Origin of the sequence: Escherichia sp. MOD1-EC6021, from assembly GCF_002965245.1 — a bacterium.
In the GTDB taxonomy this organism is placed as follows: Bacteria; Pseudomonadota; Gammaproteobacteria; order Enterobacterales; family Enterobacteriaceae; genus Escherichia; species Escherichia coli_F.
The window spans coordinates 1-216,951 of sequence record NZ_PTRU01000007.1; the positions used below are offsets into that span (position 1 = coordinate 1).

Annotated in this window: 212 protein-coding genes, 2 tRNA genes, 1 rRNA gene, 3 pseudogenes and 1 riboswitch; of the genes and pseudogenes, 121 read left to right on the forward strand and 97 right to left on the reverse strand. The window is 50.9% G+C overall.

Annotation, left to right across the window (positions count from 1 at the left end):
• Nucleotides 1-160: 160 nt before the first annotated feature.
• Nucleotides 161-276: ribosomal RNA gene (gene rrf, locus BEB54_RS09885) — 5S ribosomal RNA — on the forward strand.
• Nucleotides 277-353: 77 nt separating this feature from the next.
• A complete protein-coding gene (locus BEB54_RS09890; RefSeq protein WP_001353546.1) occupies nucleotides 354-737 on the forward strand; it encodes a YjaA family stress response protein in 384 nt (127 codons plus the stop codon).
• Between the two features lie 63 nt (nucleotides 738-800).
• Here the strand turns inward: BEB54_RS09890 and BEB54_RS09895 are convergent, their stop codons facing one another.
• Nucleotides 801-1,244, reverse strand: a complete 444-nt coding sequence (locus tag BEB54_RS09895; protein WP_088541567.1) for an acetyltransferase — start codon at nucleotides 1,242-1,244, stop codon at nucleotides 801-803.
• A 156-nt stretch (nucleotides 1,245-1,400) separates the two neighbouring features.
• Between BEB54_RS09895 and metA the strand changes: the two genes are divergently transcribed.
• The 4 genes from metA (at nucleotide 1,401) to aceK (ending at nucleotide 7,319) form a co-directional block, all read left to right on the forward strand.
• The gene (metA, locus tag BEB54_RS09900) at nucleotides 1,401-2,330 is read left to right on the forward strand and encodes a homoserine O-acetyltransferase MetA (protein WP_001122781.1); all 930 of its coding nucleotides are present in this window, start codon (nucleotides 1,401-1,403) and stop codon (nucleotides 2,328-2,330) included.
• Nucleotides 2,331-2,598: 268 nt separating this feature from the next.
• Nucleotides 2,599-4,200, forward strand: coding sequence for a malate synthase A (gene aceB, locus BEB54_RS09905; RefSeq protein WP_000138924.1), 1,602 nt, complete (start codon nucleotides 2,599-2,601; stop codon nucleotides 4,198-4,200).
• Between the two features lie 29 nt (nucleotides 4,201-4,229).
• Complete coding sequence (gene aceA / locus BEB54_RS09910; protein ID WP_000857856.1) at nucleotides 4,230-5,534, forward strand: isocitrate lyase; 1,305 nt, start codon at nucleotides 4,230-4,232, stop codon at nucleotides 5,532-5,534.
• 48 nt (nucleotides 5,535-5,582) lie between these two features.
• Nucleotides 5,583-7,319: a bifunctional isocitrate dehydrogenase kinase/phosphatase gene (aceK, locus tag BEB54_RS09915; RefSeq protein WP_105277317.1), complete on the forward strand. Its 1,737-nt coding sequence runs from the start codon at nucleotides 5,583-5,585 to the stop codon at nucleotides 7,317-7,319.
• On the opposite strand, the pseudogene BEB54_RS09920 reads toward aceK, so the two are convergent.
• Together BEB54_RS09920 and iclR are read right to left on the reverse strand one after the other, a co-directional pair.
• Nucleotides 7,288-9,473 (reverse strand): annotated as a pseudogene (locus BEB54_RS09920) (ShET2/EspL2 family type III secretion system effector toxin). The gene aceK and the pseudogene BEB54_RS09920 overlap by 32 nt on opposite strands.
• A gap of 315 nt (nucleotides 9,474-9,788) precedes the next feature.
• Nucleotides 9,789-10,613, reverse strand: coding sequence for a glyoxylate bypass operon transcriptional repressor IclR (iclR, locus tag BEB54_RS09925; protein ID WP_000226403.1), 825 nt, complete (start codon nucleotides 10,611-10,613; stop codon nucleotides 9,789-9,791).
• A 199-nt stretch (nucleotides 10,614-10,812) separates the two neighbouring features.
• Here iclR and metH point away from each other — a divergent pair, with 199 nt between their 5' ends.
• Both metH and BEB54_RS09935 read left to right on the forward strand, forming a co-directional pair.
• Nucleotides 10,813-14,496: a methionine synthase gene (metH, locus tag BEB54_RS09930; protein WP_000096041.1), complete on the forward strand. Its 3,684-nt coding sequence runs from the start codon at nucleotides 10,813-10,815 to the stop codon at nucleotides 14,494-14,496.
• Between the two features lie 219 nt (nucleotides 14,497-14,715).
• A complete protein-coding gene (locus BEB54_RS09935) occupies nucleotides 14,716-16,347 on the forward strand; it encodes a Na/Pi cotransporter family protein (RefSeq protein ID WP_105277319.1) in 1,632 nt (543 codons plus the stop codon).
• Between the two features lie 89 nt (nucleotides 16,348-16,436).
• Here the strand turns inward: BEB54_RS09935 and pepE are convergent, their stop codons facing one another.
• On the reverse strand, nucleotides 16,437-17,126 hold the full coding sequence (gene pepE / locus BEB54_RS09940) for a dipeptidase PepE (protein ID WP_000421763.1): 690 nt from the start codon (nucleotides 17,124-17,126) through the stop codon (nucleotides 16,437-16,439).
• Between the two features lie 211 nt (nucleotides 17,127-17,337).
• Here pepE and rluF point away from each other — a divergent pair, with 211 nt between their 5' ends.
• On the forward strand, nucleotides 17,338-18,210 hold the full coding sequence (gene rluF, locus BEB54_RS09945) for a 23S rRNA pseudouridine(2604) synthase RluF (RefSeq protein WP_000936373.1): 873 nt from the start codon (nucleotides 17,338-17,340) through the stop codon (nucleotides 18,208-18,210).
• Here rluF and BEB54_RS09950 read toward each other — a convergent pair whose 3' ends face one another.
• Together BEB54_RS09950 and lysC (BEB54_RS09955) are read right to left on the reverse strand one after the other, a co-directional pair.
• Nucleotides 18,211-18,483, reverse strand: a complete 273-nt coding sequence (locus BEB54_RS09950; protein ID WP_001207638.1) for a DUF3811 domain-containing protein — start codon at nucleotides 18,481-18,483, stop codon at nucleotides 18,211-18,213.
• Between the two features lie 251 nt (nucleotides 18,484-18,734).
• Entirely contained in the window at nucleotides 18,735-20,084 is a 1,350-nt protein-coding gene (gene lysC / locus BEB54_RS09955) for a lysine-sensitive aspartokinase 3 (protein WP_001290326.1), read from the reverse strand.
• 91 nt (nucleotides 20,085-20,175) lie between these two features.
• Nucleotides 20,176-20,372: riboswitch (Lysine riboswitch) on the reverse strand.
• Nucleotides 20,373-20,608: 236 nt separating this feature from the next.
• On the opposite strand from lysC (BEB54_RS09955), the gene pgi reads away from it, so the two are divergent.
• From pgi to BEB54_RS09990, 5 genes are all read left to right on the forward strand, one after another.
• Nucleotides 20,609-22,258, forward strand: a complete 1,650-nt coding sequence (pgi, locus tag BEB54_RS09970; RefSeq protein WP_105277320.1) for a glucose-6-phosphate isomerase — start codon at nucleotides 20,609-20,611, stop codon at nucleotides 22,256-22,258.
• Between the two features lie 515 nt (nucleotides 22,259-22,773).
• Nucleotides 22,774-23,016: an exopolysaccharide production protein YjbE gene (yjbE, locus tag BEB54_RS09975; protein WP_000757329.1), complete on the forward strand. Its 243-nt coding sequence runs from the start codon at nucleotides 22,774-22,776 to the stop codon at nucleotides 23,014-23,016.
• 114 nt (nucleotides 23,017-23,130) lie between these two features.
• On the forward strand, nucleotides 23,131-23,769 hold the full coding sequence (locus BEB54_RS09980) for a YjbF family lipoprotein (RefSeq protein WP_001296632.1): 639 nt from the start codon (nucleotides 23,131-23,133) through the stop codon (nucleotides 23,767-23,769).
• The gene (locus BEB54_RS09985; RefSeq protein ID WP_105277321.1) at nucleotides 23,766-24,503 is read left to right on the forward strand and encodes a capsule biosynthesis GfcC family protein; all 738 of its coding nucleotides are present in this window, start codon (nucleotides 23,766-23,768) and stop codon (nucleotides 24,501-24,503) included. The genes BEB54_RS09980 and BEB54_RS09985 overlap by 4 nt, the downstream gene beginning before the upstream one ends.
• On the forward strand, nucleotides 24,503-26,599 hold the full coding sequence (locus BEB54_RS09990; protein ID WP_105277322.1) for a YjbH domain-containing protein: 2,097 nt from the start codon (nucleotides 24,503-24,505) through the stop codon (nucleotides 26,597-26,599). The genes BEB54_RS09985 and BEB54_RS09990 overlap by 1 nt, the downstream gene beginning before the upstream one ends.
• A gap of 46 nt (nucleotides 26,600-26,645) precedes the next feature.
• On the opposite strand, the gene BEB54_RS09995 is transcribed toward BEB54_RS09990, so the two are convergent.
• On the reverse strand, nucleotides 26,646-26,924 hold the full coding sequence (locus BEB54_RS09995) for a periplasmic protein (protein ID WP_001295279.1): 279 nt from the start codon (nucleotides 26,922-26,924) through the stop codon (nucleotides 26,646-26,648).
• On the opposite strand from BEB54_RS09995, the gene BEB54_RS28835 reads away from it, so the two are divergent.
• Both BEB54_RS28835 and psiE read left to right on the forward strand, forming a co-directional pair.
• Entirely contained in the window at nucleotides 26,925-27,068 is a 144-nt protein-coding gene (locus tag BEB54_RS28835) for a hypothetical protein (RefSeq protein WP_000487760.1), read from the forward strand. It begins immediately after the preceding gene.
• A 145-nt stretch (nucleotides 27,069-27,213) separates the two neighbouring features.
• Complete coding sequence (psiE, locus tag BEB54_RS10005; RefSeq protein ID WP_000202902.1) at nucleotides 27,214-27,624, forward strand: phosphate-starvation-inducible protein PsiE; 411 nt, start codon at nucleotides 27,214-27,216, stop codon at nucleotides 27,622-27,624.
• Between the two features lie 93 nt (nucleotides 27,625-27,717).
• Here psiE and malG read toward each other — a convergent pair whose 3' ends face one another.
• The 3 genes from malG to malE all read right to left on the reverse strand — a co-directional run bounded on the left by malG (nucleotide 27,718) and on the right by malE (nucleotide 31,511).
• Nucleotides 27,718-28,608, reverse strand: a complete 891-nt coding sequence (gene malG, locus BEB54_RS10010; protein ID WP_001252058.1) for a maltose ABC transporter permease MalG — start codon at nucleotides 28,606-28,608, stop codon at nucleotides 27,718-27,720.
• 14 nt (nucleotides 28,609-28,622) lie between these two features.
• Nucleotides 28,623-30,167 carry a maltose ABC transporter permease MalF gene (gene malF, locus BEB54_RS10015; RefSeq protein WP_001353545.1) on the reverse strand — a complete coding sequence of 515 codons (1,545 nt, stop codon included), beginning with the start codon at nucleotides 30,165-30,167 and terminating at the stop codon, nucleotides 28,623-28,625.
• A gap of 153 nt (nucleotides 30,168-30,320) precedes the next feature.
• On the reverse strand, nucleotides 30,321-31,511 hold the full coding sequence (gene malE / locus BEB54_RS10020) for a maltose/maltodextrin ABC transporter substrate-binding protein MalE (RefSeq protein WP_000695398.1): 1,191 nt from the start codon (nucleotides 31,509-31,511) through the stop codon (nucleotides 30,321-30,323).
• Nucleotides 31,512-31,875: 364 nt separating this feature from the next.
• Between malE and malK the strand changes: the two genes are divergently transcribed.
• The 6 genes from malK (at nucleotide 31,876) to ubiA (ending at nucleotide 38,980) form a co-directional block, all read left to right on the forward strand.
• Nucleotides 31,876-32,991 (forward strand): maltose/maltodextrin ABC transporter ATP-binding protein MalK, encoded by a 1,116-nt coding sequence (malK, locus tag BEB54_RS10030; RefSeq protein WP_000179165.1) that lies wholly within the window; start codon nucleotides 31,876-31,878, stop codon nucleotides 32,989-32,991.
• 71 nt (nucleotides 32,992-33,062) lie between these two features.
• Nucleotides 33,063-34,403 (forward strand): maltoporin LamB, encoded by a 1,341-nt coding sequence (gene lamB / locus BEB54_RS10035; protein WP_000973662.1) that lies wholly within the window; start codon nucleotides 33,063-33,065, stop codon nucleotides 34,401-34,403.
• A 242-nt stretch (nucleotides 34,404-34,645) separates the two neighbouring features.
• Complete coding sequence (malM, locus tag BEB54_RS10040) at nucleotides 34,646-35,566, forward strand: maltose operon protein MalM (protein ID WP_088541557.1); 921 nt, start codon at nucleotides 34,646-34,648, stop codon at nucleotides 35,564-35,566.
• A 228-nt stretch (nucleotides 35,567-35,794) separates the two neighbouring features.
• Nucleotides 35,795-37,375 (forward strand): SopA family protein, encoded by a 1,581-nt coding sequence (locus tag BEB54_RS10045; protein WP_105277324.1) that lies wholly within the window; start codon nucleotides 35,795-35,797, stop codon nucleotides 37,373-37,375.
• A gap of 222 nt (nucleotides 37,376-37,597) precedes the next feature.
• On the forward strand, nucleotides 37,598-38,095 hold the full coding sequence (ubiC, locus tag BEB54_RS10055) for a chorismate lyase (protein WP_001353542.1): 498 nt from the start codon (nucleotides 37,598-37,600) through the stop codon (nucleotides 38,093-38,095).
• Nucleotides 38,096-38,107: 12 nt separating this feature from the next.
• Nucleotides 38,108-38,980 (forward strand): 4-hydroxybenzoate octaprenyltransferase, encoded by an 873-nt coding sequence (gene ubiA, locus BEB54_RS10060; RefSeq protein ID WP_105272189.1) that lies wholly within the window; start codon nucleotides 38,108-38,110, stop codon nucleotides 38,978-38,980.
• A 154-nt stretch (nucleotides 38,981-39,134) separates the two neighbouring features.
• On the opposite strand, the gene plsB is transcribed toward ubiA, so the two are convergent.
• Nucleotides 39,135-41,558, reverse strand: coding sequence for a glycerol-3-phosphate 1-O-acyltransferase PlsB (gene plsB, locus BEB54_RS10065; protein WP_105277369.1), 2,424 nt, complete (start codon nucleotides 41,556-41,558; stop codon nucleotides 39,135-39,137).
• 170 nt (nucleotides 41,559-41,728) lie between these two features.
• Here plsB and dgkA point away from each other — a divergent pair, with 170 nt between their 5' ends.
• The 4 genes from dgkA (at nucleotide 41,729) to BEB54_RS10085 (ending at nucleotide 44,538) form a co-directional block, all read left to right on the forward strand.
• Nucleotides 41,729-42,097 (forward strand): diacylglycerol kinase, encoded by a 369-nt coding sequence (dgkA, locus tag BEB54_RS10070; protein WP_000002907.1) that lies wholly within the window; start codon nucleotides 41,729-41,731, stop codon nucleotides 42,095-42,097.
• Between the two features lie 109 nt (nucleotides 42,098-42,206).
• Nucleotides 42,207-42,815, forward strand: coding sequence for a transcriptional repressor LexA (lexA, locus tag BEB54_RS10075; protein WP_000646078.1), 609 nt, complete (start codon nucleotides 42,207-42,209; stop codon nucleotides 42,813-42,815).
• A gap of 72 nt (nucleotides 42,816-42,887) precedes the next feature.
• Nucleotides 42,888-44,213 carry an MATE family efflux transporter DinF gene (dinF, locus tag BEB54_RS10080; protein ID WP_123059734.1) on the forward strand — a complete coding sequence of 442 codons (1,326 nt, stop codon included), beginning with the start codon at nucleotides 42,888-42,890 and terminating at the stop codon, nucleotides 44,211-44,213.
• 115 nt (nucleotides 44,214-44,328) lie between these two features.
• Nucleotides 44,329-44,538 carry a CsbD family protein gene (locus tag BEB54_RS10085; RefSeq protein ID WP_001030593.1) on the forward strand — a complete coding sequence of 70 codons (210 nt, stop codon included), beginning with the start codon at nucleotides 44,329-44,331 and terminating at the stop codon, nucleotides 44,536-44,538.
• Nucleotides 44,539-44,579: 41 nt separating this feature from the next.
• Here the strand turns inward: BEB54_RS10085 and zur are convergent, their stop codons facing one another.
• Nucleotides 44,580-45,095: a zinc uptake transcriptional repressor Zur gene (gene zur / locus BEB54_RS10090; RefSeq protein WP_105277326.1), complete on the reverse strand. Its 516-nt coding sequence runs from the start codon at nucleotides 45,093-45,095 to the stop codon at nucleotides 44,580-44,582.
• 316 nt (nucleotides 45,096-45,411) lie between these two features.
• Between zur and BEB54_RS10095 the strand changes: the two genes are divergently transcribed.
• From BEB54_RS10095 to BEB54_RS28985, 4 genes and pseudogenes are all read left to right on the forward strand, one after another.
• A complete protein-coding gene (locus BEB54_RS10095) occupies nucleotides 45,412-46,416 on the forward strand; it encodes a DUF2713 family protein (protein ID WP_105277327.1) in 1,005 nt (334 codons plus the stop codon).
• A gap of 361 nt (nucleotides 46,417-46,777) precedes the next feature.
• Nucleotides 46,778-46,882: pseudogene (locus tag BEB54_RS10100) on the forward strand (tRNA-dihydrouridine synthase); the annotation flags it as partial.
• Between the two features lie 146 nt (nucleotides 46,883-47,028).
• Entirely contained in the window at nucleotides 47,029-47,562 is a 534-nt protein-coding gene (locus BEB54_RS10105; RefSeq protein ID WP_000956557.1) for a hypothetical protein, read from the forward strand.
• Nucleotides 47,563-47,758: 196 nt separating this feature from the next.
• Nucleotides 47,759-47,932 (forward strand): hypothetical protein, encoded by a 174-nt coding sequence (locus BEB54_RS28985; protein WP_000654815.1) that lies wholly within the window; start codon nucleotides 47,759-47,761, stop codon nucleotides 47,930-47,932.
• Between the two features lie 47 nt (nucleotides 47,933-47,979).
• Here BEB54_RS28985 and BEB54_RS10110 read toward each other — a convergent pair whose 3' ends face one another.
• The 11 genes and pseudogenes from BEB54_RS10110 to BEB54_RS10165 all read right to left on the reverse strand — a co-directional run bounded on the left by BEB54_RS10110 (nucleotide 47,980) and on the right by BEB54_RS10165 (nucleotide 55,056).
• On the reverse strand, nucleotides 47,980-48,261 hold the full coding sequence (locus BEB54_RS10110) for a pyocin activator PrtN family protein (protein ID WP_001093918.1): 282 nt from the start codon (nucleotides 48,259-48,261) through the stop codon (nucleotides 47,980-47,982).
• A 36-nt stretch (nucleotides 48,262-48,297) separates the two neighbouring features.
• Nucleotides 48,298-48,870 carry a 3'-5' exonuclease gene (locus BEB54_RS10115; protein ID WP_047089409.1) on the reverse strand — a complete coding sequence of 191 codons (573 nt, stop codon included), beginning with the start codon at nucleotides 48,868-48,870 and terminating at the stop codon, nucleotides 48,298-48,300.
• Nucleotides 48,870-49,418 (reverse strand): DUF551 domain-containing protein, encoded by a 549-nt coding sequence (locus BEB54_RS10120; protein WP_047089978.1) that lies wholly within the window; start codon nucleotides 49,416-49,418, stop codon nucleotides 48,870-48,872. The genes BEB54_RS10115 and BEB54_RS10120 overlap by 1 nt, the downstream gene beginning before the upstream one ends.
• 10 nt (nucleotides 49,419-49,428) lie before the next feature.
• Nucleotides 49,429-49,692 carry a hypothetical protein gene (locus BEB54_RS10125; RefSeq protein ID WP_000224227.1) on the reverse strand — a complete coding sequence of 88 codons (264 nt, stop codon included), beginning with the start codon at nucleotides 49,690-49,692 and terminating at the stop codon, nucleotides 49,429-49,431.
• A gap of 1 nt (nucleotide 49,693) precedes the next feature.
• Nucleotides 49,694-50,101, reverse strand: a complete 408-nt coding sequence (locus BEB54_RS10130; RefSeq protein ID WP_105282184.1) for an ead/Ea22-like family protein — start codon at nucleotides 50,099-50,101, stop codon at nucleotides 49,694-49,696.
• A gap of 46 nt (nucleotides 50,102-50,147) precedes the next feature.
• Nucleotides 50,148-51,104: a phosphoadenosine phosphosulfate reductase domain-containing protein gene (locus tag BEB54_RS10135; protein WP_097296118.1), complete on the reverse strand. Its 957-nt coding sequence runs from the start codon at nucleotides 51,102-51,104 to the stop codon at nucleotides 50,148-50,150.
• A 494-nt stretch (nucleotides 51,105-51,598) separates the two neighbouring features.
• Nucleotides 51,599-51,733, reverse strand: a pseudogene (locus BEB54_RS29280) (hypothetical protein); the annotation flags it as partial.
• Nucleotides 51,724-52,260 carry a 5'-deoxynucleotidase gene (yfdR, locus tag BEB54_RS10145; protein WP_097296116.1) on the reverse strand — a complete coding sequence of 179 codons (537 nt, stop codon included), beginning with the start codon at nucleotides 52,258-52,260 and terminating at the stop codon, nucleotides 51,724-51,726. The pseudogene BEB54_RS29280 and the gene yfdR, both read right to left, overlap by 10 nt.
• Before the next feature lie 127 nt (nucleotides 52,261-52,387).
• Nucleotides 52,388-53,212 carry a YfdQ family protein gene (locus tag BEB54_RS10150; protein ID WP_000081280.1) on the reverse strand — a complete coding sequence of 275 codons (825 nt, stop codon included), beginning with the start codon at nucleotides 53,210-53,212 and terminating at the stop codon, nucleotides 52,388-52,390.
• 65 nt (nucleotides 53,213-53,277) lie between these two features.
• Complete coding sequence (gene yfdP, locus BEB54_RS10155) at nucleotides 53,278-53,640, reverse strand: protein YfdP (protein WP_000135680.1); 363 nt, start codon at nucleotides 53,638-53,640, stop codon at nucleotides 53,278-53,280.
• 723 nt (nucleotides 53,641-54,363) lie between these two features.
• On the reverse strand, nucleotides 54,364-55,056 hold the full coding sequence (locus BEB54_RS10165; protein WP_001345148.1) for an XRE family transcriptional regulator: 693 nt from the start codon (nucleotides 55,054-55,056) through the stop codon (nucleotides 54,364-54,366).
• Nucleotides 55,057-55,153: 97 nt separating this feature from the next.
• On the opposite strand from BEB54_RS10165, the gene BEB54_RS10175 reads away from it, so the two are divergent.
• From BEB54_RS10175 to BEB54_RS10385, 42 genes are all read left to right on the forward strand, one after another.
• Nucleotides 55,154-55,414 carry a helix-turn-helix domain-containing protein gene (locus BEB54_RS10175; protein ID WP_001191669.1) on the forward strand — a complete coding sequence of 87 codons (261 nt, stop codon included), beginning with the start codon at nucleotides 55,154-55,156 and terminating at the stop codon, nucleotides 55,412-55,414.
• The gene (ymfL, locus tag BEB54_RS10180; RefSeq protein WP_000515849.1) at nucleotides 55,407-55,958 is read left to right on the forward strand and encodes a protein YmfL; all 552 of its coding nucleotides are present in this window, start codon (nucleotides 55,407-55,409) and stop codon (nucleotides 55,956-55,958) included. Before BEB54_RS10175 ends, ymfL begins: the two co-directional genes overlap by 8 nt.
• Nucleotides 55,955-57,118 carry a Rha family phage regulatory protein gene (locus BEB54_RS10185; RefSeq protein WP_105282186.1) on the forward strand — a complete coding sequence of 388 codons (1,164 nt, stop codon included), beginning with the start codon at nucleotides 55,955-55,957 and terminating at the stop codon, nucleotides 57,116-57,118. Before ymfL ends, BEB54_RS10185 begins: the two co-directional genes overlap by 4 nt.
• Nucleotides 57,115-57,339 (forward strand): hypothetical protein, encoded by a 225-nt coding sequence (locus BEB54_RS10190; protein ID WP_000620695.1) that lies wholly within the window; start codon nucleotides 57,115-57,117, stop codon nucleotides 57,337-57,339. Before BEB54_RS10185 ends, BEB54_RS10190 begins: the two co-directional genes overlap by 4 nt.
• On the forward strand, nucleotides 57,336-58,154 hold the full coding sequence (locus BEB54_RS10195) for a helix-turn-helix domain-containing protein (RefSeq protein ID WP_040088103.1): 819 nt from the start codon (nucleotides 57,336-57,338) through the stop codon (nucleotides 58,152-58,154). The genes BEB54_RS10190 and BEB54_RS10195 overlap by 4 nt, the downstream gene beginning before the upstream one ends.
• Entirely contained in the window at nucleotides 58,151-58,645 is a 495-nt protein-coding gene (locus BEB54_RS10200; protein WP_077782569.1) for a PerC family transcriptional regulator, read from the forward strand. Before BEB54_RS10195 ends, BEB54_RS10200 begins: the two co-directional genes overlap by 4 nt.
• A complete protein-coding gene (locus BEB54_RS10205) occupies nucleotides 58,645-59,298 on the forward strand; it encodes a phage N-6-adenine-methyltransferase (protein WP_040088105.1) in 654 nt (217 codons plus the stop codon). The genes BEB54_RS10200 and BEB54_RS10205 overlap by 1 nt, the downstream gene beginning before the upstream one ends.
• A complete protein-coding gene (locus tag BEB54_RS10210) occupies nucleotides 59,295-59,621 on the forward strand; it encodes a LexA family transcriptional regulator (protein ID WP_040088106.1) in 327 nt (108 codons plus the stop codon). Before BEB54_RS10205 ends, BEB54_RS10210 begins: the two co-directional genes overlap by 4 nt.
• Nucleotides 59,618-60,007, forward strand: coding sequence for a RusA family crossover junction endodeoxyribonuclease (locus BEB54_RS10215; RefSeq protein ID WP_000767113.1), 390 nt, complete (start codon nucleotides 59,618-59,620; stop codon nucleotides 60,005-60,007). The genes BEB54_RS10210 and BEB54_RS10215 overlap by 4 nt, the downstream gene beginning before the upstream one ends.
• Nucleotides 60,008-60,026: 19 nt before the next feature.
• Nucleotides 60,027-60,836, forward strand: a complete 810-nt coding sequence (locus BEB54_RS10220; protein WP_001061438.1) for a KilA-N domain-containing protein — start codon at nucleotides 60,027-60,029, stop codon at nucleotides 60,834-60,836.
• A gap of 7 nt (nucleotides 60,837-60,843) precedes the next feature.
• On the forward strand, nucleotides 60,844-61,833 hold the full coding sequence (locus tag BEB54_RS10225) for a DUF968 domain-containing protein (protein WP_001360050.1): 990 nt from the start codon (nucleotides 60,844-60,846) through the stop codon (nucleotides 61,831-61,833).
• 13 nt (nucleotides 61,834-61,846) lie between these two features.
• On the forward strand, nucleotides 61,847-62,599 hold the full coding sequence (locus BEB54_RS10230; RefSeq protein WP_097408215.1) for an antitermination protein Q: 753 nt from the start codon (nucleotides 61,847-61,849) through the stop codon (nucleotides 62,597-62,599).
• Between the two features lie 150 nt (nucleotides 62,600-62,749).
• Entirely contained in the window at nucleotides 62,750-63,007 is a 258-nt protein-coding gene (locus BEB54_RS10235) for a hypothetical protein (RefSeq protein ID WP_001542448.1), read from the forward strand.
• A 79-nt stretch (nucleotides 63,008-63,086) separates the two neighbouring features.
• Nucleotides 63,087-63,473 (forward strand): phage holin family protein, encoded by a 387-nt coding sequence (locus tag BEB54_RS10240; protein WP_001283169.1) that lies wholly within the window; start codon nucleotides 63,087-63,089, stop codon nucleotides 63,471-63,473.
• The gene (locus BEB54_RS10245; protein WP_000422366.1) at nucleotides 63,460-63,741 is read left to right on the forward strand and encodes a phage holin family protein; all 282 of its coding nucleotides are present in this window, start codon (nucleotides 63,460-63,462) and stop codon (nucleotides 63,739-63,741) included. The genes BEB54_RS10240 and BEB54_RS10245 overlap by 14 nt, the downstream gene beginning before the upstream one ends.
• On the forward strand, nucleotides 63,741-64,355 hold the full coding sequence (locus tag BEB54_RS10250; RefSeq protein ID WP_032235545.1) for a glycoside hydrolase family 19 protein: 615 nt from the start codon (nucleotides 63,741-63,743) through the stop codon (nucleotides 64,353-64,355). The genes BEB54_RS10245 and BEB54_RS10250 overlap by 1 nt, the downstream gene beginning before the upstream one ends.
• 207 nt (nucleotides 64,356-64,562) lie before the next feature.
• The gene (lysC, locus tag BEB54_RS29930) at nucleotides 64,563-64,901 is read left to right on the forward strand and encodes an Rz1-like lysis system protein LysC (RefSeq protein WP_077249172.1); all 339 of its coding nucleotides are present in this window, start codon (nucleotides 64,563-64,565) and stop codon (nucleotides 64,899-64,901) included.
• Between the two features lie 26 nt (nucleotides 64,902-64,927).
• Nucleotides 64,928-65,278, forward strand: a complete 351-nt coding sequence (locus tag BEB54_RS10260; RefSeq protein WP_064556834.1) for an HNH endonuclease — start codon at nucleotides 64,928-64,930, stop codon at nucleotides 65,276-65,278.
• Between the two features lie 126 nt (nucleotides 65,279-65,404).
• Nucleotides 65,405-65,899 (forward strand): phage terminase small subunit P27 family, encoded by a 495-nt coding sequence (locus tag BEB54_RS10265; RefSeq protein ID WP_122999758.1) that lies wholly within the window; start codon nucleotides 65,405-65,407, stop codon nucleotides 65,897-65,899.
• Nucleotides 65,896-67,629, forward strand: coding sequence for a terminase large subunit (locus BEB54_RS10270; protein WP_096967052.1), 1,734 nt, complete (start codon nucleotides 65,896-65,898; stop codon nucleotides 67,627-67,629). The genes BEB54_RS10265 and BEB54_RS10270 overlap by 4 nt, the downstream gene beginning before the upstream one ends.
• Before the next feature lie 11 nt (nucleotides 67,630-67,640).
• Nucleotides 67,641-67,823 carry a protein YmfR gene (gene ymfR, locus BEB54_RS10275; protein WP_096967053.1) on the forward strand — a complete coding sequence of 61 codons (183 nt, stop codon included), beginning with the start codon at nucleotides 67,641-67,643 and terminating at the stop codon, nucleotides 67,821-67,823.
• A complete protein-coding gene (locus tag BEB54_RS10280) occupies nucleotides 67,823-69,064 on the forward strand; it encodes a phage portal protein (protein ID WP_000466250.1) in 1,242 nt (413 codons plus the stop codon). The genes ymfR and BEB54_RS10280 overlap by 1 nt, the downstream gene beginning before the upstream one ends.
• A complete protein-coding gene (locus BEB54_RS10285) occupies nucleotides 69,042-69,692 on the forward strand; it encodes an HK97 family phage prohead protease (RefSeq protein ID WP_001193633.1) in 651 nt (216 codons plus the stop codon). Before BEB54_RS10280 ends, BEB54_RS10285 begins: the two co-directional genes overlap by 23 nt.
• A gap of 14 nt (nucleotides 69,693-69,706) precedes the next feature.
• Nucleotides 69,707-70,912, forward strand: coding sequence for a phage major capsid protein (locus BEB54_RS10290; protein ID WP_046076246.1), 1,206 nt, complete (start codon nucleotides 69,707-69,709; stop codon nucleotides 70,910-70,912).
• Nucleotides 70,913-70,961: 49 nt separating this feature from the next.
• Nucleotides 70,962-71,162, forward strand: a complete 201-nt coding sequence (locus BEB54_RS10295) for a hypothetical protein (RefSeq protein ID WP_000601357.1) — start codon at nucleotides 70,962-70,964, stop codon at nucleotides 71,160-71,162.
• 2 nt (nucleotides 71,163-71,164) lie between these two features.
• Nucleotides 71,165-71,488 carry a head-tail connector protein gene (locus tag BEB54_RS10300; protein ID WP_000927719.1) on the forward strand — a complete coding sequence of 108 codons (324 nt, stop codon included), beginning with the start codon at nucleotides 71,165-71,167 and terminating at the stop codon, nucleotides 71,486-71,488.
• On the forward strand, nucleotides 71,485-71,895 hold the full coding sequence (locus tag BEB54_RS10305) for a phage head closure protein (protein WP_000702388.1): 411 nt from the start codon (nucleotides 71,485-71,487) through the stop codon (nucleotides 71,893-71,895). Before BEB54_RS10300 ends, BEB54_RS10305 begins: the two co-directional genes overlap by 4 nt.
• Nucleotides 71,870-72,376, forward strand: coding sequence for a hypothetical protein (locus BEB54_RS10310; protein ID WP_000213504.1), 507 nt, complete (start codon nucleotides 71,870-71,872; stop codon nucleotides 72,374-72,376). The genes BEB54_RS10305 and BEB54_RS10310 overlap by 26 nt, the downstream gene beginning before the upstream one ends.
• Nucleotides 72,373-72,933, forward strand: coding sequence for a phage tail terminator protein (locus tag BEB54_RS10315; RefSeq protein WP_000779292.1), 561 nt, complete (start codon nucleotides 72,373-72,375; stop codon nucleotides 72,931-72,933). The genes BEB54_RS10310 and BEB54_RS10315 overlap by 4 nt, the downstream gene beginning before the upstream one ends.
• 8 nt (nucleotides 72,934-72,941) lie before the next feature.
• On the forward strand, nucleotides 72,942-73,112 hold the full coding sequence (locus tag BEB54_RS10320; RefSeq protein WP_000497751.1) for a DUF2635 domain-containing protein: 171 nt from the start codon (nucleotides 72,942-72,944) through the stop codon (nucleotides 73,110-73,112).
• Entirely contained in the window at nucleotides 73,096-74,592 is a 1,497-nt protein-coding gene (locus BEB54_RS10325) for a phage tail sheath subtilisin-like domain-containing protein (RefSeq protein ID WP_046076245.1), read from the forward strand. The genes BEB54_RS10320 and BEB54_RS10325 overlap by 17 nt, the downstream gene beginning before the upstream one ends.
• The gene (locus BEB54_RS10330) at nucleotides 74,592-74,948 is read left to right on the forward strand and encodes a phage tail tube protein (protein ID WP_000090998.1); all 357 of its coding nucleotides are present in this window, start codon (nucleotides 74,592-74,594) and stop codon (nucleotides 74,946-74,948) included. The genes BEB54_RS10325 and BEB54_RS10330 overlap by 1 nt, the downstream gene beginning before the upstream one ends.
• Complete coding sequence (locus tag BEB54_RS10335) at nucleotides 74,948-75,217, forward strand: phage tail assembly protein (RefSeq protein ID WP_096967054.1); 270 nt, start codon at nucleotides 74,948-74,950, stop codon at nucleotides 75,215-75,217. The genes BEB54_RS10330 and BEB54_RS10335 overlap by 1 nt, the downstream gene beginning before the upstream one ends.
• A 141-nt stretch (nucleotides 75,218-75,358) precedes the next feature.
• Nucleotides 75,359-77,194 carry a phage tail tape measure protein gene (locus BEB54_RS10345; RefSeq protein ID WP_028132223.1) on the forward strand — a complete coding sequence of 612 codons (1,836 nt, stop codon included), beginning with the start codon at nucleotides 75,359-75,361 and terminating at the stop codon, nucleotides 77,192-77,194.
• Between the two features lie 60 nt (nucleotides 77,195-77,254).
• Nucleotides 77,255-78,583: a DNA circularization protein gene (locus tag BEB54_RS10350; RefSeq protein ID WP_122999759.1), complete on the forward strand. Its 1,329-nt coding sequence runs from the start codon at nucleotides 77,255-77,257 to the stop codon at nucleotides 78,581-78,583.
• Nucleotides 78,580-79,659 carry a phage baseplate assembly protein gene (locus BEB54_RS10355; RefSeq protein WP_046076244.1) on the forward strand — a complete coding sequence of 360 codons (1,080 nt, stop codon included), beginning with the start codon at nucleotides 78,580-78,582 and terminating at the stop codon, nucleotides 79,657-79,659. Before BEB54_RS10350 ends, BEB54_RS10355 begins: the two co-directional genes overlap by 4 nt.
• Nucleotides 79,659-80,207 (forward strand): phage baseplate assembly protein V, encoded by a 549-nt coding sequence (locus BEB54_RS10360; protein WP_096967056.1) that lies wholly within the window; start codon nucleotides 79,659-79,661, stop codon nucleotides 80,205-80,207. Before BEB54_RS10355 ends, BEB54_RS10360 begins: the two co-directional genes overlap by 1 nt.
• On the forward strand, nucleotides 80,207-80,632 hold the full coding sequence (locus BEB54_RS10365; protein WP_060565000.1) for a phage GP46 family protein: 426 nt from the start codon (nucleotides 80,207-80,209) through the stop codon (nucleotides 80,630-80,632). The genes BEB54_RS10360 and BEB54_RS10365 overlap by 1 nt, the downstream gene beginning before the upstream one ends.
• Complete coding sequence (locus tag BEB54_RS10370) at nucleotides 80,619-81,677, forward strand: baseplate J/gp47 family protein (protein ID WP_105282187.1); 1,059 nt, start codon at nucleotides 80,619-80,621, stop codon at nucleotides 81,675-81,677. Before BEB54_RS10365 ends, BEB54_RS10370 begins: the two co-directional genes overlap by 14 nt.
• The gene (locus tag BEB54_RS10375; RefSeq protein WP_046076242.1) at nucleotides 81,668-82,252 is read left to right on the forward strand and encodes a YmfQ family protein; all 585 of its coding nucleotides are present in this window, start codon (nucleotides 81,668-81,670) and stop codon (nucleotides 82,250-82,252) included. Before BEB54_RS10370 ends, BEB54_RS10375 begins: the two co-directional genes overlap by 10 nt.
• 3 nt (nucleotides 82,253-82,255) lie before the next feature.
• On the forward strand, nucleotides 82,256-83,005 hold the full coding sequence (locus BEB54_RS10380) for a phage tail protein (RefSeq protein ID WP_105282188.1): 750 nt from the start codon (nucleotides 82,256-82,258) through the stop codon (nucleotides 83,003-83,005).
• Nucleotides 83,005-83,607 carry a tail fiber assembly protein gene (locus BEB54_RS10385; RefSeq protein WP_105282189.1) on the forward strand — a complete coding sequence of 201 codons (603 nt, stop codon included), beginning with the start codon at nucleotides 83,005-83,007 and terminating at the stop codon, nucleotides 83,605-83,607. Before BEB54_RS10380 ends, BEB54_RS10385 begins: the two co-directional genes overlap by 1 nt.
• Here the strand turns inward: BEB54_RS10385 and BEB54_RS10390 are convergent.
• Together BEB54_RS10390 and BEB54_RS10395 are read right to left on the reverse strand one after the other, a co-directional pair.
• A complete protein-coding gene (locus tag BEB54_RS10390; RefSeq protein ID WP_001089533.1) occupies nucleotides 83,579-84,022 on the reverse strand; it encodes a tail fiber assembly protein in 444 nt (147 codons plus the stop codon). The genes BEB54_RS10385 and BEB54_RS10390 overlap by 29 nt on opposite strands.
• 2 nt (nucleotides 84,023-84,024) lie before the next feature.
• Complete coding sequence (locus tag BEB54_RS10395; RefSeq protein ID WP_049789694.1) at nucleotides 84,025-84,420, reverse strand: hypothetical protein; 396 nt, start codon at nucleotides 84,418-84,420, stop codon at nucleotides 84,025-84,027.
• A gap of 130 nt (nucleotides 84,421-84,550) precedes the next feature.
• Between BEB54_RS10395 and BEB54_RS10400 the strand changes: the two genes are divergently transcribed.
• Nucleotides 84,551-85,114 carry a recombinase family protein gene (locus BEB54_RS10400; RefSeq protein ID WP_023993836.1) on the forward strand — a complete coding sequence of 188 codons (564 nt, stop codon included), beginning with the start codon at nucleotides 84,551-84,553 and terminating at the stop codon, nucleotides 85,112-85,114.
• A gap of 143 nt (nucleotides 85,115-85,257) precedes the next feature.
• On the opposite strand, the gene BEB54_RS10410 is transcribed toward BEB54_RS10400, so the two are convergent.
• Complete coding sequence (locus tag BEB54_RS10410) at nucleotides 85,258-85,506, reverse strand: DinI-like family protein (RefSeq protein WP_001217553.1); 249 nt, start codon at nucleotides 85,504-85,506, stop codon at nucleotides 85,258-85,260.
• Nucleotides 85,507-85,567: 61 nt separating this feature from the next.
• A complete protein-coding gene (locus BEB54_RS10415) occupies nucleotides 85,568-86,665 on the reverse strand; it encodes a tyrosine-type recombinase/integrase (RefSeq protein ID WP_000332271.1) in 1,098 nt (365 codons plus the stop codon).
• An 88-nt stretch (nucleotides 86,666-86,753) separates the two neighbouring features.
• On the opposite strand from BEB54_RS10415, the gene dusA reads away from it, so the two are divergent.
• Both dusA and pspG read left to right on the forward strand, forming a co-directional pair.
• On the forward strand, nucleotides 86,754-87,791 hold the full coding sequence (gene dusA, locus BEB54_RS10420) for a tRNA dihydrouridine(20/20a) synthase DusA (protein ID WP_105282190.1): 1,038 nt from the start codon (nucleotides 86,754-86,756) through the stop codon (nucleotides 87,789-87,791).
• Between the two features lie 133 nt (nucleotides 87,792-87,924).
• Nucleotides 87,925-88,167, forward strand: a complete 243-nt coding sequence (gene pspG, locus BEB54_RS10425) for an envelope stress response protein PspG (RefSeq protein WP_000891405.1) — start codon at nucleotides 87,925-87,927, stop codon at nucleotides 88,165-88,167.
• Nucleotides 88,168-88,332: 165 nt separating this feature from the next.
• Here pspG and BEB54_RS10430 read toward each other — a convergent pair whose 3' ends face one another.
• Nucleotides 88,333-89,316 (reverse strand): quinone oxidoreductase, encoded by a 984-nt coding sequence (locus BEB54_RS10430; protein ID WP_001601108.1) that lies wholly within the window; start codon nucleotides 89,314-89,316, stop codon nucleotides 88,333-88,335.
• Between the two features lie 82 nt (nucleotides 89,317-89,398).
• On the opposite strand from BEB54_RS10430, the gene dnaB reads away from it, so the two are divergent.
• The 6 genes from dnaB to BEB54_RS10465 all read left to right on the forward strand — a co-directional run bounded on the left by dnaB (nucleotide 89,399) and on the right by BEB54_RS10465 (nucleotide 95,328).
• Entirely contained in the window at nucleotides 89,399-90,814 is a 1,416-nt protein-coding gene (gene dnaB, locus BEB54_RS10435) for a replicative DNA helicase (protein ID WP_000918363.1), read from the forward strand.
• A gap of 52 nt (nucleotides 90,815-90,866) precedes the next feature.
• Nucleotides 90,867-91,946 carry an alanine racemase gene (alr, locus tag BEB54_RS10440; protein WP_105277328.1) on the forward strand — a complete coding sequence of 360 codons (1,080 nt, stop codon included), beginning with the start codon at nucleotides 90,867-90,869 and terminating at the stop codon, nucleotides 91,944-91,946.
• Between the two features lie 251 nt (nucleotides 91,947-92,197).
• On the forward strand, nucleotides 92,198-93,391 hold the full coding sequence (gene tyrB / locus BEB54_RS10445; RefSeq protein WP_105277329.1) for an aromatic amino acid transaminase: 1,194 nt from the start codon (nucleotides 92,198-92,200) through the stop codon (nucleotides 93,389-93,391).
• Between the two features lie 336 nt (nucleotides 93,392-93,727).
• A complete protein-coding gene (gene aphA / locus BEB54_RS10455; RefSeq protein ID WP_001353538.1) occupies nucleotides 93,728-94,441 on the forward strand; it encodes an acid phosphatase AphA in 714 nt (237 codons plus the stop codon).
• Between the two features lie 110 nt (nucleotides 94,442-94,551).
• A complete protein-coding gene (locus BEB54_RS10460) occupies nucleotides 94,552-94,968 on the forward strand; it encodes a secondary thiamine-phosphate synthase enzyme YjbQ (RefSeq protein ID WP_105277330.1) in 417 nt (138 codons plus the stop codon).
• A gap of 3 nt (nucleotides 94,969-94,971) precedes the next feature.
• The gene (locus tag BEB54_RS10465) at nucleotides 94,972-95,328 is read left to right on the forward strand and encodes an MmcQ/YjbR family DNA-binding protein (protein ID WP_000155657.1); all 357 of its coding nucleotides are present in this window, start codon (nucleotides 94,972-94,974) and stop codon (nucleotides 95,326-95,328) included.
• Nucleotides 95,329-95,362: 34 nt separating this feature from the next.
• On the opposite strand, the gene uvrA is transcribed toward BEB54_RS10465, so the two are convergent.
• On the reverse strand, nucleotides 95,363-98,185 hold the full coding sequence (gene uvrA / locus BEB54_RS10470; protein ID WP_000357740.1) for an excinuclease ABC subunit UvrA: 2,823 nt from the start codon (nucleotides 98,183-98,185) through the stop codon (nucleotides 95,363-95,365).
• Nucleotides 98,186-98,439: 254 nt separating this feature from the next.
• On the opposite strand from uvrA, the gene ssb1 reads away from it, so the two are divergent.
• The gene (gene ssb1, locus BEB54_RS10480) at nucleotides 98,440-98,976 is read left to right on the forward strand and encodes a single-stranded DNA-binding protein SSB1 (RefSeq protein WP_000168305.1); all 537 of its coding nucleotides are present in this window, start codon (nucleotides 98,440-98,442) and stop codon (nucleotides 98,974-98,976) included.
• Between the two features lie 212 nt (nucleotides 98,977-99,188).
• Here the strand turns inward: ssb1 and BEB54_RS10485 are convergent, their stop codons facing one another.
• The 4 genes from BEB54_RS10485 to BEB54_RS10500 form a co-directional block, all read right to left on the reverse strand.
• Nucleotides 99,189-100,475 carry an anaerobic C4-dicarboxylate transporter family protein gene (locus BEB54_RS10485; protein ID WP_000602043.1) on the reverse strand — a complete coding sequence of 429 codons (1,287 nt, stop codon included), beginning with the start codon at nucleotides 100,473-100,475 and terminating at the stop codon, nucleotides 99,189-99,191.
• Nucleotides 100,476-100,565: 90 nt separating this feature from the next.
• Nucleotides 100,566-101,447 (reverse strand): fumarylacetoacetate hydrolase family protein, encoded by an 882-nt coding sequence (locus BEB54_RS10490; RefSeq protein WP_000771876.1) that lies wholly within the window; start codon nucleotides 101,445-101,447, stop codon nucleotides 100,566-100,568.
• Between the two features lie 271 nt (nucleotides 101,448-101,718).
• Nucleotides 101,719-102,648: a dihydrodipicolinate synthase family protein gene (locus BEB54_RS10495; protein ID WP_000607107.1), complete on the reverse strand. Its 930-nt coding sequence runs from the start codon at nucleotides 102,646-102,648 to the stop codon at nucleotides 101,719-101,721.
• 236 nt (nucleotides 102,649-102,884) lie between these two features.
• Nucleotides 102,885-103,913: a LacI family DNA-binding transcriptional regulator gene (locus tag BEB54_RS10500; protein ID WP_000051319.1), complete on the reverse strand. Its 1,029-nt coding sequence runs from the start codon at nucleotides 103,911-103,913 to the stop codon at nucleotides 102,885-102,887.
• A 427-nt stretch (nucleotides 103,914-104,340) separates the two neighbouring features.
• Here BEB54_RS10500 and BEB54_RS10510 point away from each other — a divergent pair, with 427 nt between their 5' ends.
• Nucleotides 104,341-105,738, forward strand: coding sequence for an MFS transporter (locus BEB54_RS10510; RefSeq protein ID WP_000107353.1), 1,398 nt, complete (start codon nucleotides 104,341-104,343; stop codon nucleotides 105,736-105,738).
• 122 nt (nucleotides 105,739-105,860) lie between these two features.
• Entirely contained in the window at nucleotides 105,861-107,204 is a 1,344-nt protein-coding gene (locus BEB54_RS10515) for a carbohydrate porin (RefSeq protein WP_105277331.1), read from the forward strand.
• 55 nt (nucleotides 107,205-107,259) lie between these two features.
• Here BEB54_RS10515 and BEB54_RS10520 read toward each other — a convergent pair whose 3' ends face one another.
• The gene (locus BEB54_RS10520) at nucleotides 107,260-107,541 is read right to left on the reverse strand and encodes a YjcB family protein (RefSeq protein WP_001346558.1); all 282 of its coding nucleotides are present in this window, start codon (nucleotides 107,539-107,541) and stop codon (nucleotides 107,260-107,262) included.
• A gap of 429 nt (nucleotides 107,542-107,970) precedes the next feature.
• Here BEB54_RS10520 and pdeC point away from each other — a divergent pair, with 429 nt between their 5' ends.
• On the forward strand, nucleotides 107,971-109,557 hold the full coding sequence (gene pdeC, locus BEB54_RS10530) for a c-di-GMP phosphodiesterase PdeC (protein ID WP_105277332.1): 1,587 nt from the start codon (nucleotides 107,971-107,973) through the stop codon (nucleotides 109,555-109,557).
• A gap of 2 nt (nucleotides 109,558-109,559) precedes the next feature.
• Here the strand turns inward: pdeC and soxS are convergent, their stop codons facing one another.
• Nucleotides 109,560-109,883 (reverse strand): superoxide response transcriptional regulator SoxS, encoded by a 324-nt coding sequence (soxS, locus tag BEB54_RS10535; protein ID WP_000019358.1) that lies wholly within the window; start codon nucleotides 109,881-109,883, stop codon nucleotides 109,560-109,562.
• An 85-nt stretch (nucleotides 109,884-109,968) separates the two neighbouring features.
• Between soxS and soxR the strand changes: the two genes are divergently transcribed.
• The 3 genes from soxR (at nucleotide 109,969) to BEB54_RS10565 (ending at nucleotide 114,129) form a co-directional block, all read left to right on the forward strand.
• The gene (soxR, locus tag BEB54_RS10540) at nucleotides 109,969-110,433 is read left to right on the forward strand and encodes a redox-sensitive transcriptional activator SoxR (protein WP_000412424.1); all 465 of its coding nucleotides are present in this window, start codon (nucleotides 109,969-109,971) and stop codon (nucleotides 110,431-110,433) included.
• Nucleotides 110,434-110,979: 546 nt separating this feature from the next.
• Nucleotides 110,980-112,329, forward strand: coding sequence for a guanine/hypoxanthine transporter GhxP (gene ghxP / locus BEB54_RS10560; RefSeq protein ID WP_000106863.1), 1,350 nt, complete (start codon nucleotides 110,980-110,982; stop codon nucleotides 112,327-112,329).
• 150 nt (nucleotides 112,330-112,479) lie between these two features.
• Nucleotides 112,480-114,129: a Na+/H+ antiporter gene (locus BEB54_RS10565; RefSeq protein ID WP_000402207.1), complete on the forward strand. Its 1,650-nt coding sequence runs from the start codon at nucleotides 112,480-112,482 to the stop codon at nucleotides 114,127-114,129.
• A gap of 167 nt (nucleotides 114,130-114,296) precedes the next feature.
• Here the strand turns inward: BEB54_RS10565 and BEB54_RS10570 are convergent, their stop codons facing one another.
• From BEB54_RS10570 to acs, 4 genes are all read right to left on the reverse strand, one after another.
• Complete coding sequence (locus BEB54_RS10570; protein ID WP_032304298.1) at nucleotides 114,297-115,589, reverse strand: pentapeptide repeat-containing protein; 1,293 nt, start codon at nucleotides 115,587-115,589, stop codon at nucleotides 114,297-114,299.
• Nucleotides 115,590-115,766: 177 nt separating this feature from the next.
• Entirely contained in the window at nucleotides 115,767-117,416 is a 1,650-nt protein-coding gene (actP, locus tag BEB54_RS10575) for a cation/acetate symporter ActP (protein WP_000832550.1), read from the reverse strand.
• Nucleotides 117,413-117,727 (reverse strand): DUF485 domain-containing protein, encoded by a 315-nt coding sequence (locus BEB54_RS10580; RefSeq protein ID WP_001014565.1) that lies wholly within the window; start codon nucleotides 117,725-117,727, stop codon nucleotides 117,413-117,415. The genes actP and BEB54_RS10580 overlap by 4 nt, the downstream gene beginning before the upstream one ends.
• 212 nt (nucleotides 117,728-117,939) lie before the next feature.
• Complete coding sequence (acs, locus tag BEB54_RS10585) at nucleotides 117,940-119,898, reverse strand: acetate--CoA ligase (RefSeq protein ID WP_000078214.1); 1,959 nt, start codon at nucleotides 119,896-119,898, stop codon at nucleotides 117,940-117,942.
• Between the two features lie 392 nt (nucleotides 119,899-120,290).
• Between acs and nrfA the strand changes: the two genes are divergently transcribed.
• From nrfA to gltP, 8 genes are all read left to right on the forward strand, one after another.
• Entirely contained in the window at nucleotides 120,291-121,727 is a 1,437-nt protein-coding gene (gene nrfA / locus BEB54_RS10595; RefSeq protein WP_001353533.1) for an ammonia-forming nitrite reductase cytochrome c552 subunit, read from the forward strand.
• Between the two features lie 45 nt (nucleotides 121,728-121,772).
• Nucleotides 121,773-122,339, forward strand: a complete 567-nt coding sequence (gene nrfB, locus BEB54_RS10600; protein WP_001353532.1) for a cytochrome c nitrite reductase pentaheme subunit — start codon at nucleotides 121,773-121,775, stop codon at nucleotides 122,337-122,339.
• A complete protein-coding gene (gene nrfC, locus BEB54_RS10605; protein WP_086217426.1) occupies nucleotides 122,336-123,007 on the forward strand; it encodes a cytochrome c nitrite reductase Fe-S protein in 672 nt (223 codons plus the stop codon). Before nrfB ends, nrfC begins: the two co-directional genes overlap by 4 nt.
• Nucleotides 123,004-123,960, forward strand: coding sequence for a cytochrome c nitrite reductase subunit NrfD (gene nrfD / locus BEB54_RS10610; RefSeq protein ID WP_000195167.1), 957 nt, complete (start codon nucleotides 123,004-123,006; stop codon nucleotides 123,958-123,960). Before nrfC ends, nrfD begins: the two co-directional genes overlap by 4 nt.
• Before the next feature lie 19 nt (nucleotides 123,961-123,979).
• Nucleotides 123,980-125,698 carry a heme lyase CcmF/NrfE family subunit gene (locus BEB54_RS10615; RefSeq protein ID WP_105277333.1) on the forward strand — a complete coding sequence of 573 codons (1,719 nt, stop codon included), beginning with the start codon at nucleotides 123,980-123,982 and terminating at the stop codon, nucleotides 125,696-125,698.
• Nucleotides 125,691-126,074, forward strand: coding sequence for a heme lyase NrfEFG subunit NrfF (nrfF, locus tag BEB54_RS10620; RefSeq protein WP_001032540.1), 384 nt, complete (start codon nucleotides 125,691-125,693; stop codon nucleotides 126,072-126,074). The genes BEB54_RS10615 and nrfF overlap by 8 nt, the downstream gene beginning before the upstream one ends.
• Entirely contained in the window at nucleotides 126,071-126,667 is a 597-nt protein-coding gene (nrfG, locus tag BEB54_RS10625) for a heme lyase NrfEFG subunit NrfG (RefSeq protein WP_105277334.1), read from the forward strand. The genes nrfF and nrfG overlap by 4 nt, the downstream gene beginning before the upstream one ends.
• A 341-nt stretch (nucleotides 126,668-127,008) precedes the next feature.
• Complete coding sequence (gene gltP, locus BEB54_RS10635; protein ID WP_105277335.1) at nucleotides 127,009-128,322, forward strand: glutamate/aspartate:proton symporter GltP; 1,314 nt, start codon at nucleotides 127,009-127,011, stop codon at nucleotides 128,320-128,322.
• A gap of 304 nt (nucleotides 128,323-128,626) precedes the next feature.
• On the opposite strand, the gene yjcO is transcribed toward gltP, so the two are convergent.
• From yjcO to yjcS, 7 genes are all read right to left on the reverse strand, one after another.
• On the reverse strand, nucleotides 128,627-129,316 hold the full coding sequence (gene yjcO / locus BEB54_RS10640) for a Sel1 family TPR-like repeat protein YjcO (RefSeq protein ID WP_000719893.1): 690 nt from the start codon (nucleotides 129,314-129,316) through the stop codon (nucleotides 128,627-128,629).
• A 93-nt stretch (nucleotides 129,317-129,409) separates the two neighbouring features.
• Entirely contained in the window at nucleotides 129,410-131,557 is a 2,148-nt protein-coding gene (gene fdhF, locus BEB54_RS10645) for a formate dehydrogenase subunit alpha (RefSeq protein ID WP_001300547.1), read from the reverse strand.
• Between the two features lie 197 nt (nucleotides 131,558-131,754).
• Complete coding sequence (gene mdtP / locus BEB54_RS10650; protein WP_105277336.1) at nucleotides 131,755-133,221, reverse strand: multidrug efflux transporter outer membrane subunit MdtP; 1,467 nt, start codon at nucleotides 133,219-133,221, stop codon at nucleotides 131,755-131,757.
• Nucleotides 133,218-135,269 (reverse strand): multidrug efflux transporter permease subunit MdtO, encoded by a 2,052-nt coding sequence (mdtO, locus tag BEB54_RS10655; RefSeq protein WP_105277337.1) that lies wholly within the window; start codon nucleotides 135,267-135,269, stop codon nucleotides 133,218-133,220. The genes mdtP and mdtO overlap by 4 nt, the downstream gene beginning before the upstream one ends.
• The gene (gene mdtN / locus BEB54_RS10660; RefSeq protein ID WP_105277338.1) at nucleotides 135,269-136,300 is read right to left on the reverse strand and encodes a multidrug efflux transporter periplasmic adaptor subunit MdtN; all 1,032 of its coding nucleotides are present in this window, start codon (nucleotides 136,298-136,300) and stop codon (nucleotides 135,269-135,271) included. The genes mdtO and mdtN overlap by 1 nt, the downstream gene beginning before the upstream one ends.
• 18 nt (nucleotides 136,301-136,318) lie before the next feature.
• A complete protein-coding gene (locus tag BEB54_RS10665; protein ID WP_001305715.1) occupies nucleotides 136,319-136,594 on the reverse strand; it encodes a YtcA family lipoprotein in 276 nt (91 codons plus the stop codon).
• Nucleotides 136,595-136,802: 208 nt separating this feature from the next.
• On the reverse strand, nucleotides 136,803-138,788 hold the full coding sequence (gene yjcS / locus BEB54_RS10670) for an alkyl sulfatase YjcS (RefSeq protein ID WP_105277339.1): 1,986 nt from the start codon (nucleotides 138,786-138,788) through the stop codon (nucleotides 136,803-136,805).
• 252 nt (nucleotides 138,789-139,040) lie between these two features.
• Between yjcS and BEB54_RS10675 the strand changes: the two genes are divergently transcribed.
• Both BEB54_RS10675 and yjdP read left to right on the forward strand, forming a co-directional pair.
• A complete protein-coding gene (locus BEB54_RS10675) occupies nucleotides 139,041-139,358 on the forward strand; it encodes an RpiB/LacA/LacB family sugar-phosphate isomerase (RefSeq protein ID WP_001183292.1) in 318 nt (105 codons plus the stop codon).
• Between the two features lie 68 nt (nucleotides 139,359-139,426).
• The gene (gene yjdP, locus BEB54_RS10680; protein ID WP_105277340.1) at nucleotides 139,427-139,756 is read left to right on the forward strand and encodes a DDRRRQL repeat protein YjdP; all 330 of its coding nucleotides are present in this window, start codon (nucleotides 139,427-139,429) and stop codon (nucleotides 139,754-139,756) included.
• 34 nt (nucleotides 139,757-139,790) lie between these two features.
• Here yjdP and phnP read toward each other — a convergent pair whose 3' ends face one another.
• From phnP to BEB54_RS10760, 16 genes are all read right to left on the reverse strand, one after another.
• Entirely contained in the window at nucleotides 139,791-140,549 is a 759-nt protein-coding gene (gene phnP / locus BEB54_RS10685; protein ID WP_105277341.1) for a phosphonate metabolism protein PhnP, read from the reverse strand.
• Between the two features lies 1 nt (nucleotide 140,550).
• Nucleotides 140,551-140,985, reverse strand: a complete 435-nt coding sequence (gene phnO, locus BEB54_RS10690) for an aminoalkylphosphonate N-acetyltransferase (RefSeq protein WP_001110490.1) — start codon at nucleotides 140,983-140,985, stop codon at nucleotides 140,551-140,553.
• Nucleotides 140,972-141,529 (reverse strand): ribose 1,5-bisphosphokinase, encoded by a 558-nt coding sequence (phnN, locus tag BEB54_RS10695; protein ID WP_105277342.1) that lies wholly within the window; start codon nucleotides 141,527-141,529, stop codon nucleotides 140,972-140,974. Before phnN ends, phnO begins: the two co-directional genes overlap by 14 nt.
• The gene (gene phnM / locus BEB54_RS10700) at nucleotides 141,529-142,665 is read right to left on the reverse strand and encodes an alpha-D-ribose 1-methylphosphonate 5-triphosphate diphosphatase (RefSeq protein WP_105277343.1); all 1,137 of its coding nucleotides are present in this window, start codon (nucleotides 142,663-142,665) and stop codon (nucleotides 141,529-141,531) included. The genes phnN and phnM overlap by 1 nt, the downstream gene beginning before the upstream one ends.
• On the reverse strand, nucleotides 142,662-143,342 hold the full coding sequence (phnL, locus tag BEB54_RS10705; RefSeq protein WP_105277344.1) for a phosphonate C-P lyase system protein PhnL: 681 nt from the start codon (nucleotides 143,340-143,342) through the stop codon (nucleotides 142,662-142,664). The genes phnM and phnL overlap by 4 nt, the downstream gene beginning before the upstream one ends.
• 167 nt (nucleotides 143,343-143,509) lie before the next feature.
• Nucleotides 143,510-144,268: a phosphonate C-P lyase system protein PhnK gene (phnK, locus tag BEB54_RS10710; protein ID WP_001075518.1), complete on the reverse strand. Its 759-nt coding sequence runs from the start codon at nucleotides 144,266-144,268 to the stop codon at nucleotides 143,510-143,512.
• The gene (phnJ, locus tag BEB54_RS10715) at nucleotides 144,265-145,110 is read right to left on the reverse strand and encodes an alpha-D-ribose 1-methylphosphonate 5-phosphate C-P-lyase PhnJ (RefSeq protein WP_000002284.1); all 846 of its coding nucleotides are present in this window, start codon (nucleotides 145,108-145,110) and stop codon (nucleotides 144,265-144,267) included. The genes phnK and phnJ overlap by 4 nt, the downstream gene beginning before the upstream one ends.
• Nucleotides 145,103-146,167: an alpha-D-ribose 1-methylphosphonate 5-triphosphate synthase subunit PhnI gene (gene phnI / locus BEB54_RS10720; RefSeq protein WP_105277345.1), complete on the reverse strand. Its 1,065-nt coding sequence runs from the start codon at nucleotides 146,165-146,167 to the stop codon at nucleotides 145,103-145,105. Before phnI ends, phnJ begins: the two co-directional genes overlap by 8 nt.
• A complete protein-coding gene (phnH, locus tag BEB54_RS10725) occupies nucleotides 146,167-146,751 on the reverse strand; it encodes a phosphonate C-P lyase system protein PhnH (RefSeq protein ID WP_000171620.1) in 585 nt (194 codons plus the stop codon). Before phnH ends, phnI begins: the two co-directional genes overlap by 1 nt.
• The gene (gene phnG, locus BEB54_RS10730) at nucleotides 146,748-147,200 is read right to left on the reverse strand and encodes a phosphonate C-P lyase system protein PhnG (protein ID WP_000542765.1); all 453 of its coding nucleotides are present in this window, start codon (nucleotides 147,198-147,200) and stop codon (nucleotides 146,748-146,750) included. Before phnG ends, phnH begins: the two co-directional genes overlap by 4 nt.
• The gene (gene phnF, locus BEB54_RS10735; RefSeq protein ID WP_001295387.1) at nucleotides 147,201-147,926 is read right to left on the reverse strand and encodes a phosphonate metabolism transcriptional regulator PhnF; all 726 of its coding nucleotides are present in this window, start codon (nucleotides 147,924-147,926) and stop codon (nucleotides 147,201-147,203) included.
• 20 nt (nucleotides 147,927-147,946) lie between these two features.
• On the reverse strand, nucleotides 147,947-148,726 hold the full coding sequence (gene phnE / locus BEB54_RS10740; RefSeq protein ID WP_105277346.1) for a phosphonate ABC transporter, permease protein PhnE: 780 nt from the start codon (nucleotides 148,724-148,726) through the stop codon (nucleotides 147,947-147,949).
• A gap of 105 nt (nucleotides 148,727-148,831) precedes the next feature.
• On the reverse strand, nucleotides 148,832-149,848 hold the full coding sequence (phnD, locus tag BEB54_RS10745; RefSeq protein ID WP_039021442.1) for a phosphonate ABC transporter substrate-binding protein: 1,017 nt from the start codon (nucleotides 149,846-149,848) through the stop codon (nucleotides 148,832-148,834).
• 24 nt (nucleotides 149,849-149,872) lie between these two features.
• Nucleotides 149,873-150,661, reverse strand: a complete 789-nt coding sequence (gene phnC, locus BEB54_RS10750; protein WP_105282191.1) for a phosphonate ABC transporter ATP-binding protein — start codon at nucleotides 150,659-150,661, stop codon at nucleotides 149,873-149,875.
• Between the two features lie 132 nt (nucleotides 150,662-150,793).
• Nucleotides 150,794-151,237, reverse strand: coding sequence for a VOC family metalloprotein YjdN (yjdN, locus tag BEB54_RS10755; RefSeq protein WP_105277348.1), 444 nt, complete (start codon nucleotides 151,235-151,237; stop codon nucleotides 150,794-150,796).
• Between the two features lie 239 nt (nucleotides 151,238-151,476).
• Nucleotides 151,477-151,812, reverse strand: a complete 336-nt coding sequence (locus BEB54_RS10760) for a zinc ribbon domain-containing protein YjdM (RefSeq protein WP_001300891.1) — start codon at nucleotides 151,810-151,812, stop codon at nucleotides 151,477-151,479.
• A gap of 401 nt (nucleotides 151,813-152,213) precedes the next feature.
• Between BEB54_RS10760 and crfC the strand changes: the two genes are divergently transcribed.
• The 4 genes from crfC to pmrR all read left to right on the forward strand — a co-directional run bounded on the left by crfC (nucleotide 152,214) and on the right by pmrR (nucleotide 157,284).
• Nucleotides 152,214-154,442, forward strand: coding sequence for a clamp-binding protein CrfC (gene crfC, locus BEB54_RS10770; RefSeq protein WP_105277349.1), 2,229 nt, complete (start codon nucleotides 152,214-152,216; stop codon nucleotides 154,440-154,442).
• A complete protein-coding gene (locus BEB54_RS10775) occupies nucleotides 154,439-155,317 on the forward strand; it encodes a YjcZ-like family protein (RefSeq protein WP_088541538.1) in 879 nt (292 codons plus the stop codon). The genes crfC and BEB54_RS10775 overlap by 4 nt, the downstream gene beginning before the upstream one ends.
• A 263-nt stretch (nucleotides 155,318-155,580) precedes the next feature.
• Nucleotides 155,581-157,083 carry a glycine betaine/L-proline transporter ProP gene (proP, locus tag BEB54_RS10780; RefSeq protein WP_001298520.1) on the forward strand — a complete coding sequence of 501 codons (1,503 nt, stop codon included), beginning with the start codon at nucleotides 155,581-155,583 and terminating at the stop codon, nucleotides 157,081-157,083.
• A 111-nt stretch (nucleotides 157,084-157,194) separates the two neighbouring features.
• Nucleotides 157,195-157,284 carry an LpxT activity modulator PmrR gene (pmrR, locus tag BEB54_RS10785; protein ID WP_000797657.1) on the forward strand — a complete coding sequence of 30 codons (90 nt, stop codon included), beginning with the start codon at nucleotides 157,195-157,197 and terminating at the stop codon, nucleotides 157,282-157,284.
• Here pmrR and pmrB read toward each other — a convergent pair.
• The 7 genes from pmrB to melR all read right to left on the reverse strand — a co-directional run bounded on the left by pmrB (nucleotide 157,260) and on the right by melR (nucleotide 166,730).
• Entirely contained in the window at nucleotides 157,260-158,360 is a 1,101-nt protein-coding gene (gene pmrB, locus BEB54_RS10790; protein WP_161398336.1) for a two-component system sensor histidine kinase PmrB, read from the reverse strand. The two genes, pmrR and pmrB, sit on opposite strands and share 25 nt — an antisense overlap.
• Nucleotides 158,361-159,029 (reverse strand): two-component system response regulator BasR, encoded by a 669-nt coding sequence (basR, locus tag BEB54_RS10795; protein WP_000697915.1) that lies wholly within the window; start codon nucleotides 159,027-159,029, stop codon nucleotides 158,361-158,363.
• Nucleotides 159,026-160,669, reverse strand: coding sequence for a phosphoethanolamine transferase EptA (eptA, locus tag BEB54_RS10800; RefSeq protein ID WP_105277350.1), 1,644 nt, complete (start codon nucleotides 160,667-160,669; stop codon nucleotides 159,026-159,028). Before eptA ends, basR begins: the two co-directional genes overlap by 4 nt.
• Before the next feature lie 103 nt (nucleotides 160,670-160,772).
• Nucleotides 160,773-162,110, reverse strand: a complete 1,338-nt coding sequence (gene adiC / locus BEB54_RS10805) for an arginine/agmatine antiporter (RefSeq protein WP_000093154.1) — start codon at nucleotides 162,108-162,110, stop codon at nucleotides 160,773-160,775.
• A gap of 136 nt (nucleotides 162,111-162,246) precedes the next feature.
• Nucleotides 162,247-163,008: a DNA-binding transcriptional activator AdiY gene (gene adiY, locus BEB54_RS10810; protein ID WP_001217059.1), complete on the reverse strand. Its 762-nt coding sequence runs from the start codon at nucleotides 163,006-163,008 to the stop codon at nucleotides 162,247-162,249.
• Between the two features lie 323 nt (nucleotides 163,009-163,331).
• Complete coding sequence (gene adiA / locus BEB54_RS10815) at nucleotides 163,332-165,599, reverse strand: arginine decarboxylase (protein WP_077627124.1); 2,268 nt, start codon at nucleotides 165,597-165,599, stop codon at nucleotides 163,332-163,334.
• A 198-nt stretch (nucleotides 165,600-165,797) separates the two neighbouring features.
• Complete coding sequence (gene melR, locus BEB54_RS10820) at nucleotides 165,798-166,730, reverse strand: transcriptional regulator MelR (RefSeq protein WP_257855034.1); 933 nt, start codon at nucleotides 166,728-166,730, stop codon at nucleotides 165,798-165,800.
• 258 nt (nucleotides 166,731-166,988) lie between these two features.
• On the opposite strand from melR, the gene melA reads away from it, so the two are divergent.
• Together melA and melB are read left to right on the forward strand one after the other, a co-directional pair.
• Nucleotides 166,989-168,344, forward strand: a complete 1,356-nt coding sequence (gene melA, locus BEB54_RS10825) for an alpha-galactosidase (protein WP_105277351.1) — start codon at nucleotides 166,989-166,991, stop codon at nucleotides 168,342-168,344.
• Between the two features lie 102 nt (nucleotides 168,345-168,446).
• On the forward strand, nucleotides 168,447-169,868 hold the full coding sequence (melB, locus tag BEB54_RS10830; RefSeq protein WP_000028114.1) for a melibiose:sodium transporter MelB: 1,422 nt from the start codon (nucleotides 168,447-168,449) through the stop codon (nucleotides 169,866-169,868).
• A 138-nt stretch (nucleotides 169,869-170,006) separates the two neighbouring features.
• Here the strand turns inward: melB and BEB54_RS10840 are convergent, their stop codons facing one another.
• The 5 genes from BEB54_RS10840 to BEB54_RS10865 form a co-directional block, all read right to left on the reverse strand.
• The gene (locus BEB54_RS10840) at nucleotides 170,007-170,636 is read right to left on the reverse strand and encodes a DUF2238 domain-containing protein (RefSeq protein ID WP_105277352.1); all 630 of its coding nucleotides are present in this window, start codon (nucleotides 170,634-170,636) and stop codon (nucleotides 170,007-170,009) included.
• A 122-nt stretch (nucleotides 170,637-170,758) separates the two neighbouring features.
• Entirely contained in the window at nucleotides 170,759-172,405 is a 1,647-nt protein-coding gene (fumB, locus tag BEB54_RS10845) for a class I fumarate hydratase (protein ID WP_000066710.1), read from the reverse strand.
• A 77-nt stretch (nucleotides 172,406-172,482) separates the two neighbouring features.
• On the reverse strand, nucleotides 172,483-173,823 hold the full coding sequence (gene dcuB / locus BEB54_RS10850; protein WP_105277353.1) for an anaerobic C4-dicarboxylate transporter DcuB: 1,341 nt from the start codon (nucleotides 173,821-173,823) through the stop codon (nucleotides 172,483-172,485).
• Nucleotides 173,824-174,390: 567 nt separating this feature from the next.
• Nucleotides 174,391-175,110, reverse strand: a complete 720-nt coding sequence (gene dcuR / locus BEB54_RS10860; protein WP_000611290.1) for a two-component system response regulator DcuR — start codon at nucleotides 175,108-175,110, stop codon at nucleotides 174,391-174,393.
• The gene (locus BEB54_RS10865; protein ID WP_001216450.1) at nucleotides 175,107-176,738 is read right to left on the reverse strand and encodes a sensor histidine kinase; all 1,632 of its coding nucleotides are present in this window, start codon (nucleotides 176,736-176,738) and stop codon (nucleotides 175,107-175,109) included. The genes dcuR and BEB54_RS10865 overlap by 4 nt, the downstream gene beginning before the upstream one ends.
• Before the next feature lie 180 nt (nucleotides 176,739-176,918).
• Between BEB54_RS10865 and yjdI the strand changes: the two genes are divergently transcribed.
• The 4 genes from yjdI to ghoT all read left to right on the forward strand — a co-directional run bounded on the left by yjdI (nucleotide 176,919) and on the right by ghoT (nucleotide 178,159).
• Nucleotides 176,919-177,149 (forward strand): 4Fe-4S mono-cluster protein YjdI, encoded by a 231-nt coding sequence (gene yjdI, locus BEB54_RS10870; protein ID WP_000371704.1) that lies wholly within the window; start codon nucleotides 176,919-176,921, stop codon nucleotides 177,147-177,149.
• Nucleotides 177,150-177,160: 11 nt separating this feature from the next.
• Nucleotides 177,161-177,433 (forward strand): GNAT family N-acetyltransferase, encoded by a 273-nt coding sequence (locus BEB54_RS10875; RefSeq protein WP_024704987.1) that lies wholly within the window; start codon nucleotides 177,161-177,163, stop codon nucleotides 177,431-177,433.
• Between the two features lie 228 nt (nucleotides 177,434-177,661).
• Entirely contained in the window at nucleotides 177,662-177,958 is a 297-nt protein-coding gene (ghoS, locus tag BEB54_RS10880; RefSeq protein WP_000398619.1) for a type V toxin-antitoxin system endoribonuclease antitoxin GhoS, read from the forward strand.
• A gap of 27 nt (nucleotides 177,959-177,985) precedes the next feature.
• The gene (gene ghoT / locus BEB54_RS10885; RefSeq protein ID WP_001173343.1) at nucleotides 177,986-178,159 is read left to right on the forward strand and encodes a type V toxin-antitoxin system toxin GhoT; all 174 of its coding nucleotides are present in this window, start codon (nucleotides 177,986-177,988) and stop codon (nucleotides 178,157-178,159) included.
• A gap of 118 nt (nucleotides 178,160-178,277) precedes the next feature.
• Here ghoT and lysS read toward each other — a convergent pair whose 3' ends face one another.
• The 11 genes from lysS to aspA form a co-directional block, all read right to left on the reverse strand.
• Nucleotides 178,278-179,795 carry a lysine--tRNA ligase gene (lysS, locus tag BEB54_RS10890; RefSeq protein WP_000003806.1) on the reverse strand — a complete coding sequence of 506 codons (1,518 nt, stop codon included), beginning with the start codon at nucleotides 179,793-179,795 and terminating at the stop codon, nucleotides 178,278-178,280.
• 236 nt (nucleotides 179,796-180,031) lie between these two features.
• Nucleotides 180,032-181,489, reverse strand: coding sequence for a dipeptide/tripeptide permease DtpC (gene dtpC / locus BEB54_RS10895; RefSeq protein WP_105277354.1), 1,458 nt, complete (start codon nucleotides 181,487-181,489; stop codon nucleotides 180,032-180,034).
• A gap of 58 nt (nucleotides 181,490-181,547) precedes the next feature.
• Nucleotides 181,548-183,695: a lysine decarboxylase CadA gene (gene cadA, locus BEB54_RS10900; protein WP_001355092.1), complete on the reverse strand. Its 2,148-nt coding sequence runs from the start codon at nucleotides 183,693-183,695 to the stop codon at nucleotides 181,548-181,550.
• A gap of 79 nt (nucleotides 183,696-183,774) precedes the next feature.
• Complete coding sequence (gene cadB / locus BEB54_RS10905) at nucleotides 183,775-185,109, reverse strand: cadaverine/lysine antiporter (RefSeq protein WP_000092915.1); 1,335 nt, start codon at nucleotides 185,107-185,109, stop codon at nucleotides 183,775-183,777.
• Between the two features lie 364 nt (nucleotides 185,110-185,473).
• Nucleotides 185,474-187,012 (reverse strand): lysine decarboxylation/transport transcriptional activator CadC, encoded by a 1,539-nt coding sequence (gene cadC / locus BEB54_RS10915; RefSeq protein ID WP_001187201.1) that lies wholly within the window; start codon nucleotides 187,010-187,012, stop codon nucleotides 185,474-185,476.
• Between the two features lie 631 nt (nucleotides 187,013-187,643).
• A tRNA-Phe gene (locus BEB54_RS10925) sits at nucleotides 187,644-187,719 on the reverse strand.
• A 106-nt stretch (nucleotides 187,720-187,825) separates the two neighbouring features.
• Complete coding sequence (locus BEB54_RS10930) at nucleotides 187,826-188,401, reverse strand: transcriptional regulator (RefSeq protein ID WP_001317578.1); 576 nt, start codon at nucleotides 188,399-188,401, stop codon at nucleotides 187,826-187,828.
• Between the two features lie 36 nt (nucleotides 188,402-188,437).
• The gene (gene dsbD / locus BEB54_RS10935; RefSeq protein ID WP_105277357.1) at nucleotides 188,438-190,135 is read right to left on the reverse strand and encodes a protein-disulfide reductase DsbD; all 1,698 of its coding nucleotides are present in this window, start codon (nucleotides 190,133-190,135) and stop codon (nucleotides 188,438-188,440) included.
• Nucleotides 190,111-190,449, reverse strand: coding sequence for a divalent cation tolerance protein CutA (gene cutA, locus BEB54_RS10940; RefSeq protein ID WP_000883400.1), 339 nt, complete (start codon nucleotides 190,447-190,449; stop codon nucleotides 190,111-190,113). Before cutA ends, dsbD begins: the two co-directional genes overlap by 25 nt.
• 114 nt (nucleotides 190,450-190,563) lie before the next feature.
• On the reverse strand, nucleotides 190,564-191,865 hold the full coding sequence (gene dcuA / locus BEB54_RS10945; RefSeq protein WP_000961959.1) for an anaerobic C4-dicarboxylate transporter DcuA: 1,302 nt from the start codon (nucleotides 191,863-191,865) through the stop codon (nucleotides 190,564-190,566).
• Between the two features lie 117 nt (nucleotides 191,866-191,982).
• Nucleotides 191,983-193,419: an aspartate ammonia-lyase gene (gene aspA / locus BEB54_RS10950; protein ID WP_000069437.1), complete on the reverse strand. Its 1,437-nt coding sequence runs from the start codon at nucleotides 193,417-193,419 to the stop codon at nucleotides 191,983-191,985.
• Nucleotides 193,420-193,755: 336 nt separating this feature from the next.
• Between aspA and BEB54_RS10955 the strand changes: the two genes are divergently transcribed.
• Nucleotides 193,756-194,232: an FxsA family protein gene (locus tag BEB54_RS10955; RefSeq protein ID WP_001267448.1), complete on the forward strand. Its 477-nt coding sequence runs from the start codon at nucleotides 193,756-193,758 to the stop codon at nucleotides 194,230-194,232.
• Nucleotides 194,233-194,247: 15 nt separating this feature from the next.
• On the opposite strand, the gene yjeH is transcribed toward BEB54_RS10955, so the two are convergent.
• Entirely contained in the window at nucleotides 194,248-195,504 is a 1,257-nt protein-coding gene (gene yjeH / locus BEB54_RS10960) for an L-methionine/branched-chain amino acid transporter (protein ID WP_088541571.1), read from the reverse strand.
• A gap of 275 nt (nucleotides 195,505-195,779) precedes the next feature.
• Here yjeH and BEB54_RS10965 point away from each other — a divergent pair, with 275 nt between their 5' ends.
• From BEB54_RS10965 to BEB54_RS10975, 3 genes are all read left to right on the forward strand, one after another.
• Nucleotides 195,780-196,073: a co-chaperone GroES gene (locus tag BEB54_RS10965; protein WP_001026276.1), complete on the forward strand. Its 294-nt coding sequence runs from the start codon at nucleotides 195,780-195,782 to the stop codon at nucleotides 196,071-196,073.
• A gap of 43 nt (nucleotides 196,074-196,116) precedes the next feature.
• Nucleotides 196,117-197,763, forward strand: coding sequence for a chaperonin GroEL (gene groL / locus BEB54_RS10970; protein WP_000729117.1), 1,647 nt, complete (start codon nucleotides 196,117-196,119; stop codon nucleotides 197,761-197,763).
• A gap of 137 nt (nucleotides 197,764-197,900) precedes the next feature.
• The gene (locus tag BEB54_RS10975) at nucleotides 197,901-198,254 is read left to right on the forward strand and encodes a DUF4156 domain-containing protein (RefSeq protein ID WP_000558209.1); all 354 of its coding nucleotides are present in this window, start codon (nucleotides 197,901-197,903) and stop codon (nucleotides 198,252-198,254) included.
• A gap of 49 nt (nucleotides 198,255-198,303) precedes the next feature.
• Here BEB54_RS10975 and BEB54_RS10980 read toward each other — a convergent pair whose 3' ends face one another.
• Together BEB54_RS10980 and epmB are read right to left on the reverse strand one after the other, a co-directional pair.
• Complete coding sequence (locus BEB54_RS10980; protein WP_032185732.1) at nucleotides 198,304-199,173, reverse strand: YjeJ family protein; 870 nt, start codon at nucleotides 199,171-199,173, stop codon at nucleotides 198,304-198,306.
• Between the two features lie 234 nt (nucleotides 199,174-199,407).
• Nucleotides 199,408-200,436, reverse strand: a complete 1,029-nt coding sequence (gene epmB, locus BEB54_RS10985) for an EF-P beta-lysylation protein EpmB (protein ID WP_000940518.1) — start codon at nucleotides 200,434-200,436, stop codon at nucleotides 199,408-199,410.
• Between the two features lie 41 nt (nucleotides 200,437-200,477).
• On the opposite strand from epmB, the gene efp reads away from it, so the two are divergent.
• The 4 genes from efp to sugE all read left to right on the forward strand — a co-directional run bounded on the left by efp (nucleotide 200,478) and on the right by sugE (nucleotide 201,970).
• Nucleotides 200,478-201,044, forward strand: a complete 567-nt coding sequence (gene efp / locus BEB54_RS10990) for an elongation factor P (protein WP_000257278.1) — start codon at nucleotides 200,478-200,480, stop codon at nucleotides 201,042-201,044.
• Between the two features lie 51 nt (nucleotides 201,045-201,095).
• A complete protein-coding gene (gene ecnA / locus BEB54_RS10995) occupies nucleotides 201,096-201,221 on the forward strand; it encodes a lipoprotein antitoxin entericidin A (RefSeq protein WP_000977757.1) in 126 nt (41 codons plus the stop codon).
• Between the two features lie 110 nt (nucleotides 201,222-201,331).
• Nucleotides 201,332-201,478 carry a lipoprotein toxin entericidin B gene (gene ecnB / locus BEB54_RS11000; protein ID WP_000239596.1) on the forward strand — a complete coding sequence of 49 codons (147 nt, stop codon included), beginning with the start codon at nucleotides 201,332-201,334 and terminating at the stop codon, nucleotides 201,476-201,478.
• A gap of 174 nt (nucleotides 201,479-201,652) precedes the next feature.
• Nucleotides 201,653-201,970 carry a quaternary ammonium compound efflux SMR transporter SugE gene (gene sugE / locus BEB54_RS11005; RefSeq protein ID WP_000118482.1) on the forward strand — a complete coding sequence of 106 codons (318 nt, stop codon included), beginning with the start codon at nucleotides 201,653-201,655 and terminating at the stop codon, nucleotides 201,968-201,970.
• Here sugE and blc read toward each other — a convergent pair.
• From blc to frdA, 6 genes are all read right to left on the reverse strand, one after another.
• Nucleotides 201,967-202,500: a lipocalin Blc gene (gene blc, locus BEB54_RS11010; RefSeq protein WP_001238369.1), complete on the reverse strand. Its 534-nt coding sequence runs from the start codon at nucleotides 202,498-202,500 to the stop codon at nucleotides 201,967-201,969. The two genes, sugE and blc, sit on opposite strands and share 4 nt — an antisense overlap.
• A gap of 88 nt (nucleotides 202,501-202,588) precedes the next feature.
• Complete coding sequence (locus BEB54_RS11015; protein ID WP_105277359.1) at nucleotides 202,589-203,722, reverse strand: BlaEC family class C beta-lactamase; 1,134 nt, start codon at nucleotides 203,720-203,722, stop codon at nucleotides 202,589-202,591.
• A gap of 62 nt (nucleotides 203,723-203,784) precedes the next feature.
• Nucleotides 203,785-204,144, reverse strand: a complete 360-nt coding sequence (gene frdD, locus BEB54_RS11020; protein ID WP_000609663.1) for a fumarate reductase subunit FrdD — start codon at nucleotides 204,142-204,144, stop codon at nucleotides 203,785-203,787.
• A 10-nt stretch (nucleotides 204,145-204,154) separates the two neighbouring features.
• Nucleotides 204,155-204,550 (reverse strand): fumarate reductase subunit FrdC, encoded by a 396-nt coding sequence (gene frdC, locus BEB54_RS11025; protein WP_000208757.1) that lies wholly within the window; start codon nucleotides 204,548-204,550, stop codon nucleotides 204,155-204,157.
• 10 nt (nucleotides 204,551-204,560) lie between these two features.
• On the reverse strand, nucleotides 204,561-205,295 hold the full coding sequence (gene frdB / locus BEB54_RS11030) for a fumarate reductase iron-sulfur protein (RefSeq protein WP_000829498.1): 735 nt from the start codon (nucleotides 205,293-205,295) through the stop codon (nucleotides 204,561-204,563).
• On the reverse strand, nucleotides 205,288-207,096 hold the full coding sequence (frdA, locus tag BEB54_RS11035) for a fumarate reductase (quinol) flavoprotein subunit (RefSeq protein ID WP_001192973.1): 1,809 nt from the start codon (nucleotides 207,094-207,096) through the stop codon (nucleotides 205,288-205,290). Before frdA ends, frdB begins: the two co-directional genes overlap by 8 nt.
• Nucleotides 207,097-207,420: 324 nt before the next feature.
• Between frdA and epmA the strand changes: the two genes are divergently transcribed.
• The 3 genes from epmA (at nucleotide 207,421) to BEB54_RS11050 (ending at nucleotide 210,531) form a co-directional block, all read left to right on the forward strand.
• Nucleotides 207,421-208,398 carry an elongation factor P--(R)-beta-lysine ligase gene (epmA, locus tag BEB54_RS11040; RefSeq protein WP_000004771.1) on the forward strand — a complete coding sequence of 326 codons (978 nt, stop codon included), beginning with the start codon at nucleotides 207,421-207,423 and terminating at the stop codon, nucleotides 208,396-208,398.
• Between the two features lie 218 nt (nucleotides 208,399-208,616).
• The gene (yjeM, locus tag BEB54_RS11045; protein WP_105272301.1) at nucleotides 208,617-210,119 is read left to right on the forward strand and encodes a glutamate/gamma-aminobutyrate family transporter YjeM; all 1,503 of its coding nucleotides are present in this window, start codon (nucleotides 208,617-208,619) and stop codon (nucleotides 210,117-210,119) included.
• Nucleotides 210,120-210,216: 97 nt separating this feature from the next.
• Nucleotides 210,217-210,531, forward strand: a complete 315-nt coding sequence (locus tag BEB54_RS11050) for a YjeO family protein (protein WP_001276175.1) — start codon at nucleotides 210,217-210,219, stop codon at nucleotides 210,529-210,531.
• Nucleotides 210,532-210,561: 30 nt separating this feature from the next.
• Here the strand turns inward: BEB54_RS11050 and mscM are convergent, their stop codons facing one another.
• The 3 genes from mscM to rsgA form a co-directional block, all read right to left on the reverse strand.
• Nucleotides 210,562-213,885, reverse strand: coding sequence for a miniconductance mechanosensitive channel MscM (gene mscM, locus BEB54_RS11055; protein WP_001236835.1), 3,324 nt, complete (start codon nucleotides 213,883-213,885; stop codon nucleotides 210,562-210,564).
• Nucleotides 213,886-213,906: 21 nt separating this feature from the next.
• Entirely contained in the window at nucleotides 213,907-214,875 is a 969-nt protein-coding gene (gene asd, locus BEB54_RS11060) for an archaetidylserine decarboxylase (RefSeq protein WP_088541526.1), read from the reverse strand.
• A 96-nt stretch (nucleotides 214,876-214,971) separates the two neighbouring features.
• A complete protein-coding gene (gene rsgA / locus BEB54_RS11065; RefSeq protein WP_000041977.1) occupies nucleotides 214,972-216,024 on the reverse strand; it encodes a small ribosomal subunit biogenesis GTPase RsgA in 1,053 nt (350 codons plus the stop codon).
• A gap of 94 nt (nucleotides 216,025-216,118) precedes the next feature.
• Between rsgA and orn the strand changes: the two genes are divergently transcribed.
• Together orn and BEB54_RS11075 are read left to right on the forward strand one after the other, a co-directional pair.
• The gene (orn, locus tag BEB54_RS11070) at nucleotides 216,119-216,664 is read left to right on the forward strand and encodes an oligoribonuclease (RefSeq protein ID WP_105277360.1); all 546 of its coding nucleotides are present in this window, start codon (nucleotides 216,119-216,121) and stop codon (nucleotides 216,662-216,664) included.
• A gap of 210 nt (nucleotides 216,665-216,874) precedes the next feature.
• A tRNA-Gly gene (locus BEB54_RS11075) sits at nucleotides 216,875-216,950 on the forward strand.
• The last annotated feature ends 1 nt before the right edge of the window (nucleotide 216,951 follow it).

The window sequence follows — 216,951 nt, forward strand, 5'->3', positions numbered from 1 at the left end:
CCGGGTGTGTAAGCGCAGCGATGCGTTGAGCTAACCGGTACTAATGAACCGTGAGGCTTAACCTTACAACGCCGAAGGTGTTTTGGCGGATTGAGAGAAGATTTTCAGCCTGATACAGATTAAATCAGAACGCAGAAGCGGTCTGATGAAACAGAATTTGCCTGGCGGCCTTAGCGCGGTGGTCCCACCTGACCCCATGCCGAACTCAGAAGTGAAACGCCGTAGCGCCGATGGTAGTGTGGGGTCTCCCCATGCGAGAGTAGGGAACTGCCAGGCATCAAATTAAGCAGAAGGCCCAGTCGGAAGACTGGGCCTTTTTGCATATCAATTATTTGCATGATGAAGGGAATCTTATGTCAGTTCTGTATATCCAAATTCGTCGTAATCAAATTACTGTTCGCGATCTTGAAAGCAAACGTGAAGTGTCAGGAGAGGCTGCCTTCAGTAACCAGCGCCTGTTAATCGCCAATTTCTTTGTTGCAGAAAAAGTTCTGCAAGATCTTGTTTTGCAACTCCACCCACGTTCACCCTGGTACTCTTTTTTGCCAGCAAAACGTATGGATATTGTTGTGAGCGCGCTGGAAATGAATGAGGGCGGTTTGTCACAGGTTGAGGAACGCATTCTTCATGAAGTGGTCGCTGGTGCAACGTTAATGAAATATCGCCATTTCCACATCCATGCGCAATCAGTGGTGCTCAGTGATAGTGCGGTCATGGCAATGCTTAAGCAGAAATAATCATGTCACCATTGGTGGGTACGAAACCTGAAGTTCAGCTCACCGGGATGAGAAAAAAATTGCCTACGCCTCCACATACGCCAGATTCAGCAACGGATACGGTTTCCCCAAATCGTCCACCTCAGAGCGTCCCGTAACCTTAAATCCCAACTTCTTATAGAACCCTACCGCCCGGGCATTTTGCTCATTAACATTGGTTGTCAGTTCCGGTGCTATCGAGAGCGCATGTTCCACCAGCATCCGACCCACGCCGCAGCCGCGCACATCAGGATCGATAAACAGCGCATCCATATGCTGCCCACTTAACAACATAAACCCAACCGGCCGATCCCGCTCATTAACCGCGACCCACAACGGCGCTTCCGGCAGGAAGGAACGCACCAGCTCTTCCAGCTCGGCCCGATACTCTGCTGATAAAAAATCGTGAGTGGCATCGACAGAACGGCACCAAATCGCAACCAGTTCTTCCCCTTCCTCATGCCGTGAGCGGCGAATACTAATAACCATTTTCTCTCCTTTTCGTCATTCTTATATTCTAACGTAGCCTTTTCCTTGAAACTTTCTCACCTTCAACATGCAGGCTCGACATTGGCAAATTTTCTGGTTATCTTCAGCTATCTGGATGTCTAAACGTATAAGCGTATGTAGTGAGGTAATCAGGTTATGCCGATTCGTGTGCCGGACGAGCTACCCGCCGTCAATTTCTTGCGTGAAGAAAACGTCTTTGTGATGACAACTTCTCGCGCGTCTGGTCAGGAAATTCGTCCGCTAAAGGTGCTTATCCTTAACCTGATGCCGAAGAAGATCGAAACTGAAAATCAGTTTTTGCGCCTGCTTTCAAACTCACCTTTGCAGGTCGATATTCAGCTGTTGCGCATCGATTCCCGTGAATCGCGCAACACGCCCGCAGAGCATCTGAATAACTTCTACTGTAACTTTGAAGATATTCAGGAACAAAACTTTGACGGTCTGATAGTTACCGGCGCGCCGCTGGGCCTGGTGGAGTTTAATGATGTCGCTTACTGGCCGCAGATCAAACAGGTGCTGGAGTGGTCGAAAGATCACGTCACCTCGACGCTGTTTGTCTGTTGGGCGGTCCAGGCCGCGCTCAATATCCTCTACGGCATTCCTAAGCAAACCCGCACCGACAAACTATCTGGCGTTTACGAGCATCATATTCTCCATCCTCATGCGCTTCTGACGCGTGGCTTTGATGATTCATTCCTGGCACCGCATTCGCGCTATGCTGACTTTCCGGCAGCGTTGATTCGTGATTATACCGATCTGGAAATTCTGGCGGAGACAGAAGAAGGGGATGCATATCTGTTTGCCAGCAAAGATAAGCGCATTGCCTTTGTGACGGGGCATCCGGAATACGACGCACATACGCTGGCGCAGGAATTTTTCCGCGATGTGGAAGCCGGACTAGACCCGGATGTACCGTATAACTATTTCCCGCATAATGATCCGCAAAATACACCGCGAGCGAGCTGGCGTAGTCACGGTAATTTGCTGTTTACCAACTGGCTCAACTATTACGTCTACCAGATCACGCCATACGATCTACGGCACATGAATCCAACGTTGGATTAATCTTCTATGATAGTCGATCGTTAAGCGATTCAGCACCTTACCTCAGGCACCTTCGGGTGCCTTTTTTATTTCCGAAACACACCTCAAGAGGTGAATAAATTTTATTCATATTGTTATCAATAGGTTAACATGTATTTTTATTTAAAATGGAAATTGTTTTTGATTTTGCATTTTAAATGAGTAGTCTTAGTTGTGCTGAACGAAAAGCACACAACGATCCTTCGTTCACAGTGGGGAAGTTTTCGGATCCATGACGAGGAGCAGCACGATGACTGAACAGGCAACAACAACCGATGAACTGGTTTTCACAAGGCCGTATGGCGAGCAGGAGAAGCAAATTCTTACTGCCGAAGCGGTAGAGTTTCTGACTGAGCTGGTGACGCATTTTACGCCACAACGCAATAAACTTCTGGCAGCGCGCATTCAGCAGCAGCAGGATATCGATAACGGAACATTGCCTGATTTTATTTCGGAAACAGCTTCCATTCGTGATGTTGACTGGAAAATTCGTGGTATTCCTGCGGACTTAGAAGATCGTCGGGTAGAGATTACCGGACCCGTAGAGCGCAAGATGGTGATCAACGCGCTCAACGCCAATGTGAAAGTCTTTATGGCCGATTTTGAGGATTCACTGGCCCCGGACTGGAACAAAGTGATCGATGGGCAAATTAACCTGCGCGATGCAGTTAATGGCACCATCAGTTACACCAATGAAGCAGGCAAAATTTACCAGCTCAAGCCCAATCCAGCGGTGTTGATTTGTCGGGTACGCGGTCTGCACTTGCCGGAAAAACATGTCACCTGGCGTGGTGAGGCAATCCCTGGCAGCCTGTTTGATTTTGCGCTCTACTTCTTTCACAACTACCAGGCCTTACTGGCAAAAGGCAGTGGCCCCTATTTCTATCTGCCAAAAACCCAGTCCTGGCAGGAAGCGGCCTGGTGGAGCGAAGTCTTCAGCTATGCAGAAGATCGCTTTAATCTGGCGCGCGGCACCATCAAGGCGACGTTGCTGATTGAAACGCTGCCCGCCGTGTTCCAGATGGATGAAATCCTTCACGCGCTGCGTGACCATATTGTTGGTCTGAACTGCGGTCGTTGGGATTACATCTTCAGCTATATCAAAACGTTGAAAAACTATCCCGATCGCGTCCTGCCAGACAGACAGGCTGTGACGATGGATAAACCGTTCCTTAATGCCTATTCACGCCTGTTAATCAAAACCTGCCATAAACGCGGCGCATTTGCGATGGGCGGCATGGCAGCGTTTATTCCGAGCAAAGATGAAGAGCGCAATAACCAGGTGCTCAACAAAGTAAAAGCGGATAAATCGCTGGAAGCCAATAACGGTCACGATGGCACATGGATTGCCCACCCGGGCCTTGCGGATACGGCAATGGCGGTATTCAACGACATTCTCGGCTCCCGTAAAAATCAGCTTGAAGTGATGCGCGAACAAGACGCGCCGATTACTGCCGATCAGCTGCTGGCACCTTGTGATGGTGAACGCACCGAAGAAGGTATGCGCGCCAACATTCGCGTGGCTGTGCAGTACATCGAAGCATGGATCTCCGGCAACGGCTGCGTGCCGATTTATGGCCTGATGGAAGATGCGGCGACGGCTGAAATTTCCCGTACCTCCATCTGGCAGTGGATCCATCACCAAAAAACGTTGAGTAATGGCAAACCGGTGACCAAAGCCTTGTTCCGCCAGATGCTGGGCGAAGAGATGAAAGTCATTGCCAGCGAACTGGGCGAAGAACGTTTCTCCCAGGGGCGTTTTGACGATGCCGCACGCTTGATGGAACAGATCACCACTTCCGATGAGTTAATTGATTTCCTGACCCTGCCAGGCTACCGCCTGTTAGCGTAAACCACCACATAACTATGGAGCATCTGCACATGAAAACCCGTACACAACAAATTGAAGAATTACAGAAAGAGTGGACTCAACCGCGTTGGGAAGGCATTACTCGCCCATACAGCGCGGAAGATGTGGTGAAATTACGCGGTTCAGTCAATCCTGAATGCACGCTGGCGCAACTGGGCGCGGCGAAAATGTGGCGTCTGCTGCATGGCGAGTCGAAAAAAGGCTACATCAACAGCCTCGGTGCACTGACTGGCGGTCAGGCGCTGCAACAGGCGAAAGCGGGTATTGAAGCAGTCTATCTGTCGGGATGGCAGGTAGCGGCGGACGCTAACCTGGCGGCCAGCATGTATCCGGATCAGTCGCTCTATCCGGCAAACTCGGTGCCAGCTGTGGTGGAGCGGATCAACAATACATTCCGCCGTGCGGATCAGATCCAATGGTCCGCGGGCATTGAGCCGGGCGATCCGCGCTATGTCGATTACTTCCTGCCGATCGTTGCCGATGCGGAAGCCGGTTTTGGCGGTGTCCTGAATGCCTTTGAACTGATGAAAGCGATGATTGAAGCCGGTGCAGCGGCAGTTCACTTCGAAGATCAGCTGGCATCAGTGAAGAAATGCGGTCACATGGGCGGCAAAGTTTTAGTGCCAACTCAGGAAGCTATTCAGAAACTGGTCGCGGCGCGTCTGGCAGCTGACGTGACGGGCGTTCCAACCCTGCTGGTTGCTCGTACCGATGCCGATGCGGCGGATCTGATTACCTCCGATTGCGACCCATATGACAGCGAATTTATTACCGGCGAGCGTACCAGCGAAGGCTTCTTCCGTACTCATGCAGGTATTGAACAAGCGATCAGCCGTGGCCTGGCGTATGCGCCATATGCTGACCTGGTTTGGTGTGAAACCTCTACGCCGGATCTGGAACTGGCGCGTCGCTTTGCACAAGCTATCCACGCGAAATATCCAGGCAAACTGCTGGCTTATAACTGCTCGCCGTCCTTCAACTGGCAGAAAAATCTCGACGACAAAACTATTGCCAGCTTCCAGCAGCAGCTGTCGGATATGGGCTACAAGTTCCAGTTCATCACCCTGGCAGGCATCCACAGCATGTGGTTCAACATGTTCGACCTGGCAAACGCCTATGCCCAGGGCGAGGGTATGAAGCACTATGTTGAGAAAGTGCAGCAGCCGGAATTTGCCGCCGCGAAAGATGGCTATACCTTCGTATCTCACCAGCAGGAAGTGGGTACAGGTTATTTCGATAAAGTGACGACCATTATTCAGGGCGGCACGTCTTCAGTCACCGCGCTGACCGGCTCCACCGAAGAATCGCAGTTCTAATAACCAACGCCCCTTTCCGTAAGGCGAGGGGCGAATTAAGGAGAGGCGATGCCGCGTGGCCTGGAATTACTGATTGCACAAACCATTCTGCAAGGCTTCGACGCTCAGTATGGTCGATTCCTCGAAGTGACTTCCGGGGCGCAGCAGCGTTTCGAACAAGCCGACTGGCACGCTGTCCAGCAGGCGATGAAAAACCGTATCCATCTTTACGATCATCACGTGGGTCTGGTGGTGGAGCAACTGCGCTGCATTACCAACGGCCAAAGCACGGACGCGGCATTTTTACTGCGCGTTAAAGAGCATTACACCCGGCTGTTGCCGGACTACCCGCGTTTCGAGATTGCGGAGAGCTTTTTTAACTCCGTGTACTGTCGGTTATTTGACCACCGCTCGCTTACTCCCGAGCGGCTTTTTATCTTTAGCTCCCAGCCAGAGCGCCGTTTTCGTACCATTCCCCGCCCGCTGGCGAAAGACTTTCACCCCGATCACGGCTGGGAATCTCTGCTAATGCGCGTTATCAGCGATCTGCCGCTGCGTCTGCGCTGGCAAAATAAAAGCCGTGACATTCATTACATCATTCGCCATCTGACAGAAATGTTGGGGGCAGACAACCTCGCGGAAAGCCATTTACAGGTGGCGAACGAACTGTTTTACCGCAATAAAGCCGCCTGGCTGGTGGGCAAACTGATCACGCCTTTCGGCACATTGCCATTTTTGCTGCCGATCCATCAGACGGACGACGGCGAGTTATTTATTGATACCTGCCTGACGACGACCGCCGAAGCGAGCATTGTTTTTGGCTTTGCGCGTTCTTATTTTATGGTTTATGCGCCGCTGCCCGCAGCGCTGGTTGAGTGGCTACGGGAAATTCTGCCGGGCAAAACGACCGCAGAATTGTATATGGCTATCGGTTGCCAGAAACACGCCAAAACCGAGAGCTACCGCGAATATCTCGTTTATCTACAGGGCTGTAATGAGCAGTTCATTGAAGCGCCGGGTATTCGTGGCATGGTGATGTTGGTGTTTACGCTGCCGGGTTTTGATCGGGTATTCAAAGTCATCAAAGACAAGTTCGCGCCGCAGAAAGAGATGTCTGCCGCTCACGTTCGTGCCTGCTACCAACTGGTTAAAGAGCACGATCGCGTGGGTCGAATGGCGGACACCCAGGAGTTTGAAAACTTTGTGCTGGAGAAGCGGCATATTTCCCCGGCATTAATGGAATTACTGCTTCAGGAAGCAGCGGAAAAAATCACCGATCTCGGCGAACAGATAGTGATTCGCCATCTTTATATTGAGCGGCGGATGGTGCCGCTCAATATCTGGCTGGAACAAGTGGAAGGTCAGCAGCTGCGCGACGCCATTGAAGAATACGGCAACGCCATTCGCCAGCTTGCTGCCGCCAACATCTTCCCCGGCGACATGCTGTTTAAAAACTTCGGTGTCACCCGTCACGGGCGCGTGGTGTTTTATGATTACGATGAAATTTGCTACATGACGGAAGTAAACTTCCGCGACATCCCACCGTCGCGCTACCCCGAGGACGAACTTGCCAGCGAACCGTGGTACAGCGTCTCGCCGGGCGATGTTTTCCCGGAAGAATTCCGCCACTGGCTTTGCGCCGATCCGCGCATTGGTCCGCTGTTTGAAGAGATGCACGCCGACCTGTTCCGCGCCGATTACTGGCGCGCACTACAAAACCGCATTCGTGAAGGACATGTGGAAGATGTTTATGCGTATCGGCGCAGGCAAAGATTTAGCGTACGGTATGGGGAGATGCTTTTTTGAGTATAGCTTCCATCTTATTTTTCTCCGCGATGTATCGAGGGTTATCCGTAAAGCCATAGCTTTCAGCCATCTTATTTAACGTATTAAGGATTAATTCAGCAATAACCCGGTGACCCAATTCAAAAGCCAACTCAAAGGCAGAGTATTTTTGTGGCGCTTTATGTTGCCAAAAATCCATAATATCTTCAGCGGTAAATCCAAAAAGGTGTGCATGGTCAGATAAAGCAAGATAAACCGTCTCTACAACGTTTTGTTGTTTATGCTGTATCGCTGAAAACAAACCGGGATATTCATTAGAATTATGTGCCAGGAGGAGGGTCTTCATATTTTTTTTATCGAATTTAAACGTATTAAACAGAGTGGGTAATGCGTTAAAAATAGTCTTAATAACGTTCATATGTCCGCGCTGCATGGCTATAAACAAACCCGTGTCGCGCGCAAGACTTTTGGCGGTCAGAAGATCTACAATATCAGAAGCGGAAATGTTAATTTCCTGGGCCAGACAGGGCAATGCTTCGAGTATAACTCTCACGATATCGCTATGCCCATTTTGCATCGCCAGGTATAGCCCCGGGTAACCATAAAAATCCTTTGCCTTCAGGAGATCGAGTACCTGCTCTTTAGTCAAATGACATGTGCGAATTAACAAAGGTAATGCATCCAAAAAAACTTTCAGCATGTCGGCATCACCATTCGCCATAATATAGTATAAAACATGGCTGGACGATCTACTTTTGGCACTCAGGATTTTATACACCTGTTTGTTATCTAAATGATGTGTGGCAGCAAGTTTAGGTAAGGCGTTCAGAATCGAGGTTACGACATTTTTATCCTTACGTGATATCGCTAAAAATAATCCAGAACAACCATTTTTATCTTTTGCCTCCACAATATTAATGAGTTTTTTTTCGAGAGTAATCCTTCATATCCAGGAGCTGACAGTGAATTGAAAATAGTCTCAACGATATCCGCATTACCATAATTTATAGCCAAATATAAACCTGGCAGGTTAATACTATTATAGGCAGTCAACATTTCTGTTCTATGTAGTTCTGGCATTTTCTGGAGCTGAATCATCAGCTGCGTAAGTTTGTGATTCTGACCAATTGCCATGAGCAAATTCATCGTTGCAGGTGATAATGGAGGGGTTATTTCATCCACAGATCCTTTTAACATCAATAGCTGTTCTTTCGGAAGTGCTGGAATTATTGCAACAGATTGGTTAATAACATGATCATTTGACCATTTCAGGAGGCTATAATCTACATTCATAAAATCCATCAGAGAATAGTGTTTAATATCCTCTTTACTTTCGCTCATGATTCTTATTTTATCGTTAGTTACATTAGGATCATAAACCGAAACCACGTAATGGGTACATCCTTCAGTTGTATTTTTTATTCTTAGCCGGGCCGTCAAAGCATGGTTATCCACCAATAATATGGCCGCCATAACACTGATACCATTTGATTCCATCTTGTCAAAATATGCCTTCATAACTAGACCGAAATCACCGCAGGCAGCAACACAACGCCCCTCAGGACGGCTGGAAATTAACGCCAAAGTCTGGTTTTTGCATTTTTTGTTGAAGTGAGCGAGAAAATTTTCAGCTGAGGAATAATCATCTTGATGGGGTTTGTAATCAACATTCTGATAAATGTCATTAATATATTGTGCAGCAATGTGTCGGCATACTATACGGTTTTGGGGGCGCCCCGGGAAATAACATTGACCATTAAGTTTAACTCTTGGAAATTCTTTTTCTTTTCTATCTGAGGTTAGGTTTAATTCTTGTTTATCAAGAGTGTCTAAGCGTTGAGGTAAAATTTCCATTAGGTATTCTTCAAATATTGGAGCAATGGTTTGAGTGAGTGTCGTGTTTTCATTTTTATTAATTATCGTAATTTCTTTTTTATCAGTCTGTAAGACAGACGTGGAAAATTTAATGACAAAATCCTTATTACTAAAGATATGACGGCCGTTTTGTCTACCGTTTTCTGAGAAGCTTTTTAATAGAGGTGTCCCCAGCTCCTTGCCAGAAAATTTATTCTCGAGTTCTTTATAAAACAATTCACTCAGGTTTTGGTGTTCATTTGTCTGGGCTGTATTATTAATATTTAAAGAGAAAGAATTGCGATGAATACGAGTAATCATTTAAATATCTCATTGTTTATTGATGTCTGGAATTTTAACTATCAGAACAGTGAAAAATTTAATATGAATACAAGTAAAGAAATATCATAAATCGCTCAATCTCATAATGAAACCGCAAAAGTTTCGGCGCAATAAGTTCTTGCGATTTTGTTAATAATTAAGTGGTTTGATGTTTAAAAATAATGCTGAGTTAATAAAAGTGTGTGAAGTGTATGATATTAAGTTATTTTTGCGTCAATGCGATTAACAGATACCCTTATTCTATTGCTACTCAGGTATGACGGGCAGAATATTACCTCTACCCGCCAGAAAAAGTCAGCGCATTCCACCGTACGCCAGCGTCACTTCCTTCGCAGCTTTAATCACCATCGCACCAAACTCGGTTACGCGATCATCGGTAATACGTGAAATCGGCCCGGAAATCGAAATTGCCGCAAATGGTTCGCGGTGCTCGTCGAAAATACACGCTGCGAGGCAACGCAGCCCCAGCGCATGTTCCTCATCGTCAAATGAATAACCCCGTTTTCGCGTTTGGGCGAGATCTTCTTTTAAATGTACAGGAGACACCAGTGTTGCGTGGGTATAGGCATGTAACCCTTTGCGGTGCAGCAGCTTCGTCACCTGTTCTTCGCTCAGTTGGGCTAAAAAGGCTTTACCCGCACCGGAAGCATGCATCGGTAATTTACCGCCAATAGGGGCGGACATACGCATCAGGTGCGTACACTGTACCTGGTCGATAATAATCGCTTCGTGATCGCTTTGATCAAGCACCGCCATATTTACCGTTTCGCCAGACTCTTCCATTAGATTGCGCAGGATAGGGTGAACAATGGCTAACAAATTACGGCTCTGGAGAAAGCTGCTGCCGACCATAAAGGCATGTGCGCCGATTGCCCAGTGTCCCAGTTCGCCGACCTGACGCACGAAACCCTGCTGTTGCATCGTGGTTAGCAGACGGTGGGTCGTGGAGTTGGGTAACCCGGCTTGTTGCGCCAGTTCCGTGAGTGCCACACTGCCATTGGATTCGGCAATCCACTCCAGTAATTTCAGACCACGCGTTAAAGACTGAACCTGCCCAGTCGCTGGTGCGGTGGCAACGGCGGGTTTTCTGCCGCGTTTCGCGGGAATGGGTGCGACCATGACAGTCTCCTTTTTCTGTATCGTGGAAATCATTTTCATTTTTATTGTTAGCTAATGCAATAGTTGCTGAACTGATCCGATGAGTTAATGTTGAACAAATCTCATGTTGCGTGGTGGTCGCTTTTACCACAGATGCGTTTATGCCAGTATGGTTTGTTGAATTTTTATTAAATCTGGGTTGAGCGTGTCGGGAGCAAGTGTGAGCAGCAAAGTGGAACAACTGCGTGCGCAGTTAAATGAACGTATTCTGGTGCTGGACGGCGGTATGGGCACTATGATCCAGAGCTATCGACTGAACGAAGCCGATTTTCGTGGTGAACGCTTTGCCGACTGGCCATGCGATCTCAAAGGCAACAACGACCTACTGGTGCTCAGCAAACCGGAAGTGATCGCCGCTATCCACAACGCCTACTTTGAAGCGGGTGCGGATATCATCGAAACCAACACCTTCAACTCCACGACCATTGCGATGGCGGATTACCAGATGGAATCCCTGTCGGCGGAAATCAACTTTGCGGCGGCGAAGCTGGCGCGTGCCTGTGCTGACGAGTGGACCGCCCGTACGCCAGAGAAACCGCGCTACGTTGCCGGTGTTCTCGGCCCGACCAACCGCACGGCGTCTATTTCTCCGGACGTCAACGATCCAGCATTCCGCAACATCACTTTTGACCAGCTGGTGGCGGCCTATCGTGAATCCACTAAAGCGCTGGTGGAAGGTGGTGCGGACCTGATCCTGATTGAAACCGTTTTCGACACTCTTAACGCCAAAGCGGCGGTCTTTGCGGTGAAAACGGAGTTTGAAGCGCTGGGTGTTGAACTGCCGATTATGATCTCCGGCACCATCACCGACGCCTCCGGGCGCACGCTCTCCGGGCAGACCACCGAAGCATTTTACAACTCATTGCGCCACGCCGAAGCGCTAACCTTTGGCCTGAACTGTGCGCTCGGGCCAGATGAACTGCGCCAGTACGTGCAGGAGCTGTCACGGATTGCGGAATGCTACGTCACCGCGCACCCGAACGCCGGGCTGCCCAACGCCTTTGGTGAATACGATCTCGACGCCGACACGATGGCAAAACAGATACGTGAATGGGCGCAAGCGGGCTTTCTCAATATCGTCGGCGGCTGCTGCGGCACCACGCCACAACATATTGCAGCGATGAGTCGTGCAGTAGAAGGATTAGCGCCGCGCAAACTGCCGGAAATCCCCGTAGCCTGCCGTTTGTCCGGCCTGGAGCCGCTGAACATTGGCGACGACAGCCTGTTTGTGAACGTCGGTGAACGCACCAACGTCACCGGTTCCGCTAAGTTCAAGCGCCTGATCAAAGAAGAGAAATACAGCGAGGCGCTGGATGTGGCCCGCCAGCAGGTGGAAAACGGCGCGCAGATTATCGATATCAATATGGATGAAGGGATGCTCGACGCCGAAGCGGCGATGGTGCGTTTTCTCAATCTGATTGCCGGTGAACCGGATATCGCTCGCGTGCCGATTATGATCGACTCCTCAAAATGGGACGTCATTGAAAAAGGTCTGAAGTGTATCCAGGGCAAAGGGATTGTTAACTCTATCTCGATGAAAGAGGGCGTCGACGCCTTTATTCATCATGCGAAACTGTTGCGTCGCTACGGTGCGGCAGTAGTGGTGATGGCCTTTGACGAACAGGGCCAGGCCGATACCCGCGCACGGAAAATCGAGATTTGCCGTCGGGCGTACAAAATCCTCACTGAGGAAGTCGGTTTCCCGCCGGAAGATATCATTTTTGACCCGAACATCTTCGCGGTCGCAACCGGTATTGAAGAGCACAACAACTACGCGCAGGACTTTATTGGCGCGTGTGAAGACATCAAACGTGAACTGCCGCACGCGCTGATCTCCGGCGGCGTTTCTAACGTTTCGTTCTCATTCCGTGGCAACGATCCGGTGCGCGAAGCCATTCACGCGGTGTTCCTCTACTACGCTATTCGCAATGGCATGGATATGGGGATCGTCAACGCCGGGCAACTGGCGATTTACGACGACCTACCCGCTGAACTGCGCGACGCGGTGGAAGATGTGATTCTTAATCGTCGCGACGATGGCACCGAGCGTTTACTGGAGCTTGCCGAGAAATATCGCGGCAGCAAAACCGACGACACCGCTAACGCCCAGCAGGCGGAGTGGCGCTCGTGGGAAGTGAATAAACGTCTGGAATACTCGTTGGTCAAAGGCATTACCGAGTTTATCGAGCAGGATACCGAAGAAGCCCGCCAGCAGGCTACGCGCCCGATTGAAGTGATTGAAGGCCCGTTGATGGACGGCATGAACGTGGTCGGCGATCTGTTTGGCGAAGGGAAAATGTTCCTGCCGCAGGTGGTGAAATCGGCGCGCGTCATGAAACAGGCGGTAGCGTATCTCGAACCGTTTATTGAAGCCAGCAAAGAGCAGGGCAAAACCAACGGCAAGATGGTGATCGCTACAGTGAAGGGTGACGTCCACGACATCGGTAAAAACATCGTTGGCGTGGTGCTGCAATGTAACAACTACGAAATTGTTGATCTCGGCGTGATGGTGCCTGCGGAAAAAATTCTCCGTACCGCCAAAGAAGTGAATGCTGATTTGATTGGCCTTTCAGGATTGATCACGCCGTCGCTGGATGAAATGGTCAACGTGGCGAAAGAGATGGAGCGTCAGGGCTTCACCATTCCGCTATTGATTGGCGGCGCGACCACCTCAAAAGCGCACACGGCGGTGAAAATCGAGCAGAACTACAGCGGCCCGACGGTGTATGTGCAGAACGCTTCACGCACCGTTGGTGTGGTGGCGGCGCTGCTTTCCGACACTCAGCGCGATGATTTCGTTGCTCGTACCCGCAAGGAGTACGAAACCGTGCGTATTCAACACGGGCGCAAGAAACCGCGCACTCCACCGGTCACGCTGGAAGCGGCGCGCGATAACGATTTCGCTTTTGACTGGCAGGCTTACACGCCGCCGGTGGCGCACCGTCTCGGCGTGCAGGAAGTCGAAGCCAGCATCGAAACGCTGCGTAATTACATCGACTGGACACCGTTCTTTATGACCTGGTCGCTGGCCGGGAAGTATCCACGCATTCTGGAAGATGAAGTGGTAGGTGTTGAGGCGCAGCGGCTGTTTAAAGACGCCAACGACATGCTGGATAAATTAAGCGCCGAGAAAACGCTGAATCCGCGTGGCGTGGTGGGGCTGTTCCCGGCAAACCGTGTGGGCGATGACATTGAAATCTACCGTGACGAAACGCGTACCCATGTGATCAACGTCAGCCACCATCTGCGTCAACAGACCGAAAAAACGGGCTTCGCTAACTACTGTCTCGCTGACTTCGTTGCGCCGAAGCTTTCTGGTAAAGCAGATTACATCGGCGCATTTGCCGTGACTGGCGGACTGGAAGAGGACGCACTGGCTGATGCCTTTGAAGCACAGCACGATGATTACAACAAAATCATGGTGAAAGCGCTTGCCGACCGTTTAGCCGAAGCGTTTGCGGAGTATCTCCATGAGCGTGTGCGTAAAGTCTACTGGGGCTATGCGCCGAACGAGAACCTCAGCAACGAAGAGCTGATCCGCGAAAACTATCAGGGAATCCGCCCGGCACCAGGCTACCCGGCCTGCCCGGAACATACGGAAAAAGCCACCATCTGGGAGTTGCTGGAAGTGGAAAAACATACCGGCATGAAACTTACAGAATCTTTCGCCATGTGGCCCGGTGCATCGGTTTCGGGTTGGTACTTCAGCCACCCGGACAGCAAGTACTACGCGGTGGCGCAAATTCAGCGCGATCAGGTCGAAGACTATGCCCGCCGTAAAGGTATGAGCGTCTCAGATGTTGAACGCTGGCTGGCACCGAATCTGGGGTATGACGCGGACTGATTCACAAATCTGTCACTTTTCCTTACAACAAACAGGGCGCTCAATGAGTGCCCTGTCTCTTTATTAATATGAAACACTTATACTGGAATCAGGCTGGAATAATCTTAGCCGGAAAAACGAATGTCAAAAGTCACAGTAAAGATGCCAGTCAGCGTGTTTCCGGTCCTTTGGTCATTCAATTGCTTCAGGAACATATAACGATAAGGAGAACCTGAACTCGTGTTAACGCTGCTTCACCTGCTTTCTGCCGTCGCCCTGCTGGTCTGGGGGACTCATATTGTTCGAACCGGCGTAATGCGCGTCTTCGGCGCGCGTTTGCGTACTGTCCTTAGCCGGAGCGTCGAAAAAAAGCCGCTCGCCTTTTGCGCGGGGATCGGCGTTACCGCACTGGTACAGAGCAGTAATGCCACCACCATGCTGGTGACCTCGTTTGTCGCCCAGGATCTGGTTGCTCTCGCGCCTGCGCTGGTGATTGTGCTGGGTGCAGATGTCGGGACGGCGCTAATGGCGCGTATTCTCACCTTCGACTTATCCTGGCTGTCACCGTTACTTATTTTTATCGGCGTGATTTTTTTCCTCGGCCGCAAACAGTCACGCGCCGGGCAACTAGGCCGTGTCGGTATTGGTCTTGGGCTGATTTTACTGGCGCTGGAATTGATTGTGCAGGCCGTAACGCCGATCACCCAGGCAAACGGCGTTCAGGTGATCTTTGCCTCGCTAACCGGCGATATTCTGCTGGATGCGCTGATTGGCGCGATGTTCGCCATTATCAGCTACTCCAGCCTTGCTGCTGTACTGCTGACCGCGACTCTGACCGCCGCAGGCATTATCTCCTTCCCGGTGGCGCTCTGTCTGGTGATTGGTGCTAACCTCGGCTCCGGCTTGCTGGCGATGCTCAACAACAGTGCCGCCAATGCCGCAGCTCGCCGTGTCGCGCTGGGTAGCCTACTGTTTAAGCTGGTGGGTAGTCTGATTATCCTGCCGTTTGTCCATTTGCTGGCAGAGACAATGGGGAAGTTGTCATTGCCAAAAGCGGAACTGGTGATCTATTTCCACGTTTTCTACAACCTCGTTCGTTGCCTGGTCATGCTGCCATTTGTTGAACCGATGGCACGTTTTTGCAAAACGATTATTCGCGATGAACCGGAACTGGATACCCAGCTACGGCCTAAACATCTGGATGTCAGCGCGCTGGATACGCCCACGCTTGCTCTGGCGAACGCTGCCCGCGAAACCCTGCGCATTGGCGACGCCATGGAACAGATGATGGAAGGGTTGAATAAAGTGATGCACGGCGAGCCACGGCAGGAGAAAGAGCTGCGTAAGCTGGCTGATGACATCAACGTTCTCTATACCGCTATTAAGCTGTATCTGGCGCGAATGCCAAAAGAAGAGCTGGCGGAGGAAGAGTCGCGTCGCTGGGCGGAGATCATCGAAATGTCGCTTAACCTTGAACAGGCCTCCGATATCGTCGAGCGCATGGGTAGTGAAATTGCCGACAAATCGCTGGCTGCAAGGCGAGCATTTTCGCTTGATGGCTTGAAGGAACTGGATGCGCTCTATGAGCAATTGCTCAGTAATTTAAAACTGGCAATGTCGGTTTTCTTCTCTGGCGATGTTACCAGCGCCCGTCGTTTGCGCCGCAGCAAACATCGTTTTCGCATTCTTAATCGCCGCTATTCTCACGCCCACGTTGATCGCCTGCATCAGCAAAACGTGCAGAGCATTGAAACCAGTTCGCTACATTTAGGATTACTGGGAGATATGCAGCGCCTGAACTCGCTGTTTTGTTCGGTGGCTTACAGTGTGCTGGAACAGCCTGATGAAGATGAAGGACGGGACGAGTATTAATACCGTGCCCCTGTAGGCCTGATAAGACGCGTAAAGCGTCGCATCAGGCACTATGTACAAGATGCCGGATCATGCATCCGGCAATTCACTTAAAAACGGTGACCCGCTTCCAGCGGCACCGCTTCTTCACCAGCCTTAAACACATAAGTGGTGTTCGGGCCACCCAGCGTAGCGTGACCTTTACTTACTGTGATCCAGTTACCTTCCGGCAGACCAATAATCGTCAGTTCTGGCGCGACGACCAGCAGTTCGCGAATACGCTGCTCACGGGTTTCACCTTTATGGCCTTCCGGCAGCGCGTTGGTGAAGTGCGGGTTGATTTGCAGCGGGAACAGATTTAGCGCATCGAAACCTTGCGGATCGACAATCGGCATATCGTTGGTGGTACGAATGGTTGGGCAAGCAAGGTTAGCGCCTGCGCTCCAGCCAATATACAGCGCGCCACGTTTCACCACGTCAGTAATTGGTGCCAGCAGCCCGCGCTCGCGGCACTGTTTCAGCAACTGGAAAGTATTACCGCCGCCGACAATCACGATCTCAGCATTTTCAATCGCGGCAACGGGATCGACAACGCTATGAATACCGGTGACAGAAACACCCAGCGGAGCGAGAACCGCAGCCGTTTTCGCTGTGTAATCATCCCAGGTCTGCGTTACGCCAGCGAAAGGAATAAATACCGCAGAACGGCGACCCTGCAACTGTTCAGCAATCAGCGGCAGCGCGTGTTCCAGCCAGGCTTTACCCGGCAGCGTCGAGTTACTCAATAAAAGCAGTTCCATTACTTCTCCGGTTAGTAAGAAAACACGGAAGGAATGCTACCACTGCGAATTTAACCACTTACTGACATGGCTCACGATGTCGCACATTGCTTCTGGAAAGTGATTTGAGCAGGTAACGAATTCAAGCCAATGGAAATAACAAATAGTTCGCTCATGACTATTTTTTATCAACCCAAAGGTACGGTATATTCCGTTTTTTACAGGAGAATTTATGCTGCCCGACTCATCAGTCCGTTTAAATAAATACATCAGCGAAAGCGGAATTTGCTCACGCCGCGAAGCGGATCGCTATATCGAGCAAGGCAATGTGTTCCTTAACGGCAAGCGAGCCACCATTGGCGATCAGGTGAAACCCGGCGACGTTGTGAAAGTAAATGGTCAGTTGATTGAGCCTCGGGAAGCCGAAGATTTGGTACTTATCGCCCTGAACAAGCCCGTCGGTATTGTCAGCACCACCGAAGATGGCGAGCGCGATAACATTGTCGATTTTGTTAACCACAGCAAACGCGTGTTCCCGATTGGCCGCCTGGATAAAGACTCCCAGGGGCTGATTTTCCTCACCAATCACGGCGATCTGGTGAATAAGATCCTCCGTGCGGGTAACGATCATGAGAAAGAGTATCTGGTGACGGTCGATAAACCGATTACCGATGAATTTATTCGTGGTATGGGGGCGGGGGTGCCGATCCTCGGGACGGTGACGAAAAAGTGCAAAGTCAAAAAAGAAGCGCCGTTTGTTTTTCGCATTACCCTGGTGCAGGGACTGAACCGTCAGATCCGTCGCATGTGTGAGCACTTTGGTTACGAAGTGAAAAAGCTGGAGCGTACGCGCATTATGAACGTCAGTTTAAGCGGCATTCCGCTGGGTGAGTGGCGCGATTTAACCGACGATGAGCTAATTGATCTCTTTAAATTAATTGAGAATTCCACTTCTGAGGTAAAACCCAAAGCGAAGGCCAAACCGAAAACGGCGGGCATTAAACGCCCAGTCGTTAAGATGGAAAAAACGGCGGAAAAAGGCGGTCGCCCGGCGTCCAACGGTAAGCGTTTTACCTCGCCGGGGCGTAAAAAGAAGGGGCGTTAATCAGCGCCTGCCGCGCGTCGACGTATTTGCTGACCAGCTAAATGACGCCTCAGGATCCGGTTTATAAGCCTGCTTTTTCTTTAACTGGCGGGCTTTTTTCGCTTCAGCCTCACGCTCGACCATTAATTTATCGATGTACTCTTTCTTAATGCTGTTAGTTTCCGAGTTGGTCAGCACGCGACCATGCGCAATACGTGCCCGATCCAGCAGTGTTTTAAGTTCACGCTGCTCGCGTTCAGTCATCTCTTTTTGGGTAATACGGGGGAGTGCCATGATGGTGCCCTCACTTAGCTGATGGATTCAGTGTACGGGAATTCCTTTGCGAGCAGAACTGATAATATTCATTTTGCCTTCTCTTAAATATTTATCTCTCTCGATAATTAGCTAGAGATGCAGATAAAAAATTAAAGGTAATTATTCTCAGATAAAGATGCTGGTTAACAGGGAATAGACTCGTTTATTGATGGGCATAATGACAAGAAAAACATACGGCCCGAAATAATGTCTTTCGGGCCATACTGTGTTTACTCAAACAAATTAAAATGCAGCTTCTGCACCACCTGCTCGGCATCTTCGCCGGGCACCAGGAAGCACAGGTTATGGCTGGATGCGCCGTAGCAAATCATGCGGATGTTAAACGGTTCCAGTACGCCAAATACCTCTTTGCCTACGCCGCAGGCTTTTGACAGGTCATTGCCAATCAACGCGACCAGCGCCAGGCCTTCTTCCACTTCTACCCGGCACAGTGCGGAAAGCTCCATCAGCAGAGATTGCGTCAGCAATGTATCGCCAGTGGAGGTTGAACCGGTGGTATCAAGGGTTAATGCCACGCTCACTTCTGATGTGGTGATTAAATCCACCGAGATATTATGCCGCGCGAGAATGCCAAAAACTTCCGCGAGGAAACCGCGAGAATGCAGCATATTCAGGCTGTGCAAAGTGAGCAGAGTCTGATTGCGACGAAGCGCCAGGGCACGGAACAGCGGCGGATTTTCAGTTTTATTGCACACCAGCGTACCACCTGCGCGTGGGTCTTTACTGGAGCCGACAAACACCGGAATATCGCTGCGTACTGCGGGTAGCAATGTTGCCGGATGCAGTACTTTTGCACCAAAAGTTGCCATCTCTGCCGCTTCGGCAAACGCGATTTCATCAATGCGTTTTGCTGCGGTGACCACGCGTGGATCGGTGGTGTAGATGCCCGGGACGTCGGTCCAGATATCAACACGAGATGCGTGTAAAGCCTCCGCCAGCAAGGCTGCCGTATAATCGCTGCCTCCACGGCCAAGCGTCGTTGTACGACCTTTACTTTCGCTGCCGATAAATCCTTGGGTGATCACTAAGCCTTCATTGAGGCGCGGGAGCAGCTGCAGCGCAGCCAGTTCCGCCAGCGCGGCTACGTCTGGCTCTGCACGACCAAATCGGTCATTGGTACGCATCACTTTACGTACATCAAACCACTGTGCCTGAACATCGCGTTCGCGCAGGATCTCGACAAACAGCAGGGTCGACATCAGCTCGCCGTGGCTGACCAGTTCATCTGTCAGCGCCGGAGACGTTGCCAGCGCCGCCGCTTCTGCCAGAACGGTAATGTTCTCCAGCAGACGTTCAATCTCTTCGCGGATAACGTTCGGGTAACGCAGACGTTCCAGAATGGCAAACTGGATATTGCGGATCGCGTCGAGTTTTTCGAATCGCTCGCCAGGTTCCAGTCCTTCAGCTAAAGCGACCAGCAGATTAGTGATACCAGCAGAAGCCGAGAGGACAACTAAACGTACGTTGGCATCAGAAAGCACAATATCAGCACTGCGGTTCATCGCGTCAAAATCAGCTACGCTGGTACCGCCAAATTTGGAGACAACAATTTCAGACATAACTACCTCGTGTCAGGGGATCCATTTTCAGCCTTGGCACAAGGGAAGAGCGGAAGACGGGTGGGCGCAGAGCGATACTTCGCTACTATTTTCACCCAGAAGTGCTCCACCACTTGCGAAACGCCCGACTGCGAACGCTTCTGGTGACAACCCAGGGGATTCAGCCCCTGTAGCCGATGATGAACGTGGCCAGCCGTTCAATCACCTCGGCGATGCACCCCCTCAGGTGTTATCACAGGACTGGCTCCTCCAACACCGTTACTTGGGCAACGCGCCTCTTCTGGCCTGCGCTAGCGCAGGTAGTACATTTATAAATAAAGGGTGAGCGGGGCGGTTGTCAACGATGGGGTCATGCGGATTTTTCATCCACTCCTTGCGGTCAGTAGTTCAACTAATAAATGCTTCATCGCGCTAAGGGTTTACACTCAACATTACGCTAACGGCACTAAAACCATCACATTTTTCTGTGACTGGCGCTACAATCTTCCAAAGTCACAATTCTCAAAATCAGAAGAGTATTGCTAATGAAAAACATCAATCCAACGCAGACCGCTGCCTGGCAGGCACTACAGAAACACTTCGATGAAATGAAAGACGTTACGATCGCCGATCTTTTTGCTAAAGACGGCGATCGTTTTTCTAAGTTCTCCGCAACCTTCGACGATCAGATGCTGGTGGATTACTCCAAAAACCGCATCACTGAAGAGACGCTGGCGAAATTACAGGATCTGGCGAAAGAGTGCGATCTGGCTGGCGCGATTAAGTCGATGTTCTCTGGCGAGAAGATTAACCGCACCGAAAACCGTGCCGTGCTGCATGTGGCGCTGCGTAACCGTAGCAATACCCCGATTCTGGTTGATGGCAAAGATGTTATGCCGGAAGTCAACGCGGTGCTGGAGAAGATGAAAACCTTCTCGGAAGCGATTATTTCTGGTGAGTGGAAAGGCTATACCGGCAAAGCCATCACCGACGTAGTGAACATCGGGATCGGCGGTTCTGACCTCGGCCCGTACATGGTGACCGAAGCACTGCGTCCGTACAAAAATCACCTGAACATGCACTTTGTTTCTAACGTCGATGGAACTCACATCGCGGAAGTGCTGAAAAAAGTAAACCCGGAAACCACCCTGTTCCTGGTAGCGTCTAAAACCTTCACCACTCAGGAAACTATGACCAACGCCCATAGCGCGCGTGACTGGTTCCTGAAAGCGGCAGGTGATGAAAAACACGTTGCGAAACACTTTGCGGCGCTCTCCACCAATGCCACAGCCGTTGGCGAGTTTGGTATTGATACCGCCAACATGTTCGAGTTCTGGGACTGGGTCGGCGGCCGTTACTCTTTGTGGTCAGCGATTGGCCTGTCGATTATTCTCTCCATCGGCTTTGATAACTTCGTTGAACTGCTTTCCGGCGCACACGCGATGGACAAGCATTTCTCCACCACACCTGCAGAGAAAAACCTGCCTGTACTGCTGGCGCTGATCGGCATCTGGTACAACAATTTCTTTGGCGCGGAAACTGAAGCGATTCTGCCGTACGACCAGTATATGCACCGTTTCGCAGCGTACTTCCAGCAGGGCAATATGGAGTCCAACGGTAAGTATGTAGACCGTAACGGTAACGTTGTGGATTACCAGACTGGCCCGATTATCTGGGGTGAACCTGGTACTAACGGTCAGCACGCGTTCTACCAGCTGATCCACCAGGGTACGAAGATGGTGCCATGCGATTTCATCGCCCCGGCTATCACCCATAACCCGCTCTCTGATCATCACCAGAAACTGCTGTCTAACTTCTTCGCTCAGACCGAAGCGCTGGCGTTTGGTAAATCCCGCGAAGTGGTTGAGCAGGAATATCGCGATCAGGGTAAAGATCCGGCAACGCTTGACTACGTGGTACCGTTCAAAGTGTTCGAAGGTAACCGCCCAACCAACTCTATCCTGCTGCGCGAAATCACTCCGTTCAGCCTGGGTGCGTTGATTGCGCTGTATGAGCACAAAATCTTTACTCAGGGCGTGATCCTGAACATCTTCACCTTCGACCAGTGGGGCGTGGAGCTGGGTAAACAGCTGGCGAACCGTATTCTGCCAGAGCTGAAAGATGACAAAGAAATCAGCAGCCACGATAGCTCGACCAATGGTCTGATTAACCGCTATAAAGCGTGGCGCGGTTAATCATCGAGCGAGCCTGATGCCGATGATATGTAGGCCGGATAAGGCGTTTACGCCGCATCCGGCAACTGGTGCCTGATGCGACGCGTTACGCATCTTATCAGGCCTACAGGTCGATGCCGATTTGTACATCGTATTCGGCAATTAATACATAGCAGGATTGATTAAATAACCTTAATAACAATGCCGACTATAAGTCGGCATTGTTTTATCAGATAAATCCCCTTGTCTGTGATTTAACGAAAATCATACCGTGAGGTTAATCCTAAAATAGATTTTTAATCATGATTGATTTCGGAAAATACGTAGGTTAATTATTTTTGATTTTGTTTTAACTTTTTGATTTTAAATATTATTTATATATAAGTTGAAACTTATATTTGATATTCATTCCAATTATCTTAAAACCCCATCACTAATTCCCCACGCCGTAATTCGCATGCTTTAGTTGTGTATACTCGATCCCGCCCGAAATGTTTTTGGGTAAATCTCCATTCATTCAATGAAGGGAAATTGTTATGAAAAAAGTTCTGTATGGCATTTTTGCCATATCTGCGCTTGCGGCGACTTCTGCGTGGGCTGCACCTGTACAGGTGGGCGAAGCGGCAGGGGCGGCAGCAACGTCGGTTTCGGCGGGTAGCTCCTCCGCAACCAGCGTTAGCACCGTAAGCTCGGCGGTGGGTGTCGCGCTCGCGGCAACCGGTGGCGGTGATGGTTCTAATACCGGGACCACAACAACCACGACCACCAGTACTCAGTAATAAAGTATGTATCCCTAAAATAATTCGAGTCATCGCATCTGTGGCTTGAAGTATGACGGGGATTAACCATAACCACACTCCGGTGTGGTTATTCTGCCCCTCTGGAGAAGAGTCGTGAAGCGACCTGCACTCATTCTTATCTGCCTGCTATTACAGGCTTGTTCAGCCACGACTAAAGAGCTGGGCAATTCACTGTGGGACAGTCTGTTCGGTACGCCAGGCGTACAGCTGACGGACGATGATATTCAAAATATGCCCTACGCCAGCCAGTACATGCAGCTTAATGGCGGGCCGCAGTTGTTTGTGGTGCTGGCCTTCGCTGAAGATGGACAACAAAAATGGGTTACTCAGGATCAAGCCACTCTCGTCACACAACATGGTCGTCTGGTGAAGACTTTGCTTGGCGGCGACAACCTGATTGAAGTGAATAACCTTGCCGCCGACCCGCTGATAAAACCCGCACAAATTGTTGATGGCGCAACCTGGACGCGCACGATGGGCTGGACCGAGTACCAGCAGGTGCGCTACGCCACCGCACGCTCGGTTTTCAAATGGGATGGCACCGATACCGTCAAAGTCGGTAGCGATGAAACTCCGGTTCGTGTGCTGGACGAAGAAGTCTCCACCGACCAGGCGCGCTGGCATAACCGCTATTGGATCGACAGCGAAGGGCAAATTCGCCAGTCGGAACAGTATCTCGGCGCGGATTATTTCCCGGTGAAAACCACTCTCATCAAGGCGGCAAAACAATGATTAAACAAACTATTGCTGCGTTGATTATGAGCGTGGGAGCGTCATCGGTCTTTGCGGCAGGCACCGTCAAAGTGTTCAGTAATGGCAGCAATGAGGCCAAAACGCTGACAGGCGCAGAGCATTTAATTGATCTGGTAGGTCAACCGCGGCTCGCAAACAGTTGGTGGCCCGGAGCGGTGATTAGCGAAGAGCTGGCAACGGCGGCTGCATTGCGTCAGCAGCAGGCGTTGCTGACACGGCTGGCAGATCTGGCCTCAGAATCCAGCACCGACGATGCCGCCGCCATTAACGCCTTACGCCAGCAAATTCAGGCGTTGAAGGTGACGGGCAGACAAAAAATCAATCTTGATCCTGATATCGTGCGCGTTGCCGAACGCGGTAACCCGCCGTTGCAGGGCAACTACACGCTGTGGGTCGGACCACCACCGTCCACGGTCACGTTGTTCGGGCTTATCAGCCGTCCTGGCAATCAGCCATTCACTCCCGGTCGCGACGTGGCGAGCTATCTCTCCGGGCAAAGTCTGCTTAGCGGCGCGGATCGCAGCTACGCGTGGGTCGTTTATCCGGATGGACGCACGCAAAAAGCACCGGTGGCTTACTGGAACAAGCGTCACGTAGAGCCGATGCCCGGCAGCATTATATATGTTGGCCTCGCGGACTCCGTCTGGAGTGAGACGCCTGATGCCCTTAACGCTGACATTCTTCAGACTCTGACGCAGCGGATACCGCAATAATGAAAAAAAGACATCTGCTTAGTTTACTGGCGCTGGGCATTTGCACGGCTTGCTACGGCGAAACATATCCTGCGCCCATTGGTCCGTCGCAATCGGATTTCGGTGGCGTAGGATTATTACAAACGCCTACCGCGCGCATGGCGCGGGAAGGGGAGTTGAGTCTGAACTATCGCGATAACGATCAGTACCGTTATTACTCAGCTTCAGTGCAACTCTTCCCGTGGCTGGAAACAACGCTGCGTTATACCGACGTGCGCACTCGGCAGTACAGCAGCGTAGAAGCGTTCTCTGGTGATCAAACGTATAAAGATAAAGCCTTCGATCTCAAACTGCGTTTATGGGAAGAGAGTTACTGGCTGCCGCAGATAGCGGTTGGTGCGCGGGATATCGGCGGTACGGGGCTGTTCGATGCGGAATATCTTGTCGCCAGCAAAGCCTGGGGGCCATTCGATTTTACGCTCGGCCTGGGCTGGGGATATCTGGGCACCAGCGGTAACGTGAAAAATCCGCTCTGTTCGGCCAGTGACAAATATTGCTATCGCGATAACAGCTACAAACAAGCGGGATCTATCGACGGCAGCCAGATGTTCCACGGTCCGGCCTCACTGTTTGGCGGCGTGGAATACCAGACGCCCTGGCAGCCGCTGCGTCTGAAACTGGAGTATGAAGGCAATAATTATCAGCAGGATTTTGCCGGGAAGCTGGAGCAAAAAAGTAAGTTTAACGTCGGGGCGATTTATCGCGTTACCGATTGGGCCGACGTTAACCTTAGCTATGAACGCGGTAACACCTTTATGTTTGGCGTCACGCTGCGTACCAACTTTAACGATCTACGCCCGTCCTACAACGATAACGCCCGTCCGCAATATCAACCGCAGCCGCAGGATGCCATTTTGCAGCATTCGGTGGTGGCGAATCAGTTAACGCTGTTGAAATACAACGCCGGACTGGCCGATCCGCAGATCCAGACGAAAGGCGATACGCTGTACGTCACCGGTGAGCAGGTGAAATATCGTGATTCGCGCGAAGGGATCATCCGTGCTAATCGGATCGTGATGAACGATCTGCCGGATGGGATCAAGACGATCCGCATTACAGAAAATCGCCTTAACATGCCGCAGGTGACGACGGAAACGGATGTCGCCAGCCTGAAAAATCATCTTGCCGGAGAGCCGTTGGGCCACGAAACGACGCTGGCGCAAAAACGCGTCGAGCCGGTAGTTCCTACGTCCACCGAGCAGGGCTGGTATATCGACAAATCGCGCTTTGATTTCCATATCGATCCGGTGCTGAACCAGTCGGTCGGTGGCCCGGAAAACTTTTACATGTACCAATTGGGCGTGATGGGAACGGCGGATTTGTGGCTGACGGACCATCTGCTGACCACCGGTAGCCTGTTTGCTAACCTGGCGAACAATTACGACAAGTTTAATTACACCAATCCACCGCAGGACTCGCACTTACCGCGCGTTCGTACCCATGTGCGTGAGTATGTGCAGAATGATGTCTATGTGAATAACCTGCAAGCCAACTACTTCCAGCATCTGGGCAACGGCTTCTACGGTCAGGTCTACGGTGGTTATCTCGAAACCATGTTTGGCGGCGCGGGGGCAGAAGTATTGTATCGCCCGTTGGATAGCAACTGGGCGTTTGGTCTGGATGCTAACTACGTTAAACAGCGCGACTGGCGTAGCGCGAAAGATATGATGAAATTCACCGATTACAGCGTGAAAACTGGTCATTTGACCGCCTACTGGACGCCATCTTTCGCTCAGGATGTGTTAGTGAAAGCCAGCGTCGGGCAATATCTGGCAGGGGATAAAGGCGGCACGCTGGAAATCGCCAAACGCTTTGATAGCGGCGTGGTGGTGGGTGGGTATGCCACGATCACGAATGTTTCGAAAGAGGAGTACGGCGAAGGGGACTTCACCAAAGGCGTGTATATCTCTGTACCGTTGGATCTCTTCTCGTCTGGCCCGACTCGTAGCCGAGCGGCAATTGGCTGGACGCCGCTGACGCGTGACGGTGGTCAGCAACTTGGGCGTAAGTTCCAGTTGTATGACATGACCAGCGACCGAAGCGTCAATTTCCGCTAAGTCAGAGGAAAGGTGCCAGTTTTCGCACTCACTGGCACCTTCATTCTTAATGGCCTGTCGAGCCATCAGGAACGCAGTTCACCCCCGGTTTGCGATCTGGTGTGTAAAGGCGAAAACATTCTGTTTTCCTGTCCGTCGATATTGGTTGCAGGTCTGGTTGCCTGAGCGACTGGGCCATCATTGGGCTGGAGACATTGCTTTGCGGTAGGTCGGCTTTATCAGCAGTACCGAGCGGACCAGCATAAGCAGGAAGGACAGAGACTGATAACATCAAAGCAGCAAAATAAGGCTTCATTTTTACCACCTTTATCAGGTTACGTTTCATTTGTTCCAGAGGAACATTGTCGATTTTTCGCGCATTGCTGGTGGCTGGGAATCACCTGAATGGGTGATTTTTGCATTACAGGCTATGGTGCGGTTTGTCTTGCCGGATGCGCCGCCAGGCGCGGCTTATCCGGCCTACGGGTAGGACGGATAAGGCGTTCACGCCGCATCCGGCGTTGGTTGGGAGATGCCCATTTAATCGATCTGAACAAAACATACACAAAAAATATAGATCCCCGTCACATTTTTGGGTTATACAGGAACCTCGCCATTGTGAAGGAGGTACTGCTATGACGTCACTCTCTCGTCCGCGCGTGGAGTTTATCTCCACCATTTTGCAGACCGTTCTCAATCTTGGCCTGTTGTGTCTCGGCCTGATTTTGGTTGTCTTCCTCGGCAAAGAAACGGTGCATCTGGCTGATGTGCTGTTCGCGCCAGAACAAACCAGTAAATATGAGCTGGTGGAAGGGCTGGTGGTTTACTTTCTCTATTTCGAATTTATCGCGTTGATTGTGAAGTACTTTCAGTCCGGTTTTCACTTTCCCTTGCGTTACTTTGTCTATATCGGGATCACCGCCATTGTGCGCTTGATCATCGTCGATCATAAATCACCACTGGATGTGTTGATCTACTCGGCTGCGATCCTGCTACTGGTGATCACCTTATGGCTGTGTAATTCGAAACGGCTGAAGCGGGAGTAAAAAAAGGCGCTCCATAGAGCGCCGAATAACAGTCACAAGTTGGGATAACGTAAGTTGAGGGTGTAGCGGCATAACATTGGCAGAACAACATCTTTAACCTTTCACACCACCTGCCGTCAGTCCGTTGACCAGCCAGCGTTGAGCCAGCAAGAAGACGATGGTGATCGGTAATGCAGACATCACGGCAGCGGCGGCAAAGTCACCCCACAGGTAGTTTTGCGGGTTGAGGTATTGCTGCATTCCCACGGCCAGGGTGTAGCTGTTTACGTCACGCAGTAACAACGACGCGACCGGAACTTCAGTAATGGCAGCGATAAACGACAGGATGAACACCACCGCCAGAATCGGCACTGACAGCGGCAACAGGACAAGGCGGAAGGCCTGCCACGGTGTTGCACCATCCAGCGCCGCCGCTTCTTCCAGCGAACTGTCGATGGTTTCGAAATAGCCTTTGATGGTCCAGACATGCAGCGCAATCCCCCCCAGGTACGCGAAGATTACGCCGCCGTGAGTATTCAGGCCGATGAATGGAATGTACTCACCCAAACGATCAAATAACGCATACAACGCTACCAGTGAAAGCACCGCCGGGAACATCTGGAAAATCAGCATGCCTTTCAGCAGTGTCGCTTTGCCAGGAAAGCGCATACGAGCGAAAGCGTAGGCGCAGGTGGTGGAGAGCGCAACAATGCCAATCGCGGAAATTCCGGCGACCTTTACTGAGTTCCACAGCCACAGCAGTACCGGGAACGGCGGTGGCGTAATGCGCCCATCAGCCTGTTCAACGCTAAAACCTAACGCCAGTTTCCAGTGATCCCAGGAGATTTGTTCCGGGATCAGGCTACCAGTCGCGAAGTTCCCCTGACGCAGAGAGATAGCGACGACCATCAGCAGCGGGAACATAATTGCCGCAATAAAAAGTAGCAGTAGCAGGTGAGTAATAAACAAACGTGCTTTTTGCGATTTCGGTTGGACCATTGCCATTTTTGTTATCTCCCTTAATCAAACTTCATTCGCGTGGCTTTCAGGTTGACGATCGCCAGCGCACCCACCAGCAGGAAGATCAGCGTGGCAATTGCCGCCGCCAGACCGAAGTCCTGACCACCGCCGCCTTCAAAGGCGATGCGGTAGGTGTAGTTAACGAGCAGGTCGGTATAACCGGCTGGCGTGGTAGTGCCAAGACGATCCGGGCCGCCGTTAGTTAACAGTTGAATTAGCACGAAGTTGTTAAAGTTAAAGGCGAAGCTGGCGATCATTAGCGGTGTGAGCGGCTTAATCAGCAGCGGCAGCGTAATTTTAAAGAAGTTCTGGAATGGACCTGCGCCATCCATTGCTGAGGCTTCATACAGATCGTCCGGAATCGCTTTCAACAAGCCCATGCAGAGGATCATCATGTACGGATAACCCAGCCAGGTGTTGACGATAATCAGCATCGTGCGGGCAGTGGTCGGATCGCTAAACCAGGCAGGCTTCACGCCAAATAGCGCGCTCAACATCATGTTGATTTCACCGAAGCTCTGGTTAAACAACCCTTTGAAAATCAAGATTGAAATAAACGATGGCACCGCGTAGGGCAGAATCAGCAGGACACGATAGACCGCTTTGCCGCGCAACGCTTCCCACTGCACCAGACACGCCAGAACCATGCCGACCGCCACTGTTAAAAAGACGGTGATTAGCGAGAACACCACGGTCCAGACGAAAATGGCGAGGAACGGTTTCTGAATGCCTTCGTCGGTGAAGACGCGGGTAAAGTTTTTCCAGCCGGTGGTCACGGTGTAACCGGGGCTTAACTTTTCATCGCCCCAGTTGCCGTCGGCGGTAATGGACTGGTAAAAACCAATTTGGTTATTCGGCCGATATTTCACACCGCTCTGGTTATTCGTCAGCGTGCCGTCACCGTCGAGTGTGTAGAGCGGCTGCGTGCCAGAAAACTGGCGCAGGGAGCTCATCATCACTTTGTTGCCATCCGGCAGAATGGCAGTAATGTCACTCAGCGCCTGACGATTCTGGGTAATCACACGCAGATTCGCGCGCTCGCCTTCAGGCTGGGCGGCTGTTTCTTTTAGTTGCAGTTTTTGCTCGCCGCCAAATTTAAACGCGTCGGAGAGGTAATTTTTGCCAGTTTCGCCGTCGCTGAGCGCCAGTTGCCACTCATCGCCCGCCGGGTAAAGACCAAAGTTATAGGTTTTGCCTGCTTGCCAGGAGCGATCTAACAACACTTCCTGCGCACGTTCAAAAGTCAGCTGGTTAGTGCTGCTGTAGTTGGTGAAGGCAATGGCGATGGTGCAGACCAGAGGGAAAAGGACGAATAGCCCCATCCCAGCCATTCCCGGATAGACATAGCGCCAGGCGTAGGCTTTACGATTGGCGAAAATATAGAGCCCCGCTGAACTCAATATCAGCGTGGTAATGGCGAACAGGTATTCCCCTTGTGCGTACATTAAAACAACAAGGTAACCCACCAGCAGGCCGAGCAGACCTAACACTGACCATTTCAGCGCGTCGCTTTGCCACCAATGTTTCTTTTTAATGACATCCATGGGGTTCTTCCTCATTCCAGGACAGATAAAGCATTTACGCCTTATCCGACAACAACTGCCTGATGCGACGCTGACGCGTCTTATCAGGCCTACATACGTTTCGGTTTTGTAGGCCGGATAAGGCGTTTACGCCGCATCCGGCATTTCACTGCATTACTTGGTGATACGAGTCTGTGCATCTTTCAGCGCTGCATCCACAGTCTGACGACCGCTGGCGGCGTTGATCACGGCAGTACGCACGGCATACCAGAAAGCGGACATCTGCGGGATATTCGGCATAATTTCACCTTTCTGAGCGTTATCCATGGTGGCGGCAATACGAGGATCTTTCGCAAGTTCATCCTGATAGGACTTCAGCGCTACTGCACCCAGCGGTTTATCTTTATTAACCGCTTCCAGGCCTTCGTCAGTCAGCAGATAGTTTTCGAGGAACTCTTTCGCCAGCTCTTTGTTCGGACTGGCGGCGTTAATACCCGCGCTCAGTACGCCCACGAACGGTTTGGATGGCTGGCCCTTAAAGGTCGGCAGTACCGTTACACCATAATTCACTTTGCTGGTGTCGATGTTGGACCATGCCCACGGGCCGTTGATGGTCATCGCTGTTTCGCCTTTATTAAAGGCGGCTTCTGCGATGGAGTAATCGGTGTCCGCATTCATGTGTTTGTTTTTAATCAGGTCAACCAGGAAGGTCAGACCCGCTTTCGCGCCAGCGTTATCCACGCCCACGTCTTTAATGTCGTACTTGCCGTTTTCGTACTTGAACGCATAACCCCCGTCAGCAGCAATCAGCGGCCAGGTGAAGTACGGTTCTTGCAGGTTGAACATTAGCGCGCTCTTACCTTTCGCTTTCAGTTCTTTATCCAGCGCTGGGATCTCTTCCCATGTTTTTGGCGGGTTCGGCAGCAGATCTTTGTTATAAATCAGCGATAACGCTTCGACAGAAATTGGGTAAGCAATCAGCTTGCCGTTGTAACGTACGGCATCCCAGGTAAACGGATACAGCTTGTCCTGGAACGCTTTGTCTGGGGTGATTTCAGCCAACAGGCCAGATTGAGCATAGCCGCCAAAGCGGTCGTGCGCCCAGAAGATAATGTCAGGGCCATCGCCAGTTGCCGCAACCTGAGGGAATTTCTCTTCCAGTTTATCCGGATGCTCAACGGTGACTTTAATTCCTGTATCTTTCTCGAATTTCTTACCGACTTCAGCGAGGCCGTTGTAGCCTTTGTCGCCGTTAATCCAGATTACCAGTTTACCTTCTTCGATTTTGGCGAGAGCCGAGGCGGAAAACATCATCGTCGTTAATGCGGATAATGCGAGGATGCGTGCACCTGTTTTTATTTTCATAATCTATGGTCCTTGTTGGTGAAGTGCTCGTGAAAACACCTAAACGGACTCTAGTTTCTTTATACGGCAACCTCTTTCCATCCTCCTTGCCCCTACGCCCCTCCGTTGCTTTGTGTGATCTCTGTTACAGAATTGGCGGTAATGTGGAGATGCGCACATAAAATCGCCACGATTTTTGCAAGCAACTTCACGAAATTCCTTACATGGTCTCGGGTTAGTTCACAGAAGCCGCGTTCTCATCCTCCCGCCTCCTCCCCCATAAAAAAGCCAGGGGGTGGAGGATTTAAGCCATCTTCTGATGACGCATAGTCAGCCCATCATGAATGTTGCTGTCGATGACAGGTTGTAACAAAGGGAGAAGGGCATGGCGAGCGTACAGCTGCAAAATGTAACGAAAGCCTGGGGCGAGGTCGTGGTATCGAAAGATATCAATCTCGATATCCATGAAGGTGAATTCGTGGTGTTTGTCGGACCGTCTGGCTGCGGTAAATCGACTTTACTACGCATGATTGCCGGGCTTGAGACGATCACCAGCGGCGACCTGTTCATCGGTGAGAAACGGATGAATGACACACCGCCAGCAGAACGCGGCGTTGGTATGGTGTTCCAGTCTTACGCGCTCTATCCCCACCTGTCAGTAGCAGAAAACATGTCATTTGGCCTGAAACTGGCAGGCGCAAAAAAAGAGGTGATTAACCAACGCGTCAACCAGGTGGCGGAAGTGCTGCAACTGGCGCATTTGCTGGATCGCAAACCGAAAGCGCTCTCTGGTGGTCAGCGTCAGCGTGTGGCGATTGGCCGTACGCTGGTGGCCGAGCCAAGTGTATTTTTGCTCGATGAACCGCTCTCCAATCTCGATGCTGCACTGCGTGTGCAAATGCGTATCGAAATCTCCCGTCTGCATAAACGCCTGGGCCGCACAATGATTTATGTCACCCACGATCAGGTTGAAGCGATGACGCTAGCCGACAAAATCGTGGTACTGGACGCCGGTCGCGTGGCGCAGGTTGGGAAACCGCTGGAGCTGTACCACTATCCGGCAGACCGCTTTGTCGCCGGATTCATCGGTTCGCCAAAGATGAACTTCCTGCCGGTAAAAGTGACCGCCACCGCAATCGATCAAGTGCAGGTGGAACTGCCGATGCCGAATCGTCAGCAAGTCTGGCTGCCGGTTGAAAGCCGTGATGTCCAGGTTGGAGCCAATATGTCGCTGGGTATTCGCCCGGAACATCTACTGCCGAGTGATATCGCTGACGTCATCCTTGAGGGTGAAGTTCAGGTCGTCGAGCAGCTCGGCAACGAAACTCAAATCCATATCCAGATCCCTTCCATTCGTCAAAACCTGGTGTACCGCCAGAACGACGTGGTGTTGGTAGAAGAAGGTGCCACATTCGCTATCGGCCTGCCGCCAGAGCGTTGCCATCTGTTCCGTGAGGATGGCACTGCATGTCGTCGACTGCATAAGGAGCCGGGCGTTTAAGCACCCCACAAAACACACAAAGCCTGTCACAGGTGATGTGAAAAAAGAAAAGCAATGACTCAGGAGATAGAATGATGATTACTCTGCGCAAACTTCCTCTGGCGGTTGCCGTCGCAGCGGGCGTAATGTCTGCTCAGGCAATGGCTGTTGATTTCCACGGCTATGCACGTTCCGGTATTGGCTGGACAGGTAGCGGCGGCGAACAACAGTGTTTCCAGACTACCGGTGCTCAAAGTAAATACCGTCTTGGCAACGAATGTGAAACTTATGCTGAATTAAAATTGGGTCAGGAAGTGTGGAAAGAGGGCGATAAGAGCTTCTATTTCGACACTAACGTGGCCTATTCCGTCGCACAACAAAATGACTGGGAAGCTACCGATCCAGCCTTCCGTGAAGCAAACGTGCAGGGTAAAAACCTGATTGAATGGCTGCCAGGCTCCACCATCTGGGCAGGTAAGCGTTTCTACCAACGTCATGACGTTCATATGATCGACTTCTACTACTGGGATATTTCTGGTCCTGGTGCCGGTCTGGAAAACATCGATGTTGGGTTTGGTAAACTCTCTCTGGCAGCAACCCGTTCCTCTGAAGCTGGTGGTTCTTCCTCTTTCGCCAGCAATAATATTTATGACTATACCAACGAAACCGCGAACGATGTATTCGACGTACGTTTAGCGCAGATGGAAATCAACCCGGGCGGCACGTTAGAGCTGGGCGTCGACTACGGTCGTGCCAATCTGCGTGATAACTATCGTCTGGTTGATGGTGCATCGAAAGATGGCTGGTTATTCACTGCAGAACATACTCAGAGTGTCCTGAAGGGCTTTAACAAGTTTGTTGTTCAGTACGCTACTGACTCGATGACCTCACAGGGTAAAGGTCTGTCGCAGGGTTCTGGCGTTGCGTTTGATAACGAAAAATTTGCCTACAATATCAATAACAACGGTCACATGCTTCGTATCCTCGACCATGGTGCGATCTCCATGGGCGACAACTGGGACATGATGTACGTGGGTATGTACCAGGATATCAACTGGGATAACGACAACGGCACCAAATGGTGGACCGTCGGTATTCGCCCGATGTATAAGTGGACGCCAATCATGAGCACCGTGATGGAAATCGGCTACGACAACGTCGAATCCCAGCGCACTGGTGACAAGAACAATCAGTACAAAATTACCCTCGCACAACAATGGCAAGCTGGCGACAGCATCTGGTCACGCCCGGCTATTCGTGTCTTCGCAACCTACGCCAAGTGGGATGAGAAATGGGGTTATGACTACAACGGTAGCTCTTCAACCAACCCATACTACGGCAAAGCTGTTCCAGCTGATTTCAACGGCGGCAGCTTCGGACGTGGTGACAGCGACGAGTGGACCTTCGGTGCTCAGATGGAAATCTGGTGGTAATAGCAAAACCTGGGCCGGATAAGGCGTTCGCGCCGCTTCCGGCAATCAGCGCCTGATGTGACGCTTGCGCGTCTTATCAGGCCTACAACGGCTGTCAAATGTAGGCCGGATAAGGCGTTTACGCCGCATCCGGCATAAAAACAGGTTGTCATTATCTGAAAGGGGCGAAAGCCCCTCTGATTATCGGGTTTGGCGCGCTATTGCCTGGCTACCGCTGAACTCCAGATTTTGAGGTGAAAACAATGAAAATGAATAAAAGTCTCATCGCCCTCTGTTTATCAGCAGGGTTGCTGGCAAGCGCGCCTGGAATCAGCCTTGCCGATGTTAACTACGTACCGCAAAACACCAGCGACGCGCCAGCCATTCCATCTGTCGCGCTGCAACAACTCACCTGGACACCGGTCGATCAATCTAAAACCCAGACCACCCAACTGGCGACCGGCGGCCAACAACTGAAAGTCCCCGGCATCAGTGGTCCGGTTGCTGCGTACAGCGTCCCGGCAAACATTGGCGAACTGACACTGACGCTGACCAGCGAAGTGAACAAACAAACCAGCGTATTTGCGCCCAACGTGCTGATTCTTGATCAGAACATGACCCCATCAGCCTTTTTCCCCAGCAGTTATTTCACCTACCAGGAACCTGGCGTGATGAGCGCAGACCGTCTGGAAGGCGTTATGCGCCTGACACCGGCGTTGGGGCAGCAGAAACTTTATGTACTGGTCTTTACCACGGAAAAAGATCTCCAGCAGACGACCCAACTGCTCGACCCGGCAAAAGCCTATGCCAAAGGCGTCGGTAACTCGATCCCGGATATTCCTGACCCGGTTGCTCGTCATACCACCGATGGCTTACTGAAACTGAAAGTGAAAACGAACTCCAGTTCCAGCGTGTTGGTGGGGCCTCTATTTGGTTCTTCCGCTCCAGCTCCGGTTACGGTAGGCAACACGGCGGCACCAGCTGTGGCTGCACCCGCTCCGGCACCGGTGAAGAAAAGCGAGCCGATGCTCAACGACACGGAAAGTTATTTTAATACCGCGATCAAAAACGCTGTCGCGAAAGGTGATGTTGATAAGGCGTTAAAACTGCTTGATGAAGCTGAACGCCTGGGGTCGACATCTGCCCGTTCCACCTTTATCAGCAGTGTAAAAGGCAAGGGGTAATTACGCCCCACAGTGCTGATTTTGCAACAACTGGTGCGTCTCCTGGCGCACCTTTTTTTATGCTTATTTCCTGGGATATGAGCGATTTTTTATAGTACTTCGCTTCTTCTTCACTAAGAATGTGCATTATCTCAATGCCATATCAGAGATTCTTTTCCTATCCCCGGTAGTGTCTGGACGCTCAGGCTACTTTTCCAGGTTATTTTATTTCTGTAATACAGAGGTTTTATGATAGGTCATATCACAAATTCTGGCGGCAATAACTCTTTGATGAAACATGATGTGGTGCAAGGAAATAATAAATTAGATCTTGATTTACTACGTAATTTCAATGGGGTACCAGGGTTAAATCGAGAAAATTTTATTTATATCAGCAATATATTTTTAAATATAAAACAACGGAACGAAAAAAATCATTCAATAAATATGTTTCGTGAAGTCTCAATCAGTAATGATATTATAAGCGTAAAATTTTATAGAAATGAAGAAATAGAATGTGCTTGTGATTTTCTGATGGATAAAGATGCGCAGGGGTATATCGACCTGTCTGATTTGGATTTAACAAGTTGCCATTTTAAAGGTGACGTTATTTCGGAGGTGTCTTTTTTATCGTCAAATCTACAACATGCAACTTTCGAATGTAAAGAAATTGAGAATTGCAATTTTACTAAGGCAACAGTTAATAATGTCATATTTAAATGTCGACGTTTACACAATGTGATTTTTCTCAAAACGAGTGGCGAATGTGTTGATTTTAGCCAAAATATTCTTGATACAGTTGACTTCTCGCAGAGTCAACTTGGTCATAGTAATTTTCGCGAATGTCAGATTAAAAATTCAAACTTCGATAATTGTTATCTTTATGCTTCGCACTTCACCAGAGCAGAATTTCTTTCTACCAAAGAAATATCATTTATTAAATCGAATCTGACAGCTGTTATGTTTGATCATGTGCGAATGTCGACAGGGAATTTTAAAGACTGCATTACAGAGAAATTGACATTAACGATTGATTACTCAGATATATTTGGTAATGAAGATCTTGATGGTTATATCAATGCCATTATCCAAATGATTAATACGTTGCCTGATAATGCAGTGAAATTAAAATCCGTTCTGGCAGTCAAACTGGTGATACAATTAAAAATTCTTAATATTGTTAATAAAAACTTTATTGAGAATATGAAAAACACATTTAGTCATTATCCTTATGTGAGCAATCCAATTATACGTAGCTATTTATATCATGATGAAGATGATAAGTTCGATATTTTTATGCGTCAACATCGTTTTAGTAAGGTGAAATTTGATGTCACACAGATGAATACTTTCATTAATAGATTTCGTGTGAATAAATGGTTGATTGATCAAAATAATAATTTTTTTATCCAACTTATCGATCAGGCTCTACGATCATCGGATGAGATTATCAGAGAAAATGCCTGGTATCTTTATAAAGAGTGGATACGCAGTGATAATATATCACCTATATTTAAAGAAGTTGACGATTATTTAAGAACATTTAACGCCAAGCAATTAACACGAAACGATAATATCTTTATCCTGTTCTCCTCTGTCGATGATGGGCCAGTTATGGTGGTAAGCTCCCAGCGCTTACATGATATGTTGAATCCTACAAAAGATACCCATTGGAATTCCCCCTACATCTTTAAATCCAGACATGAAATGCTGCCTGTTAATATTACTCCGGAAACACTTTTCGGCTCCACATCTCATGATGAACATGCGCTTTTCCCAATTTTTACTGCAAGTTGGCGAGCTATCCATAAAAAGAATAAAGGTGTGTAAGTAAAGGAAAACATCACCATTCCTGGCATCCCGGGCGGTGATGCCCCTATGGTTGCTCTTGCCAGCACGGGCATCGGCAAAGCGTAAGGTTCAACAGCGTTTTATCACTTCATGCGATTGTTGCGTTTTTGTTGCGCATTAGATCACTTAATTTGCTATACATCTCCCGTAAACACTTTTCTGCGATACAATGCCTTTACGTTATGTAACGGAGAGTTCGGCATGTCACACCCCGCGTTAACGCAACTGCGTGCGCTGCGCTATTTTACAGAGATCCCTTCCCTGGATCCGCAACTGCTCGACTGGTTGTTGCTGGAAGATTCCATGACGAAACGTTTTGAGCAGCAGGGAAAAACAGTGAGCGTGACGATGATCCGCGAAGGGTTTGTCGGGCAGAATGAAATCCACGAAGAACTGCCATTGTTGCCGAAAGAGTCCCGTTACTGGTTACGTGAAATTTTGTTATGTGCCGATGGTGAACCGTGGCTTGCCGGTCGTACCGTCGTTCCTGAGTCAACCTTAAGCGGGCCGGAGCTGGCGTTACAAAAATTGGGTAAAACGCCGTTAGGACGCTATCTGTTCACATCATCGACATTAACCCGGGACTTTATTGAGATAGGCCGTGATGCCGGACTGTGGGGGCGACGTTCCCGCCTGCGATTAAGCGGTAAACCGCTGTTGCTAACCGAACTGTTTTTACCGGCGTCACCGTTGTACTAAGAGGAAAAAAATATGGAGTGGAGTCTGACGCAGAATAAGCTGCTGGCGTTTCATCGCTTAATGCGTACGGATAAGCCAATTGGCGCGTTACTGCTGCTCTGGCCAACATTATGGGCACTGTGGGTAGCGACACCGGGCGTTCCCCGGCTCTGGATCCTGGCGGTGTTTGTCGCGGGTGTCTGGCTGATGCGCGCTGCTGGTTGTGTGGTGAATGATTATGCTGACCGCAAGTTTGATGGTCATGTTAAGCGTACGGCGAACCGACCACTTCCCAGCGGCGCGGTAACGGAGAAAGAGGCGCGTGCGCTGTTTGTCGTGCTGGTACTGATTTCGTTTTTACTGGTGCTGACGCTGAATACGATGACCATTCTGTTGTCGATTGCCGCGCTGGCGCTGGCGTGGGTGTACCCGTTTATGAAGCGGTATACCCATCTACCGCAAGTGGTGCTGGGGGCGGCGTTTGGCTGGTCGATTCCAATGGCTTTTGCCGCTGTGAGTGAGTCGGTGCCGTTGAGTTGCTGGTTAATGTTCCTCGCCAATATTCTCTGGGCGGTGGCTTACGACACGCAGTATGCGATGGTTGACCGTGATGATGATGTGAAGATTGGCATTAAATCCACCGCAATCCTGTTCGGCCAATACGATAAATTGATTATTGGTATTTTGCAGATTGGCGTACTGGCGCTGATGGCGATCATCGGTGAGTTAAATGGCTTAGGCTGGGGATATTACTGGTCAATTCTGGTGGCTGGCGCGCTGTTTGTTTATCAACAAAAACTGATTGCCAACCGTGAGCGAGAAGCCTGCTTTAAGGCATTTATGAATAATAACTATGTTGGTCTGGTACTGTTTTTAGGGCTGGCAATGAGTTACTGGCATTTCTGATGATGTAAAAAAGCCGGATGATCATCCGGCTTTCTTCTGGGCTGCCTGATGCGCTGCGCTTCTCAGGCCTACACAACATATCGCAATTTATTGAATTTGCAGATCATGGTAGGCCGAATAAGGCGTTTGCGCCGCATCCGGCAATTCTCACTGATTACCCTTCGCCCTGCGTCGCACTCTCAATCGTCAAACGCACGTCTGATGTAATCAACTCCGCCAACAACTGATACACCTTCATCGTTTCTGCCGGTTCGGCGTCGCCGCTATCGCTGATATACCCTTCATCACGCAGTGTCAGCACCAGAGAACTGAACACCGCCTTGTCGAAGAACTCCGGCGCATTGATACCGTGCAGCACGGAGAGACGTTGCGCGACGGTGCGGCTCTCTTTCTCCAGCGTACCGCGGTTGATCGACGGGTTGGCGCTCAACAGCCAGAAGGTGATGGCATAACGTTGCAGCGTTTCGCGCGCGCCTGCGGCCAGCAGCTGTAGCGTGCGAGAATGCGCCGGGTTGATATGCAATTCATTATCTTGCAGGGTAATCAGTCCCTGGCGCTGCATCTCATTTGCCAGCGCATCAATAACGCCCGGCAACTCGTCGCGATCCCAGCGCAGGAACAGCTCCGCTTTCAGCATGGGGTAAAGCACATTGACGTGCTCCATCAATACGTCACGGGAGATGTGGCGATGCTGGGTGACAATTGCCGCCATCAACGAAGGCAGCACCAACATATGCGCAATGTTATTGCGATAGTAGGTCATCAACACTGCTTGTTCGCGCGGCAGAATGATGATGTCGCCGATCGTGTCTTTCTCGACTTCAAACTTGTTCATTTGCAGCGCGTGATCGATAAGCTCGCTGGCGCTGGCTGAAGGAACAGTAGAGTCCGTGGAGTAAGGCACGTTGCGCATTAGATCCAGGTAGCAGTTGAGTTGCTCGGTTAACTGCTCGCGAGTGAGTGAGCGCTGACGTGACGCCAGAAGTGCAGTGCAGCACAGGTTCATGGCGTTAGCCGCACCTGCGTTGTTAATGCGTACCATCAGATCGGCAGCAATGTTATTGACCGTCGGCGTTAACCAGGCCGGACGCACCGCTTCGATGGGATCGATAGATTCACGCCAGTCAGGTACATGCTGGTTAAGGTAGGTCATCAACGGCATTGGTTCACCGAAGTTGACGTAACCCTGACCGAGATTACGCAGCTTGCTTAAACCGCGCAGCATCTGCGGCAGGCTCTCTTTCTCTTTCGTTGCACCGCGCAGTTCTTTGGCGTAAGTACCCACTTCCATGACGTGCTCATAACCGATGTAGATCGGAATCAGCGTAATCGGACGCGTGCCGCCACGCAGCATCGCCTGAATGGTCATCGACAGCGTACCGGTTTTCGGATCCAGCAAACGCCCCGTACGGGAACGACCGCCTTCCACAAAGTACTCGACGGAATAACCACGGCTGAACAGTTCGCCGAGATACTCACGGAAAACGGTGGAATAAAGTTTATTGCCTTTAAAAGTACGGCGAATAAAGAACGCCCCCAGACGGCGGAAAATCGGCCCGGCCGGCCAGAAGTTCAGGTTGATCCCGGCGGCGATATGCGGCGGCACCAGCCCCTGGTGATACAGCACGTAAGAAAGCAGCAGGTAGTCCATGTGACTGCGGTGGCAAGGCACATACACCAGCTCATGACCGTCGTGGGCCAGCTGGCGAACGCGCTCGGCGTTATGGACGTTGATGCCCTGATAAAGTCGGTTCCAGGTGAAGCCCAGAATGCGGTCAGTCAGGCGAATCATCTCGTAAGAGAAATTCGCCGCAATCTCTTCCATCAGCGCAATCGCGTTCTGCTGCGCTTTTTCATGGGAGATTTTTTTGCTGCGCGCTTCATCTTCTACCGCTTTGGCAATGGCGCGGGAGGCGAGCAGCTTATTAAACAGATCCTGACGAGCCGGCAGACGTGGGCCCACAGCAGCCAGACGTTGACGGGCAAAGTGCATACGCGCCACGCGCGCCAGTTTCTGAGCGATAGTTTTATCTGTGCCGTGTTCATCGGCCATGCGGCGCAGAGAAACTGACGGCGAGAAACGCACAAAACTGTCGCGACCGAGCCACAGTACGGCGAAAAATTTCTGTACGCCGTTAAGCATACGCAGCGGTGGGTTCACTTCACCTTTTTCCCGCCCAGGCGCGCGACCGAACATCACCGATACTGGCACCATCTGCACATCCAGATTTGGATTGCTACGGTGCAAATCGAGATAGTCGTGGAACAGCTTAATGGACTCTTCTTTCGGTGTGTAATAGGTGAAAACACGCGGCCCGCCGTGAATGAACACATAGCGCGGCAGTAGCGTGCCGTCAATCTCCAGCGGCTCTAAGGGGTCAGGCAGGTCATGTGCCAGACACTGGGCGCGCAACGTCAGCAAATCTGCTTTCGAGTTGTACGGTAAAACGTACATAATTGGACGAGAGGTATCCAGTCCCAGTTCCGGGGCAGGATCTGCCGGAATAGACTTGCTTTTTACCAGGATGCTTAATGGTAAATTCAGTAATTTGTAGTAAATTCGTGGCCAGCCGGACATAAACGATGTAAAGCCTCTGGTTAATAATGCAAATGCGCGGCAAGGATAGCAGAAACTCATGGGAAATTCTGTGGTATCCGCTCATGTTTCGCGCGGCGTTACGCAAACCCGAATCATCGGATTTAACGGTACACTGATATTGACGCTCATAATGTAAAAAGGTTCTTTCAATGGCCAATAATACCACTGGATTCACTCGAATTATCAAAGCTGCTGGCTATTCCTGGAAGGGGTTACGCGCGGCATGGATCAACGAAGCGGCATTCCGTCAGGAAGGCGTAGCGGTATTGTTGGCGGTGGTCATCGCCTGCTGGCTGGATGTGGACGCGATTACTCGCGTGCTGCTTATCAGCTCCGTCATGCTGGTGATGATTGTGGAAATTCTCAATAGTGCCATTGAAGCCGTGGTTGACCGAATTGGCTCTGAATACCATGAGCTTTCCGGACGCGCTAAAGATATGGGGTCCGCTGCGGTACTGATCGCGATTATCGTCGCCGTGATTACCTGGTGCATCCTGTTATGGTCGCATTTTGGATAACCCTTCCAGAATTCGATAAATCTCTGGTTTATTGTGCAGTTTATGGTTCCAAAATCGCCTTTTGCTGTATATACTCACAGCATAACTGTATATACACCCAGGGGGCGGAATGAAAGCGTTAACGGCCAGGCAGCAAGAGGTGTTTGATCTCATCCGTGATCACATCAGCCAGACAGGTATGCCGCCGACGCGTGCGGAAATCGCGCAGCGTTTGGGGTTCCGTTCCCCAAACGCGGCTGAAGAACATCTGAAAGCGCTGGCACGCAAAGGCGTTATTGAAATTGTTTCCGGCGCATCACGCGGGATTCGTCTGTTACAGGAAGAGGAAGAGGGGTTGCCACTGGTAGGTCGTGTGGCTGCCGGTGAACCGCTTCTGGCGCAGCAGCACATTGAAGGTCATTATCAGGTTGATCCTTCCTTGTTCAAGCCGAATGCGGATTTCCTGCTGCGCGTCAGCGGGATGTCGATGAAAGATATCGGCATTATGGATGGCGACTTGCTGGCTGTGCATAAAACTCAGGACGTACGTAATGGTCAGGTCGTCGTCGCTCGTATTGATGACGAAGTTACCGTTAAGCGTCTGAAAAAACAGGGCAATAAAGTCGAACTGTTGCCAGAAAACAGTGAGTTTAAACCGATTGTCGTTGACCTTCGTCAGCAAAGCTTCACGATTGAAGGGCTGGCGGTTGGGGTTATTCGCAACGGCGACTGGCTGTGACATATCTCTGAGACCGCGATGCCGCCTGGCGTCGCGGTTTGTTTTTCATCTCTCTTCATCAGGCTTGTCTGCATGGCATTCCTCACTTCATCTGATAAAGCACTCTGGCATCTCGCCTTACCCATGATTTTCTCCAATATCACCGTCCCGTTGCTTGGGCTGGTCGATACGGCGGTTATTGGTCATCTTGATAGTCCGGTTTATCTGGGCGGTGTGGCGGTTGGTGCAACGGCGACCAGCTTTCTCTTTATGCTGTTGCTGTTTTTGCGCATGAGCACCACCGGGCTTACTGCGCAGGCTTATGGTGCCCAAAATCCCCAGGCATTAGCCCGTGCGCTGGTACAGCCGTTGCTGTTGGCTCTGGGGGCTGGGGCGTTAATTGCGCTACTGCGTACGCCGATTATCGATCTGGCGCTGCATATTGTTGGCGGTAGCGAAGCAGTGCTGGAACAGGCGCGGCGCTTTCTTGAAATCCGATGGTTAAGCGCACCGGCGTCGCTGGCGAATCTGGTGTTACTTGGCTGGCTACTCGGCGTGCAATATGCCCGTGCGCCAGTAATTTTGTTAGTAGTCGGCAATATTCTCAACATAGTGCTGGATATCTGGCTGGTGATGGGGCTGCATATGAACGTGCAGGGCGCTGCGCTGGCGACGGTTATTGCGGAATATGCAACATTGCTGATGGGTCTCCTAATGGTGCGTAAAATCCTCAAACTACGCGGAATCTCCGGCGAAATGCTGAAAAAAGCCTGGCGAGGAAACTTCCGTCGCTTGCTGGCGCTTAACCGCGATATCATGCTGCGCTCGCTGTTGTTGCAACTCTGTTTTGGTGCGATCACCGTACTTGGCGCACGACTGGGGAGTGACATTATCGCTGTTAACGCGGTTCTGATGACGCTACTCACCTTTACCGCCTATGCGCTTGATGGTTTTGCCTACGCGGTTGAAGCGCATTCAGGTCAGGCGTACGGTGCGCGCGACGGGAGCCAGCTATTGGAGGTCTGGCGCGCAGCGTGCCGCCAGTCGGGGATCGTTGCACTGCTGTTTTCGGTGGTTTATTTACTGGCAGGGGAACACATCATTGCGTTGTTGACGTCGTTAACCCAGATTCAACAGCTGGCCGACCGCTATATTATCTGGCAGGTGATTTTGCCATTGGTCGGTGTCTGGTGTTATCTACTGGACGGCATGTTTATAGGCGCAACGCGTGCGGCTGAAATGCGTAACAGTATGGCGGTAGCAGCAGCAGGTTTTGCCCTGACGCTCCTTACGCTGCCGTGGCTGGGCAATCATGGTTTGTGGTTGGCGTTAACTGTCTTTCTGGCGCTGCGCGGGCTTTCTCTGGCAGCTATCTGGCAGCGTCACTGGCGCAACGGTACCTGGTTTGCAGCAACGTGACGGTTAAAAATTCTGAATAAATAATCCTGGGTAAAATTCCTGACTACACTTAATCTCACGTTCAGAAGAAAAGTGAGCGTACTCTCATTCACAACCTAACGATGAGGTCTTGATTATGAATAAAGATGAAGCCGGCGGTAACTGGAAACAGTTTAAAGGTAAAGTGAAAGAGCAATGGGGCAAACTGACCGATGATGATATGACGATCATTGAAGGTAAACGTGATCAACTGGTCGGTAAAATCCAGGAACGTTATGGTTATCAGAAAGATCAGGCAGAAAAAGAGGTCGTGGATTGGGAAACCCGCAATGAATATCGCTGGTAATTAATCCCTCCTGCCCGACGTGTACAAGGATGTACGCCCTCTTAACGCGGTTTCTTTTTCACCTGCACAGAGTGATCATGCTGGCACTGTTCAGGATGACGACACGCTTCCACTTCCACGCATGCCGCACAGAGCCCATGTGCTTCAATCACATTATGCCGCAGGGCAAACCCCATTTTTGCCGCCAGCGTATGCATGATGTCCTCCACACCTTCCGCACACTCTTCTTTCACCGCACCGCAGCGATCGCAAATAAACATAGCTGAAGTATGCGTTGGCTGGTCGAACAGATGACAGAGCACATAGCTGTTGGTGGACTCAACTTTATGCACAAACCCTTGCTCAAGGAGAAAGTCTAGCGCGCGGTAAACCGTTGGCGGCTTGGCTTGCGGTTCAGCTTCGCGCAACAAATCAAGCAGATCATAAGCGCTGATAGCGCCATCCTGCAGACTCATCAGGCGTAACACTTCCAGGCGCTGCGGGGTCAGGCGCACATTACGCTGCGCACAGAGTTTTTCAGCCTGCGCTAATAAATCCTGCGTTGTGGTCTTTTCCATCGGGCACCTCAAGGTGTGGGTTAAGAATGTCCTTACTTTACCATGTTCCAGGAAAAACACCGAGAACCCTTATTGTTGTTGTAATGTTGATTTTCTGTTTCATAGGTAAGGTGTTGTATAGCCAGGTGACACCATTATCAACATGACAATAATTATTACTCCATTTTTAAATACATTGCTTGAAGTTAACTCGCTATTTATTTAAATGCGTTTGAAAGTATGCCTACAGATCAGAAATTATGAGCGGTTTTTGATAGTGACTTTTTGTCAAATGAATTATAAGAATGATACAGCTCGGTAAAAAGGTGGATAAATTATGTCAAGTATAATAGGAAGTTCAAGAGATTACTTTAATAAAAGCCTCAACTCAAATCAATACGATAATAAAAATGTAAGCTCGGAAAAACTTAAGGATATGTATAATAAATCGGTTGATTATGCAACGATGAGTAATCGCGCTGCGATTATTGCAAAAATAGATTTGTTTATTCAGAGGATTACCCATAATTTATGGACTGCAAGTGAAAAGAATGTTTCCTTAATTGGACGAATAAATGCTCTCAAAGATTGGGTTGACGAGTGTATTGTAGAGTGCACTAATGAGCAATTAGGTGATCGTGACTATATTTCTGCATTTGTAGAACGGGCGATTTTTCATTATGCGATGGATTTTGTTTGTAATCCAATGGAAAATAGCGATGCAACTCTAATAGACAGGTGTACTTTCGATGTAATAAATCAGAATGACCTTCCCTCCGCAATTCAGCTATTTTATGATAAACCCTATGGTAAAGTACCTGTAGCGTCATTACATCTAAAAACTGTAAGCGAAGGTTTTTTAAATTTGGAAAATGCATATAAAGCAAAGAACGATGCTCGCTTAAAACCCTTGGCTTCCCTTTTACTTTCATTCTCATATGGTAGTGCATCAGCTGATATCATAGCAACAGCACAAAGAGTTAATGATTATTGTGAAAACCACATAACAAGTAAGATAAAAATATTATCTCGTCAAGTGATGAAAAAAAGCCTGAGGGATATGAAAGAATTAGTAGATAAAAATGAACTGGATTTTAATTTAATTCTGAATGAGAGGAAAAAGAAGGCTGAAGAAGACAATAAAGACATCACAGACATTACAAAAATGCAGGCTGCAGGTGAGACGTTAATTAAATTCGTTCAATCATTTGACCCAGACTCAACGGGACCCATTGTAATTGGCAAAGATATGAATGACAAAGATATAAATGACAACGATCTCATTAACGAAGATATTATTAAGTTCATTTATGACCTATTCGGTATTGTGTTAAAAAAATAAAATGTGAATTTTCTCTGTAGTATGGAATTTTTTACATAAAAGAACCCAACATTGCTTGGGTTCTTTTTTATCTATCATTGCCATTCGCCGCGAGATAGTTCAACACGCTTTTATGTATGATTTTTTATTTATCGTCGAAACTGAATTGCTTATCATTGCTTTTCACAACGCTAACATCTAATAAGATTATTTCTTCAATTCGCGAGAGCGTCACGCTTTGAAGGGATCTCATTTTTCTTTTTCAAAGAGCCAGGCGCTTCCTGTTGTTATGGTATAGTACCCCGCTATTGAGCCTCCTGAACAGTGATGCTGAATAACATAACTCCATGATATATCGTTAAAATAATCTCTACTTTTGAAAATGCACGGTAATTCTGAAATGCAAAAAATCAACCAAACCAGCGCAATGCCTGAAAAAACTGACGTTCACTGGAGTGGTCGGTTTAGCGTTGCACCAATGCTCGATAGGATGTACCGTTGTTGAAAAACAAGCAGTTATACACTCTGTGGGAGCCTATTGGGAACCCGGCGTTTTCATTTCAAGGTGTAATCCATACGCGGCTTAAGAATGAGATATAATGCGACTTTTAGTGTTCCGCTTGAGAGGCCATGATGCTTACCCTGGACGAGATAGGTCAATCAGTACGTAACAATATCCAGTTGATTATTGATCATGTCGGCTTACCTCTTGCTGTTGGTCCGCTCAGTGATGATGATTACAAGATTCTGTGTGGTGGCTATGGTGAGCTTGAATGGGACTATGCGTTAAGTACCTATGGCAACTCCAGAGAAAAGTATGAGTTCTGCATAAAACTTGTTCAGCAAGGTCGGGTTCAGGGAATACCATCAGGAGCAGCAATTTGTGTTTATGGGGTTGAAGAAAACATCTTTCGTATCCATATGATCGAAAGGTTTTCTAGAGAAGATGAATCTCACCCATTGAAAGGGCGCATGGTTTTACTCACTCTTATGAGTGCTTTTATATTTTGTAAAGCTGTTGAATGTAAAGTTGTCCACATTGTAGAGCCAGTACCAGAACTGGTGCAGTATTACGAGTCTTTTGGTTTCCGCATGGAACAGTGCGGTTATGTGATGTCGGCAGTCATTGATGAGCTGCAGGATATCTTTCTTAAATTTGCTCAGTAGGTATAGACGAGAAGGGTCTACAAATTGTAGGATACCCGTCCAGATTACCTTAAAGGTACATCTATGGCAGTCGTTTTGTGCTTAAACTACTAAGAAACGATGTCACCAATCGACATGATCGATTGGCATAAGTTAGCGAAACAAGCTAGCTTTAAAGAAAGGGTTAGAGACGCCTTTACTGTCTCGGGAGTTTTCTATGAAAGATCAAAAAGCAACCAAGCCACAGGTTAAGTTCGACACAATGAAAGCATTCGCAGGTATGGGTGCTGCTGTTGAAGTTCTGATGAAGGCTGCTCCTAATGCGTTCACTCACGCTACTGTCTCTGGTAAAGAGCAGCAGGGTAAGCTTCGTCGTCGCAAAGCAGCATGATCATAGCTGGTGCTTTTTGAAAACCCGCCTTCAGGCGGGTTTTTTCTTTAGTGATGTTCTTTGTCCTTCTGTTTGACTGTTCTGACCTGTTCCCACTCGATACGTCCTTCTTCTCGCCTTTTGTCTATGTATTCCGCAAGATCTTGAATATTGATGCAACGTTTTGCTTTTTGTGATGTGCCGATGCGATATGTTGGAACGGGCAACTTACAAGCGTTTGCTTTTGCTTCTGCCGTGGCTGGACTCATGCCAAAGTACTTTTGGCTAACTGCTGAGAGTTCAATGTTAGGGGTATTGAATTCAGCCATCAGTAAAAACAAGGTGTTCATAATTTTCTCCATCAAAACCGGCTGCACCCGGGAAAATCATAATTCTGTGCTGGTGGCAGGAATTAATTTCTGCCAGATAGCGGAAACATATTTTGCCTGATGACGGGCATCGGCTAGGGCGTTGTGCCGTTCGCCATCGAAAGGCATGTCCATTTTGGGGTCGAATCCGATGGAACGCCCAAGCGTAACGATCGTGCGTACATCGTGGTCATTCCAGTACGCCCACGGGCAGATTTGTCCTGCTCGCTCGTAAGCTCCACGTAAAATTACGTTGTCGAAGGTGGCCCCGTTACCCCAGACTTTTAAATATTTTATATTGTCTGCATGCTGATTAATGAAATGACTCAATTCAGAGAGTGCATCGCTGATCGATAAAGTATCATCAATACAGATTGCAGCTCGTGCTTCAGGGCTCTGTTTCAACCACCACAGGATGGTATCGCCGTCAGGTGTAGCTCCTTGCTTCATAGCACTGTCCAGGCTGACAACCGCATAGAATTCTTGTCCGATGTCACCGGTTTCTGGGGTAAAGAACACCGCGCCAATGGAAACGATCGGTGCATCCTTATTTTTCCCCATCGTCTCAAGGTCGATCATTAAGTTGTTCATCACTTCACCTCCTGCGGCGGTTCTGGTAGCGACATCCAGTGAGTTGCTTGCTCAATACCATTACCCGGCTTAATCGTTGCATCTCCGCGCCGAAAGGTGCTTCCGGTATAGCGTGCGGAGCATATTAGCGGTTCAACCAGAGAGCTATCGAAATTCACCGAAATAAGCACGTTCTGGCCCTTTTCAGGCATTCGATCACTACAGCTTATCCAACTATCCGGAGTTCCCGGAGAATTGCCATTTACATCGAAGTTTGGCTCTGCGTCCTGAACCAGGAGGATGTAACCATTCTTGGCTGTATCAAGTTCTAACGCCTCGGTGACGGTACCGAAATAGCGATTACCTAAATCAGCATCACAAGTGCTTACATCAATGGAAACTTCCATGCCTTCGATTAATTCTGGCAAGTTGTAAGTCTGGCTTACAGGTTCGGCTTCCAGCGATGTCAGTGCAATCCGTGCCAGTTCCATTTGTTCACCACGGGTAAGCCCGTTTTCAAGCGGGTTTTTAATGAACAATTCAATACGTTCTTTGGTAATAGTGGTCATGTGTTACTCCTTAACCCGCAGTGCTTTCAACTGATGAGGGGAACAAAATCTTTTCATCAAACCCTGCATTCATATCATGAACAGCAACACACCAATCCATCGACGAACGATTATCAAGAGCCTCCATGATTTCATCCATGCGGCGTAGGTCATACAGGTAAATGCTTTTATCGCCAATGGTGTAAAAACCAATTTTTTTCGGTGATGGGCAGCGATCAAGAACGTCCTGTAATTCGTTCAACCATGCCCGTTCTTTTTTTGTCAAAGTTGCCATATCACTCTCCTTTGATGCGAATGCCAGTAGCGCGGATTGCATCGATGACTTCAGAAACTTTGTATGCCATTACCGTTTGGTAATCATCGTGAAAATCTGTTCGATGAAGCATGCTGCTACGTTCCGGGAGCAGTATTTCCCGCTCCTCCAGTTCTGCTATGCGCTTTTTTGCTGCTTCCAGTTCATCCAGTAATTCCAGCACGGTAGCCGGATTAGCCTTGGCAACAAAATCCCGGACTGGCTTACAATCAATCTCCGCAATGGGTTGATACGATGTGTAGCCATGCTGTCTTGTATAACTACCGTGACGAATAACGAAAAAATCACCATTTATTTTTTTAGCCTGCCACTTATCTTCACCGGCTTTCTCTGCCGCCTCACGCAGCGCCTGATAGTTAATTTTGCTCACTGGTTGCCTCCTGTTAAATTTTCTGTGATATCAGCGTTTACGACGATCATTCACATACACCGGCATAAACACTGCTGCACACCGTCTTATCGTTCGTGCTCGCCAGTAGGTCAAATTGAGCGCCACCTCGGGTTGTCATTGCCCAGTCGCGATAGGTTTCGATTCCGTAGCTGTCTACGGTAACTACATCTATGCGACGTTCTGCCCGGCGTGGGTCATGAGTTGACGGGAAAAACGTTGAGTTGCCGCGGCGAGAGCAGGCTGCAACTAATCGTTCCCACTCTGCCACTCTGGCGATTTCCTCTGGCCAGCGCTGAAAAATTTCCGCCAGTTCAGATTTTCTGGCATGAATGCATGGCATACACCCAACGCGGCTGCATCCTTGTTGGTAGAGTGGGTTGGGTTTAATCCCGTGACGCCTGGCAATAGCGAAAACATCCTCATGTAGCCAGTTGAGAATCGGACGATAGACATGCAATCCGGGGGTATTGTCCGCATCCTCCTCCCACACTTGCAGGCGTGCCCTCGATGGCGATTCCTGAGCACGCACACCCTGCCAGGAGATAACTTCGTCATATTTATCAAGCGCAGGTTGCACCACCTGAGTGCGCACTGGTTCGTGTTTCAGTTCGAATGTACAGAACCGCGCTTTAGTGCTCGGGAAACGACCTTTCCACATGCACAGGTCAAGAAATGGATTTCCGGTTGGGTGGAGGATTTCCAGCGCACGAGCAACACGTTCCGCTGCTTCATCAGGCGTCATTCCGCACTCTGCAACAAGAGATACAGGCCATTTTTCAGCAATGAATTTGCGCTTACCTTCTATCTGGCGAGTGAAGTCGGCTTTTACGCGGCGAATTGGTCCCAGCTTTTGTTCCAGATAGTCAAGGTACTCCATCGTTTGTGGGTGTTCGTGCCCCGTGTCAGCAAACACGCGCTCATGCTGTATATCGTTTTCTATGGCGTACAAACATTGCGCCAGTGAGTCTTTCCCGCCAGACATGGAAACCAAATTAAAAGTGCTTTCTGCTCGGCAGCGCTGAACGATGCTCACTGGTTGCCTCCTTTGCGAAGCTGGGCGGCAAAGTCAACTAACCACTCAGTCATTTCAACCTTCCCTACCAGGTCTGAACCAGGGTGCATACAGCAATCACTCTGCACCGCTTTGAAATCCTTATACTCATATTCTTGGGCCACCAGATTTTTTGCAGCTTCTATAGCAGCATCCACGCCCTGCGCCCGCACTTCAGCCAGGAAAGCATCGGTGGCTGGCATATTTCCTGTTGCCTTCATGGCCTCCAAAATAACCAGAACGCCATCTCGCCCAACCACCTCAGCGATAACCTCAGTGTTGTCGCCAACAACATCGCAGAATGCCTGAACTGCCTTACGAGCCAGCTCATTCTCCGCTGCAAGCGCCGAAAACTTCTCGTGTGTCAACTTTACAGCTGCATCAGCCTGCTTAATTGACTCAATCGCTCTCTGCTGGTCTTCGGACAGAGCCGAAATCTTGGCCTCCGCTTCAGCAAATTTACGCACCAGATATTCAGCATCCGTTTCATTCACTTTCAGATCTCGCGGTACACATTTCCCGCGAAGAAATCCTTCCATTTCGAAAACATTCATGCGCATTTGCGTAACTCCGATAATTCGTTAAAGCGTTCCATAAACATCCCGTAGGCATGGCCTGGAGCCAGTGGAATCACGTTGAACATCTCTGTTGCCGGGATACCTTCCAGTACAGGCCAGAAAGAGCCATCATCAAGCCCGAGATCGCGGCGTTCGGTTGCCAGCATGATGAGATCGGCATATTTCACAGGCGTGCTCATAACCTGGGGTAACCCGTATTTCTCACGGATTACGGCATCTATTTTTTCTTCCATCCGTTTATAGTCAGGAAGAAGGCGTTTCAGTGGAGCGGGGATGTCCTGGCAATATGCTTCTGTTGCATCATGCATTAACGCTTCAAAAGCAAATTCCTGCGGTACCAGCTGGCTGCAAAGAACCGCATGTTGGGCGACGCTGTAGAAGTGCGAAAGATGACCGGCAAAGCGACAGATATTTGAAAGGGAAACCGCGATATCGTTAATATCGATGTCGTCTTTATTTATCCTGTCATAATAAAAATGCTTCCCGGAAAAAGTTTTAATAAATGACATTTTGTTCTCCACGTATATGCGCTGCACCGCGCTGAATTCTGCTAAAAAGAATCCCTCACCATCCGGTGATTATTGAGTTAATTACGTTTCCATAAATGCCCCCGCAGGGGCATTTGCAGTAATGAAATCAGGCGGTGAAAGTACCAATAAAGGTTTCTACTTTGCTGTCTTTGAATTTCTCAACAAGCAGATCACGAAATTCGTTAGCCATTTCTTCCTGCACCGCTTCCAGCTGAATAATGCGCAGAACCAGTACAGGACGATCGCCAGTGATAATGCTGAGGCGTAATTTAAACGGACGTTCTTTCAGACCTTCAAACGGAACGCATTTAAATTCAAATGCCACTGGCATAATGTCTTTGGTCTTCGCTTCGACAGACTCCATCAGGGAGCGTTTGCCGCTGAAGTCATTGTCTTCAAAATCAGCGGTCTGGTTCGCTTCAATTGTGATTTTACGGATCGCCGCAGCCGCTTTGGTTGCCTGAATGGCGTCACCATTAGCATCAAAGCCCACAAGGTAGTCGGCCCAGTCTTCAATCCATTCTGCCAGTGATTTCTGGGAGTTACGCTCGCCATTAACAGACAACAGAGCAGAGAACGGTGCAGTCTTTTTCAGTTTGAGAGTGGCGGTGTTATCTGCGTGACCTGGTTCATCAATAGTACCCAGGTTAAGCACACTGACGGCACGCATATTATCAGCATCGATAAAGCAGCGGGTGCCTTCATCTGCAAGATCTTTAGAATAACGGGTAAAGTCATCGATGCTGGCAGTGGAAAGCGCACCACGGAAACGGAAACGATTTAAATTAAATTTTTCCAGATCATGAATGCGGAAATTCTCAGGCAATGCCACAGCATCGGCACCAATCTTACTGATAATTTCATTAACACCCTGAGCAGAAATAAGGGCATGGATTTGATTAATTGCGGTTGCGTCTAAGTTCTGAGACATAATAAGTCCTCACTATATAAAAATATTCAGTGATGAGATAAATAATCAGTTTATTAAAAACGATATTAATGACCCGCTGCGCGGAGTTTTCCGTCAGGTTCACCGGCAAGAGTCAGTAATTGTCCCTGGTCTTCCTGCAGAATAGTCAGGCGACCACCGCGATTGACATACATCGGCGTTTCGGTGGTGTCTTCTTCAGAAATTTTCCCGCGGTTAGTCGGGCGAACATATGAGAGTTTGTGTTTGATTTTCACACGGTTCTCATCAAACGGTTCGATTTCCAGGTTGAGCGAGACCTTACCTTTGGTTTTCGTGTTCATCACACCGGAAGCGACTTCACTGAGAACTGCGCCGATTTTGGTTTCAAATACGCCGCCGTCCAGCTCCCCGATAAATGCCTGCACATCAGTACTGCGTTCGCTAGCCATTTTGCTGCTCCTCATCATATCGACCCTGCAAGGTCGGTTGGTTTCTCCACAAAACAGAGAAGAACACCTGCGGTGGCAGCCGCCCGGGTGGATTGGGTTATGAGCCCGTCGTCCGGTGATGCTCTTCTCTGTTTTGTAAAAAGAGCGGTACCAGCCGGAAGCAAGTGTACAAACTGGTACCGCCAAAGCAGTGGCTGTTGTGGTGACCGGTGCTGATCTCCGGCTTGCGGTTATTTCAGACTCTCACGGGCGTTTAATTGCCCCGCCGAACAGCTCTTTTCCGCAATAGCTGCAATGTCTTTCGCGCATCAGCCTGCGCATTCACCACAACGCTGAGAGCACTTAGCCAGTTACGGCACCACACTTTGTCGCGGTTCCATAAATGCCCTCATCGTTGCACCCTGGTCTCTTCCCAGGCGTCAAACCGGATCGCCGCGCTGGTTAGGCGTCTTATCAGCATCCTCATTGACTTGCACATTCCGGCTACCTGGTTTGTTTGCCCGAGCAAGGAGTGGATTGTCCCCTTTAACGTCCCCAGACCGCTAACGACGCATGTGCCATACGCCGTGTTACAACCAAATTTTGTTAGTACCTTGTTTGTAGGTCTGGAAAGAAAGATAAAATGAAGTTGCGCATTATGCAAGTGTTTTTATTGCGAGATATGCAATTTGGTGGGTAATGAAAAGCCACCTTCTGGTGGCTAATTGATGTTGAGGTAGGGGGTTAATTGTGTCGCTTAAGGGTTTGTGACTGACTGATTAAGACCTTTCCAAAGACCATAAACCGGTGTTCGTTTTCGCTGGTAATTCCCCATTCGCGGTAAATCTGATTATCAGAAATTACCAGCAGTTTATCAGGTATCATTTGCAGTCGTTTGACGTAAATTTTATCATCAAAACCAAATACATATATACCATCCCCATCAAACTGATTGATACTGATATCAACGAAGATGAGATCTCCTGGCTCAATGGTTGGACACATACTGTCCCCACGAACGTTGATAACTTTAATGTGATTTGCTGGTCGTCCACCAAACATCGATACAGCATTATCAGTTCTGTATTCAATGGCATGAATCACATCAATGACATCACCGCCCTGGATAAGGCCATTTCCCGCACTGGCACTGACATCCAGCATTTCAATACGGAATACATCCTTCACCTGCGCAACATCCTCACTAATACTGTTTTTACATACAGTATTACTTTTGAGGTCTGAGGTAAAGAGATCAGCAATATCAACACCTAAGCTCCTGGCAATATTACTCAGGGCTTGTTCAGTGAATTGTTTCTGCTTACCTGTTTCGAGGCGCGAGATATTTGCCGCATCCACTCCTATTGCTTCAGCGAGATCGGCGATTTTCATGTTCTTCGCCTGGCGAAGTTGTCTGACTCGATTTCCTATGTTCATGCGTTTATTACATTTCTTTATTGCGCGTTAAGCAAATCAACTTGCGCAAAATATTTGCGTGAAATAATATGCTCATCACGCAATATGTGGAGGTTATATGCAATCACCATTACGGAATGTGCGTAAGGCGCACGGATTTACTTTGCAGCATGTTGCTGCGGGCGTTCAGGTCAATCCAGCGACGCTGAGTCGTATTGAAAGACTGGAACAAATTCCATCTATCGATCTTGCAGAACGTCTGGCCAATTTTTTTAAGGGTGAAATCAGCGAAATGCAGATTCTTTATCCGGCACGTTTTCAATCTAGCCAAAACCAGAATGGGTTTAAACCACAGGAACAGGAGGTAAGCCGTGGGTAAGCATCATTGGAAAGTGGAAAAACAACCTGAGTGGTACGTGAAAGCTGTCAGAAAAACTATCGCGGCATTGCCTGGGGGTTACGCTGAAGCTGCTGACTGGCTGGATGTAACAGAGAACGCTTTATTCAACCGCCTTCGTGCAGATGGCGATCAGATTTTCCCGCTGGGATGGGCAATGGTTTTACAGCGCGCGGCTGGCACTCACTACATTGCGGATGCTGTCGCACAGTCTGCTGGTGGGGTGTTCGTATCGCTTCCTGAAATTGAGGAAGTAGAGAACGCCGATATAAACCAGCGCCTGCTGGAAGTCATCGAACAGATCGGGAATTACTCAAAGCAGATTCGTTCGGCAATCGAAGATGGGGTCGTGGAGCCACACGAGCAGACAGCAATTAATGATGAGTTGTATCTGTCAATTTCGAAGCTCCAGGAGCATGCAGCACTGGTCTACAAAATCTTCTGCGCTCCAGAAAAGAGTGACGCCCGCGAGTGTGCAGCTCCGGGCGTCGTGGCGTTTTGTGTCTGTGGAGAAACTAACGCATGAACAGTTTAACGGCAAATAACCGTTTGTCGCAACAGCTGGTGGTCAGCGTCTCTGAACACCTGTTGTTACGGCATGAATGCAGATTACCAAATCACCTGGCTGTAAGTAACCACAGAGAACTTTACCTGACTGTGGGGGGCGAGTTGTGCAGGAACTTAACCGCTGGTTTCGTGACGGAAGAGGGCTTTATGTTCATGTTATTCGTTGGGAACCAGAAACACAGCGCGTTATCTATCTTCGCAAAGACTACCCGCATGAGTGCTTTAGTCCTTTGTGGAAATTCAGGCGTGATTTTGTTGAGTGTGAAGGACCACCAGCACATTGATTCTGCCATTCCGGGACGTTACACTGTTCAGGCACCTTATAAAGCGGGTGCCGGGATTGGCGTCCTGAAATTGATTACTGAGCATAACCGCGCTCATGCGGTTTTTTCGTGTCATGAGCATTGCTACGCCCAAATTATGGTGGGGCGTACAGGGCCGACTTCGGTCGGGCCGGGTTCGGTAGTCTCCGGTAACGCCAACCCTGTACGTCTCACCACCTCTGTGATTGGCGTCCCATGTGGTGAGTTTTCTAAAAAACTGACTACCGGGGCTGTCACCATGACTACTCTCCCAACCCTCTCTCAACCTGAAATTGCCATCGTTGATGGTCAGGCTGTTACTTCTTCTTTGGCTGTTGCTGACTTCTTCTCTAAACGTCATGACGATGTTCTGAAAAAGATCCGCATTTTGGATTGTTCTCCAGAGTTTTGTGCCCGCAATTTTGCGGAGACATCAATTTTGGTACGCCAGCCCAACGGCGGTACTCGCAAACTTCCTTGCTATCAAATAACCCGCGACGGCTTTGCGTTTCTTGCTATGGGGTTCACGGGGAAACGTGCTGCCCAGTTCAAAGAGGCATACATCAATGCCTTTAACCAGATGGAGAAACAGCTTTCAAAGCCCTCTGTACCGAGCGACGTTGCACATAACGCCAGCGTTCTCTATTCCTACATTTCATCAATTCATCAGGTCTGGTTGCAGCAGCTTTATCCCATGCTGGAAAAAGCTGAATCACCGCTGGCTGTAAGTCTGTATGACCGAATTAACGATGCGGCATTTCTTGCCCGTCTTATTCATTCGTCGCTGAACTCTTCAGAGGTAAGGGGGCGCAAATGATCCGGAATATTTTCAAACGATTTACCAATCAGACTTTCCGTTGTCCTCGCCCGGGTCAGTGGTACACCACGCCTGCAGGGCATGTTCTACGTGTTAGCCTGGTGGACCGTGAATGTCAGAAGGTGATTTGTGAACCGCTGGGCCGTAATTACCGCGTCAGTATGCCGCTTATAGCCTTTTGCTCCGGAAAAAACATGAAGCATCTCGGAGGTGCAGCATGAGTATGGAGCTGATGGTTAAAGCGATGAAAATTCGAGTGGGTAATCCATTGCGAAAACTGGTTCTGATCAAGCTGGCTGATAATGCCAGCGATCAGGGTGAGTGCTGGCCCAGCTACCAGCATATTGCTGACCAGTGCGAGATTAGCAAACGTTCTGTGATGAATCATATTGCGGCCCTTTGTGATTCCGGGCTGGTAAAAAAAGTCACCCGGAAAGGTGAAAAAGGTAACTCAAGTAATATCTATCTCCTTCATCTTGATGGTGCAGGAGATTCACTAGGGGGTAGTGCAAATAATTCACTATCTGGTGCAGCAAATTCACCAGGTAGTGCAGGAGTTGCACCAGGGGGTAGTGCAGGAGATTCACCCAGAACCAGTCACTCTTTTGAACCAGTCAAAGAACCAGTCAATGAACCAATAGCTGTTGGTGCATCTGCTGATGAGTCTGTGCGAGTTCGTTCAAACCGACCGGAATACTCTCCGGAGTTTGAGCAGGCATGGCTGGCATACCCCAAACGTGCTGGTGGCAATTCAAAATCTGCAGCCTTCAAAGCCTGGAAAGCCCGTTTGAATGAGGGGGTAAAACCCGAAACCATGCTGGAAGGTGTGAAACGCTACGCGGGCTGGGTATCTGCGATGGGTAACAGCGGAACACAATTTGTGAAACAGGCTGTCACGTTCTTTGGTCCGGATCGTCATTTCGAAGAATCCTGGGAAGTTCCTGCGGTATCTGCAGCCAGACGCGAGGACCCGTACTTCAAAGCCAGTTACGACAACGTGGACTACAGCCAGATCCCGGCAGGATTCAGGGGGTGATCATGAGTCTTTTGAATGAAGTTCAGAAATTCATTGAAGCCCATCCGTGGTGTACTTCCGGAGACATTGCGGATGCTTTTGCAGGTTACTCACGGCAGCGCGTTCTGCAGTCAGCAAGCAAGTTACGTCAGAGTGGGCGTGTGGCTCACCGTTGTGAAGGAGATACACGCAGACATTTCCCACGCCTGACTGAGAGAGCGCAGGAGCCGGAACCACAACCAGTTCGTGAAACCAGACCTGTGCGCAATTTCTATGTCGGCACTAACGATCCCCGGGTGATTTTGTGCCTGACCCGCCAGGCGGAAGAACTGGAGTCTAGGGGCTTATACCGTCGTGCTGCAACGGTGTGGATGGCGGCATTCCGTGAAAGCCACTCCCAGCCAGAACGAAACAATTTTCTGGCGCGTCGTGAGCGGTGCTTACGGAAAAGCAGCAAGCGCGCTGCATCAGGTGAAGAGTGGTATCTGTCAGGGAATTACGTGGGGGCTTAATGAGTAATAAATATTGCCAGGCGCTGGTGGAGCTGCGGAACAAACCAGCCCATGAACTGAAGGAAGTGGGCGATCAGTGGCGCACGCCGGATAACATTTTCTGGGGAATTAACACCCTGTTTGGCCCGTTTGTTCTGGATCTGTTCACTGACGGTGATAACGCCAAATGTGCCGCGTATTACACGGCGGAAGACAACGCGCTGGCGCATGACTGGTCAGAACGTCTTGCGGAGCTTAAAGGTGCTGCCTTTGGTAATCCCCCATACAGCCGCGCCAGTCAGCATGAGGGGCAATACATCACCGGCATGCGTTACATCATGAAGCATGCCAGTGCCATGCGTGATAAAGGCGGGCGCTATGTTTTCCTGATCAAAGCTTCCACCAGCGAAGTGTGGTGGCCGGAAGACGCAGACCATATTGCTTTTATTCGCGGGCGTATTGGTTTTGAACTTCCTGCCTGGTTTATCCCGAAGGATGAGAAGCAGGTGCCGACAGGCGCTTTCTTCGCTGGTGCTATTGCTGTTTTCGACAAGACCTGGAAGGGACCGGCAATCAGCTACATCGGGCGCGATGAACTTGAGGCATGTGGCGAGGCGTTTCTGGCGCAGGTTCGCCAGCAGGCGGAAAAACTGGTCAGGGAGATGGCGGCATGACGACGTTAACTCAATGCCAGCAGCAGGTGCTGGATATGCTGATTTCTTACCAGCAAGAACGTGGCTTCCCGCCAACCAATCAGGAGGTGGCAACCATGCTGGGATACCGTTCAGTGAATGCAGCGGTGGAGCATCTTCGCGCACTGGAGAAAAAAGGCGTCATCACGATAAAGCGTGGCGTGGCCCGGGGGATAACGCTTCATACCGCGGTGAAGGACGACGACAGCGAGGCGGTCGGGATTATCCGCGCACTGCTTGCCGGTGAGGAAAACGCCAGGCTGCGTGCAGCCCACTGGTTACATGAGAGGGAGCTGAAAGTATGAAGCTGATTCTGCCTTTTCCGCCCAGCGTGAACACGTACTGGCGACACCCCAACAAAGGGGCGTTTGCTGGTAAGAGCCTGATAAGCGCGGCGGGGCGAAAATTCCAGAGCGCGGCGTGTGCAGCAATAGTTGAGCAGTTACGTCGTCTGCCAAAACCAACGTCGGCACCTGCTTCAGTGGAGATCGTGTTGTTTCCTCCGGATAACCGGATCCGCGATCTGGACAACTATAACAAGGCGCTGTTTGACGCCCTGACCCACGCGGGTGTGTGGGAAGACGACAGTCAGGTGAAAAGAATGCTGGTGGAGTGGGGACCGGTTATCCCGGAAGGGAAGGTCGAGATCACTATCAGTAAGTACGAGAAAACGGCGGGTGCAGCCGCCTGATTAAGAGGAGAAACGAAGTATGAATAATCTGATGGTTATTGATGGTATTGAAGTTCGTCGTGATGCTTATGGACGTTACAGCCTGAACGATCTGCATCGCGCAGCAGTAGCATCTGGTGCAAATGCCAGAACCAAGGAGCCAGGAAAGTTTCTTTCCAGCCAACAAACTGTTGAGCTTGTTCATGAATTGACCAACACCCAGAATTTGGGTGTTGACCCGGTGAGTGTGATTCATGGGGGAAATGAACGGGGAACGTATGTCTGCAAGGAACTGGTGTATGCCTATGCAATGTGGATCAGCCCGTCATTCCATCTGAAGGTGATCCGTACTTTCGATATGGTAACCAGCGCACCGGAAAAATTATCCGGACAGGCTGCTGACAAGATGCAGGCTGGCGTGATCCTGCTGGACTTTATGCGCCGGGAGTTAAACCTGTCTAACTCTTCAGTGCTTGGTGCCTGCCAGAAACTCCAGGAGGCTGTTGGCTTACCGAATCTGGCACCGCGCTATGCCATTGATGCTCCTGCTGATGCACACGATGGCTCAAGTCGCCCGACACTGTCACTGAGTGCACTGCTGAAACAGTATGGTATACGCCTGACGGCTAATCAGGCATATCACCAGATGGTGAAACTGGGGATCGTCGAGCAGCGCGAACGATACAGCCGTACCGCGATTAACAACATCAAAAAATTCTGGTCGCTGACAGCGAAAGGTTGCATGTTCGGCAAGAACATCACCAGTCCCGCAAATCCGCGCGAGACGCAGCCGCATTTCTTCGAATCCCGATTCCCTGAGCTGTTAAAGCTGCTCGATACCGTTCATTGAGGTGACCGTGAGAGCACTACTGACCCCTGAAATTGCCCCGCGTATGGGGATCGTATTGTTCAGGCCAGGTTCAGAGCTGATGCCCCTGTTTATGCAGGGGCGTGTCCTGCTGGAGCCTGAGCCGGAGCGTTATTCATCTTTCGCCAGTGGTGCCGTTCCGGCGGCATCACAACCGCTGGCGGATGATCCTGCCGTTCGGGCCGTGTTCCGCAATGAGGCAGTGATCCGTCGTGCTGGTGGCGTGGAATGTCTTGAAAGCTGGTTACTTCGTGAAAAAGGCTGCCAGTGGCCTCATTCCGACTGGCACAGCGAGAACATGACCACAATGCGACACGCTCCGGGTGCAATCCGTCTGTGCTGGCACTGCGATAACCAGCTGCGCGATCAGTTCACGGAACGGCTGGAATCAATGGCAACGGATAACTGTGCCCGCTGGGTGTTGTCTGTTGTGCGTCGGGATCTCGGTTTTGATGACAGTCACGTTGTGACAATGCCGGAACTGTGCTGGTGGCTGATTCGTAATGATCTGGCGGATGCCTTACCGGAAAGTGCAGCCCGTAAGGCACTGAGATTACCGAAGCCTGTTGTGCCGTCTGTTACCCGGGAAAGTGACCTTGTGCCTTCGGTTCCTGCCACCAGCATTATCCAGGATAAAGCGAAAAAGGTGCTGGCGCTGAAAGTGGATCCGGAGTCGCCGGAGTCTTTTATGTTACGCCCAAAACGTCGCCGCTGGGTTAATGAAAAGTACACGCGCTGGGTTAAGACACAGCCGTGTGCATGTTGTGGAAAGCCTGCTGATGATCCCCACCACCTGATAGGTCACGGTCAGGGTGGAATGGGAACAAAAGCGCATGACCTCTTTGTGTTGCCTTTGTGCAGAAAGCATCACGACGAGCTGCATGCGGATACCGTGGCATTTGAAGAGAAGTATGGCTCCCAGCTGGAGCTGATATTTCGTTTTATCGATCGTGCGCTGGCAATAGGCGTACTGGCGTAAGTGGAGAACGAGCATGAACCTTGAAGCCTTACCGAAATATTACTCCCCAAAATCTCCAAAATTGAGCGATGACGCACCGGCGACAGGCTCTGGTGGTTTAACAATTACGGATGTGATGGCTGCGCAGGGGATGGTGCAGTCGAAAGCACCGCTTGGGTTTGCCTTATTCCTGGCAAAAGTTGGTGTTCAGGATCCTCAGTTTGCGATTGAAGGTCTGCTCAATTACGCGATGGCACTGGATAGCCCGACATTGAATAAATTGAGTGAAGAAACCCGGCTACAGATTATTCCTTACCTTGTGAATTTTGCCTTTGCTGATTATTCCAGGTCTGCGGCAAGTAAGGCTCGCTGTGAGCATTGTGCTGGTACTGGATTTCATAATGTATTGCGCGAAGTGGTGAAACACTCCAGAAGCGGGGAATCTGTTATCAAGGAAGAGTGGGTGAAGGAACTATGTCAGCATTGTCATGGTAAGGGAGAAGTCAGCACAGCGTGCAGAGGGTGTAAGGGTAAAGGTATTGTCCTGGATGAAAAAAGGACCCGGCTTCATGGCACGCCTGTTTATAAGATTTGTGGGCGTTGCAATGGAAACCGGTTTAGCCGTTTACCAACCACACTGGCGCGGCATCATGTCCAGAAGCTGGTACCAGACCTGACGGATTATCAGTGGTACAAAGGATATGCAGATGTCATTGATAAACTGGTTACAAAGTGCTGGCAGGAAGAAGCATATGCAGAGACACAATTGAGAAAAGTGACAAGATAAATGATTTTCGCCGAAGATGGCGACATGATGCTTGCATTTTTCAAAAAATATGGTTAGGATTCTCCTAACGATGGGCTTTGTATGTCTGCCGTTAACGAAATCATAACAAACCTCGCTTCGGCGGGGTTTTTGCTTTTCTGGAGGTCAATAATGCAGGGCGAAAAGCAGCAGCCATATTTTTTTAACCCTGGTATGACTGTTGAACAGCTTGAAGACTGGCTGGAGCAGCAAAAGCTTCATCTAAGCCGCTATAACCGTCTGGTAAAAGAAAAAGCAGAGCTTGAAGAACGGCTCAGTGATATTTCTGTGGAAATTGAACGAATGTCTGCTGGTGGTTTTAACGGAAAGTTGAGTTTCCCCTGGGAGTCAAGTTCGCTTCTGAGAAATCATCAACAGGGTAGTATTTGACTGAAATAATAAACAGACTGTCATTAAGATCCCTTCCCCTCATATCTGAGAGGACCAACAGCAATTAAGAGGGGGCTAAATGTCCGATCCGATTTCCGGTACTGGGCTGGCTGGTGGTGCCCTGACGGGTGCCAGTGTTTATGGACTGCTGACCGGAACTGATTACGGCGTTGTATTTGGCGCATTTGCAGGGGCTGTATTCTACATAGCAACAGCAGCAGATCTGAGTGCATCGCGCCGACTGGCATATTTTATCGTGTCATATATTGCCGGGATTCTTTGCTCTGGGTTGGTTGGCTCCAAGCTGGCGAACTTGACCGGATACAGTGATAAACCTCTGGATGCTATTGGTGCCGTAATCGTCTCTGCTTTAGCCGTTAAAATCCTGACGTTCCTGAATAATCAGGATATCGGCTCGCTGGTGGCGCTCATAACGCGCCGGGGAGGTTCAGGTGGAGCTAAATGACCCGACAGCAACTATAAATGCGCTGTTATGTGCTTGTGTTGTTATTACTCTGATGTTTTATCGTCGTGGTGATTCGCGGCATCGTCCTTGGGTTTCACGTTTAGCCTGGCTGATTACTGTTACATACAGTGCTGTTCCGTTGGCCTATCTCTGTGGGATTTATCCTCATTCCTCATGGCCCATTATCGTGGCGAACACTATTTTTCTTTCCGTGCTGGTGGCCGTCAGAGGCAACGTTGCACGTCTGGTTGATCATCTGAGGCACTAATGAACCAACAATTATTTCAAAAGGCGGCTGGTATTAGCGCCGGGCTGGCTGCGCGCTGGTTTCCGCACATTGATGCGGCGATGAAGGAATTCGGCATTACAGCACCAGCGGATCAGGCAATGTTTATCGCTCAGGTAGGCCATGAGTCGATGGGGTTTAGCGCCGTAGTTGAAAATTTTAACTACACACCATCTGCGCTGGTGGCGACGTTCGGAAAGAGGATCACACAGCAGCAGGCTGATGCCCTTGGCAGAACATCCGGACATGCAGCTCGTCAGGATGCTATTGCCAATCTGGTGTATAGCAACCGACTGGGTAACAAAGCACCCGGTGATGGCTGGAAATATCGTGGTAGAGGATTAATTCAAATCACTGGCCTTCATAATTATCGCATCTGTGGCGCGGCGCTGAAGTTAGATCTGGTGACCTCACCTGAACAACTGGAGCAGGAGCTACAGGCCGCGCGCTCAGCTGCATGGTTCTACACCTCTAAAGGCTGCATGGTCTACGGTGCTGATATTAATCGTGTTACGCGCATCATTAACGGCGGTCTGAACGGTATTGAGGATCGTAAGGTTCGATACAACAAGGCGCGGGCGGCGCTGCTGGTATGAAGATGAGTTATTGGGCGCTCATTTTAACGTTTATTGCTTGTATTGCTGGTGGTCTTGTCTGGTCAGCTAATCACTACCACGGAAAGTTTCTGAAGGAACAGAAGCGTGCTGACGCTGCGGAACAGCGAGCTGATTCTACTGAGGCTATCACCGCGAATGTTCTGCGTACTATGGCAATAACGAACATCATTCAGGAGGCGAATCAACATGCAAAACAGCAGATCGCACTGGAGTCACAGAGAACCCAGGAAGATATCAAAGTGGCTGTTGCGGATGATGATTGTGCTTCACGTCCTGTGCCTGCTGCCGCTGCTGACCGGTTGCGGAAATTCGCGAACGGTTTACGTGAGCGTTCCGGTGGCACCACTGCCAGCCAGCCTGACTTCTGATACTCCTGTACCGTTTATACCCAATCCGCTGACGTATGGTGCCAGTCTGGAGTTGAATGTGAGTCTGTTGTCAGCGTTGGGACAATGCAATATTGACAAAGCGGGAATTCGAAGTATCGAGATGCGCCGTAACGCTTTGCTGGCAGCAGGCAAATAGTCTGGACAAAGAACAGGAATATATTTATGCCTCCTCGAATCCCAAAAGCCTGCCGTGTTCGCGGCTGCCGCAATACCACGACTGACCCGTCAGGCTACTGCGAAAGCCACAAAAGCGAGGGCTGGAAGCAATACAAGTCGGGCCAGTCCCGCCATCAGCGTGGTTATGGTTCGAAGTGGGACGGTATCCGGGTGCGAGTACTGAAGCGTGACAAAGGCCTGTGTCAGTTGTGTTTGCGTGCTGGTGTGGTGCGCGAGGCGAAAACCGTTGACCACATCATCCCTAAAGCGCATGGCGGCACTGATGCCGACAGTAATCTGCAGAGTCTGTGCTGGCCCTGCCATAAGGCGAAGACGGCCCGTGAACGGTTAAAGTGATAATAATTCTCAACTGTCTGTGAGGGAGGGGCGGGTCAAATCCCTGTGACCTGACGTCTTCCGGACTGCCCGCCCCATCGTTTTTTTATACCCGCGAAAAATGAAATTTAACCAGGAGTGCCGCATATGGCTGGAACGGCGGGGCGTTCCGGGCGTCGCCCCAAGCCAACGGCGCGCAAGGCGCTGGCCGGAAACCCCGGCAAGCGAGCCCTGAACAAAGATGAACCTGTTTTTACGCCCATCAAAGGTGTTGAGCCACCGGAGTGGTTCGCAGAAGAAAATCTCCCTCTCGCCACGATCATGTGGCAGCTGACAACCAAAGAACTCTGCGGTCAGGGCCTGCTGTGCGTGACTGACCTCGCGGTGCTTGAGCGGTGGTGCGTGGCCTACGAGTTCTGGCGACGTGCCGTGAAAAATATTGCCAGACAGGGCAACACCATCACCGGTGCAATGGGCGGTATGGTCAAAAATCCGGAGCTGACCGCCAAAAAAGAACAGGAGTCCGAGATGAGCAGTACGGGGGCAATGCTCGGACTCGACCCCAGCAGCCGCCAGCGTCTGATTGGCCTGGCGGGGAAGAAGAAAGCCACTAACCCGTTTCTGAAAATCATCGAATCATGAGCCGGAAATCTTACCCCAACGTAAATGCTGCCAATCAGTATGCCCGTGATGTCGTGCGCGGAAAGATTGTGGCCTGCCAGTTTGTGATTCAGGCCTGCCAGCGCCATCTTGATGACCTGATGGCGGAAAAAAGTAAGTCGTTTCGTTACCGCTTCGACAAGGACCTGGCTGAACGGGCCGCCAAATTTATTCAGCTGTTGCCGCACACCAAGGGTGAGTGGGCATTTAAGAGGATGCCCATCACGCTGGAGCCGTGGCAGCTCTTTGTGATCTGCTGCGCGTTTGGCTGGGTCAATAAAGGCTCCCGGCTGCGCCGCTTCCGTGAGGTGTATACCGAAATCCCCCGTAAGAACGGCAAATCGGCAATCTCTGCCGGTGTCGCCCTGTATTGTTTTGCCTGTGATAACGAGTTCGGCGCGGAAGTGTATTCCGGTGCCACGACAGAGAAACAGGCATGGGAAGTCTTTCGTCCGGCAAGACTGATGTGTAAACGCACACCCATGCTGACGGAAGCGTTCGGGATTGAGGTTAACGCCTCAAACATGAACCGTCCGGAGGATGGTGCGCGTTTTGAACCGCTGATCGGTAACCCCGGTGATGGTTCATCACCCCACTGTGCGGTGGTGGATGAATATCACGAGCACGCCACAGATGCGCTTTACACCACGATGCTTACCGGGATGGGGGCGCGACGTCAGCCACTGATGTGGGCTATCACTACCGCCGGGTACAACATTGAGGGGCCGTGCTACGACAAACGGCGGGAAGTCATCGAGATGCTCAACGGCTCGGTGCCTAACGATGAACTGTTCGGGATCATCTATACCGTTGATGAAGGTGACGACTGGACCGACCCGCAGGTGCTGGAAAAAGCCAATCCAAATATTGGCGTGTCGGTTTATCGCGAATTTTTGTTAAGTCAGCAGCAGCGTGCGAAAAATAACGCCCGTCTGGCAAACGTCTTTAAAACAAAACACCTCAATATCTGGGTGTCGGCGCGTTCGGCGTATTTCAATCTGGTGAGCTGGCAGAGCTGCGAGGATAAATCACTGACCCTTGAGCAGTTCGAGGGGCAGCCGTGCATTCTGGCCTTTGACCTGGCGCGTAAGCTGGATATGAACAGCATGGCGCGACTTTATACCCGCGAGATTGACGGTAAAACGCATTACTACAGTGTGGCCCCGTGTTTCTGGGTACCGTATGACACGGTGTACAGCGTCGAGAAAAATGAAGATCGACGGACAGCCGAACGCTTTCAGAAATGGGTGGAAATGGGCGTTCTGACCGTTACCGATGGTGCGGAGGTGGATTATCGCTACATCCTCGAAGAGGCCAAAGCGGCGAACAAAATCAGCCCGGTCAGCGAGTCACCCATCGACCCCTTCGGGGCGACCGGGCTCTCACATGACCTTGCTGATGAAGACCTGAACCCCATCACTATCATTCAGAACTACACCAACATGTCCGACCCGATGAAAGAGCTGGAAGCGGCAATTGAATCGGGGCGCTTTCATCATGATGGCAATCCCATCATGACCTGGTGTATCGGCAACGTGGTCGGCAAAACCATTCCGGGTAACGATGATGTGGTGAAGCCCGTCAAAGAGCAGGCGGAAAACAAAATCGATGGTGCAGTGGCGCTGATTATGGCGGTTGGCAGAGCCATGCTGTACGAGAAAGAAGACACGCTGTCTGACCACATTGAGTCCTATGGGATCCGCTCGCTTTAACTGAGGTAATTATGATCATGCTGATTCTCGCGCCTATGGTGGGCGTGCTGGGGGCGCTTTTGCTGGCGTATGGTGCCTGGCTGATTTATCCCCCGGCGGGGTTTGTTGTTGCCGGGGCGTTGTGCCTGTTCTGGTCGTGGCTGGTGGCGCGATATCTCGACCGTACACAGCCGTCTGTCGGCGGAGGTAAATAGTGTTCTTTTCGGGATTATTTCAACGAAAAAGTGACGCACCGGTGACTACGCCAGCAGAGCTGGCGGATGCTATCGGGCTGTCATATGACACCTATACCGGAAAGCAGATCAGCAGCCAGCGGGCCATGCGACTGACGGCGGTTTTTTCCTGCGTCAGGGTGCTGGCAGAGTCGGTCGGGATGTTGCCCTGCAATCTGTATCACCTGAACGGCAGCCTGAAACAGAGAGCCACTGGTGAACGTCTGCATAAGCTGATCTCCACGCATCCCAATGGCTATATGACGCCGCAGGAGTTCTGGGAGCTGGTGGTCACCTGTCTGTGCCTGAGGGGAAACTTTTACGCCTACAAAGTGAAAGCATTTGGCGAAGTGGCTGAACTGCTGCCCGTCGATCCCGGCTGTGTGGTACCGAAGCTTAACAGTAGCTGGGAGCCGATCTATCAGGTCACATTCCCGGATGGCTCCACGGATGTACTGAGCCAGGAGGATATCTGGCATGTGCGCACGCTGACGCTGGACGGACTGGTGGGGCTGAATCCCATCGCCTATGCCCGCGAGGCAATATCGCTGGCGGCAGCGACCGAAGAACACGGGGCCAGACTGTTCAGCAATGGCGCGGTGACGTCGGGTGTGTTGCGTACAGAGCAGACGCTGTCAGATCAGGCTTATGAGCGCCTGAAGAAAGATTTTGAGGAGCGTCACACCGGGCTTGGCAATGCTCACCGCCCGATGATCCTTGAGATGGGGCTGGACTGGAAGTCGATGGCGCTGAACGCCGAGGACAGCCAGTTCCTGGAAACCCGCAAGTTTCAGCTTGAAGAAATCTGTCGTCTGTTCCGGGTGCCGTTGCACATGGTGCAGAACACCGATCGCGCCACCTTCAACAATATCGAAGAGCTGGGGCTGGGATTTATCAACTATTCACTGGTGCCGTATCTGACCCGCATCGAACAGCGGATCAACACCGGACTGGTACGAAAAAGTAAGCAGGGCGTTTATTACGCCAAATTTAACGCCGGGGCGTTACTGCGCGGGGATATGAAGTCCCGTTTTGAAGCCTACGCCACCGGGATCAACTGGGGAATTTACTCTCCCAATGACTGCCGCGACCTGGAAGATATGAATCCGCGTCCCGGTGGTGATGTCTATCTCACACCGATGAACATGACCACGAAACCCTCCGATGGCAGTAAAGCCGGTAAGCAGAAGGATAACGCCAATGCAGACGAAACAACGTCTTGATGTACCGCTGAGTCTGAAATCTGTCAGTGACTCCGGTGAGTTTGAAGGGTATGGCTCCGTCTTTGGTGTAAAGGACAGTCACGATGATGTGGTGATGTCCGGGGCATTTGCTGCTTCCCTGCGGGCGTGGAGTGACAGAAAAGCGTTACCTGCGCTGCTCTGGCAGCACCGCATGGATGAGCCCATCGGTGTTTACACCGAAATGAAGGAAGACGATGTCGGGCTTTACGTCAGGGGGCGGTTGCTCATTGATGATGATCCCCTGGCAAAACGCGCACATGCACACATGAAGGCCGGTTCGTTAACCGGCCTTTCTATTGGGTACGTCCTGAAGGACTGGGAATACGACCGGACGAAAGAAGCCTTTCTGCTGAAAGAAATCGACCTCTGGGAAGTCAGTCTGGTGACGTTTCCGTCTAACGACGAGGCGCGGATCAGCGACGTCAAGAACGCGCTGGCCCGCGGGGAAATCCCCGAACAGAAAAAAATCGAAAGAGTCCTGCGTGATGTCGGACTCTCCCGTACCCAGGCCAAAGCATTCATGGCCGGGGGCTATGGCGCACTGTCCCTGCGCGACGCTGAGGATGTGGGCTCTGCACTGAATGCACTGAAAAATCTGAACTTCTAATCAGGAGAAATACGATGGCGGTAGATATTAAAGATGTCGAACAGGTCGCGCAGGAGCTGCAGCAGAAGTTTGACGACTTCAAAGCAAAGAACGACAAGCGCGTGGATGCGATTGAGCAGGAAAAAGGCAAGCTTGCCGGGCAGGTGGAAACCCTGAACGGAAAACTCAGCGAGCTGGAAAATCTCAAAAGCGACCTTGAAAAAGAGCTGCTTGAGCTGAAACGTCCGGCAGGTGGTGCGCAAAATAAACTGGCCACCGAGCATAAAGAAGCGTTTGTGGGCTTCCTGCGTAAAGGCCGTGAAGATGGTCTGCGCGATCTGGAGCGCAAGGCATTACAGGTGGGCACCGATGAAGACGGTGGCTATGCCGTGCCGGAAGCGCTGGATCGCAACATTCTGACCCTGCTGAAAGATGAAGTGGTGATGCGTCAGGAAGCCACGGTGATCACCGTTGGCGGTTCCGACTACAAAAAACTGGTGAATCTGGGCGGTACGGCTTCCGGATGGGTGGGGGAAACGGATACGCGATCCCAGACTGCCACCTCCAGACTGGAGCTGATTGAACCTCTCATGGGGGAAATCTACGGCAACCCGCAGGCTACCCAGAAAATGCTGGACGATGCCTTCTTCAACGTGGAGGCCTGGATCAACAGCGAGCTGGCAACCGAATTTGCCGAACAGGAAGAAATTGCCTTTACCTCAGGCGATGGCACCAAGAAGCCGAAAGGGTTCCTGGCGTATGAATCCACTGATGAAACCGATAAGGTCCGGGCGTTCGGCAAACTTCAGCATATTGTATCCGGCGAAGCGACTGCGGTGACCGCAGACGCCATTATCAAACTGATTTACACGCTGCGTAAGGCACACCGCACTGGCGCGAAGTTCATGATGAACAACAACAGCCTGTTTGCCATCCGTCTGCTGAAAGACAGCGAGGGTAACTATCTGTGGCGTCCGGGGCTGGAGCTGGGGCAGCCGTCCTCTCTGGCGGGTTACGGTATCGCTGAAAACGAACAGATGCCGGATATCGCCGCTGATGCGAAAGCCATTGCATTTGGTAACTTCAAACGGGGTTACACCATCGTTGACCGTATCGGCACCCGCATTCTGCGTGACCCGTACACCAATAAACCGTTTGTCGGTTTTTATACCACCAAGCGCACCGGCGGGATGCTGGTCGATTCGCAGGCCATCAAACTGCTGAAGATTGCAGCGGCGTAATCACTCAGGGGCGCGGAACCGCGCCCCCTGTTCTGACGGGTGAAGAATCATGATCCTGAAACAAGATCTGAAATGGTCACCGGACGGTATGCGTGTTGAGGTCATTCAGGCCGGTGAGTATGACGACGGGGCGCTTCCTGCCCGGGTGCAGGAGATTGCACTTCAGGCCGGGTTAGCAGAGCGCGGAATCAGTGCAAAAAGCAGTAAAGCGGCAAAAGAGAAAAAAGCCACGACCAGTAAAGAGGGCTGAGTATGCTTCTGACAATGGAAGAGATTAAAGCCCAACTCCGGCTGGATGAGGATTTCGATACTGATGACCGCCATCTGCAACTGCTGGCATGTGCGGCACAAAAGCGGACGGAAACGTATCTGAACCGGAAGCTCTATGCACCGGATGAAACCATTCCGGACAGCGATCCGGACGGGCTGCACCTGCCGGATGATATTCGTCTGGGGATGCTGATGCTTATCAGCCATTTTTACGAAAACCGCTCGTCGGTTACGGAAGTGGAGAAACTCGACATGCCGCAGAGTTTTGGCTGGCTTGTCGGCCCGTACAGGTACTTTCCGCAATGAAAATTCGTCAGGCGCAGACCAGCGCAACCTACATTCTGCCGGACCCCGGTGAACTGAATAAACGCGTCCTGATCCGCCTGCGGGTGGATATGCCCGCGGATAACTTTGGCGTGGAGCCTCAATACCCGGTTACGTTCCGGACATGGGCGAAGGTTATCCAGACCAGTGCCACCACCTGGCAGGAAACCGCGCAGACCGGGGACGCCATCACCCATTACATCACCATTCGTTACCGCCGGGGGATCACCGCTGATTATGAGGTGGTCTGCGGTGACAGTGTGTACCGGGTGAAACGTCAGCGCGATCTGAACGGGGCGCGGCGCTTTCTGCTGCTGGAGTGTACGGAGCTGGGCGAATGTAGGCAGAGTCACGGAGGCAACAATGACGACTTCCTTTTTGCACGTTGATTTTCAGCAGCCCGCGGAGATGCGCTTTAACCGCGCCCGTGTCCGGCGGGCGTTTGTCACGATTGGTCAGCGTCATATGCGTGATGCCCGTCGGCTGGTGATGCGCCGTGCGCGGTCGGCACCGGGTGAAAACCCCGGTTATCAGACCGGACGCCTGGCTCGTTCGATTGGTTACATGGTGCCGAGAGCCAGTAAAAAGCGAGCCGGTTTTATGACACGCATTGCCCCTAACCAGCGCAACGGGAAGGGGAACCGGATGATCTCTGGTGACTTCTATCCGGCGTTTCTGTTTTTTGGTGTCCGGGGAGGAGCAAAACGTCGTCGTAGTCATCATCGTGGTGCATCCGGTGGCAGCGGCTGGCGACTGGCTCCACGTAATAACTTCATGGTGGAAACGCTTGAAAAGAACCGCAGCTGGACACGCTATTTTCTGGCGCGGGAATTGCGTAAATCACTGAAGCCGGAGCGACGACACAGATGAAACTGACGCCTGTTATTGCTGCACTGCGTGCCCGCTGTCCGTATTTTGAAAACCGGGTGGCAGGCGCGGCCCAGTTCAAAAATCTGCCGGAGGTCGGAAAGCTGAGACTCCCGGCGGCGTATGTGGTACCGGGTGATGACTCTCCGGGAGAAAACAAAAGCCAGACCGACTACTGGCAGGAGCTGAAAGAGGGCTTCTCCGTGGTTGTCATACTGAGTAACGGGCGTGATGAGCGCGGTCAGTTTGCCTCGTATGATGTGGTGGACGATGTCCGGCAGATGCTCTTTAAGGCTCTGCTGGGCTGGAACCCGGAGGCGTGCGGTAACCCGATTACCTATGACGGCGGCACGCTGCTGGATCTGAATCGTCATGAGCTGATTTATCAGTTCGATTTTTCGGTCATCAGCGAGCTGACTGAAGACGATACCCGCCAGCAGGATGATCTGAACAGTCTGGATGAACTGCAAACGCTGGCGATTGATGTTGATTATCTCGAGCCCGGTAACGGGCCTGACGGCGATATCGAACATCACACCGAAATAACCCTTCCTTCCTGAGGATCCTCATGTTTGTCAAACCTGTTAAAGGGCGGTCAGTTCCTGATCCTGCCCGCGGCGACCTTTTGCCCGCCGAAGGGCGAAATGTTGACGAGAACAACTACTGGCTGCGCCGTGAAGCAGCGGGTGATATCCGGCGCGTGAATAAAAAGGTGAATACCGATGACGATAAGCTTTAACACCATTCCGTCGAATACGCTGGTTCCGTTGTTTTATGCGGAAATGGATAACCAGGCGGCGAATACTGCACAGGACAGCGGAGCATCGCTGCTGATTGGTCATGCCAATCACGGTGCAGAGATTGTTGCCAACAGTCTGGTACTGATGCCGTCGGCAGACTATGCACGCCAGATTTGTGGTGCGGGAAGTCAGCTGGCGCGTATGGTCGAGGCTTATCGCCAGACTGACCCGTTTGGCGAGCTGTATGTGATTGCCGTTCCTGAATCCACAGGCGCGGCGGCAACGGTTACGCTGACGGTGACCGGGGCGGCAACCGAAACCGGCACGGTGAATGTGTATGTGGGACGTACCCGCGTGCAGGCACCGGTGACTAACGGCGATAACGTCACGATGATTGCCAGCAGTATCCAGGATGCCATCAATGCCGTTCCGGCCCTGCCGTTTACGGCTTCATCTTCGGCAGGCGTGGTTACACTGACCGCGCGTCATAAGGGGCTTTGCGGGAATGAAATTCCTGTCAGCCTCAATTACTACGGCTTTGGTGGGGGCGAAGTGCTGCCAGCGGGCGTACAGATTGCCGTGGCGACGGGTACCGCCGGAACGGGTGCTCCGGTTCTCACCGGCGCGGTGGCTGCAATGGCGGATGAGCCGTTTGATTATATCGGCCTGCCGTTCAACGACACGGCCTCCGTTAACACGCTGGTGACCGAGATGAACGATACCAGCGGTCGCTGGAGCTATGCGCGTCAGCTGTATGGTCATGTGTATACGGCAAAGATCGGCACGCTGTCAGAACTGGTGACCGCAGGTGACCAGTTTAACCAGCAGCACATTACCCTGGCGGGGTACGAAAAAGACACCCAGACGCCTGCCGACGAGCTGGCGGCAAGCCGTACCGCCCGCGCAGCGGTGTTTATCCGCAACGATCCGGCACGTCCCACGCAGACCGGTGAGCTGGTGGGTATGCTGCCTGCGCCGAAGGGGAAACGGTTCACGATGACCGAACAACAGACCCTGCTGTCTCATGGCGTGGCAACGGCGTATGTCGAAAGCGGGGTACTGCGCATTCAGCGTGATGTCACCACGTACAGGAAAAACGCTTACGGGGTTGCGGATAACAGCTACCTCGACAGCGAGACGCTGCATACCAGTGCGTATGTACTGCGCAAACTGAAATCCGTCATTACCAGTAAGTACGGGCGTCACAAGCTTGCCAGCGACGGTATCCGCTTTGGTCCCGGTCAGGCGATTGTCACCCCGGCGGTGATCAAAGGGGAACTGCTGGCAACCTACCGTCAGCTTGAGCGTGCGGGGATCGTGGAAAACTACGAACTGTTTAAGCAGTACCTGGTTGTGGAGCGTGATGCCAGCGATCCGAACCGCCTGAACACGCTGTTCCCGCCTGACTATGTTAACCAGTTGCGTGTCTTTGCCGTGGTTAACCAGTTCCGTCTTCAGTATTCAGAGGAGTCTGCATAATGGCCCGTATCGGGGGAACCTGTTATTTCAAAATTGACGGTCAGCAGCTATCGCTGACCGGCGGCATTGAGGTGCCCATGAACAGGACGGTCAATGATGACATCATCGGCCTGGACGGTTCAGTGGACCGCAAGGAAACTCACCGTGCGCCTTATGTTAAAGGGACCTTCAAGGTGCCGAAGAATTTTCCGGTGAGCAAAATCACCTCGTCTGATGAGATGACCATCACTGCCGAGCTGGCGAACGGTCAGGTCTATGTACTGTCGTCTGCCTGGCTGCACGGCGAAGCGAACCATAATGCCGAAGAAGGGACGGTTGATCTTGAGTTCCACGGTGAAGAAGGGGATTACCAGTAATGAAAGAGCTTGAGTTAAAGAAACCGATTACCGCTCATGGCGAGACACTCTCCGTACTGGAGTTTGATGAGCCCACCGGGAGAGATGTCCGCGAGCTGGGGTATCCCTACCAGATGAATCAGGATGAGTCCGTCAGACTTCTGGCGCATGTGGTATCGAAATACATTGTGCGGCTGGCGAAAGTGCCGCAAAACTCTGTCGACCAGATGTCTCCGGCAGACCTGAATGCTGCGGCGTGGCTTGTGGCTGGTTTTTTCCTCCAGGCCTGACGGCTGAATACCTCACTGATCGCTTCTTTGACTGCGCCAGCTACTGGCGCATTAATCCCTTCGAATTGCTGAATATGCCGATCAGTGAAATTCCCTTGCTGGTCAGTCAGGCAAACAGGATAGAGCAGGAGAAACGCACACATGGCTGAATTTGAGCTTAAGGCGTTGATCACCGGTGTCGACAGACTTTCTCCCGCGCTGTCGAAAATGCAAAAGAAAATCCGGGGATTTAAACGCCAGGCGGAAGAAGCATCACAGGGTGGGCTGGCGCTTGGTGGCGGACTGGCAGCGGGTCTGACGCTTTCCCTGAAATCTTATGCCGATCAGGAAAACGCCGCCACCGGGCTGAAAGTCGCCATGATGGATGCGAACGGCGAGGTCGGAAAGAGCTTTCAGGACATCAATAAACTGGCTATTGGCCTGGGTAACCAGCTACCCGGTACAACGGCTGATTTCCAGAACATGATGCAGATGCTGGTGCGTCAGGGGATCCCGGCAGAAAACATTCTTGGTGGTGTGGGTAAAGCGACAGCTTATCTTGCGGTACAACTGAAAAAAACACCGGAAGCGGCTGCTGAGTTTGCTGCAAAGATGCAGGATGCTACCGGAACGGCGTCAGAAGACATGATGGGGCTGTTCGACACTATCCAGAAGGCGTTTTATCTGGGCGTTGACGATACCAACATGTTGTCCTTCTTCACTAAAACCAGTTCTGTTCTGAAGATGGTGAACAAGGACGGTCTTCAGGCTGCACAGAGCCTTGCCCCTATCAGCGTCATGATGGATCAGATGGGGATGAACGGGGAGTCGGCAGGTAATGCCCTGCGAAAAGTTATCCAGTCCGGATTAAGCGTTAAGAAAATCAGGGACGTCAATAAAGTCATGGCCCGCCAGAAACTCGGAGTGCAGCTCGATTTTACTGACGGCAAAGGGAGTTTTGGCGGTCTTGATAACATGTTCAGGCAACTGGCAAAGCTGCGAAAACTGACCGACGTTAAGCGAACAGGTGTACTTAAGGCAATATTTGGTGATGATGCCGAAACCCTTCAGGTGGTCAATGCACTAATCGATAAAGGAAAGGATGGCTACGATCAGATCCAGCAGAAGATGAATAAACAGGCCAGCCTGAATAAACGTGTTCAGGCCCAGCTTGGTACGCTGTCCAACCTGTGGGAGGCAATGACGGGGACCGCAACTAACGGCCTTGCGGCTATTGGCGGCGCATTTTCTGGTGACGCCAAAAATATCACGCAATGGCTGGGGGAGTTAGGGGAAAAATTCACGAAGTTTGCGGATGAAAATCCCCGGGTTATTCGCGGCGTCGTCGGGCTTGCTGCCGGTCTTGCGATTCTGAAACTGGGATTGATGGGCGTTGGCGGTGCCATCAGTATTGTCAGCAGGATCATGTCGATGACGCCGATTGGAATGATTGCGACGGCGATAGCCCTGGCTGCGGGATTAATTATCACTAACTGGGATGTTGTCGGACCTTATTTCAAGAAGCTCTGGGAAACCATTGGTCCTTATTTTGAGGCTGGCTGGGAACTTCTGAAGAAGGTTTTTGCCTGGTCGCCGCTGGGGATGGTAATCAATAACTGGGGACCGGTTGTTAAGTGGTTTCAGGATATGTGGGACAAGCTGAAGCCAATTATTGAGTGGTTTACCGACAGTTCCGGTGACACGGTCGATGCCATTAACTCTGCGCAGTGGGGCGCGGGTGCTTATGATGCTTATGGGACGGGAATACCGGCACGGGGATACACACCTTATCAGGCGGTAGATCCGGCTCAGTCAAACAACGCCTCCGATGCCACAGGCCCGAATCCCTTCATGATTAACAAAGCTTCTGCGCCAAAAGTTGATGGTGAGATCAAGGTCTCTTTTGTGAATTCGCCTCCGGGTATGCGGGTTATGGAAACGCGATCCAGCGGTTTTGATGTCAGCCATGATGTTGGCTATACGCGCTTTGGCAGGTAATGAAAAATTAATCTGTTAATGAGTCCCACTCCGGTGGGATTTTTTATGTACGGAGTTTATATGACGTGGAAAGACAGACTTCAGGACGCGTCATTTCGCGGTGTGCCGTTTAAGGTTGAAGAAGAAAGTGCGGGAACCGGTCGTCGTGTGGAAACGCACGAATACCCGAACCGCGACAAACCCTATACCGAAGACCTGGGGAAAATCACTTTCCGCCCGTCCATCACAGCTTATGTGGTGGGAGATGACTGCTTTGACCAGCGCGATCGCCTGATTGACGCGCTGAATAAACCCGGTCCTGGCACGCTTGTCCATCCGACTTACGGTGAGCTGAAAGTCTGTGTTGACGGGGAAGTTAGGGTCAGCACATCGAAGAGTGAAGGGCGTATTGTCCGCTTTGACCTGAAGTTTGTCGAAGCGGGAGAACTCTCTTACCCCACTTCAGGTGCGGCGACGGCGCAGACGCTGATGTCATCCTGTTCTGCACTGGATGACTGCATCAGTGATAGCTTCAGTGGTTTCAGTATCGATGGTGTGGCAGATTTTGTGCAGAACGACGTCGTCGGTAATGCCAGCACAATGCTTGGGTATGTTTCTGATGCGATGAAAGTGGTGGATTCTGCCGTATCGGATGCCGCCAGGCTGTTGCAGGGGGATATCTCGGTACTTCTGCCGCCGCCATCGTCAGGCAAAAATTTCGTTGAGCAGGTGCAGAAAATGTGGCGTACCGGGAAACGCCTTTATGGTAACGCCAGCGACCTGGTCACCATGATCAAAACGCTTTCCGGTGTCAGCCTCGGCAGCGATCTGCAACCGCGCGGCGTCTGGAAAACGGACAGTAAAACCACCGCCACGGCGACGCAGCAGCGTAACGTGGTTGCCAGCACCCTTCGTACGACCGCAATCAGCGAAGCGGCGTATGCCGTCACACGATTGCCTGCGCCCACAACTTCCGCGGTGATGCAGAATGCCACAGTGGGGCAGTCAACAACACCCGCGCAGAGCACCGGCTGGCCTTCTGTCACGCATCCGGCACTGAACAATGCACCGGCGGTGAAAAACACGGTTGACCTGCCAACGTGGGAAGAACTGACCGACATTCGCGACACACTGAATACGGCAATTGATAAGGAGTTGTCCCGTACAACCAGTGATGCGCTGTTTCTGGCGCTGCGCCGGGTGAAAGCAGATCTGAATGCGGATATCAACACGCGCCTTGAACAGTCTGCACGGATCATTCAGCGCACGCCGGATGAGGTTTTACCCGCGCTGGTGCTGGCGGCGACCTGGTTTGATAACGCGGCGCGTGACTCGGACATTATCCGGCGTAATGCCATTACGCATCCCGGCTTTGTGCCGGTGATCCCTCTGAAGGTGCCAGTGCAATGAACGACAATGTCACGCTACGGGTAAATGGCCGGGAGTGGAATGGCTGGACATCGGTGCGCATCGGTGCCGGTATTGAACGGCTGGCGCGGGATTTCAGTGTGGAGATCACTCGCCAGTGGCCGGGAGATGAGGGTATCACCATGCTTCAGCCGCGCATTAAAAACGGTTCAAAAGTGGAAGTGCTGATTGGTGATGAGCTGGTGATCACCGGCTGGGTGGAGGCGACTCCCGTTCGTTACGATGCCCGTTCGGTCAGCACCGGTATTGCCGGACGTAGTCTGACGGCTGACCTGATTGACTGTGCAGCCGAACCGACACAGTTTAACGGACGCTCGCTGGTGCAGATTGCGCAGGCGCTTGCTGCGCCTTTCGGCATTGAGGTGGTGAACAGCGGTGCGCCGTCGGGTGTTATTCCTGATGTTCAGCCTGATCACGGTGAAACGGTGATTGAGGTAATCAACAAAATACTCGGTCAGCAGCAGGCGCTGGCTTACGACGACCCGCACGGCAGGCTGGTGATTGGCGGTATTGGCTCAACGCGGGCACATACCGCGCTGGTACTTGGGGAAAACATCCTTTCCTGTGATACGGAGAAGAGTATCCGGGAGCGGTTTTCTGTTTACCAGGTGGCGGGGCAGCGTGCCGGAAACGACGATGATTTCGGTGAGGCCACCACCACCGCGCTGCGGGCCCGCACAGAGGACGCATTTATTGCCCGTTACCGTCCGATGTATATCAGGCAGACAGGGCAGGCCACGGGGGCAGGTTGTATTGCGCGTGCTGACTTTGAAGCCCGACAACGGGCGGCGCGGACGGATGAAACCACCTATGTGGTGCAGGGCTGGCGACAGGGTAACGGTACGCTGTGGCAGCCCAACCAGCGGGTGATTGTCTTCGATCCGGTCTGTGGTTTCGACAATACCGAACTGCTTGTCTCGGAAGTCACGTTTACTCAGGACCAGAACGGCACCCTGACGGAAATCCGTGTCGGCCCACCTGATGCTTATCTGCCTGAACCCGAAGCCCCCGGCGCGCGGAAAAAGAAAAAAGCCAGAGTACAGGAGGACCCGTTCTGATGAGGACGATTGAAGCCATGCAGCGACAACTTCTCGGCCTGATTGGGCGGGCAGTGGTGAAAAGCATCAGTGCCGCCACGAAATGTCAGACCGTGGATGTGTCCCTGATTGCCGGTGAACCCAAAGCCGGGGTTGAACATCTTGAACCCTACGGTTTTACCGCAAGGGCAAACAGCGGTGCGGAAGCGGTGGTGTTGTTTCCGGATGGCGACCGTTCTCATGCGGTGGTTGTTACGGTGTCGGACCGGCGCTACCGCCTGAAAGGGCTGCTGACGGGTGAGGTGGCTGTCTATGACGATCAGGGGCAGTCTGTGACGCTGACCCGGGAGGGGATCGTGGTGGACGGTGCAGGTAAAACGATCACGTTTCGCAATGCGCCCAGAGCACGTTTTGAAATGGACCTGGAAGTGACCGGACAGGTGAAAGACCTGTGCGACTCCGGCGGTACCACCATGTCAGCGATGCGGCTTGCCTATAACGGGCATCGTCACAGAGAGAACGGTCAGGGCAGTAACACCGACAAACCTGATAAAGCGATGGAGGCATGATGGAACTGTGGCTGACGGTGAACGGTAAACGCACCTGCACCAGCGCACAGCTGGATCCGCTGACCCGCGCCGTGGTGATTTCCCTGTTTACCTGGCGGCGGGCGGAGCCTGATGACAACGCCGATGTCCCGATGGGATGGTGGGGGGATACCTGGCCTGCGGTACAGAATGACCGTTACGGCTCCCGACTGTGGCTGCTTCAGCGCAGCAAACTGACCAATCAGCAGGTGCAGACGGTAAGGGGGTATATCCGCGAATGCCTGCAATGGATGATTGATGACGGCGTGGTGTCCCGTATTGATCTGGATATCCGCCGCACCGGGATTAATGAACTGGGTAACAGTATCACTCTCTGGCGTCGTGACGGACCGGTAATGATTTCTTTTGATGATCTGTGGAGTGCGATAACGCATGGCGGACAGTGAATTTCAGCGCCCGACGCTGGCAGAAAATATCAGTATGCTCCGTAACGATTTATTCGCCAGGCTGGACGTCAGCGACACGCTCCGGCGCATGGATGAAGACGTGCGGGCAAAGGTGTATGCGGCGGCGCTGCATACGGTTTACGGTTACATCGATTATCTGGCAATGAACATGCTGCCTGACCTGTGCGATGAGTCCTGGCTGGCGCGACATGCTGCGATGAAACGGTGTCCGCGCAAGGGGGCCACGGCTGCCAGCGGGTATATGCGCTTGGAAGGTGTCAGCGATGGCCTGAAGGTGACCGCCGGGAGTGTTATTCAGCGCGATGACCTGGTGCAGTACACGGCAACTGCCGATGCAACCAGCTCCGGTGGTGTCCTGCGCGTGCCGATCGCCTGCTCAAGTGCAGGAGCGGTCGGTAACGCTGACGACGGTACGTCATTAATCCTGGTCACGCCGGTGAATGGTCTGCCGTCTTCCGGCGTGGCAGACACTCTGACAGGTGGATTTGATACTGAAGAGCTGGAAACGTGGCGCGCCCGCGTCATTGAGCGGTATTACTGGACGCCTCAGGGCGGGGCTGACGGGGACTATGTCGTCTGGGCTAAAGAAGTGCCCGGCATTACCCGCGCATGGACATACCGTCACTGGATGGGAACGGGAACTGTCGGTGTGATGATTGCCAGCAGTGACCTGATTAATCCCATTCCGGAAGAATCAACGGAAACGGCAGCAAGACAACATATCGGGCCACTGGCCCCGGTGGCAGGCTCTGATTTGTATGTATTCAGGCCGGTGGCACATACGGTGGATTTTCATATCCGCGTGACGCCGGACACACCAGAAATACGGGCTGCCATTACCGCGGAGTTGCGTTCGTTCCTGCTGCGTGATGGTTATCCGCAGGGAGAACTGAAGGTGTCACGTATCAGTGAAGCGATTTCCGGTGCGAACGGGGAATACAGCCATCAGTTGCTTGCACCGGCGGACAATATCTCCATTGCAAAAAATGAACTGGCGGTACTGGGGACGATTTCATGGACGTGACAAACGATGATTACATCCGTCTGTTGTCGGCACTGTTGCCACCCGGTCCGGCGTGGTCAGCCAGAGATCCGGCGATTGCCGGTGCGGCACCGTCATTAACTCGCGTTCATCAGCGTGCGGATGCCCTGATGCGGGAGCTGGATCCGCGCACCACCACCGAACTGATAAATCGCTGGGAGCGTCTGTGCGGCCTGCCGGATGAATGTATTCCCGCAGGGACACAGACCCTTCGCCAGCGTCAGCAACGGCTGGATGCGAAGGTTAACCTGGCGGGCGGCATCAACGAGAATTTTTATCTTGCACAGCTTGCTGCCCTGGGCAGACCAGACGCCACCATCACGCGATACGACAAAAGCACGTTCACCTGCTCATCGGCCTGTACTGACGCGGTGAATGCGCCGGAATGGCGGTATTACTGGCAGGTCAACATGCCAGCCGCCACAAACACCACCTGGATGACATGTGGCGATCCCTGTGATTCCGCGCTGCGTATCTGGGGCGACACCGTTGTCGAATGTGTGCTTAACAAACTCTGCCCGTCGCATACCTACGTAATTTTTAAATATCCGGAGTAATCCATGCATCGTATAGACACGAAAACCGCGCAGAAGGATAAGTTCGGCGCGGGTAAGAACGGTTTTACCCGTGGTAACCCCCAGACTGGCACACCTGCCACCGATCTGGATGATGACTACTTTGATATGTTGCAGGAAGAACTCTGCAGCGTGGTGGAGGCATCCGGTGCCAGCCTGGAGAAGGGGCGAAACGACCAGTTGCTTACCGCGCTTCGTGCTCTGCTGTTAAGCCGCAAGAATCCGTTTGGTGATATCAAATCGGATGGCACGGTGAAAACGGCTCTCGAAAACCTTGGTTTGGGAGAAGGCTCTGCATTACCTGTTGGTGTCCCTGTTCCGTGGCCTTCAGCCACTCCGCCAACAGGCTGGCTAAAATGCAATGGTGCGGCTTTTTCTGCTGAAGAATACCCGGAACTGGCAAAGGCTTACCCGACAAATAAATTACCTGATTTACGTGGTGAGTTTATTCGTGGCTGGGATGACGGAAGAGGAATTGATACTAACCGTAGCTTGCTTTCATCACAGGGCGATGCCATTCGAAATATAATTGGTGCATTAGTAGATGTCAGGTTTAATACCTATCCTTCTGATTCTGGCGTTTTTACAACCAGCGTCATCGGAGATGCTTCATCTGATTCAATTAAAGGTGGTTATGCAAAGCGAGTAACATTTGATGCTTCCAGAGTTGTTCCAACTGCAAACGAAAACCGTCCTCGAAACATTGCCTTTAATTATATCGTGAGGGCTGCATAATGGATTACGCTGTATTAAATAACGAATTTATCGCCACCCAAGCAGGAAATATTACGGTTTATAACTATGATGGTGAAACACGGGAATATATTTTTACATCAACTGAATATCTTGCTGTGGGTGTCGGCATTCCGGCATGTTCCTGTTTAGATGCTCCCGGCTCATACAAAACTGGTTATGCAATCTGCCGTTCTGCAGATTTTAACTCATGGGAATATGTGCCAGACCATCGTGGTGAAATCGTCTTTAGCACAGAAACAGGAGAATCAAAAGAAATCAAAGCTCCGGGTGATTACCCTGAAAATACAACCACTATCGCCCCTTTATCTCCATACGATAAATGGGATGGTGAGAAATGGGTGACCGATACTGAGGCACAGCATAGCGCCGCAGTAGACGCGGCAGAAGCACAGCGCCAGTCACTGATTGATGCTGCAATGGCTTCCATCAGTCTGATTCAGCTGAAATTACAGGCCGGACGGAAACTGACGCAGGCAGAAACAACCCAGCTTAACGCTGTGCTGGATTACATTGACGCGGTGACGGCAACAGATACGAGCACCGCGCCGGATGTCATCTGGCCTGAACTGCCGGAGGCGTAGGCCATTCAATATCTGGAGCACTGGAGGGATCAACCAGTTCCAGTGCGTCCAGATAATCAAGCCATAAATTATATTGCTCCAGCTCGTTACCTTTCAGACGACCAATAGCAGCTTTGCCAGGCCACTGATGGGTATTGATGTAGGTATTGGCTTCTGAAACCAAAGATATTTTTTTCATTTCAGCCATCAACACCTCATCCTCTTTTGAAGGCGGTGGGGAATTAATCCATATTGGCCGTCCTGAACTGTCAGCGCCAATTTCTTTCCCTTCTGGATGCAGCCCAAGAAATTGCTCATATGTTTCTCGGGTAATTTCAATAACATCATCTGGAAGCGTTCCCGCATCCTCATATTCTGGAAACAATTCTTGTAGATAAAAACTTTTACTTCCGGGTGAAAAGAATACTGAGTTCATTATTACCGTCCAATGATTAACGCTGAGACGCTGGTATCTGAAGGAAATGCTGCATTCAGTGGTTTGTCGACTTTGAATACAATCGTATTATTCCCCCGGACAGCGGCAAAAGAACAAACCGCCGTCGCGTATGAACCTGTAATATTACTGGATACACCACCATAGGCTGTTGTTGATACCAGAGGGATAACGCCCAGCACCTTATTAGGAAATACAAAGGGCAATGTGGCTGTGGCAATATAAGACTTATTAGAACCTGTGATGGCATAAGCATTATCAGTCATTCCATTCATCGCCACTGGGCCGCTTATACTTACAGTAACCATCTGAATGATTAGCCCGTCAGGTTGACGAATCACAAAATTTCCATTGCCACCAGTAACCGTCCAGAAAGACATATCAGGGATTTGGTTTTCCCCGTTGCCCACATTCCGTTTTGCCGCTTCTCCCAAACCAACCTTTCAAATATTTTTCTGAATCAGGTGATATTTCGCCTCTTCTCCTGTTTTTACAACAGGAGAAGCACTCATGATTTACGGGTATGTTCGTGTATCAACAAATCATCAGGATACAGAGTTGCAACGTCTTGCACTTGAGTCAGCTGGCTGTGAGCGAATTTATGAAGAATATGCCAGTGGCAGAACAGCTAATCGCCCTGTGTTAAAGGAATTAATTTCGGTGATGAAAAGTGGAGATGAGTTGATTGTCTGGAAGCTAGATCGGATAGGGAGAAATGTGCTACATGCGCTATTGATGTTTCAAAATCTGCACGAAAAAGGCGTTAATTTTCGGAGTATTACAGATGGTGTAGACCTGAAAACAGCAAGTGGTCGCTATAATTTCCGTAATATTCTTTCTGCTGCGCAGTATGAATCTGATTTGAATAGCGAGCGAACTTTAGCTGGTTTGGCTATTGCCAGATCCAAAGGCCGGATTGGTGGGCGTAGACCGAAGTTTAGCGACGAGCAGTGGCAACAGATGGGAGCGCTCATAGCGGCAGGGAAATCACGGCGTTATGTTGCACGTATCTATAACGTTGGGCTATCAACCCTATATAAACGATTTCCTGTTACTGGCATTCAAACGAAATAATTTAAAAGCAATTTAAAGAGTTATTTGTCTAATGTTGGAAGCCGCAGCCACGTCGTATGCAAGAACGTGCTGCGGCTGGCTGGCGAACTTTCGATAGTGCGAGTATTGAATGATTTCCAGCCGTTACCGATTTTACGTGTTAATTAGTGAACAAACCACTCGTCAGCAGATTCCCAGGTATCTTTCAGAGTCTCCTGAACAAAAGTTTTTGCAGAATCCTTATCTGCGGTGCGTGTAACAGAAAGGCCATCGTTGCTGGTGGCTTTTACGATCACCTCTACATCGTCATAACGTTTACTGATGCGTCGGGTTAATTCTTCCTTTAACGCATCCACAGCACCGGTTGGCATTTTAGTCATTTTTTCTTTGGCTATGCAGATTTCAATACGCATAAAAGTCCCTCTATACTGTGTTTGTATACAGTGTTATTTTTAACTGTATGGATAAACAGTGTCAAGAGGTCTTATTTCTGCTCCTTTGGAGCTCTTCAAAACGATTATGTAAAGATTTCGGATACAGTTCGGTATATACCTGCCATAGCACGTTTAATGAACGATGCCCTGTGACCTGGGCGACTTCCTCAATACTAAAACCAGCCTCAAATAAGCGACTTGCCCCTTCTCTACGCAAATCATGGTATCGCAGATCCTTAATACCTAATTTGCTTCTTACCCTCTGAAATCCCGCAGTAACAGAAGTGCTGTTATATGGAAAAATGAATTCCGATTTTTTGGGCTGTCGTTGGACGATATCCCAGGCTTCCCCAAGCAAGGCTACTTTCATGTGGTTGCCTTCCTTTTTGCGTGGATCTTTCCTGTCTCTTACGAGTATAGATTTTTGTTCCTGGTCGAGATCTTCCCATCGTAACCGGCATACTTCTCCGATCCGCATACAGGACCACACAGAAAATTTGAGGATATCAACGAACGGAATTTTTGAGCATTTATGAGTAGATCGTTGTTGAAGGCCTTCAATGAGCATGTCCAGTTCATCAGATGCTGGTCTACGATTACGACGGTTTGATTTACCAATCAAACCAAGTTTAAGTAGATATGGGCGAGCGCTTTTCGCCGGGTTTGATGTGTAATTAATTCCGTATACAGGTTTGGCCGCATCCAGAACACTGCCAAGATAACTAACATCGTGGCTGACTGTTGCTGGACCTGCACCAGCGTTGTTTCTTAGCCTGCAATGTTCAATTACGTCATTTTCTGTCAGTTCAGATAGTTTGATCGCGGAGATGTCACTATCCATAAGCAGTTCCAGCACATATCTTTTAGTACGGCCTGCTTTACCTCCGGCATTTGGGTCATTTAAATATTTGTGTAGTAAGTCACGGACTGTAAGTCCGTCAACTGCATTTGATGATGGAATGCCATATAGATCTAATTCCATCACTTTCTGTGTTCCCCATGTTTTGGCATGAGCATGTTTAGGGAATGTTTTGCTTTCCCTGTAAGTGATAACACCTTTTTCTTTGATAATCACATTACAGCGATAGCGTGGTGTGCCATCGGATTTTAGTCGTTTCTCTATGTTATAGTACGCCATTACACGACCTCGTTATTTCGGGTTCCCATAAAACGTGGGAACCTGTGCGGGAACCTAACGCGAGAAAAATAGCCTGAAATGTTCAAAAATGCACGATAATCATGAAACACAAAAAATTAATCAAACCAGCGTGATGCCTGAAAAAACTGGTGTTTGCTGGAATTCTCGGTTTAGCATTGCTCCTATGCTCGACTGGACGGACAGGCACTGCCGTTATTTCCTGCGTCTGCTTTCCCGCAATACGTTGCTGTATACAGAAATGGTGACCACAGGGGCGATTATTCACGGTAAAGGTGATTACCTGGCGTACAGTGAAGAAGAACATCCGGTAGCGTTGCAACTGGGCGGTAGCGATCCGGCGGCGCTGGCGCAGTGTGCGAAGCTGGCAGAAACGCGCGGATATGATGAGATCAACCTGAATGTCGGCTGCCCGTCTGACCGGGTACAGAACGGCATGTTTGGTGCGTGCCTGATGGGCAATGCGCAGCTGGTTGCCGACTGCGTGAAAGCGATGCGCGATGTCGTATCGATTCCGGTGACGGTGAAAACGCGTATTGGCATCGATGACCAGGACAGCTATGAATTTCTCTGCGATTTCATCAACACCGTTTCCGGCAAAGGCGAGTGTGAGATGTTCATCATCCACGCACGTAAAGCCTGGCTTTCTGGGTTAAGCCCGAAAGAAAACCGTGAAATCCCGCCGCTCGATTATCCGCGTGTGTATCAACTGAAGCGCGACTTTCCGCATCTGACGATGTCGATTAACGGTGGCATCAAGTCGCTGGAAGAGGCTAAAGCACATTTGCAACATATGGATGGCGTGATGGTCGGGCGCGAAGCGTATCAGAATCCAGGCATTCTGGCGGCGGTAGACCGAGAGATTTTTGGTTCCTCGGATACCGATGCCGATCCGGTAGCGGTGGTGCGTGCCATGTATCCGTATATTGAGCGTGAGCTCAGCCAGGGAACTTATCTGGGCCATATTACCCGGCATATGCTGGGGCTGTTCCAGGGTATTCCTGGCGCGCGGCAGTGGCGGCGTTATTTAAGTGAAAATGCCCATAAAGCGGGTGCTGACATTAACGTGCTGGAACACGCGCTCAAACTGGTGGCAGATAAGCGTTAACTTTTCACCAAAAAGTAGTCAAATTCACCACGCCCTGCGCATCGTCGCGGGGCGTTTTGCTGTTAAATCAATAGATTATTTTTGGCATGATTCTTGTAATGCCAGCAAGAGATTTCATATTTGGGAGAGCATCATGCTGGAACTACTTTTTGTGATTGGCTTTTTTGTCATGCTGATGGTCACCGGCGTTTCGTTGCTGGGTATTATCGCTGCGCTGGTTGTGGCGACGGCCATTATGTTCCTCGGCGGTATGCTGGCATTGATGATTAAGTTGCTGCCGTGGCTGTTATTGGCGATTGCGGTGGTGTGGGTTATTAAGACGATTAAAGCACCAAAAGTGCCGAAATATCAGCGCTATGACCGTTGGCGTTACTAAGGGATTGTGCGGACGATCACAACCTAAGGTTTTATCCTTAGAACAAAATAGGAATTGATAATCAAATCTGTCACTATTGCGCCTCTAACAGATTCATCGTGCTGTACCCTACATACAGCCGAACTATAAAAAGAAAGGGCTTCCCAGGTGGAAGCCCTATTTCTTTTATGGAATCAACAGGCTGGAACCTTGCGTCGCCCGGCTTTCCAGAATCTCATGCGCACGCTGCGCATCCTTCAGCGGATATTTCTGTTGTTCGGCGACATCGACCTTAATCACACCGCTGGCAATCAAAGAGAATAGTTCATTACTGGCCTCGGTTAATTCCTCCCGCGTGGTGATATAGCCTTGCAGGGAAGGGCGTGTCACATACAACGAGCCTTTCTGATTGAGAATGCCTAAGTTCACACCGGTAACCGCGCCTGATGAGTTGCCAAAACTGACCATTAAGCCGCGGCGTTGCAGGCAATCCAGCGACCGTTCCCAGGTGTCTCTGCCCACGGAATCGTACACCACGCGCACTTTCTTGCCACCGGTGATCTCTTTTAACCGCTCGACCAGATTCTCTTCGCGATAGTTAATAACCTGCCATGCGCCCGCTTTTAGCGCACTCTGCGCTTTTTGCGCGGTTCCCACGGTGCCGATAAGTTTCGCCCCAAGGGCTTTTGCCCACTGGCAGGCAATTAAGCCAACGCCGCCAGCCGCTGCGTGGAACAGGAACTGCTCATCAGGTTTAATTTCATAGGTTTTGCGCAGCAGATAATAAACCGTTAAGCCTTTCAGGAATGATGCCGCCGCTTGCTCAAAAGAAATTGCCGCGGGCAGAATCGCCGCTTTATCGGCATTGACGTTATGCACAGAGCTGTAAGCGCCTAATGCCGACTGTGCATAGACTACGCGATCGCCTGCCTTAATATGCTTTACACCACTGCCGACTTTACTCACGATGCCTGCCGCTTCGGTACCTAATCCGCTGGGTAGCGATGGCGGCGGATAAAGGCCGCTGCGGATATACGTGTCGATAAAATTGATGCCGATGGCTTTATTTTCGACCTGGATTTCATTCTCCGCCGGATCGGCAGGAGTGAACTCTACGGCTTGAAGTACTTCCGGGCCACCGTGCTTGTGAAATTCAATTCGTGTTGCCATGTGTCCTCCAGAACGTATCGTCAGGGTCTGCTTCATATGGTAAAGTTTCGACCCATTCTTTATCTCGGTAACTCCATTCACTATGGCAGGAAATAAACCCTTCAACAAACAGCAGGCTGAACCCCGCGAACGCGATCCACAAGTTGCCGGGCTGAAAGTGCCTCCGCACTCGATCGAAGCGGAGCAGTCGGTGTTGGGCGGTTTAATGCTGGATAACGAACGCTGGGACGATGTAGCCGAGCGTGTGGTGGCAGACGATTTTTACACCCGACCACACCGTCATATCTTTACCGAAATGGCGCGTTTGCAGGAAAGCGGTAGTCCTATCGATCTGATTACCCTTGCGGAATCGCTGGAACGTCAGGGACAACTCGACAGCGTTGGTGGTTTTGCTTACCTGGCAGAGTTGTCAAAAAATACGCCAAGTGCGGCGAACATCAGTGCCTATGCGGACATCGTGCGTGAACGTGCCGTTGTCCGTGAAATGATCTCTGTCGCGAATGAGATTGCCGAAGCCGGTTTTGATCCGCAGGGGCGAACCAGCGAAGACCTGTTGGACCTGGCTGAATCCCGCGTCTTTAAAATTGCCGAAAGTCGTGCAAACAAAGACGAAGGGCCGAAGAACATCGCCGATGTGCTCGACGCAACCGTGGCGCGTATTGAGCAGCTGTTTCAGCAGCCACACGATGGCGTTACCGGGGTAAACACCGGTTATGACGATCTCAACAAAAAAACCGCTGGTTTGCAGCCGTCGGATTTGATCATCGTCGCCGCGCGTCCGTCGATGGGTAAAACGACATTTGCGATGAACCTCGTCGAAAACGCGGCGATGTTGCAGGATAAACCGGTACTTATCTTCTCTCTTGAGATGCCATCAGAACAGATTATGATGCGTTCTCTGGCGTCGCTGTCGCGTGTTGACCAGACTAAAATCCGTACCGGGCAGCTGGATGATGAAGACTGGGCGCGTATTTCCGGCACCATGGGTATTTTGCTCGAAAAACGCAATATCTATATTGATGATTCCTCCGGCCTGACACCAACGGAAGTGCGCTCCCGCGCGCGGAGAATTGCCCGAGAACATGGCGGCATTGGGCTTATCATGATCGACTACCTGCAACTGATGCGCGTACCGGCGCTTTCCGATAACCGTACGCTGGAAATTGCAGAAATCTCCCGCTCGCTGAAAGCACTGGCGAAAGAACTGAACGTGCCGGTGGTGGCGCTGTCCCAGTTGAACCGTTCTCTGGAACAACGTGCCGACAAACGCCCGGTCAACTCCGACCTGCGTGAATCTGGTTCTATCGAGCAGGATGCGGACTTGATCATGTTTATTTACCGTGATGAGGTTTATCACGAGAATAGTGATTTAAAAGGCATCGCGGAAATTATTATCGGTAAACAACGTAACGGCCCTATCGGTACGGTACGTTTGACCTTTAATGGTCAGTGGTCACGCTTCGACAACTATGCGGGGCCGCAGTACGACGACGAATAATAATTATTTTATGAATTAGGTAATTAAAGCAAACACTTATCAAGGAACACAAATGCAAGCGGCAACTGTTGTGATTAACCGCCGCGCTCTGCGACACAACCTGCAACGTCTTCGTGAACTGGCACCTGCCAGTAAAATGGTTGCGGTGGTGAAAGCGAACGCTTATGGTCACGGTCTTCTTGAGACCGCGCGAACGCTCCCCGATGCTGACGCCTTTGGCGTCGCCCGTCTCGAAGAAGCTCTGCGACTGCGTGCGGGGGGAATCACCAAACCTGTACTGTTACTCGAAGGCTTCTTTGATGCCAGAGATTTACCGACGATTTCTGCGCAGCATTTTCATACCGCCGTGCATAACGAAGAACAGCTTGCTGCGCTGGAAGAGGCCAGCCTGGACGAGCCGGTTACCGTCTGGATGAAACTCGATACTGGTATGCACCGTCTGGGTGTAAGGCCGGAACAGGCTGAGGCGTTTTATCATCGTCTGACGCGGTGCAAAAACGTTCGTCAGCCGGTGAATATTGTCAGCCATTTTGCGCGCGCGGATGAGCCAAAATGCGGTGCAACCGAGAAACAACTCGATATCTTTAATACCTTTTGTGAAGGCAAACCTGGTCAACGTTCCATTGCCGCGTCGGGGGGCATTCTGCTGTGGCCACAGTCGCATTTTGACTGGGTGCGCCCGGGCATCATTCTTTATGGCGTCTCGCCGCTGGAAGATCGCTCCACCGGTGCCGATTTTGGCTGTCAGCCAGTGATGTCACTAACCTCCAGCCTGATTGCCGTGCGTGAGCATAAAGCCGGAGAGCCTGTCGGTTATGGTGGAACCTGGGTAAGCGAACGTGATACCCGCCTGGGCGTAGTCGCGATGGGTTATGGTGATGGTTATCCGCGCGCCGCGCCGTCCGGTACGCCAGTGCTGGTGAACGGTCGCGAAGTGCCGATTGTCGGGCGAGTCGCGATGGATATGATCTGCGTCGACTTAGGTCCACAGGCGCAGGATAAAGCCGGGGACCCGGTCATTTTATGGGGCGAAGGTTTGCCCGTAGAACGTATCGCTGAAATGACGAAAGTGAGCGCTTACGAACTTATCACGCGCCTGACTTCAAGGGTCGCGATGAAATACGTGGATTAATCGTTCTGTAATATCTGATTATCTGTGCCGGATGTGGTATGAATGCCTATCCGGCTAATAAAATCTTACTAATTCAATAAATTGATATTATTTCATGCTGTTATAAAGGTCGTGCCTCTGGCGAATGTGCGTTTGTCATTGGTCACTTTTTGTTGCTAATTGTCGTTCACCCCTGAACATCCTCTCGATCTTCCCCACCTTCCGGTTTATTGTGGTTTAACCACCTGCCCGTAAACCTGGAGAACCATCGCGTGTTTCAAAAAGTTGACGCCTACGCTGGCGACCCGATTCTTACGCTTATGGAGCGTTTCAAAGAAGACCCTCGCAGCGACAAAGTGAATTTAAGTATCGGTCTGTACTACAACGAAGACGGAATTATTCCCCAACTGAAAGCCGTGGCGGATGCGGAAGCGCGCCTGAATGCGCAGCCTCATGGCGCTTCGCTTTATTTACCGATGGAAGGGCTTAATAGCTATCGCCATGCCATTGCGCCGCTGCTGTTTGGTGCGGACCATCCGGTAATGCAACAACAGCGCGTAGCAACCATTCAAACCCTTGGCGGCTCAGGGGCATTGAAAGTGGGCGCTGACTTCCTGAAGCGTTACTTCCCGGAATCAGGCGTATGGGTCAGCGATCCCACCTGGGAAAACCACGTAGCAATATTCGCCGGGGCTGGTTTCGAAGTGAGTACTTACCCCTGGTACGACAAAGCAACCAACGGCGTGCGTTTTAATGACCTGTTAGCGACGCTGGAAACATTACCTGCCCGCAGTATTGTGTTGCTGCATCCATGCTGCCACAACCCAACCGGTGCCGATCTCACCAATGACCAGTGGGATGCGGTGATTGAAATTCTCAAAGCCCGCGAGCTTATCCCATTTCTTGATATTGCCTATCAAGGATTTGGTGCCGGTATGGAAGAGGATGCCTACGCCATTCGCGCCATTGCCAGCGCTGGATTACCCGCTCTGGTGAGCAATTCGTTCTCGAAAATTTTCTCCCTTTACGGCGAGCGCGTCGGCGGACTTTCTGTGCTGTGTGAAGATGCCGAAGCCGCAGGCCGCGTACTGGGGCAATTGAAAGCAACAGTTCGCCGCAACTACTCCAGCCCGCCGAATTTTGGTGCGCAGGTGGTGGCGGCGGTGCTGAATGACGAGGCATTGAAAGCCAGCTGGCTGGCGGAAGTAGAAGAGATGCGTACTCGCATTCTGGCGATGCGTCAGGAACTGGTGAACGTATTGAGCACAGAGATGCCAGAGCGCAATTTCGATTATCTGCTTAATCAGCGCGGTATGTTCAGTTATACCGGTTTAAGTGCTGCTCAGGTTGACCGACTACGTGAAGAGTTTGGGGTCTATCTCATCGCCAGCGGTCGCATGTGTGTTGCCGGGTTAAATACGGCAAATGTACAACGTGTGGCAAAGGCGTTTGCTGCGGTGATGTAATGTCGTTGGCAGGCGGATGAACAGCCGCCTGCTCAATCATCAATAAGTGGGTATACGTATTTTTTCGGCTAATCGTACAAAGGAATGGGTTCTGATAAGCGATATTTCCTACTGAGAAAATAGAAGTTTTTATATCCGAATATTTTTACACAATAGAGAGCCATTAAGTTATTAAATACAACAAACATAGTCTGATCGCATGTGATCCTGCTCCCTTTCTTAACAAAAGCCGTAGATAACCCTTTTATTCCCTGGCAGCTGGCGTTATGGTCAGATGGTTTTTGCAACAAATCTCATAATAAAACGTTTCAATAGACTGACTATTTAGGGAAAAATATGCGCAAGATCACACAGGCTTTGAGTGCCGTTTGCTTATTGTTCGCTCTAAACAGTTCCGCTGTTGCCCTTGCCTCGTCACCTTCACCGCTTAATCCTGGTACTAACGTTGCCAGACTTGCAGAGCAGGCTCCTGTTCATTGGGTTTCAGTCACACAAATAGAAAATAGCCTCGCAGGGCGTCCACCAATGGCGGTGGGGTTTGATATTGATGACACGGTGCTTTTTTCCAGTCCGGGATTCTGGCGCGGCAAAAAAACCTTCTCGCCAGAAAGTGAAGATTATCTGAAAAATCCTGTGTTCTGGGAAAAAATGAACAATGGCTGGGATGAATTCAGCATTCCAAAAGAGGTTGCTCGTCAGCTGATTGATATGCATGTACGCCGCGGTGACGCGATCTTCTTTGTGACTGGTCGTAGCCCGACGAAAACAGAAACGGTGTCAAAAACGCTGGCGGATAATTTTCACATTCCTGCCACCAACATGAATCCGGTAATTTTTGCAGGCGATAAACCAGGTCAAAATACAAAATCGCAATGGCTACAGGATAAAAATATCCGAATTTTTTATGGCGATTCCGATAACGATATTACCGCCGCACGCGAAGTCGGTGCTCGTGGTATCCGCATTCTACGTGCCTCCAACTCTACCTACAAACCCTTGCCACAAGCGGGTGCGTTTGGTGAAGAGGTGATCGTCAATTCAGAATACTGACAGAGCGGGAGAGCGTGACACTCTCCCGAATGCTGTTTTTTTAATCACACCTTTATCCTTTCGCTGTCTTGCTGCAAACTGATTAAGAGAGTTTTATCAAGGAGCAGCACATGTGGTATCAAAAGACGCTCACGCTTAGCGCCAAATCTCGTGGATTTCATCTGGTAACGGATGAAATACTGCATCAGCTGGCTGATATGCCGCGCGTTAACATCGGTTTACTGCATCTGTTGCTGCAACATACCTCCGCCTCTCTGACACTTAATGAGAACTGCGATCCCACCGTACGCCACGACATGGAGCGTTTTTTCCTCCGCACCGTTCCCGATAACGGAAATTATGAGCATGACTATGAGGGGGCCGACGATATGCCTTCTCATATCAAATCCTCAATGCTGGGAACATCGCTTGTATTGCCGGTGCATAAAGGGCGTATTCAGACCGGCATCTGGCAAGGCATCTGGCTGGGGGAACATCGCATCCACGGCGGATCGCGTCGCATCATCGCGACACTACAAGGGGAGTAAAAAATGACCATTTCGGAGTTGCTACAATATTGCATGGCAAAACCAGGCGCAGAACAGAGCGTGCATAACGACTGGAAAGCGACGCAGATCAAAGTGGAAGATGTACTGTTTGCGATGGTGAAAGAAGTAGAAAATCGCCCAGCTGTTTCGCTGAAAACCAGCCCGGAGCTGGCGGAGCTGCTACGTCAGCAGCACAGCGATGTGCGTCCAAGCCGCCATCTGAATAAAGCGCACTGGAGCACCGTGTATCTCGACGGATCGCTACCGGATTCGCAAATCTATTATCTGGTGGATGCGTCTTATCAGCAGGCGGTGAATTTACTGCCGGAAGAAAAACGTAAATTGCTGGTGCAACTCTGAAAGGAAAAGGCCGCTCAGAAAGCGGCCTTTGCGATTACAGCATCGGTTTAAGGAAGCGCGCCGTATGCGAAGCTTCGCACTCCGCGACGGTTTCTGGTGTACCGGAGACGAGGATCTCGCCGCCGCCACTGCCGCCTTCCGGTCCCAGGTCGACAATCCAGTCAGCGGTTTTGATCACGTCGAGATTGTGCTCAATCACCACAATGGTGTTGCCCTGATCGCGCAGTTTATGCAGTACGTCGAGCAGTTGCTGAATATCGGCGAAGTGCAGACCGGTGGTCGGCTCATCAAGAATATACAGCGTCTGCCCGGTGCCGCGTTTTGACAGCTCACGCGCCAGCTTCACGCGCTGGGCTTCACCACCAGAAAGTGTGGTTGCGGACTGCCCCAGGCGAATGTACGTCAGACCAACGTCCATCAACGTTTGCAGCTTACGCGCCAGTGCAGGTACGGCATCAAAGAACTCACGCGCCTCTTCGATGGTCATATCCAGCACTTCGTGGATGGTTTTGCCTTTGTACTTAATCTCCAGCGTTTCACGGTTATAGCGTTTACCTTTGCACTGGTCGCACGGTACGTAAATGTCCGGCAGGAAGTGCATCTCCACTTTGATCACGCCGTCGCCCTGACAGGCTTCGCAGCGTCCGCCGCGAACGTTAAAGCTGAATCGTCCTGGTGTATAACCGCGCGCACGGGATTCCGGTACGCCCGCAAACAGTTCGCGCACAGGCGTAAACACGCCGGTATAGGTCGCCGGGTTAGAACGCGGAGTACGACCAATTGGGCTTTGGTCGATATCGATCACTTTATCGAAATGCTCCAGCCCCTGAATATCGCGATAAGGTGCCGGTTCGGCGATGGTCGCCCCATTCAACTGGCGTTGGGCAATCGGGAACAGTGTGTCGTTAATCAGTGTCGATTTACCGGAACCTGAAACCCCTGTGATGCAGGTAAACAGACCGACTGGCAGCGTGAGCGTCACGTCTTTCAGGTTATTACCGCGTGCGCCTGTCAGCTTCAGCACTTTTTCCGGATTCGCCGGAACGCGTTTCTTTGGCACTTCAATCTTGCGTTTACCGCTCATGTACTGCCCGGTCAACGATTCAGGCACCGCCATAATCGCTTCCAGTGGACCTTCCGCGACCACTTCACCGCCGTGTACACCCGCACCTGGACCGATATCGATCACATGGTCAGCGGCGCGAATTGCGTCTTCGTCGTGCTCCACCACAATCACGGTATTACCGAGATCGCGCAGATGGATAAGCGTACCCAGCAGGCGCTCGTTATCGCGCTGGTGCAGGCCGATAGACGGCTCATCGAGCACGTACATAACGCCAACCAGGCCCGCACCAATCTGGCTCGCCAGACGGATACGCTGGGCTTCACCGCCAGAAAGCGTTTCTGCCGAGCGGGAAAGTGTCAGGTAATTCAGGCCGACGTTAACGAGGAATTTCAGGCGATCGCCAATCTCCTTAAGAATTTTTTCCGCAATCTTCGCTCGTTGACCTGCGAGTTTGAGATTGTTGAAGAATTCCATCGCATGACCGATGCTCATGTCGGAGATAGCAGGCAGCGGCGTATTCTCGACATACACATGGCGCGCTTCCCGACGCAGACGCGTTCCTTCGCAGCTGGCGCACGGGCGATTGCTGATAAACTTGGCTAATTCTTCGCGTACCGCACTGGATTCCGTCTCTTTATAACGGCGCTCCATATTGTGCAGCACGCCTTCGAACGGATGACGACGAATGGAGGTATCGCCACGATCGTTCATGTATTTGAATTCAATGTTTTCTTTGCCAGAACCGTACAACACCACTTTATGCACATTCGCGCTCAGGCTGCCCCACGGCGCTTCGACGTCGAACTTATAGTGATCTGCCAGCGATTTCAGCATCTGGAAGTAATAGAAGTTGCGGCGATCCCAGCCTCGGATCGCACCACCTGCCAGCGACAGTTCCGGATTCTGGATCACGCGGTCAGGATCGAAATATTGCTGTACGCCAAGGCCGTCACAGGTCGGGCAGGCACCCGCCGGGTTGTTAAACGAAAACAGGCGTGGTTCCAGTTCACGCATACTGTAGCCGCAAATTGGGCAGGCGAAGTTGGCGGAAAATAGCAGCTCTTCCGCTTTTGGATCGTCCATATCGGCAACTACCGCGGTACCACCGGAAAGCTCCAGCGCGGTTTCAAACGACTCTGCCAGACGTTGGGTGAGATCGTCACGCACCTTGAAGCGATCAACCACCACTTCAATGGTATGTTTCTTTTGCAGTTCCAGTTTCGGCGGATCGGAAAGATCGCAGACTTCGCCATCAATACGAGCACGGATGTAACCCTGGCTTGCCAGATTTTCCAGCGTTTTGGTGTGTTCGCCTTTGCGCTCTTTAATGATTGGCGCGAGCAGCATCAGGCGTTTACCTTCCGGCTGCGACAGCACGTTATCCACCATCTGGCTGACGGTTTGCGCCGCCAGCGGTACATCGTGGTCCGGGCAGCGAGGCTCACCGACGCGGGCGAACAACAAACGCAAATAGTCGTGGATTTCGGTGATTGTCCCCACCGTAGAACGCGGGTTATGAGACGTCGATTTCTGCTCAATCGAGATGGCAGGAGAAAGCCCCTCAATATGATCGACGTCCGGCTTTTCCATCAGTGACAGAAACTGCCGCGCGTAGGCGGAAAGGGATTCAACGTAACGGCGCTGCCCTTCGGCATATAAGGTGTCGAAAGCGAGCGAGGATTTGCCAGAACCCGAAAGCCCGGTCACGACAATGAGCTTGTCGCGGGGGATAACGAGGTTGATGTTTTTGAGATTATGGGTGCGGGCGCCCCGAACTTCGATCTTATCCATTCACCTTTCCCGGATTAAACGCTTTTTTGCCCGGTGGCATGGTGCTACCGGCGATCACAAACGGTTAATTATGACACAAATTGACCTGAATGAATATACAGTATTGGAATGCATTACCCGGAGTGTTGTGTAACAATGTCTGGCCAGGTTTGTTTCCCTGAACCGAGGTCACAACATAGTAAAAGCGCTATTGGTAATGGTACAATCGCGCGTTTACACTTATTCAGAACGATTTTTTTTCAGGAGACACGAACATGGCCAGCAGAGGCGTAAACAAGGTTATTCTCGTTGGTAATCTGGGTCAGGACCCGGAAGTACGCTACATGCCAAATGGTGGCGCAGTTGCCAACATTACGCTGGCTACTTCCGAATCCTGGCGTGATAAAGCGACCGGCGAGATGAAAGAGCAGACTGAATGGCACCGCGTTGTGCTGTTCGGCAAACTGGCAGAAGTAGCCAGCGAATATCTGCGTAAAGGTTCTCAGGTTTATATCGAAGGTCAGCTGCGTACCCGCAAATGGACCGATCAATCCGGTCAGGATCGCTACACCACAGAAGTCGTGGTGAACGTTGGCGGCACCATGCAGATGCTGGGTGGTCGTCAGGGTGGTGGCGCTCCGGCAGGTGGTAATATCGGTGGTGGTCAGCCGCAGGGCGGTTGGGGTCAGCCTCAGCAGCCGCAGGGTGGCAATCAGTTCAGCGGCGGCGCGCAGTCTCGCCCGCAGCAGTCCGCCCCGGCAGCGCCGTCTAACGAGCCGCCGATGGATTTTGATGACGACATTCCGTTCTAAGATTTCTTTTGGTTCAGGTGGTTACCGCCAGTGTGCGTTAGCCACAGCCTCAGATTGATATCTGCCCGGTAGCTACTCGGGACATTGAAAAATACATATTTATCCCCAACAGGCTGGTTGGGGATTTTTAATACCTGAGTGATGTTGATGATGCTGCAGTTTGTTTTATGTGAACTATGAGTCTGATGATATTGACTCCTGCCATATACATTTTAAATAAACAATGCGAATCCCGCGGCGAAGAGTATCGATAACACGGTTGCCATTAAACCAGGAACAATAAACGGATGATCGATTATTCGATTTCCTAATTTCGTTGACCCCGTATCATCAAGAGTCACGGCGGCTAATAATGTGGGGTAGTTAGGTAAAATAAAAAGAGAAGCCGTTGCTGGAAAGCAGGCGACCAGAGTGGCAGGGGCGATACCCATACTTAATGCAATAGGAAAAAGTATTTTGGTGGAGGCCGCCTGAGAATATAGAAAACATGACGCCAGCATAATAATAATTGCCAGCAACAATGGTGAATCTAATAAATATCCGGAAATCATGCTTTGAAACCACACCTGGTTACTATCCATGAATGTAGAACCGAGCCAGGCGACACCTAAAATACAGATGCATGACGTCATCCCTGTTTTAAAAACTGATGTCGCAGGAATGTTATTCACATTTACCCGGCAAAACATAACAATGGCGAGTGCTACAGCCATCATTACTGAAATACGGACCTGTCCACTATTTAAAACGGGATGTATGATAACGCCTGTTTTCGGACTGGCAATGATGGCGTAAAAAAGTACTACAACTAGGCCAAAAATAAATATTAGTACTGAGCGACGAGCTCCCTGTACCACAGGCGCAGACAGAGATTTTTTCGTTACAGCCATATGTACGGGTAATTGATCATTCTGGCGAAGTTTGTCCCAGAACAGGTAAAAAAGCGAAGTACAAATCAACGCTAATAAAGTAGCCGGTATAGAAACGGCAATGAGTTGCAAATATCCCCATCCCTGGTGATTTTTTTCCAGGATGCCTGAAAAGAAAATAACGGCGGCAGAGATAGGCGAGGCAACAATACCTAACAATGAAGCGGTAACCGAAAGCGCCAACGCCCGGGTGGGACGAAGTTGATTTTCCTTCGCGACACCCACAATAACCGGCATACAGGCAAATGACACCTGACCGGTACTGGCCATCATGGTTAATAGCCATGTAGACAGAGGTGCAGTTATTACCAGCAGGCGAGGGTAGCGGCGAAGCATTTTTTCGGTTAAACCAACCAGATAGTCAATCCCACCCGCTTCTTGCATTGCAGCAATTGCAATGATGACAACCATAATAAAAACGATCACCAGCATCGGTAAATCGCCGGGTGTTGCACCAAGGGCGCACAAGGCGATGACACCTGCCCCACCAGCAAATCCGACACCAATGCCGCCAATACGCATTCCTAAAAACAGGAAAAATAAAACGATAATAAATTGCAGCAAGATCATCACGCATACTCCTTGAAAGGATTGCCTACCACTTAATGTTAATTTCTAAAGTGCCAGGCTATCTATCCGAATTTTTCGTTAACTTTATAATCAGCAGGCGTTATCGAGTTCTGATTGTAAAGTGACCGGATACTCTTCGTTGTCGCTTATAATGTGATTTATCAGGCAACCAATTCTTGAAATCTCAACTTCAACAATATCACCAGGCCACAAGAAGAGCGGTGGAGAGCGTTTTTTACCGACCCCACCCGGAGAGCCTGTTAATATCACGTCACCGGGCGATAAGGTGGTGAAAGTACTGATATAGGCAATCAAATCCTTAATAGAGTGCAGCATGCTATGTGTATTATCATTCTGCACTTCCTTGCCGTTAAGACGGGTGATAATATTCAGATTTTGAGGGTCAGGAATTTCATCTGGCGTAACCATCCATGGCCCGAATCCACCTGTTGCAGGCCAATTTTTACCGGCAGTAAACCAGCTGTGCTGCCAGTCACGAACGGAACCATCCATATAACAGCTATACCCGGCAATATAGTTAAATGCTTCATCAGCAGGAATGTGAGAACCCTGGCGACCTATAATTACCGCCAGTTCGCCTTCATAATCAAATTCATTACTCAGGGTCGGTTTTATTAACCCACAACGGTGGCCCGTCTGAGTATCAGCAAAACGGATAAATAGCGTCGGATCGCCACCTTTTTCATTAAATTCTGCACATTTTTCCCGGTAGTTCATACCTGCGCAGATGATTTTATTTGGTCGAGTAATTACGGGCAGAAAAGTCACTTCGCCCTGATGGTAATCGGCTTTTTTACCTGCAAACAAAGCGATGTCTAATGAATGTTGACTGGCAACGAATGATTTCAGGTCGGGAAGTTCGGGAAATAATTTATGCAAGTCAATAATTCCATCGGATACGATGGCACCATACTTTTCTTCGTTATCTACAGAAAAACTGAGCAGTTTCATGATGTTCCTTCAATTCATGCCATGACCAGGGCATTACTTACCTTCTGGCTTCTGAGACGTTGTACTATGGCCTGGATTCTAACAATCTCATCATTATTACATCTGAGTTATTCAAAATAGCCCGGCGCGACAATAGGCTGATGAAGAGAATGAGCCACCTTATGATTGTATGTAAAGGTGGCTGTCGTCGTTAATGTGGCATTAAGTGAAAGAAAGCAATAACCATCAGGAGTAGTGATTTAGAATACTGCTTTCTTTTCTGTTGCCGGAGTTATTTAACGCGCGGCAGGTCAGCTGCACGCATAGCAGCATGAATTTCTTCTTCGGCACCATGCTCCAGCGGTAATAGCGGTGAACGAACAGTAGCATGTTCGAGAATACCGCGAGCAACCAGCGCGTGTTTCAGGGCGACGGTTCCTTCCATATGGGAACCGCGATGATATACGCACTTCGTTACTGGCAGCAGACGGTCATGTATCGCGCGTGCTTTTTTATAATCGCCAGCTTTACCTGCTTTGATCATCTCGATGAGCGGTTCTGGCGCAATATTGCCATAGCCGACAAGGAAACCATCTACGTCAAAAGCAGTGTGTACCAGATATTCATCATGGCAACTGAGGATCTGTAATTCCGGACGCTCGCGGCGGATAACCGGGATCTCTGTATCCCAACGACGCATATTGCGTACACCATTTTTCATAGCAAAAACACCGGGTTGTGCGGAAATATCCAGCAGTGTTTGCAGATTATAGGTTGCTTTAGTCACATCAGGATACTGAAACAGGATCAAGGGCAGGCCGCTTTCTTCATAGACAACGCGGTAGCGATCTTGTGGTGCGCCGTCCTGGTAGCCGAAACGCAACCATCCATGAGAAGGATATAACAGGCCTGCTGAAGCACCAGCTTCCACGGCACGTTTGGCTTCTTTAGCAGCGACGTCAGTCCCTTCACCGGTGATACCGGCAATGATAGGCAGCTTGCCATCTACGGATTTTACGAAAGCACGGATCACAGCGGCCTGTTCATCTTGTGTCAGGAAAGTACCTTCACCAGCATGACCAAGTACAACTAACCCTTTAACGCCGTCAATACTACCCAGCCAGCTTCCCAGACGCTGGATAGCATCAAAATCAATACTACCATCACGATTGAAAGGGGTAACCGGTGCCGGGGTCAAACCTCTGAGATCTATATTGATCATGACTATCTCCTTAATAATTTAGTCTTTTTTATTATGTGGACAATGCAAGAAACGAAATGAAAACGTTCTTGCAATCGTTTTCACGAGATTGAATTTGAACCTGATGAATGAGGTTGTCAATCAACAGTTGTTGAAAAATGCAGCAGGGATCACAAAATCAGGGAAGGAATATAAGAATTTTAATGTTCTTCATTTGCTGCAAAACCCCGGGTTTTGCAGCAAATGAAAGACAGGCTTTACTTGGGTGAACTCGTTGATTTTCTTGGTATTAAAGTCGGTATGGTTGTACGCAAAGAGCGGCCACTGTCGGCATTAATCAACATGTCCACAGCATTACTGGCGATATGCTCTAGCGGCGTTCTTACGGAAGTGAGCGCCACAGGAAGTCGGCTGACCAGAGGAATGTCGTTATAACCCACTAACGACAACTCTTGGCCGATTGTTATCCCCAAATGGTGAGCGGCAGCAACCACACCAATCGCTATTTCGTCATTTACCGCAAAAATAGCGGTTGGAGCAGGAGTCGTTCTGAGGAGTTTCATCCCTGCTTCTTCTCCCGACTGGATGTTAAAGTCTGATGAACAGCACCATTGCGGCTGTATAGTTAGTCCGGCTTCGCGCATTGCCTTTTCAAAACCTTTACGGCGATTAAGCGCATTTGAGGCAAAATCCGGGCCACCTATCAAACCGATGTTTTTATGTCCTAAATCAATAAGATGGCGAGTAGCAAGGTAACCACCCAGTTCATCATCGCCGATGGATGATGGGCTAACACCATCAGTACGCAGGGCGAGCACATGGGGAATATCCCTTTCACGCAAAGTTTGCGGTAGGGGATCGCCGAGGCGACAGGTTGACATAATCAAGCCGTCGACCCGCCTGTCGAGAAGTGATTCTACAGATTCTCGCTCTTGCTGGGGATCGTCTCCACAAGTCGCGACCACTGCGAAGTAACCACGATGCGACGCTGCTTTAGCGATTTCTTCAAACAACATTGCAGTAACTGCATCAGTCAGGCGTGGAACTAATACACCAAGTGTCCCGGTGCCGCCGCGACGGAGACTGGAGGCAACATAATCCCGACGATAGCCCAATTCGCGTGCGACCTGGCGTACTTTTTCGGCAGAAGCGCTTTTAGATGGCGGTAATCTTTCATCCAGGATACGCGAAACGGTAGAAATACTCACCCCGGCAGCATTCGCCACGTCACGCATGGTGATCAGCTTTTTTTCTGTTTGGTCTTTTTCTTCGCTTTCCAGGCTCATAGCTGACTCCCGTATGTATTAATTACCTGAAAGGTCCCGTCATTCAAAAGGCCAGTGCGTAATGATTGGCCTTGTAAAATGGTACGGCAATTTTTTGTATGTACAAAGAAATGTTGGATGTTTACTACGTCCTGAGCGTGTACGTATCCGATCTTTGTCGCGAGCTTTCTTGATGGCTTTAAGAACAACATCACATTTTTTCTCTAAGCAGATATCCGGAATGTGAACTGATTAACAAATATTCGCTGAGTCGAATTGACATCCCCCGGGAAACTAATGACGATAATTATACATGAAAACGATTGCAGAAACGTTTTCATTATGGTTTTTATGCAGATAGATTCTCAAATAACTGCAAGTGAATAGCTGCCAGCCGCTGGGTTTGGCGCAGTTCGTTGTCTTGCGAATCAATCAACAGGATATCGCTATGTCAACTCAGGTTATTACTTCTGAAAGTATTATTGCCAGTCCGCGGGAAGGCGATCCCGCAACGCTGCTTGCCAGGCTCGAACGACTCCCTGTCACCAGGCGTCTTTTAGCTATTCGTGTAGTGGTGGGTTTATCGACATTCTTTGATGCTTACACCATTATCGCGATAGCTTTTGCGCTACCGCAACTCACTCAGGAATGGGGATTAACACCAACCTTCATCGGGCTGATCATTGCCGCAAGCTATGTTGGGCAGCTCTGCGGCGCACTCTTTTTTGGCTCTCTGGCAGAAAAAATTGGCCGCATTGGCGTGTTGCGTATCACCATTGTGATGTTCGTCGCGATGGATGCCGCTTGCCTGTTTGCCTGGAATGGATGGTCGATTCTGGTTATCCGTTTCCTGCAAGGATTAGGAATAGGGGCAGAAGTTCCGGTTGCCAGCGCTTATATCAATGAATTTATCGGAGCAAAAAAACGTGGCCGCTTTTTTTTACTCTACGAGGTGATTTTTCCGATCGGTATGATGTTTGCTGGTCTTGTAGGCTATTTTCTTGTTCCGCTTTACGGCTGGAAAGTGATGTTTTTGATAGGTCTTATCCCTTCGGCATTGACGGTTCCGTTACGCTGGTTAATGCCTGAGTCTCCACGCTGGTTAACAGCGAAAGGTCGCCATGTTCAGGCTGAGAAAGTCGTTGCGGCGTTTGAGAAAGAAGCGCTGCAGCGAGGAATGGAATTACCTGAGCCGGTGATTAATCCTGCAGTTGTGCAAAAGGAACCTGCAGGTGGCGTAAAAGAACTATTTTCCGGCATCTATAAATCACGCACGTTTATGTTATGGGGACTATGGCTGACCGTTTATACGGTGAACAATGGTATGATCACCTGGTTTCCTACCATGTATAAAACGCTTTTTCACTTACCACTGGAAACCAGTCTGGCTTATGGTTGGATTACTTCCTCCTGTGGAGTTTTTGCGTCGGTAATTTGTGCACTGCTTATCGATCGTATTGGAAGAAAATGCTGGTATACCTGGGCTTATTTACTGGCCATTATCCCGTTAGTGACTCTTTGTATTTTCGGAGCCAAATCTGCCATTGAAATCCTTATTTTCGGTAGTATGACGTATGCCATTCTCCAGACCATTGCCTTCTCTCTTTATCTCTACTCTGCAGAGCTATACCCCACTCGCCTGAGAGCGATTGGAACGGCATTTTCCAGTGCCTGGTTGCGGGCTGGCTCTTCCGTTGGACCGTTGCTGGTGGGATTCATTGTTTCTGGTTTTGGGATCCGCTTTGTTTTTATTGTGTTCGCAGTCATCGCGTTAATAGGCGGCCTGGTTACCTATTTGTTCGCTATTGAAACGAAGGGAAAATCACTGGAAGAGCTTTCGCCGTAGCCGTACTGACCGGGAAGAAAGGATCGGCCTGCCAGAGAATTTCTGTGTTTCACCAGCATTAAGAAATATTTGCCAGTAGCGCTTCTCTGAATGTTATATTCGGATTGCAAAGGATAAATAATATGGATCATTCTATACGGGAAAATTATATTTTCCTGATGATACTGATGTTCCCATTTGGTTCGTTAGCCAATGAGTTACCTTTTTCCTCAACCGGAAAATATATGGCTGGAGATTGGAATGGAGTGCGTAGTGAGTTAAAAAACAAAGGATATGATTTTACTCTGGAATATGGCTCGATGGTGACATCGAATATTTCAGGCGGTTATAACAAGGATCGGACGGCGCGATATAGCGACCAGTATATTATCGGTGCCGATTTTGATCTGCAAAAAATTGCGGGTATCACGGATGGAGAGTTTAAAGTCTCTGTTATCGATCGTAACGGCCGCGATCTTACCAGCGACAGAATTCAGGATCCTCGAGCCCCAGTGATTGGCTCGACGGTAAACAGTAACTATGGCCGGAGTCAAACCTGGCATGCCGCGCAATTCTGGTATCGTCAATCATGGTATGCAAAAACGATTGATTTAAAGTTAGGATTAATGCCGGTTGGCGAAGACTTCGATAACAATGGTTGTTATTTCCAGAACCTTTCCCTCTGTGGTTCGTTGGCAGGTCATGGTGCGGGAGTCTGGTATAACACACCGATTGGTCAGTGGGGGGCCAGGTTACGTTATAATTTTACACCGCAAGTTTATTTGCAGACCGGCGCGTTTATGTATAACCCAAATTATGCGACGCGAAGCGGCAGTTTCCAGTTGGATAATACTGGAAGATTAGGAAATATGTACCTTATGGAATTTGGGTATACACCAACGCTGGGTGCGAATAAACTTCCGGGTGCCTGGAAAGTAGGAGCCTGGTATAACACAGCAAAAGCCAGTGACGTCCTGAAGGATGCAGAAGGCGATGACTACGTTACGAGCCAACGTCCCCCGGCGACTCACGATGGGCGTTACGGTGGCTGGATCTACTTACTCCAGCAAGTGACTGCTGATCCCCGTTCTCCTCGTGGTGGCCTTTCTCTGTTCTGGCATCTGGCGATGAATGATCGGGATACTGCGACAATGGATTACCAGACGCAAATTGGCGCTATTTATAAAGGGCCATTTTCCGGTCGGGGGCAGGATTACATTGGCTTTGGCGTCAGCAAAATGCACGAAAACAGTAAAGTAGCCAGACGGGCGCAATTGCTCAATGATAAAAAGGGTCTTGATGATTATGATAATCCCGCCTGGACGCCAGTAAGAGACGCTGAGTATGCGGCAGAATTGCATTACAGTTTTGTGGTGACGCCGTGGTTAACATTGCGACCCAATGTGCAGTTGCTGATTGATCCCGGTGGGGTGAGTGAAATCGACGACGCCTGGGTTGTGGGAACTCAGATTACAATCAAACTGTAGGTCTTAATCATTTGTTTGTGCAGAATCACCGGGGATCCTGCACAAACTCCCGCCATCAGGTCATAATCATTGGCCATTCAGGTGGCGCCTGATTTATGGCTTCCACCATCACCGACTCAATGTTGTGCCAGATAGCGGTAATATCCATCATGGTAATACCGAGCAATCCGGTAGCGAACCAGCAGGCAGAAACAACGCCCAGGCCGCTGCTAATCACCGCAAGACCAATATAATCTGATTTGCGAAAACGGATGTTGAGTGTGCTGGCCAGAAACATCATTACGGCACTAAGAAGTTGCCAGCGAAGAAGAACCACGCCAGTGGTGAGGGTAGCCATCAAACAATTCCTCTGAAAAGAGCCGATGCCCTGGACAGCGCGGCGTTGTTCACGGGAGGCGTGGTACACTCTGGCTATCGCGGGGCTTGCAGAACACAAAAATGAAACACTCTTTTTGTTTCATTAATTTTGTGAACTATATCACAATTGATTGTTTGTTAGCCATATTAGGACGTGACTTTTATTGCTGTACAGATTATGTGGTTTTTCAGGGGCATTAAGGGTATATCTTCCCACCGCCTCTGCATTCCTGTAGGAAATTAGTTTTGAATATCAATGAATTATTTTTATTCAGGTGACGATTAAAAAGGTATCAATTTCAAATCAGGCAAAAGTGCTATTTATACCGTAAGATTTATCTAAAGACGTCGATAACCAGGGTTCTCGCCTTGCAATGACCGGGTATAAACAGGCAGGAAATTGATAGCAATGAGTCATCGTGCACGACACCAATTACTGGCGTTGCCGGGCATTATCTTTTTAGTTCTCTTTCCCATCATTCTGTCGCTATGGATTGCCTTCCTTTGGGCAAAATCAGAAGTGAATAGTCAGCTCCAAACTTTTGCTCAGCTGGCGCTGGATAAATCCGAGCTGGTCATTCGCCAGGCAGATTTAGTGAGCGATGCTGCTGAACGCTATCAGGGGCAAGTTTGCACTCCAGCCCATCAAAAGCGAATGTTGAATATTATTCGTGGCTATCTTTATATTAATGAATTGATCTATGCCCGTGATAACCATTTTTTATGCTCATCGCTGATAGCGTCTGTAAACGGCTATACGATTGCACCGGCCGATTATAAGCGTGAACCTAACGTTTCTATCTATTATTACCGCGATACGCCTTTTTTCTCTGGCTATAAAATGACCTATATGCAGCGGGGAAATTATGTGGTGGTCATCAACCCTCTCTTCTGGAGTGAAGTGATGTCTGATGATCCGACATTGCAATGGGGTGTATATGATACGGTAACGAAAACCTTTTTCTCGTTAAGCAACGAGGCCTCGGCAGCAACGTTTTCTCCACTGATTCATTTGAAGGATTTAACTGTACAAAGAAATGGCTATTTATATGCGACAGTTTATTCGACAAAACGCCCAATTGCAGCCATTGTTGCGACTTCATATCAACGTCTTATAGCGCATTTTTATAATCATCTTATTTTTGCGTTACCCGCCGGTATTTTGGGGAGTCTTGTTCTGCTATTACTCTGGCTACGTATTCGACAAAACTATTTGTCTCCCAAACGCAAATTGCAACGCGCCCTCGAAAAACATCAACTTTGCCTTTATTACCAGCCAATAATCGATATCAAAACAGAAAAATGTATCGGGGCTGAAGCATTGTTACGTTGGCCTGGTGAGCAGGGGCAAGTAATGAATCCGGCAGAGTTTATTCCGCTGGCAGAAAAGGAGGGGATGATCGGACAGGTAACTGATTATGTTATTGATAATGTCTTCCGCGATCTGGGCGCATACCTGGCAACACATGCCGATCGCTATGTTTCTATTAACCTGTCGGCCTCCGATTTTCATACGTCACGGTTGATAGCGCGAACCAATCAGAAAACAGAGCAATACGCGGTGCGTCCACAGCAAATTAAATTTGAAGTGACTGAACATGCATTTCTTGATGTCGACAAAATGACACCAATTATTCTGGCTTTCCGCCAGGCTGGTTACGAAGTGGCAATTGATGATTTTGGTATTGGCTACTCTAACTTGCATAACCTTAAATCATTGAATGTCGATATTTTGAAAATCGATAAATCGTTTGTTGAGACGCTGACCACCCATAAAACCAGTCATTTGATTGCGGAACACATCATCGAGCTGGCGCACAGTCTGGGGTTAAAAACGATCGCTGAAGGCGTCGAAACTGAGGAACAGGTTAACTGGCTGCGCAAACGCGGCGTGCGCTATTGCCAGGGATGGTTCTTTGCGAAGGCGATGCCGCCGCAGGTGTTTATGCAATGGATGGAGCAATTACCCGCGCGGGAGTTAACGCGCGGGCAATAAAACTACAGGCGGTGGCGATAATCGCTTGGAGTGCGATCAAACTGCCGACGGAAAACGCGGGAGAAGGTCTGCTGCGAGACATAACCCAGGTCCATTGCGATATCAAAAATCGGACGCTCGGTGGTGCGCAACTCAACGGCGGCCAGCAACAGGCGGCGTTGGCGAATGTAATCACCAAGTGTCTGATGCGTCACCGTGCGGAACATCCGCTGTAAGTACCACTTTGAATAGCCTGATTTTTTTGCGACGACATCAATGTTAAGCGGCTGGTCAATATGCTCGTCAATCCATGCGATAAGATCCTGAATAATTTTCTGATGGGACATAAATCTGCCTCTTTTCAGTGTTCAGTTCGTTAATTCATCTGTTGGGGAGTATAATTCCTCAAGTTAACTTGAGGTAAAGCGATTTATGGAAAAGAAATTACCCCGCATTAAAGCGCTGCTAACCCCCGGCGAAGTGGCAAAACGCAGCGGTGTGGCGGTATCGGCGCTGCATTTCTATGAAAGCAAAGGGTTGATTAGCAGTATCCGTAATAGTGGCAATCAGCGGCGATATAAACGTGATGTGTTGCGATATGTCGCAATCATCAAAATTGCTCAGCGTATTGGCATTCCGCTGGCGACCATTCGTGAAGCATTTGGCGTGTTGCCCGAAGGGCATACGTTAAGTGCGAAAGAGTGGAAACAGCTTTCGTCCCAATGGCGAGAAGAGTTGGATCGGCGCATTCATACCTTAGTGGCGCTGCGTGACGAACTGGATGGATGTATTGGTTGTGGCTGCCTTTCGCGCAGTGATTGCCCGTTGCGTAACCCGGGCGACCGATTAGGAGAAGAAGGTACCGGCGCACGCTTGCTGGAAGATGAACAAAACTAAAGCGCCACAAGGGCGCTTTAGTTTGTTTTCCGGTCTTTGTCTTTCTCTCTATCCCGCTAGTACACAGGAGGGTTTCCCCCGACGTCAACACACCTCATTTGAGCACGTGGTGGAGGTTCCGGTTGGTGTTGATGCTTTAATTGTATGTCACCGGCGTTTCTTCGCCAGTGTAAAAGGACGCTTTTTAGCCGCAATATTTTTGTCATCTCAGACGATTTTTTATCGCAATCCTGAACGGTATGCGGCTCGATAACGCTGCAATCTTGCGCATCGACGATAACGTTTGCGCATCAATTGCCTGGTTTTTCATCGTCAAGACAATAAAAGAGAAAAAAGCAGCAAACTTCGGTTGAAAAAGCCGCTATGATCGCCGGATAATCGTTTGCTTTTTTTTACCATCCGTTTTGTATGCGCGGAGCTAAACGTTTGCTTTTTTGCGACGCACCAAATTGTCGCAAACCTGGAGCAGGAAGATAACGTTTCGCTGGCAGGGGAATGTCCGCCACGCATCTTGACGAAAATTAAACTCTCAGGGGATGTTTTCTTATGTCTACGCCATCAGCGCGTACCGGCGGTTCACTCGACGCCTGGTTTAAAATTTCACAACGTGGAAGCTCTGTCCGTCAGGAAGTGGTTGCCGGGTTAACAACGTTTCTGGCGATGGTCTACTCGGTTATCGTCGTTCCAGGCATGTTGGGTAAAGCGGGCTTTCCGCCAGCGGCAGTTTTCGTTGCAACCTGTCTGGTTGCTGGACTCGGTTCTATCGTGATGGGGCTGTGGGCTAATCTGCCGCTGGCGATTGGTTGCGCTATCTCCCTGACGGCGTTTACCGCATTCAGCCTGGTACTGGGGCAACATATTAGTGTACCTGTCGCGCTGGGTGCCGTGTTCCTGATGGGTGTGCTGTTTACGATAATTTCTGCCACGGGTATCCGTAGCTGGATTTTGCGCAACTTGCCGCACGGTGTGGCGCACGGCACGGGGATCGGTATCGGTCTTTTCCTGCTGCTCATTGCTGCTAATGGTGTCGGTCTGGTGATTAAAAACCCGCTTGATGGTCTGCCTGTTGCGCTGGGTGATTTCGCGACCTTCCCGGTGATTATGTCACTGGTAGGTCTGGCTGTGATCATCGGCCTGGAAAAACTGAAAGTCCCCGGTGGCATTCTGCTGACCATTATCGGTATCTCAATTGTCGGTTTGATCTTCGATCCTAACGTCCACTTCTCTGGCGTTTTCGCCATGCCTTCATTGAGCGATGAAAACGGCAATTCACTGATTGGCAGCCTGGACATTATGGGCGCGCTGAACCCTGTGGTTCTGCCGAGCGTGCTGGCACTGGTGATGACTGCTGTTTTCGATGCCACCGGAACCATCCGGGCCGTCGCGGGCCAGGCAAACCTGCTGGATAAAGACGGGCAAATTATCGACGGCGGGAAAGCACTGACCACCGACTCCATGAGCAGTGTTTTCTCTGGTCTGGTGGGGGCAGCACCGGCAGCGGTATACATCGAGTCTGCGGCGGGTACAGCGGCGGGCGGAAAAACCGGTCTGACGGCTATCACCGTTGGCGTGTTGTTCCTGCTGATTCTGTTCCTCTCTCCACTCTCTTACCTCGTTCCGGGTTACGCAACGGCTCCGGCGCTGATGTACGTTGGCCTGCTGATGCTGAGCAATGTGGCGAAAATTGACTTTGCTGATTTTGTTGATGCGATGGCGGGCCTGGTAACAGCAGTATTCATCGTACTGACCTGTAACATCGTAACAGGCATCATGATCGGCTTCGCGACTCTGGTGATTGGTCGTCTGGTTTCCGGAGAATGGCGCAAGTTGAACATCGGTACGGTCGTCATCGCCGTGGCGCTGGTGACCTTCTATGCGGGCGGTTGGGCTATCTAAGCTTTAATAAGATTCTGAAAACGGGTGGCAATGGCTGCCCGTTTTTATTTTCTCCGCACATTGTGTGAGCTTTTGCGATATTCTGAAAAAATGAGAATTCAGGCATAACGCCTTTCTCAGATCATAAAAAACATCGCAAACAGGGAACGCATGGAAATCTTCTTCACCATACTGATAATGACCCTCGTGGTCTCGCTGTCCGGGGTGGTCACTCGTGTCATGCCCTTTCAGATCCCGCTTCCGCTTATGCAAATCGCCATCGGTGCGCTACTGGCGTGGCCGACGTTTGGTTTGCATGTGGAGTTTGATCCTGAACTCTTTTTAGTCTTGTTTATCCCGCCGTTGCTGTTCGCAGATGGCTGGAAAACGCCGACCCGTGAATTTCTCGAACATGGTCGGGAGATTTTCGGCCTCGCGCTGGCGCTGGTGGTGGTCACCGTGGTTGGCATTGGCTTCCTTATTTACTGGGTGGTGCCGGGCATTCCGCTGATTCCCGCCTTTGCGCTGGCGGCGGTGCTTTCTCCGACCGATGCTGTGGCGCTTTCCGGTATTGTTGGCGAAGGGCGCATCCCGAAAAAAATCATGGGTATTTTGCAGGGCGAAGCGTTGATGAATGACGCCTCCGGCCTGGTGTCATTAAAGTTTGCTGTGGCAGTGGCGATGGGGACGATGATCTTCACCGTCGGCGGTGCAACGGTGGAATTTATGAAAGTGGCAATAGGCGGTATTCTCGCCGGTTTTGTGGTGAGCTGGCTGTATGGTCGTTCGCTGCGATTCCTCAGCCGCTGGGGCGGTGATGAACCCGCGACGCAGATTGTTCTGCTGTTCTTGCTGCCATTCGCTTCTTATCTGATTGCCGAACATATTGGCGTTTCCGGCATCCTCGCTGCGGTTGCCGCCGGGATGACCATCACCCGCTCCGGTGTGATGCGCCGTGCGCCGCTGGCAATGCGCCTGCGCGCAAACAGCACCTGGGCGATGCTGGAATTTGTCTTTAACGGCATGGTGTTCCTGCTGTTAGGTCTGCAGCTGCCGGGTATTCTGGAGACGTCGCTGATGGCGGCAGAAATCGACCCTAACGTCGAAATCTGGATGCTGTTTACCGATATCATTCTGATTTATGCGGCGCTGATGCTGGTCCGTTTTGGCTGGCTGTGGACGATGAAAAAGTTCAGCAACCGTTTCCTGAAGAAGAAGCCGATGGAGTTTGGTTCGTGGACCACACGAGAAATCCTGATTGCGTCTTTTGCCGGGGTGCGTGGGGCGATCACACTAGCCGGTGTGCTCTCTATCCCGCTACTCTTGCCGGATGGCAACGTCTTCCCGGCGCGCTATGAGTTGGTGTTCCTGGCGGCTGGCGTCATTCTCTTTTCGCTGTTTGTCGGCGTGGTGATGTTGCCCATTCTGCTGCAACACATTGAAGTCGCAGACCATTCGCAGCAGTTGAAAGAGGAGCGTATTGCGCGAGCGGCAACGGCAGAAGTGGCGATTGTGGCAATCCAGAAAATGGAGGAGCGTCTGGCGGCGGATACCGAAGAGAATATCGATAACCAGCTGCTCACGGAGGTCAGTTCTCGCGTCATTGGTAACCTGCGTCGTCGCGCCGATGGACGTAACGACGTTGAAAGTTCCGTGCAGGAAGAGAACCTTGAGCGTCGCTTCCGTCTGGCGGCATTGCGTTCTGAACGTGCTGAACTGTACCACCTGCGCGCCACGCGGGAGATCAGTAACGAAACGCTGCAAAAATTATTGCACGATCTCGATTTGCTTGAAGCGTTGTTGATTGAGGAAAATCAGTAAGCCGAAAGCGACGTAACCAGGCCGGAGGTAATCTGAAAAAGGTGCAATCTTTTGCACCTTTTTCAGATTACCTCGGGCTAACATTCATGATTCTAAAATAAATAAGTCAGAAGTCCGTGAGTATCTCTCTTTTAAAGTCAATTCATTGGCTATTCTTCGGCTTAATCTCAATCTGCGTATTGCATAGTATCTTCAGTGGTATTCATAGACACTTCCTGAATATTATGCTCAGTTTGTGACATGCCAGTATGAGTGGCACAATCCTCTTCAAAGAGTTTCTGTAGTGTTATCAGGATATCACTATTAATGGGAATATTATCCTCCCCACGGAGAATGGATATGCCCATTCCCTGGACGATAGCCTCATCGAAATTAACCCGATAGAAACGGGTATTAAACATCCAGGCTTTTGTTAAAATAGAACAGTTGAAATGGCAATTGCTTAAATTGGCATTATTAAAATTAGCATTAGCCATATTAGAATCGGTACATATAACCATTTCGAGGAACGTATTTGTCAGCCGCGTAAAAAAGAGTTTGCTATTAATTAAGTTTATATTCTGGAGGGTTGCTTTGTTCAGGTTGACGCGAGAAAGATTAGCATGTTCAAAGTTAATTAAATCGAGTTTAGAGAAACTAAGGTCGGCTCTAAATAAATTAACATATGGCGCTATTACTTTATAAAGATTCACCTCAGCCATGTACGCCATATAAAAATTTGAATAGTCAAGGAAGGTATTTTTAATTTTAGCTCTAATCATTGTTGCATTGAAGAATTCAACATGCATAGCGGAGCATGCATTTAGAGTTCCGTCAGTCATTTTTATCTGAGCGAAATTTGAGTCATCGAGAATACAATTATCAAAAATTATTTTTTCCATTATGGCAAAATTAAAATTCGTTTGATACATATTACAGCCCTGGAAAATAGCATTTTGTAGTCTGCAACCTGCAAAATCCGAATTGGATAAATCTTCATCTTTAATCCTGATACCTTTCAGGCTAAGGTGTGAAAAATCGTAACCACCATTTACTGTCTGTGGGATTTCGATAGTATTATTATGGACAGTGACATTATTTATAAAATACACTACCTTAATTGATACTTCCTTATCTTTATTAAGGTAAACTCTTCTCGTAATTCTATCGTCATATTTATTACTTGCATATAAAGCTATATCTATAAAATATTTATGAATTTTCCTGTCAGTTTCTTTAGTGATTTTTCCTGATGGTAAAGTATCATAAGTTCTTTTCATTTTCTGAATCAAGCCTATCACTTTTTCATGATCATCCATTTTGAAAAGAGAGAGGGCTTTATTGTCAATTAACGTGTCTTTATGATGTTTGCTATAATTATCTGATTTTGTTTTCTTTGTATGTGATGGACTTGTGACAGAGTGGTTATCGTTAATCAGGCAAAGAGGGAAAAACATATTATTTAAACCATTATAGCGCATAAAATATCCTTATAATTAACAAGAAAGAAAAGGCATATTCTCTGCATTATCATTTTCTACGACTGTCAAAAATCGCTCATTTTTTATTGAGTTTATTTGTTTAATATTATGGGAAAAGATGATGCATATTGGAGAGGAAGAGTATTCCCCGATCAAGCGACCGGGGAAGGGTAGAGATTAATGCGCGCGGCCTTGCTCAACGCCAAAGCCGGTCTGGGAGCGGATAAACTGTGCACGGAACAGTTCACGCTCGCGCGCACCTTCCGCTGAATTATCCGTTGCCGAGAAGAACCAGATGCCGAGGAATGCCACACTGATAGAGAACAGCGCCGGGTATTCGTACGGGAAGATGGCTTTTTCGTGACCGAGGATCTGTACCCAAATGGTAGGGCCGAGAATCATCAGTACCACTGCGGTAATCAGCCCCAGCCAGCCTCCCATCATCGCGCCACGGGTAGTCAGTTTCGACCAGTACATGGAAAGCAGAATGATCGGGAAGTTACAGCTCGCCGCGATGGCAAACGCCAGGCCCACCATAAATGCGATGTTCTGATTCTCAAACAGCACGCCGAGGATAATCGCAATCACGCCCAAAATCAGGACGGTGATTTTCGATACTCGCAGTTCTTCTCGTTCAGTCGCGCCTTTTTTGAAGACGTTAGCGTACAGGTCATGCGAAACCGCGGAAGCGCCTGCCAGCGTCAGTCCCGCAACCACCGCAAGAATGGTGGCGAAAGCAACCGCTGAAATAAAGCCGAGGAACAGGTTGCCGCCCACAGCATTGGCCAGGTGAACTGCCGCCATGTTGTTACCACCAATCAGATGGCCCGCCGCGTCTTTATATTCCGGATTCGCACCGACCAGCATGATCGCACCAAAGCCGATAATAAAGGTCAGGATATAGAAGTAGCCCATAAATCCGGTGGCGTAGAACACGCTCTTACGCGCTTCGCGGGCATCGCTGACCGTAAAGAAGCGCATCAGAATGTGCGGCAAACCAGCCGTACCAAACATCAGCCCCAGACCCAGAGACAGCGCGGAGATGGGATCTTTCACCAATCCGCCCGGCTTCATGATATCGACACCTTTCGGGTGTACCGCCATCGCTTCGCTGAACAGATTGTTGAAGCTAAAGCCGACGTGTTTCATCACCATAAAGGCCATAAAGCTGGCACCGAACAGCAACAGCACGGCTTTGATAATCTGTACCCAGGTGGTCGCCAGCATACCGCCGAACAGGACGTACATCATCATCAGCACGCCGACCAGTACTACCGCAATGTGATAGTTAAGGCCAAACAGCAGCTCGATGAGTTTACCTGCCCCCACCATCTGGGCGATAAGGTAAAGCGCCACCACCACCAGAGAACCACAGGCCGAAAGAATACGAATCGGCCCCTGTTTCAGACGGTAAGAGGCTACATCGGCAAAGGTGTAGCGCCCCAGGTTACGCAGACGTTCGGCAATCAGGAACAGAATGATCGGCCAGCCCACCAGGAAGCCCAGCGAGTAAATTAAGCCATCATAGCCGGAGGTAAACACCAGCGCGGAGATACCCAAGAATGAGGCAGCGGACATATAGTCCCCGGCAATCGCCAGCCCGTTCTGAAAACCGGTGATATTGCCGCCTGCGGTGTAGTAGTCATTACGCGAACGTACGCGTTTTGACGCCCAGTAGGTAATGCCGAGCGTAAACACGACGAAAATCAGGAACATAATAATCGCCTGCCAGTTCGTTGGCTGGCGCTCTACGGCCCCGCTAATAGCATCCGCGGCGTTAGCTGCGAAAGGGAGTGTGGCGGCAAGCGCCGTCAGAACTCTTTTCATGATGCTTGTACCTCATGCAGGACTTCATTATTAAGACGGTCGAATTCGCCGTTCGCCCGCCAGATGTAGATACCAGTGAGAACAAAGGAGATCACAATTACTCCAACACCAATCGGAATACCGCGTGTGACGCTGGTGTTCGGATTCAGCGGAGTGCCCAGCCAGCCGGGCGCGAAGGCGATCAGTAAAATAAAGCCGATATAAACTGCCAGCATAATAATCGACAGGATGGTGGCAAACCGTTGCCGTTTTTCGACTAACTCCCTGAAATGCGCATTGTCTTCTATCCGCTGATAAATAGTGCCATTCATCACAGATTCTCCAGAGGTAATGTAGGGATTGTTTTAATTCCCGCGCCCTTATGGGAGCGGGTTAACGCCCAGGTAACCCTCGCCGAATGTAGGCTGGATAAGGCGTTATACGCCGCATCCGGCAATCAATGCCTGATGCGACGCTGTCGCGTCTTATCAGGCCTACAAATCGTTTCCGACTTGTTGCCCGGATCGCATCCGGCAATTGAGAGTTACGAGGGCATCGCGATAGCCTGCTTCTCTTCAAGCAGCTTCTCGACTACGCCAGGATCGGCAAGCGTCGAGGTATCGCCCAGGTTGCTGGTATCGCCCGCCGCAATTTTGCGCAGAATACGGCGCATAATTTTGCCGGAGCGGGTTTTTGGCAGGGAGTCGGTCCAGTGCAGCACGTCTGGCGTTGCCAGCGGGCCAATCTCTTTACGCACCCAGTTGCGGACTTCTGCGTACAGTTCTGGTGACGGTTCCTCCCCGTGATTAAGCGTGACGTAGGCGTAGATCGCCTGACCTTTAATATTGTGCGGAATACCCACGACAGCGGCTTCGGCAATCTTCGGATGCGCCACCAGCGCCGACTCAATCTCCGCTGTTCCCAGACGGTGACCCGAGACGTTCAGCACGTCGTCCACACGCCCGGTGATCCAGTAATAGCCATCTTCATCACGACGCGCGCCGTCGCCGCTGAAATACATATTTTTGAAGGTGGAGAAGTAGGTCTGTTCAAAGCGTTCGTGATCGCCAAACAATGTACGCGCCTGACCAGGCCAGGAGTCGGTGATCACCAGGCTGCCTTCGGTAGCCCCTTCCAGCGGGTTACCTTCGTTATCGACCAGCGCCGGTTGCACGCCGAAGAACGGACGTGTTGCCGAACCGGCTTTCAGCTCGGTAGCGCCAGGCAGCGGCGTGATCATGAAACCGCCAGTTTCGGTCTGCCACCAGGTGTCGACCACCGGGCATTTCTCGTTGCCGATTTTTTTCCAGTACCACTCCCACGCTTCCGGGTTAATTGGCTCGCCCACGGAACCTAGAATGCGCAGTGACGAACGGTCGGTACCTTCGATCGCTTTATCACCTTCCGCCATCAGCGCACGGATCGCCGTGGGCGCGGTATAGAGAATATTGACCTGATGCTTGTCCACCACCTGCGCCATACGGGCAGGCGTCGGCCAGTTCGGTACGCCTTCAAACATCAGCGTGGTCGCGCCGCAGGCCAGCGGGCCGTACAGCAAATAACTGTGTCCGGTAACCCAGCCCACATCGGCGGTGCACCAGTAGATATCGCCCGGATGATAATCAAAGACATATTTAAAGGTCAGCGCCGCGTACACCAGATAACCGCCGGTAGTGTGCAGCACGCCTTTCGGCTTACCGGTAGAACCGGAGGTATAGAGAATAAACAGCGGATCTTCGGCGTTCATCTCTTCCGCCTGGTGCTGATCGCTGGCTTGCTCAACCAGGTCGTGCCACCAGAGGTCGCGCCCTTCCTGCCAGTCAATTTTTCCGCCAGTACGCTTCAGTACCACCACATGTTCAATGCTGGTGACGTTCGGGTTTTTCAGCGCGTCATCAACGTTTTTCTTCAGCGGAATACTACGCCCGGCACGCACGCCTTCGTCAGAAGTGATCACCAGTCGTGAGTTAGAATCGATAATGCGTCCGGCAACGGCTTCCGGCGAGAAGCCGCCGAAAATTACCGAATGCACCGCGCCAATGCGGGCGCAGGCCAGCATTGCGACCGCAGCTTCCGGCACCATCGGCATATAAATCGCCACCACGTCACCTTTTTTAATGCCCAGCCCGAGCAGGGTATTGGCGAAGCGGCAGACGTCGCGGTGCAGCTCTTTATAGCTGATATGTTTGCTCTGGCTGGCGTCGTCGCCTTCCCAGATGATGGCGGTACGATCGCCGTTTTCTTGCAGATGGCGGTCAAGGCAGTTTGCCGCCAGATTCAGCGTGCCGTCCTCGTACCATTTAATGGACACATTACCGGGGGCAAAGGAGGTGTTTTTCACCTTCTGGTACGGTTTGATCCAGTCGAGAATTTTTCCCTGTTCGCCCCAGAAGGTATCTGGTGCGTTAATAGATTGTTGATACATCGCCTCGTACTGCTGAGGGTTTATCAGGCAACGGTCTGCGATGTTGGCAGGAATGGTGTGTTTGTGAATTTGACTCATGCTTTTGTTCTCCTTGTAGGATGTTAATAATATGTGGCATAAGCGTTAAATGTAGGGGTATTGGCAGTTTTGTTTAGTATTTGGGCGACAGATCACGCAAAAGTAGAATTGTGCAAATAAACGGCAGGGTAATTTTTGAAGGTCAGCAACAAAAGTTGATTAATTCTTTGAGGAACATGCAGTTATGCATGCTATTGAAAAAGAGGAAAATACTGACTAACTCTAAAGTGGTATTTTACATGCACTTACAATTGATTAAAGACAACATTCACAGTGTGGTTATTTGTTACACATAGGGGCGAGCAATGTCATGACAGTGTAGGTGCGGTTACTGTCGTGAAAAACAATAAAAACCGCCATTGCAACAATGGCGCAATTCGGATGAAGCCCCTATGACAAGGATAAAAATAAACGCACGCCGTATCTTCAGCTTATTGATTCCTTTTTTCTTTTTCACTTCTGTTCACGCTGAACAAACGGCTGCTCCCGCAAAACCTGTAACTGTGGAAGCGAAGAATGAAACCTTTGCCCCGCAGCATCCCGATCAATATCTCTCCTGGAAAGCCACCTCGGAACAGTCAGAGCGTGTTGACGCCCTGGCGGAAGATCCACGACTGGTGATTCTGTGGGCGGGGTATCCCTTCTCGCGCGATTACAACAAGCCGCGCGGACATGCCTTTGCGGTAACCGATGTTCGTGAAACCCTGCGTACCGGTGCGCCGAAAAATGCTGAGGATGGTCCGCTACCGATGGCATGCTGGAGTTGTAAAAGCCCGGATGTGGCGCGTCTGATCCAGAAAGACGGCGAAGATGGCTACTTCCATGGTAAATGGGCGCGTGGCGGCCCGGAAATCGTCAACAACTTAGGTTGTGCCGACTGCCATAACACCGCCTCACCAGAGTTCGCCAAAGGCAAACCGGAATTAACCCTTTCCCGTCCGTATGCGGCTCGCGCGATGGAAGCCATTGGTAAACCTTTTGAGAAAGCCGGACGCTTCGACCAGCAATCGATGGTTTGCGGTCAGTGCCATGTGGAGTATTACTTCGATGGCAAAAACAAAGCCGTTAAATTCCCGTGGGATGACGGCATGAAAGTCGAAAATATGGAGCAGTATTACGACAAAATTGCCTTCTCTGACTGGACTAACTCCCTGTCGAAAACGCCAATGCTGAAAGCGCAGCACCCGGAATATGAAACCTGGACAGTGGGCATTCACGGCAAAAACAACGTGACCTGTATCGACTGCCATATGCCAAAAGTGCAGAACGCTGAAGGCAAACTCTACACCGACCATAAAATTGGTAATCCGTTTGATAACTTCGCCCAGACTTGTGCGAACTGCCATACCCAGGACAAAGCTGCCCTGCAAAAAGTGGTCGCGGAACGTAAGCAGTCAATTAACGACCTGAAAATCAAGGTTGAAGATCAACTGGTTCACGCTCACTTCGAAGCGAAAGCGGCGCTGGATGCAGGCGCGACGGAAGCCGAAATGAAACCGATTCAGGACGATATCCGTCATGCTCAGTGGCGTTGGGATCTGGCGATCGCTTCCCACGGCATTCATATGCACGCACCGGAAGAAGGTCTGAGGATGCTCGGTACGGCGATGGATAAAGCCGCGGATGCGCGTACCAAACTGGCGCGTTTACTGGCAACCAAAGGCATTACCCATGAAATCCCGATCCCGGATATCTCAACCAAAGAGAAAGCCCAGCAGGCAATTGGCCTGAACATGGAACAAATCAAGGCCGAGAAGCAGGACTTTATCAAAACGGTGATCCCGCAGTGGGAAGAGCAGGCACGTAAAAACGGTCTGTTAAGCCAATAACCCCCGTTCCGCCTCGCAAGGGGCGGAAAACACAATGGAGTGAATATGAGCGTATTACGTTCGTTATTAACTGCCGGGGTGCTGGCGTCGGGCCTGTTGTGGAGCCTGAACGGAATTACCGCTACCCCTGCGTCGCAGGCATCTGGTGATCGCTACGAAGTTACCCAGCAGCGTAACCCGGATGCCGCCTGTCTGGACTGTCATAAACCAGATACCGAAGGTATGCATGGCAAACATGCTTCCGTTATCAACCCGAATAACAAACTGCCGGTCACCTGCACCAACTGTCACGGCCAGCCATCACCGCAACACCGCGAAGGGGTGAAAGATGTGATGCGCTTTAACGAGCCGATGTACAAGGTTGGAGAGCAGAACAGCGTCTGTATGTCCTGCCATCTGCCGGAACAGTTGCAAAAAGCGTTCTGGCCGCACGATGTCCACGTAACCAAAGTGGCGTGCGCCAGCTGCCATTCCCTGCATCCACAGCAAGATACGATGCAGACGTTAAGTGACAAAGGACGGATTAAGATTTGCGTCGATTGCCACAGCGATCAGCGCACCAATCCGAACTTTAACCCGGCGTCTGTTCCGTTGCTTAAGGAGCAGCCATGACCTGGTCTCGTCGCCAGTTTCTCACCGGCGTCGGCGTGCTGGCAGCCGTCAGCGGCACCACAGGACGCGTGGTGGCGAAAACTTTGAATATCAATGGGGTGCGTTACGGCATGGTGCATGACGAGTCGTTATGCATCGGCTGTACTGCCTGTATGGATGCTTGTCGGGAAGTGAACAAGGTGCCGGAAGGCGTCTCGCGCCTGACAATTATTCGTAGCGAGCCGCAGGGCGAATTTCCTGATGTGAAATATCGCTTCTTTCGTAAGTCTTGCCAGCACTGCGACCATGCACCGTGCGTTGACGTCTGCCCAACGGGTGCGTCTTTTCGCGATGCTGCCAGCGGGATTGTCGATGTTAACCCGGATCTCTGCGTCGGTTGTCAGTACTGCATCGCCGCCTGTCCGTACCGTGTGCGTTTTATCCATCCGGTCACGAAGACGGCGGACAAATGCGATTTCTGCCGTAAGACCAATTTGCAGGCCGGTAAGCTCCCCGCGTGCGTTGAGGCTTGCCCGACGAAGGCGCTGACGTTTGGCAATCTGGACGATCCCAACAGTGAGATTTCACAACTGCTACGCCAGAAGCCCACTTACCGCTACAAGCTGGCGCTGGGAACCAAACCGAAGCTGTACCGCGTACCGTTTAAATACGGGGAGGTGAGCCAATGACGCAGACTTCCGCATTTCATTTTGAATCGCTGGTGTGGGACTGGCCGATTGCCATCTACCTGTTTTTGATTGGTATTTCTGCCGGTCTGGTGACGCTGGCCGTGCTGTTACGTCGCTTCTACCCGCAGGCGGGCGGTGCAGACAGTACGTTGCTGCGCACCACGCTGATTGTCGGGCCTGGCGCGGTGATCCTCGGTCTGTTGATTCTCGTCTTCCACCTGACAAGACCGTGGACCTTCTGGAAGCTGATGTTCCACTACAGTTTTACCTCGGTGATGTCGATGGGGGTGATGCTGTTTCAGCTCTACATGGTGGTGCTGGTGTTGTGGCTGGCGAAAATCTTTGAACACGATTTGCTTGCCCTGCAACAACGCTGGTTGCCGAAGCTGGGAATTGTGCAAAAGGTTCTGAGCCTGCTGACGCCCGTTCACCGCGGACTGGAAACGCTAATGCTGGTGCTGGCGGTGTTGCTGGGGGCTTATACCGGCTTTCTGCTGTCTGCGCTGAAATCATATCCGTTCCTCAATAATCCGATTTTACCGGTGCTATTCCTCTTCTCCGGCATCTCGTCCGGTGCGGCGGTGGCGCTGATCGCCATGGCGATACGCCAACGCAGTAACCCGCATTCCACGGAAGCGCACTTTGTTCACCGGATGGAAATCCCTGTGGTATGGGGCGAAATCTTCCTGCTGGTGGCGTTTTTCGTCGGTCTGGCCCTGGGCGATGACGGTAAAGTGCGTGCGCTGGTGGCGGCATTGGGCGGCGGTTTCTGGACGTGGTGGTTCTGGCTTGGTGTCGCCGGGCTGGGGCTGATTGTGCCAATGTTGCTCAAACCGTGGGTCAATCGCAGTTCCGGCATTCCTGCCGTGCTGGCAGCGTGTGGGGCCAGCCTGGTCGGGGTGTTGATGCTGCGCTTTTTCATTCTCTACGCCGGGCAGTTAACGGTGGCGTAAGCCAGAAAAGAGGTGGTTTCTGGACGTATTCCTTCCTGAAGTCGGTTTTCTGGCGTTGTTGTTAAGTCTTGGGGTCAACGTGTTGACCCCGTTGACAACCTTTGCGGGAGTGCGGTTGCGCTGGCCTGCCATGATGCGACTCACTTGCATCGGCATTCTGGCGCAGTTCGCGCTCCTGCTGCTCGCCTTTGGCGTACTGACGTATTGTTTTCTCATCAGCGATTTCTCGGTCATTTATGTCGCCCAACATAGCTACAGCCTGCTGTCGTGGGAACTCAAACTGGCGGCAGTGTGGGGAGGGCATGAAGGTTCGCTGCTACTTTGGGTGCTACTCCTTTCCGCGTGGAGCGCGCTGTTTGCCTGGCATTATCGGCAGCAAACCGATCCGCTATTTCCGCTGACGCTAGCCGTTTTATCTCTCATGCTCGCCGCACTGCTACTGTTTGTGGTGCTGTGGTCCGATCCCTTCGTGCGGATATTTCCACCAGCAATCGAAGGCCGCGATCTCAATCCGATGCTGCAACATCCCGGTCTTATCTTTCATCCGCCGCTGCTTTATCTCGGCTATGGTGGTTTGATGGTGGCGGCGAGTGTGGCGCTGGCGAGTCTACTGCGCGGCGAGTTTGATGGTGTCAGCGCCCGAATTTGCTGGCGTTGGGCACTACCAGGCTGGGGGGCATTAACTGCGGGGATCATCCTTGGTTCCTGGTGGGCCTATTGCGAACTGGGCTGGGGCGGCTGGTGGTTCTGGGACCCGGTGGAAAACGCCTCTTTATTACCCTGGCTTTCTGCCACTGCGCTGCTGCACAGTTTGTCCCTGACACGCCAGCGGGGGATTTTCCGCCACTGGTCGCTGTTACTGGCGATAGTTACTCTGATGCTGTCGCTGCTGGGCACCTTAATTGTCCGCTCTGGCATTCTGGTTTCGGTTCATGCGTTCGCACTGGATAACGTCCGCGCCGTGCCGTTGTTCAGCCTGTTTGCGTTGATTAGCCTTGTGTCTCTGGCTCTGTATGGCTGGCGAGCGCGGGACGGTGGCCCGGCGGTGCATTTTTCGGGGTTATCGCGGGAAATGTTAATCCTCGCTACGCTGTTGCTGTTTTGCGCAGTGCTACTGATCGTGCTGGTGGGAACGCTTTATCCGATGATTTACGGCCTGCTGGGCTGGGGACGCCTCTCCGTTGGCGCGCCGTATTTTAACCGCGCGACGTTACCGTTTGGTCTGTTGATGCTGGTGGTGATTGTGCTGGCGACGTTTGTCTCTGGCAAACGCGTGCAGCTTCCGGCGCTGCTGGCGCATGCGGGTGTGCTGTTATTTGCCGCGGGGATCGTGGTTTCAAGCGTCAGCCGTCAGGAGATCAGCCTGAATTTACAGCCGGGTCAGCAGGTGACTCTGGCAGGATATACCTTCCGTTTTGAGCGCCTCGATCTGCAAGCCAAAGGTAATTACACCAGCGAAAAAGCGATAGTGGCGCTGTTTGACCATCAGCAACGCATTGGTGAACTGACGCCGGAGCGGCGTTTTTACGAAGCACGTCGTCAGCAAATGATGGAACCGGCAATTCGCTGGAACGGCATCCATGACTGGTATGCGGTCATGGGCGAGAAAACCGGACCGGATCGTTACGCTTTTCGTTTGTATGTACAACGCGGTGTGCGCTGGATCTGGGGGGGAGGATTGTTGATGATTGCGGGCGCATTGTTAAGCGGATGGCGGGGGAGGAAGCGCGATGAATAAAGGGCTTCTCACGCTACTGCTGTTATTTACCTGTTTTGCGCGCGCTCAGGTTGTAGACACCTGGCAATTCGCCAATCCGCAACAACAGGAACAGGCGTTAACTATTGCCAGCCAGTTACGCTGCCCGCAGTGCCAGAATCAGAACTTACTGGAATCCAATGCGCCGGTGGCAGTCAGTATGCGCCATCAGGTTTACAGCATGGTGGCGGAGGGGAAAAGTGAAGTCGAAATCATTGGCTGGATGACCGAACGCTACGGAGATTTTGTTCGCTATAACCCACCGTTAACCGGTCAGACGCTGGTGTTGTGGGCGCTGCCAGTGGTGTTGTTACTGCTGATGATACTGATCCTCTGGCGGGTAAGGGCGAAGCGATGAAACAGCCTCAAATACCGGTGAAAATGCTGACAACACTCACGATATTGATGGTATTTCTCTGTATCGGCAGTTATCTGTTAAGCCCAAAATGGCAGGCGGTACGTGCGGAGTATCAGCGTCAGCGCGATCCGCTACATCAGTTTGCCAGCCAGCAAACCCCGGAAGCGCAGCTTCAGGCATTGCAGGATAAAATCCGCGCTAATCCACAAAACAGCGAACAATGGGCGTTACTGGGCGAGTATTATCTGTGGCAAAACGATTACAGCAATTCGCTGCTGGCGTACCGTCAGGCGTTGCGACTACGTGGTGAAAACGCTGAACTGTATGCGGCGCTGGCGACGGTGCTTTATTACCAGGCCAGCCAGCATATGACCGCCCAGACTCGCACACTGATCGACAAAGCCCTCGCGCTGGACTCTAACGAAATCACCGCTCTGATGCTGCTGGCTTCAGATGCGTTTATGCAGGCGAATTACGCGCAAGCCATCGAACTATGGCAAAAAGTGATGGATCTCAACTCACCCCGGATCAACCGGACACAGCTGGTCGAGTCGATTAATATGGCGAAACTGTTGCAGCGGAGATCGGATTAATCATCTGGCGATGAAGATTATGTTATTGAGCTGCATAAAAAATAATCGAATGAACATCTGCCAAAAATAATCACCAATCAGTATTATTGCAGATTAAACAAATAAAAATCTTTCCATAACAAATGGTTATTCATTAATCCTGCCATAAACTCGCGTTATTATGCATTAATGCAGCGAAAAGCTCTGTTGTTAAAGGGTTGCGCAACATACCGCGCAAATGATACTGATCATAAGCGTTAAAAAAATCTACAAACCAACGCAACACAATTCATGCCCTGGCAGTATGTCACGTTCTCGCGTTTCTGAACGGGGAACGGCGCTCCATTGAGGAAGTTATTCTGATGAAAAATATAAAATTCAGCCTGGCCTGGCAGATTTTGTTTGCTATGGTGCTGGGCATTCTCCTGGGAAGCTACCTGCACTACCATAGCGACAGCCGCGACTGGCTGGTCGTCAATTTGCTCTCTCCGGCGGGTGATATCTTCATCCATCTGATCAAAATGATTGTTGTGCCGATTGTTATTTCCACGCTGGTGGTGGGTATTGCGGGTGTTGGTGATGCCAAACAGCTCGGGCGTATTGGCGCGAAAACCATTATCTATTTCGAGGTGATCACCACTGTCGCCATCATTCTGGGGATCACCCTGGCGAACGTCTTCCAGCCCGGTGCCGGGGTGGATATGTCGCAGCTGGCAACCGTCGATATCTCGAAATATCAGAGCACTACAGAAGCGGTACAGAGCAGTTCCCACGGTATTATGGGCACGATTTTGTCTCTGGTGCCGACGAATATTGTGGCGTCGATGGCGAAAGGCGAAATGCTGCCGATCATCTTCTTCTCGGTGCTGTTTGGTCTGGGGCTTTCCTCCCTGCCCGCGACGCATCGTGAACCGCTGGTGACCGTGTTCCGCTCCATCTCTGAAACCATGTTTAAAGTGACTCATATAGTGATGCGTTATGCGCCGGTGGGTGTGTTTGCGCTGATTGCGGTGACGGTGGCTAACTTTGGTTTCTCGTCTCTGTGGCCACTGGCGAAACTGGTGCTGCTGGTGCATTTCGCCATTCTGTTCTTCGCGCTGGTAGTGCTGGGAATTGTGGCGCGCCTGTGCGGGTTAAGCGTCTGGATCCTGATTCGTATTCTGAAAGATGAGCTGATTCTGGCGTACTCCACTGCCAGTTCTGAAAGCGTGCTGCCGCGAATTATTGAGAAGATGGAAGCCTACGGTGCACCGGCGTCGATCACCAGTTTCGTGGTGCCGACCGGTTACTCTTTTAACCTTGATGGTTCAACGCTATATCAAAGTATTGCCGCTATCTTCATCGCTCAACTGTATGGTATTGACCTGTCCATCTGGCAGGAAATCATTCTGGTGCTGACGCTGATGGTGACCTCGAAAGGGATTGCTGGCGTGCCGGGCGTGTCGTTTGTGGTGTTGCTGGCAACGCTGGGCAGCGTAGGGATCCCGCTGGAAGGTCTGGCGTTTATTGCCGGTGTTGACCGTATCCTCGACATGGCGCGTACTGCGCTGAACGTGGTGGGTAATGCGCTGGCGGTGCTGGTGATTGCCAAGTGGGAACACAAATTTGACCGTAAGAAAGCGCTGGCTTATGAGCGCGAAGTGCTGGGCAAATTTGATAAAACTGCGGATCAATAATTGAGGATTGCCGGGGACATACACCCGGCAATGTGTGGATGCCTGATGCGACGCTTGCCGCGTCTTATCAGGCCTACGCCAGACAGCGCAATAGCTTGATTTAGGGTGATTTTGTAGGTCGGATAAGGCGTTTACGCCGCATCCGACATCAATATCTGATGCGACGCTTACCGCGTCTTATCAGGCCTACGCCAGACTGCGCAATAGCCTGATTTAGCGTGATTTTGTAGGTCGGATAAGGCGTTTACGCCGCATCCGACATCAATGCCTGATGCGACGCTTGCCGCGTCTTATCAGGCCTACATTAACCGTTAGTTAATTTTTCAAACTCTTCACACCCGGTATCAAACCCTTCCATACAGCTCAGGTTCAGCCAGTGCAGCGCCTTCTGTTTGTTCTTCTCGATAAAACCTTCTTCACCATTTAAGAACATCATTCCCGCCCAGTACTCGGAATAACCGGTTCGGGAAATCGCAGAGCTGCGTTTGAAATACCAGGTTGCCTTGTCATCGTCGGCCTTAATGCCCACGCCGTTGGCGTAAATCAAACCAAGCAGCATTTGGGCATCGACGGCAGAGTCGTTCTCCAGATCTTCCGAGGCGTTTTCTAACAGCGAAATCGCCTTTGGATAATCCGGTTTACCCGCTTGCGTATTTACCAGAATATGCGCCAGCGTTACTTCACCTTCTTTACTGCCCGCTTGCGCCGCTTTCTCTGCAAGAACTTTTGCTTGTGGATAGTCCAGACTGACCGGATTGGTGATTTTGATCTGCGCCAACAGCGCGCAGGCATCAGCATCACCGCTGTCGGCGGCTTTCTGTGCCCAATATTCGGCTTTGCTCAAATCGCCGGAGCTAAACCAGCTGTCGGCAAGAAAATATTGTGCGCGTCGGTCTCCAGCCTCTGCAGCCTTGAGATACTGACTGCCAGGCTCGGAGCCGTTCGCGTGGGCAAAGAATGTCAAAAACAACATCAATGCGATAATTTTTTTCATTTTGATAATACGATTGGGTAGGGAGTAACCAGTATAAAGAGTTCGAATGGATAAAAAAACAGCCTCCGAAAGGAGGCTGTAGAAAGGACTGTATTACGCCAGTGCCGCTTCGCGCAGGCGAGTTTTCAACTTGTTGTACTCGTCAATCACGTACTGCTCGGCGGCGCGCTGATCGGCGATCGGCTCGACGCGCACGGCGCAGTATTTGTATTCCGGCGTTTTCGTAATCGGGCTTAAGTTTTCGGTAACCAGCTCGTTACAGGCACCAATCCACCACTGGTAGGTCATGTAAATCGCCCCTTTGTTCGGACGATCGCTGACCTGCGCACGGGTGATAATTTTGCCTTTACGCGAGTGCACCCAAACCAATGCCTCATCTTCAATACCCAGACGTTTGGCGTCTTCGGTATTGATTTGTGCGTAGCCAGGTTCATCAGCCAGCGCCGCCAGTGCCGCACAGTTACCGGTCATCGAACGGCAAGAGTAGTGACCGACTTCACGCACCGTTGACAGTACCATCGGATACTCGTCGGTGAGTTTGTCGATTGGCGCTACCCAGTCGCAGGTGAAGAACTGCGCCAGACCGTTCGGAGTATCAAACTTCTCTTTAAACAGATAAGAAGTCCCCTGATCGGCATCTGAAGTATCGCGACAAGGCCACTGAATGAAGCCCAGTTCGCCCATTTTCTCGTAAGTCGCACCGTAGAAATCCGGGCACAGATGACGCAACTCATCCCAGATCTCCTGGGTGTTGTTGTAGTGCATCGGATAACCCATACGGGTGGCGATTTCACTGATAATCTGCCAGTCCGTTTTCAGATCCCATTTCGGTTCAACTGCTTTGAAGAAACGCTGGAAGCCACGGTCAGCCGCAGTAAACACGCCTTCATGCTCGCCCCACGACGTTGACGGTAAAATGACATCCGCCGCCGACGCGGTTTTGGTCATAAAGATGTCCTGAACGATGACCAGTTCCAGATCTTCAAAGGCTTTACGTACTGCCGACAGCTCCGCGTCAGTTTGTAGCGGATCTTCGCCCATAATGTACGCGGCACGCACTTCACCATGCGCTGCGCGATGCGGTAGCTCGCTGATGCGATAACCGGTATGTGCTGGCAGACTCTCTACACCCCAGGCTTTGGCGAATTTCTCGCGGTTAGCCGGATCTTTCACGTACTGGTAGCCAGGGTAAGTATCTGGCAGCGCGCCCATATCGCAGGCACCCTGCACGTTGTTTTGCCCACGAACCGGGTTTACACCCGCATGCGGCTTACCGAGGTTACCGGTCAGCATCGCGAGGCTGGTCAGAGAACGCACGGTTTCCACGCCCTGGTAGAACTGGGTTACACCCATGCCCCACAGGATGGCGGCGCTTTTCGCCTGGGCATACATCCGCGCCGCCTGACGAATCTCACTGGCGCTGACGCCGGTGATATCTTCAACCGACTCTGGCGTGTAGCCTTCAACGATTTTACGATACTCTTCAAAGCCTTCTGTACGGGAAGCGACGAACGCTTTGTCGTACAGATTTTCTTCAATAATGACATGGCCCATTGCATTCAACAGCGCGATATTCGAGCCGTTTTTCAGTGCAATGTGCATGTCAGCAATGCGCGCGGTTTCAATTTTGCGCGGATCGCAGACGATAATTTTCGCCCCGTTACGTTTAGCGTTAATTACGTGATTCGCCACGATAGGGTGGGAATCCGCCGGGTTGTACCCGAAAACGAACACTAAATCGGTATTATCAATTTCGTTAATAGCATTGCTCATTGCGCCATTACCGACCGATTGGTGCAGACCTGCAACCGATGGGCCGTGTCAGACACGAGCGCAGCAATCAACGTTATTGGTACCAATAACGGCGCGCGCAAATTTTTGCATTACATAGTTGGTTTCGTTACCCGTACCACGCGAGGAGCCGGTCGTCTGGATGGCATCCGGACCGTACTTCTCTTTGATGGCGCTCAGGCGCTCGGCAACGTAATTCAGTGCCTCATCCCAGGAAACAGGTTCGAGTTTGCCGCCACGCTGGCGACGAATCATGGGGGTTTTCAGGCGCGGGGTCAGGATCTGGGTATCGTTAATGAAATCCCAGCCATAATACCCCTTCAGACACAGGGTACCCTGGTTGGTTTTGCCCTGCGCTGCCTCCGCCCGGACGATTTTGCCGTTATCGACGACCAGGTTGATTTTGCAACCTGATGCGCAATAGGGGCAAACCGTGACGACTTTTTTCATCGGTCTCGCTCCAGTTAATCAAATCACGCATACGCGCTCTCGACTACAGTATGCATCTTTTATGCCACATTTTATTTGGGGTCATTCCCTGATATTACGGGCACTATTTATTCAAAACTCTGACGAAAAACAGGCTGTCGTCAGTTTTGACGTGACGAAACGAAATACCGCGTGACAGCCATCACGCGGTAGACATTTTATTTTTTCTCGACGACGGGAGCCGCCTGATACCCGCCGCCCAGCGATTTCATCAACTGAATGCTTTGGATCACCCGGCGGCTGTCCAGCATCAGTAATGACATCTCCTCGGCAAGCACCGGCAACTGGGCTTCGGTGGCCTGTAAGCGACTGGTTAAGCCTCGTTGGTAGGCGGCGTCGGCAGCGCGCTGGGTGAAGCGCGTTGCTTCTACGCGTTCTGCCTGCATCTCCCGCTCGTCGTTGAGCGTTTGCAGACGCGTGCCGTTGACTGCAACGTCGCGCACCGCATTCAGTACTGACTGGTTGTAACGTTCAATCATCATGTTGCTGGCGGCGCGCGTGCCTTCGAGATTGGCATTCAACCGTCCACCGTCAAACAGCGGCAATTTCAGACCTGGGATAAAGTTGAACTGGCGACTGGTTTTTTTGAATAAGGTATCCAGGTGGATAGAATCCAGGCCGAAAAACGCTTTGATATCAAAGCTCGGATAGAACAGCGCCCGCGCGGAATCCACCTGATCTAATGACGCCTGAACATACCAGCGCATGGCTTGCAGATCCGGGCGTCTGGCGAGCAACTCATAAGAGAGTGTCGCCGGAATACCGGTCTGGACTTGCGGTAATGCCACCGCTTTGATCTCCGGCATATCGCTGGCTCCTGCGCCAATCAATGCACGCAGAGATTCTCGCGTTTCGGTGATTTGCCCTTTAACGGCAGCAATTTGTTTATCGACCGCCAGAATCTGCGCCCGCGCGCCGTGGAAAGGCACTTGCGCTTCCAGGCCGTGCGCCACTTTGCTCTGGTGCGCTTTCACCGCGTAATCAATCACATCGCGTGTTTGTTCTAACAGATCGAGCATCTGGTAGCTGGCCTGCATGCTGTAATAAAGCTGCGCCACGCCCGTTGTGAGTGATAACTCCACTGCTGCTGTTTCTGCCAGCGCGGCATTATGCGCGCCAATGGCGGCAGCAACCGCTGAGCGATGCACACCCCACAAATCAAGATCCAGTCCGGCAAACAAACCGACTGTGGCTTCCGTATAGTACGGCCCGTCCATACCCAGTGCTGGCGCATCCATAGCATAAGGGCTTAAAAAGCCGTTCGCCGAGACACGTTGGCGGTTGAGCATCCCTAACGCTGCGACCTGTAATTGTGAACCGGCATCTAACAAATCGGCCTGCGACTGCGCTTTTTCTTCCCGCAGTTTCGCTTCGGCGAGGGTGTGTGAACCACTTAGCGTCCGTTGGATCAAAGCATCCAACTGCGGGTCATTGAGTTGTTTCCACCACTGCGCCTGCGGCCAACCGGAGCTGGCAAGATGAATATCATCGGCCAGTTTGATTTGTTCCGGTTTGAGCTGTTGATGAGGCGCAGAATCCTTACGTACCAGGGCACAGCCGGAAATCAGCGTCGTGCTGCCGAGAATGCTGCACAACAGCAGGCGTGAAAGTTGACGATTGATCATTGCGTGGCTCCTTGTGCCTGTTCCGTGGCGGGCGTTAATGCCGGGGCTGTCCAGTCTGGCAAGCGGGCGAAAAGCTGGCAGACGTGTTGCTCCTGTTTTAATAAGGTCGGCAGAATGGCCTGCGAGGCGGGTGTTTCTTCAAGCGTTATTTGAGGAGAACGACTGAATGCGCTTGCCAGGCCGGCGGCGTATTTCTCCAGTGCGTCGGCAAACAGGCCTGCTCTGTCCGGCTGTAGTGCGTTATCCAGCGCCTGCGCCGAGTTCCAGGTTGCATCCCAGGCGTGAAGAATATCGCGGCCCTGACGAATAACCGTTTGCGAACGTTCAATCAGTAACGCGCGTTCTTCGCTGTCCAGTTGACGCTCCAGCGCCACGCGTTGGCACATCTCTTCACAGGCATTAAACGCCGCATGCAGACCTATACGAATTTGCAGATAAGTGCGCAGAGCCGTGACTTCCTGCTGGCGTGGGATCCGCATTACTTTACTCAACATACCCAGCGCGCCAGCCAGTTTTTGCGGCAGTGTGCGCGCTTCACTTTCAGGCCAGACAAAGGTGTAAATCACCGCGGACACCACGGTACCAATGATGATACCCAGGGCGCGATCGCGAATTTCCACCAGGTCGTACACCGGGCCAAAAACGTTTTCGAGCGTGGCGAGCGCGAAGGTGACCACCATCTGTGTGCCGATATAAGAAGAGCGTTCAGAGCTGGTGGCAATCCATGCGCCTAACAGGAAAATCGGTGCCAGCACAAATAGCAATTCGACAATATTGTCCAGCCAGGGCATGACCAGTAGCGTGAATAACAGCGCCAGAATTGCGCCGGAAAAAGCCCCGCCAAAACGCAACACCATCTTCTGGTACGACGAACCGACATTGGGGTTAGCGACGATCACGCAGGTCAGCATACAGGTGTGAATGCCTTCCCAGTCCACGCCGCTGTAGAAGGTGTAACAGATCAAACAGGCGAGCAGCGTTTTTACCGCGTAGCGCATATAGTCTGGATTGGTAAAAGCATCGGCGACCATTGATGGCGGTTTGGCGGCGGGCGTTGGCGGCGTATTTGGGTCCATCTGACCCAGTTGCAACAATGTCTGGCAGATATTCTCCAGGTTACATTCCCGTGCCGCCATCGCTTCACTTTCAGTGATCCGCCAGTCGCTTTGCCAGCGCTGACCTTCGGCAATGGCATGCTGCAGTTTGTTGATTTCTGAGGCTAATTTTTGCCGAAATTCAATAATTGCCTGAGAATCAGCAAAAGAGGTGGGATCGTAGCGATTCAGCGTCGAGTAAATGTAGGTTACCGTTGCCACGCAGCTTTGCCACCATGCGCTCTGAGTTCGCCAGTTGGCATCGTCCGCGAGGCAAAAGACATTGAGTTTTTGCAGCGCCAGCGCCTCTCTTTCAATCCGCGTTTCGGGTAGCGGTGCGAGGCTGTCCGTCAGGTGGCTAATGGCATCATCAAGCCGATCATTAAGCACCTGATGCATCTGCGTGATAGCACGGCTGGGAAACCACAGCACGCCGATTAACGTCATCAATAACGTCGGGTAGAGGCCGACAACGATACACCACAGCGTTAAGCGCACGACCACTTCCGGATAGTCGAGCATGGCGGGGAAGGTTTGCCCGTAAATAGCGACAATGGCGACGGCGAAAAAGACCAGCCCCAACCGATGGGTGCGCATCAAAAACATACAGCCCATCAGGATCGGTCCGGCAATGATCAATCGGATCAACGGTTCGCCATATGACCATTTGTAGATCAAAAACAGGCTGGCGATTTCCAGCATCGTGGCGACCACAAACAAGATCGCGACAAATTTGGTGTAAAACGCGTTCGACTGAATACCGTAAAACAGCACTGCCAGTGATAACGCCACAAAAGGGATCTCAAAAGTCATCGAGATCAGAATCACCAGCAAGCAGCCTACCCAGAGTTGCATAGTCTGCGGCACGCGGCCTGGTCGCCGCTCGCTTAACTCTTCATGAAAGAACGCCAGCAGCCTGACCACCGGTAATGGCAGGGAGTTGAGCGCGCTCATTATTGCGGCTCAAGATTAGCGACTGCCGAAGCGCCGATGCGGAACATTTCCGGGTCAGGTTTTTCAACCATGATTTTGACCGGAAAACGCTGGGCAACGCGGACCCAGTTAATAGAACGAGACACTTTCGGCAGGCCGCCCAGCACCAGACCGCCGTCATCCGGTAGCACGCCGTAGCCAATCGAATCCACTTTACCCTCGAAGGTTTTGCCGCTGTCGCTCATCAGGCGAATCGTTGCGGGTGTACCCGAGCGAATATTTTTCAGATCGGTTTCGCGGAAGTTGGCGATCACGTACCAGTGACGAGTGTCGATTAGGGTGAAAATAGGGCGCATGGCAGAAGCAAATTGCCCAACCGAGGTTTTGAGGGAAATGACTCGGCCATCAAACGGCGCGCGAACGGTCGCCATTTCCAGATGCAGTTTCGTCAACGCAATATCCGCTTCCACTGCCGCACGTTGCGCCACCAGCGCATCCACGCCGCTGACGGCGCTGGCGGCTGACTGCGCCTGCAACAATACGGCATTAAGATCTGCTTCTGCGGCGCGCTGCGCCGTTCTTGCACGGTCAACGTCTTCCGCTGAGACGAAACCTTCTTTCAGTAATGGCTCGGTGCGGCGTAATGTATCACTGGCCTGTTTCGCGGCGGCACGGGCTTTTTCTACCGTGGCATTAACCGAGTCGGCACCAAACTGTTGTGCGTCAACGCTACGCTGGGTGAGCATAATTTGCTTATCCAGCGCCGCGAGGGAGGCTTCGGCTTTCGCCAGATTGGCTTCGTACGGGCGCGAGTCGATGCGGAACAGCAAATCGCCCTGTTTCACCGCCTGGTTGTCGGTGACCGCCAGTTCTACAATGCGACCGCTGACTTCCGGCACCACATCAATGGTATCTGCTGACGCGTAGGCGTCATTAGTTGATGGCGCACTGTCTACGCGCCAGATAACGAAAACAAGGGCAACCAGCGCCAACGCAACCACTAACAGAGCAGGGAATTTACTGCGAGGAGCTTTTTTCGGCGTACTTTCCATGAGCGCGTCTCAAATAGATTAGAAAAATGCCAGCCAGAACAGCATGGCGTAGAGAGCAAAAAGGGCGGTATAAATAATTCCGACAAATGCCAGATTGATATTTGCCCGCTGAATAATTCGCCTCGTGATGAGCGTCAAAATAAGGCTGGCAATGGCGCAGAAAAACCAGCTGGGATAATAAGCGCCGATCACCGGGATTGCCGGAGATAATGAGCATCCCGAAACCATGAAGACGGGAATTATCCAGGCTGTTTTTTTGAGTTGCATCGCCATGCGAGAGAGAACTGTTGGCATATTAAATACATCCTGTCTGCTGCGAACAATATCTGTAGTGAATATCAATATCCATTGAAGGCGTCAGTATGGCTATTTTCTCGATGAATAAAAATAGCTTTATTCAGCCACCGCATTCATAACTTATATATTTTATGTATTAATTGGTTGTATGTATTTTTAAAATAAATACTTTTGGGGGCTTAAGCGCCCCCAAAAGTGAGTGGCATTAATTTGGGGTTACGATATTCACCCACAAATCGAAATTATCCAGACAGGCAATAATTTCTTCCAGTTTCGCGCCATTGCCAATAATTTTGGCTTTCTTCGCTTTTACCAGATCCGCCATTTTGGCTTGTCCGGTCAGCACGGCGTGAAGATCTTCACGGCTGATGTAGAAAGAGGCGTTGGCTTCAGGTTGCAGCGTTTTACGGTAGTTAAGCACGCTATCGTTCAGCGTCAGGTTGAGGTTATCGCCGTTGCTCATATTGAAGTTCAGGCTGATATTCTTACCTGCGGCTTTCGCGCTATCGAGGCGAACGGCCATAAAGTCGAACAGCATTTCGACCGACATCCCGCGAAGGGTGTCCGGAGAACCCGTGGTGCCGTGGCTGAACTTATGCACCCCTTCGCGCAGCTCTTTTGCGCCGGTCAGGTAGAAACCGCGCCAGGTGGCGGACTCGGCCTGATAGCCCAGCTGTTCAAAGTTATTCGCTTGCAGATTCTTCGCCACCTGGTCACCCGGATTGGCGGCAATCACCTGTTTCAGCAACTCTGCTGACCAGCGGTAATCCCCTTGCTTGTTCGCTTCTTGCGCCAGGTTGATGACACGGGCGGAACCGCCCAGCGCTTTCACGTAACGTTTGCCCATCTCCACCTGACCGTACGGATGTAGGTTAGCTGGATTGCCGTCATAATAGCCGAGATAGAAGTTATACACTGCACGGGCGTTGTGGCTAACAGAACCGTAATAGCCGCGGCTGGCCCAGTTATTGGCAAGCGCAGGTGGCAGCTTAATCATGTCGCCAATTTCATTCATGGTGTAACCCTGGTTCGCCAGGTGCAGGGTCTGGTCGTGAATGTATTTGATAGTATCGCGATATTTACCAATATAATCATTGATATGCTTATTGCCCCAGACCGGCCAGGTGTGCGGCATAAACAGTACTTCCGCGTCGTTACCCCACATATCCAGCGTTTCGTTCAGATACTCTGTCCACTTGCTGGTGTCGCGGGTTTTCGCGCCGCGCAGGGTGTAGAAGTTGTGCAGGGTATGCGTGGCGTTTTCGGCGGTACACAGGGCTTTCAGGGCCGGAATATAGAAGTGCATTTCGGCTGGAGCTTCGCTACCCGGAGTCATCAGAAAGTCAAACTCCAGACCGTCGATAACCATCTTCTCGCCAGTTCTGACAATCGTTTTGGTTGGCGCAATAATGCTCGGGTCGCCCGTTGCCAGCGTCACGCCCAGGCCGTTGCCCACGTTGCCTTGCTCGTTGTGCGGCAGTAACAGACCGTAAGAGTAAAGCGCACGGCGGCTCATGATGTTACCCGCCAGCACGTTTTCACTGATGGCTTCGTCCATAAAGCCTGCCGGAGCGATCACCTGCACTTTGCCGGATTTAACATCCGCTTCAGAGATAATGCCTTTCACGCCGCCATAGTGGTCGGTGTGGCTGTGAGTATAAATAACAGCAACAATCGGTTTTTGTGGACGATGTTGATAATAGAGGTCAAGTGCGGCTTTTGCGGCAGGCGGCGTTACCAGCGGGTCGATAACAATAATGCCTTTCTCGCCTTCCACGAATGTAATGTTAGAGATATCCTGGCCGCGCACCTGATACATTTTATCGGTGACTTTGAACAGGCCAGAAATGCCGTTGATTTGCGACTGACGCCACAGGCTGGGGTTTACGGTTTCCGGCGCAGCGGCATTAATATCAAATTTGTAATCATCCGCGCGGTAGTAAACTTTGCCATTCGCATCGCGCAGAATACCTTCATCCAGCAGCGGGGCGATAAATCCGCGCTGGGCATCGTCAAAGTCCTGACGATCGCTAAACGGTAATGATTTTGCGTAATGCTGATTAACCTGCTGGGTATATTGAGTCGCGGCTTTCGCTTCATCTGTTGCGTGAGCGGTATTTACCATCATGCCGCTGGCGGCAGTTAACGCAATAACAATCCTGCTCAAACGGAATAACCGAGAGTTATTCATATAAATCTCCATTTATCATTTATGTCGTAAATATGTAATCCATGAAAAATACGTCATTTAAAGCTGGCGTTATCATAATTGGGAATTTGCGACTTTAATAAGTGGAAGTGTGAGCGGAACGAGCCATTTTATTAGGCATTTGTGCTGAAGAGGGAAAAGTACGCGAATTTATTATCTCTGTAAATAATATGAGGTGTTTTATATATTTATTATATATATTGTACTTCGGCAAATACTGAGCACAATTAATCAATGCAACCGGTGTTTCTTATTAAAAAACGTACCGGAGCAATGGGCGGTCATGTCGCTGGCACCGCAGGATTCTGCGTTGCTGTGCCAGCCTTTTATTCATGGTCAATGAGTGAGGGGATTGATAAAGAAACCAGGTCGTCAGAGCGCACTGATTATCCGCATTACGCCAGTGAAGTTGCACTGGCTTTTGGTTCACGAGTGGTTGGCCTCGAACTGGCAAAAATGATTGTGGATGTGTGGCTGGGCGCGCAGTACGAAGGCGGTCGTCATCAACAACGCGTGGAGGCGATTACGGCAATAGAGCAGCGGAAAAATTGAGATTCATCCACTACTTGCATGGATGAGTAATGACTAATGTGGATAGAGTTTCTTTTTGAGGTTGGCTAATGAAACGTTTTCCGCTATTTCTTTTATTCACCCTGCTCACGCTGTCCACCGTTCCGGCCCAGGCCGATATTATCGACGACACCATTGGCAATATTCAGCAGGCGATTAACGATGCTTATAACCCTGACCGTGGGCGAGACTATGAAGATTCGCGCGACGACGGCTGGCAGCGTGAAGTGAACGACGATCGGCGCAGACAATATGACGATCGCCGCCGCCAGTTTGAAGATCGCCGCAAGCAGCTGGACGATCGCCAGCGCCAGCTGGATCAAGAGCGTCGGCAGCTAGAAGATGAAGAGCGGAGAATGGAAGATGAGTATGGGCGGTGATGTTGAGTCTAGAGCAGGCATCGCCCCTCACCCATCACTCCACCCCAATCTCCATCCCATCAAACCCCGCCTCAACCCCCGATGGCAGCGCATTTTCCATCAGCCACGCATCAAACTGATGGCTGATATGCGTCAAAATCACGCGCGGTGAGCGGATAATCTCATTCAGCGCCAGCACGGTGTTTAAATCACAGTGATTGCGTGGCGCATCCTCGCGCGGCGGGTGACTGCAATCAATCACCATCACCTGCGGATGATTATTGCGTAAAAATTTCAGCGTTTTTTCCGGAAGGCCAGAGGTGTCAGATAGCCACGCCACCCGGCTGTGCGCCGTTTCCAGTAAGTAACCGAATGTGAGTTTCGAATGGTTGAGCGGCAGCGGCGTGACCTGTAATCCCTGCAAATCAAACATCACAAATGGCTCCACCGTGTGGCTGAAATCAAGCAGGCCCGGATGTTTAAACAGATCGTCGCAGCCCTGTTCATCCGGCGGGCCGTAGACCGGGATCGAATCGCCCACGCCCCAGCGCAGCGGAAACAGCCCCTGCACGTGATCCATATGGTAGTGCGTCAGCAAAAACTGCTGGAACGATCCGGGCGACCAGCGATCGGCGAGATCGTGCAGCCCGGCGTCGATCAGGGTGATCGCGTCGTTAAACTTCACGACGCCGCTGCATGGCTGGCGGCGATACTGCGGTGAGCGCCGCGCTCTGGCGCAGGCCGCGCACTCACAGCCCCATGCGGGAACACCCTGTGCGCCGCCAGTGCCAGTAAGTGTGAGGGTCAGGCTCATGTTACAGCGCCTTGGTGAAGCGGAAGTGGCTCTGCTCGTAGCCTTCGCGCAGATAGAAACGGTGCGCGTCGTGGCGCTTGACGTTGGTGGAAAGCTCGGTCATTTCGGCCCCGGCCTGGCGGGCTTCTTCTTCGGCCCATGCCAGTAATTTACTGCCGACGTTCAGACCGCGCGCCTGCGGCATCACCACCAGTTCCTGAATTTCGCCGATCCAGTTGACATGATGCAGATGAAACTGCAAATGCAGGCCGATCATGCCGACAACTTCGCCATCCAGCAGCGCCAGATGGTAGCGCATGTTCGGGTCGCGCAGATTGGCGTTAAACCCCACGCGAAACGCGTGGTGGTCAAACTCCGCCTGTTTTAGCTCACAAATCAGCGCGTAAACTGCGTCGGTGTCGTACTGCGTGGCCGGGCGAAGCTCACAAGCAGGCATGGTGTTTCTCCTTCTGATGAATCAGCGTCAGCAGTTTGTCGACCGACTGGCGCAGGCTGCCGTCATTATTGAGCGTATGGCAATCCAGTGGAGTATAGCGGGCGGCGCGCGCCAGGCGGGCGTTAATTTCACTGGCGTTTTCACGGCCACGGTTTTCCAGGCGCTGGCGCAGGATCTCTGGCGAAACCTGTAAACAGATGGGCAGCAGCGCCGATTGATAGCGCGCCCGCGCCTGCGGCAGATGCGCACGTGAGCCGTTGACCACCACGTCGAATCCGGCGTGCAGCCAGAGGTCAATCTCGACGCCGATGCCATAATACAGGCCGTTGGCGTGCCAGCTTAAGGCCAGAAGGTTCTGCCCCGCGCGGGTAAAAAACTCCTGCTCGCTCAGGGCGATATGGTTTTCACTTCCGGCGCTGGCGGCGCGCGTGATGTAGCGATGCGCTACCAGTAGCTGAGTTTGTTCCCGCTGGCGGAGTTCCGTCAACAGACTGTCTTTTCCGGAGCCAGAGGCCCCCATTAACCAAATCAGTTTTCCCGTCATCAGAACACCCTTTTACCCTGACGCCAGACGTGATCGATATGAATGTGGTTGCCCTTGCGATGCGCCAGCACCAGGTCGGCGCGTTTGCCCTCGCCAATCACCCCGCGATCCTGAAGATTAAGCGCCTGCGCCGGATTTTTGGTCACCAGCTTCACCGCCTGCGACAGCGTAAAGCGGTTGCTCTCGTCATCGGCGACGCGAAATGCCGCATCGAGCAGGCTGGCGGGGTAGTAGTCGGAAGAGAGGATATCCAGCAGGCCAAGCTGTGCCAGTTCGCTTGCCGCCACGTTGCCGGAGTGCGAACCGCCGCGCACAATATTCGGCGCGCCCATCAATACATTCATGCCATGCTTGCGCGAAGCTTCCGCCGCTTCGAACGTGGTGGGAAATTCGGCGATTACGCTGCCAAGCTGGTGGGATTCGGCAACGTGCTCGTGCGTGGCGTCATCGTGGCTGGCGAGGGCAATTTGTCGCGCGCGGCATATTGCGGCGATGGTTTCGCGATTCGGCTGCGACCAGCGTGCGGCAAGCGCCAGTTGTTCCTCTTCGTACTGCTGCATCTGCGCATCGGTGAGCGAGTATTTGCCCTGGTAATATTCGCGATACTTCTCGCGATTGGCGAACTGGCGCTGGCCCGGTGAGTGGTCCATCAGCGACACCAGCGTGACCGGCTCGCGCTGCACCAGTTTTTCAAACAGCGGCAGCGTGGTGTGATGTGGCAGTTCACAGCGCAGGTGCAGACGGTGCTCGGCGCGGTTGACGCCGCGTTTCTGCGTCTCTTCGATGGCGTTGATCATCTTCTCCAGATTCTCCAGCCGATCGCCGCCGTCGCGCACGTCGCCAATCGCCACGGCATCCAGCACGGTGGTGATGCCGCTCGCCACCATCAGCGCGTCGTGGCTGCTCATCGCCGAGTGGGCAGGCCAGTCCACTTTTGGGCGCGGAGTGAAGAATTTATCGAGGTTGTCGGTATGCAGCTCAATCAGCCCCGGCAGCAGCCAGCCGCCTTCGCCGTCCATCGCCTCTGGCAGGCGGCTCTGGCTTTCGGCAAAGGCGCGAATTTCGCCATCCTGTACTTCCAGTGAACCGTGCACCACTTCATTTTCCAGCACCAGTTTGACGTTATTGATAATCATGAAGAGACTCCCATTGGGTGCAGGCGGTCGGCGACGTCATTGCGTACGGCTTCGTCATGGAAGATACCGACGATGGCCGCGCCGCGGGCTTTGGCTTCGCAGATCAGTTCCACTACGGCGGCGCTGTTTTTAGCGTCCAGCGAGGCGGTGGGTTCATCCAGCAGCAGAATCGGATAGTCGACGATAAAGCCACGGGCGATGTTGACGCGCTGCTGTTCGCCGCCGGAGAAGGTCGATGGTGCCAGGTGCCACAGGCGTTCAGGCACGTTCAGGCGCGTCAGTAATCGGGCGGCTTTAGCGGCGCAGGCTTCACGCGGAACGCCGGTATCGAGCAGCGGCTGCATCACCACTTCCAGTGCCGAAATACGCGGGATGACGCGCAGAAACTGGCTTACCCAGCCGACAGTGGTTTTGCGGATTTCCACCACTTTGCGCGCTGGGGCGGTGACCAGGTCTATCCATTCGTCACCGTGTTTAATCTGGATTTGCCCTTCGTCGGGCAGATAGTTGGCGTACAGCGAACGTAGCAGGGTCGATTTCCCGCTGCCGGAATGGCCGTGGAGCACCACGCATTCGCCTGCGTTGACGGTGAGCGAGGCGCGTTGTAAGACGGGCAGGCGCACGCCGTTTTGCTGGTGCAGGATGAAGGTTTTACTGACGTTTTCGACGCGGATCATTTTGGCCTCTTCGTGTTTTTGCCGGATGGCGGCTGCGCCTTATCCGGCCTACAAATGAATCAATATCAACGTATTACGATGGTTTTGTAGGCCTGATAAGCGAAGCGCCATCAGGCGTTGCGGCCTGAAAAGCCGGATAAGGCGTTTACGCCGCATCCGGCTCCGGCTCAATTCTGCAAAACCGATGACACCAGCAACTGGGTATACGGGTGATGCGGGTCGTCGAGCACGCGGTCGGTTAACCCACTCTCCACCACTTGCCCCTGTTTCATCACCAGCAAACGGTCCGCCAGCAGGCGGGCGACGCCCAGATCGTGGGTGACAATTACCACCGCCAGATTCAGCTCCACCACCAGACCGCGCAGCAGATCGAGCAGGCGCGCCTGCACTGATACATCCAGCCCGCCGGTTGGCTCGTCCATAAACACCAGCTTCGGATGCGTCACCAGGTTGCGGGCAATCTGCAAACGCTGCTGCATGCCGCCGGAAAAAGTGGTCGGCAGATCGTCGATACGGTTGGCGGGAATCTCCACCTCTTCCAGCCACTTCTGCGCGGTGGCGCGAATATCGCCGTAATGACGCGCCCCGGTCGCCATCAGCCGTTCGCCGATATTGCCGCCTGCTGACACCTGACGGCGCAGGCCGTCGAGCGGATGCTGATGCACCACGCCCCATTCGGTACGCAGCAGGCGACGGCGGTCGGCCTCGCTCATGCCATAGAGGGAACGGTTTTCATAGTGAATCTCCCCCTGTTGCGGCGTCAGACGGGCGGAGATTGATTTCAGCAGCGTGGTCTTCCCGGAACCGGATTCCCCGACAATGCCCAGCACTTCCCCCGGCCATAAATCAAAAGAGACATCGCTGAAGCCTTTGCCCGGCGCGTAAAGGTGGGTCAGGTTATTGACCGAAAGTAACGGTTGATTCATTGGCTTTTCGCCTCGCTCTGTTGGCGGCAATAATCGGTATCGGAACAGACAAACATGCGGTTTCCGGCGTCATCCAGCACCACTTCATCGAGATAGCTGTGGGTCGATCCGCAGATGGCGCAGGGTTCATCCCACTGCTGAACGGTGAACGGATGATCGTCGAAATCGAGGCTTTCCACGCGGGTAAACGGCGGCACCGCATAAATACGCTTCTCACGCCCCGCGCCAAACAGTTGCAGGGCGGGCATCATGTCCATTTTCGGGTTATCAAATTTCGGGATCGGCGATGGGTCCATGACGTAGCGTCCGTTCACCTTCACCGGATAGGCGTAGGTGGTGGCGATATGACCGAAGCGGGCGATATCTTCATACAGTTTCACCTGCATCACGCCGTACTCCTCCAGCGCGTGCATAGTGCGGGTCTCCGTTTCGCGCGGCTCGATAAAGCGCAGCGGTTCCGGGATCGGCACCTGGAAGATAATGATCTGATCTTCGGTCAGCGGCGTTTCGGGGATGCGGTGGCGCGTCTGGATAAGCGTCGCATCGTCCGTGCGTTCAGTGGTATTTACCCCGGTCACGCGCTTAAAGAAGTTGCGAATCGACACCGCGTTGGTGGTGTCATCCGCGCCCTGGTCAATCACCTTCAACACGTCGCTTTCGCCAATCACGCTGGCGGTAAGCTGTATGCCGCCGGTTCCCCAGCCGTATGGCATCGGCATCTCGCGCCCGCCAAACGGCACCTGATAGCCGGGGATCGCCACCGCTTTTAAGATGGCGCGGCGGATCATGCGTTTGGTCTGCTCGTCGAGGTACGCAAAGTTGTAGCCGCTCAGATTAGCCATGGTTCTGCTCCTGTTGCAGACGTTTGAGTAGCTCCAGCTCGGCCTGGAAATCGACGTAGTGCGGGAGTTTGAGGTGCGAGACAAAGCCTGCGGCTTCGACGTTGTCGGCATGCGCCAGCACGAACTCTTCATCCTGTGCGGGGCCTGTCGCGTGCTCGCCGTATTCCGGGGCCTGCAACGCACGGTCAACCAGCGCCATCGCCATCGCTTTGCGCTCGCTCATGCCAAACACCAGCCCGTAGCCGCGCGTGAAGTGCGGCGGCTTATCCGGCGGGTCGATAAAACCGTTAACCATTTCACACTCGGTCATCAGCAATTCACCGACGTTCACCGCAAATCCCAGCTCTTCCGGCACAATAGAGACGTCGATATAGCCACTGCGGATTTCGCCTGCGAATGGGTGATTGCGCCCGTAACCACGCTGGGTGGAGTAGGCCAGCGCCAGCAAGTAGCCTTCGTCGCCGCGCATGAGCTGTTGCAGGCGGGAGGCGCGAGAGCAAGGGTAAACCGGCGGTGTACGGGTGATGTCATCCGGCTGTGCGCCGCTATCCTCTTCAAACTTCGCCAGCCCCTGACGCGCCAGCAGGCTGAAAACGTGCGGGGACGGTTGCTGCTCGCTGTCGGCGGTGGTCAGCGTCGGCGCTTCGCCATTCGCCAGCAGGGTGAAATCCAGCAGGCGATGGGTGTAGTCGTAGGTCGGGCCAAGCAGCTGGCCGCCAGGAATGTCTTTATAAACGGCGGAGATACGGCGTTCGAGACGCATCCCGGTGGTGTCGAGCGGCTCGCTTACCGCCAGTTTTGCCAGCGTCGTGCGGTAGGCGCGCAGCAGGAAAATTGCTTCAACGTTATCGCCACTGGCCTGTTTCAGCGCCAGTGCGGCCAGTTCGCGGTCGGCAATGCCGCCTTCGGTCATCACGCGATCCACCGCGAGATTAAGCTGCTGTTCAATCTGGGCGACGCTCAGTTCAGGCAAATCGGTATCGCCCCGGCGTCGGCTCTCTTGCAGGGCGTGGGCGGCGTCGATCGCCTTCTCGCCCCCTTTCACGGCAACGTACATCAGCACACCTCCACATGAGTGGTTCGCGGGATAGCCAGCAGGCGCTCGCCGCAGGTCAGGATCAGGTCGATGCCGAGCGGGAACGGGTGCGGGCGCTCGGTAAGTTCGTGCAGAATGCACTCTGGCAGCTGCGGGGCGATCATTCGTTCTTCGGCAATACCCGCGCCAGTAAGGCGCAGCATGCGCCCGCCGCTCAGGCTGGTGACCTGTAAAATCAACGTCGCACCGGCTTCCGGCGCAACGGCGGTGCCGGTGGAAAGGGCGTTGAGCTGCTCGCTGGCAATCGCCTCATCCGTCACTGCGAAGGTCGCCTGTTCCGGCTGATTGACCAGCGGCGCGTTGGTATGAAAACGCAGGCTCTGGCTGACGATATCGTTACTTAATGGCGCAGAAAGCCACACCGGCGTGTCGTTATCGGCCAGCGTCAGCAGCACGCTGGTGGTGGCGATATTCAGCGGCTGCCAGCCGCGTTTGAGCTGATGCAGGGCGACAATCACGCCCGGCTCGCTCATTGCCTTTAACAGGCGACGAAAACTGTGCTGGGCATCCTGCACGGGAAGCATAAAAGCGGTTTCCAGGGTCATGCGTTGTCTCCGCGAACCATCGTAAAGAAGTCGACCCGGCTGGCGTTTACTTCGGCCTGGCGTGCGGCAATGCGTGCCATACGGTCAGCGTCCAGCGGGGCAATAAGGGTTTCTGATAAGTTTTGAAAGTGGCGAGATTGCTGCATCAGCGCGTCAATCAGCGCGCAGCGTTCGGCGTGCTGTTTGTCGCGTCCTAGCACCCAGCTGTAGCCGAGCGTGCCGTCAGTCAGGCGTACAGCGGCGCGGGTGAGCGTGGCGTCGCCAGCAAAAAAGCGTTCGCCGGTGCCACCCATCCGCGCCTGAATCTGCACCAGGCCGGTTTCAGCGGCGCGGATCACCTCATAGTCGGCGGTGATGTTCAGCGCCTTCAGGCGGGCTGCCAGTTCAGCCGGTTGGCTGTGCGCCAGCACGGACATCCAGTGCTGGCGGGTCGCGGTATCTGCGTGCATTCAGTGCTCCATAGTGAATTCAATCATGTCGGCGCGCGTCAGGCTGACGGAGTACTCCGCCGGGCTGCTTTCACCGTCACGGTGGTTAAGGGTGCGCACGCACAGCAGCGGCGACATATTCGGGATTTCAAGACGCTGGCACTCTTTGGCCTGGGCGCGGCGGGCGCTGATCCGCGTCTGGCTGCGGCGCAGCGCAATCCCCGTTTGCTCACGCAGAAAATCGTGCAGCGAGCCGCTGTCGAAGCGTTGCAGCGTCGGCCAGAGGGTGAGGTCCGCAAAGTAGTGGTCGATTAAACAGAGTGCGACGCCGTTGACCCGGCGCAGAGTGCGCAGGTGGATAACGTTCTCGCCCTCGGTTATCCCCAGCGCGTCAGCGACGTGGCCGGAGGCCGGGCGAAGCACCGACAGCAGTTTTTCGCTGGTGGGATGGCTACCCTGATCCAGCAGGTTCTGGCTAAAACGCGCCTGGGCGTTGAGCGGGTAATCGAACGGGCGCATCAGCACCAGCACGCCGACGCCCTGACGGCGCTGTACCCAGCCTTTTTCCACCAGTTGGTCGATGGCGCGGCGCAGGGTGTGGCGATTCACCTCAAAGCGTGCCGCCAGTTGCTGCTCGGCGGGAAGATAGTCGCCGCACCGGTAGTGTTGACGAAGCTCCTGCTCAAGTTTTGCGGCTATCTCCTGATAGCGTGTTGGGTAGCTGGTCGGATGTGTAGACAAGTGCATAGCTATCAATGCCTCGCTTATCAGATAAAGTGCTTACGCAACCGTTGAGAGAGGAAATCCAGCAGGCTGACCGTGACGATAATGAGCACCATCAGGGCGCAGGTTTGCTGGAACTGAAAACCGCGAATCGCTTCCCACAGCGTGACGCCAATCCCGCCCGCGCCGACCATGCCGACGACAGTCGCCGAACGGACGTTGGATTCGAAGCGATAGAGGGAATAGGAGATCAGCAGCGGCATCACCTGCGGCAGCACGCCGTAGAGGATCTCTTCGAGCTTGTTGGCACCGGTGGCGCGAATGCCTTCCACCGGGCCGGGTTCAATCGCTTCCACCGCTTCGGAAAGCAGCTTGGAGAGCACGCCGGTGGTGTGAATAAACAGCGCCAGCACGCCAGCGAACGGGCCGAGACCGACGGCGACCACGAACAGCATGGCGAAGACCATCTCGTTAATGGCGCGGCAGGCGTCCATCAGGCGGCGAACGGGCTGGTAAACCCACCACGGCACCAGGTTTTCGGCGCTCATCAGGCCGAAGGGGATGGAGAGAACGACTGCCAGCGCGGTGCCCCAGACGGCGATTTGCAGCGTGACGGCCATTTCGGTGAGGTAATCCTGCCACTGGCTGAAATCGGGCGGGAAGAAGTCGGCGGCGAACGTCGCCATGTTGCCGCCGTCTTTAATCAGCGTGAGCGGGGCCATTTCCGCGCCCTGCCACGAGACGACCAGCACGGCGAGAACAATGGCCCAGCTCAGAAGCGAGAACCAGCTGCGCTTGGGTGGGACGATGGTGATGGTTTGCATGTTTGGCTCCGGTCTGTAGGCCGGATAAGGTGCTTGCACCGCATCCGGCATCAACGTCTGCACATTGTCGGATGCGACGCCGTGGCGTCTTATCTGACTTACGATTTACTGCACCGCTTTACTCACCGAACTCATCGCGCTTAACGCGTTGTTCAGGCGGTCCAGGTCATCCAGTTGCGCCTGAATGGCGCTGGTTTTTGCCAGCTTGTCCTGCTCATTCAGCCCTTTATTGCCTTTCACGCCCTGCATCTCTTTAAACAGCGCGAGCTGGCGAATCGGCACCAGTTGCAGGTCGCTGGAGGCGCGGAACGGGGCCCAGCCCAGGCGCTCCAGCACCGCTTTCTCTTCCGGCGTTTTGCCGTAGTTCATAAAGAAGTCGTAGATCTTGTCTTTGGTGGTTTCGGAAAGATTTTTGCGCCAGACGATCGGATCGCCTGGGATCAGCGGCGATTTCCAGATCACCTTCAGTTCTTTGAGCTTCTCCGGTGCGGAGGTTTTCAGCTTGTCGAGGTTCTCGGTGTTGTTGGTCGCCACATCCACCTGCTTGTTGGCGACGGCCAGCGCGTTGGTTTCATGCCCGGCGTTGACGGTGCGCTTGAAGTCGCTGGCGGAGATATTGTTTTTGGCGAAGACGTAGTAGCCGGGGACGAGGAAGCCAGAGGTGGAGTTAGGATCGCCATTGCCAAAGGTGAGATCTTTACGCTTCGCCAGCAGATCGTTCAGGTTGTTGATCGGACTGTCTTTGTTGACGATCAACACGCTCCAGTAACCCGGCGATCCATCCGCCGCGACCGTCTGGGCGAAGACCTGACCGTTGGCGCGATCCACCGCTTCCATCGCCGACAGATTGCCGTACCAGGCGATATCCACTTTGTTGAAGCGCATTCCCTGGATAATGCCCGCGTAGTCCGGGGCAAAGAAGGCGTTGACCTTTACGCCAAGCTTCTTCTCCATATCCTGTAAGAACGGCGTCCATTGCGGTTTCAGGTTTTGCTGTGATTCCGTTGAAATAATGCCGAAATTCAGCGCCTTTTCCTGCTCTTCGGCGTGCGCCGGGCTGAACAGGGTGCTGAGGCTGAACATGCTGGTGAAGGCCAGCGAGGCAATTATCTTAGCGTTCATTCGTTTTCCTCAATGATGGGGATGTCAGGCAGCTTTCGCGTTCTCTTCGATGCGATTAATGCTGCGGTAGAGATGGTCAAAACGTTCGTTATCAAACTGTTGGCTGCTGCCGTCGTAGAAGACGTGCCCCTGACGCAGGGCGACGATGCGTTCGCAGTAGCGCAGGGCGTAATCCACCTGATGCAGCGTCACCACCACGGTGATGCCGTCGTTCTGGTTGATGTCGCGCAGGGTATCCATCACGATGCGGGCCGATTCCGGGTCCAGCGAGGCGATCGGTTCGTCCGCCAGAATCACTTTCGCCTGCTGCATCAGCGCGCGGGCAATCGCCACACGCTGCTGCTGGCCGCCGGAAAGCGTGGAAACGCGCTGATGGGCAAAGTGCAACATCCCAACGCGAGTCAGTGCCTGTAACGCACGCTGTTTCTGCTCGCGGGTGAAGTAGCTAAAACAGGTGCGCCAGAATGGCGTGCTGCCGAGCGCGCCAATCAGCACGTTCTCCAGTACGCTCAGGCGATTCACCAGGTTGAATTGTTGGAAGATGTAGCCGGTGTTGGCGCGGCTTTTGCGGACATCGCGGGCCAGGCGGCCTTCGCGCTGGACTGTGCGGCCCAGCAGCTCGATATGGCTACCGGTAGATTTATCGCCGGTAATCAAACCGCTTAAATGACGTAAAAGGGTGGATTTGCCGGAACCGGACGGCCCAAGCAGAGCTACCATTTCACCGTGATGAATGTTCAGATCAACCGCATGCAGCGCCTGATGCTGATTGAAGGTTTTGGCGAGCTTCTCGACACGGATAATCGTTTGCATGATGCAGCCTCCCTAAAAAAGTGGCTCCATCGTGGCGGATTATCGTGACGATTTTGTTAACTAAAAGTGACTAACAGATGAAGAGTTAACGGGAATTCGATGACAGTGCGGGAGGGCGGGCCTCCCGGCGGGTTAGTGCGTTGGTTGTTGTTTAACGACATTAATCAGCCACGGCACGCCAAATTTATCGGTGACTTTGCCGAAGCCATGCGCCCAGAAAGTTTCCTGCCAGGCCATTTCGATTTTTCCGTTAGCGGCAAGGTTGTCAAACCAGCGTTTTCCTTCTTCGACCTGTTGCGAATCGAGTACCAGTGTAAAACCGGAGTAGCTGGCTTTTCCTGACGGTATGGCATCGCTCATCATGATATCGCTTCCGGCAATACGCACGTTAGCATGGGCGATAGCGGTATCGGGAAATTGCATACCGGAAGGGCAGTTCTCGGCGCTGTCCTGCGCTGATTTCGGCATTTCGCCGAAGCTGATTTTATAAAGCAGTTCCGCGCCCAACGTGCGTTGATAATAGGCAATCGCATCGGAACAGTTACCAGCAAAAGAGAGGTAGGGACTTAACGGCATGATGGTGACCTCAGTTAAGAGAAGCCAGTTAAGTGTAGTTCGAAAATTATACAGATGAGCGGGGGCTGATAAGACTCGGTAAGCGTCGCATTAGGCACCGTTGCCGGATGGTGCGAGAATTTGTAGGCCTGATAAGACGCGCGAGCGTCGCATCAGGCAGTCGGCACCGTAGCCGGATGCGGCGCGAGCGCCTTATCCGGCCTACCGATCATGTGCCAATATTACATTGAGCAATACAATCAGTTCTTTTTCACAAACTCAGATTTCAGTTTCATCGGACCAAAACCGTCGATTTTGCAATCGATGTTGTGGTCGCCTTCAACCAGGCGAATGTTTTTCACTTTGGTGCCAATTTTCAGCATCGAAGAGCTACCTTTCACCTTCAGATCTTTAATGATGGTAACGCTGTCGCCGTCAGCCAGCAGATTGCCGTTAGCATCTTTAACGATCAGCTCGTCGCTTTCCTGTGCAGGTTCTGCGTCGTTCCATTCGTAGGCACATTCCGGGCAGATGTACATGCCGTTATCTTCGTAGGTGTATTCGGAGTTGCATTTTGGGCAGTGTGGTAATGACATGTGGATTTCCTCAAAAGTCAGCAGGGCAAAAGCGCCAAAAAACGGCAGATTGCCGAAAAAGGCCGCAATTATACACAAAATCCCTGAGTTTGTCGGGGGTACTGCTGATTTTAGACGACGATCGTTTTCATTTGAAAGGAAACGCAAAAAGAAAATAATCTTTTTGCCTCCATTTATTATTTAAGATAAGGTTAATGCTCTACTTGTTCTTTTTTTAATTCACGTGATATTTTTATCTTTCTGACGTTTTAAACGTATCGGAAGACGTTATTTATTCTAATAAAAAACAACACTCTAAATATAAAATTATTTCTTGCAGTAATTATAAAAGCCGAAAACAGAACTCAAAAACAATCTGGCTAAATAAAAGTAATAAAATTTGCTTTAAGGAAAAATTTTCTATGTACACACAGACCCTGTATGAGTTAAGTCAGGAGGCTGAACGCCTGTTACAGCTTTCTCGCCAACAGTTGCAGTTACTGGAAAAAATGCCTCTCTCTGTACCCGGAGACGATGCGCCACAACTGGCTTTACCCTGGAGTCAGCCTAATATCGCCGAACGTCACGCGATGCTGAATAATGAGTTGCGTAAAATTTCCCGACTGGAAATGGTGCTGGCGATTGTCGGTACTATGAAAGCAGGGAAATCAACCACCATTAATGCCATTGTTGGTACGGAGGTTCTGCCTAATCGCAATCGCCCAATGACTGCGCTGCCGACGCTTATTCGCCATACGCCCGGGCAAAAAGAACCGGTACTGCATTTTTCACATGTCGCGCCAATCGACTGTTTAATTCAACAATTACAACAGCGCCTGCGTGACTGCGATATTAAGCATCTGACCGATGTGCTGGAAATAGATAAAGATATGCGTGCGCTTATGCAGCGGATCGAAAATGGCGTCGCTTTCGAAAAATATTATTTGGGTGCCCAGCCTATTTTTCATTGTCTGAAAAGTTTGAATGATTTGGTGCGACTGGCGAAGGCGCTGGACGTCGATTTTCCTTTTTCTGCTTACGCCGCCATTGAGCATATTCCCGTGATTGAAGTGGAGTTTGTCCATCTGGCGGGGCTGGAGAGTTATCCCGGTCAGTTGACGTTACTGGATACCCCTGGGCCAAATGAAGCCGGGCAACCGCATCTGCAAAAAATGCTTAACCAGCAGCTGGCTCGCGCCTCGGCGGTACTGGCGGTGCTGGATTATACGCAACTGAAATCGATCTCCGATGAAGAGGTCCGTGAGGCGATTTTGGCGGTGGGGCAATCGGTGCCGCTGTATGTGCTGGTCAATAAGTTCGATCAACAGGATCGTAACAGTGACGACGCCGACCAGGTGCGGGCACTGATTTCCGGGACGCTGATGAAAGGCTGTATTACACCACAGCAGATATTTCCAGTGTCGTCGATGTGGGGCTACCTGGCGAATCGGGCGCGTAATGAGTTAGCCAACAACGGTAAGTTACCCGCGCCAGAGCAACAACGCTGGGTGGAAGATTTTGCCCATGCCGCGCTCGGCAGGCGCTGGCGTCATGCCGACCTGGCGGACCTCGAACATATTCGTCATGCTGCCGATCAGTTGTGGGAAGATTCGCTGTTCGCCCAGCCAATTCAGGCGTTGCTTCATGCCGCTTACGCTAACGCCTCGTTGTATGCTCTGCGATCTACCGCGCATAAACTGTTGAATTACGCGCAGCAGGCGCGGGAATACCTGGATTTTCGTGCGCACGGGTTAAACGTCGCTTGTGAACAATTGCGGCAAAATATCCACCAGATCGAAGAAAGTTTGCAGCTATTTCAACTCAATCAGGCTCAGGTGAGCGGCGAGATTAAACATGAAATCGAGCTGGCCCTGACCTCCGCCAACCTCTTTCTGCGTCAACAGCAAGATGCGGTGAATGCCCAGTTAGCCGCGTTGTTTCAGGATGATTCGGGGTCATTAAGCGAGATTCGTACCTGCTGTGAGACACTGTTACAGACGGCGCAGAACACCATCAGTCGCGACTTTACGCTGCGTTTTGCCGAGCTTGAATCCACTCTTTGCCGGGTGTTAACCGATGTTATTCGGCCCATTGAGCAACAAGTCAAAATGGAATTGAGCGAGTCAGGGTTTCGTCCTGGGTTTCATTTTCCTGTTTTTCACGGCGCAGTTCCCCACTTCAACACTCGCCAGCTGTTCAGTGAAGTCATTTCGCGCCAGGACGCAATGGACGAGCAGAGCACGCGTTTAGGCGTTGTGCGTGAGACTTTTTCGCGCTGGTTGAATCAGCCCGACTGGGGACGGGGAAATGAGAAATCCCCGATAGAGACGGTTGATTACAGTGCGTTGCAACGAGCATTAAGCGCAGAAGTCGATCTTTATTGCCAACAAATGGCTAAAGTTCTGGCAGAGCAGGTCGATGAATCTGTTACGGCAGGCATGAATACTTTTTTCGCTGAGTTCGCTTCATGTTTGACGGAATTACAGACGCGTTTACGCGAAAGTCTGGCTCTGCGTCAACAAAATGAATCGGTGGTCAGGCTGATGCAGCAGCAATTGCAGCAGACTGTGATGACTCATGGCTGGATTTACACCGACGCTCAGCTATTTCGCGATGATATTCAAACACTTTTCACGGCAGAACGATATTGACCAAGACGTTGCTGGACGGCCCCGGTCGTGTGCTGGAGTCGATTCATCCCCGCTTTTTAGTGGATCTGGCGCAGGGCGATGATGCCCGCCATCCACAAGCCCATCAGCAGCAGTTTCGTGAACGACTGATGCAGGAACTTCTTGCGCGCGTGCAGCTTCAGGCATGGACGAACGGCGGCATGTTAAATGCGCCGCTTAGCCTGCGTCTGACATTGGTGGAAAAACTGGCGTCGATGCTGGATCCCGGTCATCTGGCGCTGACGCAGATCGCGCAGCATCTGGCGCTGCTGCAAAAAATGGATCACCGCCAGCACTCTGCTTTCCCGGAGCTCCCCCAGCAAATTGCCGCCTTGTATGAGTGGTTTTCAGCCCGTTGTCGCTGGAAGGAAAAGGCGTTAACGCAACGAGGCCTACTGGTGCAGGCAGGTGATCAGAGCGAGCAAATTTTTACCCGCTGGCGTGCTGGGGCGTATAACGCCTGGTCGTTGCCTGGGCGCTGTTTTATCGTTCTGGAGGAGTTGCGCTGGGGGGCATTTGGCGATGCCTGCCGTCTGGGAAGCCCGCAAGCGGTGGCGTTGTTGCTGGGTGATTTGCGCGAGAAAGCGACACAACATCTGGCAGAGAGTATCAATGCGGCACCGACCACGCGTCACTATTACCATCAGTGGTTTGCCTCTTCGACCGTTCCGGCGGGAGGGGAGCATGCTGATTTTTTAAGTTGGCTGGGAAAGTGGACCACGGCAGATAAACAACCCGTTTGCTGGTCAGTGACCCAACGCTGGCAAACTGTCGCACTGGGGATGCCACGACTCTGTTCAGCGCAGCGTCTGGCAGGGGCAATGGTCGAGGAAATCTTCTCTGTAAATTTGGTGTAAATAATCAGTTACATCAATGACTCCTAAACGAAAATCATGTGTGAAGTTGATCACAAATTTAAACACTGGTAGGGTAAAAAGCTCATTAACTGCCCAATTCAGGCGTCAACTGGTTTGATTGTACATTCCTTAACCGGAGGGTGTAAGCAAACCCGCTACGCTTGTTACAGAGATTGCATCCTGCAATTCCCGCTCCCCTTTTGCGGCCGTCGCGCTGATTTTTCTGGCGTTTGCGGAAATGGGCCAACTCTGCGAGGAAAGCTATGCTGAAAAGGAAAAAAGTAAAACCGATTACCCTTCGTGATGTCACTATTATTGATGACGGTAAACTGCGTAAAGCCATTACCGCAGCATCACTGGGTAATGCAATGGAATGGTTCGATTTTGGTGTTTATGGTTTTGTTGCTTACGCATTAGGTAAAGTTTTTTTCCCGGGGGCTGACCCCAGCGTGCAGATGGTTGCTGCACTTGCCACTTTCTCCGTTCCCTTTCTGATTCGACCGCTTGGCGGACTCTTCTTTGGTATGTTGGGCGATAAATATGGTCGCCAGAAGATCCTCGCTATCACTATTGTGATTATGTCGATCAGTACGTTCTGTATTGGTTTAATACCGTCCTACGACACGATTGGTATTTGGGCACCGATTCTGCTGTTGATCTGTAAGATGGCACAAGGTTTCTCGGTCGGCGGTGAATATACCGGGGCGTCGATATTTGTTGCGGAATACTCCCCTGACCGTAAACGTGGCTTTATGGGCAGCTGGCTGGACTTCGGTTCTATTGCCGGGTTTGTGCTGGGTGCGGGCGTGGTGGTGTTAATTTCGACCATTGTCGGCGAAGCGAACTTCCTCGACTGGGGCTGGCGTATTCCGTTCTTTATTGCTCTGCCGTTAGGGATTATCGGGCTTTACCTGCGCCATGCGCTGGAAGAAACTCCGGCGTTCCAGCAGCATGTTGATAAACTGGAACAGGGCGACCGCGAAGGTTTGCAGGATGGCCCGAAAGTCTCGTTTAAAGAGATTGCCACTAAATACTGGCGCAGCCTGTTGACATGTATTGGTCTGGTAATTGCCACCAACGTGACTTACTACATGTTGCTGACCTATATGCCGAGTTATTTGTCGCATAACCTGCATTACTCCGAAGACCACGGGGTGCTGATTATTATCGCCATTATGATCGGTATGCTGTTTGTCCAGCCGGTGATGGGCTTGCTGAGTGACCGTTTTGGCCGTCGTCCGTTTGTGCTACTTGGTAGTGTTGCACTGTTTGTGTTGGCGATCCCGGCGTTTATTCTGATTAACAGTAACGTCATCGGCCTGATTTTTGCCGGGTTACTGATGCTGGCGGTGATCCTTAACTGCTTTACGGGCGTTATGGCTTCTACCTTGCCAGCGATGTTCCCGACGCATATCCGTTACAGCGCGCTGGCGGCGGCATTTAATATTTCGGTGCTGGTTGCCGGTCTGACGCCAACGTTGGCGGCCTGGCTGGTCGAAAGCTCGCAGAATCTGATGATGCCTGCCTATTACCTGATGGTAGTGGCGGTGGTTGGTTTAATCACCGGCGTAACCATGAAAGAGACGGCGAATCGTCCGTTGAAAGGTGCGACACCGGCGGCGTCAGATATACAGGAAGCGAAGGAAATTCTCGTCGAGCATTACGATAATATCGAGCAGAAAATCGATGATATTGACCACGAGATTGCCGATTTGCAGGCGAAACGTACCCGCCTGGTGCAGCAGCATCCGCGAATTGATGAATAAGCTGAAACGGATGGCCTGATGTGACGCTGTCTTATTAGGCCAATTGAACTCTTAAGGTTCACTTAATCTCTGACGCGCATACTCTCCTCCAGGTTAACGGAGGAGAGTGCAATGAAAAACCGTGTTTATGAAAGTTTAACTACCGTGTTCAGCGTGCTGGTGGTCAGCAGCTTTCTTTATATCTGGTTTGCCACGTACTGATCTTTTTTCAGCCGTATCCAGGCCCGTGTGCCAGAAGTCTCTTGCCGGTTTTGCAGGAAAAACTGCCCGTGATGCAACTGTGTAATGCGGCTGACAATACTTAACCCCAGACCAATCCCGCCATAACGGCTGTCCATTCGTACAAACGCTTTACTCAACTCTCCACATTTACTCTCATCAATACCCGGCCCTTCATCTTCAACGGCCATGACCGCTCCGCCATCGTCTTGCAGCTTAATCATAATGTTGCTGCCTTGCGGGCTGTAACGATGGGCATTTTCTACCAGGTTTCGCAATAACATCCGCAGCAGGGTTGCATCACCCTGAACGATGATGTCGGCGGCGCTCTCTGGCAATAGCAGGGTTTGCTGGCGCTGGTCGAGCATGGTACTGAGTTCGTCATACGAGGGGAGAATGACATCTTCCAGCAGTTTTACATGTTGATAATTACCGGAAGAAAATGACTGTCCGGCACGCGCCAGTTGCAGTAGCTGGGAGACACTCTCCATCATCTGATCAAGTCGTGCCACTAACGGTGCTACATCAATGTGATGCGTTTTCGCCAGCAGTTCCAGATGCAAACGCACCCCCGCCAGTGGCGTTCGCAGTTCGTGCGCGACGTCAGCGGTAAACAACCTTTCGTTATCCAGCGTGTTGGTCAGGCGACTGACCAGATCGTTTAACGCCGAAACCACCGCTTCGATTTCGAGGGTGGCGCTGTGAATGGCAATGGGCGTTAAGTTGTCGGCGGTGCGCGCTTCCAGCTCTTTTTGCAGCTCCGCCAGCGGGCGGGTGATGCGGCGTACCGCCTGATAGCAGATAAATAGCGTCAGGCTGACCATAAAGACGCCAGGGACAATCAGGCTGGCGACCGCCTCGCGGATCTCACGCATGATGTGGCGATCGTTGTTACGATTGTCGCGTAGCGCCTGCTCAAACAGCTGAATCTGCTCGGTACTTTCATGCCATAGCCAGAAGACGCTGATCAGCTCAAACACCAACAAAATGGCCCCGATGGTCAATATCAGCCGTTGGCGCAGCGATATTGGTCGGCGCAGAAAACGCATCAGATTCAATTAGTTTTCCTCATTCGCGACCAGCATATAGCCAAAGCCGCGCACGGTGCGGATACGGGCTTTGCCCACTTTGTCGCGCAGATTGTGGATATGCACTTCCAGGGTGTTGGTCGAGGGTTCATTGTCCCAGTTATAGATGTCGTTGTAGAGAATTTCCCGATGCACCGGACTGCCTGCTTTGAGCATTAACCGTGATAGCAGAGCATATTCTTTGGGCGTCAGAATCAACTCTTCACCGCCCATCCATACCTGACGGCGACCCATATTCAGCGTCAGATTGCCAACAATCAGCTCACTTTCGCCCTGATTATTATGGCGTCGTAGCAGGGCGCGGATACGGGCATGTAACTCTTCCAGCGCAAAAGGCTTCACCAGATAGTCATCGGCACCGACATCCAGCCCGGCGATTTTGTCGGTCAGAGTGTCGCGGGCGGTGAGAATTAACACCGGCAGGGTGTATTTTTTCTGCCGGATTCGGGCGAGAAAATGCAGCCCATCTTCGTCAGGTAAACCTAAATCCAGCACCACCAGACTGTAATGACCGGCTTCAAGACTTTGCTCTGCCATCCGTGCGGTTGTGACGCCATCGCAGGCGTAGCCTTCCGTTTGTGCCGCCAGAATCAGTCCCTGCAATAACAGCGTATCATCTTCAACAATTAGAATTTTCATTCAGTCACTCTCCTGCAAGTTTGCAGAATATCATCCGCAGACTGGTAATACTTCGTCTCAACGCCGGTTAATCCCAATAGCGTGGAGAATAAATTGTCTTGTGAATAGTGTTGCGTTTGCGCCTGTTTCTGTAGGCAACTTTGGTCAACCTGATACCGTTTTTGATAATCCTCAGACAGCCACAGCAGCATCGGCACCTGTTTTTGGCTATCCGGGGCGATGGCATAAGGCAGACCGTGCAGATAGATGCCATTTTCACCTAACGATTCACCGTGGTCAGAAAGATAAACCAGGCTGGTGGTAAATTTATCCTGATGTTCTTTCAGTAGATTAATTGCTTTATCAACAATATAGTCGACGTAGACCAGCGTATTGTCGTAAGTGTTTACCAGTTGCTCTTGGGTACAGGTCTGGATCTCGTTGGTGTCGCAGGTAGGGGTAAATTTCCTGAACTGTGGCGGATAGCGATTGTAATAGGTCGGGCCGTGACTGCCGATGGTGTGTAAGACAATTACGCCATCACCTTGCAGGTTATTGATGTACTCTTCCAGCCCGTGGAAAAGCACTTCGTCATAACATTCGCCGTTGATACACTGACCAGGCAGGTTCAGCGCAGTGACGTTCTGGTGAGGCACGCGATCGCAGGCACCTTTGCAGCCGCCATCGTTGTCATTCCACAGCACGTTGATGCCCGCTCGCTGAATGATATCCAGCACGCCTTCCTGGTGCTGTGCCAACTCTTCTTTGTAATGCTCACGCGGCATATCCGAGAACATGCACGGTACTGAAACTGCCGTTGCCGTGCCGCAAGATGCGGTATTAGGGAAATAGACCACGTTATCTTTCGCCAGCCGCGGGTTAGTTTCACGCGGGTAGCCGTTGAGGGAGAAGTTCTCCGCCCGCGAGGTTTCGCCGACAATCAAAATGGTCAAATTTTTACGTTTCTCGTTCTGCATTAACGGGTTGCGGTGCGCGTCTTCACCAATTCGCACCAGCGGCAGATTTGCCAGTCGCTGATGGGAGTACCATGACCAGCTGGCAACAATGCTGTTAGAGGGGCTTAAGGACTTCACCAGCTCTTTGTTGTTGCGAAACAGCGAGGCGTAGTCTTTATAAAACAGTGCGGCGACCAGCAGAATCAGGAGCACAGAAACCAGAATATTGGCTCCACGGAAAAGAACACTGCGCAGGCGCGAGGTGGCCGGTTTGATTTTAATCCAGCAGGCAATTAGCGCAGCAAGTACGCCGCTGAGTCCCAGCGTTAATAACATTTGCGGTGTCATCAGCGCATAACTTTCTGCTGGGGTGGTATCAATAATATTGGCAATCATCGAGCGGTCGATGACGATGCCGTAAGTCATTATGAAATATTGTGCAGCCGCGCCAACCAGAATAAACAGGCAGGCCAGCGGTCGATTAAGCCATAAGAAAGAGCTTAGTGTCAGGACAATATTAATCACGCTGAAAGCGACGACCGGCATCGACAAGAAAACAAGTACGTTATGCAGCGAGTCCAGCGGCAACGCCTGCAATACCTGTTTAAAAAAGGCAATATTCAGGCAGATAGCGATATAAAAAGCGGCCAGCAATAGCCAGGCGAGTAAATTCAAAGAGGGTCTTTTTAGTAGGCGCTTCAACATCACGGTGTTTCCATCGAACAAAGTGCGCATATGCTCGCAAAGCAAAATTAAGCCAACCTTAAGTTCTTAAGGTTGGCTTTTATGTTTGCTTGACTAAGGGGAATTAATCTTTGCTTATTGGTGCATCTAAGGGATACGGGTTTTTATGCAGCCGGTTGTAATTCAGCGCATACATGGCGGTGATTACCATCAGGGTGACAAATGACCACATAACCTCTTTCGCGCCGGACCCTACTACGGCCCAGATGCAGTAGAGGAAGGCAATGGTAGTAACAGCCAGATATGCAGGGCGTGCTTTACCAAAGTGGCCGTGGCCGAGCAGCAGTAACGCCGCACAGGTGTAAAGATATGGCACCAGTGTAAAGATGACCGACACGGAAGAAACCAGACCGAATTCTTTGGTCGCGTTTGGCGAAATGCTGCTGAGCTGGAAGATGGTCATCAAAATTCCGACGATAATCAGCCCCGCCACTGGCGTACCCGCTTTGTTTACACGAGCAAAAATCGGTGGGAACAGCCCGTCATCGGCAGCGGCTTTCGCCGTTTGACCCGCCAGCAATGTCCAGCCGCCCAGTGAACCTAAGCAACCCGCAGCTGCGCAGAAAGAAACAATGGCCCCGGCGGTGTCACCCAGCGCCATCCGTGCGGCATCACCGAATGGCGAAGCAGAAACGCGCAGTGCGGCATTAGGGATCATCCCCATAATCGCGGTGGTAGAAAGTACATAGCAAACGGCGGCAATCAATACCCCACCAATGGTGGCGATAGGGACGTTGCGTTTCGGGTTTTTCACCACACCTGCGGCAACGGAGGCACTTTCCACACCGATGAACGACCACAGCGTAACGTTAAGGGTACTTTGAATCGCGCCGAAGGTGCCCAGGCCGCTGACGTTCCATGCCGCCATATAGGTTTCACCACGGAACCAGAACCAGCCAAATACGGCAATCCCGACGATGGGGATCAGCGCCAGCACGGTGGCAACGGCCTGCACGCGGGTGATCATTTTCGGACCGACAATGTTCAGCAGGACGAAGATCCACAGCACCACGACGCAGGTGATGGTTAATACCAGTGGATCTTTCAGAATCGGGAAGAAGTAACTTAAATATCCTACGCCAATGACCACCATGGCGATATTGCCGATCCAGCAGGCCAGCCAGTAGAGGACGTTGGTTTGATAACCGAGAAACGGGCCAAAGCAGCGGCGGGCGTAAGCGTAAGAACCACCAGGACTTGGGTCGAGGAACGACATTTTGGCGTATACCATCGAGAGCCCCAGCGCACCGATAATCGTCACCAACCATCCATAAATGGCAATCCCGCCAGTGGAGGCCAGGTTTGCAGGTAACAGAAAAACACCTGACCCCATAATATTCCCCGACACCATCAGGGTGACGGGGATTAAGCCCACTTTGTGAGCATCAGCATCCGAAGACATAATTAAACTCCTGCGAAGGCGAGCTTCGTGACAATAAATTACGTCATATCATACGCCTGCATTCGATAGTTGAATTATTATCGACCGGGTTATCGCTGATGCCGTTATTAATATAGCTCTTCGTTAAGGTTAAAAATCAGGCGACAGTGCGTTCTCTGTGCTGACTAACATAATGCAGAGGCGTCATACCGTAGAAGTCTTTAAAGACAGAAATAAAGTACGACGTACTGTTGTAGCCACACGACTGTGAGACCTGAGAGATATTTTTACCGTCCATCATTAATTCATTGACGGCATAACGCATGCGGCAGGTGGTGATTATTTGGCTATAACTGGTGTTTTCGCTTTTCAGCTTTTTCTTTAACAGACTTGGGCTAAGACATAAACAACTGGCTACCATACTAAGATTCCAGTCTTTGTGGATATCGCTTTCAATAATTTGATAAACGCTGTCACTTACACAATTACGTAACATATACATCATTAATGAAAGGAATTTTTTACTGTCGAGAAAACGGGATAGCACAGTGAATAATAATGCACGTGTTCGTTCCTTTTCTGACTCAGTTTCAGCGGGCATCATGCTATGTTGCGCGGCAACGCGAAAGACGTCTGGCGTCAGGCATGGCAGGGTGAGGATGGGCGTAGCACTACGTTGCCATACTGGTATTTGCGAGAGATCTTTATTCAGAAACCGGAGGTAATCTTTGATGATGTCGTGACTAATATGAGCAACCAAAGTGTTATTAAGAGAGGAGACGTCGATAATATTATTTTCACAATTTAATAACGCCATATGGTTAGCTTTAAGGCTAATAGGTTCTTTCCCATTCACCCTTATCCAGACATCTTTTTCAGTCAATAAAACAATACAAGGTTGGTCGCTGCAAATCCTCATACATGTACTCCTGAGTGCGAATAAAAGACCAGTTCTCGCTAAAGCAAAGCGATACCGGGAAATGGTTATATAATTGTATGATGAATATAAACATGCATAAAAATAACGAGTTTTACTAATATTACAAATTTTTATAGTAATTTCTCATGTACATATTTTTTTACAGGATAAATAACAGGCGAAAAAAAGCGCGGGGTGGGACCGCGCAAAAAGTATGACATTTTTGTTTGCAGCAATTTTTATGAAAACGTTGCCATACTAAAAAGGCCTCAAGCCAGGCGGCGTAATGTTATTTAACAATTACGCCTTCAGCGGAATAGTGGTTACGCTTTCACACACATGACGTGGTAAATACCGTCAATAATTTCAGTCCCTTCAGTTTCGTGTTCAAATCCAGGGAAATGATGGTCCCAGGATTGCAGGGAGCGTAAATAACTTACCTGTGGACTGTTTTTATCGCCGAAGTTTTCACCAGACAGTAGCATCGGGATTCCTGGCGGATACGGGATAACTGAGTTTGCCGCGATGCGTCCAGGCAGATTTTCAATGGATACCAGTTCGACATTGTTATCGACAATTGCGTTGTACGCTTCACGCGGGGTGATTTCCGCCACCGGCAGGCCGGAATAGGCTTCGTTCAACCGTGCGCCAGGGTTATTTTCTTTTAGCCAGGCAAACATGGTGTCACCCAGATCGTGAATCCCCATATTCGCGTAAGTGTCAGGATATTGTTCAACAAGTTCCGGCATGACCTGCGCCAGCGGTGTGTTGGCGTCGTAGTGGCGTTTGAAGGAGCAAAGGGTGTTAACCAGAGTTCCCCATTTCCCACGGGTTACGCCCATAGAGAACAGGAACATAATTTGGAAGTCAGTGGTGCGGGTAGGCACAATGCCGTGGCGACCAAGCCAGGCAGTGACCAGCGCCGCCGGAACACCGGTTTCTTCCAGTTCACCATCTTCACCCATTCCCGGTGCGAGAATGCTGACTTTAATTGGGTCGAGCATACTCCAGTTATCCGGAATATCTTTGAAGCCGTGCCAGCTTTCGCCCGGATGCATTACCCAGCAGTCCTGAACGGTGGTCAGCAGTTTGGTTGGCGCGTCAGCAAAGTCGTAGGTTTTGCCGGTTTGTGGATCGGTGACCACTTCTTTGTTCCACGGTTTGAAGAACCAGCTACCGTCATGGGTGAACTCTTTATACAGCCGTGCCATCGCTTGACGGAAATCAACCGCTTCGTCGATCACTTCCTGGGTCAGTGACAGGCCACTGTTGCCGTCCATCATCGACACCGCCACGTCGTTAGATGCACAGATGGCATACAGCGGGGAGGTGGTGGCATGCATCATGTATGCCTGGTTGAAGCGGGAGAAGTTAATCGCCCCACGACCTTCACGCACATGAATGTAAGAGGCCTGTGACAGCGCATTCAGCAGTTTGTGGGTTGAGTGGGTGGCGAAAACGGTAGGACCGTTGTGATCGCCAGGTTCACCGCGCATGGCATAGTGATCGGCATAGATCGGGTTGAAACGTGCATAGCCGTACCAGGCTTCGTCAAAGTGCAGACGATCGGAAGTTTTTTCCAGCAGATCCTGCGCTTCTTTAGCGTTATAACACACGCCGTCATAGGTGCAGTTGGTCACCACGCAGTAAGACGGTTTTTGCCCGGCTTTGTCTTTGGTCAGCGGGCTTTCACTGATTTTCTTCTGCAAGGTTTCAGGTTGCATTTCCTGCGGATAGATTGGCCCGATAATGCCGTAGCGGTTGCGGCTTGGCACCATGTAGACCGGTTTCGCGCCTGTCAGCATCAAGCCTTGTTCGATGGATTTATGGCAGTTACGGTCAACGACCACTACATCGTTATCGGTCATGCAAGCCTGCATGATGGTACGGTTAGAGCCGGAAGTACCGACGACTACCGACCAGGAGCGATCGGCACCAAATACGCGTGCGGCATATTTTTCGCTTTCGCCAAATGCGCCAGTATGGTCAAGCAAAGAACCGAGGGAAGTCCGTTCGATGCCCATGTCGGTGCGGAACAGATTTTCACCATAGTAGTCATGGTAGAAACGTCCAGCGGGTGTTTTGGTAAAGCCAACGCCGCCCTGGTGGCCTGGCGCTGCCCAGGAATATTCATGGATGTCGCTATATTTCATCAGCGCACTGAACAGTGGCGGCAACAGCTGCTGGCGGTAGCGGGTCATTGCGGCAACGGCGCGTCCGGCGATAAAGTCGGCGGTATCTTCCAGAATCCAGGCGAATTCATCGACAAGCTCCAGCAGATCTCGGTCCATTGCGGCGAGGGCTTTTTCCCGATCGCCCAACAGGAAGACCGGCACGTTTTGTTGGCGCTCATGAAGCTTACCGATCAATTGTCTGACGTTTTGATGTTCGTCCGGATGTTCCATTTGATAGCTGAACATCAGGCAGTCAATGGCTTCGTTTGAAGAGAGAATGGCAAAGCCATCATCAAAGGAGGTGGATTTAATCACGGTAACATTTTGCTGGCTTAAAGCATCTGCCAGACGCTCAACGGCGTTACCGACCCAGGTGTCCTGATGGAGAAACTCGCTTTCAACAATTAATACTTTCATCATTGCTTACCCGGTTATGAAGGAATCTTCGTTGCGGGCAAGTATCTTCCGGCCTTTTCGGGCTGTAAAGCGCATGAAAAACAAACATTTTTTAAATATTCATTTTTATAAACAATATGTTATGTGATTATTTTGATTTATTTTCACTGCTTATTATCGACGGCTAAACTATTTTTTTGGCTGATACTGATATCGTCTTTAGCCGGGAAACGTCTGGCGGCGCTGTTGGCTAAGTTTGCGGTATTGTTGCGGTGACATGCCGACATATTTGCCGAACGTGCTGTAAAAACGGCTACTCGAACGAAAGCCTGCCGTCAGGGCAATATCGAGAATACTTTTATCGGTATCGCTCAGTAACGCGCGAACGTGGTTGATGCGCATCGCGGTAATGTACTGTTTCATCGTCAATTGCATGACCCGCTGGAATATCCCCATTGCATAGTTGGCGTTAAGTTTGACGTGCTCAGCCACATCGTTGATGGTCAGCGCCTGATCATAGTTTTCGGCAATAAAGCCCAGCATCTGGCTGACATAAAATTGCGCATGGCGCGAGACGCTGTTTTTGTGTGTGCGCGAGGTTTTATTGACCAGAATCGGTTCCCAGCCAGAGAGGCTAAATCGCTTGAGCATCAGGCCAATTTCATCAATGGCGAGCTGGCGAATTTGCTCGTTCGGACTGTTCAATTCCTGCTGCCAGCGGCGCACTTCAAACGGGCTAAGTTGCTGTGTCGCCAGTGATTTGATCACCATGCCGTGAGTGACGTGGTTAATCAGGTCTTTATCCAGCGGCCAGGAGAGAAACAGATGCATCGGCAGATTAAAAATCGCCATGCTCTGACAGTTTCCGGTATCTGTTAGTTGGTGCGGTGTACAGGCCCAGAACAGCGTGATATGTCCCTGATTGATACTCACTTTTTCATTGTTGATCAGGTATTCCACATCGCCATCGAAAGGCACATTCACTTCGACCTGACCATGCCAGTGGCTGGTGGGCATGATATGCGGTGCGCGAAACTCAATCTCCATCCGCTGGTATTCCGAATACAGCGACAGCGGGCTGCGGGTCTGTTTTTCGTCGCTGCTGCACATAAACGTATCTGTATTCATGGATGACTCTCTTTCCTGGAATATCAGAATTATGGCAGGAGTGAGGGAGGATGACTGCGAGTGGGAGCACGGTTTTCGCCCTCTTGCCAGAGGGGCGAGGGGATCATCCGAGTACCATGAGGCCGAAAACTCTGCTTTTCAGGTAATTTATTCCCATAAACTCAGATTTACTGACACTTCACGCAGGATCTGAGTTTATGGGAATGCTCAACCTGGAAGCCGGAGGTTTTCTGCAGATTCGCCTGCCATTATGAAGTTATTCAAGCAAGCCAGGAGATCTGCATGATGTCTGCACCCAAAATTACATTTATCGGCGCTGGTTCGACGATTTTCGTTAAAAATATTCTTGGTGATGTGTTCCATCGCGAGGCGCTGAAAACGGCGCATATTGCCCTGATGGACATTGATCCCATCCGTCTGGAAGAGTCGCACATTGTTGTGCGCAAGCTGATGGATTCAGCGGGGGCCAGTGGCAAAATCACCTGCCACACCCAACAGAAAGAAGCCTTACAGGATGCCGATTTTGTCGTAGTGGCATTTCAGATTGGCGGTTATGAACCTTGCACGGTGACTGATTTTGAGGTCTGTAAGCGCCACGGTCTGGAACAAACCATTGCCGATACGTTGGGGCCGGGCGGTATTATGCGCGCGCTACGTACCATTCCGCACCTGTGGCAAATTTGCGAGGACATGACGGAAGTCTGCCCCGATGCCACTATGCTCAACTATGTTAACCCAATGGCGATGAATACCTGGGCGATGTATGCCCGCTATCCGCATATCAAACAGGTAGGGCTGTGCCATTCGGTGCAGGGAACGGCGGAAGAGCTGGCGCGTGACCTCAATATCGACCCGGCTACGTTGCGTTACCGTTGCGCGGGTATCAACCATATGGCGTTTTACCTGGAACTGGAGCGCAAAACCGCCGACGGCAGTTACGTGAATCTCTACCCAGAACTGCTGGCAGCGTATGACGCAGGGCAGGCACCGAAGCCGAATATTCATGGCAATACTCGCTGCCAGAATATTGTGCGTTATGAAATGTTCAAAAAGCTGGGCTACTTCGTCACGGAATCGTCAGAACATTTTGCTGAATACACACCGTGGTTTATTAAGCCTGGTCGTGAGGATTTGATTGAGCGTTATAAAGTGCCGCTGGATGAGTATCCGAAACGCTGCGTCGAACAATTGGCAAACTGGCATAAAGAGCTGGAGGAGTATAAGAACGCCTCCCGGATTGATATTAAACCGTCACGGGAATATGCCAGCACAATCATGAACGCTATCTGGACTGGCGAGCCGAGTGTGATTTATGGCAACGTCCGTAACGATGGTTTGATTGATAACCTGCCACAAGGATGTTGTGTGGAAGTGGCCTGTTTAGTTGATGCTAATGGCATTCAGCCGACCAAAGTCGGTACGCTACCTTCGCATCTGGCCGCCCTGATGCAAACCAATATCAACGTACAGACGCTGCTGACGGAAGCCATTCTCACAGAAAATCGCGACCGTGTTTACCACGCCGCGATGATGGACCCGCATACTGCCGCCGTGCTGGGCATTGACGAAATATATGCTCTTGTTGACGACCTGATTGCCGCCCACGGCGACTGGCTGCCAGGCTGGTTGCACCGTTAAAACGCGACTAAACGCTACTGCGCCGGGGGATTTATTCCGGCGCACACCTCTGACGATACCAATAACAGAAGGCGGGCGTTGGTAACAACGACCCGATACCCTATGAGTATTTCAATGACTACAAAACTCAGTTATGGATTTGGAGCGTTCGGGAAGGATTTTGCGATCGGCATTGTGTATATGTACCTCATGTATTACTACACCGATGTCGTCGGGCTGTCTGTGGGTTTGGTCGGTACTTTGTTTCTGGTGGCGAGGATCTGGGATGCTATTAACGATCCGATTATGGGATGGATTGTAAATGCTACGCGATCGCGATGGGGTAAGTTCAAACCCTGGATCCTGATCGGTACGTTGGCAAACTCTGTAATCTTATTTCTCCTCTTTAGTGCGCATCTGTTTGAAGGTACTACTCAGATTGTCTTTGTTTGCGTGACCTACATCCTCTGGGGCATGACTTACACCATTATGGATATTCCCTTCTGGTCGCTGGTTCCAACCATAACGCTCGATAAACGTGAGCGCGAACAACTGGTTCCTTATCCGCGTTTTTTTGCCAGTCTGGCGGGCTTTGTTACGGCAGGTGTGACGCTACCATTTGTTAATTATGTCGGCGGTGGCGATCGGGGATTTGGCTTTCAGATGTTCACTCTGGTACTGATCGCCTTTTTTATTGTTTCAACCATCATCACTCTGCGCAATGTGCATGAAGTCTTTTCGTCAGACAATCAACCGTCTGCTGAAGGAAGCCATCTGACACTTAAAGCCATCGTTGCGCTTATTTATAAAAACGATCAGCTTTCATGCCTCTTGGGTATGGCTCTTGCTTATAATGTAGCCAGCAATATTATTACCGGCTTTGCTATCTATTATTTCTCATATGTTATCGGTGATGCGGATTTGTTCCCCTATTATCTGTCGTATGCGGGAGCTGCTAACCTGGTGACGTTAGTATTCTTCCCACGCTTAGTTAAATCATTATCCCGACGCATTTTATGGGCCGGAGCATCTATTCTTCCGGTGTTAAGCTGTGGTGTTCTCCTGTTAATGGCATTAATGAGCTATCACAACGTCGTCCTCATTGTGATTGCGGGTATCTTGCTGAATGTGGGAACGGCGCTTTTCTGGGTATTACAGGTCATCATGGTGGCAGATACCGTTGATTACGGTGAATATAAACTGCACGTACGCTGTGAAAGCATCGCTTACTCCGTGCAGACTATGGTGGTGAAGGGCGGTTCAGCCTTTGCGGCTTTTTTCATTGCGGTTGTGTTAGGGATGATTGGCTATGTACCGAATGTTGAACAGTCTACGCAAGCCCTATTAGGTATGCAGTTTATTATGATTGCTCTACCAACTCTGTTTTTCATGGTAACGCTGATTCTCTACTTCCGTTTCTATCGCCTCAATGGTGACACGCTGCGCAGGATCCAGATCCATCTGCTGGATAAATATCGCAAAGTACCGCCCGAGCCTGTTCATGCTGATATTCCGGTCGGTGCAGTGAGTGATGTGAAAGCCTGACGTGGACAATAGCTAACGAAAATGGCCTGATGCGATATGTTTATCAGGCCACGTCTTAATGTAATGCTTTGGATTTGCAAATTTTGTAGACCGGATAAGGAATTCACGCCGCATCCGGCATCAACAAAGCGCACGTTGTTATCCGGTTATCAAGCCAAAGCGCCGTAGCTGGCGGCAATGAAAGCGAGCGAGGAATATCACCGTCGTTAATGCGCCAAGCAGCGCGCAGAACATATCGGATTGCGTGTCCCACTGGTCGCCCTGGGTGCCGAGAAAATCATCCGCTCCCTGACCCATTGCCAGCGCTGCCCACCACTCGATTAATTCATACATCGCGCTTATCGCCAGCGCCACGCAGCAGACCAGAAACGCCACCATTTTACGTCCGCGCACGTACATCCCGCGAACGAGAATTTCTCGCGCCACCAGTGCAGGCACCAGCCCCTGGAAAAAATGCCCCAGCTTGTCATACGGATTACGGCTCAATCCCAGCCATTCCTGCACGTCAAAACCGACAGGGACTTTCGCGTAGGTGTATTGTCCGCCGACCATCAGGATGATGGCATGGAAGAAAATGAGCGTATAGAGCAGCGGCGTTAACGGGTAACGTCTGGCGGTGGCAAGCAGTAGCGGCACGACAATAATCACCGGTGTCACTTCCATCAGCCAGGTGAGTTTGTCATTGGCCGAAATGCCGGTATAAATCAGGATTAACGTTAGCGCCAGTGCGCCGGTGTTAAGAATTAACGGCTTGAGTGTGCGGGTCATGGTGAGTTCGCAAGTCAGGGAAAATACTGACTATTCACCAGCAAGCGTGAAATTACAATCGCAAAAGAGGTGGCCCAGGGGGATCACCTGGCAGCATGCTGCCAGGCGCTGGGCCGAAGAGGTTACTTAGTGCAGTTCGCGCACTGTTTGTTGACGATTTGCTGGAAGAAGTCGTTGCCTTTGTCATCGACCAGGATAAACGCCGGGAAATCTTCTACTTCGATTTTCCAGATAGCTTCCATACCCAGCTCCGGATAAGCGACGCATTCCAGATGCTTGATGCTCTGCTGCGCCAGTACCGCCGCCGGACCGCCGATACTACCGAGGTAGAAGCCGCCGTGTTTATGACACGCGTCGGTGACCTGCTGACTGCGGTTACCTTTCGCCAGCATGATCATGCTGCCGCCGTGGGATTGCAGCAGATCCACGTAGGAGTCCATACGACCTGCGGTGGTTGGGCCAAGTGAACCTGATGGATAACCGGCAGGCGTTTTCGCCGGACCCGCGTAGTAGATCGGGTGATCTTTGATGTACTGCGGCAGTTCTTTACCGGCGTCAATCAGCTCTTTCAGTTTGGCGTGTGCAATATCGCGACCCACGATAATAGTGCCGGTGAGCGACAAGCGGGTGGATACCGGGTATTGCGAAAGCTGGGCGAGGATCTCTTTCATCGGGCGGTTAAGGTCGACTTTCACCGCTTCGCCTTCACCGGCCTGACGCAGTTCTTGTGGAATGTACTGGCCTGGATTGTGTTCCAGTTTTTCGATCCAGATACCTTCGCGGTTGATTTTCGCTTTAATGTTACGGTCAGCGGAGCAGGAGACGCCCATGCCTACCGGGCAGGATGCACCGTGACGCGGCAGACGGATAACGCGAATGTCGTGCGCGAAGTATTTACCACCAAACTGCGCGCCAAGACCGAGTTTCTGGGCCTCTTCCAGCAGTTCCTGTTCCAGCTGGACATCGCGGAACGCCTGACCATGTTCGTTCCCTTCCGTCGGCAGTTCATCATAATAGTGAGCGCTTGCTAACTTGACGGTTTTCAGGTTGGTTTCCGCAGACGTACCGCCAATCACAAACGCGATATGGTACGGCGGGCAGGCTGCAGTACCGAGTGTACGCATTTTCTCGACGAGGAAGTTTTTCAGTTTGCCGGGAGTCAGCAAAGCTTTGGTTTCCTGGTAGAGATACGTTTTATTGGCAGAGCCACCGCCTTTGGCGACGCAGAGGAATTTGTATTCGTCGCCATCTACCGCGTACAGGTCGATTTGCGCAGGCAGGTTCGTGCCGGTGTTGACCTCTTTGTACATGTCCAGCGGCGCGTTTTGTGAGTAACGCAGGTTATCTTCGATATAGGTGTTATAGACACCTTTCGACAGCGCTTCTTCATCACCGCCGCCGGTCCACACGCGCTGACCTTTTTTACCGACGATGATCGCGGTGCCAGTATCCTGGCAGGTTGGCAGCACGCCTTTGGCGGCGATTTCTGAGTTTCTTAAGAATTGCAGCGCCACGTACTTGTCGTTTTCGCTGGCTTCTGGATCTTGAAGAATAGCCGCGACCTGTTTCTGGTGTGCCGGGCGGAGCATGAAAGAAGCGTCGTGAAAGGCTTGCTGCGCCAGCAAGGTCAGGGCTTCTGGTTCCACTTTCAGGATGGTTTCGCCGTCGAAGTCGGCAACGCTAACGTAATCGGACGTGAGTAGATAGTATTCGGTATTGTCTTTCCCCATCGGGAAAGGTGCCTGGTAGATAAAGGGTTTGTTTGACATAGCTTCCAGCCTGTAACTCTGTATTTGTTATTCGAAAATGGCGTGCCGCGCAGTCACGGGCGGCACGCAAAGTGCATTTATAAGAACCCGTACATCGCAGCGAAGATCCAGCCGAAGACGCACGATACGCTCACACCAATCAACCCCGGCAGAATAAAGCTGTGGTTGATGACGAAGCGACCGATGTGGGTGGTGCCGGAACGGTCAAACTGAATCGCTGCCAGGTCGCTCGGATAAGTCGGCAGGATGTAATAACCATAGCAAGCCGGTGCTGAAGCCACGATGTATGCCGGGTCAACGCCGATCGCCAGCGCGACCGGAACAATCGCCGCTAGCGCCGCGGCCTGAGAGTTTACAAACTTGGAAACCAGCAGCAGAACAATGGCATAGGCCCACGGATACTCTTTCACCATTTCACCCAGTACGCTCTGAATTTCAGACATATGCGCACCGAACATGGTTTCCGCCATCCATGCGATACCGTACACCGCCACGATGGCGATCATACCGGAACGGAAGACTTCGTTTTTTGAGATAGACGCAGGATTGGTTTTGGTCAGGATAATAATCAGCGCCCCGGTTAGCAGCATAAACATCTGAATAACCAGTACCATCGACAGCGGTTTGCCACCGAAGGATGGACGCAGGTCCGAATCAGCACCAAGAAGTGCAACTACAGCGATTGCCCCGAGGAAGATCCACATTGCCAGCCAGTTGCTTTTCGGCAGTTTTTTATCCAGCAGCGTCGCGGTATCACCGTAAACATACTCACGGTTTTCCGGTACGGAGATGAATTTCTGGAACTCTTCGTCTTTATCCAGATCTTTACCGCGGAACCAGCTGAAGATACCGATCGCCAGGATACCGATTAACGTCGATGGAATGGTGATTGCCAGCAGGTCGAGGAACTCAAGATGGCGACCATCAAAGGTGACATTACCCAGCATCGCAACCAGAGATACAACCGCAACCGACACTGGGCTTGCGATAATCCCCATCTGTGCACCGATAGAACTTGCCGCCATCGGACGTTCCGGACGGATGTTGTTCTTAATAGCAACGTCGTAGATGATCGGCAGAATGGTGTAAACCACATGACCCGTACCGCAAAGAATGGTCAGCGTACAGGTCACAAACGGCGCGACAATGGAGACATATTTCGGGTTACGGCGCAGCAGCTTCTCGGCAATTTGCAGCATGACATCAAGACCGCCCGAAGCTTGCAAGGTCGCCGATGCCGCCACCACCGCAATGATAACCAGCATGACATCAACCGGTGGTTTACCTGGCTGAAGGTGGAAGACAAAGACCAGAATGACCAGGCCGATACCGCCTAATAAACCCAGCGCGATACCACCCTTTCTGGCACCATAAAACAGACATATCAGTATTATGATAAGTTGGATAGTAAATAACATGTGTAAACCCTCGCGATAATCCTATTTAAATTTTTGCTGAATAGATCACAGTCACGTTCTGTTTTGTATGAACTGTTTTCAGAGCTTGACTAAATATCCGTTTGGTCGTTACCGGCTTGAGTAAATACCTCACAGTGAATATTGGCTGATTAAAGCAGCGGCAAATTTATGCACTGTGATAAGCGGTTTTTTCAGAGAGAAATACTCTCTGGCGATGGGTTTATAGTTTGTACTACGCAGATGTTAATGTTTTGTTTGCTGCTATCTTATTGATACTTATCGGTATATTTTTTGTTCTCAGGGTAGGTATCATCAGGTTTATAGATTATTCTTAACTACCCATTTGTGGGTAAAAATACACATAATGCGGGCGACATAATAGTTAATTAACTTTTGTTAGCGTTTTGAAATTAAAAACACCGTTCATCCGAAGAGATATTAATTTCAGCGGTGAGAGAGGGGGAATTATATTTGATCTGGCACAAGTTTTACTGATAAACGATGTAACTTGTGCCAGGGGTATTTTGCATTACTGTAATAATTATTACTTACAGATAACCGTGATCGTTATTGGCAATATTGTTTAAGTAGTGAGTAATGTTCTGCCTGAATACGATAACGATAAACCGGACGACCTGTGACGCCATAATGGATACTGGTGAACAAGATGTGGCAGTTGACCAGCCAGATGAGATATTTACGGCAGGAAACACGCGAGATGTTAACCTCATTAGCCAGCTCGTCGGTTGAAAACTCATAGTCCTGATGCGCGTCAATCCACTGGCACAGCGTGCGTAACGTCTGCGGCGTTAAGCCTTTTGGCAAGCGACGAGGATCCTGCTCGTTGGAGCTGCTGCCGTGGATTAGCTGATCAAGCTCGGCCTGGTCATAATACTGATGTTTTTCCAGCGCCATTTTCTTTTGCCGCCAGCCGGTGAGCGCCTCTTCAAAGCGGGTAGCCTGGAAGGGTTTGATCAGGTAATCCACGACTCCGTAATGCAGCGAATCTTTAATGGTTGCGGCATCGGCAGCGGAAGAGATAACAATCACATCACTTTTGCAACGCGCATTATGCAGAACAGGCAGTAAATCGAGCCCGTTCTCTTTTTGCATATAGATATCGAGCAATATCAGGTCGATAGGCGTATCGCTATTGAAGATAATCTCTTTGGCTTTCTCCAGCGTCGAGGCCGTTCCACAGCATTGAAAGCCTGGGATTTGTGCCACGTATCGGCGATTCAGCTCCGCGACCATTGCGTCGTCATCGATAATTAATACATTGATCATCTGTTCGACCTCTCCCCGTCCCAGGGTATCTGGACAAAAAATTGTGTGAAAATCCCGGGTTCCGATTCCACGGCGATGCTGCCGCCGAGATTTTCTACCTGTTGTTTGACAAGTGCTAAACCGACGCCTCGCTCGCTTCCTTTTGTCGAGACACCTTTGTCAAAAATGTGATCGATTTTGTCGGGTGCGATCCCCGGTCCATCATCGTTAACTTCACAGTGCAGCCAGCCGTGACGGTAGTGCAATGTTACGCTAATTTCGCCACCGGGTTCCGGCCCTAATGCTTCCAGCGCGTTTTCTATCAGATTTCCCAACGTGGTAATCAGCGTCGCGACCTGGTCCTCACTGCCGCTGTCTGGCAGCTGGCTTTCACTGTTTAAAATCAGCGTATGGCCTAAATCGGTCGCGCGGTTAATCTTGCTGATTAAAAAACCAGCGATAACCGGAGATTTGATCTTACCCAGCAGAGAGCCAATCTCTTCCTGATAGTTATTGGCTGTTTTGAGAATGTAATCTTCCAACTGCTTATAACTCTTCAGATGCAATAATCCGAGAATCACATGCAATTTATTCATAAATTCGTGGGATCGTTCACGAAGTGCGTCAGCATAGTTGACCAGACCGTCGAGTCGCTGCATCAGTTTACGTACTTCAGTTTTGTCCCTGAAGGTTGAAATGGCACCGATGATAACGCCATTACTGCGCACCGGAACGGTGTTGATCAGTAATAGCCGGTCTTTAATCGTAATCTCTTCGTCGCGCCGCGGGGTACCGTCGCGTAACACTTCCGAGACATCTACCACCTGTGACCACGAGTGGCTTAGCGTCGACAGTTTCTCATCGTCCTGCGACTTACGGTAATTCAGCAATTCTTGTGCGGCATCGTTGATCAGCGTGACCTCGCCGCGATCGTCCACGGCAACGACGCCTTCTTTGATCGACTGCAACATGGCCTGGCGTTGCTCAAACAGCGTGGAGATTTCGTAGGGTTCCAGGCCGAAAAGGATTTTTTTCAGTACCTTAACCAGAATGCAGGTGCCAATCAGCCCGACCAGCATGCCAAATAACACCGACCAGATGATGCTCCAGCGACTGTCATTGATCTGTTGGGTCACGCGGCTTAACTCAAGGCCGATCGCCACCACGCCAATTTGTTTATGATTTTCATCGTAGATGGGGGTAAATACGCGTAAAGCCTGCGCCAGAAAACCGCGATTGATAGCGACATTTTCTTCGCCATTCAGCGCTTTAAGGATGTCATCACCTTTAAATGGCTGACCAATACGCTGGGCTTCAGGATGCGAGTAGCGAAGACTTTGCATATCGGTAACGACAATAAACAGCAGATCGTTGCGTTTGCGCACGGCTTCCGCGATGGCCTGGATGCCGCTCTCCTGCGGTTTTTTCTGCAAGCCCTGACGGATTTCCGGCGAGTCGGCGAGAGTACGCGCCACTGCCAGTGCCTTGTTGGCTAGCCCGTCTCGCGTCATATCACTGATTTGCGAGAAGTAAATCAGATGCACCACCAATAGCACCGAGAACAGTACCGCGCTGACCATTAAGATCACAGTGGTACTCAATTTCATCGGACGTTTGCGTAATATGCGGTAGGGCAATGAATGTCTCATCAGCTTCCTTGTGTGACAAATTTCTTAAGCATTATCTCTGATGAGGCGGGTAATTCAAAGGGAGTAAGAATGATTGGCTATATAGGGGAAGAGACTCTGGCAACGGAAACTGCCAGTGCTGTATGAAGATTCCAGGGCTATGCTTATAGTGAAAACCATACTGATGAGAGAGGGAAGGTCATGGATCAGGCGCTACTGGACGGGGGTTATCGCTGTTATACCGGCGAAAAGATCGATGTCTATTTCAACACTGCGATATGTCAGCATTCTGGCAATTGCGTACGTGGCAACGGCAAGTTATTTAATCTCAAACGAAAGCCGTGGATCATGCCGGATGAAGTCGACGTTGCCACTGTGGTTAAAGTGATTGATACGTGCCCGAGCGGCGCGCTGAAATACCGTCATAAATAAGCGAGGGTAAAATGGAAATACACGAAGGCCACAATAAATTTTACATTAATGACGAACAGGGCAAGCAAATCGCTGAAATTGTCTTTGTGCCGACCGGAGAGAATTTAGCGATTATCGAACATACCGATGTCGATGAAAGCCTGAAAGGACAAGGGATTGGTAAACAGCTGGTTGCGAAAGTCGTGGAAAAAATGCGTCGGGAAAAACGAAAAATTATCCCATTATGTCCATTTGCGAAACACGAATTTGATAAAACACGGGAGTATGATGATATTCGCAGTTGATGGGAGAGTACAGAGTCACGATATTTTTCATGCTCTCCGCGGTGTGATGCAGGAGAGCATCTGAAGGGTAGGGGGATGCACAAAGAATGGTCAGAGAGAGCGTTTTCTTGTCCCAAGTCATCCCCTTTACTGAGCAAAAAAAAAAGAATATCTCCTATATGAGAATCATCGATCGGGGTTAATAAGTTGTGCGTCCCCAGAGCGTTTAATATTGATAGGAGTCATATTATGGAAGGTAAAAACAAGTTCAATACTTATGTTGTTTCTTTTGATTATCCATCATCTTATTCCTCAGTGTTCTTAAGGTTAAGATCATTGATGTATGATATGAATTTCTCCTCTATCGTGGCTGATGAATATGGGATACCACGACAATTGAATGAAAATTCCTTCGCAATAACGACATCGTTAGCCGCAAGTGAAATCGAAGATTTAATCAGGCTCAAATGCTTAGACTTACCGGATATTGATTTTGACCTCAACATTATGACAGTTGATGACTATTTCCGTCAGTTTTACAAGTAGTCAGGAAGGATAAGAAGAACATAAAAAATGGCACTATTCTCTAAAATATTAATTTTTTATGTGATTGGTGTGAACATATCCTTTGTCATTATCTGGTTTATCTCACATGAGAAAACACATATTCGTTTACTTAGTGCATTCCTGGTCGGAATAACCTGGCCAATGAGCCTGCCTGTGGCATTACTTTTTTCTCTCTTTTAGGAGCTGTAGTTGAGTGGACCCGCTGGTTATCTTGAAACGAAGCGTCTCTCCTCGAAACTGGATTTGTGGAACGACGAACGAAGCAGTCGTCTGACTGCTTCGTTCGTTAAAATGAAATTTATTTCTGTGGACGCATCGCCGGGAAGAGAATAACGTCGCGAATAGTATGACTGTTAGTAAACAGCATAATCATTCGGTCGATACCAATACCCAGACCCGCGGTTGGCGGCAGACCATATTCCAGCGCAGTCACGTAATCTTCGTCATAGAACATGGCTTCGTCGTCACCTGCAGCTTTAGCGTTAACCTGTTCCTGGAAACGTTCCGCCTGATCTTCTGCGTCGTTTAATTCGCTAAAACCATTACCAATTTCACGACCACCGATGAAGAATTCAAAACGGTCGGTGATTTCCGGGTTAACATCATTACGGCGCGCCAGCGGTGACACTTCTGCCGGATATTCCGTGATAAAGGTTGGCTGAATCAGATGTGCTTCTGCCACTTCATCAAAGATCTCCGTGACAATGCGTCCCAGCCCCCAGCTTTTCTCTACCGTAATTCCGATAGATTCAGCTAATGCTTTAGCAGCATCAAAATTATCCAGGTCCGCCATATCGGTTTCTGGACGATATTTTTTGATTGCTTCGCGCATGGTGAGTTTTTCAAACGGTTTGCCGAAATCAAACACATGCTCGCCATAAGTGACTTTAGTGGTACCCAGTACCTCTTGTGCCAGAGTGCGGAACAGTGATTCCGTCAGTTCAATCAAATCGTGGTAATCCGCATACGCCATGTAGAGTTCCATCATCGTGAACTCAGGATTATGACGAACAGAAATACCTTCATTACGGAAGTTACGGTTGATTTCGAATACCCGTTCAAAACCACCTACAACCAGACGTTTCAGATATAGCTCCGGCGCAATACGCAGGTACATATCCAAATCCAGAGCATTATGATGGGTAATAAACGGGCGAGCAGATGCCCCACCTGGAATTACCTGCATCATTGGGGTTTCTACTTCCATAAAACCGCGAGCGACCATGAACTGACGGATAGCGGCCAGAATTTTTGAACGGACAACAAACGTTTGACGGGATTTATCGTTAGCGATGAGGTCCAGATAACGTTGACGATAACGGACTTCCTGATCCTGTAAGCCATGGAATTTATCCGGCAATGGACGCAGTGCCTTAGTCAGCAGGCGTAACTCAGTACAGTGAATGGAAAGCTCACCCGTTTGCGTCTTAAACAGCGTACCGCGGGCACCGATAATGTCGCCGAGGTCCCATTTTTTAAACTGATCGTTATAAACACCTTCTGGCAGGCTATCTCGTGCAACGTACAGTTGAATACGGCCACCGACATCCTGCAACGTTACAAAGGAGGCTTTCCCCATGATACGACGGGTCATCATTCGGCCAGCAACCGAGACTTCAATGTTTAAGGATTCCAGTTCCTGGTTATCCTTCGCATCAAACTCTTCGTGCAACTGGTCAGAGGTATGGTCGCGGCGAAAATCATTGGGAAACGCCACACCTTGCTGACGTAGTGCCGCCAGTTTTTCGCGGCGATTTCTCAGTTCATCGTTAAAATCAATAGCCTCATTGGCTCCCCGTGTTTCTCGTTCAGACATTTTGGTTCCTCTAAATCCAGCTTTCAATTTAGCGTAGATAAAGAGACAGATCGGTACACTGTATTATCTGCCTCGACTATTAATAACTCAGTTTATCTTATCGAAACTAACGCTTACCTCAAGTTGATATCACTAATAAATAACCATCAAAATGGTTTAAATGACTTATTAATCTCGATTTATTAGTGTGATAAACTGAAAGTTAATTTATTCATAACCAATTGTTTTTACGACAGTTAATCGTTGCTCTCCTGTATCATATTCGTCGGCGTGCTAAACAGAAAACGGACAGCAAAGGTCAATACCACGATGATCGCGACACAAGCCAACGTCCACTCTCCCATCTGAGAAAAGAATCGCTGGTAAGCTGCAATTGCCATACCGCTAATTTGCGACTCTGTCGTCTGCTGTGCCACGACGCCTGCCAGCCAGTTGGCGACCGCGCCTGTTGCCAGCATATAAATACCGGTTAATACGCCAGACATTTTCAGACGCGTGATTTGCGCAATCGCCACCGGGTCAATAAAGAGTTCAGCAAAGCCCATTAGCGCCAGCCCGGATATCATCACGCCCATTGACGCTTGACCGCCAGCCGCTGCATGTCGGGCATCAAATGCCAGCAACATAAAGCCACAAGCCATCAGCAGTAAGCCAAAGGCAAACTTCAGCCAGACGCGCAATGCTGAATTGCCGCGGCTTTCTGGCGACGCCAGCCAGGCCAGAACAACCCCAGCGAGCATCACCGCAATTGCGTTCACTGACTGGAATAGTGCAGTAGGTACTTCAATATTGAATGCCTGACGATTCACAAAGCGATCGATAAACAAGCTGATGGTACTGCCACCCTGTTGTGCCAGTACCCAGAACAACGTCCCGACAAACATCAACAATACAATTTGCCAAAGAGCACGGCGGTGTTCGGGGAATTTGATCATCATGCGGGCAATGATTTGTGCAGCAATAAGGCAAACGATCGCCAGCAAATATCCGGACCAGTCGTTCTCCAGCAGCAGGGTAAAAAATACTGGGGCTAAACAGAGCATCACCACTAACCAGCTCCATACCGGTAAGGCAAATTTCACGCGAGTGAGCGCTTTTTTATCCATACTACGCGTTGACTGGAAATGACGATGACCGCTTAAGAAAATCAACAAACCGATAAACATGCCACCACCCGCAAGGGCAAAGCCAACATGCCATCCATACCACTGAGCAGCCAGACCGCAGGCGATGGGGGCTGCGATAGAACCGATATTGCCCGCAGCATACAGCAGCGAAAAACCGCCATCACGTCGATGATCGTTCTCGTCGTAGAGCTCGCCAAGCAAACAGCTGATGTTTGATTTGAATAAACCGTAGCCACAAATAATGATTGCCAGCGCCAGATACAGGCTAAAGGTTGAATTTGTATCAATGCCCAGCACTACATGGCCAAGGGTCATTAACAGCGCGCCGGCAATTACCGCAGTACGATTGCCGAGCAGGCGGTCGGCAAGCCAGCCGCCGAGAATAGGGGTAACGTAAACCAGAGATGCATATGCGCTGAACAGGCTGATGGCATGGTTATCATCAAAACCAAGCTGATGGGTGAGATAGAGAATGAGTAAGGCACGCATGCCGTAAAAACTGAAGTACTCCCAGATTTGGATCGCCACGATATAGTATATCGCGCGCGGCTGTGAGGGTGTTTTCATGTGTTCTCCTTATGAGCAAAAAAGGGAAGTGGCAAGCCACTTCCCTTGTACGAGCTAATTATTTTTTGCTTTCTTCTTTCAATACCTTAACGGTATAGCGGCCATCAGCCTGACGGTATGCACCGTGAATATCGGTTTCAAAGCCCGGATAGTGAGCGCCGATTTCACACAGCATCTGCAGGAACTCCAGCACCGGACGGCTTTCTTCGGTGATCATTTCACCCGGCATTACCAGAGGAACTCCCGGCGGATACGGAAGGATCATATTGGCGTTAATACGACCTACCATTTCGTCGAGGTAAACTTCTTCGGTCATACCGTGCAGCTCTTTCTGGAACGCCGCATACGGAGTCATAACCATTGTCGGCAGAACTTCAAATGCGCGATACATCAGATCCGGCAGATTGTGGTGAACAATCAGTTTGTGGATATTCTGAGCCAGTTCCTGAATACGCATATCTTCATAGAATTCAGGATCTTCACGATACAGAGACGGCAGCATGTTTTTCACACGCAGGTTCAGGTCGAACGCACGTTTGAAGTCAGTCAGAGCACGCAGCAGGCTCAATGCTTTGGTCTTATCAATACCGATGCTGAACAGGAACAGCAGGTTATACGGGCCGGTTTTCTCAACAACGATGCCATGTTCGTCGAGGTATTTCGCCACGATGCTGGCCGGAATACCAAAGTCGCTCATGGTGCCGTCTTTTTCCATCCCCGGGGTCAGCAGGGTGACTTTAATCGGGTCAAGATACATGTGCTCATTGTCGATGTTCTTGAAGCCGTGCCAGGAGCTGTCAGAACGCAGCGGCCAGCATTCAGTGGTATCGATATGATCCGGCTGCCATACATCAAAGAACCAGCCATCAGATTCCGTTCTCAGGCGTTTGATCTCTTTACGGAACTTGATCGCACGTTCAATGGAACCGTTGATCAGACGCTTACCAGCATTACCTTTCATCATCGCCGCAGCGGTTTCAGTGGACGCCACGATACCGTAGTGCGGAGAAGTGGTGGTGTGCATCATGTAGGCTTCGTTAAAGGTTTCTTCGTTTACATCACCTTTAACGTGGATCATGGAAGCCTGAGAGAACGCCGCCAGCAGTTTGTGAGTAGACTGGGTTTCGTAAATCACTTTCCCTTCTACACGGCCACCGCTCATACCGCATTTACCTTCGTAAATCGGTGAGAAGTTGGTGTAAGGCACCCACGCGGAGTCAAAGTGGATGGATTTTACATCCAGTGTTTTCTTGATGAAGTCGGTGTTGTACAGCAGGCCATCATAGGTAGAGTTAGTAATTACGGCATGTACCGGCCAGGTCGCGTTTGGTGTTTCTTTTACGCGCTTAGCAATGGTAGCGTGCTGGAATTCACTCTGTGGGATACCACCAAGAATACCGTAAGCGTTACGGGTCGGGCGGAAATAGATTGGCGTAACATCGCTCATCATCATCAGGTGGGTCAGCGATTTGTGGCAGTTACGGTCAATCAGAATGGTGCTGCCTGCCGGAGCAGAGTACATACCAACAATTTTGTTCGCAGTGGAAGTACCGTTGGTCACCATGTAGCTGCGATCTGCGTTAAATACGCGAGCGATGTACTGTTCTGCTTCTTTGTGCGGACCGCTGTGATCCAGCAGAGAACCCAATTCAGATACTGAAATGGAAATATCAGATTTCATGGTGTTCGGACCAAAGAAATCATAGAACAGGCTACCTACCGGGCTTTTCTGGAATGCAGTACCGCCCATGTGACCAGGAGTACAGAAAGTATATTTACCTTCACGAACATATTTAAACAGTGCTTTGGTCAGCGGAGGCAGAATAGTGTTGATATATTCGTCAGTGGTCTGCTTGATCTTGTTAGCAATATCATCAGCAGCACCCAGCGCATATTCAAAGAAGCTAATCTGTAAACGCAGGTCATTCAGGCTGACATCGAGAGTGGAATACGTATTAGCGAACGCGTACAACGGCAGGTTCTCGTTCATTTTGCTAATTTCTTCGCACAGCTCGAGATTATATTTATCCCAGTCAAAAATAACACCGCACAGACGCGCATTGTTTTCGATCAGTTTTAATAAGTCGTCACGGTCATTCGGGTAAACAATCTGGAAGTTCAGACGTTCAAGCGCGCGATGAAGTTCACGGATGGGTTCTTCTTTAAAATAAACCCCCATGTGATTCAATATTGCAATAACGTTCATAGTCATATCTCCAGGTAAAAAAGGCCCCTCCCAACACATGGGACAAAATGAAAGGAGGAGCCTCGGAAAATACTTTTAATTAATGTGCGTTAGACGCTGTGTGGTTATCCATTGAGTGGCTCTGGCGCTCGTGCATTTTGCGAGCGTAGAACATCAGGATAATCAGGCTGACGATGAAGGTACCTGCCAGCTCGAAGGAGCTTGCGCCCATCAGCGCGATGAAGCAGAACACGCAACCCAGTACAGAGCAGATCAGGCTGACAAAGTTGCGGATGTTAACGCCTTCAAAACGAATCAGGTCAACGCAAGAGTAGAAGTACGGCAGCATAGTCAGCAGTACTGCGATACCGGTCAGTTCACCGAACAGGTCAGATGCTTTACCACCGGCAGAGTTCATCAGAGTGATGAGGATCATCAGGGCAGTCATTTTCACTGCAGCCAGCAGCAGACCTTTTTTCGGAATACCGTTGCTGTCGACTTCACCATAAACTTTCGGGAAGTTACCGTCGTTAGCGGCACGCACACCTGCCTGACCTACCAGCATCATCCAGGAGCCCAGAGAAGTCAGGCACGCAAAAGCGGTGAATGCAGAAACCATCGGCGCAGCCCAGTTACCCAGGATAGTAGAAGCACTGATTGCAAACGGAGCACCGGAGCCTGCCATTACAGAAGACGGATACATACCGGAAAGCACCTGAGTCGCAGCGATGTAAACAATACCTGCTAAACCAGTACCCAGCATGGTTGCCAGCGGAACGGTACGTTTCGGGTTTTTAACCATACCAGTACTTACCGCTGCGGATTCAACACCCACGAAGGCCCACAGGCAGAGCAGAATACTTTTAATGATCGCATGACCATCAGTAGTACCTGCGGTATTCCAGTTAGCAGCATAAGTTGCAGCATCAAACCAATGCCAGCCAACAATAGCAGTCATAACTACAGGAATAAGAACCAGCACCAGACCAATAGTGGTTAAACGGCTTACCCAGGTACCGCCGAGCATATTTACAAAGGTAAATACCCAGACGATAGCAATACAAGCGATACCCGCCGGAACAGGATCATTTAATACAGGGAAGAAGGTGGAAAGATAAGATACAGCGGTAATACCAATCGCCAGGTTACCAATCCAGTTAGCATGGTAATAAAGAACACCTGTCTGAAAACCAAATGCAGGAGAAATTTCTCCGGCATAAGCAATTGGGCCACCTTGTTGCGGGTTTTTTGTTGCCAGTCGGGCATATACATAAGCCAACGACATTGCACCAATAATAGAGATAATCCAACCCCAGATAGCAATACCACCGATACTTGCAAGGTTCGCAGGCAATAATGCAATGCCGCTCCCCATCATATTACCGGCAACAACACCGGTACAGGCAAATAGCCCGATCTTCTTGGCAGAACTCATGCTCTTCTCCTAATTTCATTTTTGAATTTGGAGTCCGGGTCATGATGCGTAACTATTTACTGACCAGACCAAACTGGCGACAAGATTACTCAAAAAAAAAGATTAATCCTAAAGATTAGGTGAAATAACACAAAAGTTTCTGTAAGTGAGAACTTGAGGTTTTTTATTAACACATCAGGATCGCAAGTTGATATCATGAAAAGATAAACATTCAATGTTTACAATAGATTGCGGAATATTCCATGGTTAAATTTATGTGATAAAAATTATGCGGCAAATAAATTGCCGCAACATATTATACCAAAAAGAGCATACAAAAACTCAACAACAAATATTCCCGAGTATGAATCAACCCGGGAGTCACTTATTCTGAAGCGAGAAATTTGTCGAGATAAGGTACAACATAAGGAACAGAAGTCTGGAATATACCATTTTCAATCCAGTAAAGGGTGTTTGCCCCTGGGCGTAAATTAAAGGCGGTGAGATATGCATCAGCTGCTTCCCGGTTCATCCCCTTCATTTCATAAACCTTGCCAAGCAACACATAATTTAGCCAGGACATTTCAAGATCAATGCCAGTATTTATCGCCTGGTAAGACTCATCTGTTTTACCTTTTACCAGAGCACTGACCGCTTTTATTTGATATATAATGGACAGGTTGTTCAGTTCCGGCAGTGTAACAATGTTATCTATTTCTGTATTCAGTGCTGCTAATTGTTTTTCATCTAAAGGATGCTGAGAATGGCGCACGATATCAACTAATGCTTTTTCTGCTCTCGCGTAGGTAAATTCGGGGGATGATTGAACAATCTCACCTAGTAATTCACTGGCACGGTTCAATGATTTATCATCGCCATGCAGTAAATAATCATGAGCCTGATAAAAATTAGTTAATAACGCACCACGATGCGGCAAAATTTGCTGGAGCATCTCCTGCATTCGTTGTGGCCACGGTTGGTTTAACGCTTTTGATAAACTCTCCAGTAAATCATTTTGAATCGCCAGCTGATTACCGTTAGTGATGACATAACGTTTATCCAGCATGGTTGAACCATCTGCATTGTCTACCAATTTTACCGACATAAAGCATTGTTGAGCACGGTATTGGCGCTGATTAACAAACGCAATAGATAATGTTTTACCGGAACTGCTCGGTTCATCAATGTTGTAGTTGATTTTGTCATGCACCATAAAGGTGGAGAAGGTGTTAAGTGATGTCGCCACCAAATCACCCACGCCTATCGCGTAAGAGAGCTGATACGGGGAACTCCAGCTGTTACAACTTTTATTTACCATATTAATGTCAATATCGCGTGGATTGAGCAAAATACGCGATTTGCTCATAGGAAGACGTGTATCAAGACTTGAAAACGCTACCAGTGCTACACAGATACCTAACGACAACAGGAAAAAAAACCATACCCAAAAGGTAGTGAATCGTTTGCTTTTAACTGGGGATTGTTCAGGTGGTGTTGCGGTGTTTTGAATGTTAAGACTTTGGGAGGGAGAATCTGTGTCAGGAACCGCCTCTGGTATAGGGGGAGGCGAAGATAGCATTATTTCCTCTCCCTCTTCTTCGCTGTACCAGATAACCGGCACCATTAATTTATAGCCGCGCTTTGGTACAGTAGCGATATAGACAGGACTATCTTCATCATTATCTTTTAATGACTTACGTAGTTCTGAGATACTCTGCGTCACAACGTGATTGGTGACAATACTTCTCTTCCAGACATTATCGATAAGTTCATCCCTGCTAAGTACTTCGCCACTGTGTTGAGCAAAGAAAACCAGAAGATCGATTAATCTCGGCTCAAGGGTAAGTTGACGCCCATTGCGACTAATTTGGTTTATGGACGGAGTAACAAGCCATTCGCCAACGCGAACTACAGGTTGTTGCATAATAGAAACTCATTCGAAAAGGGAATGGTTCAATGATAATTGCCATGACCTATTTTTACCATCTATAGATGGTCGAGTTTACATATTATCAGTGAATGTTGGACGTTATTTTTACCTGCTATAAACTTCTTGGTTACATAGCTTTACGAAAGGAGTTTAATGAGCACCAGAAGTAATTTACCTTACCATCATTATTCATCATCTTTGCCAAAGAAAAATGTTCAGAAAATAATCCCCGGAAAATTGCTCAGAGCGCTTACTATTTTAATGGATTATTAGTCTTTGCATGAGCAAACGAATTGATACATTACTCTTTGTTCTCATTCAGAAAATCTCATCAGCCGGCGTTCCGCCCGATGTTGTGCTTTATATATGTCATCGGCAACGATACCGTTAAGCTCTTGATGACATCATTTGATTTTCAACTGCATCACGCAGCCGCACGACATTTCGTGAGAGTCATTCATAGCTTAGGGATAAATCTCCCAGAGCTGGGGTATACCCGCAACATGCTGGCGATGTGGGAAAATTTGGTTGAGATTGTTAGAAATGATTTGAAGGCAGAACGCTTAAATCACATGGCGTCCTGAAACGAAAAACGGACCTCCGTGGAGGTCCGTTTATATGAATTTGGTGCCCGGACTCGGAATCGAACCAAGGACACGGGGATTTTCAATCCCCTGCTCTACCGACTGAGCTATCCGGGCAACGGGGCGCATTAAACCGTAATCTGCACATCTCGTCAACCTAATTTCAGTAAAAGCGATTCAACTGCTTAAGATTGCGGCAAATCGCTTCTTTTCTGTGTTTCTGTCAGGTCAGTGCGCCACCCTGGCGGCAGCGAGCGAAGCGCAGGATATCTTCTGCCAGCCGATGTGCGGTGTCGACATCCGCGTGGCTACGATTCACCAGCATTCGGCTTAAACAGCCTTCCAGCACCAGTTCCATCTGCTTTGCTACCATCGCCGGATCGTCAACTTCCAGCGTGGTTAACAGTTCGTGGGTGAAATCGTAGGCCGCGCTTTTTTGCTGATCGGCCAGTTGATGAATAGGGTGGCCAGGATCGGGATAAAACGTACAGGCAGCGATAAACAGACAGCCCGGATAGCGGTTGTTTTTAACGCACTCCGATAGCGCCTGATAACGCGCCAGCAGCTTTTGTTCGGCGGTTTGCGTTTCGTCCAGCATCAGCTGACGACGCCAGACATCTATCTGTTGGCTAAGATAGCGCAGCGCATCATAGAGGATTGCCTCTTTGTCTGGCCAGAAGCGGCGTAGCTCGTCCAGTGGATAATCCACACGTTCAGCAACCATCTCCAGCGTGGTGTTGGCAATCCCTTGTAATTCTAATAATTTCAGGGCTTCTCCCAGTACATCTTCACGTTGCACGCTATTTTCCTCCGTCTTTCCCACTGCAAGTGTCGTTCACGGTTGGCGGTCGCGCAAATGTGCGCTGAAGGTTTCAGCATCCATAAAGCCCGTGACGCGTGCTTGCGGATGCTCCTGGCCTTGTCCGTCAAAAAAGAGAATTGTCGGTAGGCCAAGGACATTAAGATGCTTTAACAGCGCCACATCTTGGGCGTCGTTGGCAGTGACGTTGGCCTGAAGTAATACCGTGTCTGCTAACGCTTTTTGCACCTGCGGGTCGCTGAAGGTGTATTTCTCAAACTCTTTACAGGCGACGCACCAGTCGGCATAGAGATCTAACATCACTGGTTTGCCTTTGGCTTCAACGAGCGCCTGATTTAACTCATCTACCGTTTTGATTTGTGTAAAGTTGAGATGCGTCTGAGTTTGCGCGGTATGCGTCGCACCAAATGCCCAATCCTGAAGTGGGCGCACGCTAACCAATGCTGCTGCCAGCAGAATTATTTGCACTACGCTCATCCAGCCGCGTTTGGCCTGTAGGCTGGTGATAAAGGCCCAGCCAAAGAATGCGACACCAAGCGCCGACCACAAGCGTAATCCCCATATATCACCAATCACTCGCTCCAGCAGGAAGACCGGCAGTGCGAGGATCACAAAACCAAACGCGGTTTTGACTTGTTCCATCCACGGGCCGCTTTTCGGCAGCAAGCGGTTACCAAAGACGGTAATTAGCATCAGCGGCAGGCCCATGCCCAACGCATAGAGATAAAGCGTGCCGCCGCCCAGCCACATGTTCCCGCTTTGGGCGATATACAGCAGAATCGCGCTAAGCGGTGCGGTGGTGCATGGTGAACAGATCAGTCCGGCAATCGCCCCCATAACAAACACACCGCCAGGTGAGCCGCCCTGTTGGCGATTGCTCATCAGCGTGAGGCGCGTTTGCAGCGAAGAGGGGAGTTGCAGGGTAAACAAGCCAAACATTGACATCGCCAGCAAGGTAAAGACGATAGCGAGGCCAATGAGCACGTATGGGTGCTGTAGCGCCGCCTGGAACTGTAACCCTGCGGCGGCAACCACCAGACCCAGCGCCGTATAGGTCAGCGCCATCCCCTGCACATAAATAAAGGTCAGCATCAATGCTCTGGCAGTGGAGAGCCGCTGTTTACCGCCCAGCACGATGCCGGATATCAGTGGGTACATCGGCAGTACACATGGCGTAAAGGCGATACCAATACCGATCAACAACGCCCAGAGCGCGGAAAAGGGCAATTGTGCGGCGGGCTGCTCTTGCTGCGGAACAGACACAAGCTGTGACGCTGCGTTGTTGGCGACCACTTCGCTTAACGGAACGGTTTTGGTTTCTGGCGGATAACAGAAGCCGGCATCAGCGCAGCCCTGGTAGGTCACCGTTAACGTCGCTCCTGCACTCGCCTGGTTGATGGTTATGGGAAGTGTCAGCCGATCGCGGTAAATCTCGCTTTTGCCGTAAAACTCATCTTCATGCCAGACGCCTTGCGGCAGCTGCACGTCGGCAATTTTCGCGTGTTCCGGCGTAATGCGGACCTGTTTACGGTAGAGGTAGTAACCGTCTTTGATCTGCCAGGTCAGATTCAGGTCATGTTGGTTTTGCTGAAAATCAAAAGCAAAGGCTTGATCCGCGGGGACAAATTGTGAACGTCCCGGCGCGTCGAATAATCCGGCAAAAACGGAAGTGCTGCAAAGTAGCAGGATCAGCGTAAAGATGCGTTGAGCCATGAGAGGTAATCTGTGTCTCCGTGTGTAACAGGTAAAACCAGAAGTTCCGGGGTTTGATATGGATGATGAGACTTCAGGCATTCCAGCAGTGCCTGCTGGTGAGATACGGTAGTTTTTAAAATCATCTGCACTTCGTATTCTTGCTCCAGCTTACCTTCCCAGTAATAGAGAGAGGTAGCGCCGGGGATCAAGGTCGCGCAGGCCGCCAGTTTTTCCGCCAGCACTTTGGCGGCTAAATCCTGGGCTGTCGCTTCATCCGGTGCCGTACATAGCACCACGACAGACGCGGTATTCGAACTTTTTTCATCAAGCATAAACACCTCGCAAGAACAGATGGAACCGCAAGAGAGAGGTCACTATACAACGGACGGGGGAAGGATGTTAGTCGGCGGGAAAGAAAGCGGGGCCTGAAGCCCCGCGATTGGTCATTACAGCATGAAGCTACCCAGCACGAAGCCGAAGCAAACGGCCAGGGCAACACCCAGAGTACCCGGGATGAAGAACGGATGGTTGAAGACGAATTTACCGATACGGGTAGTACCCGTGTCATCCATCTGTACCGCAGCAACCAGCGTCGGGTAAGTCGGCAGAATGAACAGACCAGACACCGCAGCGAAAGAAGCAACAGCGGTCAGCGGAGAAACGTTCAGTGCCAGAGCCATCGGCATCAGTGCTTTTGCGGTTGCAGCCTGAGAGTACAGCAGAGCAGAAGCAAAGAAGAAGATGACGGCCAGCAGCCACGGATGACCCTGAATCACTTCACCAGCGGTATCTTTGATCCAGTCGATGTTGTTGGAAACGAAAGTATCGCCCAGCCACGCAACACCCAGGATACAAATACAGGCGCTCATACCTGCTTTGAAGGTGCTGGAGTTGAGGATGTTGTCGGTATCGACTTTACAGATAACGGTGGTCAGAGTTGCAACGCTGAGCATGATGATCAGGATTGCGTTGGTGGTGTTCATCAGCGGTTTTTCAACCAGACCCATGCTTGGGCTGTTGATGATTGCATAGATAACAACGCCAACTACGCCCAGCAGGAACAGCCAGACGGACGTTTTTGCACCGGATTTGATTTCAATCTGCTTTTCACCGCGCAGTTCAACCAGGCCCTCTTCCAGACGCTTGCGATAAATCGGATCGTCAGAGAGTTTGGAGTTGAACAGCATAGTGACCAGGAAGGACATCACCAGAACCGCCAGCAGGGTGGACGGGATGACCACGGAGAGCAGATGGAGGTAGCTGATGCCATGACCTTCCATCACGGAAGACATGTAAACCACTGCTGCTGAGATTGGCGATGCGGTGATCGCAATCTGCGCGGATACCACTGCAGTAGACAGCGGACGGCAAGGTTTAACGCCTTGTTCCTTCGCAACTTCAGCGATAACAGGCAGTGTCGCCAGAGAGATGTTGCCAGTACCAGCAAAGATAGTCAGGAAATAGGTCACGATCGGTGCGAGGATCGTGATGTATTTCGGGTTACGGCGCAGCAGCTTTTCTGTCTGATGAACCAGATAGTCCAGACCGCCAGCAACCTGCATGGCAGAAATAGCGGCGATAACCGCCATGATAATGGAAATGACATCGAACGGGATGTTACCGGGTTTAACGCCAATAGCGGCAAGAACCAGCACCCCCAATCCGCCTGCAAAACCAATACCTATTCCCCCCAATCTGGCGCCCAAGAAGATCGCCAGCAAAACTATGATGAGTTCTACAACTAGCATATTAGCCTTCCTTGTTTTTTAACAAGTTGATATTAGATTGTTATTTTTAAGTTACTGCTCACAAGAAAAAAGGCACGTCATCTGACGTGCCTTCTCTATTTGTACTACCCTGTACGATTACTGTTCGCTTTCATCAGTATAGCGTTTTGCTTTGTAAGCCGGGTGCATCAGATTCTGTACGGAGAAAATATCGTCAAGTTCCGCTTCAGTCAACAGACCGCGTTCCAGAACGACTTCACGTACACTCTTACCGGTTTCGGCACAGATTTTACCCACGATGTCACCGTTGTGGTGACCGATGAACGGGTTCAGGTAAGTAACGATACCGATAGAGTTGTAAACGTAACCTTCGCACACTTCTTTGTTAGCAGTGATGCCGTTAATGCATTTTTCCAGCAGGTTGTAGCAAGCGTTGGTCAGAATGTGAACGGATTCGAACATAGCCTGGCCAATGACCGGCTCCATAACGTTCAACTGCAGCTGACCTGCTTCTGCTGCCATGGTAACAGTGGTGTCGTTACCGATGACTTTGAAGCATACCTGGTTAACCACTTCCGGAACAACCGGGTTTACTTTAGCTGGCATGATGGAAGAGCCCGCCTGCAGTTCCGGCAGGTTGATCTCGTTCAGGCCGGCACGTGGACCAGAAGAGAGTAAGCGCAGGTCGTTACAGATTTTGGACATCTTCACAGCCAGGCGTTTCAGCGCGCCGTGAACCATAACATAAGCGCCGCAGTCAGAGGTCGCTTCGATCAGGTCTTCAGCCGGTACGCATGGGAAGCCAGTGACTTCAGCCAGTTTTTTCACTGCCAGCGGAGAGTACTCTTTCGGCGTGTTCAGACCAGTACCGATTGCTGTTGCGCCAAGGTTAACTTCCAGCAGCAGTTCAGCGGTACGTTGGATATTTTTCACTTCTTCTTTCAGCAGGATGCTGAAAGCGCGGAATTCCTGACCGAGGGTCATCGGTACTGCGTCCTGCAGCTGGGTACGACCCATTTTCAGGATGTCCTGGAATTCGACAGCTTTACGTTCAAAGCCTTCACGCAGTTGGTTAATCGCATCTACCAGCTTAATCAGGGAAGAGTAAACTGCGATACGGAAACCGGTCGGGTAGGCGTCGTTAGTGGACTGACATTTGTTAACATGGTCGTTCGGGTTCAGGTACTGATATTCACCTTTCTGGTGACCCATCAGTTCCAGACCGATATTGGCCAGCACTTCGTTGGTGTTCATGTTTACGGAAGTACCTGCGCCGCCCTGGTAGACGTCTACCGGGAACTGATCCATGCATTTTCCGTTGTTCAGGACTTCATCACATGCGGCAATGATGGCATTCGCTACACTTTTAGGAATGGTTTGCAGCTCTTTGTTTGCCATAGCTGCGGCTTTTTTAACCATTACCATACCGCGAACAAATTCAGGAATATCACTGATTTTGTTGTTGCTGATATAGAAGTTTTCAATCGCTCTCAGAGTGTGAACACCATAGTAGGCATCAGCTGGAACTTCCCTGGTACCCAACAGATCTTCTTCGATACGAATGTTGTTTGACATGTGAACCTTCTTTTTCAAGCTGCCAATGATTTGCTTTAAACACACAGAATATATGTGGTTTCGAATGTTTTTCGACCGACGATTATCCCCTGCATCGACCGAATACCCGAGATCATATGCTGCTTGAGGATTTCTACCGTAATCTGGATCACTTTAAGTGTCGGTTTTTACCCCTTAATTATTAATTTGTGAAATAGATCACCGCTTTGGGATTACTACCAAAAATAGTTGCGCAAACATCTTGAAATTTTGCTGATGACCACAATATAAGCTGAACGCGATTCGCAACCCATTCAGGTAGCCGGGTTTAACCGGCTGCTATTACAGGAGAAACCTTTGCGCTGGTTACCTTTTATTGCCATTTTCCTTTATGTCTATATTGAGATTTCAATCTTTATTCAGGTTGCCCATGTATTGGGGGTATTGCTGACCCTCGTGCTGGTTATATTCACGTCAGTTATCGGTATGTCACTGGTACGTAACCAGGGCTTTAAGAATTTCGTGCTGATGCAGCAAAAAATGGCGGCAGGTGAAAACCCAGCGGCGGAGATGATTAAAAGTGTTTCGCTGATCATTGCCGGTTTGCTGCTTTTATTACCGGGCTTTTTCACCGACTTCCTCGGTCTTCTGCTTTTATTACCGCCGGTGCAAAAGCATCTGACAGTGAAGTTGATGCCGCATTTGCGCTTTTCTCGCATGCCAGGCGGCGGTTTTAGCGCCGGGACCGGTGGCGGTAATACTTTTGATGGTGAGTACCAGCGAAAGGATGATGAGCGCGACCGCCTTGATCATAAAGACGATCGCCAGGATTAATGCCGAAACGCCGGATTATGTGGTTATGCCATTTTCCGGCGTTTTTCGTTTTGGCAGAAACAGCCATAACCCCGCCAGCATGATCAGCGCATAGAGACTTTTCCAGCCGACCATTGCCAGTAACAGAACGCATAACAGCCCGCCAACCACCGCCAGTAGCCGATAACGTCCTTGCAATAATTTACAGCCTGCCAGCATGCATAACAGATAAATCATAATAAAGATGCCATTGGCATAAATAATAAGTGCGTCCAGATTGATCTCTAAAGCATGAATCACCAACGTGCTCACCACGCAGCAGCCGAGCACCGCATTGAGGGCATTATTCGGGATATGACGAGAAGAGAGGCGTGCCAGGTAGTGGTCAGGATTATGTTGCGCCTGCGACCAGACCAGGCGGGCGAAGCTCTGTATATAAATGTTGAGACTGGCAAAGCAGGCCAGATAGCCAATCACGCAGGCAATCCATAACGCTCCTACACCGAACAGTTGCACTACAATTTTTGGAAGCGATGCTGCTGCCGCCATTTGTTCACCATAGGCGTCGAAGTGTAAGACGACTACCGTACAGCCCCAGTAGACTAATCCTGCCAGCAGCAGACCAATCATCAAAGCACGAGGAAAATCACGCTCTGGATTTTTAAATTCCGAGGCAAGATGGGCAAATGCTTCCAGACCGACAAAGCACCAGAACATCACTGATAACGCAGCAAATAACCCGGTAAGTTCGATATTACTAGGTGCAGGGAAGGGGATATTCGCAGGTTTGATATCGCCCGCCCACCAGATAGCGACAATCAGCGCGACGATAAGTCCGGCAATAACTGTTTGTAGATTAGCACTGGAACTGGCACCGCGAGTACCGATATACCACACCAGCGCCAGCGTACCGAGTTCTGCTAACAACAGTTGCCAGCTATGCCAGCCAAACATCGCCTGGCCGAACCCGGCAGCAATTTGTAGCGCGGCAGGCAAACCCACGGGAATGACCGATAAAAATAACCAGCCGGTGACTCGCTCAAGCCGCGAACCAAACGCCATACCGACGAAGTGTGCGACGCCGCCTGCACTGGGATAGTGGCGACCCAGAATCGCAAACACAATTGCAATCGGGAACACTAAGATAATCAAAACGGGCCACGCCCACAGGCTGGTATTGCCTGCTACCAGTGCAGCTAACGCAGGAACGGCAAACACGCCAGTGCCTAATAATGACGTCGATAGCAGGCCGATGCCCTGGGCCAGCCCCAGTTCTTGTTTGAGTCCACTCATGGGTTGATGTCCGATTGCGCCCAAATCTTGGGCAACTGCGTAGATTTTCGATGGTAGCACAATCAGATTCGCTTATGACGGCGATGAATAAATTGCGATGAAATGTGAGGTGAATCAGTGTTTTCACCCGATTTTGTGCTGATCAGAATTTTTTTTCATTTTCCCCCTTGAAGGGGCGAAGCCTCACCCCCATTTCTCTGGTCACCAGCCGGGAAACCACGTAAGGTCCGGCGTCACCCATAACAGATACGGACTTTCTCAAAGGAGAGTTATCAATGAATATTCGTCCATTGCATGATCGCGTGATCGTCAAGCGTAAAGAAGTTGAAACTAAATCTGCTGGCGGCATCGTTCTGACCGGCTCTGCAGCGGCTAAATCTACCCGTGGCGAAGTGCTGGCTGTCGGCAATGGCCGTATCCTTGAAAATGGCGAAGTGAAGCCGCTGGACGTGAAAGTTGGCGACATCGTTATTTTCAACGATGGCTACGGTGTGAAATCTGAGAAGATCGACAATGAAGAAGTGTTGATCATGTCCGAAAGCGACATTCTGGCAATTGTTGAAGCGTAATCCGCGCACGACACTGAACATACGAATTTAAGGAATAAAGATAATGGCAGCTAAAGACGTAAAATTCGGTAACGACGCTCGTGTGAAAATGCTGCGCGGCGTAAACGTACTGGCAGATGCAGTGAAAGTTACCCTCGGTCCGAAAGGCCGTAACGTAGTTCTGGATAAATCTTTCGGTGCACCGACCATCACCAAAGATGGTGTTTCCGTTGCTCGTGAAATCGAACTGGAAGACAAGTTCGAAAACATGGGTGCGCAGATGGTGAAAGAAGTTGCCTCTAAAGCGAACGACGCTGCAGGCGACGGTACCACCACCGCAACCGTACTGGCTCAGGCTATCATCACTGAAGGCCTGAAAGCTGTTGCTGCGGGCATGAACCCGATGGACCTGAAACGTGGTATCGACAAAGCTGTTACCGCTGCAGTTGAAGAACTGAAAGCGCTGTCCGTACCGTGCTCTGACTCTAAAGCGATTGCTCAGGTTGGTACCATCTCCGCTAACTCCGACGAAACCGTAGGTAAACTGATCGCTGAAGCGATGGACAAAGTCGGTAAAGAAGGCGTTATCACCGTTGAAGACGGTACCGGTCTGCAGGATGAACTGGATGTGGTTGAAGGTATGCAGTTCGACCGTGGCTACCTGTCTCCTTACTTCATCAACAAGCCGGAAACTGGCGCAGTAGAACTGGAAAGCCCGTTCATCCTGCTGGCTGACAAGAAAATCTCCAACATCCGTGAAATGCTGCCGGTTCTGGAAGCCGTTGCAAAAGCAGGTAAACCGCTGCTGATCATCGCTGAAGATGTTGAAGGCGAAGCGCTGGCAACTCTGGTTGTTAACACCATGCGTGGCATCGTGAAAGTTGCTGCGGTTAAAGCTCCGGGCTTCGGCGATCGTCGTAAAGCTATGCTGCAGGATATCGCAACCCTGACTGGCGGTACCGTGATCTCTGAAGAGATCGGTATGGAGCTGGAAAAAGCAACCCTGGAAGACCTGGGTCAGGCTAAACGTGTTGTGATCAACAAAGACACCACCACTATCATTGATGGCGTGGGTGAAGAAGCTGCAATCCAGGGCCGTGTTGCTCAGATCCGTCAGCAGATTGAAGAAGCAACTTCTGACTACGACCGTGAAAAACTGCAGGAGCGCGTAGCGAAACTGGCAGGCGGCGTTGCAGTTATCAAAGTTGGTGCTGCTACCGAAGTTGAAATGAAAGAGAAAAAAGCACGCGTTGAAGACGCCCTGCACGCGACCCGTGCTGCGGTAGAAGAAGGCGTGGTTGCTGGTGGTGGTGTTGCGCTGATCCGCGTAGCGTCTAAACTGGCAGACCTGCGTGGTCAGAACGAAGACCAGAACGTAGGTATCAAAGTTGCACTGCGTGCAATGGAAGCTCCGCTGCGTCAGATCGTCCTGAACTGCGGCGAAGAACCGTCTGTTGTTGCTAACACCGTTAAAGGCGGCGACGGCAACTACGGTTACAACGCAGCAACCGAAGAATACGGCAACATGATCGACATGGGTATCCTGGACCCAACCAAAGTAACCCGCTCTGCTCTGCAGTACGCGGCTTCTGTGGCTGGTCTGATGATCACCACCGAGTGCATGGTTACCGACCTGCCGAAAAACGATGCAGCTGACTTAGGCGCTGCTGGCGGTATGGGCGGCATGGGTGGCATGGGCGGCATGATGTAATTGCCCTGCACCTCGCAGAAATAAACAAACCCCCGGGCAGAAATGTCTGGGGGTTTTTCTTTTGGTCATCTTTCTAGTATAAGATTCAGACACGGACGACGCGAGTGGCGTCCAGCTCATTGATTATGGGGAATAACATGCACGTAAAATACTTAGCAGGGATTGTCGGTGCCGCGCTACTGATGGCGGGTTGTAGCTCCAGCAACGAATTGAGTGCTGCCGGTCAGAGTGTACGCATTGTGGACGAGCAGCCAGGCGCAGAGTGCCAGCTGATTGGTACTGCGACAGGTAAGCAAAGTAACTGGCTTTCCGGGCAACACGGTGAAGAAGGCGGTTCTATGCGTGGTGCGGCAAACGATCTGCGCAACCAGGCAGCGGCAATGGGTGGTAACGTGATTTATGGTATCAGCAGCCCGTCGCAGGGAATGTTGTCCAGTTTTGTCCCGACGGATAGCCAGATTATCGGCCAGGTATATAAGTGCCCGAATTGATGTGATTCAGAGGCTGGATGACTCCAGCCTCGCATTAGCAAAGATGAGATTATTTCGCTTGTGGTGCACTTTTGCTGATGGACTGAACACGTAAGTGATGCAGCGCGCGTAAGCATTGATCCTGGGTTAGCGGTTGGGTGTTATTTGCCGCTACGGTGCGAACATAGACCTGACATGGCACACCCGCGAGTTTTTTCAGTCTGGGGCTGAAATCAAGCATTCGGCGAGTGATCGCCTCCACTTCTTTACCCGGCGTTGCTTCACGCGTTTTCACCACCGCGCCGCTAAATTGCTCTTTGCCATTTTCATCTTTAAAGCGATAAAGCACTGCCAGATAATGGTTGAACAAGTTATGTTTCCATTCCGGTTGGGAATAGGTGTCATATTCCAGATTGCCATTGTCCTGGCAGTCAACGTCGTATAACGGCAGGAAATCTAAGAGTGATGTAATACGTAATGCCAGTTCGCGCATTTCCGCATTATTAATTGCATGAATGATTGCTCGCGCCAGCATTTCAATCTGCAACTCATTGACGACTAACTCACATTTGCTACCGTCATGTAACGTTAATACGAAGCTAAGATTTTCGCCCTGATTATCGGTAAGTTCCAGCATATTAACTCGGCGATTAATATCGGCATTTTTAAGCTCATCAACCAGAATTTCTGGGATATTTTCTGCCATTTTCTTAATAACTTTATCGCGAGTCTGCTCATACTGAAGACGTGCATCAGCATCCAGTTTATGCTTTTGATGCAGACGGCTTTCCAGCGCAATCAGCAGGTCGCGCAGTTCCATGACAGACATAAAGAACAACGATTCTTTATTGCGAGGCTCTTTAATTTTCAGCGCCAGTGCAATGAAATTATTACTCTTGCGAATAACACCGGTATTAACTCCCTTGATGCTTATGGCCATGTAGGTTCTCCCTAACCATTTCTCAATTAAATAATTAATTTTAATTTATAAGCCAGATAAATGGGCTTGGTAGTAATAGTTGTTAAAATAACATAAATAGCCGTGCTCACTCTATATAAACAGAAAAGAAAGGTTAATTATTGGTGTTGGTTATATAAAAAGTAATAACAGCAATATATATGAATAATTAAAGGTTATGCAACGTGCAAAGATTAAACTTCCCTGTTTAATCAGTTACTGCTGGCGTAGCTGGAGATCCAGCGGCGTTTTACTGGGTTCGCCGCCAATCTCGCGCGCCAGTTTCGGCACCATATATCCAGATACCAGCGTCAGCAGCTCACGCATAATCTGCCGTGCTTCGTCATCACTCACCATAAAATGCGCCGCGCCCTGTACTTTATCGAGCACATGCAGGTAATACGGCATCACGCCCGCATCGAACAACGCATTACTCAGGTTTGCCAGCGTTTGTGCGTTATCGTTCACACCACGTAACAGAACGCTCTGGTTCAGCAAAGTAACGCCTACCCGGCGCAACTTAGCCATCGCCTGGCGGAATGTTTCATCTACCTCATTGGCATGGTTGATGTGATTCACCAGCAAGATTTGCAGCGTAGAATGTGAAAAGCGTTCAACCAGCGCATCTGTGATGCGTGCCGGGATCACAATCGGCAGACGGCTGTGAATCCGCAGACGTTTGATATGCGGGATGGCTTCCAGTTGTGTAAGCAACCAGTCCAGCTCGTGATCTTTCGCCATCAGCGGATCGCCGCCGGAGAAAATCATCTCGTCCAGTTCCGGATGCGCAGCAACATACTCAAGTGCAGTCTGCCAGTTACGCTTGTTGCCCTGATTTTCGGCATACGGGAAATGGCGACGGAAGCAATAGCGGCAATTTACCGCGCAGCCGCCTTTGACCAGCAAAAGCGCCCGGTTGTGGTATTTATGCAACAAACCTGGCACTACGCTGTGCTGTTCTTCCAGCGGGTCGGTGGAGAATCCGGGCGCGACGACAAACTCATCTTGCGAGGTAAGTACCTGACGCAAAAGTGGATCGTCCGGATTGCCTTTCTCCATGCGATCGATAAATGAGCGGGGCACACGCAGGGCAAACAGCTTTTTGGCGCTGCGTCCGGCCAACAGTTTTTCGTCCGCGTCTATATTCAAAAGACGCAGAAGTTCATCAGGATCGGTCACAACATCGGCAAGTTGCGTTAACCAATCTTCTCTGGATGGGGTATTTAGGGTTACAATATGCGCCATTTTGTGGCTTAGCTACCAATTAACAAATTTCAGAGGGCCTTATGGCAACGTACTATAGCAACGATTTTCGTGCTGGTCTTAAAATCATGTTAGACGGCGAACCTTACGCGGTTGAAGCGAGTGAATTCGTAAAACCGGGTAAAGGCCAGGCATTTGCTCGCGTTAAACTGCGTCGTCTGCTGACCGGTACTCGCGTAGAAAAAACCTTCAAATCTACTGATTCCGCTGAAGGCGCTGATGTTGTCGATATGAACCTGACTTACCTGTACAACGACGGTGAGTTCTGGCACTTCATGAACAACGAAACTTTCGAGCAGCTGTCTGCTGATGCAAAAGCAATTGGCGACAACGCCAAATGGTTGCTGGATCAGGCAGAGTGTATCGTAACTCTGTGGAATGGTCAGCCGATCTCCGTTACTCCGCCGAACTTCGTTGAACTGGAAATCGTGGATACCGATCCGGGCCTGAAAGGTGATACCGCAGGTACTGGCGGCAAACCGGCTACCCTGTCTACTGGCGCTGTGGTTAAAGTTCCGCTGTTCGTACAAATCGGCGAAGTCATCAAAGTGGATACCCGCTCTGGTGAATACGTCTCTCGCGTGAAGTAATGCGGTGGTGGTGCGGCCTGCAGGCTGCACCATCACTTATTCAGGTCAGAGATGATGAAACGCCTTATCGTTCTTGTTTTGCTTGCCAGCACGCTGCTCACGGGCTGTAACACTGCTCGCGGTTTCGGTGAAGATATCAAACATCTCGGCAACTCCATCTCCCGCGCTGCCAGCTAATTTTTCTTCTCTTCCGAAAAATCATCAGATTTCCATCATTTTTGGCGATGTTGTCTATTATTAATTTGCTATAGGCAAACATAAATAACATTACCTAAAAGGAAGACGTTATGGTGAAGAAGACAATTGCAGCGATCTTTTCTGTTCTGGTGCTTTCAACAGTATTAACTGCTTGCAACACCACGCGTGGCGTTGGTGAAGATATCTCTGATGGCGGTAACGCGATTTCTGGTGCAGCAACAAAAGCACAGCAATAAGCAATAACGGTACGACAGCTGTGTCGTGCCGTTTGTTTTTTTGCGATAGTCATTAAGGTAATAGTTGAAATTCCCCTGCCACCTGGCAAAATACCCGTTCAACCATTAGCTTTGCAGGACGACCTGCAAACGCATCTTTTCACCGGGGACGGCCCCAATTCTCCGGAGCCTGATATGTCCTGGATTATCTTAGTTATTGCTGGTCTGCTGGAAGTGGTATGGGCCGTTGGCCTGAAATATACCCACGGCTTTAGTCGTTTGACGCCAAGTGTTATTACCGTGACGGCGATGATTGTCAGTATGGCGTTACTTGCCTGGGCGATGAAATCGTTACCGGTGGGGACGGCTTATGCTGTGTGGACGGGGATTGGCGCAGTCGGCGCGGCTATCACCGGCATTGTGCTGCTCGGTGAGTCCGCTAATCCGATGCGCCTGGCGAGTCTGGCGTTAATCGTATTGGGGATTATTGGCCTGAAACTTAGCACTCACTAACTACCGGGCTGCTGTACCCAAATAAACTTACTGACATCAAACCCTTCCCGGGTCGCGACTGCCAGCATCTCCTGTTTCACTTCGTCAGAAATGGTTGGCGTGCGGGAGAGTATCCACAGGTAGTCGCGGTCCGGGCCGCAAACCAGCGCATGGCGGTATTCCCGATCGAGTGCAATAACGTTATAACCGCCATAGAAAGGACCAAAGAATGACACTTTCAGCGCAGCGCGGGTAGGCGCGCCGGTAAAGTACGCTTTCCCTTCACTCTGCTGCCACATTTCTCTGTCAGGGTTATAGCCTTTATTAATGACATTCAGGCCGCCGTCATCTCGTAGGCTGTATGTTGCGGTGACTTTTTCCAGTCCACGTTCAAAGCGGTGATCAAAACGGGCAATCTCATACCAGGTACCGAGATAGCGTTTAGCGTCGAAATTATTCACTACTGTCACGCCACGCGGCGGCGTAGGAGAACTGCAGGCAACGACCAGGAATGCAGCTGTCGCTGCGGCAACGAGAGGGAGCAGGCGCATAAATGTTTCCTTACTGGTTTTTTTCTAAGTGTAGATGACAGCAAGGAAAAGCGGAGAAAAGGTCCGAAAATTCGGACCCGATGAAATTTTACTGTAGAGCGTTGAGAATCTGCCAGGCGGCGGCAACTCTCGCTGGATTGGGATAGTTTTTGTTAGCCAGCATCACAATGCCCAGCTCTTTTTCTGGAATAAACGCGACATAGCTACCAAATCCGCCGGTCGCCCCTGTTTTATGTACCCATGATGCGCGTACTGCAGGAGTTGGGGGCGTAATCGCTTTTACGGGGCGTGCTGCCAGTGCAATTTTATTGTCACTGCCGTTAATGATGATGTCAGGATTTACCGGCCAGTCCAGCATTTCCCAGCCCAGGCCCTGATACATATCGCCGGTTTGCCAGTAGCGAGATTGTGCCAGTTGTATCCCTTGTTGAAGCGTTTTCTCAGTGATATCAAGGGGTTTTAAATTGCTTTGCACCCAGCGGGCCATATCTTCAATGGTCGACTTCACACCATAAGCTTCAGCGTCTAATGCCCCTGGCGAAACATGCACTGCCTTACCTTCGCGATATCCCCAGGCGTAATGCTTTTCTTCTGCGGGCGGCACATTAATCCACGTATGGTTGAGTTTGAGAGGCTGGAAGACACGAGTTTGCATCGCCTGCTCAAAACTTAAACCAGACGGCTTCACAGCCAGTGCGCCGAACAAACCGATACTGGCGTTGGCATACAAACGTTGTGTTCCTGAAGCCCATTCAGGCTGCCAGTTTTGATAGAAGCGCAGCAAGTCGCTTGAGGATTTAACGTCATCCGGCACCTGCAATGGCAGGCCGCCAGCGGTGTAGGTCGCAAGATGTAATAGTGTGATCCCATTCCACTGTTTAGCGGTAAGTTCAGGCCAGTATTTTGTCGCGGGATCGCTTAACTTGATTTCCCCTCGTGCAATAGCATCGCCACCAAGCACGCCCGTAAATGTTTTGCTGACCGAACCTAACTCAAACAACGTTTGCTGTGTGACGGGCTGCTTTTTGGCGATGTCCGCATAGCCCCAGGTAAAGTAATAAGGTTTACCCTGATAAATTACCGCCACCGCCATACCGGGGATCTTTTGTTGCTCTATAAGCGGGGTAATTGTGCGATGCACAATCTCGTTGAGCTGTTGCGGGGCGGAAAGAGCGGAGCAAGAGGCGGTAATTAATAAGGCGCAGAGCGTCGTTTTGAACATAGGGTCTGGTTTCCATACAAAACGGCCCGCCATAGGCGGGCCGGATTTACATTGGCGATGCGTTAGATTGTAACGACACCAATCAGTGTGACAACTGTCAGGATAGCAGCCAGACCGTAGAAAACCCATTTGCCCGCAGGTACGTGGATTTTCAGATCGTGCATCGCGTGGTGCATACGGTGTAAACCACACCACAGCGGCAGAACGATCATCAGGAACAGGAATACGCGACCAATGAAGCTCTGCGCGAACGCCAGAACGCGCTCGTAGCTCAGTGCGTCACCCGGAAACAGCCCCAGTGGCAGCAGAATACCCACCAGCAGGATCATCACCGGCGCAATAATTGCGCTCCACATACCACCGGCCCCGAAGAGGCCCCAGAATACCGGTTCGTCAGAACGCTTTGGATTTGGATTAATCATCTCAGGCTCCTTACCAGTACAGGGCAACAAACAGGATTACGATGGTGGCAACCACGGTTACCGCCCAGAGACTTTTGATAATTGGCTCTGGTCCCATTTTTTCGTCTTTTACAATGATATTGGCCGCTTTCGGTGCCAGCTCAAACCAGGTTTTGGTGTGCAGCAGAGCTGCTGCCAGAGTGATCAGGTTAATGATCACGATAACCGGGTTTTGTAAAAAGTCGACGAATCCCGCCCAGGCTTCCGGGCCATTTTTCAAGGCAAACAGCCCGAAAATCAGTTCAATGCTGAACCACACAGCCGGAACTGCCGTGCCTTCGCGCAGCATGTAAAAGCGATAAAACGGCAATTTTTTCCACCAGGTGGACGTCATTGGCCGTACATACGGTTTACGTTTAGTCGTCATGTTGCACTCCTTAGCGTGGTTTCAGGGTCGCGATAAGAAAGTCTTTCGAACTTTCTACTTTGCCCTGCTGAATGGCCGCAGCCGGATCGACGTGTTTCGGGCAGACTTCGGAGCAGTAGCCCACGAAAGTACAGCTCCATACGCCATTCTGGCTGTTCAACTGCGCCATACGCTCCTTCTTACCGTGGTCGCGGCTATCTTCGTTATAACGATGCGCCAGCGTAATGGCAGCCGGACCGATGAACTCGGGGTTCAGGCCAAACTGCGGGCACGCGGCGTAGCACAGACCACAGTTGATGCAACCGGAGAACTGGTGATACTTCGCCATCTGCGCCGGGGTCTGGATGTTAGTACCCTGATCCGCGGTGCGGGAGTTGCCGATGATGTACGGTTTGATCGCTTCCAGACTTTCGATAAAGTGAGTCATATCGACCACCAGATCGCGTTCAATCGGGAAGTTAGCTAACGCTTCAACCTTCATACCGTCGGTGTAGTCACGCAGGAAGGTTTTGCATGCCAGTTTTGGCACGTTGTTAACCATCATGCCGCAGGAACCACAAATCGCCATACGGCAGGACCAGCGGTAGCTCAGGTCCGGTGCCAGGTTGTCTTTGATGTAGCCCAGCGCATCCAGTAATGAGGTAGTTGCGTCATAAGGCACTTCATAGAATGCGCTATGCGGTGCGGTATCGACTTCCGGGTTATAGCGCACCACCTCAATTTTCAGGTTTTTCATCTCAGCCATTCGCCTTCTCCTTCTTATTGGCTGCTTCCGCCTTATCGGCTGCATCCGCTTCGCCACCGTAAACACGTTTAGCTGGCGGCAGCGTAGTAATCTTCACGTCGCTGTACTCCAGGCGAGTAGTGCCATCAGCATCGCGGAAGGCGAGGGTGTGTTTGAGGAAGTTGACATCGTCACGCTCGGTGCAACCTTCGTCCAGACGCTGGTGCGCGCCGCGGGACTCTTTACGTGCCATTGCGGAGTGCGCCATACATTCAGCAACGTTCAGACCGTGACCCAGTTCAATGGTGTAGAGCAGGTCGGTGTTGAACACGCTGGAGGTGTCGGTGATGCGCACGCGCTTGAAGCGTTCCTGCAGCTCAGCCAGCTTGTCGATGGTTTTCTGCATCAGTTCCGGCGTACGGTAGATACCGCAACCTTCTTCCATAGCCAGGCCCATTTCGTCGCGGATCTTCGCCCAGTTTTCGCCGCCATCCTGGTTAACCAGATCTTTCAGACGTTGTTCAACGCCAGCTGCCTGCGCTTCAATTGCCGCTTCGTTGCCATTACCGGCAGTTGCTGCACGCTCTGTCGCTTGTTCACCGGCCAGACGGCCGAAGACCACCAGTTCCGCCAGGGAGTTGGAGCCCAGACGGTTTGCACCGTGCAGACCAACAGAGGAACATTCACCCACGGCGAACAGACCTTTAATGCGGGTTTCACAGTTCTGATCGGTTTCGATACCGCCCATGGTGTAGTGTGCGGTCGGACGTACTGGAATCGGTTCTTTAACCGGATCGACGCCAACGTACGCTTTCGCCAGTTCGCAGATGAACGGCAGACGTTCATGCAGTTTTTTCTCGCCGAGGTGACGCAGGTCGAGATAAACCACATCGCCACGCGGTGTGGAGATGGTGTTGCCTTTACGCCATTCGTGCCAGAAGGCCTGAGAAACTTTGTCGCGTGGACCCAGTTCCATATATTTGTTTTTCGGCTCGCCCAGCGGAGTTTCCGGGCCCATGCCGTAATCTTGCAGATAACGGTAGCCATTTTTGTTGACCAGAATACCGCCTTCACCGCGGCAGCCTTCGGTCATCAGGATACCGGAACCTGGCAGACCGGTTGGGTGATACTGAACGAATTCCATGTCACGCAGCGGAACGCCGTGGCTTAGCGCCATACCCATACCGTCACCGGTAACGATGCCGCCGTTGGTGTTGTAACGATAAACGCGACCCGCACCGCCGGTAGCCATAACGACCGCGTTAGCACGGATCTGCACCAGCGTGCCTTCCATCATGTTCATTGCCACCAGGCCGCGAACATGACCATCATCAACCAGAATATCCAGTACGAAGTGCTCATCAAAACGCTGGATCTGCGGGAATTGCAGAGAAGTCTGGAACAGCGTGTGCAGCATATGGAAGCCGGTTTTATCGGCGGCGAACCAGGTACGCTCGATTTTCATGCCGCCGAAGCGACGTACGTTGACGCTACCATCCGGGCGACGGCTCCATGGGCATCCCCACAGTTCCAGTTGGGTCATTTCGGTTGGGCAGTGGTGGACGAAATAATCCACGACATCCTGCTCACACAACCAGTCGCCACCCGCTACTGTATCGTGAAAGTGATATTCGAAGCTGTCATGATCCTGCGCGACAGCGGCGGAGCCCCCTTCTGCAGCTACGGTATGGCTACGCATAGGGTATACTTTTGAGATTAGTGCGATTTTTGCATTTGGATTTGCCTGCGCGGCAGCAATTGCAGCACGTAATCCCGCGCCACCGGCGCCTACAATGGCAAGATCGGCTTGAAAGGTTTGCACGACATTCCTCCAGATTGTTTTTATCCCACAGCCCCGTACTTCAGGGTAAGTGCCTGAAAGTTACGGTCTGCGAACGCTATTCCACTGCTCCTTTATAGGTACAACAGTATAGTCTGATGGATAAGTCTGAAATTTGACGAGATCGATTTTTTTAGTGCGCAAGAGGGCTAAATTATCACTGAAGATGATTAATTTAATTACTAAACCATCAGATCGTGCTTTTTTTAGTCACCGCCCACCGTTGATTGATACCTGCGTAAAATTTGTCTCGCCGCCGCGTTGCGAGTAGACTTCGTGCCCTTGTCAAAAAATGGAGATTTAACTATGAGCGAAACGGCATCCTGGCAGCCGAGCGCATCCATTCCTAACTTATTAAAACGCGCGGCGATTATGGCGGAGATCCGTCGTTTCTTTGCCGATCGTGGAGTGCTGGAGGTGGAGACGCCTTGTATGAGCCAGGCGACGGTAACCGATATTCATTTGGTCCCGTTTGAGACGCGTTTCGTTGGCCCCGGGCATTCGCAGGGGATGAATCTCTGGTTAATGACCAGCCCGGAATACCATATGAAACGCCTGCTGGTTGCCGGTTGTGGGCCGGTTTTCCAGCTGTGTCGCAGCTTCCGTAATGAAGAGATGGGGCGTTATCACAACCCTGAATTCACTATGCTGGAGTGGTATCGACCGCACTATGATATGTACCGGTTGATGAACGAGGTGGACGATCTCTTGCAACAGGTGCTGGACTGCCCGGCAGCAGAAAGTCTTTCTTATCAACAAGCTTTCTTGCGTTATCTGGAAATTGACCCGCTCTCTGCCGACAAAACGCAACTGCGGGAAGTGGCAGCGAAACTGGATTTGAGCAACGTTGCCGATACCGAAGAAGACCGCGACACGCTGCTACAACTGCTGTTTACCTTTGGCGTAGAGCCAAATATTGGCAAAGAAAAACCGACCTTTGTGTACCACTTTCCGGCCAGCCAGGCATCACTGGCGCAAATCAGTACCGAAGATCATCGGGTCGCTGAACGCTTTGAGGTTTATTATAAAGGTATTGAGCTGGCGAATGGTTTCCATGAATTGACGGATGCCCGTGAGCAGCAACAACGTTTTGAACAAGATAACCGTAAGCGCGCGGCGCGCGGTTTGCCGCAGCACCCCATTGACCAGAATCTTATTGAAGCCTTGAAAGTCGGTATGCCTGACTGTTCCGGCGTGGCATTAGGCGTTGATCGTCTGGTGATGTTGGCGCTGGGCGCGGAGACACTGGCTGAAGTCATCGCCTTTAGCGTTGACCGGGCATAATTCTGAAAAATTACTGAATTAACAGCGAAGAATGGCGTGATGAGCGCCATTCTGTAGCATATGTTTTCATTTTTCCGCTAAAGGCCACAATTTAAGACTGGATATTTGATATCATCCAGGTATCAATTCTGTATTGGTTTTTACGCTGCCCGCTCAATGTTGGGCGGTGCAGTTCAGTGGGCGCGTTTTATACACGCGCTGAAATGAAGGATGGTTTCATGCCTCACACGATAAAAAAGATGAGTCTGATAGGACTCATATTGATGATCTTTACTTCCGTATTTGGATTTGCCAATAGCCCATCGGCTTATTACTTAATGGGTTATAGTGCGATTCCCTTTTATATATTTTCTGCATTGTTATTCTTTATTCCATTCGCCTTAATGATGGCTGAAATGGGCGCTGCGTATCGCAAAGAAGAAGGCGGTATCTATTCCTGGATGAATAATAGTGTCGGACCCCGTTTTGCCTTCATTGGCACGTTTATGTGGTTTTCCTCTTATATCATCTGGATGGTGAGCACCTCCGCGAAAGTTTGGGTACCGTTCTCAACATTCCTCTATGGAAGCGACATGACCCAGCACTGGCGTATTGCCGGACTGGAACCTACGCAGGTGGTTGGTCTGCTGGCAGTGGCATGGATGATTCTGGTCACCGTCGTTGCTTCAAAAGGGATTAATAAAATTGCCCGTATTACTGCGGTGGGCGGTATTGCAGTAATGTGCCTGAATTTAGTATTACTGTTAGTAAGCATTACTATTTTGTTATTAAACGGTGGGCATTTCGCGCAGGATATTAATTTCCTGACATCACCGAATCCAGGTTATCAGTCCGGTCTGGCAATGCTATCGTTTGTGGTATTTGCTATTTTTGCCTATGGCGGAATTGAAGCGGTTGGTGGTCTGGTCGATAAAACGGAAAATCCAGAAAAGAACTTTGCCAAAGGTATTGTTTTTGCCGCTATTGTTATTTCAATCGGTTATTCGCTGGCAATATTTTTATGGGGCGTCAGCACAAACTGGCAGCAGGTATTAAGTAATGGTTCCGTTAACCTTGGCAATATTACCTATGTGCTGATGAAGAGCCTCGGGTTGACGCTGGGTAACGCACTGCATTTGTCACCTGAAGCGTCATTGTCGCTGGGTGTATGGTTTGCGCGTATTACCGGGCTTTCGATGTTCCTCGCTTACACTGGCGCGTTCTTTACGCTTTGCTATTCACCGTTGAAAGCTATCATCCAGGGGACGCCGAAAGCGTTGTGGCCGGAACCGATGACGCGGCTGAATGCGATGGGCATGCCGTCTATCGCCATGTGGATGCAGTGTGGGTTGGTTACTGTCTTCATCCTGCTGGTTTCGTTTGGTGGCGGTACCGCATCGGCATTCTTTAACAAGCTAACGCTGATGGCGAACGTGTCTATGACGCTTCCTTACCTGTTCCTTGCACTGGCTTTCCCGTTCTTTAAAGCACGTCAGGATCTCGACAGACCGTTTGTGATTTTCAAAACGCGTATGTCGGCAATGATTGCGACGGTGGTTGTCGTACTGGTGGTGACATTTGCGAACGTCTTCACCATCATTCAACCTGTGGTTGAAGCCGGAGACTGGGACAGCACATTGTGGATGATTGGCGGCCCTGTCTTCTTCTCGCTGTTAGCGATGGCGATTTACCAGAACTATTGCAGTAGAGTGGCAAAAAATCCGCAGTGGGCGGTGGAATAACCCGATGCCCTATCGTCTGCCTGACGATAGGGCGCAATGACAGGGAATTAGCGGGATTTCGTATGCGCTATAGCGAAATTAAGCGACCGATTATCTCATGAGTGCGCGCATGTTTGTCTTGTGCTGCATCTGGTTCATTGTGGCGTTCCTCTGGATAACCATTACCTCCGCGCTGGACAAAGAGTGGATGATTGATGGACGCGGGATTAACAACGTCTGTGATGTTTTGATGTATCTCGAAGATGACGATACTCGCGATGTCGGTGTGATAATGACGTTACCGCTCTTTTTCCCTTTTCTCTGGTTCGCTTTGTGGCGAAAAAAACGCGGCTGGTTTATGTACGCCACCGCGCTGGCTATTTTCGGCTACTGGTTGTGGCAGTTTTTTCTGCGCTATCAGTTTTGCTTGTGAGCCGGATGGGTTCATCCGGCCACAAAGACCTTACAAACTTCCCGCCTGACGACCTTTGCCCGCAGAAGTTAATGTTCTCCCCGTTTGTTTACCGTTGAGGCTTTCCAGACGCATCTGGAAGGGCGGGAATGGCATATCGATACCGTGGGCGTGGAAGCCAGCCAGAATCAGCTGGTGGATCTCATGGCGTAGCGGCATACGGTGACCCATCTCAGCGGCGTAAATACGCAGCTCGAAAATCTGAATCCCCTGCTGCAGATCCACCAGGAAGACTTCCGGCGCCGGGTTGTCGATCACCAGCGAGCAGCGACGCGCTGCGGTGAGCAGGATTTCCGTCACTTCTTCACTGTTGGCATCGGCAGGGGCCGGAATCGTCAACACCACGCGCGTGACCGAGTCAGAGAGCGACCAGTTGATAAACTGCTCGGTAATAAACGCCTTGTTCGGCACGATAATTTCTTTGCGGTCCCAGTCGCTGATGGTGGTGGCGCGGGTGTTAATTTTCGTCACACTACCGGTGAGATCGCGGATCGTCACCGTGTCGCCAATGCGAATCGGTTTTTCGAACAGGATGATCAGGCCAGAGATAAAGTTGGCGAAAATTTCCTGCAAACCAAAGCCCAGACCAACACCGAGCGCGGCGACCAGCCACTGCAATTTCGACCACTCAATACCAATCATCGAGAAACCTACCAGCCCGCCAATCAGCATCAATAGATATTTGGTGATGGTGGTGATGGCGTAGCCGGTACCCGGCGTTAAATCGAGGTGCTGTAAAATCGCCAGTTCCAGCAGCGCGGGCAGGTTGCGCACCAGCTGCGTGGTGATGATAAACACCAGAATGGCAATTAGCACCGCACCGAGGGTAATCGGCTCCAGGCTTTCCACGCCCTGTACCGTGGAAGTGACATCCCACAGCGAAATATTTTCGAGGAAGCCGAAAGCGGAATGGATTTCTGACCACAGCACAATGACTGAAAGTAGGGCGATCAACATCAGGATTGAGCGCACCAGCCGCAAGGATTGTGCACTGATGGCATCGAGATCGACTTCACTTTCATCGACTTCAATTGCCCCTTCCGGGCTACTGTGATGATGCGCTTCCTCTTCGCCACGCGCACGCTGCGCTAACATCTCTGCCCGGCGATGCTTCGCCCGGTCAAACGCCAGCCTGCGGCGTTGGATCAGCATCCAGCGGCGGATAACGTGATAAACCACTAATAGTAGGAACCAGATGGCAACTGAGGTTTCAAGCCTTGCTAACAGTGCCTGCGCCGTTGCCAGATAACCCACCGCCGACGCCAGAATAGCAACCAGCGGTGCGCCAATCATCATGTTCCACAGCATATGGTTGGTAATGTTGTCGCCGCTGCCTTCTTTGTTGAGATACAGCGGGATCCCGGCCTTTTTCAGGCTGAGGGTGACCACCGCCAGCGCACCGCAAATGAGGATAAAACAAAGCCGTCCCAGCGAACCGGAGAATTCACGGTCGTCGAGGTTATCGAACATCATCAGCGCCATAATCAGCGGCACAATAAGCCCGATGCTCATCAGGTAGTAACGCATCCCGCGGGAAACCCGTTCGCGTGGCCAGCCGAAATGAGCGATAAACAAGCCGTTCGGACGGGCAAAGGTGGCGCAAATCATCACTACCCACAGCAGCGGTACGGTGGCCGTTACGCCATCACCAATTGCGACCGCCAGCGGATAAGGCCACGCCTCGCGCAAGCCGTAACCCAGCGTCATCCACAGCACCGGTAGCGGTGATGCGACGAGAATCGACCAGAAAAGGGTGCGCAACGTCAGCCAGAAGTGATCCTGAGTCACTTTGCCGACTTTCGCCGCCGAACGTTCAAGAAAACGGGTGAAATAGCGGCGTGAGTAAATACTGCAACCGACCAGAATCAACGCGCCAAACAGCGGCAAAATCGTCTCTTTGCTGGTCAGCATCATTACGCTGGCTTTGCCCAACTGACTGAAGGTGTCCAGCGAAATGAGACGACGCAGATCCTGAGCGATCTCCAGCGGCCAGGCGATGGTCATCGGGCGCACGTCCGAAGTCCAGAACAGGTAGCGGTGCGTCGCTTCATTCACTTCTTTCAGCGCATCTTCCAGTTGCCCGTTGGATACTTTCAACTTGGTCAGTTCCAGCAGTAACGTGTCGCCACCCTGCAACAATGAGTTCAGCAACTCACGCTGAGTGCGTAGCTGTGCTTCCAGAATACGGTTTTGCTCGGCGGTCAGCGGCTGACCGTCGGCCTGATGGATTTGCCGTAGCAGCGGCTGTTTATTAAGCAGATCCTCATAACGTAACCGTTGCACGCGCAACTGCGCCATTTCGGTATCAAGCTGTTGTGGTTTTGGCATTTCCGGTAGCCGTGCCACCTGCGCCCGCAACGCTTCGCCGAGCAGATTGGACGATCCCAGCCATTGCGACTGTTCACGCAGCGTATTCAACGCCTGCCGGACTTGTAACGTCTGGCTGGCAGCCTGACGCTGTTGCGAGGCAACGAGATCCATCCGCTGCGCCTGTTGATTCAACGCCGCCGACAGCTCGCGGTTAATTTTGAATTGCGCGACGATATCTTTCGGCAAATCGGCACTGTTTTCCGCCAGAAGTTCGGTGCTTTCCAGCGCCCGCTCCGCCTCAAGCTGACGTTGGCTGTTCAACTGATTACGTAAGGCCTGCAAATACGCATCCAGTTGCTGGCTCTCTTTTTCCGCCAGCTCTGAGCGTAAGCGCGCTAATTCCTGGCGGTTATTGGCAGACAGCTGCGCCAATTCCAGTTCATCAACGAGCGCCTTCAGTCGTGCAGAGTCAGATTGCAAAGCAAAATTTTGCGCCTGATTAAGCGGGGTATTGCCGGTAAGCGTTCCAAGGCGGCGCTCGATTTCATTCAACTGGCGGCGGGCGTCAGTTTGCTGTTGCGGCAGTTGATTCAGCGAATCGGCAATCTCGCGGGCGCGCTCCTGCTCTTGCTGGGCCTGACGGCTCTTATCCAGTAACTGACTGCTGACCTGGAGAATTTCCTGATTCAGCGCGTCGGTAGACATTCCCGGCGATACGCTGCGCGGCTCGTCACGCATGTTGTTTAATTGCGCGCGCAGAGTAGCGGAAAGTTTCGGGTAATTATCAATGACTTCTTGATATTGCTTGATGCGCTCAAGGGAACCTTTTCGTTCCTCAAGCGCATTTAAGGCGGACTGGAGTGCCTCTACGACTTCCGGCTGCGCGGGTTTCGCCGCTTTTGCCTGCTCCAGTTCCTGGGTGATTTGTTTACTATCGGGGGCCGTCGCGGCGTACGCCCCCCAACTGAGGCACCAGGCCATCAGAAAAGTGATAATCAGGCGCACGTCAGCGTTTCCTTTGATGGATTAGACCGGGTCTTTTTTGTCGTCAACCAATGGGCTGGCGTCGTGTTCTGCCTCGATCTCTTCAGCAGGAAGCGGGGCAGGTTCTGCGTCTGGCGCAACAAAGGTTTCGGTAGATACTGCCAGCGGCTGACCAATTTTCGTGACAGACAGGCTTTCCAGTTGCTCAACCAGATTAACTTTACCCGGTGCAAACAGGTTGATAACGGTAGAGCCGAGTTTAAAGCGACCCATTTCCTGGCCTTTCAGCAGAGCCACAGAACCGTCGTTTTCTCCGGCAGGCCAGGTCCAGCGCTTGATGATGCCTTCGCGCGGCGGCGTAATGGTGCCCGCCCAGACAGTTTCAATGCTGCCAACAATCGTCGCCCCGACCAGAATCTGCGCCATCGGGCCAAATTCGGTATCGAACAGGCAGATCACGCGTTCGTTACGGGCAAACAGATTCGGCACGTTCTGAGCGGTGAGATGGTTAACGGAGAAGAGATCGCCCGGCACATAGATCATCTCACGCAGAATACCGTTGCACGGCATGTGTACGCGGTGGTAGTCACGCGGAGAGAGGTAAGTGGTCACAAACGTACCGTTACGGAAAAGATCCGCCATCAGATAGTTCCCTGCCAGCAGAGCTTCGAGGCTGTAGTTGTGGCCTTTAGCTTGCAGGATTTTATCTTCTTCGATTTTACCTAACTGGCTGATAACGCCATCGGCAGGCATGACCAGTACATTAGGATCGGTATCGATTGGGCGTACTTCGTCACGCAGCGGACGGACAAAGAATTCGTTAAAGGTGCGGTAGCTGGCGGTGTCCGGCTTTTGCGCCTCTTTCATGTCGACCTTGTAGTATTTAACGAACAGATCGATAACCAGTTTTGTCAGCCATCCTGCCCGCTTGCTTGCGCCCCAACCCGCCAGGCGAGTAAGCCATAATTTCGGCAGAATGTACTGTAGCGAAAGTTTAAATGAATTTAACAAGGTAGCCTCCAGGCCATTGTTTTGTCGTTCCTGATCCGGCCTACATGCCGGATCCTGAAAAAAAGGGGACGATTCTAACGACGGTTAGCTTAATTGTCAGTCATCCGTATCAGAAAAGTTTTTACGCGTTTTTACCTGCGCCATGCTTTCCAGAATACGGTGATAGTTTTCGAAACGGGTTTCCGCGATTTTCCCTTCCTCAACCGCTTCCCGGATAGCGCAGCCCGGATCGGTATCGTGTTTGCAATCGCGATATTTACACAGACCTAAGTAGTCATGGAATTCGACAAAACCCCGAGTAATTTGTTCCGGTTCCAGATGCCAGAGACCAAACTCACGCACACCTGGGGAATCAATCACATCACCGCCGTGCGGGAAGTGATACAGCCGCGCGGCAGTCGTGGTGTGCTGACCAAGCCCCGAGTTATCCGAGACGTCGTTGGTCAGGATCTCTTTTTGCAGCCCCAGCAACGCGTTCAGAAGGCTGGATTTGCCGACGCCAGACTGCCCGGCAAAAATACTGATGCGCCCGGTCAACGCCTCTTCCAGCGGTTTCAGTCCATCCTGAGTATGGCTGGAAACCATCAATACGCGATAACCGATATTGCGGTAGATATCCATCTGCTCGTTGACGAATTCCATGCCTTCGTCGTCCAGCAGGTCTATCTTGTTGAGCACAATAATCGGCTCAATCTGCAAGGTTTCGCAGGCCACCAGGTAACGGTCGATAATATTGAGCGACAGCTCCGGCAAAATGGCGGAGACAATGACAATCTGGTCGATGTTGGCAGCAATGGGTTTCACACCGTCGTAGAAATCCGGGCGCGTCAACACTGAGGTGCGCTCATGCACCGCTTCCACGATCCCTTTGACATTTACGCCTTCCGCCGCCGGTTTTCCCGGACGCCAGACTACGCGATCGCCGGTCACCAGCGAACGGATGGTACGGCGAATATTGCAGCGGTGAACGTCGCCATCGGCGGATTCCACATCAGCGTGCATACCAAAGCGGCTGATGACGATACCTTCATCAGGCTCGCCAAACAGATTGTCGTCGTAGTCGGGCTTCTCCTTAGACGTTTTAAGACGACGCTGGTGATTGGCGTTCACGCGGCGCTGCTGGCCTTTGGAGAGTTTATTTTTACTCAATCGTACTGACTCCTGGTCGCCCCTGATGGGCAAAACATCTATGATACACGCAATTGTGGATCAATATAGTCACTGTGAATGGGTGGAAAATAGCATGAGTGCCAATGAAAACAACCTGATTTGGATCGATCTTGAGATGACCGGTCTGGATCCCGAGCGCGATCGCATTATTGAGATTGCCACGCTGGTGACCGACGCCAACCTGAATATTCTGGCAGAAGGGCCGACCATTGCAGTACACCAGTCCGATGAACAGCTGGCGATGATGGATGACTGGAATGTCCGTACTCATACCGCCAGCGGGCTGGTGGATCGGGTGAAAGCGAGCACGATGGGCGATCGGGAAGCGGAACTGGCGACGCTCGAATTTTTAAAACAGTGGGTGCCTGCGGGTAAATCGCCGATCTGTGGTAACAGCATCGGCCAGGACCGTCGCTTCCTGTTTAAATATATGCCGGAACTGGAAGCCTACTTCCACTACCGTTATCTGGATGTCAGCACACTGAAAGAGCTGGCGCGCCGCTGGAAGCCGGAAATTCTTGATGGTTTTACCAAGCAGGGGACGCATCAGGCGATGGATGATATCCGTGAGTCGGTGGCAGAACTGGCTTACTACCGCGAGCATTTTATCAAGCTGTAAAATTTTTCCTGGTCACGTAAGCGCCGGAATCCACTTGCGGCGGCGTGATTTTGACGCTAAATTGAACGTCTTGCTGATAATTTCAGCACTTGAGATAAAAACTCAAAAAAAATTTTTTAGGGGGGTTGCAGAGGAAAAGATTTCTCGTATAATGCGCCTCCCGTAACGACGCAGAAATGCGAAAATTACGAAAGCAAAATTAAGCAGTACGCGGGAATAGCTCAGTTGGTAGAGCACGACCTTGCCAAGGTCGGGGTCGCGAGTTCGAGTCTCGTTTCCCGCTCCAA

Excerpts from the sequence above, each read along its gene's own strand:
- dsbD (WP_105277357.1), bottom strand. The coding sequence starts at position 190,135 with ATGGCTCAACGCATCTTTACGCTGATCCTGCTACTTTGCAGCACTTCC.
- eptA (WP_105277350.1), bottom strand. The coding sequence starts at position 160,669 with ATGTTGAAGCGCCTACTAAAAAGACCCTCTTTGAATTTACTCGCCTGG.
- lysS (WP_000003806.1), bottom strand. The coding sequence starts at position 179,795 with ATGTCTGAACGAGAAACACGGGGAGCCAATGAGGCTATTGATTTTAAC.
- BEB54_RS10375 (WP_046076242.1), top strand. The coding sequence starts at position 81,668 with ATGGACGTGACAAACGATGATTACATCCGTCTGTTGTCGGCACTGTTG.
- BEB54_RS09985 (WP_105277321.1), top strand. The coding sequence starts at position 23,766 with ATGATTAAACAAACTATTGCTGCGTTGATTATGAGCGTGGGAGCGTCA.
- BEB54_RS10865 (WP_001216450.1), bottom strand. The coding sequence starts at position 176,738 with ATGAGACATTCATTGCCCTACCGCATATTACGCAAACGTCCGATGAAA.
- BEB54_RS10335 (WP_096967054.1), top strand. The coding sequence starts at position 74,948 with ATGAAAGAGCTTGAGTTAAAGAAACCGATTACCGCTCATGGCGAGACA.
- phnP (WP_105277341.1), bottom strand. The coding sequence starts at position 140,549 with ATGAGCCTGACCCTCACACTTACTGGCACTGGCGGCGCACAGGGTGTT.
- yjdI (WP_000371704.1), top strand. The coding sequence starts at position 176,919 with ATGGATCAGGCGCTACTGGACGGGGGTTATCGCTGTTATACCGGCGAA.
- BEB54_RS09895 (WP_088541567.1), bottom strand. The coding sequence starts at position 1,244 with ATGGTTATTAGTATTCGCCGCTCACGGCATGAGGAAGGGGAAGAACTG.
- ghxP (WP_000106863.1), top strand. The coding sequence starts at position 110,980 with ATGTCTACGCCATCAGCGCGTACCGGCGGTTCACTCGACGCCTGGTTT.
- fumB (WP_000066710.1), bottom strand. The coding sequence starts at position 172,405 with ATGTCAAACAAACCCTTTATCTACCAGGCACCTTTCCCGATGGGGAAA.
- phnC (WP_105282191.1), bottom strand. The coding sequence starts at position 150,661 with ATGCAAACGATTATCCGTGTCGAGAAGCTCGCCAAAACCTTCAATCAG.
- nrfD (WP_000195167.1), top strand. The coding sequence starts at position 123,004 with ATGACGCAGACTTCCGCATTTCATTTTGAATCGCTGGTGTGGGACTGG.
- cutA (WP_000883400.1), bottom strand. The coding sequence starts at position 190,449 with ATGCTTGATGAAAAAAGTTCGAATACCGCGTCTGTCGTGGTGCTATGT.
- BEB54_RS10085 (WP_001030593.1), top strand. The coding sequence starts at position 44,329 with ATGAATAAAGATGAAGCCGGCGGTAACTGGAAACAGTTTAAAGGTAAA.
- aspA (WP_000069437.1), bottom strand. The coding sequence starts at position 193,419 with ATGTCAAACAACATTCGTATCGAAGAAGATCTGTTGGGTACCAGGGAA.
- phnD (WP_039021442.1), bottom strand. The coding sequence starts at position 149,848 with ATGAACGCTAAGATAATTGCCTCGCTGGCCTTCACCAGCATGTTCAGC.
- yjdN (WP_105277348.1), bottom strand. The coding sequence starts at position 151,237 with ATGCCGTTAAGTCCCTACCTCTCTTTTGCTGGTAACTGTTCCGATGCG.
- basR (WP_000697915.1), bottom strand. The coding sequence starts at position 159,029 with ATGAAAATTCTAATTGTTGAAGATGATACGCTGTTATTGCAGGGACTG.
- melB (WP_000028114.1), top strand. The coding sequence starts at position 168,447 with ATGAGTATTTCAATGACTACAAAACTCAGTTATGGATTTGGAGCGTTC.
- rluF (WP_000936373.1), top strand. The coding sequence starts at position 17,338 with ATGCTGCCCGACTCATCAGTCCGTTTAAATAAATACATCAGCGAAAGC.
- gltP (WP_105277335.1), top strand. The coding sequence starts at position 127,009 with ATGAAAAATATAAAATTCAGCCTGGCCTGGCAGATTTTGTTTGCTATG.
- dnaB (WP_000918363.1), top strand. The coding sequence starts at position 89,399 with ATGGCAGGAAATAAACCCTTCAACAAACAGCAGGCTGAACCCCGCGAA.
- yjdP (WP_105277340.1), top strand. The coding sequence starts at position 139,427 with ATGAAACGTTTTCCGCTATTTCTTTTATTCACCCTGCTCACGCTGTCC.
- ubiC (WP_001353542.1), top strand. The coding sequence starts at position 37,598 with ATGTCACACCCCGCGTTAACGCAACTGCGTGCGCTGCGCTATTTTACA.
- phnJ (WP_000002284.1), bottom strand. The coding sequence starts at position 145,110 with ATGGCTAATCTGAGCGGCTACAACTTTGCGTACCTCGACGAGCAGACC.
- dgkA (WP_000002907.1), top strand. The coding sequence starts at position 41,729 with ATGGCCAATAATACCACTGGATTCACTCGAATTATCAAAGCTGCTGGC.
- BEB54_RS10415 (WP_000332271.1), bottom strand. The coding sequence starts at position 86,665 with ATGGCGTACTATAACATAGAGAAACGACTAAAATCCGATGGCACACCA.
- nrfF (WP_001032540.1), top strand. The coding sequence starts at position 125,691 with ATGAATAAAGGGCTTCTCACGCTACTGCTGTTATTTACCTGTTTTGCG.
- soxR (WP_000412424.1), top strand. The coding sequence starts at position 109,969 with ATGGAAAAGAAATTACCCCGCATTAAAGCGCTGCTAACCCCCGGCGAA.
- phnK (WP_001075518.1), bottom strand. The coding sequence starts at position 144,268 with ATGAATCAACCGTTACTTTCGGTCAATAACCTGACCCACCTTTACGCG.
- aceA (WP_000857856.1), top strand. The coding sequence starts at position 4,230 with ATGAAAACCCGTACACAACAAATTGAAGAATTACAGAAAGAGTGGACT.
- BEB54_RS10295 (WP_000601357.1), top strand. The coding sequence starts at position 70,962 with ATGATCCTGAAACAAGATCTGAAATGGTCACCGGACGGTATGCGTGTT.
- ubiA (WP_105272189.1), top strand. The coding sequence starts at position 38,108 with ATGGAGTGGAGTCTGACGCAGAATAAGCTGCTGGCGTTTCATCGCTTA.
- soxS (WP_000019358.1), bottom strand. The coding sequence starts at position 109,883 with ATGTCCCATCAGAAAATTATTCAGGATCTTATCGCATGGATTGACGAG.
- BEB54_RS11050 (WP_001276175.1), top strand. The coding sequence starts at position 210,217 with ATGAGTGCGCGCATGTTTGTCTTGTGCTGCATCTGGTTCATTGTGGCG.
- BEB54_RS10325 (WP_046076245.1), top strand. The coding sequence starts at position 73,096 with ATGACGATAAGCTTTAACACCATTCCGTCGAATACGCTGGTTCCGTTG.
- phnO (WP_001110490.1), bottom strand. The coding sequence starts at position 140,985 with ATGCCTGCTTGTGAGCTTCGCCCGGCCACGCAGTACGACACCGACGCA.
- BEB54_RS10500 (WP_000051319.1), bottom strand. The coding sequence starts at position 103,913 with ATGAGCCTGGAAAGCGAAGAAAAAGACCAAACAGAAAAAAAGCTGATC.
- BEB54_RS10110 (WP_001093918.1), bottom strand. The coding sequence starts at position 48,261 with ATGAACACCTTGTTTTTACTGATGGCTGAATTCAATACCCCTAACATT.
- nrfB (WP_001353532.1), top strand. The coding sequence starts at position 121,773 with ATGAGCGTATTACGTTCGTTATTAACTGCCGGGGTGCTGGCGTCGGGC.
- BEB54_RS10390 (WP_001089533.1), bottom strand. The coding sequence starts at position 84,022 with ATGAACTCAGTATTCTTTTCACCCGGAAGTAAAAGTTTTTATCTACAA.
- phnE (WP_105277346.1), bottom strand. The coding sequence starts at position 148,726 with ATGCAAACCATCACCATCGTCCCACCCAAGCGCAGCTGGTTCTCGCTT.
- BEB54_RS10120 (WP_047089978.1), bottom strand. The coding sequence starts at position 49,418 with ATGACCACTATTACCAAAGAACGTATTGAATTGTTCATTAAAAACCCG.
- BEB54_RS10975 (WP_000558209.1), top strand. The coding sequence starts at position 197,901 with ATGCACGTAAAATACTTAGCAGGGATTGTCGGTGCCGCGCTACTGATG.
- BEB54_RS10380 (WP_105282188.1), top strand. The coding sequence starts at position 82,256 with ATGCATCGTATAGACACGAAAACCGCGCAGAAGGATAAGTTCGGCGCG.
- crfC (WP_105277349.1), top strand. The coding sequence starts at position 152,214 with ATGTACACACAGACCCTGTATGAGTTAAGTCAGGAGGCTGAACGCCTG.
- ecnB (WP_000239596.1), top strand. The coding sequence starts at position 201,332 with ATGGTGAAGAAGACAATTGCAGCGATCTTTTCTGTTCTGGTGCTTTCA.
- efp (WP_000257278.1), top strand. The coding sequence starts at position 200,478 with ATGGCAACGTACTATAGCAACGATTTTCGTGCTGGTCTTAAAATCATG.
- BEB54_RS10220 (WP_001061438.1), top strand. The coding sequence starts at position 60,027 with ATGAATAATCTGATGGTTATTGATGGTATTGAAGTTCGTCGTGATGCT.
- lysC (WP_077249172.1), top strand. The coding sequence starts at position 64,563 with ATGCAAAACAGCAGATCGCACTGGAGTCACAGAGAACCCAGGAAGATA.
- BEB54_RS10125 (WP_000224227.1), bottom strand. The coding sequence starts at position 49,692 with ATGGCAACTTTGACAAAAAAAGAACGGGCATGGTTGAACGAATTACAG.
- BEB54_RS10230 (WP_097408215.1), top strand. The coding sequence starts at position 61,847 with ATGAACCTTGAAGCCTTACCGAAATATTACTCCCCAAAATCTCCAAAA.
- BEB54_RS09995 (WP_001295279.1), bottom strand. The coding sequence starts at position 26,924 with ATGAAACGTAACCTGATAAAGGTGGTAAAAATGAAGCCTTATTTTGCT.
- BEB54_RS10515 (WP_105277331.1), top strand. The coding sequence starts at position 105,861 with ATGGATCATTCTATACGGGAAAATTATATTTTCCTGATGATACTGATG.
- BEB54_RS09890 (WP_001353546.1), top strand. The coding sequence starts at position 354 with ATGTCAGTTCTGTATATCCAAATTCGTCGTAATCAAATTACTGTTCGC.
- ssb1 (WP_000168305.1), top strand. The coding sequence starts at position 98,440 with ATGGCCAGCAGAGGCGTAAACAAGGTTATTCTCGTTGGTAATCTGGGT.
- BEB54_RS10965 (WP_001026276.1), top strand. The coding sequence starts at position 195,780 with ATGAATATTCGTCCATTGCATGATCGCGTGATCGTCAAGCGTAAAGAA.
- yjcO (WP_000719893.1), bottom strand. The coding sequence starts at position 129,316 with ATGAAAAAAATTATCGCATTGATGTTGTTTTTGACATTCTTTGCCCAC.
- pgi (WP_105277320.1), top strand. The coding sequence starts at position 20,609 with ATGAAAAACATCAATCCAACGCAGACCGCTGCCTGGCAGGCACTACAG.
- BEB54_RS10460 (WP_105277330.1), top strand. The coding sequence starts at position 94,552 with ATGTGGTATCAAAAGACGCTCACGCTTAGCGCCAAATCTCGTGGATTT.
- BEB54_RS10760 (WP_001300891.1), bottom strand. The coding sequence starts at position 151,812 with ATGTCATTACCACACTGCCCAAAATGCAACTCCGAATACACCTACGAA.
- zur (WP_105277326.1), bottom strand. The coding sequence starts at position 45,095 with ATGGAAAAGACCACAACGCAGGATTTATTAGCGCAGGCTGAAAAACTC.
- BEB54_RS10135 (WP_097296118.1), bottom strand. The coding sequence starts at position 51,104 with ATGTCTGGCGGGAAAGACTCACTGGCGCAATGTTTGTACGCCATAGAA.
- aceB (WP_000138924.1), top strand. The coding sequence starts at position 2,599 with ATGACTGAACAGGCAACAACAACCGATGAACTGGTTTTCACAAGGCCG.
- BEB54_RS10215 (WP_000767113.1), top strand. The coding sequence starts at position 59,618 with ATGAAGCTGATTCTGCCTTTTCCGCCCAGCGTGAACACGTACTGGCGA.
- adiC (WP_000093154.1), bottom strand. The coding sequence starts at position 162,110 with ATGTCTTCGGATGCTGATGCTCACAAAGTGGGCTTAATCCCCGTCACC.
- dinF (WP_123059734.1), top strand. The coding sequence starts at position 42,888 with ATGGCATTCCTCACTTCATCTGATAAAGCACTCTGGCATCTCGCCTTA.
- orn (WP_105277360.1), top strand. The coding sequence starts at position 216,119 with ATGAGTGCCAATGAAAACAACCTGATTTGGATCGATCTTGAGATGACC.
- iclR (WP_000226403.1), bottom strand. The coding sequence starts at position 10,613 with ATGGTCGCACCCATTCCCGCGAAACGCGGCAGAAAACCCGCCGTTGCC.
- ecnA (WP_000977757.1), top strand. The coding sequence starts at position 201,096 with ATGATGAAACGCCTTATCGTTCTTGTTTTGCTTGCCAGCACGCTGCTC.
- dcuA (WP_000961959.1), bottom strand. The coding sequence starts at position 191,865 with ATGCTAGTTGTAGAACTCATCATAGTTTTGCTGGCGATCTTCTTGGGC.
- mdtP (WP_105277336.1), bottom strand. The coding sequence starts at position 133,221 with ATGATCAATCGTCAACTTTCACGCCTGCTGTTGTGCAGCATTCTCGGC.
- BEB54_RS10665 (WP_001305715.1), bottom strand. The coding sequence starts at position 136,594 with ATGCCAACAGTTCTCTCTCGCATGGCGATGCAACTCAAAAAAACAGCC.
- melA (WP_105277351.1), top strand. The coding sequence starts at position 166,989 with ATGATGTCTGCACCCAAAATTACATTTATCGGCGCTGGTTCGACGATT.
- malG (WP_001252058.1), bottom strand. The coding sequence starts at position 28,608 with ATGGCAATGGTCCAACCGAAATCGCAAAAAGCACGTTTGTTTATTACT.
- pspG (WP_000891405.1), top strand. The coding sequence starts at position 87,925 with ATGCTGGAACTACTTTTTGTGATTGGCTTTTTTGTCATGCTGATGGTC.
- BEB54_RS10250 (WP_032235545.1), top strand. The coding sequence starts at position 63,741 with ATGAACCAACAATTATTTCAAAAGGCGGCTGGTATTAGCGCCGGGCTG.
- epmA (WP_000004771.1), top strand. The coding sequence starts at position 207,421 with ATGAGCGAAACGGCATCCTGGCAGCCGAGCGCATCCATTCCTAACTTA.
- groL (WP_000729117.1), top strand. The coding sequence starts at position 196,117 with ATGGCAGCTAAAGACGTAAAATTCGGTAACGACGCTCGTGTGAAAATG.
- frdC (WP_000208757.1), bottom strand. The coding sequence starts at position 204,550 with ATGACGACTAAACGTAAACCGTATGTACGGCCAATGACGTCCACCTGG.
- nrfC (WP_086217426.1), top strand. The coding sequence starts at position 122,336 with ATGACCTGGTCTCGTCGCCAGTTTCTCACCGGCGTCGGCGTGCTGGCA.
- blc (WP_001238369.1), bottom strand. The coding sequence starts at position 202,500 with ATGCGCCTGCTCCCTCTCGTTGCCGCAGCGACAGCTGCATTCCTGGTC.
- BEB54_RS10485 (WP_000602043.1), bottom strand. The coding sequence starts at position 100,475 with ATGATCTTGCTGCAATTTATTATCGTTTTATTTTTCCTGTTTTTAGGA.
- BEB54_RS11015 (WP_105277359.1), bottom strand. The coding sequence starts at position 203,722 with ATGTTCAAAACGACGCTCTGCGCCTTATTAATTACCGCCTCTTGCTCC.
- BEB54_RS10430 (WP_001601108.1), bottom strand. The coding sequence starts at position 89,316 with ATGGCAACACGAATTGAATTTCACAAGCACGGTGGCCCGGAAGTACTT.
- dcuB (WP_105277353.1), bottom strand. The coding sequence starts at position 173,823 with ATGTTATTTACTATCCAACTTATCATAATACTGATATGTCTGTTTTAT.
- BEB54_RS09950 (WP_001207638.1), bottom strand. The coding sequence starts at position 18,483 with ATGGCACTCCCCCGTATTACCCAAAAAGAGATGACTGAACGCGAGCAG.
- malK (WP_000179165.1), top strand. The coding sequence starts at position 31,876 with ATGGCGAGCGTACAGCTGCAAAATGTAACGAAAGCCTGGGGCGAGGTC.
- aceK (WP_105277317.1), top strand. The coding sequence starts at position 5,583 with ATGCCGCGTGGCCTGGAATTACTGATTGCACAAACCATTCTGCAAGGC.
- BEB54_RS10510 (WP_000107353.1), top strand. The coding sequence starts at position 104,341 with ATGTCAACTCAGGTTATTACTTCTGAAAGTATTATTGCCAGTCCGCGG.
- psiE (WP_000202902.1), top strand. The coding sequence starts at position 27,214 with ATGACGTCACTCTCTCGTCCGCGCGTGGAGTTTATCTCCACCATTTTG.
- BEB54_RS10105 (WP_000956557.1), top strand. The coding sequence starts at position 47,029 with ATGCTTACCCTGGACGAGATAGGTCAATCAGTACGTAACAATATCCAG.
- BEB54_RS10580 (WP_001014565.1), bottom strand. The coding sequence starts at position 117,727 with ATGAATGGCACTATTTATCAGCGGATAGAAGACAATGCGCATTTCAGG.
- BEB54_RS10675 (WP_001183292.1), top strand. The coding sequence starts at position 139,041 with ATGCAACCGGTGTTTCTTATTAAAAAACGTACCGGAGCAATGGGCGGT.
- ymfR (WP_096967053.1), top strand. The coding sequence starts at position 67,641 with ATGATCATGCTGATTCTCGCGCCTATGGTGGGCGTGCTGGGGGCGCTT.
- BEB54_RS10355 (WP_046076244.1), top strand. The coding sequence starts at position 78,580 with ATGAACGACAATGTCACGCTACGGGTAAATGGCCGGGAGTGGAATGGC.
- BEB54_RS10045 (WP_105277324.1), top strand. The coding sequence starts at position 35,795 with ATGATAGGTCATATCACAAATTCTGGCGGCAATAACTCTTTGATGAAA.
- phnH (WP_000171620.1), bottom strand. The coding sequence starts at position 146,751 with ATGACCCTGGAAACCGCTTTTATGCTTCCCGTGCAGGATGCCCAGCAC.
- epmB (WP_000940518.1), bottom strand. The coding sequence starts at position 200,436 with ATGGCGCATATTGTAACCCTAAATACCCCATCCAGAGAAGATTGGTTA.
- yfdR (WP_097296116.1), bottom strand. The coding sequence starts at position 52,260 with ATGTCATTTATTAAAACTTTTTCCGGGAAGCATTTTTATTATGACAGG.
- BEB54_RS10190 (WP_000620695.1), top strand. The coding sequence starts at position 57,115 with ATGATCCGGAATATTTTCAAACGATTTACCAATCAGACTTTCCGTTGT.
- yfdP (WP_000135680.1), bottom strand. The coding sequence starts at position 53,640 with ATGGCTAGCGAACGCAGTACTGATGTGCAGGCATTTATCGGGGAGCTG.
- proP (WP_001298520.1), top strand. The coding sequence starts at position 155,581 with ATGCTGAAAAGGAAAAAAGTAAAACCGATTACCCTTCGTGATGTCACT.
- phnN (WP_105277342.1), bottom strand. The coding sequence starts at position 141,529 with ATGACGGGAAAACTGATTTGGTTAATGGGGGCCTCTGGCTCCGGAAAA.
- BEB54_RS10345 (WP_028132223.1), top strand. The coding sequence starts at position 75,359 with ATGGCTGAATTTGAGCTTAAGGCGTTGATCACCGGTGTCGACAGACTT.
- malF (WP_001353545.1), bottom strand. The coding sequence starts at position 30,167 with ATGGATGTCATTAAAAAGAAACATTGGTGGCAAAGCGACGCGCTGAAA.
- BEB54_RS10320 (WP_000497751.1), top strand. The coding sequence starts at position 72,942 with ATGTTTGTCAAACCTGTTAAAGGGCGGTCAGTTCCTGATCCTGCCCGC.
- plsB (WP_105277369.1), bottom strand. The coding sequence starts at position 41,558 with ATGTCCGGCTGGCCACGAATTTACTACAAATTACTGAATTTACCATTA.
- mdtO (WP_105277337.1), bottom strand. The coding sequence starts at position 135,269 with ATGAGCGCGCTCAACTCCCTGCCATTACCGGTGGTCAGGCTGCTGGCG.
- BEB54_RS10495 (WP_000607107.1), bottom strand. The coding sequence starts at position 102,648 with ATGATCAATATAGATCTCAGAGGTTTGACCCCGGCACCGGTTACCCCT.
- pepE (WP_000421763.1), bottom strand. The coding sequence starts at position 17,126 with ATGGAACTGCTTTTATTGAGTAACTCGACGCTGCCGGGTAAAGCCTGG.
- BEB54_RS10265 (WP_122999758.1), top strand. The coding sequence starts at position 65,405 with ATGGCTGGAACGGCGGGGCGTTCCGGGCGTCGCCCCAAGCCAACGGCG.
- cadB (WP_000092915.1), bottom strand. The coding sequence starts at position 185,109 with ATGAGTTCTGCCAAGAAGATCGGGCTATTTGCCTGTACCGGTGTTGTT.
- BEB54_RS10565 (WP_000402207.1), top strand. The coding sequence starts at position 112,480 with ATGGAAATCTTCTTCACCATACTGATAATGACCCTCGTGGTCTCGCTG.
- BEB54_RS10270 (WP_096967052.1), top strand. The coding sequence starts at position 65,896 with ATGAGCCGGAAATCTTACCCCAACGTAAATGCTGCCAATCAGTATGCC.
- frdB (WP_000829498.1), bottom strand. The coding sequence starts at position 205,295 with ATGGCTGAGATGAAAAACCTGAAAATTGAGGTGGTGCGCTATAACCCG.
- phnI (WP_105277345.1), bottom strand. The coding sequence starts at position 146,167 with ATGTACGTTGCCGTGAAAGGGGGCGAGAAGGCGATCGACGCCGCCCAC.
- aphA (WP_001353538.1), top strand. The coding sequence starts at position 93,728 with ATGCGCAAGATCACACAGGCTTTGAGTGCCGTTTGCTTATTGTTCGCT.
- nrfG (WP_105277334.1), top strand. The coding sequence starts at position 126,071 with ATGAAACAGCCTCAAATACCGGTGAAAATGCTGACAACACTCACGATA.
- BEB54_RS10330 (WP_000090998.1), top strand. The coding sequence starts at position 74,592 with ATGGCCCGTATCGGGGGAACCTGTTATTTCAAAATTGACGGTCAGCAG.
- BEB54_RS10235 (WP_001542448.1), top strand. The coding sequence starts at position 62,750 with ATGCAGGGCGAAAAGCAGCAGCCATATTTTTTTAACCCTGGTATGACT.
- cadC (WP_001187201.1), bottom strand. The coding sequence starts at position 187,012 with ATGCAACAACCTGTAGTTCGCGTTGGCGAATGGCTTGTTACTCCGTCC.
- phnL (WP_105277344.1), bottom strand. The coding sequence starts at position 143,342 with ATGATCCGCGTCGAAAACGTCAGTAAAACCTTCATCCTGCACCAGCAA.
- yjcS (WP_105277339.1), bottom strand. The coding sequence starts at position 138,788 with ATGAATAACTCTCGGTTATTCCGTTTGAGCAGGATTGTTATTGCGTTA.
- metA (WP_001122781.1), top strand. The coding sequence starts at position 1,401 with ATGCCGATTCGTGTGCCGGACGAGCTACCCGCCGTCAATTTCTTGCGT.
- BEB54_RS10285 (WP_001193633.1), top strand. The coding sequence starts at position 69,042 with ATGCAGACGAAACAACGTCTTGATGTACCGCTGAGTCTGAAATCTGTC.
- sugE (WP_000118482.1), top strand. The coding sequence starts at position 201,653 with ATGTCCTGGATTATCTTAGTTATTGCTGGTCTGCTGGAAGTGGTATGG.
- BEB54_RS10350 (WP_122999759.1), top strand. The coding sequence starts at position 77,255 with ATGACGTGGAAAGACAGACTTCAGGACGCGTCATTTCGCGGTGTGCCG.
- BEB54_RS10185 (WP_105282186.1), top strand. The coding sequence starts at position 55,955 with ATGAACAGTTTAACGGCAAATAACCGTTTGTCGCAACAGCTGGTGGTC.
- pdeC (WP_105277332.1), top strand. The coding sequence starts at position 107,971 with ATGAGTCATCGTGCACGACACCAATTACTGGCGTTGCCGGGCATTATC.
- BEB54_RS10365 (WP_060565000.1), top strand. The coding sequence starts at position 80,207 with ATGGAACTGTGGCTGACGGTGAACGGTAAACGCACCTGCACCAGCGCA.
- BEB54_RS28985 (WP_000654815.1), top strand. The coding sequence starts at position 47,759 with ATGAAAGATCAAAAAGCAACCAAGCCACAGGTTAAGTTCGACACAATG.
- BEB54_RS10205 (WP_040088105.1), top strand. The coding sequence starts at position 58,645 with ATGAGTAATAAATATTGCCAGGCGCTGGTGGAGCTGCGGAACAAACCA.
- adiA (WP_077627124.1), bottom strand. The coding sequence starts at position 165,599 with ATGAAAGTATTAATTGTTGAAAGCGAGTTTCTCCATCAGGACACCTGG.
- BEB54_RS10195 (WP_040088103.1), top strand. The coding sequence starts at position 57,336 with ATGAGTATGGAGCTGATGGTTAAAGCGATGAAAATTCGAGTGGGTAAT.
- BEB54_RS10290 (WP_046076246.1), top strand. The coding sequence starts at position 69,707 with ATGGCGGTAGATATTAAAGATGTCGAACAGGTCGCGCAGGAGCTGCAG.
- nrfA (WP_001353533.1), top strand. The coding sequence starts at position 120,291 with ATGACAAGGATAAAAATAAACGCACGCCGTATCTTCAGCTTATTGATT.
- dtpC (WP_105277354.1), bottom strand. The coding sequence starts at position 181,489 with ATGAAAACACCCTCACAGCCGCGCGCGATATACTATATCGTGGCGATC.
- BEB54_RS10260 (WP_064556834.1), top strand. The coding sequence starts at position 64,928 with ATGCCTCCTCGAATCCCAAAAGCCTGCCGTGTTCGCGGCTGCCGCAAT.
- yjeM (WP_105272301.1), top strand. The coding sequence starts at position 208,617 with ATGCCTCACACGATAAAAAAGATGAGTCTGATAGGACTCATATTGATG.
- dusA (WP_105282190.1), top strand. The coding sequence starts at position 86,754 with ATGCACGATAATCATGAAACACAAAAAATTAATCAAACCAGCGTGATG.
- BEB54_RS10315 (WP_000779292.1), top strand. The coding sequence starts at position 72,373 with ATGAAACTGACGCCTGTTATTGCTGCACTGCGTGCCCGCTGTCCGTAT.
- uvrA (WP_000357740.1), bottom strand. The coding sequence starts at position 98,185 with ATGGATAAGATCGAAGTTCGGGGCGCCCGCACCCATAATCTCAAAAAC.
- cadA (WP_001355092.1), bottom strand. The coding sequence starts at position 183,695 with ATGAACGTTATTGCAATATTGAATCACATGGGGGTTTATTTTAAAGAA.
- BEB54_RS10115 (WP_047089409.1), bottom strand. The coding sequence starts at position 48,870 with ATGAACAACTTAATGATCGACCTTGAGACGATGGGGAAAAATAAGGAT.
- malE (WP_000695398.1), bottom strand. The coding sequence starts at position 31,511 with ATGAAAATAAAAACAGGTGCACGCATCCTCGCATTATCCGCATTAACG.
- BEB54_RS10210 (WP_040088106.1), top strand. The coding sequence starts at position 59,295 with ATGACGACGTTAACTCAATGCCAGCAGCAGGTGCTGGATATGCTGATT.
- BEB54_RS10465 (WP_000155657.1), top strand. The coding sequence starts at position 94,972 with ATGACCATTTCGGAGTTGCTACAATATTGCATGGCAAAACCAGGCGCA.
- BEB54_RS10410 (WP_001217553.1), bottom strand. The coding sequence starts at position 85,506 with ATGCGTATTGAAATCTGCATAGCCAAAGAAAAAATGACTAAAATGCCA.
- phnM (WP_105277343.1), bottom strand. The coding sequence starts at position 142,665 with ATGATTATCAATAACGTCAAACTGGTGCTGGAAAATGAAGTGGTGCAC.
- malM (WP_088541557.1), top strand. The coding sequence starts at position 34,646 with ATGAAAATGAATAAAAGTCTCATCGCCCTCTGTTTATCAGCAGGGTTG.
- BEB54_RS10305 (WP_000702388.1), top strand. The coding sequence starts at position 71,485 with ATGAAAATTCGTCAGGCGCAGACCAGCGCAACCTACATTCTGCCGGAC.
- BEB54_RS10095 (WP_105277327.1), top strand. The coding sequence starts at position 45,412 with ATGTCAAGTATAATAGGAAGTTCAAGAGATTACTTTAATAAAAGCCTC.
- acs (WP_000078214.1), bottom strand. The coding sequence starts at position 119,898 with ATGAGTCAAATTCACAAACACACCATTCCTGCCAACATCGCAGACCGT.
- BEB54_RS09990 (WP_105277322.1), top strand. The coding sequence starts at position 24,503 with ATGAAAAAAAGACATCTGCTTAGTTTACTGGCGCTGGGCATTTGCACG.
- frdD (WP_000609663.1), bottom strand. The coding sequence starts at position 204,144 with ATGATTAATCCAAATCCAAAGCGTTCTGACGAACCGGTATTCTGGGGC.
- adiY (WP_001217059.1), bottom strand. The coding sequence starts at position 163,008 with ATGAGGATTTGCAGCGACCAACCTTGTATTGTTTTATTGACTGAAAAA.
- BEB54_RS10400 (WP_023993836.1), top strand. The coding sequence starts at position 84,551 with ATGATTTACGGGTATGTTCGTGTATCAACAAATCATCAGGATACAGAG.
- phnF (WP_001295387.1), bottom strand. The coding sequence starts at position 147,926 with ATGCACTTGTCTACACATCCGACCAGCTACCCAACACGCTATCAGGAG.
- BEB54_RS10370 (WP_105282187.1), top strand. The coding sequence starts at position 80,619 with ATGGCGGACAGTGAATTTCAGCGCCCGACGCTGGCAGAAAATATCAGT.
- BEB54_RS10875 (WP_024704987.1), top strand. The coding sequence starts at position 177,161 with ATGGAAATACACGAAGGCCACAATAAATTTTACATTAATGACGAACAG.
- BEB54_RS10150 (WP_000081280.1), bottom strand. The coding sequence starts at position 53,212 with ATGTCTCAGAACTTAGACGCAACCGCAATTAATCAAATCCATGCCCTT.
- BEB54_RS10165 (WP_001345148.1), bottom strand. The coding sequence starts at position 55,056 with ATGAACATAGGAAATCGAGTCAGACAACTTCGCCAGGCGAAGAACATG.
- BEB54_RS10310 (WP_000213504.1), top strand. The coding sequence starts at position 71,870 with ATGACGACTTCCTTTTTGCACGTTGATTTTCAGCAGCCCGCGGAGATG.
- BEB54_RS10570 (WP_032304298.1), bottom strand. The coding sequence starts at position 115,589 with ATGCGCTATAATGGTTTAAATAATATGTTTTTCCCTCTTTGCCTGATT.
- BEB54_RS10240 (WP_001283169.1), top strand. The coding sequence starts at position 63,087 with ATGTCCGATCCGATTTCCGGTACTGGGCTGGCTGGTGGTGCCCTGACG.
- yjbE (WP_000757329.1), top strand. The coding sequence starts at position 22,774 with ATGAAAAAAGTTCTGTATGGCATTTTTGCCATATCTGCGCTTGCGGCG.
- dcuR (WP_000611290.1), bottom strand. The coding sequence starts at position 175,110 with ATGATCAATGTATTAATTATCGATGACGACGCAATGGTCGCGGAGCTG.
- lamB (WP_000973662.1), top strand. The coding sequence starts at position 33,063 with ATGATGATTACTCTGCGCAAACTTCCTCTGGCGGTTGCCGTCGCAGCG.
- ghoS (WP_000398619.1), top strand. The coding sequence starts at position 177,662 with ATGGAAGGTAAAAACAAGTTCAATACTTATGTTGTTTCTTTTGATTAT.
- lexA (WP_000646078.1), top strand. The coding sequence starts at position 42,207 with ATGAAAGCGTTAACGGCCAGGCAGCAAGAGGTGTTTGATCTCATCCGT.
- mdtN (WP_105277338.1), bottom strand. The coding sequence starts at position 136,300 with ATGGAAAGTACGCCGAAAAAAGCTCCTCGCAGTAAATTCCCTGCTCTG.
- BEB54_RS10395 (WP_049789694.1), bottom strand. The coding sequence starts at position 84,420 with ATGTCTTTCTGGACGGTTACTGGTGGCAATGGAAATTTTGTGATTCGT.
- phnG (WP_000542765.1), bottom strand. The coding sequence starts at position 147,200 with ATGCACGCAGATACCGCGACCCGCCAGCACTGGATGTCCGTGCTGGCG.
- lysC (WP_001290326.1), bottom strand. The coding sequence starts at position 20,084 with ATGTCTGAAATTGTTGTCTCCAAATTTGGCGGTACCAGCGTAGCTGAT.
- BEB54_RS10300 (WP_000927719.1), top strand. The coding sequence starts at position 71,165 with ATGCTTCTGACAATGGAAGAGATTAAAGCCCAACTCCGGCTGGATGAG.
- BEB54_RS10385 (WP_105282189.1), top strand. The coding sequence starts at position 83,005 with ATGGATTACGCTGTATTAAATAACGAATTTATCGCCACCCAAGCAGGA.
- BEB54_RS10360 (WP_096967056.1), top strand. The coding sequence starts at position 79,659 with ATGAGGACGATTGAAGCCATGCAGCGACAACTTCTCGGCCTGATTGGG.
- alr (WP_105277328.1), top strand. The coding sequence starts at position 90,867 with ATGCAAGCGGCAACTGTTGTGATTAACCGCCGCGCTCTGCGACACAAC.
- BEB54_RS10840 (WP_105277352.1), bottom strand. The coding sequence starts at position 170,636 with ATGACCCGCACACTCAAGCCGTTAATTCTTAACACCGGCGCACTGGCG.
- BEB54_RS10520 (WP_001346558.1), bottom strand. The coding sequence starts at position 107,541 with ATGGCTACCCTCACCACTGGCGTGGTTCTTCTTCGCTGGCAACTTCTT.
- yjeH (WP_088541571.1), bottom strand. The coding sequence starts at position 195,504 with ATGAGTGGACTCAAACAAGAACTGGGGCTGGCCCAGGGCATCGGCCTG.
- BEB54_RS10490 (WP_000771876.1), bottom strand. The coding sequence starts at position 101,447 with ATGAAACTGCTCAGTTTTTCTGTAGATAACGAAGAAAAGTATGGTGCC.
- ghoT (WP_001173343.1), top strand. The coding sequence starts at position 177,986 with ATGGCACTATTCTCTAAAATATTAATTTTTTATGTGATTGGTGTGAAC.
- BEB54_RS10980 (WP_032185732.1), bottom strand. The coding sequence starts at position 199,173 with ATGGCCATAAGCATCAAGGGAGTTAATACCGGTGTTATTCGCAAGAGT.
- BEB54_RS10175 (WP_001191669.1), top strand. The coding sequence starts at position 55,154 with ATGCAATCACCATTACGGAATGTGCGTAAGGCGCACGGATTTACTTTG.
- actP (WP_000832550.1), bottom strand. The coding sequence starts at position 117,416 with ATGAAAAGAGTTCTGACGGCGCTTGCCGCCACACTCCCTTTCGCAGCT.
- pmrR (WP_000797657.1), top strand. The coding sequence starts at position 157,195 with ATGAAAAACCGTGTTTATGAAAGTTTAACTACCGTGTTCAGCGTGCTG.